Annotated in this window: 175 protein-coding genes, 1 tRNA gene and 1 riboswitch (1 of these 177 cut by a window edge); of the genes, 87 read left to right on the forward strand and 89 right to left on the reverse strand. The window is 38.6% G+C overall.

Translation table 11 applies throughout. The features are described from left to right. The first annotated feature begins 499 nt into the window (after positions 1–499). Positions 500–703 carry a hypothetical protein gene (locus tag Q4534_RS13660; RefSeq protein ID WP_303613708.1) on the forward strand — a complete coding sequence of 68 codons (204 nt, stop codon included), beginning with the start codon at positions 500–502 and terminating at the stop codon, positions 701–703. 378 nt (positions 704–1,081) lie between these two features. Here Q4534_RS13660 and Q4534_RS13665 read toward each other — a convergent pair whose 3' ends face one another. The 11 genes from Q4534_RS13665 to Q4534_RS13715 all read right to left on the reverse strand — a co-directional run bounded on the left by Q4534_RS13665 (position 1,082) and on the right by Q4534_RS13715 (position 16,843). Beyond that, positions 1,082–1,813, reverse strand: a complete 732-nt coding sequence (locus Q4534_RS13665) for a lipopolysaccharide assembly protein LapB (RefSeq protein ID WP_303613709.1) — start codon at positions 1,811–1,813, stop codon at positions 1,082–1,084. Beyond that, entirely contained in the window at positions 1,810–3,234 is a 1,425-nt protein-coding gene (locus tag Q4534_RS13670) for a CCA tRNA nucleotidyltransferase (protein ID WP_303613710.1), read from the reverse strand. The genes Q4534_RS13665 and Q4534_RS13670 overlap by 4 nt, the downstream gene beginning before the upstream one ends. Further along, on the reverse strand, positions 3,231–3,695 hold the full coding sequence (locus Q4534_RS13675; protein WP_303613711.1) for a hypothetical protein: 465 nt from the start codon (positions 3,693–3,695) through the stop codon (positions 3,231–3,233). Before Q4534_RS13675 ends, Q4534_RS13670 begins: the two co-directional genes overlap by 4 nt. Positions 3,696–3,830: 135 nt before the next feature. Beyond that, complete coding sequence (metF, locus tag Q4534_RS13680; protein WP_303613712.1) at positions 3,831–4,784, reverse strand: methylenetetrahydrofolate reductase [NAD(P)H]; 954 nt, start codon at positions 4,782–4,784, stop codon at positions 3,831–3,833. 111 nt (positions 4,785–4,895) lie between these two features. After that, entirely contained in the window at positions 4,896–7,610 is a 2,715-nt protein-coding gene (gene metH, locus Q4534_RS13685; RefSeq protein WP_303613713.1) for a methionine synthase, read from the reverse strand. A gap of 4 nt (positions 7,611–7,614) precedes the next feature. Continuing rightward, positions 7,615–8,658 (reverse strand): homocysteine S-methyltransferase family protein, encoded by a 1,044-nt coding sequence (locus Q4534_RS13690; RefSeq protein WP_303613714.1) that lies wholly within the window; start codon positions 8,656–8,658, stop codon positions 7,615–7,617. Between the two features lie 76 nt (positions 8,659–8,734). Next, a riboswitch (SAM riboswitch) is annotated at positions 8,735–8,836 on the reverse strand. A 260-nt stretch (positions 8,837–9,096) separates the two neighbouring features. Beyond that, positions 9,097–10,404 (reverse strand): hypothetical protein, encoded by a 1,308-nt coding sequence (locus Q4534_RS13695; protein ID WP_303613715.1) that lies wholly within the window; start codon positions 10,402–10,404, stop codon positions 9,097–9,099. Positions 10,405–10,482: 78 nt separating this feature from the next. Next, on the reverse strand, positions 10,483–14,436 hold the full coding sequence (locus Q4534_RS13700) for a PAS domain S-box protein (RefSeq protein WP_303613716.1): 3,954 nt from the start codon (positions 14,434–14,436) through the stop codon (positions 10,483–10,485). A gap of 264 nt (positions 14,437–14,700) precedes the next feature. Continuing rightward, complete coding sequence (locus tag Q4534_RS13705) at positions 14,701–14,988, reverse strand: NAD(P)H-dependent oxidoreductase subunit E (protein ID WP_368509156.1); 288 nt, start codon at positions 14,986–14,988, stop codon at positions 14,701–14,703. Further along, positions 14,952–16,151, reverse strand: a complete 1,200-nt coding sequence (locus tag Q4534_RS13710) for a DUF819 domain-containing protein (RefSeq protein WP_407933574.1) — start codon at positions 16,149–16,151, stop codon at positions 14,952–14,954. The genes Q4534_RS13705 and Q4534_RS13710 overlap by 37 nt, the downstream gene beginning before the upstream one ends. Before the next feature lie 50 nt (positions 16,152–16,201). Further along, positions 16,202–16,843 (reverse strand): CoA pyrophosphatase, encoded by a 642-nt coding sequence (locus tag Q4534_RS13715; RefSeq protein WP_303613717.1) that lies wholly within the window; start codon positions 16,841–16,843, stop codon positions 16,202–16,204. 219 nt (positions 16,844–17,062) lie between these two features. Between Q4534_RS13715 and aceK the strand changes: the two genes are divergently transcribed. Beyond that, the gene (gene aceK, locus Q4534_RS13720) at positions 17,063–18,790 is read left to right on the forward strand and encodes a bifunctional isocitrate dehydrogenase kinase/phosphatase (protein ID WP_303613718.1); all 1,728 of its coding nucleotides are present in this window, start codon (positions 17,063–17,065) and stop codon (positions 18,788–18,790) included. A 1-nt stretch (position 18,791) separates the two neighbouring features. Here aceK and Q4534_RS13725 read toward each other — a convergent pair whose 3' ends face one another. Continuing rightward, positions 18,792–19,307: a gamma carbonic anhydrase family protein gene (locus Q4534_RS13725; protein WP_303613719.1), complete on the reverse strand. Its 516-nt coding sequence runs from the start codon at positions 19,305–19,307 to the stop codon at positions 18,792–18,794. Between the two features lie 495 nt (positions 19,308–19,802). On the opposite strand from Q4534_RS13725, the gene Q4534_RS13730 reads away from it, so the two are divergent. The 5 genes from Q4534_RS13730 to Q4534_RS13750 all read left to right on the forward strand — a co-directional run bounded on the left by Q4534_RS13730 (position 19,803) and on the right by Q4534_RS13750 (position 24,792). Next, positions 19,803–20,525: a YceI family protein gene (locus Q4534_RS13730; RefSeq protein ID WP_303613720.1), complete on the forward strand. Its 723-nt coding sequence runs from the start codon at positions 19,803–19,805 to the stop codon at positions 20,523–20,525. Positions 20,526–20,609: 84 nt separating this feature from the next. Further along, positions 20,610–21,890, forward strand: coding sequence for an anthranilate synthase component I family protein (locus Q4534_RS13735; RefSeq protein WP_303613721.1), 1,281 nt, complete (start codon positions 20,610–20,612; stop codon positions 21,888–21,890). Beyond that, positions 21,891–23,240 carry an NADP-specific glutamate dehydrogenase gene (gene gdhA, locus Q4534_RS13740; protein ID WP_303613722.1) on the forward strand — a complete coding sequence of 450 codons (1,350 nt, stop codon included), beginning with the start codon at positions 21,891–21,893 and terminating at the stop codon, positions 23,238–23,240. It begins immediately after the preceding gene. An 8-nt stretch (positions 23,241–23,248) separates the two neighbouring features. Then, positions 23,249–24,325 (forward strand): DNA polymerase IV, encoded by a 1,077-nt coding sequence (dinB, locus tag Q4534_RS13745; RefSeq protein WP_303613723.1) that lies wholly within the window; start codon positions 23,249–23,251, stop codon positions 24,323–24,325. 272 nt (positions 24,326–24,597) lie between these two features. Next, on the forward strand, positions 24,598–24,792 hold the full coding sequence (locus tag Q4534_RS13750; RefSeq protein ID WP_303613724.1) for a hypothetical protein: 195 nt from the start codon (positions 24,598–24,600) through the stop codon (positions 24,790–24,792). On the opposite strand, the gene Q4534_RS13755 is transcribed toward Q4534_RS13750, so the two are convergent. From Q4534_RS13755 to Q4534_RS13765, 3 genes are all read right to left on the reverse strand, one after another. Continuing rightward, positions 24,789–27,062, reverse strand: coding sequence for a BamA/TamA family outer membrane protein (locus tag Q4534_RS13755; RefSeq protein ID WP_303613725.1), 2,274 nt, complete (start codon positions 27,060–27,062; stop codon positions 24,789–24,791). The two genes, Q4534_RS13750 and Q4534_RS13755, sit on opposite strands and share 4 nt — an antisense overlap. Before the next feature lie 49 nt (positions 27,063–27,111). After that, positions 27,112–32,133 carry a translocation/assembly module TamB domain-containing protein gene (locus Q4534_RS13760; RefSeq protein WP_303613726.1) on the reverse strand — a complete coding sequence of 1,674 codons (5,022 nt, stop codon included), beginning with the start codon at positions 32,131–32,133 and terminating at the stop codon, positions 27,112–27,114. 107 nt (positions 32,134–32,240) lie between these two features. Beyond that, complete coding sequence (locus tag Q4534_RS13765) at positions 32,241–33,752, reverse strand: catalase (protein ID WP_303613727.1); 1,512 nt, start codon at positions 33,750–33,752, stop codon at positions 32,241–32,243. 295 nt (positions 33,753–34,047) lie between these two features. Here Q4534_RS13765 and miaB point away from each other — a divergent pair, with 295 nt between their 5' ends. The 6 genes from miaB to Q4534_RS13795 all read left to right on the forward strand — a co-directional run bounded on the left by miaB (position 34,048) and on the right by Q4534_RS13795 (position 39,772). Next, positions 34,048–35,508: a tRNA (N6-isopentenyl adenosine(37)-C2)-methylthiotransferase MiaB gene (gene miaB / locus Q4534_RS13770; RefSeq protein ID WP_303613728.1), complete on the forward strand. Its 1,461-nt coding sequence runs from the start codon at positions 34,048–34,050 to the stop codon at positions 35,506–35,508. 14 nt (positions 35,509–35,522) lie between these two features. Beyond that, a complete protein-coding gene (locus Q4534_RS13775) occupies positions 35,523–36,836 on the forward strand; it encodes a sigma-54-dependent Fis family transcriptional regulator (protein WP_303613729.1) in 1,314 nt (437 codons plus the stop codon). Next, entirely contained in the window at positions 36,823–37,356 is a 534-nt protein-coding gene (locus Q4534_RS13780; protein ID WP_303613730.1) for an LptE family protein, read from the forward strand. The genes Q4534_RS13775 and Q4534_RS13780 overlap by 14 nt, the downstream gene beginning before the upstream one ends. Positions 37,357–37,396: 40 nt before the next feature. Continuing rightward, on the forward strand, positions 37,397–38,239 hold the full coding sequence (locus Q4534_RS13785; RefSeq protein ID WP_303613731.1) for a hypothetical protein: 843 nt from the start codon (positions 37,397–37,399) through the stop codon (positions 38,237–38,239). 15 nt (positions 38,240–38,254) lie between these two features. After that, on the forward strand, positions 38,255–38,623 hold the full coding sequence (gene secG, locus Q4534_RS13790; RefSeq protein WP_303613732.1) for a preprotein translocase subunit SecG: 369 nt from the start codon (positions 38,255–38,257) through the stop codon (positions 38,621–38,623). A 159-nt stretch (positions 38,624–38,782) separates the two neighbouring features. Further along, complete coding sequence (locus tag Q4534_RS13795) at positions 38,783–39,772, forward strand: sterol desaturase family protein (RefSeq protein ID WP_303613733.1); 990 nt, start codon at positions 38,783–38,785, stop codon at positions 39,770–39,772. Positions 39,773–39,823: 51 nt separating this feature from the next. Here Q4534_RS13795 and Q4534_RS13800 read toward each other — a convergent pair whose 3' ends face one another. Next, on the reverse strand, positions 39,824–40,537 hold the full coding sequence (locus tag Q4534_RS13800) for a hypothetical protein (RefSeq protein WP_303613734.1): 714 nt from the start codon (positions 40,535–40,537) through the stop codon (positions 39,824–39,826). 229 nt (positions 40,538–40,766) lie between these two features. On the opposite strand from Q4534_RS13800, the gene groES reads away from it, so the two are divergent. From groES to Q4534_RS13815, 3 genes are all read left to right on the forward strand, one after another. Further along, positions 40,767–41,045, forward strand: a complete 279-nt coding sequence (gene groES / locus Q4534_RS13805; RefSeq protein WP_073095107.1) for a co-chaperone GroES — start codon at positions 40,767–40,769, stop codon at positions 41,043–41,045. 52 nt (positions 41,046–41,097) lie between these two features. Further along, complete coding sequence (gene groL, locus Q4534_RS13810; RefSeq protein WP_303613735.1) at positions 41,098–42,729, forward strand: chaperonin GroEL; 1,632 nt, start codon at positions 41,098–41,100, stop codon at positions 42,727–42,729. Between the two features lie 373 nt (positions 42,730–43,102). Continuing rightward, positions 43,103–43,477, forward strand: coding sequence for a response regulator (locus Q4534_RS13815; protein ID WP_303613736.1), 375 nt, complete (start codon positions 43,103–43,105; stop codon positions 43,475–43,477). A gap of 136 nt (positions 43,478–43,613) precedes the next feature. On the opposite strand, the gene Q4534_RS13820 is transcribed toward Q4534_RS13815, so the two are convergent. The 7 genes from Q4534_RS13820 to Q4534_RS13850 form a co-directional block, all read right to left on the reverse strand. Then, a complete protein-coding gene (locus Q4534_RS13820) occupies positions 43,614–44,654 on the reverse strand; it encodes a phosphatase domain-containing protein (RefSeq protein ID WP_303613737.1) in 1,041 nt (346 codons plus the stop codon). A gap of 2 nt (positions 44,655–44,656) precedes the next feature. Further along, on the reverse strand, positions 44,657–46,051 hold the full coding sequence (locus Q4534_RS13825; protein ID WP_303613738.1) for a TolC family protein: 1,395 nt from the start codon (positions 46,049–46,051) through the stop codon (positions 44,657–44,659). Next, positions 46,048–47,403 carry an HlyD family secretion protein gene (locus tag Q4534_RS13830; RefSeq protein ID WP_303613739.1) on the reverse strand — a complete coding sequence of 452 codons (1,356 nt, stop codon included), beginning with the start codon at positions 47,401–47,403 and terminating at the stop codon, positions 46,048–46,050. Before Q4534_RS13830 ends, Q4534_RS13825 begins: the two co-directional genes overlap by 4 nt. 4 nt (positions 47,404–47,407) lie before the next feature. Then, positions 47,408–49,123: a peptidase domain-containing ABC transporter gene (locus tag Q4534_RS13835; protein ID WP_303613740.1), complete on the reverse strand. Its 1,716-nt coding sequence runs from the start codon at positions 49,121–49,123 to the stop codon at positions 47,408–47,410. After that, positions 49,120–49,794, reverse strand: a complete 675-nt coding sequence (locus tag Q4534_RS13840) for a TetR/AcrR family transcriptional regulator (RefSeq protein ID WP_303613741.1) — start codon at positions 49,792–49,794, stop codon at positions 49,120–49,122. Before Q4534_RS13840 ends, Q4534_RS13835 begins: the two co-directional genes overlap by 4 nt. 117 nt (positions 49,795–49,911) lie before the next feature. After that, on the reverse strand, positions 49,912–50,307 hold the full coding sequence (locus Q4534_RS13845) for a DUF983 domain-containing protein (RefSeq protein WP_303613742.1): 396 nt from the start codon (positions 50,305–50,307) through the stop codon (positions 49,912–49,914). Between the two features lie 11 nt (positions 50,308–50,318). Further along, the gene (locus tag Q4534_RS13850) at positions 50,319–50,522 is read right to left on the reverse strand and encodes a hypothetical protein (protein WP_303613743.1); all 204 of its coding nucleotides are present in this window, start codon (positions 50,520–50,522) and stop codon (positions 50,319–50,321) included. 261 nt (positions 50,523–50,783) lie between these two features. On the opposite strand from Q4534_RS13850, the gene serA reads away from it, so the two are divergent. The 6 genes from serA (at position 50,784) to Q4534_RS13880 (ending at position 58,341) form a co-directional block, all read left to right on the forward strand. Further along, positions 50,784–52,676 (forward strand): phosphoglycerate dehydrogenase, encoded by a 1,893-nt coding sequence (gene serA / locus Q4534_RS13855; RefSeq protein ID WP_303613744.1) that lies wholly within the window; start codon positions 50,784–50,786, stop codon positions 52,674–52,676. Positions 52,677–53,149: 473 nt separating this feature from the next. Continuing rightward, positions 53,150–54,073 (forward strand): universal stress protein, encoded by a 924-nt coding sequence (locus Q4534_RS13860; RefSeq protein ID WP_303613745.1) that lies wholly within the window; start codon positions 53,150–53,152, stop codon positions 54,071–54,073. 81 nt (positions 54,074–54,154) lie between these two features. After that, positions 54,155–55,111 carry a DUF4412 domain-containing protein gene (locus tag Q4534_RS13865; protein ID WP_303613746.1) on the forward strand — a complete coding sequence of 319 codons (957 nt, stop codon included), beginning with the start codon at positions 54,155–54,157 and terminating at the stop codon, positions 55,109–55,111. A 25-nt stretch (positions 55,112–55,136) separates the two neighbouring features. Continuing rightward, positions 55,137–55,640 carry a dihydrofolate reductase gene (locus tag Q4534_RS13870; protein ID WP_303613747.1) on the forward strand — a complete coding sequence of 168 codons (504 nt, stop codon included), beginning with the start codon at positions 55,137–55,139 and terminating at the stop codon, positions 55,638–55,640. Positions 55,641–55,732: 92 nt separating this feature from the next. Next, positions 55,733–56,992 (forward strand): competence/damage-inducible protein A, encoded by a 1,260-nt coding sequence (locus Q4534_RS13875; protein WP_303613748.1) that lies wholly within the window; start codon positions 55,733–55,735, stop codon positions 56,990–56,992. Positions 56,993–57,075: 83 nt separating this feature from the next. Beyond that, a complete protein-coding gene (locus tag Q4534_RS13880; RefSeq protein WP_303613749.1) occupies positions 57,076–58,341 on the forward strand; it encodes a dihydrolipoamide acetyltransferase family protein in 1,266 nt (421 codons plus the stop codon). Here Q4534_RS13880 and Q4534_RS13885 read toward each other — a convergent pair. From Q4534_RS13885 to Q4534_RS13895, 3 genes are all read right to left on the reverse strand, one after another. Then, positions 58,334–61,234 carry an ATP-binding protein gene (locus Q4534_RS13885; protein ID WP_303613750.1) on the reverse strand — a complete coding sequence of 967 codons (2,901 nt, stop codon included), beginning with the start codon at positions 61,232–61,234 and terminating at the stop codon, positions 58,334–58,336. The genes Q4534_RS13880 and Q4534_RS13885 overlap by 8 nt on opposite strands. Before the next feature lie 614 nt (positions 61,235–61,848). Then, positions 61,849–62,088, reverse strand: a complete 240-nt coding sequence (locus tag Q4534_RS13890; RefSeq protein ID WP_303613751.1) for a hypothetical protein — start codon at positions 62,086–62,088, stop codon at positions 61,849–61,851. After that, positions 62,085–62,501, reverse strand: coding sequence for an OsmC family protein (locus tag Q4534_RS13895; RefSeq protein ID WP_303613752.1), 417 nt, complete (start codon positions 62,499–62,501; stop codon positions 62,085–62,087). Before Q4534_RS13895 ends, Q4534_RS13890 begins: the two co-directional genes overlap by 4 nt. A gap of 466 nt (positions 62,502–62,967) precedes the next feature. Here Q4534_RS13895 and Q4534_RS13900 point away from each other — a divergent pair, with 466 nt between their 5' ends. Then, positions 62,968–64,269, forward strand: a complete 1,302-nt coding sequence (locus tag Q4534_RS13900; RefSeq protein ID WP_303613753.1) for an acetyl-CoA hydrolase/transferase family protein — start codon at positions 62,968–62,970, stop codon at positions 64,267–64,269. A 52-nt stretch (positions 64,270–64,321) separates the two neighbouring features. Here the strand turns inward: Q4534_RS13900 and Q4534_RS13905 are convergent, their stop codons facing one another. From Q4534_RS13905 to Q4534_RS13930, 6 genes are all read right to left on the reverse strand, one after another. Beyond that, positions 64,322–66,091, reverse strand: coding sequence for a tetratricopeptide repeat-containing sensor histidine kinase (locus tag Q4534_RS13905; RefSeq protein ID WP_303613754.1), 1,770 nt, complete (start codon positions 66,089–66,091; stop codon positions 64,322–64,324). 466 nt (positions 66,092–66,557) lie between these two features. Then, positions 66,558–67,859 (reverse strand): aminotransferase class V-fold PLP-dependent enzyme, encoded by a 1,302-nt coding sequence (locus tag Q4534_RS13910; RefSeq protein WP_303613755.1) that lies wholly within the window; start codon positions 67,857–67,859, stop codon positions 66,558–66,560. A 355-nt stretch (positions 67,860–68,214) separates the two neighbouring features. After that, positions 68,215–68,649, reverse strand: coding sequence for an NUDIX hydrolase (locus tag Q4534_RS13915; protein WP_303613756.1), 435 nt, complete (start codon positions 68,647–68,649; stop codon positions 68,215–68,217). Between the two features lie 8 nt (positions 68,650–68,657). Beyond that, positions 68,658–69,602: a nitrilase family protein gene (locus Q4534_RS13920; protein WP_303613757.1), complete on the reverse strand. Its 945-nt coding sequence runs from the start codon at positions 69,600–69,602 to the stop codon at positions 68,658–68,660. Between the two features lie 36 nt (positions 69,603–69,638). Continuing rightward, positions 69,639–70,601, reverse strand: a complete 963-nt coding sequence (locus Q4534_RS13925) for a glycosyl hydrolase family 18 protein (protein ID WP_303613758.1) — start codon at positions 70,599–70,601, stop codon at positions 69,639–69,641. 209 nt (positions 70,602–70,810) lie between these two features. Then, positions 70,811–71,614 (reverse strand): endonuclease/exonuclease/phosphatase family protein, encoded by an 804-nt coding sequence (locus Q4534_RS13930; RefSeq protein WP_303613759.1) that lies wholly within the window; start codon positions 71,612–71,614, stop codon positions 70,811–70,813. Between the two features lie 499 nt (positions 71,615–72,113). Here Q4534_RS13930 and Q4534_RS13935 point away from each other — a divergent pair, with 499 nt between their 5' ends. From Q4534_RS13935 to Q4534_RS13955, 5 genes are all read left to right on the forward strand, one after another. Then, positions 72,114–76,112: a response regulator gene (locus Q4534_RS13935; RefSeq protein WP_303613760.1), complete on the forward strand. Its 3,999-nt coding sequence runs from the start codon at positions 72,114–72,116 to the stop codon at positions 76,110–76,112. 125 nt (positions 76,113–76,237) lie between these two features. Further along, the gene (locus Q4534_RS13940; RefSeq protein WP_303613761.1) at positions 76,238–77,164 is read left to right on the forward strand and encodes a ribose-phosphate pyrophosphokinase; all 927 of its coding nucleotides are present in this window, start codon (positions 76,238–76,240) and stop codon (positions 77,162–77,164) included. A 29-nt stretch (positions 77,165–77,193) separates the two neighbouring features. Next, the gene (locus Q4534_RS13945) at positions 77,194–77,784 is read left to right on the forward strand and encodes a 50S ribosomal protein L25/general stress protein Ctc (protein ID WP_303613762.1); all 591 of its coding nucleotides are present in this window, start codon (positions 77,194–77,196) and stop codon (positions 77,782–77,784) included. Between the two features lie 249 nt (positions 77,785–78,033). Beyond that, the gene (pth, locus tag Q4534_RS13950; RefSeq protein ID WP_303613763.1) at positions 78,034–78,594 is read left to right on the forward strand and encodes an aminoacyl-tRNA hydrolase; all 561 of its coding nucleotides are present in this window, start codon (positions 78,034–78,036) and stop codon (positions 78,592–78,594) included. A 4-nt stretch (positions 78,595–78,598) separates the two neighbouring features. Beyond that, complete coding sequence (locus tag Q4534_RS13955; RefSeq protein ID WP_303613764.1) at positions 78,599–78,892, forward strand: thiamine-binding protein; 294 nt, start codon at positions 78,599–78,601, stop codon at positions 78,890–78,892. Positions 78,893–79,027: 135 nt separating this feature from the next. On the opposite strand, the gene Q4534_RS13960 is transcribed toward Q4534_RS13955, so the two are convergent. Then, positions 79,028–79,450 carry a Dabb family protein gene (locus tag Q4534_RS13960; protein WP_303613765.1) on the reverse strand — a complete coding sequence of 141 codons (423 nt, stop codon included), beginning with the start codon at positions 79,448–79,450 and terminating at the stop codon, positions 79,028–79,030. A 435-nt stretch (positions 79,451–79,885) separates the two neighbouring features. On the opposite strand from Q4534_RS13960, the gene Q4534_RS13965 reads away from it, so the two are divergent. Next, positions 79,886–80,293: a response regulator gene (locus Q4534_RS13965; RefSeq protein WP_303613766.1), complete on the forward strand. Its 408-nt coding sequence runs from the start codon at positions 79,886–79,888 to the stop codon at positions 80,291–80,293. A 182-nt stretch (positions 80,294–80,475) separates the two neighbouring features. Here Q4534_RS13965 and Q4534_RS13970 read toward each other — a convergent pair whose 3' ends face one another. Next, positions 80,476–83,541 (reverse strand): glycoside hydrolase family 3 N-terminal domain-containing protein, encoded by a 3,066-nt coding sequence (locus tag Q4534_RS13970; RefSeq protein WP_303613767.1) that lies wholly within the window; start codon positions 83,539–83,541, stop codon positions 80,476–80,478. Positions 83,542–83,608: 67 nt separating this feature from the next. Here Q4534_RS13970 and Q4534_RS13975 point away from each other — a divergent pair, with 67 nt between their 5' ends. Further along, positions 83,609–85,057, forward strand: a complete 1,449-nt coding sequence (locus Q4534_RS13975; protein WP_303613768.1) for a sodium:solute symporter — start codon at positions 83,609–83,611, stop codon at positions 85,055–85,057. Between the two features lie 369 nt (positions 85,058–85,426). Here Q4534_RS13975 and Q4534_RS13980 read toward each other — a convergent pair whose 3' ends face one another. After that, positions 85,427–86,824 (reverse strand): arylsulfatase, encoded by a 1,398-nt coding sequence (locus tag Q4534_RS13980; protein ID WP_303613769.1) that lies wholly within the window; start codon positions 86,822–86,824, stop codon positions 85,427–85,429. A 300-nt stretch (positions 86,825–87,124) separates the two neighbouring features. Here Q4534_RS13980 and Q4534_RS13985 point away from each other — a divergent pair, with 300 nt between their 5' ends. From Q4534_RS13985 to Q4534_RS14005, 5 genes are all read left to right on the forward strand, one after another. Next, positions 87,125–87,541, forward strand: a complete 417-nt coding sequence (locus Q4534_RS13985; protein ID WP_303613770.1) for a hypothetical protein — start codon at positions 87,125–87,127, stop codon at positions 87,539–87,541. 281 nt (positions 87,542–87,822) lie between these two features. Next, complete coding sequence (locus Q4534_RS13990) at positions 87,823–90,315, forward strand: DUF3857 domain-containing protein (RefSeq protein ID WP_303613771.1); 2,493 nt, start codon at positions 87,823–87,825, stop codon at positions 90,313–90,315. Positions 90,316–90,641: 326 nt separating this feature from the next. Further along, entirely contained in the window at positions 90,642–91,514 is an 873-nt protein-coding gene (locus tag Q4534_RS13995; protein WP_303613772.1) for an alpha/beta hydrolase, read from the forward strand. 676 nt (positions 91,515–92,190) lie between these two features. Further along, a complete protein-coding gene (locus Q4534_RS14000; protein ID WP_303613773.1) occupies positions 92,191–93,537 on the forward strand; it encodes a sodium/glutamate symporter in 1,347 nt (448 codons plus the stop codon). Between the two features lie 86 nt (positions 93,538–93,623). Next, positions 93,624–93,890 carry a hypothetical protein gene (locus Q4534_RS14005; RefSeq protein ID WP_303613774.1) on the forward strand — a complete coding sequence of 89 codons (267 nt, stop codon included), beginning with the start codon at positions 93,624–93,626 and terminating at the stop codon, positions 93,888–93,890. 273 nt (positions 93,891–94,163) lie between these two features. Here Q4534_RS14005 and Q4534_RS14010 read toward each other — a convergent pair whose 3' ends face one another. The 22 genes from Q4534_RS14010 to Q4534_RS14115 form a co-directional block, all read right to left on the reverse strand. Then, positions 94,164–97,277: a PAS domain S-box protein gene (locus tag Q4534_RS14010; RefSeq protein WP_303613775.1), complete on the reverse strand. Its 3,114-nt coding sequence runs from the start codon at positions 97,275–97,277 to the stop codon at positions 94,164–94,166. A 721-nt stretch (positions 97,278–97,998) separates the two neighbouring features. Continuing rightward, complete coding sequence (locus Q4534_RS14015) at positions 97,999–100,149, reverse strand: tetratricopeptide repeat protein (RefSeq protein WP_303613776.1); 2,151 nt, start codon at positions 100,147–100,149, stop codon at positions 97,999–98,001. A 1,102-nt stretch (positions 100,150–101,251) separates the two neighbouring features. Further along, positions 101,252–102,805 carry a hypothetical protein gene (locus Q4534_RS14020; RefSeq protein ID WP_303613777.1) on the reverse strand — a complete coding sequence of 518 codons (1,554 nt, stop codon included), beginning with the start codon at positions 102,803–102,805 and terminating at the stop codon, positions 101,252–101,254. Between the two features lie 55 nt (positions 102,806–102,860). Then, positions 102,861–103,124: a hypothetical protein gene (locus Q4534_RS14025; protein ID WP_303613778.1), complete on the reverse strand. Its 264-nt coding sequence runs from the start codon at positions 103,122–103,124 to the stop codon at positions 102,861–102,863. A gap of 941 nt (positions 103,125–104,065) precedes the next feature. Beyond that, on the reverse strand, positions 104,066–104,545 hold the full coding sequence (locus tag Q4534_RS14030; RefSeq protein WP_303613779.1) for a hypothetical protein: 480 nt from the start codon (positions 104,543–104,545) through the stop codon (positions 104,066–104,068). Further along, a complete protein-coding gene (locus tag Q4534_RS14035) occupies positions 104,517–104,726 on the reverse strand; it encodes a hypothetical protein (protein ID WP_303613780.1) in 210 nt (69 codons plus the stop codon). The genes Q4534_RS14030 and Q4534_RS14035 overlap by 29 nt, the downstream gene beginning before the upstream one ends. A gap of 808 nt (positions 104,727–105,534) precedes the next feature. Beyond that, complete coding sequence (locus Q4534_RS14040) at positions 105,535–110,172, reverse strand: DUF6443 domain-containing protein (RefSeq protein WP_303613781.1); 4,638 nt, start codon at positions 110,170–110,172, stop codon at positions 105,535–105,537. Next, positions 110,169–110,627: a hypothetical protein gene (locus tag Q4534_RS14045; protein WP_303613782.1), complete on the reverse strand. Its 459-nt coding sequence runs from the start codon at positions 110,625–110,627 to the stop codon at positions 110,169–110,171. The genes Q4534_RS14040 and Q4534_RS14045 overlap by 4 nt, the downstream gene beginning before the upstream one ends. A gap of 12 nt (positions 110,628–110,639) precedes the next feature. Further along, a complete protein-coding gene (locus Q4534_RS14050) occupies positions 110,640–114,074 on the reverse strand; it encodes an RHS repeat domain-containing protein (protein WP_303613783.1) in 3,435 nt (1,144 codons plus the stop codon). A 258-nt stretch (positions 114,075–114,332) separates the two neighbouring features. Continuing rightward, positions 114,333–116,432 (reverse strand): alpha/beta hydrolase-fold protein, encoded by a 2,100-nt coding sequence (locus tag Q4534_RS14055; protein WP_303613784.1) that lies wholly within the window; start codon positions 116,430–116,432, stop codon positions 114,333–114,335. 612 nt (positions 116,433–117,044) lie between these two features. After that, positions 117,045–118,496, reverse strand: coding sequence for a sulfatase (locus Q4534_RS14060; protein ID WP_303613785.1), 1,452 nt, complete (start codon positions 118,494–118,496; stop codon positions 117,045–117,047). A gap of 78 nt (positions 118,497–118,574) precedes the next feature. Then, positions 118,575–118,955, reverse strand: coding sequence for a PH domain-containing protein (locus tag Q4534_RS14065; protein WP_303613786.1), 381 nt, complete (start codon positions 118,953–118,955; stop codon positions 118,575–118,577). Positions 118,956–119,481: 526 nt separating this feature from the next. After that, entirely contained in the window at positions 119,482–121,179 is a 1,698-nt protein-coding gene (locus Q4534_RS14070; protein WP_303613787.1) for a sulfatase, read from the reverse strand. 803 nt (positions 121,180–121,982) lie between these two features. Continuing rightward, entirely contained in the window at positions 121,983–123,344 is a 1,362-nt protein-coding gene (locus tag Q4534_RS14075) for a hypothetical protein (protein ID WP_303613788.1), read from the reverse strand. A gap of 154 nt (positions 123,345–123,498) precedes the next feature. After that, positions 123,499–125,298, reverse strand: coding sequence for a gamma-glutamyltransferase (ggt, locus tag Q4534_RS14080; RefSeq protein WP_303613789.1), 1,800 nt, complete (start codon positions 125,296–125,298; stop codon positions 123,499–123,501). Positions 125,299–125,405: 107 nt separating this feature from the next. Further along, positions 125,406–126,428, reverse strand: a complete 1,023-nt coding sequence (locus Q4534_RS14085) for a bile acid:sodium symporter family protein (RefSeq protein WP_368509157.1) — start codon at positions 126,426–126,428, stop codon at positions 125,406–125,408. A gap of 154 nt (positions 126,429–126,582) precedes the next feature. After that, positions 126,583–127,134, reverse strand: a complete 552-nt coding sequence (locus Q4534_RS14090; RefSeq protein WP_303613791.1) for a RidA family protein — start codon at positions 127,132–127,134, stop codon at positions 126,583–126,585. A gap of 247 nt (positions 127,135–127,381) precedes the next feature. Beyond that, positions 127,382–129,229 (reverse strand): CocE/NonD family hydrolase, encoded by a 1,848-nt coding sequence (locus tag Q4534_RS14095; protein WP_303613792.1) that lies wholly within the window; start codon positions 129,227–129,229, stop codon positions 127,382–127,384. Between the two features lie 109 nt (positions 129,230–129,338). After that, a complete protein-coding gene (locus Q4534_RS14100) occupies positions 129,339–130,916 on the reverse strand; it encodes a SusD/RagB family nutrient-binding outer membrane lipoprotein (protein WP_303613793.1) in 1,578 nt (525 codons plus the stop codon). Between the two features lie 50 nt (positions 130,917–130,966). Continuing rightward, positions 130,967–134,401, reverse strand: coding sequence for a SusC/RagA family TonB-linked outer membrane protein (locus Q4534_RS14105; protein WP_303613794.1), 3,435 nt, complete (start codon positions 134,399–134,401; stop codon positions 130,967–130,969). A gap of 249 nt (positions 134,402–134,650) precedes the next feature. Beyond that, entirely contained in the window at positions 134,651–135,685 is a 1,035-nt protein-coding gene (locus tag Q4534_RS14110) for a FecR family protein (RefSeq protein WP_303613795.1), read from the reverse strand. Between the two features lie 145 nt (positions 135,686–135,830). After that, a complete protein-coding gene (locus Q4534_RS14115) occupies positions 135,831–136,526 on the reverse strand; it encodes an RNA polymerase sigma factor (protein WP_303613796.1) in 696 nt (231 codons plus the stop codon). 725 nt (positions 136,527–137,251) lie between these two features. On the opposite strand from Q4534_RS14115, the gene Q4534_RS14120 reads away from it, so the two are divergent. Further along, positions 137,252–138,271 (forward strand): LacI family DNA-binding transcriptional regulator, encoded by a 1,020-nt coding sequence (locus tag Q4534_RS14120; protein WP_303613797.1) that lies wholly within the window; start codon positions 137,252–137,254, stop codon positions 138,269–138,271. A gap of 145 nt (positions 138,272–138,416) precedes the next feature. Here Q4534_RS14120 and Q4534_RS14125 read toward each other — a convergent pair whose 3' ends face one another. From Q4534_RS14125 to Q4534_RS24125, 6 genes are all read right to left on the reverse strand, one after another. Further along, positions 138,417–139,163 (reverse strand): glucosamine-6-phosphate deaminase, encoded by a 747-nt coding sequence (locus Q4534_RS14125; RefSeq protein ID WP_303613798.1) that lies wholly within the window; start codon positions 139,161–139,163, stop codon positions 138,417–138,419. Between the two features lie 150 nt (positions 139,164–139,313). Further along, the gene (locus tag Q4534_RS14130) at positions 139,314–140,660 is read right to left on the reverse strand and encodes a dipeptidase (protein WP_303613799.1); all 1,347 of its coding nucleotides are present in this window, start codon (positions 140,658–140,660) and stop codon (positions 139,314–139,316) included. Between the two features lie 71 nt (positions 140,661–140,731). Further along, positions 140,732–142,075 carry a Gfo/Idh/MocA family protein gene (locus Q4534_RS14135; protein WP_303613800.1) on the reverse strand — a complete coding sequence of 448 codons (1,344 nt, stop codon included), beginning with the start codon at positions 142,073–142,075 and terminating at the stop codon, positions 140,732–140,734. A 39-nt stretch (positions 142,076–142,114) separates the two neighbouring features. Then, positions 142,115–144,187 (reverse strand): S9 family peptidase, encoded by a 2,073-nt coding sequence (locus tag Q4534_RS14140; RefSeq protein ID WP_303613801.1) that lies wholly within the window; start codon positions 144,185–144,187, stop codon positions 142,115–142,117. Positions 144,188–144,218: 31 nt separating this feature from the next. After that, a complete protein-coding gene (locus Q4534_RS14145) occupies positions 144,219–145,649 on the reverse strand; it encodes a Gfo/Idh/MocA family protein (protein WP_303613802.1) in 1,431 nt (476 codons plus the stop codon). A gap of 92 nt (positions 145,650–145,741) precedes the next feature. Beyond that, entirely contained in the window at positions 145,742–145,828 is an 87-nt protein-coding gene (locus Q4534_RS24125; RefSeq protein ID WP_368509158.1) for a RagB/SusD family nutrient uptake outer membrane protein, read from the reverse strand. 450 nt (positions 145,829–146,278) lie between these two features. Between Q4534_RS24125 and Q4534_RS14150 the strand changes: the two genes are divergently transcribed. Further along, positions 146,279–147,997 (forward strand): AIPR family protein, encoded by a 1,719-nt coding sequence (locus Q4534_RS14150; RefSeq protein ID WP_303613803.1) that lies wholly within the window; start codon positions 146,279–146,281, stop codon positions 147,995–147,997. A 140-nt stretch (positions 147,998–148,137) separates the two neighbouring features. Here the strand turns inward: Q4534_RS14150 and Q4534_RS14155 are convergent, their stop codons facing one another. Beyond that, positions 148,138–148,383 carry a hypothetical protein gene (locus Q4534_RS14155; RefSeq protein WP_303613804.1) on the reverse strand — a complete coding sequence of 82 codons (246 nt, stop codon included), beginning with the start codon at positions 148,381–148,383 and terminating at the stop codon, positions 148,138–148,140. A gap of 182 nt (positions 148,384–148,565) precedes the next feature. On the opposite strand from Q4534_RS14155, the gene Q4534_RS14160 reads away from it, so the two are divergent. After that, complete coding sequence (locus Q4534_RS14160) at positions 148,566–148,793, forward strand: hypothetical protein (RefSeq protein WP_303613805.1); 228 nt, start codon at positions 148,566–148,568, stop codon at positions 148,791–148,793. Beyond that, a complete protein-coding gene (locus Q4534_RS14165; protein WP_303613806.1) occupies positions 148,783–149,076 on the forward strand; it encodes a type II toxin-antitoxin system RelE/ParE family toxin in 294 nt (97 codons plus the stop codon). The genes Q4534_RS14160 and Q4534_RS14165 overlap by 11 nt, the downstream gene beginning before the upstream one ends. 56 nt (positions 149,077–149,132) lie before the next feature. On the opposite strand, the gene Q4534_RS14170 is transcribed toward Q4534_RS14165, so the two are convergent. Beyond that, positions 149,133–149,252, reverse strand: a complete 120-nt coding sequence (locus Q4534_RS14170) for a group II intron maturase-specific domain-containing protein (protein ID WP_303613807.1) — start codon at positions 149,250–149,252, stop codon at positions 149,133–149,135. 175 nt (positions 149,253–149,427) lie between these two features. On the opposite strand from Q4534_RS14170, the gene Q4534_RS14175 reads away from it, so the two are divergent. Together Q4534_RS14175 and Q4534_RS14180 are read left to right on the forward strand one after the other, a co-directional pair. Continuing rightward, positions 149,428–150,234 (forward strand): hypothetical protein, encoded by an 807-nt coding sequence (locus Q4534_RS14175; protein WP_303613808.1) that lies wholly within the window; start codon positions 149,428–149,430, stop codon positions 150,232–150,234. Positions 150,235–150,298: 64 nt separating this feature from the next. Beyond that, positions 150,299–151,189: a hypothetical protein gene (locus Q4534_RS14180; protein ID WP_303613809.1), complete on the forward strand. Its 891-nt coding sequence runs from the start codon at positions 150,299–150,301 to the stop codon at positions 151,187–151,189. Positions 151,190–152,229: 1,040 nt separating this feature from the next. Here the strand turns inward: Q4534_RS14180 and Q4534_RS14185 are convergent. Next, complete coding sequence (locus tag Q4534_RS14185) at positions 152,230–152,610, reverse strand: hypothetical protein (RefSeq protein WP_303613810.1); 381 nt, start codon at positions 152,608–152,610, stop codon at positions 152,230–152,232. Positions 152,611–152,949: 339 nt separating this feature from the next. Here Q4534_RS14185 and Q4534_RS14190 point away from each other — a divergent pair, with 339 nt between their 5' ends. The 18 genes from Q4534_RS14190 to Q4534_RS14275 all read left to right on the forward strand — a co-directional run bounded on the left by Q4534_RS14190 (position 152,950) and on the right by Q4534_RS14275 (position 168,131). Further along, entirely contained in the window at positions 152,950–153,786 is an 837-nt protein-coding gene (locus tag Q4534_RS14190) for a sterol desaturase family protein (RefSeq protein WP_303613811.1), read from the forward strand. A gap of 67 nt (positions 153,787–153,853) precedes the next feature. Then, entirely contained in the window at positions 153,854–154,438 is a 585-nt protein-coding gene (locus Q4534_RS14195; RefSeq protein ID WP_303613812.1) for a Crp/Fnr family transcriptional regulator, read from the forward strand. A gap of 61 nt (positions 154,439–154,499) precedes the next feature. Further along, positions 154,500–155,477, forward strand: coding sequence for a cyclase family protein (locus Q4534_RS14200; protein ID WP_303613813.1), 978 nt, complete (start codon positions 154,500–154,502; stop codon positions 155,475–155,477). A 7-nt stretch (positions 155,478–155,484) separates the two neighbouring features. Then, positions 155,485–155,946, forward strand: a complete 462-nt coding sequence (locus tag Q4534_RS14205) for a DMT family transporter (RefSeq protein WP_303613814.1) — start codon at positions 155,485–155,487, stop codon at positions 155,944–155,946. After that, positions 155,933–156,661, forward strand: coding sequence for a GNAT family N-acetyltransferase (locus Q4534_RS14210; protein ID WP_303613815.1), 729 nt, complete (start codon positions 155,933–155,935; stop codon positions 156,659–156,661). The genes Q4534_RS14205 and Q4534_RS14210 overlap by 14 nt, the downstream gene beginning before the upstream one ends. Beyond that, positions 156,658–157,290: an NAD(P)H-dependent oxidoreductase gene (locus Q4534_RS14215; protein WP_303613816.1), complete on the forward strand. Its 633-nt coding sequence runs from the start codon at positions 156,658–156,660 to the stop codon at positions 157,288–157,290. The genes Q4534_RS14210 and Q4534_RS14215 overlap by 4 nt, the downstream gene beginning before the upstream one ends. Positions 157,291–157,301: 11 nt before the next feature. After that, positions 157,302–158,009 (forward strand): DUF4386 domain-containing protein, encoded by a 708-nt coding sequence (locus Q4534_RS14220; protein WP_303613817.1) that lies wholly within the window; start codon positions 157,302–157,304, stop codon positions 158,007–158,009. A 260-nt stretch (positions 158,010–158,269) separates the two neighbouring features. Then, complete coding sequence (locus Q4534_RS14225; protein ID WP_303613818.1) at positions 158,270–159,166, forward strand: helix-turn-helix transcriptional regulator; 897 nt, start codon at positions 158,270–158,272, stop codon at positions 159,164–159,166. 92 nt (positions 159,167–159,258) lie between these two features. Further along, positions 159,259–160,134 carry a hypothetical protein gene (locus Q4534_RS14230; protein WP_303613819.1) on the forward strand — a complete coding sequence of 292 codons (876 nt, stop codon included), beginning with the start codon at positions 159,259–159,261 and terminating at the stop codon, positions 160,132–160,134. Between the two features lie 204 nt (positions 160,135–160,338). Then, complete coding sequence (locus Q4534_RS14235; protein WP_303613820.1) at positions 160,339–160,791, forward strand: MoaF-related domain-containing protein; 453 nt, start codon at positions 160,339–160,341, stop codon at positions 160,789–160,791. Continuing rightward, a complete protein-coding gene (locus tag Q4534_RS14240) occupies positions 160,784–160,972 on the forward strand; it encodes a hypothetical protein (RefSeq protein ID WP_303613821.1) in 189 nt (62 codons plus the stop codon). Before Q4534_RS14235 ends, Q4534_RS14240 begins: the two co-directional genes overlap by 8 nt. A 321-nt stretch (positions 160,973–161,293) precedes the next feature. Continuing rightward, positions 161,294–161,866: a Crp/Fnr family transcriptional regulator gene (locus tag Q4534_RS14245; RefSeq protein WP_303613822.1), complete on the forward strand. Its 573-nt coding sequence runs from the start codon at positions 161,294–161,296 to the stop codon at positions 161,864–161,866. 135 nt (positions 161,867–162,001) lie between these two features. After that, positions 162,002–162,862, forward strand: coding sequence for an SDR family oxidoreductase (locus tag Q4534_RS14250; protein WP_303613823.1), 861 nt, complete (start codon positions 162,002–162,004; stop codon positions 162,860–162,862). 698 nt (positions 162,863–163,560) lie between these two features. After that, positions 163,561–164,547, forward strand: a complete 987-nt coding sequence (locus Q4534_RS14255; RefSeq protein WP_303613824.1) for a zinc-dependent alcohol dehydrogenase family protein — start codon at positions 163,561–163,563, stop codon at positions 164,545–164,547. Positions 164,548–164,556: 9 nt separating this feature from the next. Next, positions 164,557–165,420 carry a DUF4437 domain-containing protein gene (locus Q4534_RS14260; RefSeq protein WP_303613825.1) on the forward strand — a complete coding sequence of 288 codons (864 nt, stop codon included), beginning with the start codon at positions 164,557–164,559 and terminating at the stop codon, positions 165,418–165,420. A gap of 2 nt (positions 165,421–165,422) precedes the next feature. Beyond that, positions 165,423–166,220: an SDR family NAD(P)-dependent oxidoreductase gene (locus tag Q4534_RS14265; RefSeq protein ID WP_303613826.1), complete on the forward strand. Its 798-nt coding sequence runs from the start codon at positions 165,423–165,425 to the stop codon at positions 166,218–166,220. Continuing rightward, positions 166,217–167,170 carry a hypothetical protein gene (locus tag Q4534_RS14270; RefSeq protein WP_303613827.1) on the forward strand — a complete coding sequence of 318 codons (954 nt, stop codon included), beginning with the start codon at positions 166,217–166,219 and terminating at the stop codon, positions 167,168–167,170. Before Q4534_RS14265 ends, Q4534_RS14270 begins: the two co-directional genes overlap by 4 nt. Before the next feature lie 376 nt (positions 167,171–167,546). Further along, positions 167,547–168,131: a Crp/Fnr family transcriptional regulator gene (locus Q4534_RS14275; RefSeq protein ID WP_303613828.1), complete on the forward strand. Its 585-nt coding sequence runs from the start codon at positions 167,547–167,549 to the stop codon at positions 168,129–168,131. On the opposite strand, the gene Q4534_RS14280 is transcribed toward Q4534_RS14275, so the two are convergent. Next, positions 168,132–169,064: an NAD(P)-dependent alcohol dehydrogenase gene (locus Q4534_RS14280; protein WP_303613829.1), complete on the reverse strand. Its 933-nt coding sequence runs from the start codon at positions 169,062–169,064 to the stop codon at positions 168,132–168,134. 336 nt (positions 169,065–169,400) lie between these two features. Between Q4534_RS14280 and Q4534_RS14285 the strand changes: the two genes are divergently transcribed. From Q4534_RS14285 to Q4534_RS14320, 8 genes are all read left to right on the forward strand, one after another. After that, positions 169,401–170,354 carry an SDR family oxidoreductase gene (locus tag Q4534_RS14285; protein WP_303613830.1) on the forward strand — a complete coding sequence of 318 codons (954 nt, stop codon included), beginning with the start codon at positions 169,401–169,403 and terminating at the stop codon, positions 170,352–170,354. Positions 170,355–170,808: 454 nt separating this feature from the next. Continuing rightward, positions 170,809–171,498, forward strand: coding sequence for a YafY family protein (locus tag Q4534_RS14290; protein ID WP_303613831.1), 690 nt, complete (start codon positions 170,809–170,811; stop codon positions 171,496–171,498). Positions 171,499–171,585: 87 nt separating this feature from the next. Then, on the forward strand, positions 171,586–172,530 hold the full coding sequence (locus Q4534_RS14295; RefSeq protein WP_303613832.1) for an alpha/beta fold hydrolase: 945 nt from the start codon (positions 171,586–171,588) through the stop codon (positions 172,528–172,530). A 398-nt stretch (positions 172,531–172,928) separates the two neighbouring features. After that, positions 172,929–175,310, forward strand: coding sequence for a zinc-dependent metalloprotease (locus tag Q4534_RS14300; RefSeq protein WP_303613833.1), 2,382 nt, complete (start codon positions 172,929–172,931; stop codon positions 175,308–175,310). A gap of 161 nt (positions 175,311–175,471) precedes the next feature. After that, positions 175,472–175,957, forward strand: a complete 486-nt coding sequence (locus tag Q4534_RS14305; RefSeq protein ID WP_303613834.1) for a hypothetical protein — start codon at positions 175,472–175,474, stop codon at positions 175,955–175,957. 366 nt (positions 175,958–176,323) lie between these two features. Then, on the forward strand, positions 176,324–176,887 hold the full coding sequence (locus tag Q4534_RS14310; protein WP_303613835.1) for a Crp/Fnr family transcriptional regulator: 564 nt from the start codon (positions 176,324–176,326) through the stop codon (positions 176,885–176,887). Positions 176,888–176,947: 60 nt separating this feature from the next. Beyond that, the gene (locus tag Q4534_RS14315) at positions 176,948–177,958 is read left to right on the forward strand and encodes an N-acyl homoserine lactonase family protein (protein ID WP_303613836.1); all 1,011 of its coding nucleotides are present in this window, start codon (positions 176,948–176,950) and stop codon (positions 177,956–177,958) included. Positions 177,959–178,129: 171 nt separating this feature from the next. Further along, positions 178,130–179,629, forward strand: a complete 1,500-nt coding sequence (locus Q4534_RS14320) for a YfcC family protein (RefSeq protein ID WP_303613837.1) — start codon at positions 178,130–178,132, stop codon at positions 179,627–179,629. A 177-nt stretch (positions 179,630–179,806) separates the two neighbouring features. On the opposite strand, the gene Q4534_RS14325 is transcribed toward Q4534_RS14320, so the two are convergent. From Q4534_RS14325 to Q4534_RS14335, 3 genes are all read right to left on the reverse strand, one after another. Beyond that, positions 179,807–181,033: an amidohydrolase family protein gene (locus tag Q4534_RS14325; protein ID WP_303613838.1), complete on the reverse strand. Its 1,227-nt coding sequence runs from the start codon at positions 181,031–181,033 to the stop codon at positions 179,807–179,809. A 137-nt stretch (positions 181,034–181,170) separates the two neighbouring features. Then, positions 181,171–182,412, reverse strand: a complete 1,242-nt coding sequence (locus tag Q4534_RS14330) for an Nramp family divalent metal transporter (RefSeq protein WP_303613839.1) — start codon at positions 182,410–182,412, stop codon at positions 181,171–181,173. A gap of 66 nt (positions 182,413–182,478) precedes the next feature. Continuing rightward, positions 182,479–183,762, reverse strand: coding sequence for a dienelactone hydrolase family protein (locus Q4534_RS14335; RefSeq protein ID WP_303613840.1), 1,284 nt, complete (start codon positions 183,760–183,762; stop codon positions 182,479–182,481). A gap of 719 nt (positions 183,763–184,481) precedes the next feature. Here Q4534_RS14335 and Q4534_RS14340 point away from each other — a divergent pair. The 6 genes from Q4534_RS14340 (at position 184,482) to Q4534_RS14365 (ending at position 188,812) form a co-directional block, all read left to right on the forward strand. Beyond that, a complete protein-coding gene (locus Q4534_RS14340; RefSeq protein ID WP_303613841.1) occupies positions 184,482–184,880 on the forward strand; it encodes a GreA/GreB family elongation factor in 399 nt (132 codons plus the stop codon). A gap of 400 nt (positions 184,881–185,280) precedes the next feature. Beyond that, entirely contained in the window at positions 185,281–185,724 is a 444-nt protein-coding gene (gene rplM / locus Q4534_RS14345; RefSeq protein WP_014020964.1) for a 50S ribosomal protein L13, read from the forward strand. A 12-nt stretch (positions 185,725–185,736) separates the two neighbouring features. Continuing rightward, the gene (rpsI, locus tag Q4534_RS14350; RefSeq protein ID WP_014020963.1) at positions 185,737–186,123 is read left to right on the forward strand and encodes a 30S ribosomal protein S9; all 387 of its coding nucleotides are present in this window, start codon (positions 185,737–185,739) and stop codon (positions 186,121–186,123) included. A gap of 44 nt (positions 186,124–186,167) precedes the next feature. Further along, the gene (gene rpsB / locus Q4534_RS14355; RefSeq protein WP_303613842.1) at positions 186,168–186,929 is read left to right on the forward strand and encodes a 30S ribosomal protein S2; all 762 of its coding nucleotides are present in this window, start codon (positions 186,168–186,170) and stop codon (positions 186,927–186,929) included. Positions 186,930–187,037: 108 nt separating this feature from the next. Continuing rightward, complete coding sequence (gene tsf, locus Q4534_RS14360; RefSeq protein WP_303613843.1) at positions 187,038–187,868, forward strand: translation elongation factor Ts; 831 nt, start codon at positions 187,038–187,040, stop codon at positions 187,866–187,868. 248 nt (positions 187,869–188,116) lie between these two features. Then, positions 188,117–188,812 (forward strand): hypothetical protein, encoded by a 696-nt coding sequence (locus Q4534_RS14365; RefSeq protein WP_303613844.1) that lies wholly within the window; start codon positions 188,117–188,119, stop codon positions 188,810–188,812. Between the two features lie 192 nt (positions 188,813–189,004). Here Q4534_RS14365 and Q4534_RS14370 read toward each other — a convergent pair whose 3' ends face one another. Beyond that, positions 189,005–189,853, reverse strand: a complete 849-nt coding sequence (locus Q4534_RS14370; protein WP_303613845.1) for a lysylphosphatidylglycerol synthase transmembrane domain-containing protein — start codon at positions 189,851–189,853, stop codon at positions 189,005–189,007. Beyond that, positions 189,834–190,787: a glycosyltransferase family 2 protein gene (locus tag Q4534_RS14375; RefSeq protein ID WP_303613846.1), complete on the reverse strand. Its 954-nt coding sequence runs from the start codon at positions 190,785–190,787 to the stop codon at positions 189,834–189,836. Before Q4534_RS14375 ends, Q4534_RS14370 begins: the two co-directional genes overlap by 20 nt. A gap of 329 nt (positions 190,788–191,116) precedes the next feature. Here Q4534_RS14375 and Q4534_RS14380 point away from each other — a divergent pair, with 329 nt between their 5' ends. Both Q4534_RS14380 and Q4534_RS14385 read left to right on the forward strand, forming a co-directional pair. Then, positions 191,117–192,211 carry a Gfo/Idh/MocA family protein gene (locus Q4534_RS14380; RefSeq protein WP_303613847.1) on the forward strand — a complete coding sequence of 365 codons (1,095 nt, stop codon included), beginning with the start codon at positions 191,117–191,119 and terminating at the stop codon, positions 192,209–192,211. 304 nt (positions 192,212–192,515) lie between these two features. Then, the gene (locus Q4534_RS14385; protein ID WP_303613848.1) at positions 192,516–194,168 is read left to right on the forward strand and encodes a glycosyltransferase family 39 protein; all 1,653 of its coding nucleotides are present in this window, start codon (positions 192,516–192,518) and stop codon (positions 194,166–194,168) included. 58 nt (positions 194,169–194,226) lie between these two features. Here Q4534_RS14385 and hpf read toward each other — a convergent pair whose 3' ends face one another. Genes hpf through rpsU form a run of 3 tightly spaced genes read right to left on the reverse strand, consistent with a single transcriptional unit; the run spans position 194,227 to position 195,700 of the window. Then, the gene (gene hpf, locus Q4534_RS14390; protein WP_303613849.1) at positions 194,227–194,532 is read right to left on the reverse strand and encodes a ribosome hibernation-promoting factor, HPF/YfiA family; all 306 of its coding nucleotides are present in this window, start codon (positions 194,530–194,532) and stop codon (positions 194,227–194,229) included. Between the two features lie 31 nt (positions 194,533–194,563). Further along, positions 194,564–195,448: a tyrosine-type recombinase/integrase gene (locus Q4534_RS14395; protein WP_303613850.1), complete on the reverse strand. Its 885-nt coding sequence runs from the start codon at positions 195,446–195,448 to the stop codon at positions 194,564–194,566. A gap of 57 nt (positions 195,449–195,505) precedes the next feature. Then, the gene (gene rpsU, locus Q4534_RS14400) at positions 195,506–195,700 is read right to left on the reverse strand and encodes a 30S ribosomal protein S21 (RefSeq protein WP_014020953.1); all 195 of its coding nucleotides are present in this window, start codon (positions 195,698–195,700) and stop codon (positions 195,506–195,508) included. Between the two features lie 447 nt (positions 195,701–196,147). On the opposite strand from rpsU, the gene galE reads away from it, so the two are divergent. Both galE and Q4534_RS14410 read left to right on the forward strand, forming a co-directional pair. Beyond that, positions 196,148–197,167 carry a UDP-glucose 4-epimerase GalE gene (gene galE, locus Q4534_RS14405; RefSeq protein ID WP_303613851.1) on the forward strand — a complete coding sequence of 340 codons (1,020 nt, stop codon included), beginning with the start codon at positions 196,148–196,150 and terminating at the stop codon, positions 197,165–197,167. Positions 197,168–197,175: 8 nt separating this feature from the next. Continuing rightward, positions 197,176–199,458, forward strand: a complete 2,283-nt coding sequence (locus Q4534_RS14410) for a GH92 family glycosyl hydrolase (RefSeq protein ID WP_303613852.1) — start codon at positions 197,176–197,178, stop codon at positions 199,456–199,458. A gap of 41 nt (positions 199,459–199,499) precedes the next feature. Here Q4534_RS14410 and Q4534_RS14415 read toward each other — a convergent pair whose 3' ends face one another. The 6 genes from Q4534_RS14415 to Q4534_RS14440 form a co-directional block, all read right to left on the reverse strand. After that, complete coding sequence (locus Q4534_RS14415) at positions 199,500–200,792, reverse strand: hypothetical protein (protein ID WP_303613853.1); 1,293 nt, start codon at positions 200,790–200,792, stop codon at positions 199,500–199,502. 31 nt (positions 200,793–200,823) lie between these two features. Beyond that, a complete protein-coding gene (locus tag Q4534_RS14420; RefSeq protein ID WP_303613854.1) occupies positions 200,824–202,170 on the reverse strand; it encodes a DegT/DnrJ/EryC1/StrS aminotransferase family protein in 1,347 nt (448 codons plus the stop codon). A 215-nt stretch (positions 202,171–202,385) separates the two neighbouring features. Beyond that, on the reverse strand, positions 202,386–203,315 hold the full coding sequence (locus Q4534_RS14425) for a hypothetical protein (RefSeq protein WP_303613855.1): 930 nt from the start codon (positions 203,313–203,315) through the stop codon (positions 202,386–202,388). A gap of 204 nt (positions 203,316–203,519) precedes the next feature. Further along, positions 203,520–206,045, reverse strand: coding sequence for an ATP-dependent Clp protease ATP-binding subunit (locus Q4534_RS14430; protein ID WP_303613856.1), 2,526 nt, complete (start codon positions 206,043–206,045; stop codon positions 203,520–203,522). Between the two features lie 90 nt (positions 206,046–206,135). Beyond that, positions 206,136–206,765 (reverse strand): WbqC family protein, encoded by a 630-nt coding sequence (locus tag Q4534_RS14435; RefSeq protein WP_303613857.1) that lies wholly within the window; start codon positions 206,763–206,765, stop codon positions 206,136–206,138. Positions 206,766–206,828: 63 nt separating this feature from the next. Beyond that, positions 206,829–207,458, reverse strand: coding sequence for an L-threonylcarbamoyladenylate synthase (locus tag Q4534_RS14440; protein WP_303613858.1), 630 nt, complete (start codon positions 207,456–207,458; stop codon positions 206,829–206,831). 220 nt (positions 207,459–207,678) lie between these two features. Here Q4534_RS14440 and mltG point away from each other — a divergent pair, with 220 nt between their 5' ends. The 6 genes from mltG to Q4534_RS14470 all read left to right on the forward strand — a co-directional run bounded on the left by mltG (position 207,679) and on the right by Q4534_RS14470 (position 212,736). Continuing rightward, positions 207,679–208,728: an endolytic transglycosylase MltG gene (gene mltG, locus Q4534_RS14445; RefSeq protein ID WP_303613859.1), complete on the forward strand. Its 1,050-nt coding sequence runs from the start codon at positions 207,679–207,681 to the stop codon at positions 208,726–208,728. Continuing rightward, positions 208,729–209,145 (forward strand): thioesterase family protein, encoded by a 417-nt coding sequence (locus Q4534_RS14450; RefSeq protein WP_303613860.1) that lies wholly within the window; start codon positions 208,729–208,731, stop codon positions 209,143–209,145. Further along, complete coding sequence (locus Q4534_RS14455) at positions 209,142–210,098, forward strand: YihY/virulence factor BrkB family protein (protein WP_303613861.1); 957 nt, start codon at positions 209,142–209,144, stop codon at positions 210,096–210,098. Before Q4534_RS14450 ends, Q4534_RS14455 begins: the two co-directional genes overlap by 4 nt. A 164-nt stretch (positions 210,099–210,262) precedes the next feature. Then, positions 210,263–210,347: transfer RNA gene (locus tag Q4534_RS14460), tRNA-Ser, on the forward strand. Between the two features lie 1,265 nt (positions 210,348–211,612). Then, positions 211,613–212,482: a hypothetical protein gene (locus Q4534_RS14465; RefSeq protein ID WP_303613862.1), complete on the forward strand. Its 870-nt coding sequence runs from the start codon at positions 211,613–211,615 to the stop codon at positions 212,480–212,482. 47 nt (positions 212,483–212,529) lie between these two features. Then, positions 212,530–212,736, forward strand: coding sequence for a hypothetical protein (locus Q4534_RS14470; protein WP_303613863.1), 207 nt, complete (start codon positions 212,530–212,532; stop codon positions 212,734–212,736). A gap of 279 nt (positions 212,737–213,015) precedes the next feature. On the opposite strand, the gene Q4534_RS14475 is transcribed toward Q4534_RS14470, so the two are convergent. The 4 genes from Q4534_RS14475 to Q4534_RS14490 form a co-directional block, all read right to left on the reverse strand. Beyond that, entirely contained in the window at positions 213,016–213,267 is a 252-nt protein-coding gene (locus Q4534_RS14475; protein WP_368509159.1) for a JAB domain-containing protein, read from the reverse strand. 326 nt (positions 213,268–213,593) lie between these two features. Continuing rightward, a complete protein-coding gene (locus Q4534_RS14480; RefSeq protein ID WP_303613864.1) occupies positions 213,594–214,337 on the reverse strand; it encodes a GLPGLI family protein in 744 nt (247 codons plus the stop codon). 278 nt (positions 214,338–214,615) lie between these two features. Then, positions 214,616–217,432: an outer membrane beta-barrel protein gene (locus Q4534_RS14485; RefSeq protein ID WP_303613865.1), complete on the reverse strand. Its 2,817-nt coding sequence runs from the start codon at positions 217,430–217,432 to the stop codon at positions 214,616–214,618. 932 nt (positions 217,433–218,364) lie between these two features. Next, positions 218,365–218,784: a hypothetical protein gene (locus Q4534_RS14490; protein ID WP_303613866.1), complete on the reverse strand. Its 420-nt coding sequence runs from the start codon at positions 218,782–218,784 to the stop codon at positions 218,365–218,367. Positions 218,785–219,296: 512 nt separating this feature from the next. Between Q4534_RS14490 and Q4534_RS14495 the strand changes: the two genes are divergently transcribed. Continuing rightward, entirely contained in the window at positions 219,297–219,851 is a 555-nt protein-coding gene (locus Q4534_RS14495; protein ID WP_303613867.1) for a hypothetical protein, read from the forward strand. Between the two features lie 232 nt (positions 219,852–220,083). Here the strand turns inward: Q4534_RS14495 and Q4534_RS14500 are convergent, their stop codons facing one another. From Q4534_RS14500 to Q4534_RS14515, 4 genes are all read right to left on the reverse strand, one after another. Next, positions 220,084–220,665: a hypothetical protein gene (locus tag Q4534_RS14500; protein ID WP_149393803.1), complete on the reverse strand. Its 582-nt coding sequence runs from the start codon at positions 220,663–220,665 to the stop codon at positions 220,084–220,086. A 713-nt stretch (positions 220,666–221,378) separates the two neighbouring features. Continuing rightward, positions 221,379–222,152 (reverse strand): TIGR03915 family putative DNA repair protein, encoded by a 774-nt coding sequence (locus Q4534_RS14505; protein WP_303613868.1) that lies wholly within the window; start codon positions 222,150–222,152, stop codon positions 221,379–221,381. After that, complete coding sequence (locus Q4534_RS14510; protein WP_303613869.1) at positions 222,153–223,415, reverse strand: putative DNA modification/repair radical SAM protein; 1,263 nt, start codon at positions 223,413–223,415, stop codon at positions 222,153–222,155. Between the two features lie 647 nt (positions 223,416–224,062). Next, positions 224,063–225,226: a right-handed parallel beta-helix repeat-containing protein gene (locus Q4534_RS14515; RefSeq protein WP_303613870.1), complete on the reverse strand. Its 1,164-nt coding sequence runs from the start codon at positions 225,224–225,226 to the stop codon at positions 224,063–224,065. Positions 225,227–225,684: 458 nt separating this feature from the next. On the opposite strand from Q4534_RS14515, the gene Q4534_RS14520 reads away from it, so the two are divergent. The 3 genes in view from Q4534_RS14520 to Q4534_RS14530 are tightly spaced (at most 19 nt apart) and all read left to right on the forward strand, a layout consistent with a single transcriptional unit that may run on beyond the window. Then, on the forward strand, positions 225,685–228,849 hold the full coding sequence (locus Q4534_RS14520) for a TonB-dependent receptor (protein ID WP_303613871.1): 3,165 nt from the start codon (positions 225,685–225,687) through the stop codon (positions 228,847–228,849). Between the two features lie 19 nt (positions 228,850–228,868). Further along, the gene (locus Q4534_RS14525) at positions 228,869–230,359 is read left to right on the forward strand and encodes a RagB/SusD family nutrient uptake outer membrane protein (protein ID WP_303613872.1); all 1,491 of its coding nucleotides are present in this window, start codon (positions 228,869–228,871) and stop codon (positions 230,357–230,359) included. Next, on the forward strand, positions 230,356–230,686 hold the beginning of the coding sequence (locus Q4534_RS14530) for a sulfatase-like hydrolase/transferase (protein WP_303613873.1). The gene runs 1,211 nt beyond the window's last position; 331 of the gene's 1,542 nt are visible here — the first part of the coding sequence; it begins with the start codon at positions 230,356–230,358; the stop codon falls past the right edge of the window. The genes Q4534_RS14525 and Q4534_RS14530 overlap by 4 nt, the downstream gene beginning before the upstream one ends.

Below are 230,686 nucleotides of genomic sequence, written 5' to 3' on the forward strand. Positions count from 1 at the left end.
GCTGCTGATTTCGGTGATGTCAATGGAGTAACCGGACCTGTAGGCGTAGATGGTTGGATATGGAAACCTAAGGCTTCGACTCCGCTCAGCCGCCGGGAAAGAATATCCGTTTTAAAACCTCATTTCCGGCAACTCCCCATTAGTCAAAGGGGGAGTTACTGAAGTACCGGAATCCTTTGAGAAATCGGATCCGTAGGTGTGATTTGCCTTAACACGGGTTTTACCCCTGGCTATAATCCTGTCAGCCCTTCAGGCTTCTTGAGACACTTTATTATTAAAGTTTTTTCCAGAATTAATGTGGGCTGCTGATTTCCGTGATGTCAATGGAGTAACCGGACCTGTAGGCGTAGATGGTTGGATATGGAAACCTAAGGCTTCGACTCCGCTCAGCCGCCGGTAAAGAATATCCGTTTTAAAACCTCATTTCCGGCAACTCCCCATTAGTCAAAGGGGGAGTTACTGAAGTACCGGAATCCTTTGAGAAATCGGATCCGTAGGTGTGATTTACCTTACCACGGGCTTCACCCATGGCTATAATCCTGTCAGTCCTTCAGGCTTCTTGATACTCTTTATTGTTAATGTCTTTTCCAGGGTTAATGTAGGGGCTGCTGATTTCGGTGATGTCAATGGAGTAACCGGACCTGTAGGCGTAGATGGTTGGATATGGAAACCTAAGGCTTCGACTCCGCTCAGCCACCGGTAAAGAAAATTCGTTTTAAAACCTCATTCCGCAACGTCCCCTTAGTCAAAGAGGGATAAGCCTGTCCCGACCTTATTCGGGAAGGGATTTGTGGAGTCAAATCCTTTGAAAAATCGGATTCGTAGGCGTTGATTTACCTTAACACGGGCTTCCCCCCTGGCTATAATCCTGTCACCCCTTCAGGCTTCTTGAGACACTTTAATTATTAAAGTTTTTTCCAGAATTAATGTGGGTTGCTGATTTCCGTGATTTCAATGGGGTAACCGGACCCTGAGCGGAGCCGAAGAGGGTAGGCGAGACATTGACATCACCCTAAGTCTTTGGCTCCGCTCAGCCGATGAAATAGGCCGAGGCAATAAGCATCCCAAAAGCTGAAAAATTTTATTGTAAACCAGCCAGGTTTTCTTTGGCCAACTCAAAATCAGGATTTACTGCCAAAGCTGCTTCAAATGCTGTTTTGGCTTCTGCATTGCTTCCTTGCTCTTTGTAAATCAATCCTTTTAGATTTTCTGCAGCAGCTGTCATGCTTACTTCCTGCATTCCATTGTTTTCTCCCTTAGGGAAATTCAATTTTTGCTCAGCAGCTTTGCTGTCCTTGATCAGCATATTTACTGAATTTAGAGCTTCGTCGTATTTTTTTAGGGTGTACTGCAAATACCCGGCTTTATACAAGCTAAATAAATCTCCTGACAATAAGTGTAAAGATTCAAAATGTGGCAAGGCACGTTCTAGAGCACCTAGCTGCTCCAAAGAAAAGGCAGCCACTTCTAAAGCTGTCAGGTTTTTGTCATTCCTTTCCAACAAGTCCAAAGATACAAGGGCTGCTGAACCATATTGTTCCATTTCAAAATACATGGAAGCTAATGTTTCCGCATAAACAAGGTTCCCGGGATTTCTTTCCATCAGCTCATAAAGCTTAATCTTCGCCACAGATGCATCATTGTATCGCATGGCCAGAGAATATATCCTGTTGTCAACATCATTTTTAGCTTTATTGCTTTCGCTTGTTTCTTTGGCTTCAGGAGCAGCAGGGGTAGCTTCCTGAGCAAAGGAAAAACTTTGTGCACCGATGCACAGCAACAAAATCAATACGGCAAATTTCATTTTCATCATTTATCAGGGTTGTTTACTATTCCTTTTTTTGCAGCTAACTTGTACATTAACTCCAAGGCTTCATTTTTATTGTTCTGTATATGTCCTTCTAGGATTGCTTCTTTGATTTCTTCTTTCAAATCACCAACCACCCTTGAAGGTTTCAATCCAAATATAGCCATGATTTCGTCACCAGTAACAGGAGGTTGGAAATTTCTTACTTGATCTTTTTCTTCTACCTCCTGAAGCTTTAGCTCCACCTTATCAAAATTAGCCAAAAATCTTTTGACTTTATTGTTGTTTTTTGAGGTAACATCAGCTCTACAAAGCTGCATTAAATCATCTACATCGTCTCCCGCTTCAAAGAGCAACCTTCTTACAGCAGCATCTGTCACTTTATCATTGACCAAAGCGATGGGCCTTAGGTGCAATTTTACTAATTTTTGCACATATTTCATCCTTTCATCCATGGGAAGCTTTAATCTTCTAAAGATTCCGGGCACCATTCTCGCTCCTTTGTCTTCATGGCCATGGAAGGTCCAGCCTACTTTTTGATTGAATCTTTTGGTGGGAGGCTTGGCAATGTCATGCATAATGGCAGCCCACCTTAACCATAGGCTATTCGATCTTGTCGCTACATTGTCCAACACTTGCAGGGTATGATAAAAATTATCTTTGTGGGATTTGTCTCCTACGGAATCCACCCCTTGGAGGGCTACCATCTCCGGAAAAAACTCTTTCAATAATCCACTCACAAACAATAACTTAAACCCATATGAGGGCTTGTCCGTCATTATAATTTTATTCAGCTCCACAATGGTCCTTTCCCCTGAAATGATAGACATGCGGTGTGCATTATTGATAATGCCATCAAAGGTATTTGCTTCAATATCAAATTTCAATTGGGCTGCAAATCTAATGGCCCTCATCATACGCAAAGGATCATCTGAAAAAGTAATATTAGGGTCTGTAGGCGTTCGAATGATTTTTCGTTTCAAATCTTTTACGCCATTGTAGGGGTCTAATAATTCTCCAAAATTATTGGCATTTAAGCCTATACCCAATGTGTTGATGGTAAAATCTCTTCGTTCCTGGTCTTCTTCCAGCGTTCCTGCTTCTACTTTTGGTTTCCTTGAATGGGTTTGGTAAGATTCTTTTCTTGCCCCTACAAATTCCAGTTCCCAGTCATCCATTTTTATCATGGCAGTACCGAAATTTTTGAATACTGAAACCTGTGGCTTGTTTTCTAAGGAGGCAGCTACTGCTTTTGCTAGTTCAATTCCATCCCCTATACACACAAAATCCAAATCCTTGCATGGTCTATCCAAAAGGATATCCCTGACAAAGCCTCCTACTACGTAGGTTTCCATTCCTAAATTATCCGCTACCTGACCGACCTTCTCAAAGGTTTTAATATTATCTAAAGAATTTGACAGATTCATCCATTTATTATTTTCACACGACCATCTTCATACAGCCCCATAAGCTTAGATTTCCGTGTAAAGGGAAAAGCCTGGGCCCCTTTAATCGTTGAAGGTCCTACCTCCGCTTTCCATTGTAAGAAAACAATTTCTCCAATTTGCTGAAGTATTTGCTTCCAGTAGGGGGAGCCTACCAATGCAAATTTAATTAATCCTCCGGATTTACCCTTATTTATATTCCATGATGGCTGTGGGCTTAGGAAAATAGTTTCATCAGCGGCATATTCCACAATATCCAAAGCGATCTCTGAAAAGTTACCTACCAAAGATTTCAATTGATAAATTTCATGTATCAAAAAACAGCCTTCCATTTCAGGTGTCCATTGTTCCACCTTGATCCATTCAAAACTTAAGCCATGTGTATCTTCAAAACTTATCTTACCGTCTCCGGAAAATTGCTTGCTAATCTCTTTATTATCCACGATTTCGTCTATAATGGTAAAGGTTTATTTTATTTTTTTTGAAAGAACCACTTCGTAACAAGCAGGTTATTAGTCAAGAAAAGTGCTCTTATTAAGCCAAAAGCAACTTGCGATCAAAGGACAATGTAAGCTGGATTAAAAAACCTCTTTGGCTACTTTATAGGTAGTATCTGCCTTACTCATGGTATAATAATGAAGTGTAGGTACACCATACTTTATCAGTTCTTTGCTTTGCTGAATGGCCCATTCTATCCCCACAGCTTTCACATCTGCATTGGTTTTACATTTTTCTAAGCCTGTCAACAAATCATCCGGCAAATCCAAAAAGAAGGTTTTGGGCAAGTTTACGATTTGCGACAAAGTGGTAATGGGTTTCAATCCGGGAATAATGGGCGCATCAATACCTGCTGCCCTCACCTTTTCTACAAAATCAAAGTATTTCTGATTGTCAAAAAACATTTGGGTAACGATATAATCAGCTCCTGCATCAATTTTAGCTTGTAATTTTTTTAAATCAAAATTGAGGCTTGGTGCTTCAAAATGCTTTTCCGGATAGCCTGCCACCCCTACACAAAAGTCCGTTTGAAAACCTATTTCAGTTTCATCATGAAGGTATTTCCCCTGATTCATTCCTATGATTTGCTCTACCAATTGAGAGGCATAGTGGTGTCCATCCTTTTCAGGAACAAAATTCGACTCCAATTTGGGCGCATCACCACGCAAAGCCAATACATTTTCTACCCCTATAAAATACAAATCAATCAGTGCATTTTCTGTTTCTTCTTTGGTAAAGCCTCCACACAATAAATGAGGAACTGCATCCACTTTAAACTTGTTCATAATGGCAGCACAGATCCCCACCGTTCCGGGCCTTTTTCTGGTGCTTATTTTTTCAAGCAATCCATTGGCACGTTTCTTATACATGTATTCCTCTCTGTGATAGGTCACATCTATAAAAGGTGGGTTAAAATCCATAAGAGGGGCTATTCCTTCCAGCAGGTTGGTCAAACTCTGCCCTTTTAATGGAGGAAGAATCTCAAATGAAAAAAGTGTTTTATCTGCGTTTTTTAAGTATTCGGTGACTTTCATGATTTTGAATTGAAACACTTTTAAGGACAGCGCCTAAAAAGCTTTATTTTTATTGCCAATAATATTACTTGTACCCATTGATTTATCCTACCAAATGGTATAAATGGCCTCCTATCGAGGTTCCGAAGTCAATTTAGGTGTATATGCCAAATTAGGAGAAAGCCATTTTTCTGCTTGAGCTGTTGACACACCCTTTCTGCGGGCATAATCTGCCACTTGGTCTTTACTGATTTTCCCCAAACCAAAATACTTACTTTCAGGATGACCGAAATAATAGCCACTCACTGAAGAAGTTGGGTACATTGCAAAGCTGTCGGTAAGTTCCATTTCAGCGTTTTTTTCCGCTTCCAATAAATCAAAGAGGGTTCTTTTTTCCGAATGTTCCGGACATGCAGGATAACCCGGTGCAGGTCGGATCCCTGTATAATTTTCCTTGATTAAATCTTCGTTTTCTAAAGACTCATCAGGTGCATAGCCCCAATATTCTTTTCTCACCAACAGGTGAAGGTATTCTGCAGCTGCCTCTGCCAATCGGTCTGCCATGGCTTTTAGCATGATATCATTGTAATCATCCCCCTGCTCTTGGAATGCTTTTAGTTTTTCTTCGATATTTAAGCCAGCAGTCACTGCAAATCCTCCCATATAATCGGTATCATCAGGATGGATATAATCAGCCAAAGACCGGTTTGGAATTCCCTTACCTTTTTTACCCTGCTGTCTTAGAAAGTGGAAAGAATAAGGTTTGCCTTCGGTATAACTAGGGTCAACCACCAAATCATCACCCGATCTTTGAACAGGAAACAGGCCAAAAACTGCATTGGCTGTCAACCAGCCTTCATTTACAATTCTGTCTAACATTTTGTTGGCATCATTGTATAATTTAAGTGCCTCCGCCCCAACTACCGGATCCTTCAATATCTTTGGAAATCTTCCTGAAAGCATCCAAGTACTAAAAAAGGGGGTCCAGTCAATATAGTTTCTAATAATAGAAAGGTCCATATTTTTCAATACCGTCACACCTAGTTTTTTTGGTTTTACGGGCGTATAATTGGCCCAATCTATGGCAACAGGGTTGGCTTTGGCTTCATTATAGGTAGCCATCTGTTTGACCTGTTGCTTGGCAGCATGCACTTCTCTTAACTTTTGGTACGTTGCTTTGATTTCTTTTTTATAGGCATCTCTGGTTTCTTTGCTGATGGCCTCACCTGCCACGGGAACTGACTTAGACGCGTCTGCCACATGCACGACGATGCCACTATAAACCGGGTCAATCTTCACCGCCGTGTGTATCCTAGAGGTGGTTGCACCTCCTATCAGAAGAGGGATATCCAATCCTCTCCTTTCCATTTCTGAAGCCACATTGACCATCTCATCCAAGGAAGGCGTAATCAAACCACTGAGCCCAATGATATGGGCATCATTATCCACAGCTTCCTGAATGATTCGGTCCGTTTCAACCATGACACCCAAGTCTATAATTTTGTAAGAGTTACATGCCAATACCACTCCTACTATATTTTTACCAATGTCATGAACATCTCCTTTTACCGTTGCCAGTAAAATTCGCTTCACATTGTCTTCCTTCTCACCTGTTGTCTCATTGGTGCCCGGTAAGGGCATAAATGGCTCAAGGTAAGCCACCGCTTTTTTCATTACCCTGGCACTCTTCACTACCTGAGGCAAAAACATTTTACCTTCACCAAAAAGATCTCCAACTACATTCATCCCATCCATAAGCGGGCCCTCAATCACCTTTAAGGCATCTATTAATTGTAACCTCGCCTCTTCTGTATCCTCGATAATATAGTCCAACACTCCTTTGACCAAGGCATGTTGAATTCTCTTTTCAACAGAAAGGCTTCTCCAGGCCTCATCTGCTTTACCTTTCTTCCCTTGGGATTTTACTGAGTCTGCAAAATCCAGCAATCGCTCAGTTGCATCTTCACGTTTGTTCCACATCACATCCTCTACCCGTTCAAGCAGGTCTTTTGGGATGTCATCATAAATCTCTAACATGGAAGGATTGACGATTCCCATATCCATACCGTGCTTTATGGCATGATACAAGAATACCGCATGCATGGCTTCTCTTACAGGGTTATTGCCTCTAAAAGAGAATGATACATTACTAACCCCTCCGCTAACTTTTGCTCCGGGAAGGTTTTCTTTTATCCATTTGGTAGCTTTAAAAAAATCTACTGCATTGTTTTTATGTTCGTCCATACCGGTGGCCACCGGAAAAATATTTGGATCGAAAATTATGTCTTGAGGGTTAAAGTTTATTTCCTTCGTGAGCAGATCGTAAGATCTTTTACAAATATCGATACGTTTTTGGTAAGTGTCTGCTTGCCCTTTTTCATCAAAAGCCATGACGACCACGGCCGCACCGAACTTTTTAATGGTTTTGGCTTGGAATAAAAATTCTTCTTCACCATTTTTCAGACTGATCGAGTTGACGATTCCTTTGCCTTGGATACATTTAAGTCCCGCCAAAATAATCCTCCATTTGGAGCTATCAACCATTACAGGTATCCTACTTATTTCTGGTTCGGAGGCAACAAGATTAAGAAACTTAACCATGGCTGCCTCCCCGTCAAGCATGGCTTCATCCATGCAAACATCTAAGATTTGCGCCCCTCCTCGCACTTGATCCAAGGCTACTTCTAGGGCTTCATCATAATTGTCATTTAATACAAGTCTTGCAAATTTCTTTGATCCTGTGACATTGGTACGCTCCCCTATGTTCACAAAATTCAAGGATTCATTAAAAATCAGTGGCTCTAACCCTGATAACTGCAAGGTGGATATTTTAGTAGGTTTACTCATGAAATTAATCTTCTTCCGTTAAAACGTGCTGATTTCTTGGTGGATATTTACTGGCAGAATCGGCCAAAGCAGCGATATGCTCCGGGGTGGTTCCGCAACAACCACCTACAATATTGACCCAGCCTTCTTTCAAAAACAGGCTTACTTCTTTATCCATTTCCTCCGGACCCTGATCGTATTCTCCAAACTCATTGGGAAGACCTGCATTGGGGTAAACACTTACATGAAAAGGTGATTTGTCTGACAAGACCTTTAAATAAGGTCTAAGTTCTGCTGCTCCCAAAGCACAATTTAAGCCTACACTCAACAAGGGAACATGCGCTATAGATATTAAGAATGCCTCTGTGGTTTGTCCGGAAAGGGTTCTTCCGGAAGCATCAGTGATGGTTCCCGAGACCATAATGGGTATGCCTCCTTCGGAAGGTTCTAAGGGTAAACCTCTTTTTTCATACACTTCCTGAATGGCAAAAATAGCCGCTTTAGCGTTTAAGGTATCAAATACTGTTTCTACCAAAAGGGTATCGACACCTCCATCCAATAATCCTTCAACCTGCTCAGCATATGCACTTACCAATTGGTCAAAGCTTACAGCTCTGAATCCCGGGTCGTTTACATCCGGAGAAAGAGACGCTGTTCGGTTGGTGGGCCCAATGGCTCCTGCGACAAACCTTGGTTTATCAGGTTCATTGGCAGAGAATTCGTCGGCTACTTCTCGGGCAATTTTGGCAGACTCAAAATTGAGTTTATATGCCAATGCAGCAAGTCCGTAATCTTCTTGGGCAATTGTGGTACTGCTGAAAGTATTGGTTTCGACAATGTCAGCTCCAGCTTCAAAATAAGCTTTGTGAATAGCTTTGATGATATCCGGTCGGGTCAAAGACAACAAGTCATTGTTACCTTTTAAAGATTTTTTGACAACGGCAAGTTCTTGATTTCTAAAATCTTCCTCCTGAAGCCCATACCTTTGAATCATGGTACCCATAGCACCATCCAATATCAAAATGCGCTTTTGTAATTGTTGAAGTAATAAGTTGGTTCTGTTTGCCATGTGAATCGTATATTAAATTAAAAAGCTTATACGAGCATGAACCGATGTAAAACTAGAGCATATTTCTAACTTTTGCGGCTCATCTTTATCCGGCATTTCCGGAACGGGAATTAGCACCTTGTCAACTCAGGTTGCTAAGACATCATAGGGCCCTACCCTCCGTCTTTCTCGATAAGCGATTCAAAAGTAACATGAATTCAGTAAATAAGTTCTTTTTTTTGCGAAAATCTTTAATAACCTATAGAGATATAGGGTTTAAGAAACTCAGCCAACCGAGGAACCTAAACAAATAGGAGACATAAATAGCCGTTATTCTTAAAATCTAATTTGCCTGATGGCTTTGGGTAACAAATAAATATTGGTTGCAATATTTATTTGTTGAGGTAAACCGCTCAAACATAATGTACTGCCATACAACCAAATTAGAGCAGCAATTCTTTAAGGCCTTATTCCAATGCCTATTTGAAAATAAGGCCCGGCCATATAATTGGTCATGTTCAAATCTCCAAATTTGTATTTATTCAAAGGCTGTTCATAACCTGCATGTGCTGAAGTAACCACCCTAAACATCTTTTTTAACACGGGGATTGCATAGGCCACCATTACCTCGGTTTTCGACATTAATCCGCTGCTTTTTAAGTAACCATCGTAATCCGGTTCTTCAAACAAGGCAGGAAAATCCGGCTTATTATCTTTAGAAAGGGTGTACCGTAAATTGCCGTAACCCAAGCCAGCCATTACGCCAAGCTCAAGGTTTCTCATTTTATAGAGCTGATAGCCATAATTTCCGTATAACCTTACACTATTTAGGGTGTGATCTTGATTTTCACTGGCTCTTCCGGAATTGGCAATATTGAAAACATCAAAAGAATACAACCACCTACGATTTCCTCCGATAATCTTCATTCCAAAATTATTGGGTTGGTCTTTGAAAGGAGTCAAACCATTGCTTATCAAATAGTCATTCAGCATGCCGGGCTTTGTAAAGTTGTAGCCATAAAAAAAATGTGCGCCAATACCGGCATCAGGGAAAAACAGGTTTTTGTCAGGCATTGACAAACCTGCGCCCAGCCGAAAAAAAGCTCCGCTCTGAAGGTTATCAAATGTGATATTATTCATTTCCCATGCCCCTTCAAACGGACTAAAGGAATAGCCAAATTTCCCCAAGAGACCTACAGTTTCTTCAAGCCCGGGAATACTAAAATCATACCCAAACTGAAAGCCAATCTCAGTCAAAAAGCCCCCGAAATTTTGTGTTCCCTTGTGAATATTTCGTTCTCTTAAAATAAAACCCTGTTCGGGTTGCTGTAAAAATGCACCGAAATCTTCTACATTTCTTTGATCTTTTAGCATTTCAAAGTTCACATACCCTGCGCCCAATGACATATAATGAATCAGGTGGAAGTTACTTTCCTGCGTAAGGGCATACCCTACATTCATATAAAAACGGGTACTTCTATTGTCTATCACATAATCCCTATAATAGGAATTTGCACCCATATTTTGAAAGAGCTCAAAACCCAATATAAAATCAGACAATCTGTATTGATAGCCTACCCCCAAGGTGGTATATCCTCCTCTAAGGTTTGATATCCCCTTATCAGCGAGCATCTCATTGAATTCTCTAATATTAGCTCCCGAGGTACCTGCCAATACATAAATGGTAGACCGCTCAGAAACATTGCCTTGCGCGTGTAGATTAAAGGCTAATCCCAAACAAAGGGGTATGTATAAAATCCATCTCATAGGGCTATTTAAAGATGCAAAGATATGATTTTAGCAGGGGAATCTTGCTACCGTTTAACCATAAAAATCCATACAATATCAGAGATAGTTAATTATTTTGCCATATAAATTCTCAGGGGTAAAAGGTTTGGAAACATAGTCGTCCATTCCTGAGGCCTCAAGTTGGTCTTTCACTTCCAGTAAAGAGGAGGCGGTAAGCGCTATAATTGGCACATTTCTCTTCGCTACCAAGTCTAGTTTTCGGATAATTTTAGCCACCTCAAAACCATCCATTTCCGGCATTTGCAGATCGAGTAGTACCAAGTCGAAATCATTTTTGATAAAGAGATCCAAAGCAATCTTTCCATTATCAGCAAATTTTATCTCACCCACTCCCCATTTTGAAAGGTATTTTCTTAGGAGGACTTGATTCACAAGGTTGTCCTCAGCCACCAGTATGCTTTTGTCGCCAAGGTGTCCCTCTTTTACCACTTTCTTCGTCTTAGACTTACGCATGGATTCTTCCTGCACCTTAAACTTTATCTCAAACCAGAAGGTAGAGCCTTCACCCAACTTTGATTCCAAGTGAATTTCTGTCCCAAATAGCTTGGTAAGCTTTTTCACGATAGCCAGACCTAAACCCGTACCTCCATACTTCCTGGTGGTATCTGAACTTGCCTGAGTAAAAGCATCAAAAATGCTATCTACCTTACTTGGGGCAACCCCTATACCTGAGTCTTTTACTGTAAACCGAATGTCTACATGTTTTTCTTCTTTACCAACAAGCTCAAGAATTATTTTAATAAACCCCTTATCTGTAAATTTAATCGCATTGCTAATCAGGTTATTCAAAATCTGGGCAATTCGCACAGGGTCACCTATAAGGGTGTTGGGAATAGAGAAATCCGGCTCATAGATAATTTCCAAGGCCTTATCTCGAGTTTGGTAACTGTAAGAATGAATAATTCTATTGATTAAATTTTTAGGTTCAAAAGGTACTCGCTCTAAAATCAGTTTTCCGGAGTCAATTTTATTGAAGTCTAAGATATCATTAATAAGCCCCAAAAGATTTTCTGCAGAAAACTGTAAGGTCCTCAAATTTTCCAGTTGGTCTTCCCTTGGTTTGTCTTCTATCAAAAGGTGTGAAAGCCCAATCACCGCATTCATTGGGGTCCTAATCTCATGGCTCATCACGGATAAAAATTGACTTTTTGCATTTAAGGCTGCCTCTGCTCTTTCTTTTGCTTTGTACAGTTCGTTCTGGGTTTCTTTTAATTTGGTAATGTCTCTGGCTATCCCTGTATAATACCTAATTTCATTGTTCTCGTCTCTAATCACCTTCCCACTGGAGCTGAAGATCCGATAATGTCCTTGCCTGTGTCTAAGCCTAAATTCGAATATAGGGTGTTCTTGGAAATAATTTATAGAACTTGCATTCCCATTCTGCAATACCTGGGCATCTTCAGGATGAAGATATTCAGAAAAGTCACCACTTGTAAATTCATAAGTCTCGTAGCCTAAAAATTGCTTGATATTTGGAGAGACGTAACTTAATTCTAATTGTGCAGTGATGGAGAATATAATTTCAGTAGACTCTTCTACTAGGCTTCTGTACTTAATTTCACTTTTTTTGAGTTCTTTTTTGGCCACATACTCTTCTGAAATATCTCTAACAATCCCTAAAATGTATTCCAAACGGTCATTTTTAAAGATGGGCTTGGCGGTTAACTCATAGATCCTGCCAAGGTAGTTTAAAGTATCAGAAAGCGTTTTTTTCTTCTCTACCGCATTTGTAACCAGTGGCTCCACTACTTTGCGTGTTACGGTATGTACATCTGAAATTTTTCTTCCTTCAAAATAAGATTTATCAAAACCCCAGTTGTCGAAGTTTAGCCCTTCGGCCACCAAGTACCTCAAGTTTTTATCAATTAGAAATACATTGGTATAGGGTATATTGGAAGCAAGCACGCGGTACCTGTCCTGAATTTTTTCAATTTCAAGCCTGTCGTTTCTTCTGTCCGTAACATCATGAAACAAACCTTCATAAAGCACCACATTGCCCTCATTATCAAATTTGGGACGAATTTTATCCTCCACCCATTTATATTCACCATCAGCAGTTAAAAATCTATATTCCCTACTGTATTGCGCCCTTTCTCCTTGCACAAGTTCTTTTTCAAAAGTGCATTGGTCTTCTGGATGAATAAAATTCTTTAAACTTTGGGCCTCTTCAACTAGATTTTCTGCTTTGTATCCGAACTGATTAATGTTTTCTGTAATATAAGAAATTTTGAACCCATCATTCGGCTCAACCTCAAACAATACGGCAGGGCTATTCTCAATAATCAGCTTGGCTTTTTTCGCCATTTCTTCCCGCTGTATTTTGGTGGTAAGGTTCCTCACCAAAAAAGAGTAACCAATTTTTTCTATTTCTGCATTTTGAATGGGTTTGACAGAAACTTCATAGGGTTGGATATGTCCTGTATTATCCAATATCTGAAGCTCTTCTACGCAGGTTCCCGAATCAGAAGCTTTCTCAATTAATTGTTGGAAGGATATGGGTGGGTCATTAGTGATTTTAAAAAAATCGCTAATCTTCCCTCCTTGACCATTTTGATTGGGCTCTCCTTCAAAAATAGCCACCTCATTCATATAAACCACATTGAGATTGAGGTCTGTAACATAGATTGGCTCATTTACCTGAGCAAGAATCTGAGACTCAAACAACAATCTCCGTTCAACAGTTTTTTTCTCAGTAATATCATTACAATAACCAAAAACTTCTAAGTTGCTTTTAGCCGTTAATTGATTAATCTGAATTAGGTATGAGATGTGTTTTTCTTTCCCATTGGGATTAGTATAAACAAATTCACCGGAAACAGATTTTCGGTGAGCTAAGGCTTCTTGCACTTTGGATTTGACATACTCCCTATCAGGAGACGATATCAGCGACAAAAACTCACCTACTTCTAAGACATCCAAAGAGGGGTCCAAATCAAAGATTCGGTTTATTCCTTTGGAAAGAAAAATCTTTCTGCCTGTATTCTGCAATCTCCAAGACCCGGACTTAGCCAAAACCTCGGTAGAGCTCAGTAATTTCTCATTTCGAAACAGCTTTGATTTTGTTGATCGATTAATTACTGCCGCACCGAATACATCAGCCAATTGCCTGATTCCAAATCTATTTTTATGATTAGGTGTCCAATTTGGTTGAAGGTGTGCACTACTTAAGGTAAACAAACCCAAGAGATTGTTATCTGCAAAAATAGGAACGATGATATAGGCAATAAAGCCAAATTTCTCTGCGATCAATGCCTCGAAGGAATCCTTGTGTTCTGATTTTTTCAGATCACCTACTGCGATAAATTCAACACTTTTTAAATTGTTTAAAAAATCCTGCTGTCCTTCTAAAGATATGGTTTGGTTTATTTTGAGTAATCCTGAACCAGGATTTACCTTGTATTCAAAAAAACATTCCAGCTGTTCTAACTCATGATTTACATAAAAAAAGTTACCTACATCTGCCCCTTGAAATTTGACCACCATTGCCAAGGCTTTAAGAAATATCCTGTCCCATTCCTCCTCTGTAGCATTCAAAAATGCTTTAGAGATTTCATTGACCTGCTGATCAAATTCCAACTTTCCTTTTAAAAAGGCTGTTGCATCTTCTTGTCCTAATGAGATACTTTGCTCATTATCTAATAATAATTCGTTTGGTTGATTTGATCCCCATTCTAGAAATTTACCATTGGCCACACAAATTTTACCCTTACCTTCAACAGTCTTTCCTTCTATCCAGATTTGTAGCCCCAGTTTTTTATTGTAATTAGAAAAACTATGAAATTGAGTTTGAGATGAGTCTTTAAAAAATGATTTCACATCGGTAACCAATCCCTTGAAATCTGATAAATAATTTTCCCATGATACTCCCTCCGATAATGGGCCTTGCCAATTACCACTAGAAAATATCACTTGGCTGTTATCAAATACCAAAAATAAATCAAGACTCTTTTCATTGCCTTGAAAGAGATTTTTATAAAACTCTTTTTCCATGATTAAAATCAGGTATTAACCTGTCACAATGCTAAATTAAAAACTGAGAACGCTAAGTATTGGGTTCCATAGGTTTAATCCTATAAGTTACTAACAATATTCAAATCTCTAACCATTTTGAATAAAAAAAACTAAGTCCCTAATGAATACTAAAAACTAAATATGCAAAAATAATTGCAATATTTTATAATTACACCGTAAAAAGTAGTCAATCTATTCATTAAATGTTTTTACTATAACATTTTATTGATTGTCTACCCTCTTTTATAAAAGGTCTGATGTAAGAAATTGGATTAATTTATCAGTATCTCCTTTTTTTACTAGGTGGTTATTATATACAGCTACGGGGCCTGATTTACAACAATCCAAGCACTTTGTTTTTACCAATTTAAAATTACCTTTCAAAGGGGCTTTATCTATTGCATGTTTAACTGATGAGGAGAACGATTTGTTATCATTTTTTTTACAATCCTTTCCATTACAAATAAAAATATATTTTTTCCTGGGTTTCATAGCTATCCTCCAAAGGCCAATTGCAACAATATGCCACATATATAAGCTCCATATGTACCAACACCATAGCCCAATACAGCCAATAATACACCTACGGGAGCCAGTGCAGGATGAAAAGCTGAGGCAACAATTGGAGCAGATGCAGCCCCTCCTACATTGGCCTGCGAACCTATGGCCACATAAAAAAACGGCGCCTTAATTATAAAGGCCACAATGAGCATAAACAATATATGAAATCCCATCCAAATAATGCCAACCAAAAAATAAACCGGATTATCTAAAACAGCTGCCAGATCCATCTGCATTCCTATGGTAGCCACAAGGACATAAAGCAAAACACTCCCCATTCTGGATGCCCCTACATTTTCTAATTTTCTCCATCGGGTAAAAGACAAAATCAATCCTCCGGTGGTGGCCAAAATCACCAACCAAAAGAACCTGGAATCCAATGAATACGGTTTCAATTCAGGATAATTGGCACCAATAAAATCGCCCATATAAGTCCCAAAGAAATGAGAACAACTGGTAATAAAAAAACCAATCCCCAAAATGGTCATGGTATCTGATAAACTAGGAATTTTTACGTTGTTCTTTTGTTGGATTTCGACTTTCTTCTTCAGGGCCGTAATGGCCGAAGTATCGGCTTTTAAAATTTTATCAAAGAAGCCTGGGTTACCAGCCCAATACAATAAGAAAGCCATCCATAGATTCGCAACAATAACATCTACAGCTATCATTTGACTAAAAAGTGAGGGACTTGCGCCAAAAAGCTCCAGCATGGCTGTTTGGTTGGCACTTCCTCCAATCCAGCTCCCAGCAATGGTAGCGAGACCTCTCCAAGTTTCATCAGCCCCTGTTCCTCCCAATACGTCGGGAAAAAACTGAGCAACTAAAAATAAAGATACCGGACCGCCGATCACAATACCAAATGTTCCTGTCAAAAACATGATAAGTGCTTTTGGGCCTAATTTTGCAATGCTTTTCAGGTCAATACTTAAAGTCAATAATACCAATGAGGTAGGCAATAAATACCTGGAAGCCACAAAATACAATTGAGAATCTTTACCGGAAATTAAGCCTGTGGTATTGAACAATGCCGGTAAAAAATAACACAATAAAACCACCGGCACTACCCGGTAAATGGCCTTAAAAAAAGGATGTGCACTTGCCGAAGTATAAAAAACCAAACCAAGTACTCCCATAAGGAGACCAAAAACTACTGCATCATTTGTTATTAGCGCACTTTCCACATTTATTTGATTTCTTTCCAAAGTGTTAAAAACTCACTTAGTATCATGGCCGTAGCCCCCCAAACCACTTCTTGATTGATTTCATAATAAGGCGCCTGAATCCGGTGACCTCCGGCCAAATCCATTCCCTTTTTCTTTACAATGGCCTCATCCGTTAATTCATCAAAACTGCATAGAATAAGCCGATCGACTTCCCTTTTGTCAATAGAAAATGACGGAGACTTTGAAGAATAACCAATAAAAGGTCTCACAGAAAAATTACTTGGGGGTATATAAAGATCAGTTAATGAACCAATGATTTCAATGCTGTCACTCGGTACCCCAATCTCTTCCTCTGTCTCCCTCAATGCTGTTTCTCCTAAATCTTTATCGGTATGCTCCTTCTTTCCTCCGGGCAAAGCAATCTGCCCACTGTGCACCCCTTCGTAGGTAGCCCTTTTTATAAATGGTACAAATATACTTTTTTGATCTGTGGTAGGGCATATCAACATCAGTACAGCGCCTTTTCTGGCATTTGACATCTGCTGCTGATCAAATCGATCCAATTCAAGAGGTATAGGAGCCATTCGCTCCTGCGCTGTCCTGCCAGGCAAAGGTCCCTCCAGAACTTTCACCAAATTGTGTACCAAGTGACCTAAATCCATATTCGGGTATTTATTGAATTGAAAAAAGGCCTGAATATTATTCAGGCCTTTTTCACTTATCAAACCTATTAAACCTATTGTGTTTAATCTAAAATAGAATAAACTCGAACGAAATTAAGGAATAAATCTGCAAATCCAAAGGTTAATAATTTTGCAATAAAAAAATAATATTCTAATATCCCCTTCTAATCAACTTCACGACCTAAAGGGGTAGCCATTATGAATAAAGAACTTATTAGTGACATCGTTGAAACGATTTTAAATGGTTATGATGCCTACATCAATGATTTCAAACAAATCACCCGTAGAATTCCCGAAAACTTTAAAAACAGAGATTGGCAACAGTTGCATGCCAACCACAGGGAAAGGTTGCGTTTGTATAAGGACCAACTCAAAGATATCATAACCACCTGTAAGGCCATGCTTAAAGAACAGGCAGACAGCAAGGAAGTTTGGGCAAAAGTTCGTGAAAGTTACTTTCAGGCCATTGCTGAAAATGAAGACAGGGAGCTGGCAGGAACATTTTTTAATTCAGTATTTAGAAAAGTGTTCCCGGGAAAGGTGATTGATGAAGCACTAATGTTTTATGATTTATCAGGAAGCAATGCTATGGATAGCATTGACGAGTCTTTATTCAGAAATTACCCTGCTCAAGTGGGACTACATGAAGCATTTACAAAAATCCTGGAAGATTTTGACTTTGGTGTGCCTTACTATCAAAAAGAAAATGACATTAATTATTTAGTAGAAAGTGTTAAGCAGGTAATTTTAAGTAGGTACAAGGCAACTAGGGAAACCACCACCCAGGTATTAAGGGATGTTTTCTATCGCAACAAGGCGGCGTATTTAATAGGTAGAACTTACCTAGGGAATAAATGGATGCCCTTTATAATTCCCTTCCTACACAATGAAAAAGGCATATTTGCGGACACACTTATTTTTGATCCTAATATAATGAGTGGCATTTTTAGCTATACCAGATCTTATTTCATGGCACCAATTGCCATCCCCTCACAAACTGTTAATTTTCTTCAATCGGTTATTCAACATAAACGCCCCTATGAGCTATACAATGCCATAGGTTTTAATAAGCATGGTAAAACCGCTTTCTACAAAGACTTTACAAATCACCTAAAACAGAGTGAGGACAACTTTATTTTGGCTGAAGGCATCAAAGGCATGGTCATGACAGTCTTTACCCTTCCTTCTTCAAATATTGTATTTAAGCTTATCAAAGACCATTTTGAACCTCCAAAAAACATGACCAGACAGCAGGTCAAAGAAAAATACAAACTGGTGGGGCTTCATGACCGGGTAGGTAGAATGGCCGACACCCATGAATTTGAAAATTTCAGATTCCCTCTAAACCGCATTGATCCCTTATTGATGAAAGAGTTAAAAACCAATGTAAATTCTCTTTTATCCATTGAAGGAGACACACTTGTAATCAAGCACTTGTACATCGAACGTCGCTTGCGACCTTTAAACCTCTATCTGGAAACCTGCAGTCTGGAAGAAGCCAAACATGCTGTGGATGAATATGCCAAAGCCATTTTACAAATGGCCCAAGCCAATATTTTCCCAGGAGACATGATGACCAAAAATTTTGGTGTCACACGGCAAAACAGGGTGATTTTTTATGATTATGATGAAATAGAATTTCTTCATACCATGAATTTCCGGGCCAAGCCCAAACCCCAAACCTATGATCAGATATATGCTTCAAGGCCCTGGTATGAAGTCAAGGAAAATGATGTCTTCCCTGAAGATTTTAAACGTTTCATGATTGGCAGACAAGACGTAAAAGCTTACTTTATTGAAAACAATCCGGAATTATTTGACCCTGAATACTGGAGTGGCATTCAAAGTAAACTTAGAAAAGGTGAATTGATTCATGCCTTCCCCTACACCGAATCCATGCGATTCCGACCGGAAGAAACGGTTTAGCTTATTCGTCTTTGTACCAACTGGCATATTTAGGATAGTTGGAGGCAATTCTTGTAATGGCCTCCTTCATATTATCTCCGGTTTCTTTCACTCGTTTGGCCGGAATCCCGGCATAAATGCTGTTGCTTTCTACAATCGTACCTGCGAGTACTACAGCCCCTGCAGCAATAACAGCGCCTTCATTGACCACAGCATCATCCATAACAATCGCCCCCATTCCAATCATCACCCTATCCTTTATGGTACAGCCATGTACAATGGCTTTGTGGGCAATGGAAACCTCAGAGCCAATATTCACAGGAGATTTTTGATAAGAACAATGAATCACAGCCCCATCTTGAATATTGGTGCGATCGCCAATCTTAATGTAATGTACATCTCCTCTGATTACAGCATTGAACCAAACGGTGCAGTGATCTCCCATTACCACATCTCCGGTAAGGGTTGCATTGTCTGCTAACCAACATGCTTTGCCCCATTGGGGTGATTTGTCATTTACTTTCTTGATCAATGCCATACTTTCTAAGGGATAATTAATGTAGGTTTCAAAAAGGGTTAGAGAACGATAAACCTTATCAAAATACTACAATCGATTTAACAAATGCAGGAATGTCCAATGCAAAATGGGCAAGACACTCTTTATTTCCTCTCACAATTTTAACACCTTATTTCCTAATCAGGACATAAAATTTAAATATTTTGAAAATTGAATTTATCGGTTTAAAACGACATAGGATCATTTTTATTTAAATAATTAATGGAAATCTTGGTAAATAATAGGAGTAAAAATAGCACCAAACCATAAATTTATTGGCCTCCAATTGCACTGATAGTCTATTGATTACAGCATTTTTGAAGAAAGTAGAAGGATATGCAAAGCTTAATTTGGATACTGCTCTAATCTTAGTTAAATTAATTAAAATTTATTGAACCTTTTTATCTACAATTAGTTTAAGTGTATATACATCTAATTTTAGCAACCAATCACAACTTATTAAATCAGATCATAACTATGAAAACATTGAAATTATCAGGTTTTTTACTGGCATCAGCCTTATTGACCTTTTCTTGCGGACAAAACAACAAAACAGTTGAAACCTCTGAAGCTCAAGAAGAAGCCCAATCTAGTGGTGAAACTTTACAATTGGACACCAACTCAAGTACTGTTAACTGGAGAGGTTATAAGCCAACCGGACAACACCATGGAATTATACCTATTACAAGTGGTGAAATTTCTATAGATGGAGATGCCATTACTTCCGGAGAATTTACTTTTGACATCACCAAGCTAGAGATTCATGATTTAGAGGAAGGAAGTGAAAATCATGGCAAACTATCAAATCATTTGCAATCTGATGATTTTTTCGATGCTGCCAATCACCCTCAAGCTACTTTTGTAATCACAGAAGTTTCTCCTTACACTTCCGGTGATGCTGTTGAAGACCAGGAGCAGTTTGAATCAGAAAACACGCCTAAGGGCGAGTCTGAATTGGCACCAGCTTCTCCTACCCACTGGATCAGTGGAAACCTAACCATGAGAGGTACAACCAAAAACATCAAATTCCCTGCGGCTGTTTCATTGTCGGATGGAAGTGTTTCTGCTCAAGCAGGATTTAATATTGACCGAACTGAATGGGGCTTAGCTTATGGCGATGAAGCTACAGCAGTAGACAAAACCAAAGACAAATTCATCTACAACGCTGTTAGTGTGAATTTTGATATCAAAGCCAACTAATATAGTTGGTGTATCTAATTTAATATTTGAAAGGGGGATAGAATTATCCCCCTTTTTTCATGGCATTTACTTAATTTTGCACGAATGTCATCAACTGAAAGCAAGCTTACCATACAAAGAACCTCCGATTGGGTGCCTAAAATGTTGGCCTGGGTAGATCAGAAGTTTACCTATTTTGGCTATTTTACTTCCCAGGAAATAGATTACCCTTCCGGTGGATTTAACCATGTATTGTATGCAGGATCCAAGGCGGTAAGTCTGGAGAATTTGGATCAACTGCCCTCAGGCAAGCCAAAAGTGGGCATTGTATCTTATGACCAAAAAAACAATTACGAGAAACTATCCAGCAAAAATAGTGAATGGATAAATTGTCCTGACAGTTTGTTTTTTAGTCCTAAGCTAACCATTCTTATTGGTAAAACTGAAATAACCATTGAGGGAAGCTCACCTGATCGAATCCTTGCTGAAATATTGGATACCCAAGCCACCCAAAAACGAACGACAGGTAATTGCACCCTCAATTGTTCTCATGATGAAGAAAGCTATACAGCCACTTTCCAAAAAATCCAAGATCATATTTCAGAAGGAGATATTTATGAATTGAATTATTGCATGGATTTTCATGGTACCGCTTCCCATACTGAACCTATAAATTTGTTTTTGAGGCTATGTGAAAATTCACCCATGCCTTTTAGTGCTTTGTTCAAGTCTGCAAACCTGTATCTTTGTTGTGCTTCTCCTGAGAGGTTTTTAAAAAAGCAGGGTCAGAACTTGCTAACACAACCAATAAAAGGCACCATTAAAAGGGGTAAAACCCAACAAGAAGATGAGGCCCTAAAAAAACGACTGGCCGAAAGTAAAAAAGAGCAAGCAGAGAACTTGATGATTGTGGATTTGATGAGAAATGATCTCGCCAGAATGGCCTTAACAGGAACCGTGGAAGTAAAGGAGTTGTTTGGTATTTATTCCTTCAAGCAAATCTCTCAAATGATTTCCTCCGTTAATTGCCAATTACCACCCTCAATTGGCTTTGAGGAGATCATCTCCAAAACCTTCCCTATGGGAAGCATGACTGGAGCCCCCAAGGTCAAATGCATGGAACTAATCGAAACCTATGAAAAGTTTAAAAGATCTTGGTTTTCAGGCAGTATAGGCTATATAGACAGCAATGGGGATTTCGATTTTTGTGTTATTATTAGAAGCTTAATTATAGATCGAACAAAAAATTCCTTTTATTTTGGCGTTGGAAGTGCCATTACAATTGATGCGGATGCCAAAGCTGAATACCAGGAATGCCTACTAAAGGCTGCCTCATTAATTAATACTTTAAAAAACTTTTATTCAAATTTCAATAACCCCAAATAAATGTCATCATTAAAAAATATTCTAAAAAACGTAACCGATAAAAACCCCAACGAGTCTGAATTTCACCAAGCAGTACAAGAAGTTTTTGAAAGCATCCTCCCTGTTTTAAAGGCCCATGATTTATATGTAGATGAAAAACTTTTTGAACGTATTTGTGAAGCAGAAAGAATTATTTCCTTTCGTGTTTGCTGGACAGATGACAATGGAAAGGTACAGGTCAACAAAGGATATCGGATACAAATGAATAGTGCTTTGGGCCCCTATAAAGGTGGCTTGCGCTTCCACCCAAGTGTAAACCAAAGCATTCTTAAATTCTTGGCTTTCGAACAGGTTTTTAAAAACGCATTGACAGGATTACCGCTAGGCGCAGGTAAAGGCGGTGCTGATTTTAACCCAAAAGGAAAATCTGATGGTGAAGTCATGCGATTTTGCCAAGCTTGGATGATGGAAGCCTATCGACATATAGGACATTTCACAGATGTTCCTGCCGGAGACATTGGCGTCGGGGAAAGAGAAATAGGTTATCTTTTTGGGGCTTACAAAAAAATTCAAAATGAATTCCAAGGCGTTTTGACAGGAAAAGGTAGGGATTGGGGCGGTTCATTTTTAAGACCGGAAGCAACGGGCTATGGACTAATCCACTTTGCCCACTTTATGCTCACAGAGATTGATGAGAATTTAAATGACAAAGTTTGTTTGGTTTCGGGTGCTGGAAATGTTTCTCAATTTGCTATTGAAAAATTGCTACAAGAAGGAGCTAAAGTAGTTGCTTTTTCTGATTCCACAGGTTTTATTCATGATCCGGAAGGGATGACGGAAGAAAAATTAGAATTCTTGAAAACTGTAAAAAATGGACAGAGAAAGAGTATTTCAGCTTTTGCGAAACAATTTGACTCTGCCAAATTTATAGCAACAGGCAGTGAAAACATATGGTCCATTCCTGCCGACTGTGCCTTCCCATGTGCCACACAAAATGAATTGAACGAAGCGGACGCCAAGCTTCTCAAACAAAATGGACTACTCCTATTGGCCGAAGGGGCAAATATGCCCTGCACACCGGAGGCCATTAATTATTTACAAAAAACCAATGTGCTCTATGGCCCGGGTAAAGCCAGCAACGCTGGAGGTGTAGCCGTTTCAGGACTTGAAATGACACAAAACAGGATGGGTAGCTACTGGACAAAAAATGCTCTGGAAAAACAGTTAAGAACAATCATGAAGGGCATTCATGAAAAATGTTTGGAAACCATCAACAAGCATGATTTAAAAAAGCAGGATTACCTTAATGCCGCCAATATAGGAGCTTTCGAAAAAGTGGCCAAGGCAATGCATGCCCAAGGAACCGTTTAATTTCAACCATGGAAAACTACCGGAAAATCATACATGTAGATATGGATGCATTTTTCGCATCGGTAGAACAATTAGACCATCCCGAGTATAAAAACAAGCCACTTGCTGTAGGTGGAAACAAAGAACGAGGGGTAGTAGCTGCTGCCAGTTATGAAGCCAGAAAATTTGGTGTTCGTTCAGCCATGTCCTCAAAACTGGCAGCAATTAAATGCCCCAATTTAATCTTTGTAAAACCAAGGTTCGAAAGGTATAAAGAAATATCTTTGATAATCAGGAAGATTTTCCTGAGCTATACAGACCTTGTCGAGCCACTTTCTCTAGATGAAGCTTTTCTAGATGTGACAACCAATTATTTGGGACTTCCTTCCGCCACTTTAATAGCCAGGGATATCCGCAAAAAAATCAAAGCCCAGACGGGTTTGAATGCATCTGCGGGCATTTCTTATAATAAATTTCTTGCAAAAATCGCTTCTGATTTGAACAAACCTAATGGACAGGCAGTGATCACACCGGCAGAAGCCGAGGCCTTTTTGGAGAAATTACCCATTGAGAAATTTTATGGTATCGGCAAAGTGATGGCCAAGAAAATGAATGGCTTTGGGATTTACAACGGTTACGACCTTAAACAATATTCCTTGCCTTTCCTAACAGGCAGATTTGGCAAATCAGGTCTTCATTTTTATAAAATCGTCAGGGGAATTCATGAGAGCGAAGTCAAACCCGATCGAATCAGGAAGTCAATTGGCGTCGAAAGAACATTTGACAAAGACCTATCAGCTATTCAAGCAATAGAAGCAACGCTCGAAGAAAATATTTTGCCTGAGTTTTTACGAAGACTAGAAAGAAACCAAGCAAAAGGCAGAACAATTACCATCAAGATCAAATACAATGATTTTAGCCTACACACCCGTAGCAAAACACAGGTAGCTCCGGTGTCCAATGAAAACATGGAAGAAATTGCCTTGGACCTCCTACATCAAGAACCATTGAACCTACCCATTCGGTTATTAGGGATTAGTCTCTCTAATCTGATTTCAGATGACCTTGACAAGCCCTCCGGTGAACAGCTTAAGTTTGATTATTAAAGCAAGGGCTTTTGGTGGTTTTAGGCTTTATAAACTCCGATAGGATTGATTTTAAAATACTGCAGCTCTAACAGCTTCCGGTCTTCTCCTTTTAATGCTAACTTCAGTTGTTCTATAATTCTACCGTAACCATTTGTACCATTGCGGCATAAGAATTGCAACCAATTTGTATATAAAGAACAACATATAATTAACTATTGGAAAGTCTATTTCTGTTTCGGCTTTTACAAGCCTCTGTGCCCATTGAATAAATTAATTAAAGAAAAAACACCATGACTAAAGAAGAAGAATACGTACAATTTGGATTGAAATACGGGATACCATTGGCATTAATAAGCGCTACTATAGCCATGAAAAGATCAAGTAGTTTAGGGAAATTACTTACTTTCTCTGTGGTTACACCAGCCATGTTGGCTTATTTGTACAGCCTGATAAAAACAAAGGAACGAGCCAGGAAGGCCCCTTAAAAAGGATAGCCTATGGCGAAGTTAAAGACTAAGTTGCTATTCCGCCAGTCGCTGTCTTGCAATTTAAATTCTGAAGCCCAACGCTCTCCTTCCGGCAAGGAGGGGCTTCTAAGAGGAGTAGCCAAATCAAACCTGATTACAAAAAATTCAATATCTACCCGGAGTCCAATCCCTGCTCCCACTGCCAATTCTTTGAACCAATCCTTCCCAAATTTACCTCCCGGCAATGCCTCATTTTCATTTACCAACCAAACATTACCAACATCCACAAAAGTTGCACCTTTGAGGTAAGAGAAAATAGGGAATCTAAATTCTAAATTACCCTCTAGCCTTATATCACCTGCTTGATCAAAATAATTGGCGGTGCTTTCGGTTTCAGGTGTGAAGGACCCCGGTCCTAAAGACCTAATTCTAAAGGCCCTAATACTGTTGGGCCCTCCGGAAAAAAATTGTTTGGCAAATGGGAGAGAAACGGAGTTGCCATATGGAAGACCTAAACCACCAAACAAACGTACAGCAAGCAATTTTTCTTCTGTAAACCTCCAATAGTACCTAAAATCGATGTCTCCTTTATTGTATTGCGCATAGTTAAACCCCAAAAATTTATTTTGGTCTTGATTGTTAAAAAGGTTATTTACCAATCTTAACCCGCCCCCTGCAAGATCTAAGTTGGCGCCAAAATAAATACTATGCTCCCTGTACTTATCCATTAGCTTGTTATAAGCAAAATTATAGGTAATCCCGGCGATAAATTGATGTTCAAAACTTTGTCTTAAAAATGGATTGTCATCCAATATTTCCTCAAATTCACTAGACGTATTGGAAATATCTACAAAGTTTAGTGAGATGGGAGTAATCTCATGATAAACAAAGCGATTGGCATTCCAAAAATAACCATAGGTGGCCGAAACAGTATTCAATTTATAATACCCTCGTCTATCCTGGTACTCCGTTCCAAGACTTATTTTTGTCTTGGGTACGGAATATGCAAACCTCTCTTTTATGGCAATAGGAAATACCACCCTGGGGAAAATCAAATCTCCTTTAAGACCAATCTCAAAAGCACTTAAACTTTCTCTATCACCTGAGGCAATTTGACTTTCGTAGCCTATCTCTGCTGTAAGATTAAATGTTTCTCCCCCTTTAAATAAATTTCTATTTCTATAATTAAGCAATAAAGTAGGGCCGGCAAAATTATTAGATTTGGAAACACCTTGTAACTCGGCCCTTATAGAGCGTTTGTCCAAGGGAGTAAGGTAAATATTGGCATCCAACTTACCGGTTCCTCCGCTCAGACTCGTATCTGTTTCTGTATATCTCAAATTCACAAACCGAAAGTTCCCTATCCCTGTCAACCGGCTACTGGTCAATCGCGTATCTTTCGCATTGTAAAGGCTGTCTTTTTCTATCAATATGTATTGATCCAGTAAGTCAGGCTTGAAGGTCAATTCATTTTGGATGACCATCACATTGTCCACCAAAGTGGTATCTGTTTCTTCGCCATATTTATCTGAGGAATAATTAGGATAAACACGGATATTTTGAATTTCATATGGCACGATTCCCTTTTCAGGCGCATTTTGTTTGAGCCTTAGAAAAAGGTCAAACTTTTTATCTTCGTATTGGTTGGTATCTGCTTCAAAAATTAAAAAATCAGAGTTAAAATTATAAAAGCCTCTATTTTTTAGGGCATCATTTAACCTTACCCTTTCATTTTTCATCATTTCCAGAGAAAAATAATCCCCTTCTGCTATTTCTGTTTTATCAAGCAATTCCCTGATGCTACGGTCTAAGGCTGAACTGTCCTTTTCATATTGGTAGGTGGCCAATTCATAAGGTTGAGCCAAATCAACCGAATACTTAATCGATGCTTTTTGAGGACCGGCCTCCACATCTGCACTCACTTCAGAAAAAAAGAACCCATTGTTATCAAGCCGATTTAAAATCAGGTTTTGGGTTTTTTCGGCCTCTGCATCGCTTAAATAAACAGGCTCCTCACCCAATTTTTTATAGATAAATCGATTGATAAAACCCGGGTTTTCTTGCTGCATCTTGTAATGACTCCACAATCCAATCCGCATTCCCAAAATTTTACTGTTGGGTTCAGGTTCAAGCAGGCCTTCAAGCTCCGCATTAACTGCTTTAAAACCTTTAACAGAGAAATCCCTATTGATTTCCAAAGTGGCCCCTGTATAAAGTTTTTCATCTTCGGGGATAAATTTAGAAACGCCACAGCCTGCCAAAAACCATACAGGAATTAGTAAAGCCATTGTTTTCAATGACTTAATATTTGGTAATTGGGGTAAACAATAGCATTTATTATTTCTCATTGCGCTCCTCTTCTGCTTGATTATCTTGTTCCTTTCTTCTAGAGTCTATTCCTCTCCAAAGGTCTTCGAATTCATTAAACTCTCTATTGAAAATTACAGAAAGCCCGGTGACAACCAATTGTCCATCTATAAAACTTTCAAATTGATTTTTTCTAAAACCTCTCGCTCTGTAACGGCCATTTTCGGTAATTAAATACTCCACACTGACATTGCCCAATAGGGAGTTACCGGTACTTGTGGATGAACTCCCCTCTATGTCTATCTGACTTCCTACCTGAACAATTAACCTGTCATCTAAGAATCGTTTGCTTGCATTAACATTGAGCTGTGTCCTTGATTGTGGGGAATCTCCTTGATAATCTTCAAAGCTATCCAAGCCTACATCCAATTCTAAACCTGTATCCCCTACCAAGCTATTAGTAAAGGTGTTCAGTTGCCCTGATAATAACTGGCTCACACTGGACTTGGCCATTGCTGTGGTGCCTCCACTTCCCGAACTGTCTCCACTAGGAAAAAAACTATTTAACACCAACAATGAAAAAACTTGGCGGTTTAACTCACCTTCCTGATTGTTTAATTGCTTTACCTGAGCATATACAGCACCACCCAATGCCCCTCTTTCATCTTCAGGCATATCCATAGTAAATGATATTTCAGGTTTGAGCAACTCTCCATCTATATTAAGGTAAACGATAAAGGAAAATTCTTGCCTGTATTTGGACATTGTTTCTCGGGAGCCTCCGGATGCTGTGGCGGTCATCAAGTCTGAGGCAGAAGTTTTGACGCTATAAATTGCGGTGATATCCATATTCGCATCCATGGGATCACCCGCCCAGCTTATCGTACTTCCTTCTTGGATTTCAAACCGCTTGCTTACCAAATTGTATAAACTTAATTCATAATGACCTTTAGATAACTCATAAATTCCGGTTAAGGTTACCCTCCCATTTGGATCCATATTCAATTGTAGGTCTGCTGCCCCTTCCACCATTAGATTATCCCCGGACCTTTCATCAATCACAAGGTTAAAGACTGCTTCCGAAGATACGTTTAATAGCATGTCTACCTTATACCCGGTGAAGCCTGAAATACTTGTTTCTTCAAGTCTTTTCGTAAGTATGTCTTCAGGGTTTTCTCTGTTGACAAAAGTGACTATCCCTTGCCTTTCTACCACATCCAATTGACTTTCAGGAATAACCACGCTTAAGTTTGTTCCCTTATCTACAGTTATTTCAGCGTCTATTACGGGTAAGTTCAAATCTCCTTGTATGGTGACATCTGCTCCAATTAGTGCATCGCCGTAAAACAAATCATTGTCTTCTTGCGTAGAATTCAGCACTTTAAAGTTATCTGCTGTTAAAGAGAGGTCGAATTGAGGGTTTATAAAATCATTTTCAGTAATGATATCTCCATCCAGAACAAAGTTATTGTCTTGGTCGTCTTTTATGGTCAGCTGATCCAAATACACTCCTTGGTTATCCACCCTTATTTCATCCTTGTCTATCGCAAAGCGAGCATTCAAGGTGGCAACGGTAAATTCAGTCTCATTAAAGGCCAAATTGCCAGAGTAAATTGGATCTGAAGAACTTCCTTCCACTTTAAATTTACCTGAAATAAATCCATTTCCATCGCTTATGGCTCCGGCAGTAAGTCCATCCAACATGTCCAACTCAAATTTATTTAAGTCCAGCGCCAAATTGAGCTTGGCCCCCAGAGGGTCCGCAACAAAGCCACCTGTCAGGTCCAGGTCCACACCTTTATCTTTGATCATCAGGTCAAAATCATAATTTTTTTGATCATTGCCCGAAGCTTCCAAGGTCAGGTTACCGAGAGGTACCTTGAGCAAGGCCATATCTTGCACAGTTAAGTCGGCTTGTAAACCGGTGGCTCCAAATGGATTTTCTATTTTAATGGCACCGTTTACTAAGCCTGCGGCTAAAATCTCTTCGGGATTTAGTAAACTGGTGAAAGTTCTTAATCTGAAATCATTGAAGGTAAGATCAATTGAATTCTCTTCCGGTTCATTCCCGAAAGACACAAGTTGCTTTTCTCTTGAAAATTCAAAAGCTTCAAAAAACACTTTATTCTTAGCCAATGTAAAAGCATTGTTTTCTGCTACCTCCCATTTCAATTTGTTAAAAATCAGGCCTTCAGGATTAATATGTAATTGCATGGAATCCTCTCCAAAACCCAAATCAAAATCAATGTTTGTCAATACCTCCTCGTCATGCAAAGCATTGAAATTAACGTACAATTGATTTTCCAATACTTCTCCGGAAAAATAAGTAGGCCCTATTGCCAAACGCCCGAAAGACAAGCCCATTACTCCAAAATCAAAATCAAAGTTGGACGAATCACTCAGCACATTCAAGTCTAAACTATCCAATACAGCGCCGGAATAAGAAAGATAAGGAAAGTTAATCCGCCCATCCAATTTGGATTTCTTTTCATTGAACGTCATTTTAATTGACCCTTCTTCCAATTCTTCTAAGCCCGGTAAAATCACTCGCTGTAAAAGTAATGTAGAAGGAATGGTAAAGTCCATGTCCACGTTGACCGGCCTTGAAACTTGCTCCGTAGAAAGAGATGCACTATCAAGAAAATATCCGTTAAAATGTCGGGATAGGCCTTCGTAAGTCTCTCCCGGACTTACATTGGACTGCAAGAATCCATTCAATACATTGCTTTGAATGCTAAAATCAGTAGAATCAGGCAAAACCCGTAGTGCAAGATCCATCCCGCCCATGGGATAGGCCTGTTCATCTAATACAATGGTGCCATCTGTCAATTGTGATTGAAGTTCAAAATTTTCCGGCTTGCCCTCAAAAGCTGCGTTCAAAGAAAATTGAGTTCTCAATTTTTTAGCACTAAAATTAAGCCCATATAAGTCTGCACCTTTAAGTGCCAAATCCATATCCACCTTATAATTGGAAGGTGTCAAGGAGACCTTAGCCAATAAATCCATATCGAGCATCTCGTCTTTATGGTTAACTTTGAATTGGCCTTCTCCATCAACAATCTCACTACTCAATTGCAAACCTTTGTAATTGTGCCCATTATACACCAAATTAATCAGCTTGCTATCTAAACTAAGGTCTAAACTGTCAAGTGGACCAACCTTTCCATGAGCAGCCAGTTCCATATCTAGCGCTCCATAAGTAAGGGTATCACCCATTATTTTACCAAGAGGTACAGCCGAAATGGTAGAATTTAAGTCAAAATTATAGGATCCTTGTTCTGTAGACAGTTCTGCAGCCAATGCTACTGAAGCATTATAGGCTTTCAGTATAGCTTCTAAATTAAAATCATCCAGGGATCCCGCTGAAGATACTGAAAGATCCAAGTTTTGAGGATACTTGATACCCAAACTATCTTCCGGTGTAAAGAGGTTCAAATCTGCCTCAGTGGAAATAAACTTGAACTCATCCAAATCCCATGAAAGCCTATCAGTATCCAAGGGGTTGGAAAGGGTTCCGGATATATCCATGCTTGTACTTCTCCCCCATTTGGCGGCAACCTCTTTCAGGCGAACCTTGTTCAGATTTCCTGAGGCAAGCAAGGAAGCTTCAAAGCTTTTCTTTTCAAAAGTTTTGAGATAGGAATTATTTTCCAGTGAAGGTGAAAAGTAATAAGCATCCTCCACGCCTAAATTTACATTTTGGATGGCCAATGCCATGGATGCCTTTTCAGGATTATCCATAACAGCTACAAGACTAGGGAATTCCAGGTCAAAATCACCCTTCAAACCACTTTGCCCTGTATTTACAGATAATTCGTTTACTTGCAAAGAAGAATCATTTAAGACCAACTGAGCTTGGAAGTTTTCAAGTTTGAAACCCGACCGTTCGGTAAAGCCAAGCTTATCTAAAGAAAAACCGGCTTTTTTAGGCTTGTAATAGAGGTTATTGGCCTGTAGGATGAAATCTTTTACACCAACATCCTCAGAATTAAACTCCCCGGCTTGACCCTGAACACCATTTCCCCCATAATTTATTTGATTATTGGAAAGGTCTATAGAGGAAAGTTCCACCTCCCATACAGGCCATACAAACGGCGCTACCGCATCTTCCTTCTCAACAGTCTTTTTTTCCTCCTCAGCTTTGGTTTCACTTTGGTATTCAATCTGTGAATCCTGAAGAGACAAACGCTTAATTAATACCTTTTGCTTGTCAAGATTGGCTTCCGGCATTTCTAGTAAAAAGTCTCCCATATTGGCCCTAATTTTCATTCCATCGGGCAATGAATGATAGTCAGCCTTAATATTTTTTAAAGAAAGTTTGTCTAAGACTAACAATGGCATCGGCATATCGCTCTCGGAAGAGCCTTCACTTACCGGCAAAGGCTTGAATTGTTGATAGGTCAGCGCAGAATTTTCCCATAAGATTTCAGTGACATTAAAATCCATTTTATTCAAGTCCATGCCATTGATTGCAATAGATAATTTACCTAGGTTAAGCGATCCTGTTAAGCCCAATACTTTATCTGTAAATTGCAGGTTCCAATCTTCTAAATTGACCGGTCCGATATTAATATCAGGGTAACTGCTTTCTTTCGAAGACAAGGTATCAACAGCTGTGGTATCAGCATTACTTTCTTCGCTTACAAAAGCCTCCATCAGGTAATCAAAATTGAAGGCACCCGTGCTATCTCTTTCTATATTGGCTTTAAGTCCCTCCCATTCTAGTCTGGACACATTGATTTTACTGCTTAAAAGGTATGGCAATAATTCTAGTCCTGTTTCAAGTTTATTACTATATACAAGGGTATCTCCATTGGGTTGTTCCAAATACAATCCTTCTAAATAAAGATTACCACGAAATGTCAGGTATAATTTATCAATACTAACTTTGCTGTTGGTTTTTTCAGCAAGGTATTGGGTGGCTTTGTCCACAATGATATCTTGTCCAAAAGGGCTACGGACAAATAAAAGAATAATGAGCACCAACAGACCTAGGCCGAGCAGAATCCATCCTCCAATTTTAAAAATCTTTTTACCTAAGTTATGTGCCAAAGTAATGTATTTAACTAAAAAAAGGAGTGGACGAACGATCCACTCCCGAATTAAAAATCAATATTCCGTTCACCGGTTAAACAAATATCAATTATTATACCAAATCTTTAATGTCCGCCTGAAGATGCAGCCATCACAGCATTTAAATCTACACCAAGGCCATTTGCGACCCGTGCTCCAAATTCCTCATCCATTCTGAACCAGTGACATAGCTGTCGGTTTATAATTAGGTCTCTTTTTGGCCCTGAGATTCCACTCATCGCACCTATGGTGTTTTTTATGGTATTGTCTTGCTCTTCATTACTCATGACATCCCTGAACAAAGCCCTAGGTTGGGAATAATGATCGTTTCCTCCTAATTTGCTATTCCTGTCGTACCAATCAACAATATTGTCCTCAAGTTGTTCAGAAGGTTCCTGATAATTTTTGTCCACCTCAACCTCATCAAAACTATTAGGCCAATAATTGGGCTTCCTTCCTCCGTTGCCATTAACATTCATCATGCCATCCCGTTGGTAATTATTTACCGCATAAGGGCATCTATTTACAGGGATTTGTTCATAATTACCGCCTAATCTGTACCTATGTGCATCCGGGTAAGAAAGTAATCTTCCTTGAAGCATCTTATCAGGACTGTAACCCAGACCGTCAACCAAGTGGGCAGGAGCAAAAGCAGATTGTTCTACATCCTGAAAATAGTTATCCGGATTTTGATTCAACTCCAATACACCTACATCAATTAGGGGAAATTCCGAATGAGGCCAAACCTTGGTCACATCAAAAGGGTTAAAATCGACTTTTTTAGCTTGCTCAGGTGTCATGACCTGAATTTTCATGTTCCACTGTGGGAAATCTCCTTTATCAATGGATTCCAAAAGATCCCTTTGTGAGAAATCCAAATCCTTGGCTTTCATTTGAGTAGCTTCTTCATCTGTAAAGTTTTTGATTCCCTGAGCAGTTTTAAAATGATACTTTACATAAGTTTTTTCATTTTTTGCATTGATCATGGAAAAGGTATGAGAACCGTAGCCATTCATATGTCTATAGCCAACCGGAGTTCCCCTATCACTCATTAAAATCAAAACCTGATGCAAAGACTCCGGAGTCAGCGACCAATAATCCCACATCATGGTAGGTGATTTGCAATTGGTGTAGGGATCTCTTTTTTGGGTATGGATAAAATCTGAGAACTTTTTGGGATCTTTAATAAAAAATACCGGCGTATTGTTTCCCACAAGGTCCCAATTGCCATCCTCTGTATAGAATTTAACGGCAAATCCCCTTGGATCTCTTTCGGTATCCGGAGATCCTTTTTCCCCACCCACTGTAGAGAATCTTAGGAAGACTTTTGTCTTTTTTCCAATTTTATTAAAGACTTTTGCCTTGGTATAGGACGATATATCATTTGTCACCGTGAAAGTACCAAACGCACCGGATCCTTTGGCATGAACTACTCTTTCAGGAATTCGCTCTCTATTAAAGTGTGCCATTTTCTCATGAAGAATATAATCTTCTAAAAGTACCGGACCTCTTGGACCAACAGTTTTTGAATTTTCGTTTTCGACATATATTCTACCTGAAGCTGTCGTTAGTTTGTTGTGCTTTTTCTCTTCTGCCATGATGCAAATCTTTTAATAATGGTCTACGTTATTGATTCGATGAAATAAAGGTAGAAAGAATAGAGTTATAGTGAAAATTGATTATTTCTATATTGTAATAGCTTTTATCTATAACTATACATAACTGCTTAATCAACAAAGACAAGCATTTAAAATCCATCAATAAAAATTTAATTGTTTTCTAATTCTTCAATTAAACCTACCTTTTACGAGAGTATTGTCAGAATAATAAAGTGAACTACTGTCAATATGTCGGTATTTTATTAAATTTGCGATCTGAAATTATAGTTAGTCAATGGAAAATATTATTAAAGATATCGATATCATCAGTGGGGAGGAGGCAAAAACCTGTGATTTTAAGGTAACGGCTGAAGAAAATACAGGAAAGTCGAGGCGATTGTATATCGAAAGCTATGGTTGTCAAATGAATTTTTCGGATAGTGAGATTGTCGCTTCTATCATGAAAGAAACCGGATTTGATACAACTTCAGATTATAAAAATGCAGATGTCATTTTCCTAAACACCTGTTCCATAAGGGACAAGGCAGAGCAGACCGTACGCAAAAGGTTAAGCCAGTTTAACCAAATCAAAAGTGCCAATCCGGAATTAAAAATTGGGGTATTGGGATGTATGGCAGAGCGCCTAAAAGAAAAGCTACTAGAAGAAGAGAAGCTGGTGGACATGGTTGTTGGCCCGGATGCTTACCGTGATTTACCCAATCTTGTTGGGCAGGTCGAAGAAGGGCAAAAAGGAATCAACACCTTTTTATCCCGAGAAGAAACCTATGCAGACATCTCTCCTGTACGGCTAAATTCAAATGGTGTAAGTGCGCTTATTTCTATTATGAGGGGCTGCGACAATATGTGCTCATTTTGTGTAGTTCCATTTACTCGTGGTAGGGAAAGGAGTCGCGACCCCTATTCAATAACTAAAGAAGCTCAGGAATTATTTGACAAAGGGTATAAGGAAGTTACCCTCCTGGGGCAAAATGTGGACAGTTACAAATGGTCTCCTCAGGAGAATAATAAAGCCAGGCTCAATAAAAAAGAGTCAGAAATCACTGAGGTCGTTCATTTTTCTGACTTGCTGGAGATGGTCGCCAAGGTTAATCCAAAGCTTAGGGTTCGATTTTCCACCTCCCATCCCAAAGACATCACGGATGAGGTCTTGTATACCATGAAGCGTTACGACAATATTTGCAAATACATCCATTTGCCAGTGCAAAGTGGCAATAGCCGGGTATTGGAATTAATGAATAGGACCTATGATCGAGAATGGTACCTCAACAGGGTTCAAAAGATCCGTGAAATACTTGGGGAAGATTGTGGCATATCATCAGACATGATAGCAGGTTTTTGTTCAGAGACAGAAGAAGAACACCAAGACACCCTTAGCATAATGGACATAGTTCAGTATGATTTCTCTTATATGTTTTATTATTCAGAGCGACCAGGCACCCTGGCCGCGAAGAAATACCCGGATGATATTCCACTGGCAGTAAAAAAACGCAGGTTGCAAGAAATCATTGACAAACAAAGCAGTTTATCAATGAACAGGCACAAAAGAGAGGTAGGTCAAGTACAGGAAGTTTTAGTGGAAGGTATTTCCAAAAGGTCTACTGAACAGCTTAAGGCAAAAAATTCAGCAAACAAAGTAGTGATTATCCCAAAAGGAGATCTGAAGATTGGTGATTATGTCAAGGTAAAAATCACTGATTGCACCTCTGCTACCTTATTTGGAGAAATTATCAATTGATAAATAACAAAACCATGATCTCTATCAGTGCTTCCGAAATATTGAGTATCAAACAAAGGTTTGGGATAATTGGAAATAGTCCATTATTAAATCACGCCATTCAGGTAGCCATGCAAGCTGCACCTACGGAAATGACCGTCTTGGTCACCGGTGAAAGTGGCAGTGGTAAAGAATCTTTTTCTAAAATTATTCACGCCTTGAGCAAAAGGAAGCATGGCAAATTCATCGCGATAAACTGTGGGGCCATACCTGAGGGGACGATTGATTCTGAATTATTTGGACATGAAAAGGGTTCATTTACCGGCGCCCATGAAGCGAGGAAAGGTTATTTTGAAGTTACGGATGGTGGTTCAATATTCCTGGATGAAATTGGTGAAATGCCACTTGGCACCCAAGCCCGCTTATTGCGTGTTTTGGAAAATGGGGAGTTTATCAAAGTTGGTTCTTCCAAAGTTTTAAAGACGGATGTTCGTGTAATTGCAGCTACCAATGTCAACCTATTAAATGCCGTAGAAAAAGGAAAATTTAGGGAAGACTTGTATTATCGCTTAAACACCGTTCCTATTTTTGTTCCACCTTTAAGGCAAAGAGGAGATGATATCGCTTTGTTGTTCAGGAAGTTTTCCACAGATTTTTCTGAAAAGTATTTGGTAAAGCCTATTACCCTTACCCAGGATGCCAGGGAATTACTTTTAACTTTCCCTTTTCCGGGAAATATCCGGCAATTGAAAAATTTAGCCGAGCAAATTTCGTTATTGGAACAGGAAAGAGAAGTTGATGCAGAAACGCTAATCACCTATTTACCCAAAGAAAAAAGCAGTTTACCTGCTTCCATCCAGGGAAAGAATGATCAGAAAGAAGGCTTTTCCGATTTTTCTGAGCGAGAGATTTTATACAAGGTTCTTTTTGACATGAAAAAGGACATGACGGATTTAAAAAAATTAATTTTAGAATCTTATCATTCCGGAGGACTGGACCAATCCATCATGAAAAAGCACCAAAATCTTTTTGATGATATGGAATCAACAAACCAGTATGAAGAGAGCAACAAACCTTCCAAAAATCTCCCGCTAGTTTTGGAGACTTTAGGCGCAAAAAAAGAAATAAAAGATGAATCAGAAATTGGTAGAAAAAACTATCAAGAAGACATCATTGAGGACATCATACATGAGGAGGATGACCATTCACTTTCTTTAGAGAAAAAAGAAAAAGAATTGATTACCAAAGCTCTTAAAAAACACCATAATAAAAGAAAATATGCAGCGATGGATTTGGGAATCTCTGAAAGGACACTATATCGGAAGATCAAACAATATGACATTCAATAAGATCTGCTTATACTTTTTTAGTTTAACTGTCCTAGTTTCAGCCTGCAAAGTTGAGTACAGTTTTACAGGCACCACATTGGATTATAACGTAACGAACACTTTCTCCATCGCTAATTTCTTTAATGACTCTGGGGGAGGGCCTGCCAATATGGGGCAATTGTTTACAGAAGACCTAAAGGATTATTTCCAACGAAATACACAACTGGAATTGATACAAAACAATGGTGACCTACAATTTTCCGGAGCCATTACGGGTTATACCATCAGCCCTCAAGCTACAGTATCCAGCACCAATGCCAATCAACCTGATAGGGCCGGTCAAATGCGTGTTACCATTAGAGTGGAAGTAGAATTTGTCAATACAAAAAATGAAGAAGAAAATACCAAAAAAACCTTCTCTTATTTTCAAGATTATGACCCAAGTAGCACTACGCTCCTAGAGGTTGAATCAGATTTGGTAGAAACAATTTTTGAAGGTATCATACAGGATATTTTCACTTCCACTGTGGCCAATTGGTAAAATTTGTTAAATTTAACATCTACACTTAAAAAGAAACGTCGTGAACGCTCAAGGATTTTTAGACTTAATAAGTAAGGCCGATGATCTTGAAAATGCAGATTTAAAAAAAGCATTGAAACTACAAGAGAAGTATCCCTACTTTTTGGCACCAAAAATACTTGCGGCTAAATATGAATGGGACAAGGCTTCGGGAGCCTCCAAAACCTTGCTTCACTGGGCGGCAGTGGTTAGTCCGGATAGAAAGAGATTAAAAAGCCTGCTAACGGGAACCTCTCCCATTGCACAAGACATACCCATTGAAACACCTCCTGAAACACATGCTAAAGACAGTGAAGCAAAAGAAATAGTAGCTACCATTGCACCTCCGGTACCCGAAAAAACAAGTACGCAGAAAGAAGAAGTTAGTCCAGATAATACCTCCAGACCAAAAAGAGATGAAATATTAAGGCGTTTGGAGGAAAATTTAAAGAAAATAAAAAAAACAGCCCCTTCGCCCAATGAAAATAACCAAGCGCATGTAAAAAAAAAGGAGGAGGCCCTAGAAAAAACGGCTGAGAAAAAAGACGAGGCCTCTAAAAGCAAAAAAAAGCAAAAGAAACCTATTGCCAAGAAAAACAAAGAGGCCCAGCAAAAATTAATTGATGATTTTAAGGAGAAGCCTATCCGACTAACCAAGGACAAATTGGATGAGGCTGTTATATTGCCTGACTTATCTGAACAGAGTACGCATTTAAATCACAGTATGCTTTCAGAATCATATGCCAAATTATTGGTCAAGCAAAACAAAAAAAATGAGGCTGTGGAAATATATCAAAAATTAATATTGAACTTTCCAAAGAAAAGGGCTTACTTTGCAGACCAAATTGAGAAGTTAAGAGAATAAAATAATATAACAAGCATGTTTACAGTAATCATAAGTATCATCATCGTTTTGGCCGTTTTATTGATTTTGGTCATTTTGGGCCAAAATTCTAAAGGAGGTGCCGGAGCAGCTTTTGGTGGAAGCGCCTCACAAATCATGGGTGTCACCAAAACAGGAAATATTTTAGAAAAAGCTACATGGGTTTTAGCCATTGCTATTTTGGCTTTATCATTGGGCTCTTCGGCTTTTCATGAGAGCAGTAGCTCATCCGGGTTTTCTTCTCCAAATGTGGAGAATGCCCAAAAGCAAATTCTTACCCCGTCATTTGACGACCAATCTATTTTGCCTGCTGAAGGAAATGAAGAAGATGCTTCAGAAGAAACAAGCCCCGATACTGAAGAATAAGTAATTAAGCTTACCGAAATTTAAAGGCCTGTTGAAATCAACAGGCCTTTTTTATTTAAAATTTTAATATTATTTAAGGAAGCAAAAATTGAAGATGAGCCGGAATATGATTAAATTGACATTTTAAAATCCTAAAAAAACAACTCAAAGTTTATATTTATGTTTGAAAATCATTTAAGTCTGGAAGATTTAGGCGCTGATAAATGGCCTAATGTCATTTTATGGGCCGCTCCTGTGATGTTTTTATTGGTTTTTATAGAATGGGGCATCAGCTTATATCAAAAAAAAGATACTTACGATAAGAAAGATTTCTTAGCAGCCTCCACTATTGGACTGGTGAATGTGGGAATTAGCGCATTAATAAAGGCCTTCACCTTTGGCGTTGCCTTGTTTTGCTGGAACATTGTACCTTGGAAAATCCCTGCTACCTGGTGGTCTTTTATCTTTTGTTTCTTTGCCATTGACTTGGCCAGGTATTGGGCACACAGAGTCACTCATGAGCAACGTTTCTGGTGGGCCACACACATTACACACCATAATTCCGCAAAGTATAATTTCTCTGTATCCTTCCGTTTAGGCTGGACACAACATATTAAAATTATCTTCTTTGTACCTGTAATGTTGATGGGCTTCAATCCATTCGTATTCTTTATCTGTCACCAAGTGGCTGTATTGTATCAATTTTGGATTCACACGGAATACATCAAAAAGCTTCCTAAGCCAATTGAATATTTCTTTGTTACCCCATCACACCACAGGGTTCACCATGGTAGCGACGAGCATTATTTAGACAAAAATTACGGCTCCACTTTTATCATTTGGGACAGGATTTTCGGAACCTTTATGGAAGAAAAAGAAAGACCTACATATGGTATCACCAAACCTGTGACTTCATACAACCCTGTCTATTTGGTCTTTCATGAATGGGCGGATATAGTGAAAGACATCCGGAAAGCAAAGGATTCGAAAGAAGTTTACCAGATCTTATTCGGTAAGCCAGGCGATGAAGTGATAAAAAACAGAGAGTTGAGGGAACAAGCGGAAAAAGCCGGACTCAAAGAAAAAACCGAAGCTAAAAGCACTGCAAAAAGTAGCCCAACACCAATATTGGTTTCGAATGAAAACTCACTATTGAAAAAGGAAGATTAGAAATAATTATAAACCTTAAAAAAAATGGGAAGGCTTGTCTTCCCATTTTTTTTATTCAATTTCAATATGTTTGAGCAGCAAACGCTTGCTTATTGGCAGTAAGCTTTGCTCCAAAGGAATCGCATTTTTAGACACAATACGCCAAGTGGAAGGATTTGGCAGGTCTTTGAAATTTTTGATCAAATCCAGTTTTATTTGATTGCAGGTCTTTGTAATGCTTTTTTTGATGGCTACAATAAACTTGAGAGCAATGCCCCTGAATTTGTCCAAATTGTTCTGAAACAAATCAATTTTGTATCGGTAAACCAATATTTCCTTGGAATAACCATTAGAGACCAATGCATAGCCTTCCTTCTGATAAAGAGCAGATAACCCCACAGGTTCAATCTCTAACTGATTTTCAATAAAATCATAAATACTTTTCCCCTCTTCGATATGTTTTTTTATTTGAGGCAAGGCATAGCTTATAATACTTGCCAATTCTTTCATGGTATCATCATCTTCAGTTTTGTTCTTGTAGTTTATGGATACCTTTTTCAGATCAATGGATTGAATTTCTTTAGGAAATTTTGAATTGATTTGGTTTCTGTTCGCATCAAAATTTTGAAGTTTACGGTAATGCGAAATCAATTCTGCCAAGGGAGGGTAAAGTTTTACTGATTTGAATTCATGTTCAACTTCCTTGAGGTAGGCCAAAAGCAAATATTTTTTATACTCAAAATCAATCAAGCCTTCAGCTATCCAGTTGTCCGATAAGTTTCTCATAATTTATCTCATTAAAATTTTTTAGATAAAATACGTAAATATGTCAGGATTCGCAATAGTCAAACGCAAAATTGACAGGAATGCCATACACGTTAATTGAAGGGCCTGTCAGTATTGAAGTTTAATCAAGACTTTCTGTCAGTAAAAAAGTAAAAAACAGGATTGGCACAGAAAGTGTAAATAAGCATTTTGTATTATAGAAATCAAACTTTAAAAATAACTAAATCACATGTCTAAAGTTAACATCCAACCTCTAGCAGATAGGGTTTTGGTAGAACCCGCTGCCGCAGAAGAAAAAACGGCTTCAGGCCTTTATATCCCTGATACTGCCAAAGAAAAACCACAAAAAGGTACAGTAGTAGCCATAGGAAATGGTAAAAAAGATGAACCATTGACTGTAAAAGTTGGTGACACTGTTTTGTATGGTAAGTACGCCGGCACTGAGCTTTCTGTAGAAGGTGCTGATTATTTGATCATGAGAGAAGCGGACATCTTCGCTATCCTTTAATTACAGATCTCATAATTAAGATTAATTAATTTAAATTAAAAAAAATTTTAAAATGGCTAAGGAATTATTTTTCAATACCGACGCAAGGGATCGTCTAAAAAAAGGAGTTGACGCTCTTGCTGATGCAGTTAAAGTAACATTAGGACCAAAAGGCAGAAATGTAATTTTGGACAAGAAATTTGGTGCACCAAGCATCACTAAAGATGGTGTTACTGTAGCAAAAGAAATTGAGCTGGAAGACGCTATAGAAAACATGGGAGCTCAATTGGTGAAAGAAGTAGCTTCTAAAACAGCTGACGATGCGGGTGACGGTACCACTACTGCCACTGTGTTGACACAGTCAATTTTTTCCGTAGGTATCAAAAACGTTGCTGCTGGTGCTAACCCAATGGACCTTAAAAGAGGTATCGATAAAGCTGTAGAAGCAATCGTTTCTGAATTAAGAGCTGCCTCTAAAGAAATCTCTACTTCTAAAGAAATTGCTCAGGTAGGTACTATTTCTGCCAACAATGACTCTGAAATCGGTGAAATGATTGCAGATGCCATGGAAAAAGTTGGTAAAGATGGTGTGATCACTGTAGAAGAAGCAAAAGGTACTGAAACTGAAGTTAGGACTGTTGAAGGTATGCAATTTGACAGAGGATACCTTTCTCCATATTTCACCACCAATACTGAAAAAATGGAGGCTGAATTGGAAAACCCATACATCCTTATTTACGACAAGAAAATTTCTGCAATGAAAGAATTGCTACCTGTTTTAGAGCCTGTTGCTCAGTCAGGTAGACCATTGTTGATCATTGCTGAAGATGTAGACGGAGAAGCTTTGGCTACATTGGTAGTTAACAAAATCAGAGGTGCCCTTAAAGTTGCTGCTGTAAAAGCTCCAGGTTTCGGTGACAGAAGAAAAGCAATGTTGGAAGACATCGCTACTCTTACCGGTGGAACAGTGATTTCTGAAGAAAGAGGTTACAAACTTGAGAATGTAACCATTGATTACCTAGGTACTGCTGAGAAAGTAAACATCGACAAAGACAACACTACTGTTGTTAATGGTGCCGGTGAAAAATCAGCGATTGAAGCTAGAATCAACGAGATCAAATCTCAAATTGAAAAAACTACTTCTGATTATGACCGTGAAAAACTTCAAGAAAGATTAGCTAAGCTATCTGGTGGAGTTGCTATCCTTTACATTGGTGCGGCCACAGAAGTGGAAATGAAAGAGAAAAAAGACAGAGTAGATGATGCTCTTCACGCTACTAGAGCGGCTGTACAAGAAGGTGTAGTTGTTGGTGGTGGTGTAGCCCTAATCAGAGCTTCTGTAGCCCTTGAAAATCTAAAAGGCCTTAATGAAGACGAAGATACCGGTATCAACATCATCAAGCAGGCTGTTGAAGCTCCATTGAGAACAATCGTTTCTAATTCAGGTGGAGAAGGATCTGTAGTGATCAATAAAATCAAAGATTCTAAAGGTGATTTCGGTTACAATGCAAGAACCGACAGTTACGAAGACTTGTTAAAAGCAGGTGTCATTGACCCTACTAAAGTAACACGTCTTGCTTTAGAAAATGCCGCATCTATTGCAGCATTGTTACTCACAACAGAATGTGTAGTAGCTGACGTTAAAGAAGATGCTCCAGCTGCTCCTCCTATGGGTGGAGGCGGAGGAATGGGTGGAATGATGTAATCCCATTTTCTTTGAAATTTATAAAGGGAAGCACATGTGCTTCCCTTTTTTTTATGCATTTTTTTAAAAAAACTTGGTTTAAATCCCTCTATTTCTTTTAAAAATCGGCTTTATATTTTAAATACCAATCGAAACCTTCCAATAGCTACACAAAATGTCGATATTTTCAATCAAGGCTATAAACACTGAAAATAAAACTAAAAAGTTTCAATAAAATTAAGAAATAGAAAATCAGTTGTTTATTAAATTTTTTTTTGAATTTTAACGCTACTCGGATGTCAAAAATTTCATACTTTATTTTAATAGTGGAATTATAGTGTTAAATTTCCGGTGTAAGAGAACGAGAGAGAGAAAAGTTTTTATTCATATATCAATGTATCCATTCGATTTAATTGTTTTAATTGATGATGACCCTATTAATAATCTGATCAATAAACGGTTAATCAACAAATTAAATCTATCACCTAAAACCATTGAATTTTTAGAGGCTGAAATGGCACTTCAATACCTCAAAGATCCTAAATTGGAAAAAAGGTTATTGATTCTTGTTGACATCAATATGCCTGTTATGAATGGTTGGGATTTTTTAAGCCAATATTTGGAACTTGAAAATGAAAGGAAAGATCGTATCATCATGCTATCTAGCTCCATAGACTTTCAGGATAGACAGCGATCCAAAGAATTCCCTTTTGTCAGTGGCTTTATTGAAAAACCGCTTACCCACGAAAAATTAAAGTCTCTATTGTAAATTAAAAAGCCCTTCTGATTTCACAGGGGCTTAATATCAATAACTATTCTTCCAAATTGATGCTTTGCTATTGATTTTAGCCAAATTCCCGGTATCACATTTCTAGGATCTTTAGATCTCATCAAGAGAAAATAATTTAAAGGTCAAGGTTTTTCCTTGCATGCTCAATGGCTTCAGTAGAATTTTTGACCCATGCTATTCTATTGGGCGGAAGTAAGGCATTTAATTCCTTCTCTCTGTTTTCATCAACAGTCCCTACTTGCCTGATATATACAGCCTCTACCCTTCCCGGATATTTATTAATAACTTCAGCATAAATTTCAGGATCATGTTGACCACTATCTCCAATAAGGACAAAATTTAGTTTCGGATAAAAGTTCATCAAAAATGATATTTTATCTACCTTGTGCTCATGGCTACCTCCACCGGATTTCCAAATATTCCTTAAACTCATATGATGGTCTTTCAATAATATTGGACCCCTCGGAATGTTTCTGTAGTTCATAAAATCTTTTATTAAGTCAAAAAGATTCCAGTCGCTGCTAGAAACATAAAACACCGGGTATTTAGCATTGGAAGATAGCAAGCGATAAAATTCACTAACCCCGGGAAATGGTCGTCTTGTGTAGGCATTTTTGGAAACCGAAAGCCAGAATTTTTCTTGAATATTGGTGGCTTTGGATATAATGATGGTATCATCTATATCTGAAATAATGGCTCGAGGAAAAGTTTTTTGAAATTTAAGCACACTTTTGTCTATAAATTTCTTTTCAGCTTTCAACCCATCCTCTTCAATTAAAGAAAATTGGACCGTTTGGGCTATCTTTTCTTTTTCATTTTTGAAATGATGATACCGCTCAAAAACCCCTTCCTCATCTGTAATTAAAATTGTTTTCAGGTCACCTAAACTTAATACTACCTTTGCCTCGGGCACGCTACTCCCCGCATACCTTCTTAAAGTGGCGAGAATATTGTGAAATACATTATGTTTGTCTGAGGGCCTGCTTTGTTTATAGGCCTCAACCACTCGTCCTTTAACGAAGAGGTGTGTATCATTGCCTAAAACCACAAAAACTTCTATACGCAGTAAATCAAGCTTACCCAATTTTCTTTTAATTAAAGAAAACAGGTATCTAAACGGCCATGTCAGCCCTCGGAACACATAAAATCTCTTCATGTTTAATATCCCTCAAATCCCAGGCCAGCTGCAGTTCTTATTTTTGAATAGGCTATGATTAGGTCGACATATACACTATTGTAAACCAATTGAGAATCAAATAAACCTTTTTCTCTGGCATTGATTAAAAACAATGAACTCTCTCCCAAATCGAATTTCATTCTTTCCCCCCTTAACAAAGTTTCCAAACTTTTAATATTTTGAGACAAAAAGCTTAATTGGCTTTTTAATACATCGTATTCATTGGTAACTTTCCTAAGTTTGGCAGCCAATTGCTCTAGCTTCAAATCCTTTTTATAATTAACTTCTTTAATTTTTACTCGGGTTAAGCCTAAATCCCCTCTCTCTTTTCGCAACAATAAAGGGGTAGAAACCTGAATACCAAACTTATAATTGTTTTCATAAAACCCTACTTGCTCCAGCCCTCCAAGGGTTTCAGTTAAAAAGTTGTATTTCAATTTAATTTTTGGTTTTAACTGCTCCGCTTTGTATCTGCGCTCAATATTTAAATAGGCCAGGTCATAATCGAGTATCCGTAATTCAGGATGATTGAATAACGCCTGATTAAGATATTCTTCGTCTAATGTCAATCCATTGTTTCCTTCTATTGGCTCAGGTGCTATTGAAGCTGCTAGATCTATAGAATTTTGATCAGCATCCCATAGGTAAACATTTAATTCCTGCATGCTTGAAAAGTAAGTATAACCTGCTTTTTGCAGTTTGATCTCCCGGCTCAATACCTGGGTATAAGCTTCTACTGTATCAATTGCAGGAAGATCTCCTTGTTCAAAACTGCCTTTCACAGCCTTAAATCTTTCCTTAGCCACCCTCAAGCCCTCTTCATTGACCTTCAAATCAGCAAAAGCTCCTGCCCACTTCCAGTAAACAACCGTCGCATCATAGTAGAGGAGATTTAGGCTTTGTCTTCTCTCCTCCTCCGTAGCTTTATTGTATATCTTCGCCTGTTTAAGCGCTGCCCTGCGCTTATCTATCAACAAGCCCTTTCCAACATTAATTGATGCCCCTATAGCATAAAGTCCATTGTCGGGCACATTGTTTTCAGGATTAAGGTAAGCTCCTCGGTTTTTCTCGAAAACACCTTGAAACTCAACTCCGGCAATGGTAGGCGCCACAAGTGCTGCTTCCTTTTTATTGTAATATTCCTTTTCTTGGTACTGTTTCTCATCAATACTCCCATATAAATATGGATCGAATCCCCCACGCGCTTTTCTCACTTCTTGTGTTCCTAGGTCTAAAATCAAATCCGCTTGTTTGGCAAGGGGATGATATTGCTTTACCCATTCCAAGAATTGATCATAGGAGAGCCTGTTGTCTTGTGCCCTTAAAGACATGGACAAAACCATCAACAGTCCAAGTAAACTCAAGCTTTTTTTCATTTGGTCTGTTTTTTCAATTCCTTAGACTCTTGAAGGGTATAATAATCAGGTGGAAATCCATTCATTTGACGCCATATTTCATACCATACAGGAACATCGTTTAGTAAGGCAATGCCATCAGCACCTGCACCAATTCTTAAAGCCTGCGGCCAGGGTTCTTCATCCGGATCAGGCACTACCAGAACCCTATATTTATTATTGGAACTGGTGAAATTGTCTACTGCCATAACTGCACCACCAAATGTTCCATTGGATAGCTCAGGCCAACCTGAAAAAACGATTGCCGGCCAGCCATCAAAAATAAACCTCACTTTACTACCCAATTTCACCAAAGGAAGATCTATTGGGTCAACATATATTTCTACTGCCAAAGAATAATTTTGGGGCATGATACTTATAATCTCGGTGCCCTCCTTTATGGTCTCTCCAAGGCCAACTTGTATGGCTTTGGTTATATAACCGGATTGTGGAGCAAGTACATAATACATTCCAGACCTAACCGTGTAATTGGTCAGTGTGTTTTTCAACTTATTTACCCCAGCCTCTGCGTCATATTGCCCTGAAAGTGCTGTAAATCTTTCCGAATTTACTTTGGCCAGTTTATCCCTAAAATCATTGTCAATGGCATTCAATTCAATTTGGGCAGTAATAAATTCATTTCGACTGCCCAGCAATTTATTTTCTGCGCTCAGGGTTTTTGCCTTAGCTTCTTGAAGCTTTATTTTCCTTGTTTCTAGGTCTGTTAGTGATTTCAAGCCTTCCTCATATAGCTTCTCCATCCTAAGGAATTGTTTTTCCGCCACAGCAAAATTAACCTTTTCTGCCTCCAGCATAATACTATCAGAAAGCACCTTCAAATTGGCTTGCCTAAGTTTATTTTGCCCTTGTTCTTTTCTCAGTTTGTTGTTCTCTTTCAAAGCCGAAAGCTGTTGTTGTTGGGCTTTGATTTTCTCTTCATATGATTTCACTGACAACTCCTTGGCTTCTACCTGTAGTTGTGTTCTGTTCAATAAATCAGGATCCATGTATTGTTCTTTCACTTCGGAGAGATAAAGCACCGTATCTCCTTTTTCTACAAATTCCCCTTCTTGAACATACCATTTTTCAATCCTACCAGCGATAACCGAATGAATGGTTTGGGGCCTATGCTCCGGCTTCAAAGCAGTAACCGTACCTTTAGACCTGAAATTTTGGGTCCAAGGTAGAAAGAGACAGACAAAGCCAGTCATCAACAAATACAATAAGATCCTTATCCTTCTCCTACTTTGGTTACTTGATAGTGTCAACCCATAACTTTCAAAGGAATTGAGATCAATTAATTCTTTGATCGAATTTCTAGAAATATTTAACATATGATTAACGGTTATTCAAGTTGTTTTGGTAAAATTCATAGCCGGGAAAATCCCCATCGTACGCAATTTTTCCGGCTTCCATTACTACTATCTTTTCTGCTCTTTTCAAGAGCGAATTCCTAGCTGTGACCAACACCAGCGTCCAAGGGCCTGAAAAAATAAAATCAAAAACCCTGTCAGACTCTTCTTTGCTCAGGTAATTGAGCTCCTCTTCAAGTAAGAGTAATTGGGGTTTGAAGCATAAACTTCGGGCTAAAATTATTTTACTAATGAGTGAATTATTGAGGCTTTTACCTTCCGGCAAAAGAACAGTTTCCAAGTCATCCTTCAGCCGGTATACAAAATCATTTAGCCCTACAATTTCTAAAACCTCTCTCAATTTTGTTTCGTCCACCCCTTCTTTGCCCACAGTGATGTTCTCCCTTATGGTGCCATGAAATATGGATTGCCTAGACAGGCTATCACCTATCATTGACCTTAACTTTTCCAAGGATAAAGTGTCCATTGGCAATTTGTTGACAATTACATTGCCCTGATAATCCTCCACCAACCCTGCCATTACCTGTAACAAGGTACTTTTTCCTGCCCCACTAGACCCTGTAAGTACTACCTTCTCCCCTTCTTTTATCTCTAGATTGATATTATTAAGTATCGCGTATTTTTTATCATTTGATTGTAGGCTAAGATTTCTAAACCCATAAGCTAAACCTGACATTTCATCATTAAAAACATTCACCTTACCCGATGTACGCTCTAGGTCCATATCCATTATAAGTCCTAGTTTTTCTGTAGCAGTAAGGGTATCGTACACCGTTTCCAAACTAAGAATAATTTTCTCAACTGAATTAATGATAAGTACAATGATGATTTCCGCTGCCACAAACTGACCAATACTAATCTCATTATTCAAAAGCAATAAACTCCCTGCGACCAATAAAATCACAACAATAAGCACCTTAAAAGCAATCAAAGCCTTGAATTGAAAAATTAAGACTGCAAAATGTGAATTCCGGAAATTAACATATTCCTTAACGAGTTCATCCACTTTTTTAAAAGGCAAAGAGGAAAAACCTGAAAGCTTAAATGTTTCTAAAGTTCTTGCTATTTCTTCCAACCAATAGGCCAATGCATATTTTGCTGATGACTCCTTCAGGCTGGTCTTCATCCCTTTTGGACTTGTAAACTTAAATATCAAATATATGGTAAGTACCAAGACCAGGGAGAATATAATAAAAAATGGGTGGTAGATGGCTAGCAATACCAACCCGAAGAAGACCTGAAGTGAAGCAGTACTAAAATCTATTAGCAGTTTTGAAAGTCCCTTTTGTAGATTAATGGTATCAAAAAACCTATTGACCAATTCGGGAGCATAATTACCCCGCAAGGCCTCCATCTTTAACCTTGGTAATCTATACGCAAATTCAATAGCCGATTTACTGAAGACCCGTTGTTGTAATTTTTCAGATAAGTACAGCTGGCTTACTTGCAAAAAGCCACCAAATATTACCCCAAGGGCAACCACGATTACCAAAATAACCCAAGAAGTGGTGAGTCTTCCTCCTAAAATAAAGTTTAGAATTGCCTGAATCCCTAAAGGTAGTGACAAGGAAACCAAGCCATTGAGTACCGCATAAAAATAGATGGCATAGATCTCTCTTTTTTCACTCTTCAGCAAACTAAAAAATCGTTTTAGAGGAGTATTGATTAATTGTTCATTCATCTTTTAAGCGAATTAAAAACCATATTGTAATAAAAGTCCAATTTATTCTGTCCGTTAAAATTATCTTCAATCAAATCTGCCATATACAACTTGCTAAATGCATTCAGGTTGCTTGACCAAATGAGCGTTGAAACCACCACTTTTGGGAAAGGGTAATTGGGCTTATATTGAATAATCAAATCTTTAAAGCGCTCACTAAAATCATAAAACTGATGCAGCATGCTATTTTTCGCATTGCTTTTTAACTCTTTACTCATAAAAGATTTATTCGATTCTTGCATTACAACTTTTTTGAGTGAGCTAATGTTTAGGTAAAGATTTTCCAAATATATGGGCCCTTCTACTACAAGGTTGATTGCCATCTTAACTTTATCTTCAGGGCTTTCCAAGTTGGCTGTGCTATATACAAGGTTATGTTCAAGCCATCCCCAATACCAATTAATGAAGTATAACAATAATTTGTTTTTGTTTTCGAAATACCTGTATATCGCTGCCTCCGTACATTCTACATCACGGGAAAGCATTTTGAAATTAAATGCCTCCATCCCCCTTGCCTCTATTAATGCAAGGCTTTCTGTGAGAATTCTCTTTCCTAATGCTGAACTTATGGGATCTTTAATGAAAATCTCATGACTCACAGGTATATTTATATTTTTCAGTATTCGGTGCATGACAAAATATCAGTAAGCTTAATTCAACAAAAACTATAACGAACATATTTTTTGTAAGTTTAACTAACTTAACACATACAATTTTAGAAGTCGACGTTTAGTGTTGATAAATCGGGTTTATTGAGCTGGATTATTTTTGTTCTCTTGATAAGAAATATCGCCTAGCCAATACAGGTAAAGCACCTTAGAATACCTGAGCATTATGGGCAGTAAAAGCACATTGAAAAACACAACTGAAACAATGTAAACCATAAGGTCAGGATCGTCGAAAACATAATTAAGAACGATCATAACGTTCACAAACAATGCGACAGACAATGCGTAACTAATGTACATGGCACCATAATAAAAGTCCGGCTCCGGGACGAGTTCTGCACCACATTTGGGACAGTTATGATTCACATCAGATAATTTCCGAAAACTAAATACAGAAACCGGGAAGATATTACCTTCCCTACATTTGGGACATTTTGCTTTAGCGATAGCGCCTATTAAGCTATTATTTTCATTCATTTATAAATAAATTAGCGTACTTCGTCCAAATCATAATCTTTCCCTTTCCCCCAGCGCAATAACTCTTCAAGTTCATAATGCTCGAGAGTGTCCAAATCTTTCATTTTGAAGTTCTCCCTGCCGGTTCTTTCCATAACCTCCAAAAATCTGATCTCTCCAAAGTTTACAAGCTTATAAACTCGGCCTACTCTTATATTGTCAATTGCTAAAGGCATTCGGAAAAATTTTTAAATAGGGAAATTATTTATTGTAATCTTCTTCGCCAAAAGTCGAAGAACTCAAAGTTAATTTCTTTTCCTTTTAAAATCCATTTGAGCAGCAAAAGGTTTCATATTTCTGAATTGAATTGGTTTTAAATTTATGATCGGTTAAAAATGCCGGGAATTTCTTGAAATGTTCACAAGTTATTTTATCCTAATAATTAAAATTTCCCCGATAATCTATTAATTTTGCAACTCATAAAAAATTGCTTAAAAATGACCGCCACAAAAAAGTTTATTATTGATTTTGACAGCACTTTTACAAAGGTAGAAGCTTTGGATATTTTAGGTGAAATCAGCCTTAGGGATGATCCTGCCAAAGCTGAAAAGCTACAATCAATAAAGGACATTACCGACCAGGGAATGGAAGGTAAACTCACTTTTAGAGAGAGTCTTGTCAAGCGGGTAGAGATTTTGAATGCCAACAAAGATCAAATCTCTGAATTGATTTCTGAATTAAAGAAAAAGGTTTCAGATTCGTTCCAAAGAAACAAAGAGTTTTTGCTTGAAAACCGAGCTGACATTTATATCATTTCAAATGGTTTTAAGGATTTTGTCAGCCCTATCGTAACAAGTTTCGGAATTAAACCGGAAAATGTCTTTGCCAATGAATTTGTCTATGACGAATCCGGTAAAATCATTGGTTTTAATGAAGACAATCCTTTGTCAAAAAACAATGGTAAGCCTGAAACAATCAAGAAGTTAAAGCTTAGTGGCGACATCTATGTAATCGGAGATGGATACACTGACTATGAAATTAAAGCTTCAGGTGTTGCCAATAAGTTTTATGCCTTTACGGAAAATATTCACAGGCCTTCTGTTTCTTCCAAAGCAGACCATATTGCCCCTAGTTTAGATGAGATTCTCTACGTGAATAAAATGAATAAAAAGTTTTCCTATCCAAAAAGTCGTATCAATGTACTACTATTGGAAAATGTTCACCCAATCGGGGTAGAATTAATGAAAGCGGAGGGCTACAATGTAGAAGTCATCAGTTCTGCACTTTCGGAAGAGGAACTCGCTGAAAAAATCAAAAAGGTATCTGTACTTGGTATTCGCTCCAAAACCCAAGTCACCAAAAAGGTTTTAGAAAATGCAGATAGGTTAATTTCTATTGGTGCTTTTTGTATTGGCACCAATCAAATTGACTTGGAAACATGTCAGGAAAAAGGGATAGCTGTATTCAATGCCCCATTTAGCAATACCAGGTCGGTAGTGGAACTTGCCATTGCAGAGATAATCTTTTTGATGCGTGGTATGATCGACAAAACCACTAATATGCATGAGGGCAAATGGAATAAAAGTGCCAATGGAAGTTTTGAAATCAGGGGTAAGAAACTAGGCATTATTGGCTATGGAAATATCGGCTCACAATTATCTGTTTTGGCTGAAAACATGGGCTTGAATGTATATTATTATGATTTGGTGGAGAGGCTTGCACTGGGGAATGCTACGAAGGTAGATTCTTTGGACGAGCTTCTTGAAAGTTGTGATGTCATTTCCTTACATGTGGATGGACGAAAGGACAATGAACTTTTGCTGGACCAGGAAAAAATCGCCAAAATGAAAAAAGGCGCCTATCTTATCAACCTTAGTAGGGGACATGTGGTGGATGTAGCTGCACTTCGTGATGCTTTAAACTCCGGTCACTTGTCCGGCGCGGGAATAGATGTATTTCCTAAGGAGCCTAAGAACAATACTGAACCCTTCGAATCCGCCTTAAAAGGATTGCCTAACACTATCCTTACTCCCCACATCGGAGGAAGTACTTTGGAGGCACAGCAAAACATTGCTCGATTTGTTCCGGGCAAAATCATTGAGTACATCAATACCGGAAACACTTATAATAGTGTAAACTTCCCAAATATACAGTTGCCTTTCTTGCACGATGCGCACAGGTTAATTCATATTCATTTAAATGAGCCCGGTATCATGGCAAAGATCAATAATGTATTGGCTGATTTTGATATAAACATTGTGGGCCAATACCTCAAAACCAATGAGAAAATTGGCTATGTTATCACTGATATTGACAAAGCTTATAGCAGCAAGGTTATCGATGAATTGAAAGCCATACAAGGCACCATCAGATTTAGAGTATTGTATTAAGACAAAAAAAGGGGGACTGACAAGCAGTCCCCCTTTTAAATATGGTCCGAATCATGGAGTGTTACAAACCTCCAGTTAAACAAGATTTGAGCTGCGCTTTTCTCGCAACCTTCCACTGTTATCCTGCATCATAAATGATACGAGGTCTTTTCTAAGAAAAGATGAGGCCTGGTTTTGAAAATGCGCTTCACTCGGTATATTAATCAATTGTGAAGTTTGAACATGTCGCTGACCCGAACCACAATGCAAATATACAATCAATATGAGGAAACCTCAAACCTCCGCTTCCAGTATTTGCGCTTTACCGCTTAAAAGAGGTAAGTCTCAAGTGCTTATTTAATCTTTTAAAAACAGGCTGTAAAAAATTGTATTAAGAAATTATTTTATTAATTTAAAAACCTTAGGCAATTGATATTTGGCGAGGATAATTACCAATAGCATTCACCTGACAGAACCTTTAATTATTAAAAATAATGTATCAAATCAAAAAAATCATTGTTTGTCTTGACCAATCAGAGATGGACAAAACATTGGTAAAATTTGCCGCATTTATAGCAAAGAGCAACCAATCTAAAAAGATTTATTTCACAAATATTATTAGAAACTTAAGCATCCCTAAGGATGTGTTATCTGAATTCCCTAATCTGATCAATAATATGGTGGAAGAAAGGAAAAGTCAGATGGAACAAGTGGTTAAGGAGAACCTGGATCCTAATTTGAAAATAAACACCAGCTTTGTGGTGAGAGAGGGCCAACTTTCAAAGAAAATACTCAAACTAGCCAGTGAAAAGTCTGCAGATATAATCCTTGTGGGTAAAAAGACCACTATCAGTGGCTCAGGGGTAATCACCCAGCGGTTGGCAAGACGAGCTTCTTGTTCACTTTTAATTGTTCCGGAAAACAGTAGTCCTAAGGTAAAAAAGATTCTTGTTCCAAGTGATTTTTCTGATTATTCCAAAGATGCACTTGAAGAAGCCATTGAAATTACTGAAAAAAATGGAGGCAAATCAGATATCATTTGCCAAAATGTATACTCAGTCCCTTCCGGTTACCATTTTACAGGTAAAACCTATGAAGAGTTTAGTGAAATTATGCTCATGCATGCTGAGGTAAACTACAAAAAATTTATCCGAAAAATTGATACCAAAGGCCACAAAATTAAGCCCCTATACACAAAAGATGAGGACGATGACCCGGTGGTTGACATCATCAATAAGGCAGAAGAAATAGATGCAAACCTTATCATTATTGGTGCAAAAGGCAGAACAGCTGCCACGGCTTTGTTTATAGGTAGCCTGGCAGAAAGACTGATTCAAGTCAATAATAAAGTACCTTTACTTGTAACAAGACCCAAGGGCAAAAATGCCGGCATCATAGAGTATATTCTTGAAATTTAACCTTAAGCCACACGAAGCTCAAACTTTAGGACTTTTTGCGAATATTTCATAACTTTAAATTGTATAACAATAATATATGTCATGAATTTTAAGTCATTGTGTTTTTTATTAGTAGCCTTCTCATTCATCAGCTTTGATGCACATTCCCAACTTTTGCGGAGAATAAAAAGAGCCGCATCTGAAGGGGTTTCAAGAGCTGTGGAAAAGACAGTAGAAAAAGAAGTTGAAAAGGCTACCCAAAGGCAGCTTGAAAAGACTTTTAGAAACCTTTATGGAGACATCGAAGAGAATGCTGACGGAGATACCACCGGTCAAGTGGGTTCTTCAAATGGTTCCTACGACTTCAGCAAAGTCATGGGATCAATCAATATGAATGTTGATACGGAAAGTGACTATAGCTTTACGGGGTTGGCTGTGATAGAAATCAAAAGCACCAATAAAAAAGGGAAAGCAGAAGACCCAATGAGTTTTAACTCCTTTTTGACAGATAATTCTGATTATTATGGAATGGAATTCATAGATCCTGATGGTAAAAATAAGTCCGAAAAGTCGGTGATTATTATGGATCATAAGAACAACGCCACTGTCATTTTGATAGAGAATGAGAAGGAAAAATCCAGCATGGCTTTTGGAATGGATTATGGTGGCATGATGGACAACTATCAGGTTGAAAGTGACGGTTCTTCTCCAGCCAATGTTTCCTTTGAAAAAACAGGTAACACCAAGGAAATATTAGGTTACACCTGTGAAGAGTACCAAATGGTATCTGAAGATGGAGAAGGCACTTATTGGATTAGCAAAGATCCTGTAGAAGGATTGGAAGGTTTTTGGAGCAAAAACAGTCCACTAATCACAAAAAAAATGAAGGAACAAAACAGCTCCTATTTCACCAGCTTCCCTGGTGGTAACATCATGGAAATGTATTTTACAGACAATGAAGAAGGCGTTTCTTCTGAGATGAAAATCATCAAAATTGATACCAACCAACCCAAATCATTTGAGTTGGCCGACTATCCAAATCCAATGAAAGCCAATTAATAATGCTTAAATATTTCCCAATCCATTGATCGTTTCTATTATAGTTGCAAAGGCTACAAACAATGCAATCGGCTTAAAAGGAGACTTGCCTTGGCGCCTTCCAGCAGACCTTAAGCACTTCAAAAAAACTACAGCAGGTCACCATGTAATTATGGGTAGAAAGACCTTTGAGACTTTGCAAAAACCACTTCCCGGCAGAACACATTTAGTGATTACCAGTAACCGAAATTATTCGGTTCCCGAAGGTCATAAAGTAGTACACAGTTTGGAGGAGGCAATTGCCATAGGTAAAGAAAAAGAGCTAGAAAAAATCTTCATCTTAGGGGGAGCAGAGATTTACAAGCTGGCCTTACCTTACTGTCATGAAATGATCATTACTGAGATAGATGCTTATCCTGAAGCAGATACTTATTTCCCGGATTTTGAAAAAGGAGATTGGGTGATTTGCGATAAAAGCACCCATCCCAAAGATGAAAACAATCCATTCAATTTTGCGTTTGTGACCTATAGAAGAAAAGCTGTCCCTTAAAGCAATTTTATAGTAAAGATTTCTCCCAAAAATAATCATTGCTCAAAGGAAACAGTTAATTTTGAAACCAAATAAGGTTAAAACCGTGTCACATGCATAAACCTGTTACAGCAGAAATCATATCCATAGGCGATGAATTGCTCTATGGCCAAATATTGGATACCAATAGTAAATGGTTAAGTGAGGAGATGGATAAAATTGGGGTGAGGGTGAAAAGAAAGACCACCATCGGAGATGATCCTCAAGCCATGAGCCAAGCATTTGAAGCCGCTTCAAAAGAAGTGGACATTGTTTTAATGACCGGAGGCTTAGGACCTACAAAGGATGATTTGACCAAGCATGTTTTGGCAGACTTCTTCAATGCTTCAATAAAATTATTTCCTAAAGCGCTTGAGGATGTGCGAATCTTTTTCGAAAGTAGAGGAAGAGAGCTAACCCCCACCAACCAAAGCCAGGCCAATTTACCTTCCAATTGTACCTATATTCAGAATGCCGTAGGAACGGCTCCGGGAATGTGGTTTGAAGAGAATGGTGTTGCTTGGATGTCTATGCCTGGTGTTCCTCATGAGATGAAATACCTTATGGAGAATGCTGTCATCCCTAAGATCAAAGAGAAATTCAAATTACCTGTTATCTATCATAAATTGATAAAAACAATTGGAATAGGTGAAAGTTGGTTGTCCGACAAGATCAGTGAATGGGAAGAACAATTACCCTCCCATATTCGCTTGGCTTATTTACCCTCCTTGGGTGAAGTTAAACTGAGGTTGACGGCTTTTGGCGAGTCTTTAAACACTTTAATCGAAGAGGTAAATGAGCAAGTCATTCAATTGGAGCCATTGATTTCAGAATACATTTATGGCTATGACAAAGACACTATAGCCTCTGCCTTGGGTCATCAATTGGTTCAACGAAAAGAAAGCCTTGCAATAGCTGAAAGCTGTACGGGTGGATATTTGACCCATGTCATTACCAGCAATCCCGGATCGAGTAATTATTACAATGGATCCATCATTCCCTACCACAATGACTTCAAAGAACAGTTACTTGATGTAAATCCACAAACCCTTTCAACAAAAGGAGCTGTAAGTGAAGAAACTGTAATAGAAATGAGTAAGAAAGTAAGGCTTAAGTTTAAATCCACTTACGGTTTAGCCACCAGTGGGATAGCAGGCCCCGGAGGAGGAACAGATGAGAAGCCAGTAGGACTGGTATGGATCGCTTGTCATGATGGTGAAAATTACCGGACACGTAAGTTACAACTCACAAAAGACCGCCTTATCAATATTCAACTAACAAGTACTGCCTCCTTAAACTTATTGAGGGAGACAATCTTACAAAATACTAAATAAAATTTAGGGATTTTCCTTTTGTAAACCAATTACTAAATTTTAGTTTTATAGCTAGGGAGATTTAAAATATATAAGTAAAAGCTATGGCAACAGTGGAAATGGTGATGCCCAAAATGGGAGAGAGCATTATGGAAGGCACTATACTTTCATGGCTAAAAAAAGAGGGTGACCTTATAGAACAGGACGAATCTGTATTGGAAGTAGCTACGGATAAAGTAGACACAGAGGTACCTGCCACACATGCCGGAGTATTGAAGAAAATACTTGCCAAAGAAGGAGAAATTATTGAAGTAGGGAAACCAATTGCTATAATTGAAGTAAAGGCAGATGATTCTAATGACCTAGACCACCTTCCGGCACTGGACGATCCTTCAATAGGCAACGAAAAAGAGCTTTTACAAGATGTACCGGAATTAACCAATCTTATCCTAGGCAAAGCTTCCTACGATGAGCATTCCAATTTTGAAGAAAAAAGGTTTTACTCTCCTCTAGTTCAAAGCATTGCAAACCAAGAAAATGTAAGCGCTTTGGAATTAGAAGAAATTTCAGGATCAGCTAAAGGTGGTAGGGTTACCAAAAAAGATATCCTGGATTATATTTCAAAGAGAGATGTTGCCCAAGCATCCTCTGTATCCGGTCAAACAGACGAGATCCTAGAGATGGATAGGATGAGGAAGATGATTGCGCAAAGAATGCTGGATTCTAAAAACATTTCTGCTCATGTCACCTCTTTTGTTGAAGCGGACTTGACGAATATCGTACTTTACCGCAATAGAATAAAGGATGATTTCCTAGCGAAGCAAGGTGAGAAAATCACCTTCACTCCTTTTTTCGTTCAGGCCATTGCCAAAGCCCTAAAAGACTTCCCCATGATGAATATATCTGTAGAAGGAGATAAAATCATCAAGAAAAAAGACATCAACATAGGTGTTGCTGTAGCCTTAGCCAATGGAAATCTAATTGTTCCTGTAATTAAAAATGCAGACAAATTAACCCTTGCAGGTCTATCGAAAAAAATAAATGAACTTGCCTTAAGAGCTAGAGAGAATAGGCTGGGTGCAGAGGAACTAAAAGGTGGAACATACACCTTATCTAATATTGGATCTTTTGGGAATATTATGGGCACCCCAATTATTGTTCAACCACAGGTTGGCATATTGGCAGTGGGCACAATCACTAAAAAGCCTGCAGTTATTGAATCTCCAGCTGGAGATATGATTGGGATACGACATAAAATGATTTTATCCCACTCTTATGATCATAGGGTGGTGGACGGCGCACTAGGTGGCATGTTTGTAAAAAAAGTGGCAGACTACTTGGAATCCTTTGATACGAAAACGATTATTTAAATCCGTTTTCTTTCCAAAGAATACAATTCTTGATTTTTTCTACGATCTGATGAATCTTCACAGGTTTGGTTAGATACGCATTCATCCCGATATTCATGGCTAGCTCTATGTCTTCCTTAAACACACTGGCAGACAAACCAACAATCATCGTTTTTCGACCATAGGCCATTCCCCTGATGACTTTAGTCGCATCCATCCCATTCATCCTTGGCATTTGATTGTCCATAAAAATCAAGTCAAAACGCTTACTTTCCACTGAACTGATGGCTTCAACACCATTCAAGGCCACTTCCGGTGTATACCCCATTTGCGACAAAAGCATCAGCATAAATTTCAGGTTTATGTCATTATCTTCTACCAACAAAATATCAAGGGGATGTTCTTCAGCTAATACCTCAATGGCTTGATTTTCACTTTTCAAAAATGATTCCTTTGGATCATTTACTTTTTCTTCGCTTCCTTGAGAAATAAGTGCAAAGGTAAAAGTTGATCCTTGGTCAATCTCACTTTCAATATGGAGCACCCCTCCCATAAGCTCTATTAGCTTATTCGCAATTGCCAAGCCCAGTCCTGTTCCTTTATAATCGCCATTTGAAGACTCACTTGCTTGAGTAAATGGCTTAACCAACTGTGGAATCTTTTCTTTGGCAATACCAACTCCATTGTCCTTAACTGTACAGGTCAGTATTAGATTTTTGGTAAAGATTAACTCGCCACTTATACAAATATCAATATGACCTCCTACTTTGGAAAATTTTACGGCGTTCCCTATGATATTAAAAAAGATCTGGGCCAATTTATCTTTATCCAGAATAATTATTTTAGGGATATTTTTTTCAATTTTTAAGTTAATGACCAGTGAATTCTGCTGAACCATTCCGGAAAACACCTTTATGATTTTTTCCAATTCGGCAGTTAAATTCATGGCAACCGGATCCAACTCCATTTTTCCTGCCTCAATCTTAGAATAATCAAGAATATCATTCACAATATTCAATAAAGATTCCCCTGAATCACTAATAATTGATAGAAGTTCATTTTGCTCTTTGGAAAGTTCGGTCTTAAATAATAAGCCGGTGATCCCTAATAGTCCATTCAGAGGTGTTCTAATTTCATGGCTCATATTAGCCAAGAAACTGGATTTCTCCCTATTTGCGAGCTCTGCTGCCTCTTTGGCTTCGCTAAGGCCGCGCTCCCATAGTCGTTGTCCGGTAATGTCACGTGCCACTGAAATCACCCTATCTTCGTCCAGTTTAAAAAACCTGACTTCAAAATACCTACGTCCTATATCCAATAGCAAGTCCAACTCTTCAGTCTGCATTTTGCCTGTCAATATCACTTTGTTGAAAGCACGCATTGCTTTTTCCCCGGCTTCACCACCCAAAACATCACTGATTTTCTTACCCAGGGATTGAGCAGGAGGGACTACCAAAAGCTCTTCTTGCTGCACGTAATAATCAAGGTAAACGCCTTGATTATTGTAAATAAAAATAATATCCGGCAAGCAGTTTAGCACTGACCGCAGTCTGTTTTCACTTTTTATTAATTCCTGATCCGCTCTATATTTGGCATTGATGTCTGTGAAAATCCCGACAGATCCTTCATAATTTAAATCGTTGTTATAAATTAATTTTTCAAAAATTTTACCCCTGATGGAATCACCATTTTTCAATTCCGATGTGAATTCAAAATGGTAAACTCCTTCTTTCTTTTCAATAAGCGCTTGCCTAGATTCCAAAAACTCATCTCTTTCAACAATGATTAAGTCTGTAACCGAAAGGCCTAACAACTCCTCCGGGCTGTAACCCAAAACTTCCCTTACATTTTCACTTACCTTATATATTTTATCTTCCCGATCTTGATAATAAATAAAGCCCTTGGACTGCTGAAGCAAGATGGTCTGTTGCTTTAATAATTGATTTAGATTTTTGGATTTTTTTTCAAGAAAATTACTGTTCTCTTTGGTGATTTTGAAATACTTAAAAATAAATGCTACAACTATTGCCAAAAGGGCTAGCAAAGCCGCAAATAAATGAAAATAATTTCCGAAAATACCCGCATCAATCGACGGCTTTTCCTGAACAAAAACAAAGGCAAAATTTTCGTCTAGATTCACTAATTTAAAAGGATACTGAACCAAGAGAAACTCTTTGGCCTCCTCTCTACTATTTTCTGAGATATGGCTCCAATAATTCCCTTCTACCCCACTTTCAATTTCTTGAACAATTTCACTTTGTATTATTTCATCCTGAAACAATACCGGTCCATTGTTATTTAATTTATAAAAACCGTTCTTTCCATAAACCAGTTTATCTGTCTTGGGTCCCAAGTAATATTTAACCAATAGGTCTTCAAAATATTTCTTAAGGTTTAATTTTACAGCAACTTTAACATTTCCAGCATTGGATTGGAGGACCAATGATGATGCATCAATAAACCCCCTCTTCCAATCACTCTCTAGTGGATTTGAAATCAGCTTATTATTTTCACCCAAGGTATATATACAACCAATATCTCCGGTACGAACACTTAAAGTATCAATCAATTGATTGTAAGTACTTAACAACTTCCGCACCCTGAGGGAGTCAATTTTTTCAGAATTTCCATCCAAGACTTCTCGATTGATAAGTTCTTGGTTTTCAACAAAAAAAAGTAAATCCTCATTGAAATTATTGAAGGACCTCTGGGCTTCATGGGCCGCAAATTCCACTTCCTTATTTAAGAAAAAAGTCCTGTTTTCTATTAGATTTTTAGAAATAGAATTGTAAAAAAATAGCGCTAGAAGCAAGGTGAATGCTATTGACACACCTCCTAGGCCTATCAACCACCAGCGATTTTTAGGCGCTGGTGGTTGTAGAATTTCATATTTCTGAAAATTACTGTTTTTGGTCATCTATTTATTAATAGGGTACCGACCCTTATCATTTTTACTTCTCTCAAGTGTTTGTAATAACCTGTTATTTCTTATCTCCATTGATTATCGTTTTAATAATTAAAAGTCTTAAAAGGAACCAACTGTTCTTAAAGCACTTGAAGGATTATACCGTAAATTTTTGGTGACTCTAAAAATTCCTTAACTATCCTTGCCAATTATAAATATTAAAGGGCTCACACATAGACTAAGTCCCTTCATAGTTTTCCCATAGACCCTTGTCTGATTTCAAGAAATGGCACAATAAATTCGGCATACACTTTAGCAAAACTTTTAAGTTTCTGAAATAATTCTCATTCAATCATCACAGGTTTTATTTAAGATGAAGAAACCAAGAGGTGATTACCTTGGCCAACTTCCACCATAAGACTTTATCGTAAAAATGAATAAATTCAAAATATCATTTTCAATTAACAGCAAAGCAACTTTCTCTATTCGAATTAAAGCATCTAATAATAACAAAGAATTAGAATTATAAGCATTTACATCCGATAAACAAGAAGAAGATAACAAAAATGTAATAATAAAAACGAAAAATAAATATTACATCTTTAAATATTTAAATTAATACAAATTTAAAAATTTTTTGTTACATTCTGAAGAGATTGATGCATTTCATCAAACCTTTTTTTCACTTCTTCAAAGAAGTTTCCTCTCATTAGATCTTCTAAATCACTTTCTTCAAGTACATCCATCGAAGGTACTTTGAAAGTTTGCTCCATATTACCAAGTTCAAATTTCAGAATATATTTGTTGTTCCATTCGAACAAACTAATCCTTATCCCTTCTTTGACAAGTTCATTAACGACCCTCATAAAGGCTTTTTAATCTCTGTTGAATAGGTAATTGTAGATTTCAAGCTAGAAGCCACAGAGCAATACTTATCTACGGCCAACTTAATTACTTTCTCAAACTCCAACTCAGTCGCATCAGGAGAGGTTAGGGTGAAATGTAAATGAATAGACTTGTAGAAGGCCGGTGTTCCATCATTTCTTATTCCTTCAGCATGTATTTCAAAATTCACCACTTGTTTACGCTTTTTCTTCATCATTAGCACAGCATCCACTGCAGAGCACCCAGCCAATCCGGAAAGCAATAGCTCCATAGGCGATTGATGTTTCTTTTCAGCGCTATCATACATGTCCATTTGGACTTTATTCCCTTCAGGGTTGACTGATTCGTATTCTCGGTCAGCAACCATATGAAGTCTTATTTCTTTCTTATTCATAACAATTGAATTTAATTTTCTATGATTTATAATCTATTTAATATTTTAGGAAACAAAATTAAGCAAGGTTATGCTTATAATTAAAAAATTGAAGGTCCAAGATTAAAAAAATAGTGCCCTTAGCAAGCGAAAAAACTTATTATTAATAAAAATTAACGTTTCCATGCCAATCAGGGTTGACTGTGCACCTATATTTTTTTGCTGAAATAGCATTTTTTCAAAAACTAATAGTTTCGATTGGCAAGCCATTGGTCCAAACATAGAGGGGTAGCTACAATGAAGGAGGTTATGGCATTCAAATCAATAAGGACAGGTTTTCAACAAGCTTCCATTGTTAATAATTGGCATCACCTTTCAATAAATTGTAACTTTAGCAGATCAAAAGTATACCTGAAAATATCCCTACTTTTAATGGTTTATTCTTTAAATTTCAATTTTTATCCTGACAAATAAAATTTCACCTTCAATGAGAAATCATATTAAAATCGTACAGCCCGAAGAAGCTGTAAGTTTCGTAAAAAGCAACCAAAGAATCTTTATTCATGGCAGTGCTGCTACACCATTAGCATTGCTAAATGCTTTGGCTGATAGGAAACATGAATTGAGCAATGTAGAAGTAGTATCGATCACTACTTTAGGCAAAATGCCTTTGGCAGACCAATCATGCAAGGGAAGTTTTTATTTAAACTCCTTATTTGTCTCAGAGAATATCAGAACTGCAGTAAACAGTGATCAAGGAGGATATGTGCCTGTTTTTTTAAGTGAAATCGGGCGCCTCTTTAGAAAAAAAATCTTAGCCATAGACGTGGCTTTTATCAATGTTTCTCCACCGGATCAACACGGGTACTGCTCCTTAGGCACCTCAGTTGATGTTGCCAGACCGGCTGTAGATACTGCAGGTATAGTAATAGCCCAAATAAATAAACAAATGCCCAGAACAATGGGTGATGGACAAATACATGTAAGTAAAATAGATGCTGCTATCCAAGTAGATGAACCCTTACCGGAAGTAAATTACTCCTCTAAGCTTCAAGAGGCTGACTATAAAATCGGTAGTTATATTGCCGAAATGATTGATGATGGTTCTACGCTTCAATTGGGCATTGGAGGAATTCCTGATGCGGTCTTAAAATCCCTTACAAACCACAAAGACTTGGGCATTCATACGGAAATGTTCTCCGACGGGGTAATTGATCTATTTAATTCTGGGGCTATTACTAACAAATACAAAGTAAAACATCCCGGGAAAATTGTTTCCTCTTTTGTTATAGGAACCAAAAAACTGTACGAGAGCATCCATGACAACCCTGCTTTTTCGTTTCATGAGGCAGCTTATGTAAATGATACGGCAACAATAAGACGAAATCCAAAAGTAATCTCCATCAATTCATGCGTGGAGATAGACCTCACCGGACAGGTTTGCGCAGACTCCATCGGTAGTTATCATTATTCCGGAGTAGGTGGCCAAATGGATTTTATTAGAGGAGCAGCACTGTCAGATGATGGCAAACCTATAATGGCATTGCGGGCCACCACAAATAAAGGCCAATCCAAAATCACACCATTTCTAAAACAAGGCGCAGGGGTGGTAACCACCAGAGCACATGTTCACTATGTAGTAACCGAGTATGGAACAGCTTATTTGTATGGCAAAAACCTTTCTCAAAGAGCGCATGAATTAAAAAAAATAGCTGCTCCCGAACACCAAGAAGAGTTGGATCGGGCAATCTTTGATCGATTTGGCAGTTTTATTTATCCTTTCAAATAAGGCATTTAACCTTAGCTTCTATTTGCCTTTTTCCCTAGATTGGCATTGGGAGCTAAGGTTGAATTCTTTTAAAATACAAAATAAAGTGCGTTCCTTCACCTTCTCTACTTTCCATTTTCAAATCACCTCCATTCAGGTCTAGAAATTGCTTTACAAGTAAAATACCCAAACCTGTTCCTTTCTCATTGGCAGTCCCCCTCACTGATGGAATTCTTGCATAATCTTTCCCGTTAATCATCTCATGATATTTACCTTCAATTCCAACTCCAGAATCTTCAATATGACATATGACAAAGTTTTCATTCATTTTATAATGGATTTTAATTAACCCATGCTCCGGAGTAAACTTTATGGCATTTCCAATTAGGTTTTGAATGATGATTTTTAGTTGAACCTTGTCAATGATTATATCAATATTCTGTGCTATTTGATGATCCGTGTTTAAAAGTTTCGTCTTGATCTGAAAACTATATCCTAGCAATACCTCCGTTACAGTTTGTGGCAGGTTTACCATTGAAGGATTAGGTTTCACCCCATCCATTTGCCGGTTGGCCCATTGCAAGAGCTCGTTGAGCATTATTTCAGTATTTCTTATTTGTACAGCCAATAGCTCGTATGCCTCATTCTCATCCTCTACACTGAAATACCCCTTCCCTTTCATTTCCAACAATTGCTTTATGGAATTTATTGGTGACCTTAAGTCATGAGAAATAATACTCAAAAGTTTGGTCTTAGCCAGGTTCATTTCAAGTAAACTCTTATTTTGCTGATCTATGTGATGCTTCTGTTTTTCTATTGCTTTGTTTTTCTTTTGGAGAGAAACGTTGAAACGCTCTTTTAAAATCACATTTTTACGAAAAAAGTAAATGGCAAAACCTGAGAAAATCACCATAAGGCTTAGAAAAATCAAAAGCCTATTCCTTTGCTTAAGCAAAGCCTGATCTTTTTCACTTTCAACTTTTAAATTCTCATTTTCTGCTTGTGTTAACTTCAATTGCAACCTGGCTATCTGCCTACTTTTTTCTTCATTAAAAAGACTGTCTCCATATGCCTTACTTAAGGATAAAAAATGATAGGCTTGTTCAAACTCTTTTCGTTTTTTATATATTTCACTTAGTAGCTGAGTAATTTTCTCCAAATCCCAATGAGCCCCGTGACTGACAGCAGAACCATAGGCCGCCTTACCCAAAGTCAATGCTTCATTATAGGATTCACTTTCAAACTTTAATTGTGCTAAGCCGGTCAACGCAAAGGTCTTTTCCCAGTTTGAGAGAGTCAGGCTATCTTGAAGCACCATAATATATTTCTCCGAGGCCTTTTCCAAGTCCCCCATTTCATGGTAGACTTTGGCAGTTCGGTTATTTACCATCAGATTTAAGTGCTTATTGGGGAAATTGGTCAAGTAATCACTTGCTGCCTTCAGGTGATTCATGGATAATTTAAGGTCTCCGGACTCATTCTCTAGTATTCCTAAGTTGAAATGATTTTTTGCTAATCTGACGCTGTCATTCAAGGAATAATTAATCGCTAAACATTCCTCAAATATACTTTTTGCCAACTCATACTCTCCTTCCACCATTAGCACCAACCCCCTACCATTCAAGGCAATTTCTTTTTCTATAACGGCCTCAGCTTGTACAGCAAACTCATAAGCCAACAAATACCGTCTTAAAGCAAGCTCATATTCTCCAGAAATATAATAAACTGCCCCTTCTTGATTATTGATCCTTGCATTTAATCTGGGATCTTCGATATTTTTAGCCAATTCTTTTGCCTGGCTTACATAAGAAATAGCCTTTTCCTTATGATCGTACTGGACCATTGCAGAGGCTTTAAGTAAGGAGTCTATGGTTTGTAAATCGCTGGAAAAAGATTGTAGTGGAACTAAACAAACAGCGCAAAAAAATAAAATTTTCAAATAAAGCATATTACTAAAACTACCCATTCAATTTCTACAAGCCTGGTTTTCTATTAAATTGTTACTGCACTGCAGGAATACCTTTATGGTAAACTTAAAGATAATCAAAAGGACGAAAAAATAGCTATACAAATCTTTAATCACCTGTTTTACAATGCAAAAAGCAATTCAAAGACCTTTTTTATTGCAAAAAAATAAAAGAAATAACCTAATGGGCAAGGAGTTAACATAGCTAGAGATTTATGATCCTTATTTCTTTTAATCAGCTATTTTTTATTGAAACAACTTAAGCATTTTGGCTAAAAAAAAAACCGTTGTCAAACCTATGAGGTCCGAACCAACGGCTTTTGTAACTAGAATTCCTTGTTTTTTATTTGGCAGCCAATTCCTCTAAAGCTTTAACCAACCTATCCAAATCACTAGGTTTGGTGTATACATGTGGTGACACCCGGACAACATCTATATTTTCGTAACTGACAGGTGAAGTATGAATTTTATACTTTTTCAAAAGCGTACTTTCAAGTTCTCTGGGTGTCATACCATCTATAGACACTCCTGCGATCACACAGCTGTAGTCAGCCTTCAACGAAGTGTGCAGTTTCACTCCCGGTATTTTAATTGCTTTTTCAGCCCAATAATTCTTTAAGTACCTGGCACGTGCTTCTTTCCGTTTTTTCCCTATACCATTATGGAAATTAATCGCTTCTCCTATTCCCTGCTCCAATGGGAAACTGCGGGTGCCAAGTGATTCAAACTTTCTGATATCACCTCTAGTAGGATCTTGATCACAGAATAAAGGCCATACCTTAGAAATATGTTCTTTTTTAATCCACATCATGCCTGTGCCTATGGGAGCAGAAAGGTACTTATGAAGGCTGGTACCAAAATAATCTGCCTCCAAGTCAGGAATATTAAAATCCAATAACCCGAAAGAATGCGCACCATCAACAATCACTTCAAGGCCTCTTTCATGAGCCATTTGGCAAATTTTCTTCACCGGCATGATCTGCCCAACCCAATTGATCACATGGGTCACATGTATGATTTTGGTTTTAGGAGAAATTGCCTTTCTATACATATCCACAATAAACTCATCATCCTCAATTGGAAAATCGAAAGACAGCTGTTTGTAAACAATCCCCTCTCTCAAGGCCCTTTGCTTCCATGCATTCATCATATTGGGATAATCCTGAATACTGCCTATTACCTCATCCCCTTTGTTTAAATCTAACCCATGAATCACCGAATTGAGTGCTTCTGTTGCATTTCTATTGATGCCAATTTCCTCAGGATCACATCCCCCAAGATCTGCCAATTTTTGTCGCAGTGGCTCTCTCCCTTGATCCAAGATTCTCCACATATAATAAGAAGGGGCCATATTAGCCATTTTATCATATCGGTCTACGGCATCTAGCACCAATTTAGGACTAGGAGAAACTCCGCCATTGTTAAGGTTCAGTACCGGAGAAGAGCTTGCAGGATAGGCCTGTTGAATCAAAGACCAATAATCCTCGTTGCTTGCCATTTCTTCCGGACTTAAATCTTTATAAATATTGGCTTTCTTTTCAAAATCCTCTGCATGCAATTGGTTAAAAAGACTACCCGATGAAAATGCGCCGGCCAGTACCAATGATTTTTTGAAAAAGCTTCTTCTGTTTGGACTATTATTCATTTTTTCTTTTTTAATGCTGAGCTGAAATTCACACTCACTAATTCAAAATTTAGTAAAATAGGTTTCTGGGCATTTTTAATATGCAAAATACTATAAATATTCCAAAAATGAAGGCGTTTACGCAAATCATGGTCATTAAAACCATCAGTAACTTATGAACAAGATGCTGAAATGATGCTTGGGAGTTTATTTATTTCCCAATTATGGCATATAAAACACAGGGCCTAATTAGGCTTCTTTTTTTAGAGATATTCAGCCGGGAAAGATAGAATTTAATCTGTCAATCCTCAGGCTTTTCTTATTAATAAACACAACAAAGAGGCAATAAAGGTGCTGAACAATTCTCCTTTTTCTGCTAAATCTTGGATGATCTGTCCAAGGATTCTTTTTCGAACAATTTAGCAAAAGCCAGTACATTTGGAAAAACCTTCAATTCCTTATAAACTTCAGGTGAAGAGAAAAACCCAATTTCCATACATTCAGAAGTTGGTTGAAAATCTAAACTTTCCAGCTGCACCTCATACATGGCATTGGCTATATAAATATTGTTGTGGTTTTTTATTGTAAAAAAATACGAGGGTTGGGCAGAAATATACGTTGTATTCAATTTCATTTCCTCCCAAATCTCCCTTTTTAGGCCTTCTATTGGAGATTCTCCAAAATCCAAACCTCCGCCGGGCAACTCCCAAAAGCCATTGTCTTCTTTCACCAACAAAAAACGATTCTGATTATCGCAAATTAAAGCTTTTACGCTTACTCTATAAAAGCATTCAGGTATTTGACTTGCCATCTTATTCTCTATTTATCCAGCCAGACCACCTTTTGACTGGCATCATGTGGTTGACCTATAATTGGACCATATAGTTCGGGCCTTCGGGCGTTTCTATAACGATACCCTCCCGCAAGCTTTAGCTTTTCTTTTGTTACATCTGCTATTACAAACTCATTGTTGAGTTTTCTACACTCTGCGATAATATCACCGTAGGGGTCTATTATCATTGAACAACCGTTTTTCAACTGATCATCGTCCATACCAATGGGGTTAGAAAAAACCACGTATACCCCATTGTCATATGCTCTTGCAGGCAACCACTTCATTAGCCATTGTCTTCCCTTCATTCCATCAAATTCAAGCCGCAAAGAAGTTGGGTCATTCTTCCTGTTTTCCCAAAGTTTGGGGTCAACAAATCCCGCTCCCGGCCGGGTGGAAGGTGTACACATGGTAACATGAGGCATAAAAATTATTTCAGCACCTAACAAACAGGTAGCTCTTACATTTTCTATTATATTATTGTCATAGCAAATAAGGATCCCACATTTCCACCCTTTACATTCAAATACACAATAATTTGAGCCTGGCTTAATGTGGGGATTAATGAATGGGTGTAACTTGTGGTAATTGGCTTGCAAACCATTTTCATCTACGCACACATATGATTTATGAATTTCACCATCTTGATCTCTTTCGAAAAGCCCTGCCAATAGCGTAATTTTATTTTTCTTAGCGATCTCAATCAGCCGTTGGGTACTCGGTCCATCAGGTATATACTCCGAAAGATCCAGCATCTGGTCCTTCGTTAATTTTCGGGCAAAAGAATATCCTGTAATAGAGCATTCGTGAAAGGCAATAATATCAGCCCCTACCTCTGCTGCATTTTTGCTCATTTCATCGATCATGTTAAGGTTGTATTCCTTGTCACCACTTTTATTTTCAAATTGAGCTGATGCTATTTTTAAATCCATATTATTAATTTTTATTGTTGTATAATCACATTAAGGTTAGCGCTCATCGTTGATTGCTTTTAATAAGGAATGAGGACCTTCTGCATCTGCCGTGATGTGCCAAACCATCACTCCTGCCAACTCCAGTTCTTTTGCCATTGCTGTTTTTGTACCAATCAGTTCAGGAGAGTTGTAATAAAGCACCCCACCTTCATTCGAAACGATACTGTCTTGCAGATAAGCATTTGGATAAGCTTCTAAGATGTATTTATACCTTAAACTTGCAAGAACTCCGGAGCCAAAACCATAGCCATAGAAAGGTAAACCAAGCAACAACTTGGATTTTGGGACAGCCCTGACTTTGTGAAAATAATGAATATCGTTAACTGCCATTTTGTACGGAGAATGTTGCCCAACTATCTCTAGGTTCCATGGCCCTGTTTCGTCATAGGACATGATATTTATATAATCGTAAAGCCCTAGTATTTCATCCGATATCTTGTCTCCATTCCAACTTGCCAAGGCAGCCGTCATTAATTTACCTGAATCTTTTAACGCCTTATGTAATTCCTTTACAAAAGGTACGTAATCCTCGTTGATCAAGGCATTTTCTAAATCAACATCCACTCCATCAAAGTCATAATTATTTACCAAATTGACTATTTGCTGCACCCAATGACTTCTATGCTTTGACTGCATTAGATCACCCAAGTGTTCCGGAGGAGCGCCACCACCAATGGAGATAAAAGCCCGAACATTGTTCGAATGAGCATTTTCCACCAAATAATTATAACCGTTATTCTCTAAAAAATCCCCCTTGGAATCTGGCTGTACAAAGGCAAGGTTAATGTCTGTATATGAGGACCAATCTATTTTATTGACTTCTTCCTCCAATTCTTCATTAACAAAAAGATAACCCAATACTCTAAACCCCTCTCCTTGCCTTATTTTCTGCCCTTCCACTTCAGATAGGGAAAAAGCCAAACCAATTAAGAGCATTAAACCAATGGCCTTTTTCATACTTATTAAATTAATATCCTTCACAAGGAGCCGTTATTTATTAAGGCTTTATACTGTATCTAACCTTATTCAGGAATCGATTTTTATAAAATTTCAAAACTTACATTATTATAGAAAATTAAACTGCAGCTATCAGCAATTTTATTAATGTGTAAATTGTGTTGGTCTTATTTCTGTATCAGAAACCAAGCCCCTACAATAACTGTTTTCTAATAAGCTAAAATAGCAAAAACCGGTAAATGATCAGATGCATATCTTTCCGCAATAACCTCATGATGCTTTACAGCAAATGCTTTCTGGGGCTTAAAAAAAACAAAGTCAATGGCCTTATTAGGCTTAATGACAGGAATAGTTGGGGGGCAATCCCCATGGCATGTTCTTTCAAAATCCTTATCCATTAACTGTATGGCATCAGCCTTGGATATTGCATTAAAATCCCCTGCAATAATTACGGGTATTTTTTCCTTATTGAAATAAGAGACGATATCCTCGGCTTGTAAAGTTGTAATCGCATCGCTTTTAAAATCTAGGTGTGTGGAAGCAAACTTCACTTTCTGATTGCCGGGTAATGTTACTTGTACAATTAATACAGCTCTAGGCTCAGAATTTTCCTTTGTAGGCAATTGATGAAAAAACTGCTTTTCAATCGGGAATTTTGTAAGGATAGCATTACCGTACCCTCCACCCTGATAAGGCATGGAAGGCTCAAAGTAATAGTTCATCCCGGTCAACCTAGCCAATTCTTTGGCCTGATTTAGGTGAACACCTGACCGTTCGGTATTTACATCCACCTCCTGCAAGGCCACTAAATCCGGTTGGGAAGAATTAATCACTTTGGCGATTGCCTCTATATCAATCAAATCCGGTTTTGATGGTGGGTTGGCATGGTGAATATTATAGGCCATCACTTTTAGTTCTCGCCCCTTCTGTCCATATATAGGCCCGGACATCATTAAAGCGAAAGCAAAGATTCCAACCAAAAAAATTGTAGTGTTTTTATATTGTAATTTCATCAAACAAGGTAAAATTAGATTTTGGAATTAGTAGCCTAAAGGTATCATTTTCCTCTCGTTTTAGATTCAAACCTACATTCAAAATTTACCGTTGGTATGAAAAACAGCAATCCCAATTAGAAATTTTTATTCCTTTTCCTTCCTATAATTATTAACATAGAATTTTATCAATGGAAATAATCTTAGCTAATTAAGATGGAACCAAGCATTTGGCATAATTGATATAAACCAAATCTTGTTGAAATAGATTATTTGAGGTATTCTCTTTTTTTATACCTTACGTTGGTCAACAGCCTTTGCTTTCCAAGCCCTATTAATAATTAAATTTCAGAATCAAATCTTTCACATAATGAAAAATGCTATATGAATTAATAATTTTGATTATCAAATATTTTCATGGATTTTTCCATGTCATTAGTTTGAAAATTACTTGTGAATATTTAGGAAATACTTGTAAATTTCTTTAAAATCACCATTTAATAGACTGTATTTATCTGTAATGAGCAATTCCGTTTTTAAAGACCCAGAAAAAGATTCCCAGTGGTTGAAAGCAGTAAATGCTGTTCAATTGTTGGGAGACTTACCTGAACTGTCTTTTGACAGTATTACCGGATTGATTGCGGATAGTTTTAAAATGCCTATTGCTTTGGTTACCTTTTTAGACCAAGACAAGGTTTGGTTTAAATCCAAAACCGGCCTGACAACAAATGAGATTTCGCGAAATCAGTCAGAGGGGTTTTATATAGTAACGAGGGATGGAGAGTTTGAAATTCCTGATTTCACCAAAGATCATCGTTTTACAAAGGATCAATTGGAACTAGAAGGTAACTTGGTATATTACTATGCGAGTCATCCTATTTTTTCATCTGATGGTTTCCCCATTGGCGCATTATGTGTTTTAGACTATAAGCCACAGAAGCTCCTTGATAGTCAGAGGAAAACTTTAAAGGTTTTTGCTGAGCAAATACAGAAACAAATTGAATTAGGCCTACAGCAAATCAAACTCCGCTCTTTTAATCAAAAAACGGGAACTATTCTCAAAAACATTGGAGATGTCGTTTTTTTGCTTGATGAAGATCAAGTTTTCAGGGAATATTTCACTGCAAATGAAGAACATTTAAAATTCCCCCCAAAGGTATTCCTCCACAAGAAAATAAGCGAAGTCGGCTTTAGGCCTGACTTAGTAGAGCTTTTTCAGAAATTATTTACACAGGCCCTAGCAACCGACGAAAAACAAACAAAAGAATATAATCTTGTGATCAATGGCAAAACCGAATGGTTTGAAGTAACCTTTGAAAAAATGCTATTGACTGACAATGACATATTGTGCATCGTAAACAATATTAGTCGTCAAAAAAGTGAGGAGATAAAAACTGAACAGACAATAAAAGAGTACCAAGATTTTTTCGAAAACACCCAAGGGTTGATGATCAAACATGGCCTTGATGGGGAAATTTCACATATTAATAACTCTGGTGTAAGAATCTTAGAATACACGAGAGAGGAGCTTCTAAAGATGAACATGCTTGATTTGGTGGTAAATAAAGACATTTACGCTGAATACCTCAATACAATAAAATCAGAAAAAGCATACAATGGTACAGGTAGGCTTATATCTAAATCAGGGAAAACAATTACATTCCAAATCAACAATGTTATGTTTGAACCTTTGCATGGAGCCCCATTTGTTTTGTGCAACGGAATGGATACTTCCGGCTACCTTAAAGCCCATGAGAAATTGGAAGCTGCCGCAATTTCAATCAACAAAGAACGCACCCTCCTTAGGACCATTATTGATAATATCCCGATAAATATTTACACAAAAAATACCAATTTTGAAAAGACATTAATTAATCAAAAGGAATTAGATTACATTGGGTTGTCAGATGAGAAAGAAGTCTTAGGTAAAAAGGACGAAGATTTATTTATTGAGGAAACTGCCAAAGCCTCTAGAATTGAGGATGAATTGGTGATAAAAGATGGGAAAAGTATTATCAATAAAGAAGTCATCCTTGAACAACAAAATGGAAACAAACGCTTCTGTTTAATTTCTAAATTGCCTTTAAAAACCGAAACCGAGGAAATCATAGGTATGGTTGGTATTACCAACGATATTACTGAAAGAAAAAAAGCTGAAATGGCTTTATTGGAGAACGGAAAACGGCTCAATGCCATCATTACTAGTACCAATACGGGAACTTGGGAATGGAACATGAGTAGCAATCAAATCTTGGTTAACCAAAGGTTTTGGGAAATCATAGGCTATGAGATTGATGATCAAACCATCTTGTTTCAAGAAGACTGGAACAACCTTTGCCACCCGGAGGACTTGGCAAATAAAAAGGAAGGTTTAGCAAAGCATTTCATAAAAAAGTCAGATGTTTATGAATGTGAAATACGTATAAAACATAAAGATGGCCATTGGGTTTGGGTGCTTGAAATCGGCAGGGTATTTTCTTGGGATAAAGATGGTAAACCCTCACTTATGTACGGCACTTATCAAGACATAAGCGCAAGAAAAGAATTTGATACGCAACTGAATGCAGCCAAGGAAAGTGCTGAAAATGCCAACAGGGCAAAATCAGATTTCCTAGCCAATATGAGTCATGAAATTAGAACTCCATTGAATGGTGTGATAGGTTTTTCAGATCTATTAATGAAAACGCCCTTGTCTGAGACCCAGCTTCAATACATGAAGACCGTCTACCACTCCGCTCATTCCTTATTAGATTTAATAAATGATATCCTTGACTTCTCTAAAATTGAAGCCGGTAAAATGGAACTATCCATTGACAAGGTAGATATCTTTGAACTGGGTACCCAAGTAGCGGATATTATTAATTACCAGGCACATTCCAAAGGCCTAGAACTCATCCTTAACCTATCTCCGCATTTACCCCGATTTGTGTATGGGGATGACATTAGAATACGTCAGGTTTTGGTTAACCTACTAACGAATGCGATCAAATTTACCCATAAAGGGGAAGTGGAGTTAAAGGTTGAAATCCTCGAAGGTGCTCCCAATGATGAAACCATAAAATTCCGTTTCTCTGTAAAAGATACAGGAATAGGTATATCTCTTGATAAACAGCTTAAAATCTTTGATGCCTTTTCCCAAGAAGATGCAAGTACTACAAGAAAGTTTGGGGGAACAGGTTTGGGATTAACCATTTCTAATAAGTTATTGGGATTAATGGGCAGTAAACTAGAACTAAAGAGCGAGCCAAATAATGGGAGTTTATTTTATTTTGACTTACACCTGAAAGCTGAAGAAGGAGAGAAAGAAAAGTGGAGCGAAAATCATGGTCTAAGCAAGGTATTGGTGGTCGATGACAATCAAACCAACCGGTATTTGGTAAAGGAAATGCTAGAAGTCAAAAATATAAAGTGCCCTGAAGCAAGCAATGGACTGGAAGGTCTTCATGTACTTGAAAAAGAATGGCCGGTGGACTTGGTATTAATGGATTTGCGGATGCCTTTCCTAAATGGCATTGAAACAATAGAAAAAATCCGATCACTCCCCAACAAAACCATAGCTAAAGTCCCTATAGTCTTGCTTTCCAGCTCTAATGATAATGAATTGGACAAGGAAAAACTTGTAAAACTAAATGTACATCATCGCTTAATTAAACCAATTAAAAACCATCAAATAGATAAAGTGTTTCAAAAATTGCAAAATCCCAGTTATAGTGAATTTCCACAAAGTCCATCAGTATCCGGAAAAGATCAAAGTTTCTTAACCAATCAGGAATTTAATATCCTTATTGCAGAAGACAACCCGGTGAACATGAAGTTGGCAAAAATAATTTTGTCAAAAATAAGTCCTACCATCAATATAATAGAAGCGGAAAATGGATTAATGGCCTATGAACACGTCATTAAAAACCACCCTGACCTTATATTAATGGACATTCAAATGCCAATAATGAACGGGTATGAAACCGCTAAGGCTATTCGGACAATTGACCATGGAAAAAGTATCCCAATTATTGCATTGACAGCCGGAACGGTTAAAGGAGAAAAGGAGAGGTGCATTGATTCAGGAATGAACGATTATATGAGTAAACCATTGGTTCAGGACAAATTAACGGAAAAGATTATTAAGTTTCTTCAGCCTAAAAATTCAGATTCATTAGAACGAGAAGAATTTGAGAAAAACACCAATTATAATCCAAAGCATTTTGATAAAGTCCACCTTTTAAACCTTTTTGATGGAGACAAGGAAATAGGAAAAGAATTATTAATAATTGCCCATGTAAACCTGCAAGAGAATAAAGCGGATCTGAAGCAAGCCATCCAGTCTCAGGATAAAATTTCCTTGTTGGATATCAGTCAAAAGATAAAAAGTTCAGCAAGTACCTCAGGCTTTTTTATTCTCTTAGAATTAACGAATCAAATAGAAAAAACCAAAGACGTTAAGCCTCTTTTTGACCTTGGCATGAGGGTCATAGAAGAGATTGATTATTTAATTGATAATTATGACAGTATAGAATTATAGGGCTTATAGGTGCATCAAAAATAGAGAAATACCAATTTTTTATTTTTACCAAGAAAAGGTAACCATCATTTTTTTCTTACATTTGTTATTCCTTTGTACAAAATCCACCTAAAATAAATAATATCATGCCCGAGACAAAAATTTTCTCAGGTTCAAATACTCCCCTTTTGGCCAAAAGTATTGCCAAATCTTATGGCCAAGCACTTGGCGACTTGACACTAGCTAAATTTAGCGATGGAGAAATGTCACCAAGTTACAATGAATCGATAAGAGGTTGCAATGTCTTTTTGGTACAATCTACAAATCCTTCGGCAGATAACTTATTAGAGTTATGCTTGATGATAGATGCTGCCAAGAGAGCCAGTGCCTACAAAGTATGTGCTGTAATCCCCTATTTTGGGTATGCAAGGCAGGACAGAAAAGATAGACCTAGGGTTAGTATCGCCGCCAAACTTATTGCCAATATGATTACATCTGCAGGTGCTGACCGCATCATGACTTGTGATCTTCATGCAGGCCAAATTCAGGGATTCTTTGACATTCCTTTGGATCATTTGAATGGATCAGCTATCTTTGTGCCCTATTTGAAAAGCTTGGATTTAGGAAACCTTATTTTCGCTTCGCCGGATGTTGGAGGAGTTGGTAGAACAAGGTCTTATGCCAAGCATTTTGAGGTAGACATGGTCGTTTGTGATAAGCACAGAAAAAGGGCCAACGAAGTTGCATCCATGCAGTTGATAGGAGACGTAAAAGGGAAAGATGTGGTGATGATAGACGACTTGGTCGATACTGCCGGAACCATGTGCAAAGCTGCCCAAATCATTATGGATAAGGGAGCATCTTCGGTTAGAGCCATTGCCACTCATGGAGTCTTGTCTGGCAAAGCCTATGAAAATATTGAGAATTCTGTACTTTCCGAATTGGTCATAACAGACACAATCCCTGTAAGTCAAGAGTCCTCTAAAATAAAAGTGTTAACAGTAGCTGATTTGTTTGCAAAGGCAATTCATGCAGTGACAGGAAACACTTCTATTAGTTCGCTATTTATTTAATCATTTATTATTTTAACCAAACATAAATTATGAAATCACTTGAGATTATAGGGTTTAAAAGAGCAAATCTCGACAGAAGATCTCTTGACGCAATCCGCGAAGAGGGAAATGTTCCTTGTGTTGTTTACGGACCTGGTATTAAAGAACAAATTCACTTCGTAGCTCCGGCTATATTATTCAGAGACTTGATCTATACACCTGAAGTACATATGGTGGATCTGAATATCGAAGGAACAATCATAAAAACAATTCTTAGAGAAGCGCAATTTCACCCCGTAAGTGAAACATTGCTTCACGCTGACTTTTTGGCTTTTAGCGATAAAAAAGCGATTAAAATGGAAATACCTGTAAAACCTTACGGTTCTTCTCCGGGTATCATCAAAGGTGGTAAATTGGAAATTAAAACCAGAACCCTATTGGTAAAAGGTTTTGCAAACGATCTACCTGATGAGATTCCATTTGATATCTCAACACTTGAATTGGGTAAATCTGTGAAAGTAGGTGACCTAAGTGTTGAAAAATTTGAATTACTTAACAGTCCAAACGTAACAATTGCCACCGTAGGTGTTCCAAGAGCATTGAGAGGTAAGAAAGGCGATGAGGAGGAAGAAGAAGGATAATCCTTGCTATTTCTCTTATAAAATTTTAATCCTGTTCTGTTTTTCACGGAACAGGATTTTTTTATCTTCACCCGTAAGTAGTTTCTTTCAATACAAGTGGAACCAATTAAGCTTTCAGGGAATTAATGCCCTTTGATGATAGTCAAAGGGCTTTGTAAAATTTACTCGGGTTAGTGGTTTCTCTCTCCCTCTGTTTTGATCGAACTATTTCGTTTTAAAAATTAAAGATTGTAAAAGGCAAAAAAGCGTATGAAATACCTTGTTGTTGGACTGGGAAATATCGGTCCGGAGTACGAATTGACAAGACATAATATTGGCTTTCTGGTACTAGACAGATTGGCCGACCAGAAGAATCTGAGCTGGGAAAGTAACCGGCTTGCCTTTACCTCCTTGCTCAAACACAAAGGTCGCCAATTGCATTTAATCAAACCTACCACTTATATGAATTTGAGTGGGAAAGCCGTAAATTACTGGATGAAGACCTTGAAGATACCGAAAGAAAATGTCTTGGTCGTTGTAGATGACTTGGCGCTGCCTTTTGGTAAATTACGATTGAAACCTAAAGGATCAAGCGCCGGGCACAATGGCTTAAAGAATATCGAAGAGTTAACGGGTGGACAAAATTATGCCCGTCTTAGGTTCGGTATTGGCGATGATTTCCCCAAAGGAAGACAAATAGACTATGTATTGGGTAGGTGGTCACAGGAAGAAATCGACACACTGCCGATATATATGGACAAGGCCATAGAAATGATCACAGCGTTTAGCACCATAGGGCTGGAAAAGACAATGAATCAATACAATAAATAACATCATGAAAAATATTAATCTTGGAATCCAGATAGTCCCTAAAAGCAAAGACCAGAACAGCTACGAATTGGTAGACAAAGCCATTGCAGTAATTGCTGCATCAGGAGTGAAATATGAGGTGACGCCTTTTGAAACGGTGATGGAAGGACCTGAAGAAAAGTTAATGGCAATTGCCAAAGCTGCTCAGGAAGCAGTCTTGGGAGCAGGAGCCGAAGAAATTCTGGTATATTATCGCATGCAGATTCGCTCTGAGAAAGATGTAAGCATGGATGAAAAAACCTTGCCGCATAAACATTAAGGCCTAAATTAAAATGCAACCCTATTCCAATACTAGCTCAATTTTGACAATAGTAGTAAAATGGGAAACCCATTATACTCAAAGGGTAAAGCAATACCATTTCTATTAGAAGGCATTGCTTTACCCATTTGAAATTTATTTGGCCCAGTAATCGATTACGGTAACATCTTTTAAATGTGGCCTTAATACTTCTCCAAATGCCTTATGGGCCGGATGAGGCAAATAAGCATCTCTGTCTTCTTCACTTTCAAACGTGAGCAAAAAACAATGGGTCAGCCCTTTATTTAGCCCTTCAGGACTATTGTTAGTCCCCCATTCAAAACCTACAATCTGAGGGATTTTTTCTTGAAGCCCAATAAATGCTTCCTCAACTTCCGCAATATCTGATGGACTTGACTCCTCTTTAAAAGAAAAAAGGACAACATGTCTCAATAGGGGCTTTTCTGAGCTCACAGTTTTTTTCATTTCTTTTGATTCTTCACTTGTTTCTACATTTCCTCCTGGCTGACAGCCAACAGCTAACAATAATATTACCGCAATTGAAAATAATGGTTTCATAGAAAGGTTTGTATATATGTGGTCCTATTTATAATCATGTAAAGTAAATGAAAAAAACGAAAAATGCCCTCCTATAGGGAAATATGTTCTTATTGGTTTGGGCAAGGCCCAAAAAACAACCTTCTATTCAATACATTTTAATCCGAATTATACAATTGAGAACTTGTCTTTGTCATCATTTTAGGAAAATTAAATCTAATTATAGAAAAAATTAAATTAAAAGATTTAAATTTAACTTTAATACGTGAATCGTTATTTTTTAAAGGTGCCAAGTAGGGATTAAAAAATTCTTTGGTCTTTTGACAAAAAAATAGCTTTTTTTAGGAAAATATAATTCCTTAGCCATTGTTTAATAGAAATTAAAGATTTAATAAGTGATCGTCCATATGAAATCCCTCTACCCTCAATCCATTTTTCAAATCAAAAATACTTTTTATGAGTGAGATAGGGCTAACTTACATAGTGGATGATGACCCACTTTATAATTTTGGAACAAAAAAAATTATAGAAATAACTGCTTTTACCAATCAAGCACTATTTTTCTTAAATGGTGAAGAAGCTTGGGAGGATTTTTGTCAACGTATAGAAAACAATGAACCTATCCCCGATGTCATTCTAACTGACATCAATATGCCGCTTATGAATGGTTGGCAATTATTGGATAAAATTGGAGAAACGTCTTTTAATCATCCAATAAAAATTTTTGTAATTTCTTCATCCATAAACAAAGAAGAAATGGACAAGGCCAAAAAGTATGAGCATGTCAGTGATTATATTGTCAAGCCCCTTACTTTGGACAAAGTAAAAAATCTTAAGAAAAAAATATTAGAAGGTGAATATTAAGCCTAATAAACAGTCGCTATAGGCCTTCTCTCATAACTTTTACCCCTTCTTATACTTGAGCAATTAATATTATTGGCCGATCTATAGCTGACTAAGTCAATATCCCTCAGCAGGAACCCTGTAAAGCTTTGATTCTCACCTTACATCAATGCCTCAGTTGTAAATTGGTCTATTATGAACTGCTATTTCACCTCTATTTTTCCCATCGCCTTATAGACTTCCTCCAATATGTTTGTTCGTACATTTAATCTATAAATGTTTCTGTTTTCTCGCGATGGGTGCACCCTATTGGAAAGGAAAACATAGACAATTTCATTTACGGGATCAATCCAGGAATAAGTACCGGTAAACCCAGAATGTCCAAAGCTATTATCCGAAACACTAGGAGCCGCATTCCCGTTAGGATCTCCCGGTTTATTTGGCCTGTCGAAGCCCATCCCCCTATAATTTCCTTCTTCACAGAATACACATTTAGAATATTCATGTACCACTCCTGATGCGATCAATTGTTCTTCTGCATACAAGCCGTCATAAAGGTATAAATGCATTAGCTTTGCCAGATCATTGGAGGTACCAAACAAACCCGCATGACCACTTACTCCTCCAAGCATAGCCGCTCCTTCATCATGTACCATGCCGTGCAAAAGCTGCTTTCTGAATGCTGAATCAAATTCTGTAGGAACAATTCGGTCCATCTCAAAATTTAAATATGGGTTAAAAGTAAGGGTGCCGGCACCTATAGGTTTGTATAAGTTTTTATTCAGGTAAGTATAAAATTCTTCCCCTGTAATCTCCTCCACTACCTTAGGTGCAAGGATGAACGACAAGTCACTATATACATAGCCCGGTTCAGCATTTAAAGGGGATGAAAAAATTTTCTTGTAAATTTTTCCCGAATAATTGCGGTGAATGTACAAACTATCAGCCACCTTGATTGGAAATCTCTTTGAAGAATCCTTCTTCATGGTAAACCATTTGAACTTCCCATTTTTCTTTACAGTGGACATCCAAAAGGGTATCCACGAACGTAACCTTGCTTGATGGGTTAGAATGTCCTTATATATCAAATCTTCTTTATTGGTTCCTCGTGCTGCCGATAAATAGTGGCCTAAAGTTTGATTTTCATCAAACTTTCCCAATCCTTTTAAATGCATGAATGCCGCCAAAGAGGTGCTTATTTTAGTCACCGACGCAAGATCATACAAATCATCCAACCTTACCTCCTGCAAGGAATCATAGGTATGGTAGCCAAAAGCTTTGTGGTAAAACACCTTGCCAGCCTTAGCCACAAGCACTTGCCCCCCGGGTATTGCTTTTAATTTAATGGCCATTTGCATTAAGGAATCTATACCACTTAAATCTTCTGAGGCCAAGCCTACACCTTCCGGTAAGGTATAGGCCATTCTAATACCACCTTCAAGTTGCAGTCCATCCCCTCTTTTAAATGATGAATTAATGGTGACCGGCAGTTTACCACTCGCACCTATTCCACCAAAGATCATTTGAGCGGTTAGATCTTGCGTGAGTGATGTCTCTTGGTAGGCCGCAATTACACCTGCTGCATTCTCTAAGCCCTGGATTTCCCCCAGACTATAAACATTACCAAAAATACTTACGATTACTGTATGGCTATCAATAAGTGTCCTCAACAAGGTCACCATTTCAGGACTTATCCCGAAATTATTATTCCCTGCCCTGATACCTAGTCCATGGATACCCACCAAAATCAACTGGTGACCTGAGACACTTTCTTTTATGGCATTTATATCATTAATCCCTCCATCTTTTGGGAACACAAAATGGTCCATCGGACTATACCTTTCCAAGTAATTTTGAAATTCAGTCCTTTGATCCGTCCCTATAGACAAAGTAGCGATACTGGTGTTTTCAAGCCCTTTTATTGGTAATACATGCGCTTCATTTCGAAGCAGGGTGAGGGAAGCTTTGGTTAATTTCTCGGCTAAATAATTGGCTGATGAATTGTTCAAGTCTGCAATTAATTGCCCTGTTTCCACAGGCTGCCAATTGTCAAGGCCCAGCCATGCTTTGGCTTTTAACACCTTGCGTACTCGTCTATCTATTTCCTCCTGACTTATTTCGCCTCGTTCAAGCGCTGCTTTTATTTCTTCAATCGCTGCAGGTACATTCATGGTGTTTAACAACATATCATTCCCCGCGAGCAGGGCTTTGGCATCCACTTTTCCCGGAGGATAGTATTTAGCTACTGCTTGCATGTTCAAGGCGTCGGTAAAAATAAGCCCTTTGTAAGCCATTTCATTTTTTAACAAGTCCGTAACTATCGGCTTGGAAAGGCTGGAAGGACTATTTTTTGCGCTATCTAGCACAGGGATTTCCATGTGAGCAACCATTACACTACCCAATCCCTCATCCATTAATTCTTGAAAAGGATACAACTCCAATTCCTTCAATCGTTTTTTAGAAAAGTTAAGCACAGGGAGTCCATAATGAGAATCAACCTCTGTATCACCATGTCCAGGAAAATGTTTGGCAGATGCCAAAAGGCCATTGTCCTGCATGCCTTTCATATAGGCCAAGGATTTGCTGGTCACATTTTCTTTTTCTTCCCCAAAAGAACGAAAGCCAATCACGGGATTATTTGCATTGTTATTGACATCCACTACCGGTGCAAAATTCACATTTATCCCTGATCTTTTGGCTTGTCGGGCCACTTCTGCCCCCATTTCATACAGTAGACTTTCGTCATCTATTCCTCCCAAAGTCATTTGATAAGGATAGCGAACAGTACTGTCAAGGCGCATTTTTAAGCCCCATTCACCATCTAGGCTTATCATTAAAGGAACTTTGGAAAGTGCTTGAAACTGATTGATCATATGTGCCTGACGAACCGGACCTCCTTGAAAAAAAATAATCCCTCCAACGCCATATTTTTCCACTAATCCTGCAATAGAATCCACATGTACCTTGTCTTTATTGGAATAGGCAGGGATCATGATTAACTGCGCTATTCGTTCCTCAGGAGTTAATGTGGACAAGACAGAGTCTGCCCATTGGTCATATTTTTCTGCTAAGAATGGTGGTTGTTGCTGCGCAAAGAGAGAAACAAAATTTAATGCCAGCAAAATTAAAGTAAGCAACCCTTTTTTTGCCAAATCAAGTAAAGCATGTTTAAGGTTTCTCCTGCTTAAAGCATTTCTGGTGCGCTTAATATAGTCGGTCATACTTTCAAACAAATCAATTTCACTTGAAAGATACCAATTTTGTTGCATCTCATTAAAATGATTTAAAGAAAATGCCTATCATTGGGTATAAAAAATACATTTTAAAAAGAGAACCATGAGTCCATTGCTCGTTTTTGGTGTGATAGCCGTTTATTTTGCACTTTTATTATTGATCAGTTATCTAACATCACTAAAATCTGACAGTCAGACTTTCTATACGGGCAACAGGGAATCACCGTGGTTTTTAGTCGCTTTTGGAATGGTGGGAGCCGCCTTATCAGGGGTTACTTTTATATCTGTTCCCGGAGAAGTAGGCAACACACAATGGAATTATTTACAATTTGTGATGGGGAATATGGTCGGTTATGCAGTCATAGGTCTGGTATTGATCCCCCTTTTTTACAAACTCAACCTGATCTCAATTTATGAATACCTGAAAACCAGGTTTGGGCAGAAAGCTTATCTTTCAGGAGCCACTATTTTTCTCATTTCCCAAACCATCGGTGCCTCTTTTAGGCTTTTTTTAGCGGCTACTGTTTTACAACTTGCCTTCTTTGACGCCTTCGACATTCCTTTTTATGCATCGGTATTGACCACTATGGTGTTGATCTGGCTTTATACTTATAAAAGCGGCATCAAAACCATCGTCTGGACGGATACCCTTCAAACCATCTTTTTACTGCTGGCTGTATTGATTACCATAGTAGTGATAGGAAAGCACCTGGACAAGAGCACATCTGAATTGTTGGCGGTGGTTGGAGAAAGTGATTTGTCTTCCATCTTTGTTTGGGGAGGAAATTCTAGTCAAAATTTCTTTAAAATGTTTGCTGGTGGTATTTTTATTACCATTGCCATGAACGGGCTGGATCAGAACGTTATGCAAAAGAACCTGACCTGTCGCAATCAAAAGGATGCCCAGAAAAACATCTTCTGGTTTTCCATTACCTTCTTTATTTCAAACCTACTTTTTTTAAGTTTAGGGGTATTGTTGTACCATTACGCAGAAGTTAATGGCATTGAGCTACCCAAAGCCACAGATGAATTGTTCCCTTTCTTGGCATTGAACAACTTTGGAACCCTGGCAGGTGTGGTCTTTTTATTGGGAATCACCGCAGCTGCTTTCTCTAGTGCCGATTCAGCGCTTACTGCATTGACCACCTCTTTTTGTATAGACATTGTCAACCTTCCTGATCGCAAGAACATTGATCAAGACAAAACCAGACGATGGATACACATTGGTTTTACCTTCTTGGTTTTCTTAACCATTGTCGCATTCAATGAGGTAAACGACAGAAGTGTGGTAAGTGCGGTGTTTAAAGCAGCAGGGTTTACCTATGGGCCTTTGCTTGGCCTCTTTGCTTTTGGACTGAGCAATAAAATGGCCGTTAGAGATAAGTTTGTGCCTTATATTTGTCTTTTAAGTCCTTTCCTCTCTTTTATACTCGACTGGAATTCCGCAGACTGGTTCAATGGTTTTCAATTTGGATTTGAAATATTACTCGTAAATGCAGCCATTACCTACATTGGTTTACTCCTTTCAAGTAAAGGGGCTACATCAGCGTAAAAGGGAAAAGGGCAACATAAATAAAGCAAAAACCATTGAAAGGGTTAAGGTAACCCCAAATCCCAGCAAACGGAATGGCAGTAATACCAACCATATGATAGGGTATAATAATAAAACAATTAAGGCTAAAGGCCAACATAACACCAACAAGATGGCCCAAAGGATCATTCCGGTAAATATTCTCATGGATAAAATCGCATTTTTGAAAAGAATAAATACCAATGAAGTGCCAAAGAAAAATTATGGCCTTGAATAACAATTCAAGGCCATTAAGACATTAGTGATGCTTTTCTTGCTACGGTTCCGTACAGGATTGTGTCCGATTATGTACGAAAAAGTATTTTTTTCCCTCGAAATAATTAGGTCCTTTTACCAGTCTTTTTTCCAGATTGGCCCTCCGTTATATACTTCTCCCACGGGATACCTTGGAGAAGAAATCACCATCGCCTCCATCAGACTGTCAATTTTATTCACCAGTTCCGGATGATCATTGGCCAGGTTATGCTGCTCGGAAATATCCCTAGCAAGGTCATAGATTTCTATTGCTTGACCCTTCCCTCTTCTAATTCCTTTCCACTTGCCTATCCTAACCGCCTGATCATACCTTTTTCTGGCATGGCCAAAATCCCAATAGAGCACACGGTCATTTGCCGGCAAGGCCTTTCCCTTCATTGCTTCGATTACGGAGACCCCATCAATATTCTCAGGCAAGGCCTCATTGGCCAGTCCGGCAAACGTGGGCAACATGTCCTGAAAACCTATTACTTCATCAGATTGCTGACCGGCAGGTATGACGCCCGGCCAGGAGGCGATAAAAGGAACCCTTATTCCTCCCTCATACATGTCCCGCTTGTATCCTTTTAGTAGTCCATTGGTTTTGAATCCTTTCCATGTATCGCTATGTCCTCCATTGTCTGAGGTGAAAATAATTAAGGTGTTTTCCCTAATTCCCAATTCATCAATAAGTTTAACAATTTTACCCACATCCTTGTCAAGGCGATAAATCATGGCTGCATATTTTTTAGCTGCTTCGGGCCAATCTTTGTCTGTATAAGGATAGGTGAAAGGGACTGTTACACCATGTTCGTCTTCTTCGAGTGCTGAAAAATGGGGAATGGTATAGGCTGAATAGAAAAAGAAAGGGGTATTACTATTATTACGGATAAAGTTTAAGGTGGCATTCGTAAGAATATCATGGCTGTAATTGTTCCTTAGGATGGGATTATCCGGCAATAAAATCTTCCTGTCGTCATGATCTAGGTAGCTGGGGTAATAATAATGGGCATGGTCCTGATTTAAATAGCCTGTCCAGGTGTCAAAGCCCATATTCGTGGCCCGCCCCTCAGTATGGGCATCTCCCAAGGACCACTTCCCTACCCCACCTGTACTATACCCTGCCTCTTTCAAGACCATTGCTAGCGTTATATCTCCTTTCTTAAGGTAAGTTGGGAAATGGGGTACATTGTCTCTAGCCACGGTATGCCCATTGTGCTGACCGGTCATCAGCACAGATCTGGATGAGGTACAAACCGGTCCCCCGGCATAAGCCTGACTAAACAACATGCCTTCACTCGCCAAAGCATCTATATTGGGCGTTTGAATCAATTGCTGTCCATAGGCTCCTAGGTCTGCATAACCCAAATCATCGGCCATGATGAAGATGATATTTGGTTGTTCTCCGTTATTGCCTTTTTGGGCCATTGAGGGATTGTAAGCTATTGAAATACTCAAAAGTCCAATCCCAATGATTTTCTTTAGTAATTGCATCAACTTTTTAATTGTATAAGGTTCATTTTCTTTTCCCGTAGACTGTAATAGGGGAGCTTATTGCTTCAATGACAATATACCATTTTAGATTTGGCCATTGGCCGAAGAATCCTATATTTTGCCTTGTGTCGCTCCGTATTTACTAATTACAGACGATGCACCCCTTAATACCGACAGGTGTATAATATTACCCCTATGTAAAGCATATTTATTTTATAATCCACCCAATAAATTTTGGTTGTTGGCGCAACAGAATTAATTTAATATACGTCATGGCTAAAACGAAAAACCAAAATAGTCATGAAACACTACAATACCCTCTTTTTGATGCTTCTGCTTTTGATCGTTTCCTGTGTGGATGACCCTTTGCTTTCAGTCTCAGAAAGCGGTCCTATACCCATTGGTTCTTGGAGCAATATTTCTTATAATGAAAATGGGATGATATTGGAAAAGGTTGACCAATTGCAGGAAAACACTTATGGCTATCGTTTTCTAAGCAATGGCACTTTTACTCATCGGGCCAACAGCGGATTTTGTGGTACACCCCCTATTGTTACAAGCGATTTTGAAGGCAGTTGGACCAAAGACGGTGACATTTTAAATATTCAAGGTACTTTCTGGGGTGGAGAAACAGTAGAAGCGTGGCAAATAATATCTTCCGACAATAATGTTCTGACCATCAAGGTCCTGAAAAACGAATACGAAATGGAAGAATAATCCTTTGATTTAGTTATTTGTCTAAAACAACGCTATCAAGCCGGTTTTATAATAATCACTCAATTTGGCATTGCTACCAGCTACTTGGTAAATGCAGATAATGGATTATTGTGCCATCAAGATAAACGTGTTCATCCAATAGGAGTATTCCCTATAAGTTTTATAGTTACATCTATTTTTTGTTCTAGAAATTAGAATTAGCTAAAATTTCTTGGCTAACTCTTGGTTTTTATTTTGAACTATACTTATATTTCTAATATTATTTTTTTAATTCCTAAAGAATGAAACAGTTTTATATTATTTTTTTTATGGGGTTCATTGTTTTCCAATCCCAGGCATTTCAGAAAAATGTCACAACTTCGGCTGTGCCCGGGTGGATTGATCCTATCCCGGTATCAAAGCCTGATATTAAAGAAAACTGGCCTTATTATTATTTAGATTTCGAGAGACAAATTAACCTAAATAAACAAACTGTTTTCCACCATTACAGGTATCAAGTTCTCACGACTGAAGGGATGCAGGAAATGTCAGACATATCCATTGAATTTGACCCTAGCTTTCAAAAATTGGTTTTTCATAAAATCGAGATAGAAAGAGACGACAAATTTTCAGATCAATTGGATTTAAACAAAATCACAACTGCTAACACCGAGTCAGGTAAAGAAAGGCATTTGTATGATGGAAGTATGACTGCTCTTTTTCATTTGGATGGTGTGCAAAAAGGTGATGTCATTGCTGTAAGTTATTCGATTGTAGGTTTTAATCCCATTCACCTCGGTAATTTCTCTTCAAGTTTGTACCACGGATATACCATCCCTGTAAACCATATTAATTACCGGGTTTTCACCGGGAACAAACAGGTAATTTATTACAAAAACATCAACCACGAGCAGGAGCCCACCATTCGACAGGAAGGCGACAGCAAAGTTTATAGTTGGTCCAGCCGTCCAAACCCCCCGGTAGAACTGGACAATAATCTTCCTTCATGGACCATAGATTTGCCCATAACCTCCATTTCCACACAAAACCACTGGGGAGATGTGGTGCAATGGGCATTGCCGCTATTTGAGACAAGCAATGTGTCTTCCTATTTACCAGACCTTATAAAAGAAAACCTTGGTAAAAAGGAAAAAACCCTGAAATTGATTCGCTATGTTCAGGATGATATTCGTTACCTGGGACTAGAGTCGGGAATAGGGGCCTATAAACCCCATTCACCTGAAAAAGTATACCAACAAAAATTCGGTGATTGCAAGGATAAATCCCTATTGCTGGTGGCATTGTTACAAAAAGAAGGCATTTCTGCTTTTCCCTTATTGGTGAACACATCCTTAAAACACAACCTTGATAAACTCCAGCCCTCCAACAGTGTATTTGACCATTGTGTGGTCGCTATCACATTGGAGGACAAAAATTATTATATCGATCCAACCATTTCTATGCAGGGAGGGAATCTGGATCATAATTATTTCCCGGATTATGGATTGGGCTTGCTGATAAAAGAAAATAATTCTGAGTTATTAACACTTCCAAAACCAAAAAAATCCGAGATTGATATTCAGGAGAAAATTTATGTAGATAGCGTTGGAGGGCAGGCCATGATAGAAATCAAAACAATTTATAGGGGAAATAAAGCGGATAACGTACGGGCAGAATTTGAAAACAACCCCCTTTCATCTATCCAAAAAGACTACCTGAATTTTTATAACAATTTATATCCGGGAATAAAAGAAACCGAGAAGATACGGTTTTATGACGAGCATCGCTTCGACAATAATGAAGTACTGGTGGAAGAAAATTATAAGGTAGGACAATTCTGGTTACAAGATGAGAATGAAAACTACATTTACTCTAGGGTTTATCCCTTGGTATTGGAATCATTGATCAATTATCCAAGTGCTTCTGCCCGAAACAGCCATTATAGCTTGGGAAGCCCCTTTTCCTTTAAACAAGAAACACAGGTAATGCTTCCGGAAACTTGGTATGTAGAAGACGCAAAAAAACAAATCGAAGGTTCCTCCTTCCTGTACACAAATCAAATCCAGGGATATGGTGAACGAATCGCTGTTAAATACGCCTATGATTTAACCAATGACTTCATTGAAGGAGAAATGGTTCCTGAATTTCTTTCTGCCCATGAAGACATTAAAAATGACCTAATGTTTAGCCTTACCTACAATCCGGGAGTCATTTCAGATGAAAAGAGCGGTTTGGCAATATTTACAGCCCTCGTTTTATTGGTCTTAGGAATCTTTTTTAGTATTAAAACCTATATAAATTTCGACCCTCAGCCTTGGGAATATGCGGAGGATAAAAGCATAGGTGGATGGCTTATTCTTCCGGCCATTGGTCTAACAATAACCCCAATTAGGATTATAATTAATTTTTTCTCTGTGGGGTATTTTGACATAGCCCTTTGGGAAAATGCATTTGCCATGGGACTAACTGAAGCCATTGCCTTTGAGTTAACTTACAATGTATTACTTGCCATTTTTTCATTATTGCTTATCCTTCTGTTTTACACCAGAAGGACAAGCGTTCCAAAGCTAATGACCATTTTCTATGTGGTCAATTTGATGGCAATCTTGATAGATACAATTCTGACCAAAGACACATTGACCCTAGAAAACAAGCAGCTTATTCAAGCGGCTGTAGGTGCAGTAATATGGATTCCCTATTTCAATTTCTCTGAAAGGGTCAAATCGACTTTCTGTAAGACAAGAAGAAATATTGAACCGGAATCAAATATAACACTTCCAACAATCTCAAACTGATTAACAAAAGAGATCGGGGGAAATGACATGATTCCTAATACAAAATTTGCAGGAATAATAGTTATTCCCCTTCAATACATTCAAAGGAATTTTAAAACCAATATAGGCGGTAGGCCTTCTATTTCATAATTCGGGTTCAAGAACAATTGCCATTGTTTTTAAAGAACCATCACACACCCTTGTTGTAATTAGCTATTGGTAGAATATTTTTTTTAGGGTATATTCAAGCCTTGTTTTCTTCCTTGACATTTCTTAAACAGGGAATATACAAGCGAAACCACTTATAAAATTGAATTGATTCTAAAAGTCAACAACCAAAACCTCCCATGAAAACACAACCGCAGCCAATAAAAGTAATGCTTACCCTTTGCTCCTTGTTTTTCTCACTTGTTTTCGTGGCGCAAGCTCAAAATGAAGATCTCATTCACATTTGGCCGGATAAAGTGCCGGGAGAAACAGGCCCAAAACACCCTGCAGTGGTCACAGACAATCACAGTGGAGACGTGACTAGGTTGACAGATGTTACTGATCCTACTTTAAAGGTATTCTTGCCTGATGCAAATGTTAATAATGGAGCCGCGGTAATTGTATGCCCCGGAGGAGGTTATCGCATTTTGGCCATCGATAAAGAAGGACATGAAGTGGCTGAGTGGTTTACCACTTTGGGCTACACCGCCTTCGTTTTGGAATACCGGGTCCCTGAAAAACAGGATGGGGCTTTGAATGATATACAGCGTGCCATTAGAATCGTTAGAAGCGGGGCAGATGAATGGAAATTAGATACCGATAAGATTGGTGTGATTGGTTTCTCTGCTGGAGGTAGTTTGGCTGCCAGAGCAAGCACAAGGTACAATGAGGAAACTTATACAGCGCAAGATGCCAAGGACAAAGTCTCATCCAAACCAAATTTCGCCATGTTGATCTACCCTGCTTACCTTGACAAGGGTGAAAATAGAAGCCTTACCCCGGAATTGAATGTAAACGAAAATACCCCTCCCATGTTTCTTTTTGCTACAGCAGACGATTCCCATGCCAATAGTGCACTGGTAATGGCCACCGCTTTGCGAGACAACAAAGTACCAGTTTCCTTGCACCTTCTACCCAAAGGCGGACATGGCTATGGACTAAGGAATGGCAACCCTGGCGCAGAAACCTGGCCGGCATTGGCCGAAACTTGGCTTAAAGCAACGGTAAAATAATCGATATTAAGATTTTTTTAAGGTAAATAACATAGATTGGGCTAGGCCATTGCAGATGACCTGTACTGTACAATTTTGTAAATTTCGGATCCCAATTTTGAAAAACTGATAGCTACAATTACAGCCAAAACTTGGCTGTAATTGTATGGTAGATTATCAACTGATACCAAGGATTAAATAAAAATAGACCTTCCAAATGCCAACTAAACAATGTAGTGGCTAGAAAAACCCAAGCTTATCTTTGCCTTAATAAACCTTAGGTCGGATGGGGAGATTTAATATAAATAGCAATTCATAAAAGGAACTTACTATTGGATTTCTTTTCTTGTTAACTTTTTAGAAATCAAGGAAGTATTTTTTGGATTTTGGCAAAACATTTGTGCATATGGTAGCCATAGATATTGGCCAAAAACAATATTACCTGTCAATCATATTGGCAAAACCAAGGGAGAAATTTCAGGCTTTATCCTCTCAATAGGCAATCGTAATTCCAACATGCATCCTATTGTAAAACGGGTAAAAATTATTTGGATAAACTTAAATCATCCAAATGTCCGGAAAAAGTCAGCATTTACGGACGGTCTTAAAATTGTAACAGTACCCAAACACACCTAAGCTCCCTGGCCATTTTATATCCATCCGGAATAAATTCGCCGTATAAAAATCAAATAGATTCATGGAGAAATTTGCGACATTTGAGTTTTTTAATGCCTTGCTACTGATTACCCTTTTCCTCTTTATTGCCTATCTGCTTAAAGAGGCTTTCCTAAAGAAGCTTATGATCCCTGCCTCCTTAATTGGCGGTGTACTGGCACTGTTGCTTGGACCGGATCTTCTGGGTCCCCTTATCTCAGAAAGTATTGGCATAAACGCCCTACCTAAAGGACTGCTACCTGAAGCCAGTGTAAGCATTTGGAAAGATTTTCCGGCTTATCTAATTGTGGTCGTTTTTGCCGGCTTGTTTCTAGGTAAAAACATTCCTGACTTCAAGACCATCCTAAATAAAAGCATGCCCAACCTATGTTTTGGCTATACCTTAGCACTAGGTCAATACATCGTCGGTTTACTTATTGCTATCTTACTGCTTAAGCCAATCTTTGACATTGATGCGGTTTCCGGGGCTTTGATAGCCATCGGTTTTCAAGGAGGGCATGGTACAGTTGCCGGCTTAAAGAATACATTCTCCGCCATCGATTTTGAACAGGGAGTAGACCTAGGGCTCGGTATTGCCACCATAGGGCTGGTTTCAGCCATAATTTTTGGCACCATTATGTCTAATGTAAATGGTAAGGAGGAAACACATGATATGAAAATGTCGGACAATGGAGAGAAAGACGACAACTTGGAAAAAGTAAAGAAGGTGTCTTTCCCTTTACAGATAGCCATCGTAGGGCTCACCATAATTTTAGGCTGGCTATTTTTAAAAGGACTATCTTATGGAGAGATGGCTATATTTTCTCAAGAAGAGTCAAAAATAAATAAATTTATTCCATTGTTTCCCGTCGCTATGCTTGCCGGTTTAGCGGTACAAGTGTTTGCTGAAAAAGCAAAATTAACAGGCTATATCAGTAGAAAACACATCAATTATATCACCAACCTCTCACTGGACCTACTTATCGTGGCAGCCATTGGAAGCCTTTCCATTAAAGCCTTGACGGATAATTTGGCTCCATTATTAATCCTTGGTGGAGCCGGCGTCGGCTATAATATTGCCATTTATTTTTTGATGGGGAAAATTTTCTTTCCCAAAGAATGGCGATTAAGGGCCTTAGGAGAATTTGGTCAATCTACAGGCACCACAGCCATTGGATTAATTTTGATCAAAAGAGCGGGCACTAAAGCAGAAAAATTCACCTCCACCTTTAGCTATAAGCAACCCCTCTATGAACCCATCGTTGGTGGGGGGATTGTTACCGGTATAGCCCTTCCGCTAATCAGTAATGTGGGCGTTTATCCTTTTATCGGGGGTACGGTGCTTTTATTAGCAACATTATTGCTGCTTTATTTTAAATTCTACAAATAGCCATATAAATTAATTTGAGTTATTAATAACTTCTGTAACCATTGTCACCTTTTTGAAGAAGTTGTCTTTTTATCTTTGGATAAGAAATGATGGAAAGCATGGTCAGAAAAGAAGTTAACACAGTTAAGAATCCCATTAATAATTGGACATTGGTGCTGATCATGTGCGCATGGTTGGGATTGGCACCTTTTTTCCCGGAACCTCATATATGGGGAAAAATTAAATGGATTGCCGGTGGAGCCAATGGCATGCAATTAATCGATTGGGGAGATTTTATTTTGCATGGTTTCCCTTGGTTATTATTGGGCCGACTTGTTTTCCTCAAATTCAAACCCGGGGCAGTAAAGGCTTGATAGGGACGTTTTTAAGGAGGTTTGCCATTTTTTACCGGCCCCTGAGCGGAACCGAAGGGGTAGGTGGACGAGGACGATATCCTATGGTTTCGACTCCGCTCAACCGCCAGGTTTCGGCTCCGCTCAACCGCCAGGCTTCGACTCCGCTCAGCCAACGGGTTTCGATTCCGCTCAACCGCCGGTAGGCTTTGACGCTGCTCTGCAACCCAACAGATTGCTTCTTTTATAAATCAAACGCCTCTAAATTTCAGAGGTTTGATATTTATTCAATATTTAACCTATATCTTCTGCGTTTATTTTTCTGGTAATATCTTTAATCACCTCATCCAATTCATGAGCTGATGTTGTGATCATTTCTATTATTTGATTCTTGGTAATTTCCTCATCATCATCAATAACTTCGAAAAGATTAATTAATCCCATGATTCTTGCAAGAGGAGCTCGAATTACATGCGATTGAAGCCAGGCTATTTCTTTTAGCTTTTCGTTCTGGTTTTTTATTTTATTTAATTGTTCGCGCGAAGAAGTAACATCTAAAGTTGAACCAATTGACCTCATTGGCTTACCAGCTTCATCTCTTAGAATATAACAACGATCAATAAGGTAAATTATACCTCCCTTTTCTGATTTCACTTTATACTCTGAATTCCAATAGGATTTATTTTTATCAGCTAAAGTTTCTTGAAAAGTCTCCCAAATATTATCCCTCTCCTCAGTTATAATCTTACTAAACCATGAATTATTTTTATTATAGGCTTCATTACTTCTGAATTCAAACATTGATTTCCCCCCATTGCCTCTAGTTATTATACCGTTTTGGTGGTCAAGCTCCCAAATAATCTCGTTACTGGCTTGCATAGCCAACCTAAATCGCTCATTGCTAAGGGATAACTCTTTTTCATAAAGCTTTCTTTCCGTGATATCTTGTATGGTTCCTTCTATTCGGAAGGGTTGGCCTTGTTTATCCGTTAACAATCGAATTTCTTGATGAACCCATTTAATATTTCCTTTCCCTGTGGATAAACGGTGTTCAAAACCCTTAGCTATATCCGCATCAAGTAATCCAATTGAATCGTTTTCAATCAGATGCCGATCTTCAGGATGGAAAGTTTGGGCAATATTGTTTTGGGTTGGAATAAAATCATGAGGAGAATAGCCATAAATGCGATAGGTTTCTTCAGACCAAACAGAAAGCTCAGAATCAAGATCCCTAAACCAATAGCCAAGCTTGGCTATTTTTTGGGCGGTTTTTAATTGCTTATATGCCACTTCTAATTTTTCCTGAACCAATCTTTCTTCTGTGATATCCTTAGCGACCGCTACAATGATTTTTGACTCCTGAATGACCGTACCGTTCCAAACCAACCATTTAATACTCCCATCAGATGTTACAAAGCGGGCTTCATATTTTGGATAGGATGCATGAGATAGTGACGACGTAGGAGTTATAGAAGATTGAAGGATTGCTTGAGATTCCTGTTTATCATCTTTGTGAATAAAATGATATATTGGGGTAGACAATAATTTTTCTTCCTCATACCCCAACAAATTTTGAAAGGCTTTGTTGAACTTTTTGATGTATCCATCAAAGCCTATGATACAATGAGGATCCGGAGAAATATTAAAAAAATTGCGGTATTCTTCTTCAGTAATTTTTTGCTTAACAACCGGCCCAAGTAATTGGGTGACTTCTTTAAGCAAATTATATTCCTCTACTATTGTATCTCCCTGATTTGTAGAAAAACAAAGAATGCAACCAATAAACTCGTTGTTATAAGAAATGGGAAAGCCCATTGCTGTATTAAAGTTAGCGGGTTGGCGGACAAATTCCTTTTTGTATGGCAAATCCCTCCACAACATAGGACTATTTTCTTTCCAAATATATCCCGGAAGACCTGAGCCTAGAGTAAAAGAATTGAATTCTTTTCCGTATTCGTAAAACGAAGAAATTTTTTCATTTTGAAAAGAATAAGAAATCAAGTCCAATCGACTTGCATCTTGAGAGACCAACCAAATTTCACTAGAATCGATACCATTTAAATCCGTTAATTGGCTTATCGCCTGATTGAAACAAGAGGACAAATTTCCAGGCTGACCTATTCCCTTGGTCAAAGAGGCTGCTAGCCTTTCGATCTGTCTTTTTTTCACCTCAGTAGTGACTTCATATGTATTTGCCACTATCCCTTCAATTAATGGGGTATCAAGGTGATTGGACAATTCCGTTTGAATCCATCTCCAGTTCCCATTTGCATCAATAAACCGATAAGGTTCAATTGTAACATATTTTGATTCAGATATTATAGTTAATTGCTTCTTTAAGCGTGGAATATCTTCTTTATGGATAAAATCGAAGGCATTTTTCCCAATAAGCTCATCCGGAGAAATTCCCAATATTGTTTTAGAAGTAGAGACCACGTTTTTATAGTATCCATTAGCATCAAGAATGGCAATAAGATCTTGCCCATTTTCAATCAAAGACTTAAACTTCGCCTCTCTGTAGGAAAGCTCTTGAAATGCTTCAAGCTGTTTAATCACATGCCCTAAGTTGGATGTAAGTACATGTATCAATTGAAACTCTTCTTCAGAAAATTCTCGCTCTTGCGTACAATTATCAAAGCCAATAAAACCATAAAATAAATCATTGACCCATAATGGAAGGACAAGTATAGATTTGATTTCAAGCTGCAATAGGAGGTCTTTCGTGGCCGACTGAGGAAGATCTTTAACTATGGCCTCAAAATTCTTTTTCTTTAGTAAAGGTTCCATAAATAAAGGAAGCTCAGAGAATGGAATGTTTTGAAGCTCCTGATTATCAAGCTGTGGTATAGTATTTTCATTGCTCCATTCTACCCTCTGGGAAGTGGTTCTATCTTTTAGGTTATTTTGGAAAAAGTAGATCCGATCAATCCCAATGGTTTCCCCAACGGTTTTAAAACAGGTATTTAAAGATTGAAGCCAGTCATTGGTTTTCAAAAGTAATTGGCTTATGGTGCCAATCGCTGTTAAATAATTCTTTTGTCCCTCTATTTTTTGCTCTCTTTCATATCGGTCTGTCAGATCAATGGCTGTAACTATCTCAGCGCTTTTTCCTTTAAAGGAAATATGATTACTTTTTATCTTTACATAAATTACGCTACCATCCTGTTTTCTATGTCTAAAAAGACTTTCTTTATACAATTCAGAACGGGTTCTGGCTTCTTTTACTGCTTTCTCTAGTCTTGGGATATCCTCCGGAGGACGAATGTCCTTAATCGTCATATTCAAAAATTCTTTCTCATTATAACCATAAGAACGAATGGCCTCCTTGTTTACTGCAAGAAAACGAAATGATTCCAAATCATAAATCCACATTGGAAAAGGAGCAAAATCAAAAATGGATTGATCCATATTTTTTTCAAAATTTTTACATGTAATCATTTACAAAAGATCGTGGTAAAACCACTAAACCCTACACCTATTAATAATAACAACATATAGATACCCTGCACAAATATAACTTTATTAAGATAAAATTAGGATGAAATGTAACTTTTTATTGAATAAACAATACTTAAACATAAATTTATTTTTAAAAGATAATGTAATACATCGCAATATTTCCCCAATCAAAAACTAAAAGGAAAAAGAGAATAAAGGTTTATACTTCACACAATTGGTGCCACTTGTCCAGTCCGTAATGTATCTTTTAAAATTAGCGTATATTTGTATACCGATCTGCTCAACAAAGCTTTTCCCTACTGCTTGTAATTTAAAACTACAAATAACTATCCTCTTCAATGGGAAGAGGTTCGACATTATTAACACTCCCCACTATTAAACCCGTGTGGTTGCAGCACTTGGAAAAAAATAGCTTGAAGTTTTTAAATATTGTACGTCTTAACCGACATCCCTCAATATATCTTTTGCTATTTAGGTTCTTACATTTATAACTATCGGAATTAGCGTGCCATTACAAATGGCATTAAGATAATTATGCCTTAAAGATATGCTTGGGAATAAAAGGATGTAATTGCAAATTACAACTAGGTGGGAGACAACTGAATACTGAACGAAGCCAAAGTGGGATATTAAAGTAGAATTACTGCAAACCTAAATCCCTCAAGATAGCCTAGCTTTTTTTCTTGCTCTTCTCATTAAAATCATCAACAACTTTTTGAAGGATTATTATGTTTTGATTTAAGTCCTCATCTGTATCATCCAATTGTTGCGCTTTTTTAAAAAAGAACAGTGAATGATTGTACATTTCCATCCTCTTCAAATAAAGCCAGCCGTATTTTTTTGGGTATTCTAATTTTTTATTGGCCTGCTTCCCGATTTCATTTGCTTGTGCAGTACAGGTGAATCCTATCTCAAATAGTGTATCATAATCGTATTCCTGTAACTTTACTGCACGCTTATAGTTTGAAATTGACTTTCTGAAAACTTCTATAATATCTAGGAAGATTTCGTCATATTTTTCAGGTTGATCTATGAAATTATTGATGTCATTTTTAAGTAAGGTTGCTTGTTCACTGTACACAATTCCTAAATTATAATGAGCATCAACATTTTCAGGATTAATCTCAATTGCTTTTAAATAATAGTTTTCTGCTTCAGCATAATTTTCATTTGCTTGTTCAAGTACGCCAATATTAAAAAACAATATATCGTTTGCCTCTTCTGACTTTTCCCCTTCTTTGAGTAGTTCTAAAAAACGGTCTTTATTATTGAGTTTATTATAAATATGTGCTTCTGTTATTAATAAATCATAGTTGTTAGGGAAATTCTCTCTAGCTTTTTGAATGAGTGTAAGGGCTTTGTTAAAATCCCCACTTTCAGACAGCACTTGAGATTGTGAAATCAAATTTCTAATTTCAATATTTTCATTTTCAAGAAGAGAGGCTTTTTTTTCTTTTGCCAATTGTTCTTCAACAAAATCATCCAGATTTTTTCCGGTTAATTTTTTATCTCTTTTTAACCAATCTTTTACAAGTGCATTAGATGCTGAATTTTTAAATCCATATTTTGAATTTAAAAATTTATACAAAGGCATTTTTTCCTTCCCTTTGGTTCCATTAAATTCAATTTCGTAATAATATATTTTTTCATTTGTATTTTCCAAAAACAACTTCAATAGTCGGTCATCTTTTATGTACAATTGATCCCAATCTAAATCTTTAGCATAGTTTCTTCCAAAAAGCACACCAATTAGCAATGATTTTTTGGTTTGATCATTGGCTGCGTTAAATAAATCAATGGCTTTTTTGTCATAATAGTCACTGACATAATTTTGTCTTGTATAAAAAAATATTTCATAGATAGGATCTAAAAATTTATTTGTTTCGTTGGAGGCTAACATTTTCCGAGCTCTTTCACTCTTCTCTTTGTCAACAAAATCTCTCCAAAATTTAAACAATCCATATCCTGTTGATCCGTGAACACTGTTATTATGATAGCCCAAATCTGTAGACAAATCTCCTGCGAAATCTATCAGTTCATTTAAATTGGCATAATAAAACTCATTGATTAGCGCCATATTTTTAAGTTCCGTCTCATTTTTTAATAGCTGTGCCGTATTGTACGCCAATATTTTCTTTAGTCTATTTACTTGGTTGGAAAAAATTTCTGATTTTAAATTTTTATACCTTGCGTCACCTTCCTTTTCAATAAGCCAGTTTAAATTATCAATGGCTAGGTTTTCATACCTCCGTAATGTTTTTTCCTTTACAAGAAAGTCTGCATAATCTGTTGTATACAAGGCTTCGCACTCCTTGTCTAAAGGGATAATTTCCTCAAGATATTCCCTTATGTTTTCATTTTTATTATTTACATTCCTAATCCTAGCTTGTTGAATATCGTTGGCAATACTTAAACCCACATTAACTATTTGAGTAGCTGCGGCTTCTAAATTTTGGGTATAAACTTGTTGTCTTTCTAAGGCGTCTTGGTAATGTGAATTTGCAGCACTTGTGCCACTTTGGTAGCTTGAGGAATTTGATTGAGAAGTTTCGTAGTCATTATTGTTGCTTACCGATTGGTCGGAGTCAGTACTTGGATAAGCTGATGCACTTTTATCATTGCTATCATTTTCACCTAAAGCATACATTTTAACCAAATGGAAATTTACTGCATCAATATAAGTGAGGCGCATATTTTTAATAGAAAATGCATTGCTTAAAAAAATCTCTTTAGCTCTCTCTCCACTTGGAAGATTTCGCTTTGTGTGTTCTGCATGTAAATGACCTTCAAATATGTTTAGCCAATCTCCTCCATAGGTCATATTTCCTTTACTATCGAAGCCAATTGATGTAATAAAATTACTGCCTTCATAAAGGTCAACTACAAACCTTGGGAATTGCACCCTAATCGCCTTGTAGGCTTCTTCTCCTATTTGCTGCCTTGCATATTGTTTTCCTTCGAAATAAACGGTATTCCCCTTTTCAATGGTATAAGAAATGTTGACCCAAGGCCTGTCATTTTTTAAATAATAATTTAGCTTTAAGTTTATTGTTGCATCACATCCATTTTTCCCATTTTCAGGCTTCCACCGAAAAGTTTTTTCAAAAATTTTGCCACTGGTATTTTGTGCAAATAGGAAAATATTAAAAAATGTAAATAGTAAAACTAAATAAGACTTATCAAATTTCATGGATCTGCTTTTTCTCTCATTAAATGCCTCAGGTAATATACTGAAATACTTCTAAAAAACTATCACCATAAAGTACAATTAGTTTAAGGGGAAAGGGTAAATAATCATTAATTTCAAGTAGCCATAAATGGAGCTTTTACAACAATTGCCATTGGTACAATGCCCTTTAAGGTAATTTTTTATTGGTCACTATTTCCCAATTATTTTAGCCTGTTAATGGAATTTAAGTGGAATGATTTTTCAAAATCTCCTTGCCTTTATCTTCTTACCTAAAAGAAATAGGCTTCAGTCATGCTATCCTAAAGATTTGCAGAATTTAAGTAATGTTTTGTAGCCAATAAAAATACACCTATTCTTTGGTTTGAGTTGTAGGTCAAGTGTTTTAGTTTTCGAAACACTAAATTGGTTGTCGGAACTAAAAAAAAGATAATCGGCCCTGTTTACCCGAATTACTGCGCTGTCAAGAATCTCATAAATATTTTATCTCCTTTCTATCTAATACCTAGAATCGGCATTAGTTGGCCATTTTAGATTGATTTTCCTAAATTTCATTAAGGTGGATAGAAAAGTGTAATTGCAAATTACACCTGGGTGGATTGGCAACCTCCACTTAGTCAGTGATTGCGGTAGACCTACTACCATCTTTTATACAACATGTCTTTGATTCACATCAAGGTCTTCACGACACAACTAATCCCAGTCGGCATTCCTTCTAAGAAAAAAGTATGCTCCATCAATCTTGAATTTCATCAATACTGCTTGCAGGTTTGATTCCTTTAAAATAACGATACATATTTTCTCTAACTTGCTTATAGACTATTGAACTAGGAGGATATTTTTCTAAAAATCTATCTAATTCTCTGGTTTGACGATCACTCCTAATAGAGAATTGTTCTGTATCAACATTATTTTCAAATTGAACTAGAAACCTTTGGTCTAAGTAAATTTTATAATCAAACCTTTCTGACTTTCCAGTGTTATAAGTTACACCTCCAATTGTCTCAGTCGGGGTTTGAATTAGCGTTTGATAAGAAATAACAGGATTTTTGGCAACGTTCATTTTAAACTTTTTACTACTTTTTATGATGAACATGTTTAGGATAAAAGGAAAGTAATGCTTATTGACTTTCCCAAATCTTCCGTAGTAAAGGTTAACAACTTCTTCATCAAAATAATAGCCTAGTTCCAGTTGGTATGAATTTGGTTTTCGATCCCTGCCAGGATTGTAAATATCAATTATTTCTCCTGAAGCATTAATAGCATACCGCCCTTCTTCATTGATTGCTTTTTGGATTGCTTCTTTTCTACCTTTCTCTTTATAGGCTATAAATTTTTCAAATTCACTGAGTTCCTCTTTTAGGGATTTTTCAAAATCAACTTGTATGACCTCAAACTTAATTTCATCGTCATTTCTTGAAATTTTAATACGAAAGTCAAGAAAATTACGTTTTTTATTAAAGACTTCAATTTCTTCAGCGTTAGGGAAATGTGTTAACCAGTTTATATTGCCAAGACTTACACCCGACTTCGTAAAGTAGTTCATTAATTGTAAAATTTGTGATCTTACCGAGTTCAATTTATAAATCGATCCTTGCCGTAGGTAATAATCATTATAGGAGTACCATGCTTTGATAATCTTTTGTTCTAATTGAGCTTCAAAATCAGGCTCAATTCTTATATTCAGATCAAACCCTATACTAGACTCTCGCCCAAAAAAGGCTGACACTCTTGCTCTGTGTTTGATTAAAGTTACGTACTCATCTGATAATTTGGCTTCAGCAAATATGTGCGCTTGGCTTGCTTGTTGAATAAGCTTTTCAAAGTCATACTCATTGCTTACTTTTTTCAATGTTCCTTCTCTAAAAATAAGTTTGTTCTTATCTTTAGTAAAATATACACTCCCATTGTCATGTAAATTTACATCTCTCAAATTTCCATTCCTATTAATTTCGATTTCCGATATACCACCTAAAATAATTCGATCATTATTATCAATGTAATATTTACCTGTCATAATTAAGGCTTCAGAAGTTGCATCAAATTTTTTATTATCGGAGTAAGTCCTTTTTAAAACGACATCATAAAAGCCTTGCCGTCCACTATAAAATTTTTTAGTTTTACAGATTACAAATCTTGCATACTTTTTACCTTCGGGCATTGTCAATTTCCCTTCATAAACACCATTAAGATCATCGGCTATGACGCTTGAAATTTGCGTTTGTCCTTGAACTCTGGAAAAGGGTAGAAGGAAAATTAAGGATATCATAAGAAATATAAGAGTTTTCATAGAATGATAGGTTTATAGAAGGAAGCAGTTATAGTACATTACATGTCAATTTTTTCTATGATTTGGTGAAAACAAAATGAGAACCTCTATTAAGAGATCCTAAAAATTGACTGCTATGATAAAAAGAGGGTAGGAAAATATTTATTATAGCCACACCCCTTTGAAGGTTGACTTGTAGATTTTCAGGAGACTGATGAGTGGTCTGCAGGGAGGCACAAATCCACATTCCCCAAGGAGTCCCGCAAGCATAGCAACCTGAACTTAGGTTGGTAATAAAGTCATAAGTTCCTCCTTGAATTTCACATTTTACAAAAGCCATAGTTAAGTTGGATTTCGTTTATATTAAATAAACAGGCAAGTTTAAGGGTGAATCACCGTCAAGTTAATATTTTTTTTTTAGAACTTTCAATAATCGAAAAGATAACTAGCGGATGAAACAATATAAATCCAAATCCCCCAAAAATTTTACTATTCTATGTTTTTAAGCTCTTTATAAAAACTTTATCATCTAAATAAAGGATGCTACTCTCACTATTTAGTCAACTACTGACGACTTATAAACGAAGTTTATTAAAAAGCAAAATATTTTCACCGGCTTACAATTGCCATTATATCACATTCTTCAAATCAAAATCAAGATTCTTGTTTACATATTAAGCCTTTAACCCATCGGATACTTAGAATGTAAAAAAACAGGACAACAATTTCACATTTCAAATAACTATTATAAATTATTTTACAGCATTAATTGATATTAATAGAACTATATTTCTTCAAAATAATACCAGTCCTAATAACTATCTATTGAACAAGGCGCTTTTTCAATAACTAAAAAGCAGGTAATTTGACAGGGTAAGCAGAAAGTTTTGGAAAAGCAGTTTTAGGGTTTGCCTTTGTCCAATGGACTGTTAAAAAATACGACATTCCCTTATTGCTCATAAGATAAGCCTCACCCACAACTAAAAATAGTTTGTCTCCACAGGAATTACAAATGAATACTGACCGATTAATGAACTAAGCTTAAATTAGTTTTGATGCCATTTTTGAGCCTTAGCCAAATAGTGCTCAGAATTTTAAACTTTCGTTTACTAGGAAGCGCTTTAGTATACCATTACAAATAGCCTAAAAAGGTTCACGACTTTAAAGGTTGTTAGGAATACAAGGGTGTAGTGAATACTACACCCAGGGAGGGTAATTGCAAATTACACCTAGGTGGGATAAATCTAACCTGCACCTACCTCTAGGATAGGAAAAACCAAATTATTTCATCCCATGGATTGATTTCAGTTCTATGATGTCAAGCAAATCTTTTGGTCGGGAAGCCCTTTTTTTACTTTCCAACAGGTCATTTAAATTGAGCACATTCCATTTATAAATCCCACGGTCTTTTATCACCACCTTTTCGCTTTCAGCAAATGCTTGATTAAAGCTTTTTCCAAGACGAAAATTTGTAATTAATTCCAGATTTAAATCCGCGGGAGTGAACTTAATAGAGATATTCTGCTCTCTATTAATAACCTTTTCCGGGAAATGGTGGATTTCATATCCCATTTTTCGAAATACCCGGATCAATTTTGAAAAATTTTCTTCTGTTGTCTCTATCCAAAAATCCACATCAGCCGAATGCCTTTGGTATCCATGGAAGTTTACTGCACCACCTCCAACTAAAAGCATCTTTACCTCCTCCTGAGAGGCTTCCCTTAAAAATTCATCAATGTTTTCCTTCCAGATTTTTGTCATGAGTTGTTATTTCAATTACAAAATTTTCTGAAGCATTCTCCTTAGTTGATTTTACTGGAAATTTTTTCAGCTTTGCGCAAAGATCCAGAAAGGCATAAAACCGGTCTGCCGGAGCCAGCTTTAGAAAAGCCTCCCGCTGTTCCCGATTACTCTCTTCTTTGGTTTGAAACTTTATTTCCATAATGGATATTTAATAATTGCCTTAAATATAAGGTTAAATTGACAAATGCTCATTGATTTTGGTATGCCATTAAGTTCCTAAGCATTATTTAAGGATAGAAAATCAAGAAAACAGAGGGTTACCTGAACCCTGATTTAATTCCCCTCACCTGGAACAAAAATCAGTTTATCTCCACAGGAATTACAAATGAATACTGAACGTTTAAAGAACAAACCTTGAAACAGTTTCAATGCCATTTTTGAGCCTTAGCCTAATAGTGTTCGGAATTTTAAATTTTTGTTTCCTAAGAAGTACCTTGGGATGCCAATACAAATGGTATAAAAAGGGTAACGACTTCAAGGGGGTCGGAATATTTGAGTGTAATGGATACTACACCTAGTCGGAGAATACCGCAATATCGACAACGATGCACTTAAAAGGCTTCACAGCTCAAAAAACTTGATCCTAGAGTTAAGGATCATCTGTACGCTCCTATAGACGCTTTCTTCGCAAAACATAAAATGGACAGCCTCTTGCTGTAAATGAATAAAGCCTCTTAATTGGGACTTTTTTTTCATTTACTCACTAAAGAGTTTAAATTGTTCTTAAAGAAAACTACCCAAAAAGATAGTATAATAAAATCATTAGTAATACTACTATAAGACCAATTAAATTGATTATAGCTGCTTTACCTGCAGGATCATTTATTTTTTTCATCAACAGCTCCAACGTATTATTTCATGAAAACAAATAAATAACTAGAATGAGTAAGGTAAATATTAGTGCAACTACCAATTGAATTCTGTACGCTTGTAAGAATTCATTATCATCATTGTTTTTTCTCTTCATCTAATTGTCCGGTTACTATGTTTACACTTTTATTTACAGCACTTCCTGTTCCTCCTAAAACCGTCTTTTGAATTACTCCCTCTGCTGTATTAGTAATATTACCTACTTTCAATGATTGTTTTACAGCAGCACCTGAAAGACCATTTGTTAGAATTCCTACACCCGCATTGACTGCTTCATTCGCTAAACTTTGATTATCACCGGTAATGGCGTGCACAGTGGCTTTCATACCCTTCCCCGTTAGAGAAAGGCCTTCTCCAACAGGTACAAGAACTAGGGAAGCCCCCTCAGTAGGAATTGCAAGCGCAACGCCGACATCTGAAATTACCTCGCCACCCTTGTCCAAAGCATTTCCCACATCCATTGTCGCTTCCTTTGCAAGGGTTTTACCTACTTCTGTCACTGCATTGATATCGGAAGCAACCCCTGTAACCTTAATGGTAGACCTCATGGTTTCACTCATCCTGATATTTGAAGGGGTATTGCCAGACGTTCGCGAAATCAATCTTTGTGATGGGGCATTGGCTTGGCTTAAAATACCTGAATATTTTGCTCTCATCCCTTGATATGCAGCATAAAGCATTGGCCAACAGCTGGGACATTTACCATCCGGGTCATTAAACCTGATCGGATTGTTCCAACTGAACTGATATGTGGACAATCCTATTTGATTGGGATGGTCGGCAAGGACATCTATGCTTATAAACCTGCCTATAGCAGGATCGTAAAATCTTGATTTGAAGTCGTATATTTCCAGATTAAGGTCCCTTATTATCTCGTTCCCATTATACAAGTACTTGTTCTCCTTAACACCATTATACTGATATCCCAGCCCAGTCAGCTCAAGCCCCCAAGGATCATAATGCGTCTCCTGAATCACAATTGAGGGGGTCCGAGAAATACTAAAATCATCAAACCAAACGTCTTCAGCGGTTTCATTCACCAAGACGGTTTCCATGTATCCGTCTTGTGAAATATACAATTTTTCTTCTAAAACCTCATGTTGATTGGCGGCTTTTCTGCTTAAAGGCTGCTTGCCTACTTCGTAGCGGTTGCCATCACTGTCATAAAGGGCATAAAGCAAGTAAGCTTCTGGGGTTTCTTTCTGCTGTAGGTCTGTTGCAACTATCCCAATCATATTTAATATCGTTATCGGGTTGGCAGCTCCTGCTTGCTGGGTACTTTTGGATAATTCATTGAGGTCATTGAGGATTTTACTTTTTCCTCCACTGCTTGCAAACCCTACCGGGTTTGTTTTTTGAAGTGGCTGTTCCTGGTATTTGCCATATACACTTAGGTTAAGGTGATCTCCTGTAAAGACCTTTTGCCTACTTGATGGGCCTAATATCCTCCCTCTTTCTGCATTTAACCATGCAACTTTATCCCCACCCGGGGTTACATTCTGTTCCGGATCAGTTTGCCTGGAAGCACTTAGCCCAGAGAAATCTTCCTGCTCTTTCAGTACATGTTGGCTTTCCATAGTCGCCAACTTTGTTTCGGTTTTAGGCTGTCTAAGCACCTGTCGAACATTACCTAGATGGTCTTTAACAAAATACTCATATTGATATACTCCGGATTCATAAGTTACCCGGCCTTCTTCATGGATCATGTAATCCAAGTTTCCGTTTAAAAACACCAGCTCTCCAATATAGTCTCTTGTTTTAGATGGCTTATCTTGGTTCTCCTGAACCGTCTGGCTTAGCTTTTTTCCTTCTGCATCATAGGCAAAGTTAATTTTTCCTCCTGTAGAAAAAGTGATCTCCTCGGGCAAATTCAGGTGGTTGTAACTGATCTTAGAAATCCTCCTGTCGGGATTGGTGGTTTGGTTACCATTGGCATCATAGCTGTAATCTTCTTGAGACCCAGTATTGGGTTTAAAATCTTTTGCCGTATAGGTATTGGAGACCAGCCCGTCTTGGACGCGTAACAATTTATTCGAATAGCGACCTCCTAAGTCCTCATTGCTATCGTACTTGTAGGTCAAATCATCCACTTTTCCATAGGTATTATTTGACTTTTCGTTAAACCTAGCCATAGTCAATATATTACCATTGGCATCATAGCTGATTCCTTGGAGGGAATAATGGTTATTTTCCCCTGCTGCATTAAATTTTGCAGCTAACAGTCGATTGGCATTGTCATATTGGTAAGCAAAACTCCTAGCTTTACCATCCTGCCCCTCCCATTCTACGCCGGCAATATTGCCATTATAATAACTCTCCTCACTACCGGTATTGTAATGGAGTTTTTGTTTGAATACTCCCAATTCATTGCTCCCTTGATTATCTAGCCATCCTCTAATATTATAAGCATATGTTTGACTGATAGCTAATTGGCCTGGAAAAGATTTAGAAACAAGTTGCCCGAGGTCATTATAAACATAAGAAGCTAAGGGAACAGCAGGATTGGAGCCAATTTTATGCGTTACCGAGGCAATTTGACCGGCGACATTGTAGGTAAATGTTCGGAGGATATCGGGGATTTCAGCCCCACTACTTGAAACCAAAGTATGAGTAGGTTGACCCTCAAAATTATAGGCAGTAAAATTCACAACTGTGCCTCCAAGCTGGTGTTGTGAGATTGTTTGAATCACGCGGGCTTCCTCATCGTAATAAATAGCGGTGGTATATAATTCCCCGGTTTCCAAATTTTTAACCTTTTTACCTGTCTGTAAACCGTGAATCCTTGTAGTAGGCTGGGAGGTAAAAGGTAATCCATGGTCAACATAGGGAAATTCACTTAGAAATTCATAGGAATCGTAATAGTTGACAGTCAAAATATCCCCTTCATCTTCCGGCCAAGCCCCCACCGTACCGGTACTTTCTGTTCCAATTCTAGCGGTAAAAGTTTGGTTTCCTTTGGCTTTCATCGAAAATCCAGGTTTCAAACTGATGGATTTAGCAGCCACATACTCCTTATACCCCTCATATTTATGTGAAGTAATCGAAGATCCTGTTTTCACATTAGCAGTATTCTTATTTACATTGGCATTGTTTGAGGACATTCCATTTAATACAATTTGGAGACTGGCCCGATCTTCATTGGAGCTGGTCATTCCAGTCATCACGACCCTTCCAAGTCCATCATATTTTGTAAAGAGCCACTGTTTTGGGCTTTCATTGGCCATATTTGCATCCTGCAATCCCACTAAACGGTCTTGGCGGTCATATAACATAGATTCCAAACCTTTTCCGGGTATAAATTTTTCCACCATCCTCCCTCTTCCATCGTAGGTGTATCGAAAATATTGTTCCTTAGCCAAGCTTGCATTGGTACTGATATCACTACTCCAATTGGCATTGGTAAGAATTTCTGTTGCCCTGGGAGGTATAACCACTCTTAGCCTAGAAAAGGCATCATAAACATAATAGGTACAAAGCCAGCCTGCATGGCCTTCATCCGTCGGTGAAGCAGTATCCTGCACTTTTTTTAACACTACCCTATCTAATTTATCCGAGTAGGTGAGGGTACTTTTGTCGTCTTCATCGACAGTGATCTCTACCCACAGATCATTGGCAGGAAAAGTTGAATTGCTTTCTGGAAGCCCTCTCTGATTTACGGTAAATACACGAACAGCCTCTTCGGTAGTATTGGGCCTTCTAGAAAATTTCAACTCTTTACCGGACCCCATTTTCCAAGCATTTCCCTGCGCTGCTTGTTTGTTGACTCTATTTAAAGGGGAAGCTTCAAAATCTTTTTCTACATAGGCTGTGGGATTTGCTCCATATAGGGACGAATAATAAGCCTCTTGTTCATTAATAGCGGTAGGGCGAAAATCTCCGGTTTTTTGCCCGCTGGCATTAGAGAAAGGCAGCAATTCCTTGGGCTGCATTCCAAATTTATCATAAACGACAGGTACAATCAAATCCTTACCCGAAACAGTACTTTCTTTTCCCACTGTTTGCATTATACGACCAAGTCCATCATGATAAACGAATTGCTTTTGAGATTGGCTTGAGTTAGCCGACACAATAGTCATTTCTTTCAGCCCGGATTTTTTCGCCGTATATTTCTTTACATAATTATGGTTTGCAACTATTGCTTTTACCGGAACTTTAGGCGTCACACAGCCAGAGGAGGTGTGTTCATAAGCCAAATAGTAGGTAGTCGTTGCGGAGATAATAGGTGTTGTAAAGCTTTGTGATGTACCAAGTTGAGTGCTTTGGTTGGAATCAAACCATCGGTATTCAAAACCTGCAGGAGCTGGAGATGCTGTAAGTTCTACTGAACCGCTCTCAAAGCGTGAAACATTTACTGCTGAAGCCTCTATTTCTTCACAAGGGTCTATGCTTGGTACCCGTATTTGTATGTTGTCATTAAAATTCCCATCAAAGGTCATGAACTGGTAGGTCAAGTTATAAGAACCGGCTGAGTTGAAGGTCAAACTAATGGAATTGTAAGTCTCATAATTGATAATGGCACCTGAAGCTGACCACATACTACCTATTCCATTATTTGGGTAAACCATTGAAGCTCCATTCCAAAAATTCACCTCATAATAAACTGTCTCCCCCTGACTAACCGTTTTTGGCCCAAAAATTTGAACCTGAGTGACCTCTTGGCCAAATACAGATTGCCCATAAATAAAGAATAAAAGTGAAAAAATATAAGGCTTCATTTTGCATTCTTCTTGGTAAAATATAACTCATGGATTTGCCCACGACGCGCCTTCATTGGTATTAATAAAATTCCATCTTTTCCGTTAGCTCGCACGGAATAACTGGTTTTTATTCCATTTATCTCAATAGCTATCTGCGATGTACCTTCAATTTTCCATTTACCGTCAACAATATTTTGTCTTTTACCCATTACCCATTGGGCAGTAAATATTCCGTCCTCTGAAAAAATAAAAGACCTGGACTTAATGGCCTGTTTCATTTCTTCAGAAGTAACCTTTCTGTTCAATGAATCCTTTGCCGAAAGGACATTATTTATAGCTGACAACTGATTTACAGAATCCGTTTGCCAATATCCAATTAACATTTGGGCATCAAATTCTTCTATCTTTTGTGCAGCTACAAGCCTTACCTCGATAAGAAAAACTACTAGAATTAATAAAAATAATTTCCCCATCTCTCCTATACTTTAAGGGGTTAAACCACTTGTTTGATAGTTGTACTCGTAAAATTCCTTTAACTGCCCATTATCATCTCTGATTGCTTTCAGTCGCCCCATGTAGTCGTATTCATAATACAAGGTGTAATTTCTGGCATCTGTTTTAGATGTCAGTCCAACCAAAGGATCATAGGTATAGGTGTTCATTCCGGCATCTATTGGGTGTAGCCGTAATTCATCCAAGTGCAAACCGCTTCCTTCAATGGTAAGCTTATTTTCCGTAATTATCCTTTGAATTAACTTCCATTTATTGTCTAATTCCTCTGTCTGCCCCATAAACTCCCAATTTGCTGAACCACTGGCCCGCTTTACCCAAAATGTAAGCAAGTATTTTTCATTTGCATTAGCCTCTATTCCTGTTTTGGAAATACTTCCTGTTCCCAAATCATAATACCTACTACCCGTTCTCGAGCCAATAGAAGAAACCGAGTTGCCCCTATAAGTCCACCCTCCTTTCTCTTGGTTTTCAAATGATGTATAAGAAATTTGATCAGGACGGGAGTTTTGCACTTCACATACCGGTAATTTATCAGTATAATCCCATAGAATTGCCCTTCTATTTTGATCTAACTCCTCTATCTGGTTAATATTAAATGCATGATCGTAGCCTAGTTTGGTCTTTTTTACAAAAGACTCATGAAATGAAATCCCGTCCACTGAGTGGGAAAAATTTTTTATTGGAACATTTGTTTCTATATGTAGAATTTCATCCAATAAAACCTCTCCAGATTTAATTTTCCATTTTCTTGCCTGCCCATTTACAACGCCATTTTCACCATATTTAACAGCCTCAATAGGTTCGCTGACTATATTTTTATCTACCAAATGTGAAATTTCTTTGGATGGATTGTCAATCTCCAAAGGATATTTATAAACATCTTTCATAAATCCCATATCTGAATTAATTACAGTTTTACTTTTTAGTTGATGAAACGAATTGTAATTAAATGATTTTTCAACCTTAAAATTAGCGTCAAAAGAATTCAATTCTTCAACCTCATATCTGGGTTTAAAAGATTCAGACGACATGGTAAAAGCTGTAGATTCTTCTAATGTTACTAGAAGAAATTGAGGTGCAAATGAACTTCTACCAAAAGTTAATACAACTGTTATAAAAGGAAACGATTGCCACACCTTTACCGGTTCACCCGAGACAAGGGTCTGGTAACCAAGTATCCTTTTATTTTTGACAATATTCTCTAAACCATCCTTCTGGGTTGTAGAAATCAACTTACCTCTTTTATGCTCAAAACTCTTTTTAGCTACCAATGGCATTTCATAAGGATTACTCTGTAAACCTATTTGATCAGGATAGTCATAAAAGGAAGAAAACTCGTACACTGACTCTCCCATACCTTCTATTTTATCCACAACCCTTTGATAACCTATAGGACGATTTTGAGTCATTGAAATAGGAAAAGCTGAATGAGAGTAAGCTTTAACTCCGGTAGCGAAATAACCAGAGGTTTTATTACCGGATGTAAAAGAAACATGGTATTTAAAATCACTACCAGCAACACCGGACGAAAGCTCACTATTTCCTTCTTGGGTATATTCAAATTTCTTTACGATGGGTGGATTAAATTGATCAACATCATGAATTTCAGCAATACGTATTCCACCTCCTATTTTTTTTGTTATTGAACCTTCTTCCAAAAGCCTGTATTTTAACTTGACTCTGACATCTATTTCTCCGGTATATTGAGGTATATATGTGGTGAGATCGAAGGTTCCTGTAAAATTGAAGTTCCAAGGAGTAAGCACAGAAGCGCAAGGTTCGATATTGTTGCCATAGGCAACCCCATCCGTACTGCATTCATACCACAGCTGAACTTGTGCTAAAGAATTGAAAGTTACTGAAGACGCTATAGATGAATCGATATAGTTCCATGCAGACCATCCATCCTCTGCCAGGGGATTCTCATTAATAAAACTATAGTCATTGGGCTCATAAAAAAACTGTCTGCTCCCACCTGTGGGCCAAGTGATTTTATTTAAAACCCCATATTTCATTTTTTCACTATCAGGATCTTTATTAATTCCAGGATAAGTCTTGTCTTGAAAAGTTTGGGAAGAAAATGAAAAAGTTGGAATCAATCCTGTACCAATATTACCTGCCCCATTAAAATATCCCCAATGGTCGGTATCTCTACTACTATACCCGGGTAGCAAGTGCATGTTGTTGTATTCAAAAGAATAAACTTGATCCTTGTCTACAATTAATTTTTTCAGTGTTAATCTTTGGCTGGGCTTGTCGATAAATTCAAGAGCAAACCTTCTTTTAATCTCATTTTGATTGTTCTTTAACAATATAGAATCTAATTTGAATGAAGAAAACGAATACTGCATGGCAGGGTGGGGCAAATCATTTCGAACTGAAGTAAAAAACTCAAGTCTTCCATTCTCAAAAACTATCCTTTTTAAATTATGCCTGTAATTTCTACTTATCGTTTGACCTCTATTCTGAGGAAAGCCTCCCATATGTGTCAAACTCCCATTACCAAGAAAAATATTACTTCCATGATAGGTATAATAACCAATTGCGATGGACTGGTATTCATAGAGAGATGATGAGGTATCAAAGTTTGAATAATCATACTCAAAAAGAATTTCATTTTTTAAATTAGGAGACACGATTTTTGTAAGGTACCAGCTTGTGACTATATCTTTTACATCCCCGGAACCACCTTTTTGGTTGAACGTTGCTAATTCTGATTTTGATAATTCCAATTCTTCAAAATAATAAATCACCCCATTTTCATCTGTAATTTTCCACTTTTTAAAACCACTACAACGAAATATAACAGAACCGAAGTTTTTGAAGATAGAACCTTTATCCACCAATTCAATTTTGATATTGGCATAGGGAAGAGTTCTTATCCCTCCATCGTTATCAAAAAAGAACTTTCCGGATTTTCCATTAAAATTATAATAAAACATATCAGGCATTCCATCTACAAGTCCTACTCTTTGACTTTCTAAATAATTATCTGATGGGTTAGGCCAATTGTCTTTTAATAAATGTCCTGTATAGTAAAAACCAATAGATTCTTCATCATCATTTATTCCTCCAATTGCTCTCGTGATAACACCTCCTACATTTAAAGACCAACCGGAGCCCACCCAGTTGGGAAATTCATTGACTTTAACCCCTCCTGCAAAATAGGACAATTCAATATTGGTATAAAGCTCCTTTGAATCAACAGTATACAATGGAATTCTAATATCAGGAATGCCTGTGTAATGATTAACAGTAGAAGGAGTATATTTTACTAATGAATAGGCATTAGGTGATGGAAAAGTTACATGTTGATCTTGAGAAAAGCCATAATTATTTACTGTTAAACAGAAAATAAAAATAAAAAAAGATCGTATAAAAACACTAGTTAAATTATCTCTTTCCATATTCCTCAAACTATAAAAAATTTGCAAATAATTAGATTGAAATATTCAATTAGAAATTAAAATAATAAATAAAAACAAAAAAAACAATTTATATAAAATAAATTAAAATATATAAATCGTTTTATTCAATTAAATTAACTCTATAAAAACATCAATAATTAGGCTATTTATCTGCTAATTATGATTTCAATATAAAAAAATATATACGCTACACGCAAAAAACATCCCCATCTCTTCAAAAAAACATTTGGGGCAAGCTTAGTAAATCCCCAGCTTCACCCTTCTAAAATGAAATTGATTGGCATAGATAGTGGCATTGGAGGTGCTGTCGTTTTTGTCATTGTAGAGACTTTCGGCCCTTAGCCGGAGGTCCAGTTCCTGGTTTTTGGGCGTATCTTTTGAGAGGGTCATTGGAGTAAGCTCAGTGGTAGCGCTGGCCTGATTTTTTCGCTCCAGGTAGTGCATCTTGTTGACCTGGACATAAGGCTGTGCCGGATGGTTGAGCAGGTAAGTGGGGTGAAAGGTATTGGTGTCTTTAGGGGCCAGGCCCTGTGGCAGGCGCAGGTAGAGCAGTACCTCCTCTCCCGCTTCCCAGATACCATTGCCATTGCCTTCTCCGCCCGTCAAAGCTTTGAAAACAATGCTATCCATTCCCTGCTGATATATCGGCACCTCTGGCACCGTTCTTCCATCCAGAAGGATCAGGTCTTCCTTGGGGCTGTAGATGGCTTTGGGAGCGGCAAAAGCCATGACCCTAAGGGTATCGGCCACTTGTCGGTCTGCCCTGATCACAAAATCCACCCCGGCCACAAAGCTGGAATCGGAATAGCGCCCAAAAGTAAATTGAAAGGCCTGCTCGCTATCGATTGCTGCTTTGGCTTCCAGGGCTGAGATGGTGATTTTTTCGGGGCTTATTTGTAAATCCGGATGCCGGCTGATCGGGATGATCTCGATTTCCTGAGCCGGAGCATTGCCTATATTGACCAGGGAGAAAGGCAGGCTTTCTGTTTTTCCCTCCTCAAAGTAAAAATGCTCCTGATTGTTGGGAAATAGCAGGGAAAGTTGGGCTCTTGGCTCGGCTTCTCGGTTGATTCCCAGCCAATGGCCTCCACCGGGCAATGCAAAGTCCAGCTTTCCTTCTTTGTCTGCCTTTACCAGGCTGTCTGCTTCAAAAGCAAGTGTAGAAAGATTGAACGATCGCAGAAGGTAGGCTTCCCCAGGCGCATAGCTTCCTGCCGTATTGACAGCAATGCTTTCTTCCCGAACGATGGGTCCATCGGGAATAAAAGTTCGGGACAAAATCTTTAATTTGTTTGCAGACGCATTTTCTATCAAGGTTAGGGCCGGAATTTCTCGCTTGATCTTAAAAGTATTTCCGAACACTTCGAAATTGTCAAAACCCGGATTGACATGGTTCCATTTGGCAGGCAGCGCGGGGGTCTTGGCAAATTCATTGCGGTGAAAATCCAGTTGCTGTTCGGTATCTGCTGTCCAGTGATTGGGGTAGTCTGCGGTATGGGTTTCAAAATGGCTAAGGTCAGCACTTCCAAAAAGCTGGGTCATGTGCCAATTGTTGTATTTGAGCCAGTCCCCATCGGTCTTGGTCAAGCGCACGGCCAAACCCTTTAGGGAGCGGTGCATTTCCAGGACGGGGAAAACCACCTGTCGGCCTTTAGGGCCGTAGTAAGGGAGGTTAGCGGCAGGATCGAAGGCACTGACGGAGGCCACCAAGTCTTTGTTTTGTCCGGCTACATAGTAGGAGGTCAAGCCGCCCATGCTCAGGCCTGTGATGGCTCTTTTACTGCGGTCAGGAATGCTTCGGAAATTTTGGTCTACATGCTTTACCAGCTCCCTGAAATGGGCGCTAAAATCCCAGCCCCAATGTTCCCGTTCCATTTCATGGGCTCGTACATAATCATAAGGCAGGGCATTGCCATAGGTTATGCCTTCCCGCTCCTTTCTACCAGGGGAAAGGTTGGGCTCATAGCCATCCCAGGTCACGATGATCAGTTTTTTTTCCCGGGCGTATTTTTCCCATTCCATTACAAAGGGCGGTTCTAACCTACCGTTTTCCGGATAATGCACATCGTCTTCCAAGTCATAAGTATCCCATTTGTACCTGCCTCCATAGCCATGAAAATAATACACCACCGGGTATTGCTTGTCCGGTTGCTCGGCATAATCTCCCGGCAGGTAAATCCTGTAATTTCGTTCCGTGGCAAAAGCATCACTGTAGAAAGCAATGTCTTGGTAAGGTTCGGTTTTTGGGGTTTCGCAAGCCAGGAAGCTTAGCAAGATTAGGAGTTGAGTGAATCCTTTGCAGGAGAGTAGGTGGCTGAGTGCTTGGGTGAAGGGCATAGTGGTGTTTTGATTTTTGTTTGAACCTGTATGTTAGGTTTGATTTTGTCAGTATTGTTGCGAAAAAAAGGCAACAATACCGCCAAAATCGATTGATGTTTTATTTCGGTTTCCGTGGGTTGACACCACACGGTTATTATTATTGAAGCCCTTTAGGCTTCTTCGGGTTCTGTAAATTGGGCTTCACCATCTTATTAAAATCGTGAACGTTACTCTCTCGACATAGAATCATTACAATAACCCAATTCAAAATCGATAGACATTAATCCCACTACCTAATATAGCAGTATCGTTGTGATTTTGTCAGCATTGTTGCGGAAAAAAAGGCAACAATACCGCCAAAATCGTGGCATTCCTATTGATTTACCAGGGGCTTACACCCCTGGCTTTGGTATTTCGCCCCTCCAAGGCTTTGTCTAGATTCAATGATATTTACCCTTGGTCACTGCGTTAAGTGCAAAATTTAATTTCCAAGGAAAGGGTAGCATTGTTCTTTGAACTTAAATTGCGAAAATTATTCAAAAATGAACTGTCCAATATTCCACATCATCCTTTAATGCTTTGAGTCTAGCTGCCCTCTTATTGGTTAATTATTTACTATACTACCTTTCTCTACCTGAAAGGATTGGTGCCCCATTCGTATCTTTTTTCCGGATCGAAATCTGGATTGGGTACGGGGTATTGGGCATTGGTGGCGACTTGCCATTTTTTTAAAGCCTGCTTCATTTCGACCAACTTATCCGGATAACTGAATTTCAGATCTGTCATTTCTATGATGTCATACTTCAGGTTGTACAAGTCAAATTCGCCGGTAACCAGATTTTCTATGACTTTCCAATCTCCCTTTCTCAATGCAGACATGGGTACCTCATGGTGGTAAACCGGATAATGGGTAAACACTTCCCTCTCCGGATCAAATTTGTTTGCTGTTAAAGGCGAAACCATTGAAACCCCATCCAAGACTTGACCTTGCGGCTCCTTGCCTTTGCCTAATTCCAAGAAGGTAGGATAAAAATCCACACTGGAAACGATGGCTTCCGAATTACTCCCTGCCTTTACCTTTTCCGGCCAGCGCACAATTAAAGGTACGCGAATTCCTCCTTCATAAAGCGTTCCTTTTCCCGCTCTAAAGGGCGCATTGGAAGTTGCAATATAACGTAAAGGATGCTCTTCAGGATAGACATCTTTGCTCTCTCCTCCCAACAATGGAATATTGTCAAAACGGTTGTCCACTCCTCCATTGTCAGAATAGAAGATAAATACAGTATTGTCCATCAAGCCTTTTTCCTCAACTGCCTCCATTATGGCTCCCACACTTTCGTCAATATGGGTAATCATAGCTGCATACACCGCATTGCTTGGATAGTCCGGATCTTTGGGCTTGTTGAGGTATTTATCGATCAAGTCCCTATCCGCATCCAACTGTACGTGTACATCATAATGAGAAATAAATAGAAAGAACGGCTCGGCTTTGTTGGCTTCAATAAAATCAATGCCCATGGCGGTGAGGGTTTCACTCAACCGGTTCTTTTGCTTCCCTTTATACTCCGGAACAAACTTTGGATGATAAAAACCACCACCCGCATACATATAGGCTTGATCATATCCCCTGCTATTGGGCAAGTGCTCGGGATTGTTTCCCAGATGCCATTTCCCAAAATAGCCGGTTTTGTAACCAGCATCCTGCATGGCGTTGCCGATGGTTGAGATTTCATTGGGAAGGTGCTGTACCTTGTGGTGGGGAACCGTCACTTCTTCGTAGGGTCGCCAATGACCGGAAATAAAATCAAAAATCCCTACTCTTGCCGGATATTGACCAGCTTGTATGCTGGCCCTGGTTGGTGAACATACGGGAGCAGCATAGGCATTTTTAAACAACATCCCCTGGCTGACCAATTTGTCTATATTGGGGGTTTCATTGAATCGATTGCCATAAGCAGGCAAATCTCTCCCTCCAAGGTCATCGGCCATAATCAACACAATATTGGGTCGGTCTTGTGCAGATACATTGAGGGAGGCAAAAACAAACGTTAGAAAGAAAAGAGTGAAAATAATATTATTCATGATTTGGATTATCTTGGGTGGTACTTTGTTAGTGTACAATTTTAGTGGCAATGACAAAAACCATCTGCTCCTTCTCAGCTAGCCCATTACAAAGCTCGCTAGAAGCTTCTGGACTTCATATACATCTACTGACTTATTGAATTTTTTGCTTACAGCAGGCAAGTGGTCACTGGAAATCCAAATCTTTAATTCCGCATCCAAATCAAAGGTGCCGGCGGTCTCTATGCTGAACCTTGAAATGCTTTTGTAGGGCAGGGAAAGGTATTCTGATTTTCTTCCGGTAATGCCTTGTTTGTCTACCAGGATCAATCGCTTGCTGGTAAAAATAAAGGTATCTCGAATCAGCTTGAAACCTGTTTCGATTTGTTCCTCAGCGATTAAAATTTTCCCGAAATCTTTCAGCAGGGTTTCTTTGTCTACGACCCCGGCATTGCCTAATAATGAATTGAATAATCCCATACAATTGGTTAATTGAGTGTTTGGTTTGCTTGTTTTTAGTGGAATAAATTTAGTAAATATTATGGAGAATAAGGTTTTATCGAAAGGAATATCTATAAATGGATTGGTATAAAGTAGCAGGATTGGCTGAGCTAAGTGCTTTTACTACCCTATCCGAATTCTACCATCAAACTTCTTCCGTTTCCAAGGTGCCAATACAACAATAAATCAATTTTTCCCGCAGAGGAATTTGTAAAGAATGGTAAATTTTAAGCAATTGATTTGACATAAAAAGGCTTACAATTTAAACCTGATATTTTAGAATATTTGCGTCAGAAATCCCCCTTTGTCCCCCTTAAGAGAAAGGGGGACTTTGTGCTTTTCAGACTGACGATTTTATCGCTGATTTTGAATTTGCTCAGACCATTTCAACTACATTAATTGCGCTTTTAATTGATTCTGGATTTACGGTTTACGAAAAAAAAATCCCTCCGCGGTAACGGAGGGATATATGCATTAAAACTTAAAACCGGTTGGGTCGTGGGTTTTATTTATCTGAAAGCTCTCTACCTTCAAATATTTTGTCCAATAACTCGGTGTTTTTTCCTCCTGCGTAGGATTCTCTTTCCTGAAGGAAATCCAAATACTCATTCAGGTATTTTTGGGAGATTTCTGAATTGTCCCCATATTTTTCTCTTAATCCGTCCAGTTTTTCATGCAGTTCGGCTTGGATGTCGGCATAGGCAGGATCATCATAGACATTTTTTAGTTCCATTGGATCATTGATTCTATCGATCAATTCCCATTCGTCCGCATCAAAATAATAATGTACCAGTTTGTATTCTTTGGTGACGATGGCGTAATGGCGCTTTACCATATGTACAGAGGGGTATTCGTAATAGTGGTAATATACGGCATCACGTGTCCATTCTCCTTCTCCTGTCAATAGTGGCAAAAGACTTTCACCCTGCATGTCTGCGGGAGCTTCTATCCCTGCAGCAGCCAAGAAAGTCTGGGCAAAATCCAGGTTTTGGACCATCTCATTGGATTGAGTTCCCGGAGCTACTTTCCCAGGCCAAGCCACCAATAGAGGTGTTTTGAACGATTCATCATAAATAAAGCGCTTGTCAAACCAGCCATGCTCTCCCAGGTAAAAACCTTGATCAGAAGTATAAACAATAATCGTGTTATCCATCAACTCGTTGGCTTCCAAATAGTCCAACACACGTCCCACGTTTTCATCCACTGCTTTGATGGTACCCAAATAATCTTGCATATAACGCTGATACCTCCACTTCATCTTATCCTCATCTGTCATATTTGGATAGGCTTTTTTGAAATCTTCGATAACCTTATTATAAGACGCATCCCAAACAGCACGCTGTTCAGGATTCATCCGCCCTACCTCTCCATCAAAGGCTGCCTTGTCCCAGCTAGAATTGGGAGCAATTCCCAATTCATCCATTACTGCCGGTGGAATTTTGGAATCTCCACCCCAGTGCATGTCTGTAAGTAAATTCATTTCAGCTTCATGGGCCGCACGACCTCTACCTGAATAATCATCAAATAGCGTCGGAGGCTCCGGGAAACTCCTCTGGGTAAACTCCTCAACATGTCTGCCTGCAGGGAGCCACTCCCTGTGAGGCGCTTTGTGCAAGTAAAAAAGCAAGAAAGGGTCTTCTTTTGTACGCTCATTTTCCAACCAATTCAGCGTCATGTCGGTAATGATATCTGTAACATAACCCTCAACTTCAATTTTACCTTCATCCTTGGTGATAAAGACAGGGTTGTAATACTTTCCTTGCCCGGGTAAGATTTTGAATTGATCAAATCCCTTAGGGTTGTTGCCAAAATGCAATTTACCAAACATGGCGGTCTGGTAGCCTTCCTCCTGAAAAATCTGAGGGAATGTTACATTGGTGGTATCAAATGGAAAGTGGTTATCTACCTTACCATTGATATGGCTGTGCTTTCCGGTTAGTATGGTGGCCCTGGAAGGGGCACAAATGGAATTGGTCACCGAAGCGTTGGTGAAAAGCATACCCATTTCTGCAATCCTATCGATATTGGGCGTCTCGATCAGTTTATTGTCATAGGCTGATATGGCCTGATAGGCATGGTCATCAGACATGATAAAAACGATATTTGGTCGTTCGGCAGCCTCTTGCTTTTCAGCTGTTTGCTCGCAAGACGAAAGGCCAAGAACCGCAAGAAAGCCGGCTATTATTGGCGTATATTTTCCCATTAAGTATATAATTTATTGTTATGATTGGGAAAATTAGGGCTTTGGCTTAATAATTAAAAATGTTTTTCCAAATTAAGCCGGATTATGTCATTTTGGGTAGTCCATTTTATTGATTTCCGTAAGGCCGATATAATAGAAATGTCCGATAATCCAAGTGGGTTTCAAAGCCTTACTTTTTGTAGATGTGTGCGGGTTTGGGCTAATTAGGAGTAATATGCTATGTAAACTTGGGGCAGTACTAACATACAATAAATTTTAAAACTGTAAACTTTTTTCAGGACGGGTCAATGTATTGATAAAAAAATCCCCCTGCCCCTTAAGGGGGATTTGTATAGTTCAAATTAGCGGATACATTTTTACATTTCACTTTCTCGGCCCAAACAAATTACACCAGATTGGCCTCAAAAGCCCTTTGCTGCAACTCCCCCTTAATCTAAGGGGGCTAGGGGGATTTTAACGAAAATGGAATAGCTGAATTGTCCAAAATTAAGTTTACCGATTATTATTCAAATACTACTTTGGGTTTACATTTCACGTAAAAAAATCCCCCTGCCCCCTTTAAAGGGGGATTTTGATGCGCCTGGATTAGCGGGACCGTTATTATATGTCGCCTTGCTCAGCGCGTTTTAAGATCAACAATTCAACATTAAATTCTCAAAATAAAAATTAAAAAGTGCCTATCCTGTTAATGCTAGCTTTAAAAAGCTGTGCGAATCAATAAAAAAGTCATCTACCGGGGAATAGAATCCCTCGTAGATGACGCTTGCACTCTTTTGGAAAAGCCTTGAGACTGCTCCCAATTACTATTTTTTAAATCTTTCAGGAATGATAAATTCATAACCTTTAGGAGGCCATGGTCCTACGCTTTGCCCTTCAGGACGTGGGGCCGTAGGTCTTATAGGCTCAAAACCTGCTGCTGAATATTTAATATTCAAGAAAGGTGTTTCAATTTTTTTACCATCTACCAGAGACCGGATACCCATGTCTGAAATACCACTGGTAAGCAATGTCCGCTCCACCGGAGCTGTAGGATTTCCGGTGACAATGAACTTCTGGATATTTAATGTCAGGTAACTGAAATGAGAATAACTCATGCTTCCATCCAAGACAAATTCCGTCGCTACCTGGCCTTGGGCGGTGTTGGCAGCATAAGCCCATCCCTGATTGACATAGCCTCCTAGCATCACTATTGCTCCTTTGGTGCCATCTGTGTATTCAACGATGATTGCATTTGGATCTTTCACCAAATCCCGCATATTTCCTTTTTCTCTACCTTGTATCTTATTGCAGGCAGCATTCACCAAATCTAAATTAATTCGGCCGTCGTCCATGGCTTTCCATACATCGGCTCCGGTAAGTCCAAGTACACTGGAAACACCAGTTTCTCCTCCTTCTCTTCTTTCCACCATGCATTGCAGAATCTCTGCCACATGGAAACCATAAGCATCCAGAGAGTGATAACCGATGGCTACAGCCTCTGATATTTTCACTCCTAAGGGATGTTCCAATGGCTGATCCCTCCAACAGAAAGGCAGGGAAGATCCTGCCATCATCGGCACATTCAGCTCCTTAGACCTGTCATACACCCACTTACTGTCCAACCAACTGTAAGAAAGGTGCTTGTCATTGAACAATGGAACCGATTTGTTTGAGGCATCAAAAACCCTGAAAATTTGCTCCAGATAATTCATTCTCGGGTACATTTTTATGCCATAGCGACTTTTATCATAGTCCCCATGTTCCCCTACATAGATCACCGCATCCACAGCAAGCTTATCACCTCCCAATGTGAGTGCTCCGGCGATGGTATCGTACATTTTGGCACCATTCATTCCGGCAATTCGCACTCCGGTATCATTATCTCCGATCTGGTCGATCCATACGGATACAATTTTCACCTGTGGAGCTACCATGCCATCATCCGTAGGAATACCAGCAAAAAGCTTGGTGGCGATTACATCAGCATGGGCACTGTTCCGATAGATATTGGCAATCAATGCGACTGTTTTTTGCTCAGAAGCAGGCTTGTCACTGCTTAGCTCAATCACTTTGGCCATGGCTTTAGCCTCTGTCTCCCAGAACATGCCTGATAAATTGATGGCCGTGGCTGCCAAAGCTGATTTCTTTATGAAATTTCTTCTTGGATTTTCTATTTCCTTATTCATTTATGTATTGATAGCGGTTTAAGTATTATGATTCTTTTGAGGGTCCGATCACTTGCTTTTTGTAATCAATCATGTCAAATCGCCCCATTAAAATAACCAGATTGTCTTTTCAATCATTGCTATCGACCGAAAAGACTTTTCCGGCAATTATCGGCTACCAGCCCACGGCATATCCGTTTCTTCTGGGATCTGCTCCTCCCATTATCCAGCCGGATTTTCTGTCGATGGAAACACCCTGAGCTCCTCCCACTGTCATGGACCAATCGCCCAAACTTGTATCCAATAGATAGCCCATTTGTCTTAAACTTTTAAGCACCTGATTGTCTACACGGGTTTCAATGATAATTTCTTTGGCAGGCACGGATCCCAATTCGTCTTTCCAACGAAATCTAGGAGCACTTATGGCATCCTGAATATTCATCCCAAAATCAATATAATTCATGGCTACTTGGGGTACCGACTGCAAAATACCAAAGCTACCGGGAGAACCTACTACTAGTTCAGGTTTGCCATCCTTGTGGAACTGCATCATTCCTCCAACACACCAACCTACGGCTTTCCAAGGCTCAACACTATTCGCTAATCCCGGTGTTTTTTCCATCCAGTCAATGGCGCTATTGAAAATCAACCCTGTTTTTCCGGCGACATATCCAGAACCAAATCCTCCACCATGGGTTTGTATAATTACCACTGCGTTACCCCATTGATCCATGGCAGAAAGGCTGGTGGTTGCATACTGGTATTTGGGATCCATTTTGTCTTTTAAACTGCCCAACAACTCAAGCTCAGACTCAGTAAAATCACTTTTATCTGCTATTTTGCGATTCTTAACCCTTTCAACCACTTTCTTACGCTGTTCGTCAAGGTAACTGTCAGAAAGCAATTTGTCTACCGGCACATCAACATATTCAGGGTCACCCACATACTTATCCGTATCAATCCTACTCAAATAAATGGCTTCCATCAAATGGGCTAAATATTCTGTACTATTGTGCCCCATAGCTTGTAAGTCAAAGCCCTCCATTATTTTAAGGGTTTGTAATTGCTGAATACCCATTCCCGGAGGAGGGTTATTGTACACTTTATATCCTCTATAGTCAATTGAAATGGGATCTGTCCATTGCACACGACCCGGTACCATTGCCAAGTCCTCCACAGTGATAAAGCCACCATCTTTTTTGAATGCCGCCGCAATTTGCTCGGCAATATCTCCTTGATAAAATACTTCAATACCTTCGTCCGCTATTCTCCTCATGGTTTTTGCCAAAGGTTTATTGGTGAAAATATCTCCAATTTCGTATGGATTTTCTCCATCCTTAAATAAGATGGCTCTGGACTCTTTGTGAGGTCTTACCCTTTCTACAGTTCCCCTCCACATAGCCTGATCAAACTCAGTAATCGGAACCCCATTTTCTAAATATTCAATGGTCGGTTCAAAAACCTCTTTGAGAGACATGGTTCCGTAATCCTCTAAAGCCCTATTCCATCCAGCCAAATTACCCGGAATGGCAACAATCCTTGGACCTACAGTCTCAATGGCTCCATGACCTGCGCCATCAGCAGCCTTTGCTTCACCCTTCAAGGATTGGGTTTTAAAAGACTTGGGCACCCATCCTCCAAAAACAAGAGATCTTACCCTATTTTCTTCGGCAGAATAAAAAAGCATATAGCCTACGCCGGCAGTACCGGACATATACGGCTCTACAGCATTCAATGAAGCTGCTGCAGCCACTATGGCATCAATGGCATTGCCTCCATTGGCCAAAACCTTTTGACCGGCAAGACTTGCCAAAGGATTGGCTGTGGCCACCATGCCTTTTTTCCCAATAGCAGCAGGACGAAGGTTTTCTTTAGCTACTTGTGCAAAGGTATTAAAGCTAAAGATGCTCATCAGCAAAATCACTCCTGGCAGCATTCCTTTAAAAGCCAAGTGTTTTTTGTAGTTGGTTTTCATACTTTTTTCATTTTAATTTTAAGTCTTTGTTTTTCCGATACTAAACAAAAATAATCTTCTACCAATTTTTGGCTTACAGCCACCTTGGTTTTGATTATAGTTATAATTTATTGGAGGTTTTCATCAATTTTGGGCTGTTGGTCTAAATCCTCTTTAATAGGTTTCAAAGGTGGTTTTCCATTCCAATAGGAGGCCATTACAGAAGAGGTAAAACCCATTAATGGACCACATACTGCAGAAGCCAATCCAACTGTTGCGATCTTACCCATTTCTTTGGCTATTCCGGATACTAAGCCTGCATTCTGCATGCCCGTAGTAATGGATATTGTTCTACAATCCTGTTCTTCCAACTTAAATAATCGAGCCAACCAATAGGCTGATAAGTATCCCAGCAAATTAAGCAGCAACACCATCAAGACCAACATCAAGCCCATATTCAATAAGCTATCTCTACCGGCAGCCATGATAATGGCCACAATTAATGCAATTCCTACCATTGAAACAATAGGCATGGAAGCATCCAACCATTTGGCTTTTCCATGTAAAAACTTATTGAAAATCAAGCCTGCACCGATAGGGAAAAGTACCATTTTAACGATACTCCACATCATACCCATCACATCAATAGGAATAAATCCTCCTGCATAAAATTTCATTAATACAGGGATAAACAAGGGGGCTAAAAGAGTGGTTACCGAAACGATTGTGATGCAAAGAGCTACGTTTGCTTTTGCCAAAAAAGCAAAAACTGGTGAAGCCACAGATACAGGTGCACATCCCAATAAAATAAGGCCGGCAGAAATCTCCGGAGAAAAACCGCTTGCCGAAGCTAGTGCGAAAGCGATCAATGGCATCAATAAAAATTGTGCAAACACGCCTACAATTACTGATTTAGGGGATTTTCCTAATGCAATAAAATCTTTGAACCCCATGGAAGTTCCCATACCAAACATGATCACTTGGATCAATGGGGTGATTAAACCGGCCAGTTCATAGCCTCTGAATTCAAGGAAATAATCCGGGAAATTTAATGCTGTAGTAACAACCGTCAGTATTATTAGAGTAAAGGAAAGACCTTTTGTAGCTTGAAAGGCCCTGACTCCAATGGCCGTTGATAAAAAAAACGCCATCAGAACTGGTCCAATATATTCCGTATGCTGAGTTAAAAGCATTGCCATTGCTACGATGAAAAGCAACAGGGAACATGCTATTATTAATTTATAAATCCCATGAATTTTCAAAGCAAATGGTATTATAAAGGTTAGCCAATTTGTTAAATCTTTATTAGTCTTCTTTCAATTCTACGATCATTTCTATCTCCACCGGAATACCAAAAGGTAAAGACCCCATCCCTACTGCAGAGCGTGCATGCTTACCACTTTCGCCAAATACTTCAACCATAAAATCGGAAAAGCCATGCATCACTATTGGATGTTGTTTAAAATCAGGAGCAGCATTAACCATTCCTAGGACTTTTACAATTCTTTTGACCTTATTAAGTGATCCTATTGTATGTTTTAGTGAAGTTAAAAGTGAAATACCGGTTAATCGAGCTGCTAGTGCGCCTTCATCAACCGTTAATTCAGATCCTAGTTTACCTTTCATGTATTCTCCATTTTCTTGCATAGGGCCGTGTCCTGATAGAAATACAAGGTTTCCTACTTGAACTGCCAAAACAAAATTAGCAGTAGGCTCACCGGGTGTTTTAAGAATGATCCCCATTTCTTGTAATTTGGCTTCGGGATCGTTACCTGAACTTTGTGCAAAAGAAGATTGAACCTGGCCTACCAAAAGGAAAATTGCCAGCAAAAGCATTTGATGAATTTTAATTGTCATAACAGAAGTGAATTTAAAATATATGGGTAATATAAGACCATCAAATATGCGAATCTAAATTTAATATAAGTAAATATTGTTAATTTTGATCGTCTCTTTTTGATGAATGGTACAATTTTGCCTAAATCAAGCTAATTTTAAACCCGCAAGGTCAAATTTATACAAGAAAATAATCCATTCCCCTATAAATTTCAGAGAATGGATCATTGCATTAGTGGTTATAAGTGGTTGTTGATTGTAAAGCTATTTAGTCAAAGCCTTTCACAATGGGTAGGATGATATGACTTGCCCTTGGCCCTCCATGATGGACCGTTTGTTGAGCAACTCTCGTTTCATCACTGCTTCCCAGTGGCTTACCGGTGTTGGGGTTCCTGTCAAATTGAGGGAAATTACTTGAGGTAATGTCTACCCTTATTCGGTGCCCCGGCTTGAAAACATTGGCCGTACCTGTAAGTGTTATTTCATACTCATAAACCTTGTTGGCTTTCAGAAGCTCCGCTTTTTCGGTTCCATTCCTAAACTTCGCCCTCAATATCCCTTCAGATATTGGGTAAGCACTTCCATCAGGATACACATCTACCAATTTGATCATCCAATCTGTATCAGGCCCATCGGTGGCTGCAAAGAGCTTCATGGAAACAGGCCCGGCAATGGATACCGGTTCAGTTAAGAATTCAGAAGTGTAAACCAAAATATCATTTCTCCTTTCTAGTACTCTTTGGTCTCTTGGCCCAGCAGGGGTAGGTGTACCACAGCAATTGTTGCCTCCATAGGTAGGCACTGGAAGTTGCGGATCATAGGCATAGGTATCAGTAACCGCTTTGTCTGCTTTCTCAAAACTCAAAGTTCCCCCTCCCCTTACGGAATTTGCAGGCGCCTCTCCGCCAAGGTACAATTCTTTATAAACCGTTCCGGGAATCGGCCAGTCGTCTTCGTGCCTCCACTTGTTTTCGCCCATATAGTAAATTTGGACCGGCTTTTCTTTGTCTAGGCCATTTTGAATACCTTTCAAATAATAATCATAATACTTTAATTCTTCTTCAAATAGATCCACATAAGCATCTTCTGAAAATTTCATGTCCCCATATGAGTTAGATTTAGATGGTCCATGTCCCCAAGGCCCGATAAGCATTTTCGTTCCTTTTCTTGCTTCGGGTGTTCCACCATGATTTCTCATACCTACATACCCATTAATGGTGCCCATGACGAAGATATCAAACCAACCTCCGGTATTGTAAGCCGGTACAGTGATTTTATTGAATCTTTCCTCATCACTTACCTCTTTCCAATAGTCATCATAAGCCTCATGTTCTACCCAATCCCTGTAATGAGGGACTGCTTTTCCGGCACTCGCCAAGTCCCCATCTTTCAATGGAAGATGGTATAGAATATTCTCATATTTAAGCTCTTCAGGTGTATAAGCCGCTGTGTGCCAATCCTGAGGCAACATGATTTTATTTGGCATTCGAACTACTCCCCAACCATAGTTAAAGCTTAATCTGAAGGCTCCACCCATAGTAATCCAGTTAGCATATACATTGGTGGAGGCCACTGATGGGAAAATTGCTTCAAGGCTTGGTGGGGTTTGGCTGGCGGCAGCCCATTGGTTATGTCCCAAATAACTTCCACCCTGAGTGGCTACTTTGCCATTGGAGCAGTCTAATTTTGCCGCCCACTCGATGGTGTCAAAACCATCTTTTGCTTCATCTCTAAAAGGATCCCATACGCCCTCGCTTTCATATCTTCCGCGGACATCCTGAACAATAGCTACATAACCTCTTTGAGCAAATTTAGTCATTCGCTCATGGTGCACACCCACACGTTGCACGCCATAGGGTGTTCTTGTCAAAATCACCGGGTATTTTCCTTCTTTCGCAGGCCTATAAATGTCTGCATAAAGTATGACACCATCTCTCATTTTTACCGGCTGGTGTCTTTCAATTTTGATCTCAAATAAAATTGGGTCAGGTTCAGGGTTCCCTTGAACCAAACCCATGGAAACCATCATCAGGCAGATCAATAGCCATGAAGATTTTCCTAAATGTTGTTTAAAATTTAATGGCTTCTCACCAAATAAGCGTATTATTCTTTTCATTGGTAATGATAGTACGTTGGTTATAAATTGTGATTAAAATGAAAGCCTGAGCCCGACAAAATGACTATCGAGCTCAGGGCAAACAAAATTCTATTTAAATATAAGCATTTTACCTTGGAAATTTAGGATCCCACCAAACTGTACTTGTAAGTAAGTTGCCTACCCCTTGCCTGTTATAGGCTTCCATAAAATTATCTTCATTCAGGTTCAATTCAGAATCCGGAATAATTAACCTTCTAGGAATTGTTCCTCCGGTAATGTTTCCTGGATAATTGGTAGGGATCAACTCCGGGTAGCCTGTTCGTCTCCAGTTAGAAAAGATTTCATAATTATCAAGAAATAAAGAGACCCACTTTTGCGTACTAATTTGCTCTAGTTTTTCTTCAAATGACCCATCCTCTTTAAAAGGGTTTCTAGCAATATAATCCTCGATTTTTTCAGATGAAATAATGCCCTCATCTCCAAAAAGCGCCCAATGTCTCATGCCTGCCCTCACAGCATCCTCATAAGCAGCTTTGACACTACCGGTGTACCATCCTCTGATTCCTGCCTCAGCTAACAAAAGGTTCGTTTCTGCATTGGTCATGGTCAAAACCGGACTGGCATAACTTAAAACCGTATTGGGATGTGGTTCAGAATAGGTGTGGAAGTCATCCGGCTCACCAAATAAAGCTCCATTTTTCATCCCTCTCTGAATACTTGTAGCCGTATCATAAACATAACCATCTCCATCAGGATTATCTACCCAAACTACTGACATCACATTCAGTCTGGGGTCTCCTGTGGCTTTCAAATGTTCAATAAAAGTTTCAGCAAATTTACCTCCCTGAGTATTGCTCACCCCTGCTTGAGGGTTTTGGTAATCTTGGACCAATAGGTTGGCTGCTTTAGGATTTCTACTGTGTTCTATTTGTCCATCCAAGTAAGAAACCTTTGCAATTTCGTCATCCTCAATGATCACCCCGCCTGCAATGGCTTTCTTGGCCCAGGTTTCTGCAAGATTAGGACGAACTTCCGTTAATCGCATACTTAATCTAAGCATTAAGGAATTGGCAAACTTTTTCCATTTGTCTATATCTCCTCCATAAAATAAATCTGAAGGGCCAAAGGTTGGTAATGAAGGATTAAAAGCTGCAGCTGCTTGTTCCAGTTCTTCCAACATGTCTTCATAAATTACTTCCTGGGTATCATATACGGGTTGCAATAGGCCTTCTGCACTTTTCAATGCTTCAAAATAGGGAACATCCCCATGAAGGTCTGTCACCAAATGAAACATGTATACTTTCCAAATCCTTGCCGCAGAAAGCAAATTGATAGAATTGGGATCATCTTTCACTGCATTGATTACACGCTCGTTGTCTGCTAGGGCCGTATTGTATACCGGCCAATGACTCCTGGCTGCACTTTCATTGAAATATTTATCGCCTGTACCTCTTACCTCTGAATGGGTAGCAAAATGTTGCATGGCCTGGGCAAAAATAAAGTGCTGCCCATCTGCCCCATTGGTGAAGTTATAAGCCACACCAACTAACATTGAATTGGTGAAGAGAAACTCGGGAATAACCTCCTCATAAGCATTGGGGTTTTTATTCAAGTCGCTCAAACTATCTGTAAAATCATTACAGGAAGTCATGCATATCAGAGATATGGCAAAACTAATTATATATATATTTGAATACTTTTTCATAATATCATATTGTTTAAGAAATAAATTGGTGAAATGCAGGCTGCTCTTCATTAAAAAGCAATCCTTAAATTAAAACCTATCTCTCTAGTCCTTGGAAGCATTACTCCGGAAAAGTTCTGGGAGTTGCTGTTAGGATCAGACCCTTGTTCAGGATCAAAATGATCTGAGTTTCTGTAAAGAATGGCAAGGTTTCTCGCCACCAATGATATTTGGGCGGTAGTCAAATTCACAAATTGTAATTTTTCTACCGGTATGTTATAATTCAATACCACGCTTCTTAATTTCACAAAACTTCCATCGATCATAAAGTTGGTAGCATACTGTCCATCATTGTTATAATAAGTAGACATAAAGCTGGCAGGCCACGTTTTGGTAAAGGCATCTCCATTTTCATCAACACCTTCCACTGTCAACCCATTGTCTCTTCCGGGTAAGGTTTCCTTAAGCAAGCCAAACCTCCACATGTATTGCTTGGCCTGGGAAAAGAATTTATTCCCAAATTTGGCATCGATAAGCGCATTTAAAGAGAAGTTTTTGTAAGTAAAGGTGTTTTCAAAACCCATGGTGTATGGAGGCACACCAATACCTAATGGGATTGTAGGTCCAAGCATGGCATAACCACTCAAGCTATTGTAAACCCTAATACCATCTTCTGTGTACTCATAACTTCTTCCAAAACGAGTACTGGAATCTTTACCCAACAAACTACTGTTTCCTGTAGCCTGTCCCGGAGCAAGAGTAAGCACCCTGTTTTTATTGTAAGCAAGATTATAACTTACATTCCACGAGAATACAGATGTTCTTATGGGATTACCGGTTAAGAGCAACTCTATCCCTTTATTACTTATTTCTCCTACATTCAGTAAGGTAGAGGTCGCTCCTGAAGAAGGGGCTATTGCCGTAGAAACGATATCATCCTGGTTGATTTTGCTGTAAAGGGTGAAATCTATTCCAAACCTATTGTCAAAAAACTGAGCATCAAAACCTATCTCAGAGGTAGTGGAAGTCAAAGGTCTCAATTCTGGATTTGAAATGGCAGAACTTGAAGTCTGTACCGGCACCCCTAAGTGACCTCCAAGACGAAAACCATACAATTGATTAATCGCATAAGCATCCACTGTGGCTGAACCCACTTGAGCCCAAGAACCTCTTAACTTCGCAAAGCTGATCACATCCGGAAGCTCAAATGCATTGGATAAAATCACACTACCACCCACAGATGGATAAAAGATTTTATTGTTTCCGGGGTTAAGGGTAGAAAACTGATCTTGCCTACCTGTAATACTTAAGTAATAGGTTTCTTTATAGTTAAAGTCCATAGAACTGAAAACTGAATTTGTACCGGTTCTATAAAAGCCTTTAGATGGAGCCAAGATATTTAAGTTAACAGGACTGATCCAGTCAGGGATGATATATTCTGAACCTACAAGGTTGGATACATCTAGTATATCTCTTTCCAAATTGCCCCCAACCATTGCGGCGAAATTAATACCATTACCAAAGGTAGTATTGTAATTGGCAATCAGTCGTCCATTGGATCTTGTACGAAGTTCTTCTGTAGAACGGTAAGTACCCAAAGGTCTGAAGGCAGTACCTACAGGGTAATAATCTTCCTCTCTCCAGCTACTGAAATCACGCATAAAATCCGCCTTGATAAAAAGGTTAGGCAATAGATCATAAGTTAAGCTTCCCTGAGCCATTACTCTATCTTTCACATCTTGGTTGCCCATTCTATCCCTTGCAAAGTAAGGGTTTGTTGCCTGGTTTACATGTTGCCATTCTACTTCCTGACCGGTTTCAGGATTATAACCTGGAGCCAAATCAGTAATATCTACCGTATTGGCCAATAAATAAACGCCCCATGCAGAGTTGGTTCCCACATAGCCTACGCCAGGACGGTTTGTACCTACTTCATAATTGTATTGAACCTGTGTATCAAAACTCAACTTATCACTCAAGAAAGCTTTCAAGTTTACATTGGCAGTTTGCCTGTCATAGGTAGAACCATCCACAATGGCTCCTGACTGCAAATCTGATGCTGATACCCTATAGAGTACTGACTCCGTTCCTCCTGAGAAAGATACTGTATTAACAATATTGGTGCTATTTCTATAAAATGCTTTGATGTTGTCTTTGATTGATACTCCTGAGTAAGGCCGTTCAACGCCATCAAACTGCACATAAGGCTGACCATCCATAGGCTCTCCATAGGACAAACGACCTGTACTGATCGCCTCACCTTGACTTTGTGGTCGTACACCTAGACTTCCTTGACCATATTCGTATTGGTATTCCGGAAAAATATTAATTGTTCCTAGGGTAAAATTAGAATTAAGCTCTATACCAATACCTTTTGCTTGCCTGGTACCTTTTTTAGTGGTAATTAAGATTACACCATTGGCAGCCTGACTTCCATATAAGGCCGCTGCAGCACCACCCTTAAGCACACTTATAGATTCGATATCATCCGGGTTGATACTAGAAATTCCATCTCCCAAATCAGTGGTCGCACCATTGGCTTGATCTTTTACAGTGGAAGGGCTATTAGAAATAGGCATACCATTGATAACATATAGGGGCTGATTGTTTCCATTTAAGGAGCCATTACCACGGATGACAACCCTACTAGAACTACCCGGACCACTGGCCATACTGGTAGCATTTACACCGGCAATTTTTCCTGTCAAGGAGTTCGCCAAGTTGGTTTCTCTGGATTTGGTAAATTCTTCTCCTCTTACCTCTGTTACGGAATAAACCAATGATTCCTTTTTCCTCTCCAAACCAAAGGCAGTTACGACTACCTCGCCAAGAGCTTGTGATTCATCCACCATGGTCACATCTATAACGCTTCTTCCGGAAATTGGTACTTCCTGAGAAGAAAAGCCAATGAAAGAGAAGACCAAAGTTCCGGTACTGTTAGGAACTGTGATGGAATATTTACCATCCATGTCTGTAACGGTCCCAATATTGGTTCCTTTTAGCAGCACGTTAACGCCTGGCAGGGTTTCTCCATTTTCTGAAGACACGGTACCTGATATGTTTTCCTCCTCAGCTTTTACCATTCTCACTGCTTCTTTTTTTGCAGATTGTTTGGCATTGCTGTTAGGCAAATTCACGGGTAAAGCATCATTTTTAATGGCTCCTTTTTCTTCATTGTTGGCAATTACGTAGAAGCCGTCATCCAGTTTATGGTAACTCAGATTGCTAATTGCAGTTAATTTAGACAGATGTTCTTCTACTGATTTTGATTGATCAGTAACCTCATAAGCAATTTTGGTATGTATCAAATCGCTATTGCATACAATAGAAACCTCATACATCGGTTCCAGCTTTTTAATTAAAGCCTTTAAGTTATTTGTTGAAGCTTTCTTTTCAACGTGAGCTACCCGTTTTCCATCTCCCAGTGCGAGTTCCTGGGCTTGAATATTCATTATCCCGATCATAAAGACGAGCAATGAAAATTTGATTTTGTTAAGTTTTCTCATATTCGAAATTGTTAGGTTGTTAGTTATAGTTATTAACCAGCCCCAGGTTTTAAATAGATTAACACCCTGGAAATGATCATTTTGGTTAAAGCAATTTTACAATTTCTTCGGAAAGCTTAAATCCTTGTTATTAAGCTCCGATGAAAAAATTATTCGGTAGTACTATATAGTGGTTTGATAAATTCTATGGTATAGAATCAAGCAAATGATTCCTTAAGCTAATGACTTTGGTATTCCTTTATATTTGTTTTATTTGATTGTGACCAGTTTTCCTTCTATCGATATCTCATTTCCCAGACTCCTTTCTAGGCCTTCCAACAATAAGGTAACATCATTGCTAGGCGCGGATCCATACAAGCGTTTTTCGAGTAAATTGCTGTCCGCTACAATTACCTTGAGGCCATAAGTAGATTCAAGAATGGCTTTTATTTCTTTCAAAGAAGTATCCTCAAAGAGCAAGCGGTTGTTCCTCCATGAGGTATATACCTTAGGATCTACTTCCTTTTTTGTTAAAACCTTGTCATTGTGAATGTATTCCGCCATTTCTCCGGGGGCCATCTGGAGACGTTCCTCACTGCTTTCTTTTTGGAGGTTAAGCATGACCTTTCCGGAAGACAAGACCACCTTGGTTTTTCCTTTTCGGTTAAGCACGTTAAATTCCGTCCCCAAAACTTCCACATTAAAATCGGTGGTGGCATGGACAACAAACTTCTCTTGCTCGCCTAAATGCTTTACGGTAAAGTAGGCTTCCCCTTCTAACCACACATCCCTTGCCTCACCAATCTCCCAGCTATTGGAATAGCTCAGTGAAGAATTTCCATTGAGTTTAATCTCAGACCCATCAGGAAGGACAATGCTTTTGGTTTCTCCATAAGCAGTCGTATGTGTGATCAATCTTTCGTTTAAAGCAAAATAGTAAATGCCACTCATTACCAATAGGCCGATGAATACTGCAGCCCATTTCAGCCAGCCATTTTTAGCAATTATTTGGCCCGACTTGGCCTTTATTTTAATATTTTCTGGAGCAGGTTCTTCTTTATCCTCATGAATAGAATCCTGAATCCTTTTAAAAATCAATTCCTTGCGAATATTTTCTGGGCTAGTTTTTTTGAAATCTATTCCATTGGCAATCACCTTTGCTTCTCGCAGCATAAGTTTCCTTTCAGGGCTACTTCCTTGCCATTCCTCCCAATAACTGTTTGTCTCTTCAGTAGGGTTTTTGACCCAGTCAAGAAAGGAAATGTCTACCAATAGGTCATAAACAGAATGAATATCTGACTTCATCTAGATTGATTTAAGGAAAAAAAAGACTAAGAAAATTCTTCTCATTTTCCGGTGTATATATATAAGGGGAGGCTATTCCGGAAATTACCTCAAAAAAATTGATAAAATTTTAAAAAAAATATTGAGGAAGAAAAAGTAGGTCGATTTATAGGCAATCACTTGCACAATATACCTTCAAAGCAAGCAAATACAAGAGCTTATTATCCATACTTCCTTTCATGGAGGCAAGTGCCCTGTAGACCAAGGTATAGGTTGACTTTTGGCTAATGCCGAGTAAACCCGAAATTTCAGCAAATGAAAGCCCATCATAAAATCGTAATATGATAACTTCTTTCTGTTTCCTAGATAGCTGGTTGAGTGCTTTCAGAATATTTTCTTTCTGTATGGCAGTAATTTCCCCGGAAATAATTCCCAAATCATGAGGTAAAACGATTTCAAAATCATGGTCTTTGAAACTTTCTTTTAATGGGGATTTTCGCTTTTTTTCCAGGTTTCTAACTATTTTTCTCTTAAGTGCTTTGTATAAATAATAGCGAATGGATTCCACTTGAGCAATAGAATTTCTATTTTTCCAAAGCTCCACAAATAAATCATGAATGCTGTCTTCAATCAATTCTTTGTCGGCTGTTATGATCTCTCCATAGTTAAACAATGCCACAATATAGCGTTCATAAAGAGCCGAAAAAGCCATTTCATTCCCTGCCTTAAACTCAGCCCAAAGGTCCGCATCTTCATTGTACTGCCCAGCATCTTTAGCAAAAGAACCCTTTACTTTTGTGTTCTTTTCTCCATGAGTAAGTGTCAATTGAAAGTCTCTATTTTCCCCACCGGATAACTCCATATGAATAATAACCCTACCACCAGATAGCAGCAGGATAACATTTATAGTTTAGCTCAAAAAATGTATCAGATACATACCAAATTGACAAGAATTATAATAAACCTTCAACAATGACCGTAGGAATTAAGATTGTTCCCTGTTTCAAGGCTTCTGTTTGCTATATTTCTTATCAGTCAATGCACATACATTTTCCGAATTTAATGTTGTTTAAAATCAATAGGACTTGGGCATTGTAAACTGAACCAGAAATAGGCTGAAGGTAAGCCGACAATTTTATCTTTGCCCTTTGATTAAGGGCTATCCTTCAAAACCTATTTAATTTTTGAAAAGACATAGTTTAATGCTTATGTAATTTTCCGAGGATCCTTAATTCTCCAAAAATCTCAAGCATTGATTTACTAAACGCCCAATCGTTAGGGTGATTTTTTATCTTTAAATCATCCCATTCTTCAAGCTTAGTAAAATTTAGGTTGTTATTCTGTTAAATAAAAGTTTTGCGCCTGATTTTTTCCTTTTCTAAGTATAATATAGCTGATTCGGGTGTTGAATGGCGAGACCAAATCACAATTCCACCGCCAAAAACAACGGCTTATTTCGTTAATTTTTCAAATCAAATCTTTACAAAATCAATGAATTACCCTTACTAAATTCTACCATTCCATACATTTGGTATTTTATTTTTATAAAATAAAAAGCATATTATAGGACATATTGATATAAAGTAAATGTTACGTCAGACGATAACCATAAAAGACATTGCACGTGAACTGAATATTTCAGTTTCCACAGTATCCAGAGCCTTGCGGGACGCTTTTGATGTGAGCCTAGAAACCAAACAGTTGGTCCTTGAAAAAGCCAGGGAGCTTAATTATAAACCAAACTACAATGCCAGAGGGCTCTCCCAGGGAAAAACCAACAATATAGGGGTTATCATCCCCTTTATCACCAACTATTATTTTTCAACAGTCATTACCGGTATTCAAAAAATTGCTTATGATTACAATTACAATATTGTCCTCTACCTAACCAATGACTCCGAGGAAAGGGAATGCCAGATTATGAATAACCTAATCCTATCCGGACTTGATGGAATACTTATCTCCACCTGCGCTAGTAATTACGATCCTATTCATAAAATTATGGACAAAGGGGTACCTGTGGTATTTTTTGACCGGACCAACAGCCTTAATGCTTCCAAAGTAAAACAGGACGATTATAATGGCGCTTTTGAGGCTACATCTCATCTGATCTCTCAAGGGTTTAGCAAAATAGCCCATATCACCGGGCCAAAAGACCAGATGTTTACCCAAAACAGGCTCAATGGATACCTAAATGCCCTAGAACACCACAACATACCGGTCAAAAAAAAATGGATTATTCACAACGGATTTTCACAAGAATGTGGTGCTAAGGACCTTCAAAAGCTCATGGCCAAGTCCAAAAGGCCGGATGCCATTTTTGCGGTAAATGACCGGAAAGCCATAGGCGCCATGGTTGAACTTAAAAAGCAAAACATTCAAATAGGAAAGGACTTTGGTGTGGTTGGCTTTACCAATGACCCCATCTGCACCCTAATCACCCCTACTCTAACCACAGTATCTGAATCTGCCTTTGAAATAGGAAGCATGGCTTGTGAATTGCTCCTCAAACATATTCAAAAGGAAAATTTAGCCCCCAAGGAGGTTATTTTACCTGGGAAATTAATTATTCGAGAATCCACTATGCGGTCCTCCCCCCAAATTTAAAAAGGTAATTTACCTAAAAGCTAAAACGATAGGGCTTAATTATCAAAAGAAAAAATAGCTTGATAAAGAAATGCTAGAGACACCTAAACAAAACCGCATCCCAAGATCTTTAATCGACCTTTGGACACGGTTTAGGGTTAGTGGTTTATTTCTGTATTGGCTTGGATAATAAGGAGGCCGATGCATCATCCAAGAAAATGCTGCAGGAAGCATGCTCTTGCAAAATACTTGAGGGGTTTAAATTACTCACTTCACCTTCCAGGCAAGCTTGAACGGCTTTAGCTTTCCGCTCATCAGGTACTGAGCATATGATGTGTTTGGATTTCATGATCTGTTGAATAGACATGCTGATGGCTTGGGCCGGAACATCCTCCATCTTTTCAAACCATCCCTCATTCATTTGTTGTTTTCTGCATGGCTCATCCAGGTCTACCACAAGGTATGGTATTTGGGTATCGAAGTCTGCTGGGGGATCATTAAAAGCCAAGTGACCATTTTCACCTATGCCTACAAAGGCTACATCTATGTCCTTCTCTGAGATTAAGGCCGCCAGCCTTTTGCATTCTTCTTCAGGGTCATTTTCTCCATTGATATAGTGTATGGCTCCCAGGTTTCCTACCTTATCTACAAACCTTTCCTTCAGGTATTTCCTAAAACTTGCCGGATGGCTAATCGGAATTCCTATGTACTCATCCAAATGAAAAACCGTCACTTTGCTCCAATCAATTTCTTCATCCAAAAGCCTGGAAATGGTTTCAAATTGGCTGGTACCGGTGGCTAATATTAAATTTGCTTTGCCTTTCTTTGCAATCGCTTCTCTGATCAGAGGAGCTGCTTCCTCTCCTGCTAAGTTTCCAAGCGCTTTCGGATTCTCAGATTGAAATATTATCATATAATTTAAATTAAGGTAAATAAAAAAACACTAACATATGGTCAGCCTAGGCTAAGGTTAATCATCTAAATTTATTCGGTACCGTACCCTTCAATTCAGAGGCCGGAAACCATCAAATAAGACCGGAAAATCTCGATCTTAGAATTCATATTATTTTAAAGCAGCCCTAGCCACACGCAATACATTTCCACTTAATATTTTACGGATGGTCTCATCCGAATAGCCCAATTGAACCATGCCTACAGTAAATAAAGGCCAATTTGTCCAAGCCAGACTTTGGGTCATTTCTTTGCTGGTAGTAAACTCCTTTTCGGGATCAGGCCATAAAGCTTCCCATCGGTTTCTAGGTTTTCGATAAGCAGGTATTTTCTTATTTTCCTCTGAAGCATACTGGGAATTATGGGCGACATCCGTACCTATGGCCACTCGGTCAGGCCCAAACTTCTTGACCATATAATCTATGTGTTGCATCAGGGAGGCGATATCTCCTGAACCTCCCAGATACCAAGGAATACAACAAATACCCATATACCCATCAGTATCTGCTATGGCCTTGATTACATTGTCCGGCTTGGCACGAAAATGTGGATACAATGAATTAACTGTGCTGTGGCTGGCCACCATTGGTTTGTCCGAAAATTTGGCCGCATCCAAGCTGGTTTGCCATCCGGAATGCGAAATATCTACAATGACACCAACCCTATTCATTTCTTTAACCACTGCCCTTCCAAAGTCACTCAACCCGGCATCATTTGGCTCTCCACAACCATCGCCTATCATGTTCCTCCTGTTATAGGTGAGGTGCATCATCCGAATTCCCAATTGAAAAAACACCCTGATATAGCGAAGCTCCTCTTCCACAGAACCCCAATCCTGAGGAAGGGGCACACCGTTTCCGGTAAAATAAAGTGAGTGTTTATTTTGTTCTTTGGCCAGCAAGATATCTTCAGGGGTCACCGCTTTTATTAAAATATCCTTCATCCAATCTGTGGCGTAAGTAAAACGAGACAAACGTTTGAGCAGTTTTTCTATGGCACTTCCTTCCTCTCCGGCGTTTTGAATCACGCAAGTGACTCCGGAAGCTTTCCAAGCATTGATAAACTCTTCCGTTTCCCGTTGAATTTCCACAAACCGAGTCATGCTCATGTCTTCTCCCATGTCCTGAAGCTCCAATGGAGAAGCATTTTCCTCCACAGCTTTCTTCATCCTGTCTCCGTCCACTGCCGCACGAGGCATAAAACCATAACAATCCACCACAACAGCGTCCCGATGCAGTTCAAGCCCATGTTCCAATTGACTTTTGCTTGGTTTTAGTACATTGAGTGCTACCTGATAGGCCTCTTCCATCCCCTTGGTGATTTGAAAGCGAGTAGGATCCTCATGAAGAGGACCTGCCGCCTGCTCGCCGGATTGGCCTGCTGCAAAACTTTCCATTACTCCCAAACCAGACACTGCCAACCCGGAAACTTTTAAAAACTTCCTTCTCTGATGATCCATACAAATACAGTTAATGCTATACTTTCCATAATGCTGAGAAACCCTTCTAAGGAATTTCCATAGGGACTCTTTTATGATTTCTTTGCTACCGGAACCAAAGAAGTAAGGTCTTCAATCCGCACAATTTTTCCGGTTTCAATGCTATTCCTCGCTGCGATACCAATCAATGCAGACATGGCACCATCTCTGGAACCGGCAGATTGCTTGTAAAGATCCGGCGCATCAGGATACCTGAATATCTTATCCTTTAACCTAGGATCTGAGCCCCCATGACCACCAGACTCCGGCATCACCTTGATATTTTTTACATTCCCGAAAAGATTTCTAATCGTAATTTCTTGGTAAGGTGGCACCCCGGTCGGCATAGAAGATTTTATCCAGGCATCCAATCTGCCCTTTGTCCCATTAACGGCAAGTCTATAGCCCTCATAAGGAGAACAGGCAGTCAGCGAATAATTTACTTTTACACCATTGGCATATTTGTATTGAACAGCCATGGTATCATAGATATCAATTTCTTTCCTATAGATACATCCATCCCGGAGATAGCCATCATGTTTCTCATTGGCCACGTATAAATCCATTGAACTTTGGCTCTCGGTAATGTCCCAATAAAAGTTGCACTTGGATTTATGAGGACAGGGCCTACAGTTGGTACTATTGAACTTGCTGTTTTTCTGCCCGTAATAATCCAATGAACCGTAAGCAAAAACTTCCTCAGGTTCTGAATCCATCCAATAATTCAACACATCATAATGATGGGTTGCTTTATGTACAAGTAAAGTCCCTCCATGCTCCTTCTCCCCATGCCAACGCCTGAAATAACTTGCTCCATGACTGGTATCCAAATACCAGTTGAGGTCTACGGATTTAATGTCTCCCACTTCGCCATTCCTAAGCAGCTCCCAGATTTGTTGCACATAAGAGGAATACCGCATATTAAAAGTAACGATCACCTTATTGCCTGTTCTTTTTTCAGCATCAAAAATCTCTTGACATTTGAACTCATCGGTAGTCATTGGCTTTTCTGAAATCACCCTCAAGCCTGCTTCCAACCCTTTGACGATGTATTCATGATGTGTGGCATCCGTTGTGGTTACAATCAAGGTATCGGGTTTGGTCTCTTTCATCATCTTGTCAAAATCCGTATAAACAGGACAATCGACTTTCATTTTCTTTTTTGCATAAGCTACTCTTCCCGGATTGATATCACAAAGGCCGACAAACTCAAGTATATCATTGTATTCTTCTTGTACAGGCGCTCCCCACATTCCTATTCCTCTACCACCTGTTCCTACCAGCACTACGCGGCTTTTTTGTTTTTTATGCCCATAACCAAATGAAGGAGCCAACAAGCCCGAGGCAGTAAGCAAACCTGTATTTTGGATGAATTTCCTTCTGTTTATTGTTTTCATAATCTATTGGTTTTATGCTTCTATATTTATTGGTGGGTATTAAAATTCGAATTTTACGCTTCCATTTGTTTTCAATAAGCTTCTTGCGGCCGCAAACTCAGTTTGCCATTCTTTCTCCTTATTGGACAAAATGGACTCCCCGGACATGCTCACTGGCTGGGCAAAAGTAATGGGTAATTCTGTCAAGCCGGCAGCTAAGGAAACATCTCCCCATTGGAGGAATTTTGGTACGTGTATGGCCAAGGAAAAATAATCAACACCTTCACGATTATCGAAAAGATAACTTATTGGGGCACTTCTTAAAGTAAGAGAGTCGTAAACATCTTCCTCTAGTGCGGCGAAAAACAGGCCGGCTAAACCGGCTTCTTTTTCCCCATCGAAGATCAAATTCTCCGCAGCATATTCTGCTTTTATAAATTCGGAAACCATAGCCAATTCACCTACCCATTGGCCAATCATGGTTTCTCCGAGCCAAAGTCTTGCCCTAGCCAAGGTATGGAAAGGAGTTAAATAATTTACCTTTTGATCCTCAGCTGAGGCCGCTTCACCTGTACCGCTCAATTCGGCAATGACTATTCCGTATCCTTTTTGTGCCCAGACATCTACTCGTGCTTGGGGTATTTGTTGTTTGCCGGCGGCTGTTGCTAGTAAAACATAGCCAAGTCCTGAATGGCTGGGCTTCTTGATCAATAATGGAGTCAATAAATTTTCAGAACTTTCCAAAGCTAGTCTTTGCCAAGTCCCATCAGGCGAAAATCGATGAACATTTTTAACCAATGGAGAAGCTTGTATTTTCAAGAGGCTTGCTAAATCTTCAACCACTTGTTCCTTATCCAAGGAGGTTTTTTCTAAGTAATTTTTTCTCAATTGTTGGCCTTTTTCCCTGGCATATTCCGCCACCCCTACTACCTTGGGGTCTCGCTGCCCTTTAGGGAAAACCATTAATTCTTCAAAAGGAAGCACTTTAAAAGGGATTTCTTCTCGGGCACTTCCATCCCCTATTCCCTTGAGGTGTAAGTCAAACCAACCCAACATGGCCTCTCTGTCTTCAGGCCAATAGCCATGTTCTAAATCAAACAATTCATAGGCGATCTTCTCTTCAACCTCATACTGCTCAAAAATCGGTTTGGCATTGTGATAGCTACGAAGCATTTCTGAGGGATAAAAAGTAACATTGCTGTCTTTATTGTGGTTGCACATTTTCAAAGCCCTAGGTGCATAAAGTGCCAATACCCCTGAAGTCTCGGTAAAAGATAGCCCACCGGGAAGCAGTTCACATACGCAGTTGGATCCCATTACTGCAGATTCAAAGGTGCCGACGCTCACCACGGGCATTGCTGCTTTAACCCTTTCATCCATGGCCGCAAACCACATGGTCTGATTACCTCCCCCGCTCGCTCCTGTGGCACCAATATTCTCTGCATCCACATAAGGCAATGAACTTAAAAGGTCCACCGCTCGCATATTGTCTATAACCTGGACCCCAAGAAGCGTTTCTCCTATGTTCATCAGGGAGGCGCCCAAATTGGATCCATGGTATTCAAAATCCATATGCGTTGTACCCCTTTCTCCCGCTCCAAAGGCATCCATACTCAAACATACATATCCATTTTTTGCCAGACTATGGGCTACTGATTGGATGTTCTCCGCACCTTTTGCTTCCTTCCAATGGCCATGCATATTGACCACAGCAGGAAAAGGCCCTTCTCCATCAGGAATAAAAAGATTGGCTGTGGCATAAACACCGGGCTGGGTTTGAAAATAAATATTTTTGATCGCATAGCCATCCATTTGAATGGTAGCAGTTTCTTTCATGTCCAAATCCAGCTCATGATCCACTTTCAATCCACTATTGGCTAAAATCTCCTCTCTTATTTCTTCTTTCCTCTTTTCCCAATCTGGCAGGCTCTCCGGCAACAAATGGCCTGCAAATTTTATTTGGGCTTTTTGCTTCATTGTGCTATTTAGGATATCGGCACTGTGGGGAGCCAAGACTTGGGGCAAACTATCCGGCGGAACAATGGAAAAACCCATTTCATGCTTTAGCTCTGCAGAACTGGCAAGAAATGACCGGGCAATCACAAACAGACTTAAGAGAAGGATCTTTTTCATAAATGGAAAGTATTAAATGTGATTAGCCGGATTAAAGTTTGATACCGGTGTTGCCACCATGGGTTAAATTAATGTCTACAGGTGCATTGTTTTGCCAGGAACCACCGGTGAAATCAGGTACATCTATGGCGGAAGATCGGTTGGCTACAGACCACTCACTTAATGGGAAAATCGAACTCCATAGCGCTGCGTCATAAACATCCTGTTCTAGTGGTAAACCATTTCTTAAGCAGTCAATTAGTCGCCAGTCCATCAAAAAGTCCATTCCCCCATGGCCTCCAACCTCCTTGGCCATTTCACCAATTCTTTTGACAATTTCAGGTTGGTATTTTTCTTCAAGCACTTTCATTTCTTCTTCCGAAAGCCATCCCTCATGGCTGGTGGCTATTCTTCCCGGCAAGGGGTACTTCATGGCCACTCCCTTGGTGCCACTTACCAAGTGAATCCTGGAATATACCCTAGGTGAAGAAACATCGTGCTGAAGCATTATGGTACTTCCATTTTTTGTTTTTATGGTGGTCACATTCATGTTTCCTCGGAAAGGCTTCCCTACAAACTCCTTGTAGGTATCGTCTTCTTCTGCCAATTTTGCGGTCATTTCGCCCAAGACAAAATCTTTGCTGGATACAGAAACCAAATAATCAAGCCTATCTCCTCTATTGACATTCATGGCTTGGCATATGGGGCCTAGCCCATGGGTGGGGTAAAGATTCCCATTTCTACTGGCATTATGCCTGTAACGCCACATATTCCATTTTTTCTTGCTGAATATACTGGGGATAAAATCATGTATATAGGCCCCTTCTGCATGCACAATGTCTCCAAAAAACCCTTGGCGGACCATATTTAGGGTCATTAATTCGAAGAAATCATAACAGGTATTTTCTAGCATCATGCAGTGCTTTCTTGTTCGCTCAGAAGTTTCCACCAAGGCCCAACACTCCTCCATGGTGATTGCTGCCGGAACTTCCACTGCCGCATGTTTGTCGGTTTCCATGGCATAAAGTGCTATGGGGGTATGCAATTCCCAGGGGGTGGTAATATAAATCAAGTCCAGATCTTTTCGCTCGACTAATTTTTGCCATATTTCTGCATCTCCGGAATACAATTCCGGATTGTGGGAGGTTTCAGAAAGCTTTTCCTTGGCCTGCTCCGCTTGCTTAGGCCTTAGGTCACACAAGGCCTTGATGTCCACACCATCAATTTTGCTCAATCTCCTAACAGCTGCAGATCCCCTGCTTCCCAATCCAATTACACCTATCCTTACGGTTTCAATTTTTGGAGCGGCATAACCGGACATATTGAAAACTTGTTTGTGCTTTTTATGCGCCAGTTTTTTAATTTGTTCGTAGCCTTTGCTTTCATCGGCGCCAAAGCTTGATCCCGGAAATAAGGCCGAGCCCGCCACACCAAGACCCGAAATACCGGATAATTTTAGAAAATCTCTTCGCTTATTTTTCATAGAACAAAATATTTAACACTCAATATATAAAAAAATGATGTACGTACCCTAAAATAAAATACATACATCACTTTTTTCATCGAAAAAGCAATTTAAGGGGCCACATTATACCCAGGATTCTGCTCCAACAGGCCATTTTTATTTATTTCGGACTGAGGAATAGGGAGTAAATTAGGTATTTACTTAATATGATCCCCTTGAACCGAAGCCTATTATAGGGCAATTCTTAAGTTAAATTTACCCCATTAACCTTTTAAATTAATTAAAACAGTAAAATTTAATCGCGATAACGTTATCGAAAAACCAAATGATCATTGCATCAAAAAATAACCCCATCTTATAAACTAATAAAAAAATGCCTACAATAATTTAGATGGGAATCGTTTGAAAAACAGGGCATTGAGGGTTATTTGAATTCGCTATCCTTTTTATTACACGTTTATAATTATTTACAAACGGTTAGCGTAACAATTCTTTCAGTTGACCTTATAGCCAAACCCTGGTATTTTATACGGCCTAAGCGCATCTATGCACTTCTAAATATAAATTCTTAGTTAGAAAAGTTATCTTTGGAAGGTGGATAAAGTGCATAGTGCACTTTATTCGGATGTTAGTTACAATAACCTGAAATGAGTAGGATACACGTAAATCATATCAAAACAAAGTTGACTGAGGTCTTTGAAGGAATCATTGACCTTTCTGATGCTCCTAGTTCGGGGGATCAAAGAGATAATTTCTTTCTAACACGTGCACAATGTGCTTATGCAATTATGCATCACTCCAATGCTTCCGCTCCTCAAGCTGCACAATCAATTGTTGATGGCGGAGATGATAATGGCGTTGATGGTATTTTTTATGATCCAAATAGTAAAACTCTTTATATAGCCCAATCAAAATGGATCCACAATGGGACAGGAGAACCGAGTAATGGAGATGTGAAGAAATTTATTGCTGGAATAAAGGATCTGTTTGATTTCAAATTTGAACGATTCAACAGAAAAATAAGAACCAAACAACAAATTATTGAAGCTGCAATCTGTGATCACAAAACGAGATATCAGATTATTTTAACTTATACTGGAATTAATGATTTGGCCGAGCCATCGAAAAGAGATTTCGAAGATTTACTAGGTGAATTTAATGATGCATCTGAAATTGTCTATTTATCAGTTTTTAACCAAGCTAGAATTCACTCATCGATAGTTTCTTCCAGTGCTGAAAACGAACCGATTGATTTAACCGTTCAACTAAATTCCTTTGGAAAAATACAGGACCCGGTGAACGCGTTCTATGGCCAGGTCAATGGCGTAGAAATTTATGGTTGGTGGGACACTTACCGAGACAGACTATTCGCAAAAAACATTAGAGGGGTCTTAGGCGATTCCAATGTAAACCTTGAAATCGCAGAAACTCTCAAAGAGAACCCAAGTGAGTTTTGGTTCTTAAATAATGGTATTACAATGATTTGTGACACTGTTGAGAAAAACATGGTTGGAGGCGCTACAACAGAGGTTGGTCAATTCGCATGTACAAATTTAAGTGTAGTCAATGGTGCGCAAACTGTAAGTACAATAGGTAGATTTGGCGAACAAGATCCATCGGCTTTAGCCAGTGTTTTTGTTCCAGTGAGAATCATATCGCTGTCTGAAACTGTTGAAGGATTTGGGCAAAAGATAACAAAGGCGAACAATACCCAAAATAAAGTTGAAGCTCGTGATTTTGTAACATTCGATCCTGAACAGACCAGATTACGAGATGAATTACTTATGGACGATGTAGATTATCATTTCAGTCGAGGACAGTACACTAATGATGACAAAGAGTCATTCGGCCTAATCCAAGCAACTACTTCACTCGCTTGTGCCTCTAATAATACTGCCATAGTCGTTCAACTCAAACGTGAAATTGGAAAGCTTTGGGACGACCTTGAAAAGGCTCCATACAAAAGTTTATTTAACCCTACAATTACCGGTCGTTTTGTTAGAAATTGTGTAAAAACACAAGAAATTATTGATGCTTCCATAAAAGATAAAATAGATTCCATGGATAAAGGAAGAGATCAAAGCATTGTTATTCACGGTAATCGAATTATAGCACAACTAATTTTCAAGGATTTAAATAAAAGCAAGTATGGTAATTCCATATTTAACTTTGATAGTCCTGAGCTGAAAACTAAGATGGATGGTTTTGTTGATTCATATTTCGATAAGATTAAAACCATTATCGATCGAGACTATGATAACGCAATGATTCCAACCTTGTTTAAAAATTTAAGTAAGTGTGAGGGTATTGTTGAAGAAATAGTAACTAATCGAGTAGCCCGACCTGAGCCAAATAGCTCAGGTTGAGTCTCTCACACCATCCCGGTCGACGGGAGTCTCGTATACGGCGGTTCATCAAGCATAGGACAATCGCTCTTTTCACCGGCTACCCCTTTCCGCTACTTTTAAGATAAGGTTACACGATCGCTCCTTATCGAATTTTCACTTCACCTGATGTTCAATCCTTCACTACCTTGTAAGGCTTCTCTGTATTTCAGAGCTTGTTTCCAGTAGCTTCTATGACCTACCGTTTGGACGGCACAGGTCGGCTGAATTTTTCGCACATAGAAACCGAATCTATTCCAAGACCACCCCTGTAAAAAAACAGGGCAGGCATTGCCACTTGCTTGGCTTCGGGTAACGACTCCCGCGCTTAAGGGATACCGAAGAGATACGGCACAGGCTACTGACATGCTTCAGCACAGGTTTTCACCCGTTGGAACGGTCAACTTTTTGACCTATATTCACCATTCAAGGTACACACAAAACCTATACGCAATACCCTTGGGGATACTGCGCATAGCCAGACCGTTGTGCTGCATGCTAGAAGACCGACAATATTGATAATTTTTGTAACTTTGATAAAAAATAAATCATGGGACACGAAGCGATTAAATTAGAACTTATAGAATGGCTTACAAAGCTGGATGACAATGAGACAATTGAATATTTAAAAATTGTGAAAGACTCCAAATCTAATGAAAATGACTGGTGGGATGATTTATCTGACATACAAAAACAGGGGATTGAGAGAGGACTAAATGATATTAAAAATGGTCGGACGATGTCTCACGATGAAGTAAAAAGTAAATATGGACTATAAGTTACGATGGTCAGATGAATCTGTTAAAAATCTTGAGGATATTCTTGATGATATCAAAGTTAAATGGACTGATAAAGAAGTCGATAATTTTAAAAGTAAATTGAGCCATCAACTAGATTTAATAGTCCAAAATCCGCTCATGTTTCCTGCCTCGACAATTAAAAATGGATTGAGAAAAGCTGTATTGAGTAAACAAACGACTATTTTTTATCAGGTTATTGACGATATAGTTTATTTGACTTTTATCCATATCAACAAAAAGGATATCAATAATATTATATAAAGCACGCCAGCACAGTCGAGTAGACGGCCGTGAGCCAAAAGCTCATGATGCACCTCTCACACCATCCCGGTCGACCGGGACCAAATACAGTATCTCAGACGATTCCTCAACCACTTATCAAGCTTAATAAGTTTGGATTTTATATTGGCCAAACGATAATTGTTTATCCAGCCCATCCATACTTTAGCCCGACAATTCTTTCAGTAGACCTTATAGCCAAACCCTGGTATTTTATACGGCCTAAACGCATATATGCACTTCTAAATATAAATTCTTAGTTAGAAAAAGTTATCTTTGGAAGGCGGACAAAGTGCACAGTGCACTTTATTCGGATGTTATCACCAATATGAAATGAACGAATTGGAAGGAAAAATTGATTGGATGTTGTTTGAAATCCACAAAAAAGGATGGCTATCCCTTTCAAAAGATGATTCAGAAATTACATTTAATGCAAAGACTGAATTAGCTGCTTATGGCCTTATAGAACGACAATCACAGCATTCATGGAAATTAACGCGTGAAGGATTTGAAGCTGTTAAACTTGGAGGATACGCTCAATGGAGAGAATCTCAGAAAAAAGTAACTACAGACAATGCAAGTATTAGGGTAAATGCTGAAAATGTTTCTATTGTCAACGGAGATAAAAATTCTGTTAAACAATCAAACAAAAGCTTGAAAAAGACCAAAGAAGACTCTACTCTTAAAAAAATAGTAATTGGAGTAGTCATCTCTTTAATATCAGCCGCAATTATTTATTTTTTGGCTAATTATAGTTCTTCTAAGACGGAATTACAAAACACAAAACAGTCGTCTAAGATTGAAAGTGGTAATTCAGATAGCCCCCCAGTTGTTGATTTTGTTAACGGAGAAAAGGGCACTATCTATTACTCGATTCAAATTGAACTAATTGACACATTAATAATCCAAACTGCTGAAAAATTTGGAGATCAAGCAAAGGCTGTAAGTTATCTAAAAGAACGAGCTCGGAATGAACTTATAAGTTCATTAGAAAAAACAAAATTGTCATTTGCAAGAAAGAACAGAGATAGTTTATCTAAAGAGATTGTAGCCAAAACGTTAAATGACCAATTCTATAGTGGACATAAAATCATTTCTTTAAATATTAATGAAATTAAAACTGGTGCTAACACTAAATAAACCCAAGCTATCACCAGTGTTTATTTTAACCGTTTTGTGTAATGCTGAAAAACCTTGTGCTTAAATGAAAAACACAGATAAAATTGTATGCCTAAATTCAAAACTAAGTGAATTATCAAAATTGGCTGACAGAATGAATTATATCTCAGACAGCGTACTTTCTATGATTGAGAGTCATAAGCGGATTATATCAAGTATTCCGACAATTGAAATACCAAAACTTGATATTCCGAATATGGAAATATTTAAGTTAAATATCCCTGAGTTTAATTTGCCTAAACTGGATTTTATAAATTCAGAATTACTTGAAACACTTAAATGGATCTCGGAAACTGGAGAAAAAGCTGAAAATAGTCCGGAATTACAATTTGCATATATAAGCGACCTCGAAATTTTAAATTTAAAATCTGCAGAAGAATTCAAAGCCTCTTTAACTTCCGATTTGGCGGATGAAGATATTAAAGAAAAAGAGGAATTGTTAAATAAAAACCTTCTTCCATATTTAGAAGAATTGGGAATTGACAACTTATGGATAGGTGCAAATAAAGTCTTGGAATCCAAGTCAAACCCTGATAAATTAAGGCACTGTTTAATATCACTTCGAACTATATTAGAGTATTTAATTGATGAAAAACTTGCTCCAATTGAAAAGTTAAAGGATGCCAAAATGTTTGAAAATGAATTCAAAAAATATAATTTGGGAAGGAAGAAACTCGAATTTGTTAAAATAAAAAGAGAACAAAAAATTGAGTATTTTACGTCAAAGGTTGACTTTGGGATTTTAGAAAATTTCACAAAAAATGAAATTCAATATGTTTGTGATTGCTATTCCGTACTCTGTAATATTCATCAACCAGATATTGGAATTACAGAAAATCAAGTGAGAAGTTTTAAAGTAAAGACAGGAATAACTATTTGGTTGTTGGCATATCTTTACAAAATTATTAAAGAATAAAGCACAACACACAGTCGAGTAGGTAAAGGGGAATCCCACCCCTAAACCTCTCATCCCGGTCGACAGGGATACGTGAACCTCTCAATTCATACGGCTCTTATTATGCAGTCGGTGATTGGTCCATTAAGTTAGACTAATTTGTATCCCAGTCCCCAATGATAGAAAAGGTTTGGATATGAATTCGTAACTCGTCTAAGCCATTTTACCGCTTTGACCTTGCTTCCTTTGAAGCTTTTGTACTTGTTCAGAATCCACCTGATCATACGGTTGTGCAGGTAGTAAAACACAGGTTTTAGACTTCTTCGGCTTATCTTTTGGATATAACGGTTTGACTAATGCCACCCATTTCGGTTTAAACTGTGCCAGGTATTCCGGGCTATCCCTTCTCCCCTTTGAATTGAGACCTTTTTATTATTGAAGTCAAATTCTTTCCAGGCCTTCCGCTCTTTTAATTTTGGCTAAAGCCGGGATATACCGCACTTTCTTTGAAAATGGGCTGAAGCCCATTCCTATTGATTTGTTTTCTTTTATCAGACCCACCTTTTTTTAGTAACCAAGAAGATTTTGATTATGAGGCACCGGTGGCTGAGCCTGTCGAAGTCGTAGGTGCCAATGTCATCTGCGGAGTTTTGGCTGTTCTTGCTCTTGATTATATCAGCATCTCTTCTATGAAAGTTGAAAACTTTCGGCATTTTAGGTCTAAGTTGCGCTTCGCTAAACTTAGACCAGTCTGGGAAAAAAGCAATTTAAGGGGCCACATTATACCACGGATGCTGTTCCAACAGGCCATTTTTATTTATTTCGAATTGTGTTATGGAGAGAAAAGTAAGTATTTACTTTTCACAGCCTCATAAATCAAGCCTTATTATGGTAATTCAATTTACCCCATAAAGCATATAAATTAATTAAAAACATAAAATTTATTAGCGATATCGTTATCGAAATACGAAAGGAAAAGTCCTGTAAAAACACACTATACAACGTTATTTGCAAAGCATAATTATTCCAAAAACTTAAAAAATAATCTGACCAACACACTTTTACTTGAAGGGGTAGTTATGTACCAAACAGGAAATATTTGGGTCATAAGTGCTTGAACAAACCTTTGACCCACCCACACCAATTCTCAGCCAAAAATAATCCGGAAAAATCCTATTGAAAGCTGAAGGAGAAGAGATGTAATGCAAATAAATGCAATTGTAAGCCGTAGGAATCCTAATGTGGGCTGTAGGAATGCAATTGTCGATGGTAGGAACTGAAATGTAAGCAGTAGGAATCCTAATGTAGGTTGAAGGAGTGCAATTGTAAGCAGTAGGAACAGAGATGTAAGTTGAAGGAATGCAATTGTAAGGGGTAGGAAAAGAAATGTAGGTCGTAGGGAGAGGAATGTAAGCATCAATATTTCGTAACGACCTGCCCATTTAACTGGAGCAAGAAAGGGAATTGTTGGCACAATGTTTTATTGGTCATTTTCCTGAGCAAATTCAATCCTTGGTTTGGGGCCTGCTTTTTTGTAAATAAAACAAATTATTAAGACAGATCCTCGCCGCTATCTCGTCGCTCACCGGCTTAAAGGCGACACATGAAAATTGGCACAGTGTTTTACCCTTTGGAATAATTTGGTATCTTCGGTATCAAAGGCCACGGCTAATTAGCTTCTTTATGTATTTGCCAAAGCCCGAGTGACAAAACAGATACACAGCCTCTTAGCTACAAGAAAAAAAAAAACTTGTAAGGCCATTCTCAGAATATTATAGCCCATGGATTTACTCAACCAATTATTGGGAATCGATCCCAATTATATAGTGATTGGATTAATTGCCCTTTTCTTTTCCTTGGAGCAAATTATGCTTACCCCTTTTACTTTCAATAAAAGGGTTTATCATCTATTTCAGAATGTACTGTTCCAAATAATTCTTGTGATTTTGAATATCTTTTTTGTCACATTTCAAGTTTTTTCCATTGATTGGTTAAATGAAAACAATATTGGTCTTTTATACCTGATAACATTACCTGTTTGGGTTAAGCTCTGTATTTCGGTGGCCCTATATGACCTCACTGCCTATTGGATCCATAGAGGAACGCATAAAATCCCTCTTCTCTGGAGATTTCATAGGGTTCATCATAGCGATACTACAATGGATGCTTCAACGGTTTTTCGCTTTCACCCAATAGAGCTGATTCTAGTATTTGGAACGGGAAATATAATCACAGCTGCTCTTTTTGGAACAGATGTCTTTTCTATGGCTTTGTATTATTTCCTCCTTTACTTATTCTTCTTTTTTGAACATGCCAATCTAAATTATCCGAAATGGCTGAATTCGACTTTAGGCTTATTATTTGTAATGCCGGACCATCACCGAGTGCATCATCAACAAGAGCAGTTCTATACGGATTCAAACTATGCGGACATATTGATTATTTGGGACCGCTTATTTGGCACTTTCAAAATGATGCCTTTAGAAAAAATGAAATACGGATTGCTAGAATTTGATACCGAAGAAAAACAGTCCTTTCTTTACCTAATTAAAAGCCCCTTTATTCAAATAAAAAGAAACAAATCTACCGATAAAGGAAAAAGGAATAATCAAAGCTAATCTCGCTAAAAACAGCTTGTGGAGCTACTGTATTGTTCACAAATAGTGAGGATTAACCGAAGTTAAAATGCATACCACTTTAATTCATAATATTGAAGAAATTGTCCCTCTTAAGGAAGAGGAAATTTTGCTTATCAATGATGCATTCAAACCCATCCACCTAAAGAAAAAACAGTTTTTACTCCAAAAAGGGCAATCGTCTCATCATATGCGATTTGTAGCCGAAGGTTGCCTGAAGCTATACCGTATTGATGATACCGGCAAGGAGCATATTCTTCAATTCGGGATTAAAGGATGGTGGGTAAATGACCTATATGCCTTTCTCACTCAAAAACCGGCCACATTTTTTATTCAAGCCATTACCGATTGCACGGTTTTGCAGGTTCACAGAGACCAACTCAATAAACTTTATGACCGGATCCATATGATGGATCGGTTTTTCAGAATTAAAACGCAAAATGGATATGTAGCTCTTCAAGAACGAACCATTAACTCCATGAGCCAAACTGCTGATGAACGTTATATTGACTTTATAAGTAGGTATAGGGATATGGAGCAGCAAATTCCTCAATATATGATTGCCTCCTTTTTGGGGATAACCCCGGAACACCTCAGTGCCCTTCGGAAAAACTTCACCAAAAGGCTTTCTTAAGATACCTTAATTAATTTGGACTGCATGGTTTAGAAATTTGCTCAAACAAATTATTCAAATCATGAAAAGGACAAATTTAATAGTAGCCATGCTGCTGGCAGGCCCCTTAAGCGTACCGGGCCAACAAAATGAAACCGTGGGCAAAAGCCCCTGGGGACCCGATGACGAAATAGGTTCACTGAACCTTATGTCAAATTCCTCACGTCTTGAGGTATTGTCTCAGATCAATTCCGGTAAGACCTATGATTTAAGCGTTGAGTATTTCGTGGGCATGCCAAGTTTCCATGCACTGGGAGATCCCCCTTATCAATACTGGCTGACCCATACCCCACAAGGCACTATGGTAGACAATCCCAATGGATTGGGCGAATCGATGAACCACAAGGTGAGCTATACCGGAGATGCCATATCTATGTATACCCATATGGGGACACACATCGATGCGCTCAACCATTTTGGTCTGAATGGGAAGATATGGAATGGTTTTACCCCTGAAGAGCACTTGGGAGACAAAGGCTGGAAAAAGACCGGAGCCGAAACCATCCCTCCTATTATTGCCCGTGGGGTATTGATAGATGTTAAATTATCAAAAGGAACACTTCCAAAAAACTATAGGATTACCGCCAATGATCTTCAAGATGCACTAGATAAGCAAGACCTAAGTCTAGCGCCTGGGGATGTTGTCCTTATTCGAACAGGTCAGGCTGAATTCTATCAGGATGCCGATTACTACCTCGACAACTATCCGGGAATTAGCCTAGAGGCAGTTAAATGGCTTATCGAAGACCAAGACATTATGCTGCTTGGTGCAGACAATCTCAGCTTTGAAGCCTTTCCTCCAGAGAGAGAAGACAATTGGGTGCCGGTACACACCTACTTATTGGCAGAAAAAGGGGTGATGTTTATCGAGCAAATGTTTCTGGAAGAGCTGGCCAGGGATAAAGTGTACCAATTTGCCTTTATCGCAGCCTCCCTAAAGCTGAAGGGTGCAAGTGCTTCACCAATGCGACCTATGGCTATTCCTTTCCACTCCAAATAAGCCGAAGATGAATAACCTAACATTGTTTCTGCTTTCCTTTCTGGTTGGAATTATGGTGGTGATCCAAGGTGGGATCAATGCCCGCCTAGGCATTCTGCTAAACAATTCATTGCTGGCCACCTCCACAGCATTGACCATGGGTGCAAGCCTTACCCTTATCACCGTGTTAATCTCTGTTCGACAGTTTCCAAGCATGCATCAGGTCAGGGAGATTCCCTTGTATATGTGGGTCACCGGAGGGGTATTGAGCTTTTTTGCTGTTACGCTTTTCTACTATATCATTCCAAAAATAGGTATCTCCACAGCCGTGACCTTTGGCCTGGCCGGACAGCTTATTTTCGCAGCCATTGCCGGACATTTTGGCTGGTTTAATATGCCTCTGGAACCGATTACAATAAAGAAAATCGCCGGTCTTATAGTGATGATTACTGGTGTCATTCTAATCAAATCCCAAAATGAACTTAATTAAGGCAAATACAGACAACCTGACCACCCTCTGGAAGATAGGAGGTCAGCTAACGGGACTATACATTGAAGAACCCGGTTACGGCATGAGCATTTCAGGAAATGGTGAATGGCCAAACAAACTTTGGTTTACCCATCCAATGGAAAGGCAGTCAATTCTGGATATACAGCTCAAATGGAAGCTGGACAAACTATCTCTTCCTGTTTGGGGTGATGCGCTTCATAGGCAAGAGTTGATCCTTAAATCTTGTGGATTTGAGGAAAAACACAAACAAATAGCCATGTCTATGGATTTGAGCCATGCGCCAGCCCCTAAAGAGCGAGTCCTTATTCAGAAAGTAAGCAATAAACCCTTGGCTGAAATTTGGTCGCAACTATTTGAGCAAGCCTTTGGGTATAAGATAAGTGCCGTAACAGTGAGCCAAACCATGGGATCTATTGGGTACTACATTGGCAAAAATAACGGAAATCCGGTAGGTACTGCAGTACTCTTTATTGATCAGCAAGGGATCGCTGGTATACACTCAATGGGCATCATTCCTTCACAACGAAGAAAAGGTTTTGCGGAAGAATTACTTATCCAAATAATGAAAATAGCCAAAAAGAAAGGAGCCACATATGCCACTCTTCAGGCTTCTGATATGGGAAAAGGGCTCTATCTCAAAACCGACTTTCGACAAGACTTTGTCATCAAAACATTTATAAAAAAGAAAAAATGAATTTACTAGATAAACTCAATTGGCGATACGCCACCAAAGTATTTGATTCTTCCTTGAAGGTGTCAACTGAAGATTTAAACTTCCTGAAAGAAGCGATCAGGCTTTCGGTCTCTTCCTATGGCTTGCAAATGTATAAAGTATTGATTGTGGAAAATCAGGAAATCCGAAAGGAACTGCGTAAAGCCTCATGGAATCAAGCTCAAATCGCGGACTCGTCTCATCTCTTTGTTTTCTGCAACTACACTGAAAACCACGACCAACAGGTGGACAAATACATTCAACAGGTCATTGATATTCAGAAGACCGGAGATATTCAAGGGCTGAAAAAATATGGCCAATCCATTAAATCAAGCCTTGCGCAGATGTCCGCCGGAGATCGAAAAAGCTGGGCAGAAAAACAAACTTATCTGGCGCTAAACAACCTGATAATAGCATGTGCTGACCGGCTGATACATGCCTGCCCAATGGAGGGGTTTGATAAACAAGCCTATAACCGACTCCTCGGCCTCGGCGAAATGGGGCTCAATACTTCGGTGATCGCACCGGTGGGGTATAGATCAAGTAGAGACGAGACACAAAGAAGAAAAAAGGTGCGCAAACCAATAGATGAATTATTTCTATCCACATAAATAAGAAAAAAATGAACTACAACTTAAACAGAAAAGCAAGGCTAACCGGTATATTCTATTTGCTGGTGATCATTTTGGCAGGATTTAGCCAAGGTTATGTTCGTGGAATGATTTTTATTCCGGATGACCCTCTGGCAACCTTGACGAATATAAATTCAACTGAAGGGCTTTTCCGCCTTGGCTTGGTAAGCGATTTATTGGCTTTTATGATAGATGCTGTTATTTCGATATTACTGTATCAGTTATTGAAGCCGGTCAATCCTACCTTGGCTGCTATTGCTTCAGTTTTCCGTCTTTTAGCACATCCGGCCATAGCAAGCTTAAATCTCTTGAACCATTATATGGCCTTATATGCTGCCGATGCGAGTGGTCCCATGTCCGCATTGGGCACAGAACAACAAGAGGTATGGGCAATGTTATTTATGAATGCACACAATGCGGGATATCTATTGGCAGGAGCTTTCTTTGGTATTCATTGTTTGTTGCTGGGAATATTGCTCTATCGTTCTCCATTGTTCCCGAAAGTGTTTGGCATTTTAATGGTTATAGCAGCCGGAGGCTATTTGATAGAAACCTTTGGAAATTTTATATTTCCTGGCAACCAACTTGTCTTGGCCACCATTGTTGGCTTTTCTGCAGCAATTGGGGAAGTATCTTTTACTTTATACTTGTTGTTCAAAGGCAGTAGAAAAACCAATGAGCAAATAAGAGAACAGTAAAAACCAACACCCATGAAGTTGCCCAACCTAAACCAAAGAACTTAGGTTGGGTTACTATCGGTTTACCCTTTTCCAAGAAGTCTAGCGGATTAGAACTCCAATTTACGACGGTTCCCAAAGTGTAAAAATGGTACAGCTTTCAACACTTTCGACTTCCCTTTAAACCCAAAAGGTACCCGTAGAAATCGACCTAGGGTTTTCACCCGTTGGAATAATTTGGTATCTTCGGTACCAATTACCTCGGCTGTATACCTATACTGATGGTTGTAGAAAAGATGAAAAAAGACATTCCTCATATAACTTTTAATCCCGTATCTACTGACAGCTATGGTTTTGAAATTGTTTCCATTGAACATATCGCTAATAATAAGAATAGACATACACACGATCCTGAATTACCCCATCAGCTAAAATTCTATAATCTAATTTTTTTCACCCAAGGTTCAGGGAGACATTTTATCGATTTTAAATGGTTTCCCGTGCAAGAAAACAGTTTGGTCTACCTGACAAAAGACCAAATCAGTGCTTTTGAGTTTTCGGAAAAATTAAAAGGATATTGCATAATATTCACAGAAGAGTATTTCGTAAATAGCTTCTCTAATTTGACAAATGACTTTGTATTTAGACTTTTTAACCCGGAATTGTTTTCGCCTATTCTTCAAATTGCTAAAAACTCTGATTTTTTGACCTATTTTAATTTACTGCTTAAAGAATATGGAAACCCTCATTCATTTAATCACAAAACCATTATCAATTCACTTTTAACAATCTTAATTTCAAAAGCAGAATACTTAAAACAAAATTTAACTTTCCACATTTCTGATTCCGCCAAACTTGTTCTATACCAGAATTTTGTTTCCCTTCTAGAGAAAAACCTAACCCAAAGTAGAAGTGCCAATTTTTACGCTAAAGAATTGGCAGTAAGCTACAAACACCTCAACACCGTTTGCAAGGAATTGATAAACAAGACCGCCAAAAACGTAATTGACGACTTTATCATATTACAAGCAAAACGAAACCTAATCAATTCAACAACAAACAGTTCTGAACTGGCTTACAAATTGGGTTTTGAAGACCCTACCAACTTTACTAAGTACTTCAAGAAGAATACAGGATTAACCCCAAAATCATTTATTCAATCTCTACAAAAGGACTAATGGTTCAACTTTAACCATTTCAACATCCGTTTTCATCTTTTCTACCTGCTGTAGTTGCTTCATCTTTGTATCCTCATTAAACAACAAAGAAAATGAAACATATTATAGCAACCGTTGCAATCGCTCTTATAATGATCGTTTGCTATGCGCAAAACAAAGAGAACAATTCTAAAAATGTAGAGAAAATGGAAAGCAAAATAGAATTGACAAACAAAGAAAAAGCTGCTGCTTTAATTACAAGCTTAGAGACCGGCGATCAGTCGACCATTGCTTATATTAATCCAACCAATTACAAACAACACAACCTTTCGGTAGCAGATGGGCTGGAAGGCTTTGGAGCGGTATTGCAACATGCACCGCAAGGAGGGTTTAAGGCAAATGTGGTACGAACTTTTCAAGATGGCGATTATGCCATTACCCATACTGAATATGATTTTTTCGGCCCAAAAATAGGCTTTGACATCTTTAAGTTTGAAAATGGACAGATTATAGAACATTGGGATAATTTTTCAGACCTGGCTCCTAATAACCCAAGTAATCATTCACAAACAGATGGAGCCACAAAAATTACAGATTTAGACAAAACTGAAGAAAACAAAGCCTTGATTAAGGATTTTGTGAATACGGTTTTAATCGGAGGTGCGTATGACAAATTGCCCAATTATTTTGATGGAGACAATTACATCCAACACAATTCCATGATTGGAGATGGTCTATCAGGCTTTGGTAAAGCAATTGAAGAGATGGCAAAACAAGGCATTACAATGGTTTTTGACAAGAGCCATGTCCTTTTAGGAGAAGGGAACTTTGTGCTTTCTGTTACCGAAGGAACCTTTGCCGGAAAACCAACATCATTCTATGATTTGTTTAGAATAGAAAAGGGGAAAATCGCCGAACACTGGGACACCATTGAAACCATTTTACCCGAATCTGAAAGAAAAAACAGTAACGGAAAATTTAACTTTTAACCCGAATAGGTAATAGACAATCTATTGGGTGCCGAACTCACTTCAAAATCAGCCATTTCGTTGCAGTTTTAAATTTCACCATAGCAATGCTATGATAGAATCCGCAAACAGACTGATTTTCTTGTGATTACAGCACTCCATGAGAAAATTCAGAAAATGCTATTACATCATTCGGATTTAATCAACACTTTAAATTCAATCAAAATGAAAACTAAACTATTCACATTTATCTATTTGGCAGTATTCGGTCTAGGACTAAGTTGCGCCCAAGGACAAACAGAAAACCATAAATTCCATTTTGGAGAAGCAGAACACTTTTTAGACGGGTATTCTCTCAATTACCAGTACCAAGATGGAAAAGCAATTCATATGGAGTTTGATAAGGGTAAAGCTAAATACGAATGGATTGTGGGGCCGGGAAAAGGAAGAGGAAATGCAGACATACCTTATCGTTCGCGTAAAATTGGTGATAATTTATACTTGGTAAACTGGCATGAAACAGGCAAAAAAGACTATTTAACCATAGTTTTTGATTTTGACAAAATGATTGTACACAGCTCCATCATCGTTGGTTACGAAAACAAACCTGAAAGAGCTTTAAAAACTGTATTTCAATCAGGAGTTATTGACCACCTAAATAAAAAATATAATGAGTAAAGTAGCCATATGTCCCACTTGCGGCAGTAAAGCCAAAATAAAGGAAACAGGTGAATCCGTCATCTATGAAACCTTACAAGATGATCTATTGATAAAAAAAGTAGAACAGTTGAAAAAAGCTATGCATAAATACAAAGAGAAAACAGAGCAATTAGAGAAACAACTGAATGAGAAAGGCTAAAAAACCACATAGTATGCCGAGCTGATCCGGATGGTTCAGCTCAGGTACATACCATTTTTTAGAGAATCGGGAGAAATCAGAGGAAGGGTATACTTTACCCGATTTGGTGCCACATAAAATCCCCGCTCAATATGCCAAACTCCCTTTGGACTCCTTTAGAGGTACGGCTACTTAATAGCTTCCTCAACTTACCTTAAAGAGACTTTCACCCTTAGTAATATTTTGGTAACTTCGATTCCAAATCCACATGGCAAGTGCAAACCTCTTGTACAAGCAATAGCCTACCAAGCACTCGGGGAAATATAAAACCAATCCAATGCAATGACATTAGCCGAATTTTTAAATCAATACAAGCCACTATCCCCAGCCGAAAAAGCACTATTGGAGGCCAACACAAAACAAGTCAGCTATAAAGCCAAATCATATTTTGTGCAGAGTGGAAAAAGGAGCAATGAAGTTGGTTTCATTAGCACAGGTATTTTTCGCTACTTTTTTTACGATGCTGAAGGGCAGGAAATTACTGCCCATTTTATGGCTGAAAATGAATTTGTGGGAAACATCACCAGTTTTTTTGAATTTTCACCAAGTGCCGGCAGCATACAGGCTGAAACTGATTGTGAGGTAATCATCATTAACCGGGAGGCTTGGAGCCTTTTTTGCAAAGAGATAGACAATTGGGAGGTTACTGTGCAAAAAATCATAAATGAAGTGCTGCTCCGGAAAACTAATTTTCAGCGAAGCCTCATCAACATTGATGCACAAAGCGCTTATTTAAATTTCTTAAACTCCTATCCCAAGATTGCTCAAAGAGCTGCCTTAAACCACATTGCTTCCTATTTGGGAATTACACCCTTTTCTTTAAGTAGGATAAGAAAAGCCATCACTTCTCATTAACATTTTTCTTACCCCGGTTTTTCTTGCCAAATGGCAAGTATTTCTTTTTACCGCCTTTTGATATTTGTACCATCAAAATCTAAACAAGCTTCTGCCTTCGCGGAAATCGAATGAAGCTTATAAAAAATAATCGAAATGAAGAGAAACGTAATTATAACAGGAACTTCCACAGGAGTGGGATTTGAGAGTGCTATCCTTTTTGCTAAGCAAAATTTCAAAGTGTATGCCACCATGCGCAACCTTAGTAAAGCGGATGCACTCCAGGAGAGAATTACCGCTGAAAATCTGGATATCGAAATTTTGGAATTGGACGTTACTGATACCCGGTCTATAAAAAAAGCCGTAGAAACTGTTGTGGCCAAGGATGGCCAAATTGATCTGCTGATCAATAATACCGGGGCAGGTTTTGCCAAAACTACCGAGCAGGCTACTGAAGAAGAAATCCGTTGGGTAACGGATGTAAACTATCTGGGGACTGTTTTTTGCACGCAGGCTGTATTGCCTTATATGCGCCAACAGAAATCCGGACAAATCATCAACATTACTTCTGTAGGAGGACTCGTAGGACAGCCATTTAACGAGTTGTATTGCGCAGCAAAGTTCGCCATTGAAGGTTTTGCAGAAGGCTTGGCAACTTATGTCTCTCCTGCTTTCAACATAAAAATTTCGAACGTAGAGCCGGGAGGAATTTCTACTGAGTTTATGACCTCAGCCATTGGTAAAACTGCTGTAGATGGGCAGTTCGCCACTGGCGAATACCTTCCCATTTTTGAAAAATACATGGCCGGCAATCAGCAACGTGCAAAGGAAGGTGCTGAGCAAGTTTATCAAACAGGCCCTGAGGTAGCACAGGTAGTTTTGAATGTCGCACAAAATGAAAATCCTCCACTTCGTGTGCGGACTTCACAATGGGCAGAAGATTTTTGCCAATTGAAAACAGAGGCTGATCCTGATGGAACCAAGCTGGTAGAAAAAATTACAGCCTCCTTCCTCTAATACAAACAATGCAGAGAAAAACAGTATTAAATTCTTAAGGGCTGCCGGAAATATAGGTTCGGTAGCCCTTCACTTTCTTACTCCATAAATAAGCAAGGTTTTAGCTCTTGTAGAAGGGAATGGAGGAAGGAAATTCAAATTTGGAACTCAAGCAAGGAATTACAATCATTCACCATCCTGATATCTAGGCTGGTTTCATCAATAATAACACTGCCATTTGTACTTTGGAAGTGAGATAACCATCAAAACTATCCAGCAATTTTTTAGCATTTACGAGATTACGAGCTTATATATTAAGCAATTTTTAAAGGCAAAGTAGTAACACATTTTTAACCCAACATATCTAATTACATACTGAAATCCAGTGGGTTGAAATCGTTTTTTTCATTATACCATTCTTCTCCTGAGATAATACAATATAATATCCCTACAGAAATCATAGGCATCCATTTTTTACATTCGTTAGACCTTAATTTTTCATGCTATAAATGAAAAAACTCACCGTTTCACAATTCCCTCCAATTATCCCCAACGTTAAACTTTCTTCGAATAGGTTCTCCTTACCAGTGAAACTATGAATTATCACCCTTTTTTTACCATAATTTTTAGACTATCCTTTTTGACCGTTATTGCAAATGCTCATTACTATACTTAAGTTTGCAACTATAATTATTATAGTATTTAAATATCAACAAGTTATGAAAGCAATGATTCTCAAAGAATATGGTGAAAACGCAAAGTTTGCACCTAAAGAAGTAGAAAAGCCAATAGTAAAGAATGGGGAAGTATTGGTGAAAATTTCCGCATCAAGTATTAATACAGTAGATACGATGATTCGAAATATGGGAAAAGATTTGCCTTTCTCGCCTGAAAATCCTGCCATATTGGGAATGGATTTCGCTGGGACAATTGAAAAAGTCGGTGAAGGAATTACTGAATTTTCAATTGGAGATGAAGTTTATGGATGTGCTGGTGGATTGGCAGATTTACAAGGGACTTTAGCAGATTACATTGCTGCTGATAGCCAATTAATCGCACACAAACCTAAAAATCTTACCATGCGAGAAGCAGCTGCCCTACCCTTGGTGGGAATTACAGCTTATGAAGGATTAACCAGAGCCGGAATAAAAAGCGGTCTCAATGTATTGGTACACGGTGGGGCCGGAGGCGTTGGGCACTTGGCAGTACAACTGGCTAAATATTTTGGAGCAAATGTTTTTTCAACCGGAACAGGAGAAATTCAAAATGAAGTGGTCAATAGTTTTGGAGCAACATTTATCGATTTTATGAAAGAAGATGTTGAAACCTACACAAAAAAGCATACTGAGGGATCTGGTTTTGACATAGTTTTTGATACGGTAGGTGGAAAAAATTTATTAAACTCATTTGAAGCTGCAGCCTTAAATGGTCAGGTCTCCACAACCGTTTCACTGTTAGAGTTAGATTTAAATCCGGTACATTTTAAAGGTCTATCCCTACACGTTGTATTTATGTTAATCCCTATGCTTCACAACTTTAATAGGGAGAAACACGGAGAAATTTTACGTAACATTACCAAAATTGTTGAAGCTGGAAATTTAAAACCACTACTAGATGAACAAGAGTTTTCTTTAGAAAATGTAGGAGAAGCTTATTCGAGATTGGAAAGCGGAAAAGCAATTGGAAAAGTGGTTGTAGAAAATTAAAAAAACATCATGGATATTAAAAAGGCATACCTGTGGTTAATCCTTTCGACTTTGACATTAGTCTCTTGTCAAAATGAAAGTCAGACCAAAAGCGAAAAAGAGAACATTGGTTCGGAAGAGATCGAACACCCAACAAATAAAGTGCTGTTGAGCTCTGAAGTTAAATGGGAAAAATTAAATCCAGCAAGAGGCGACCAAAGTCCTCAGGCAGGTACGATTTGGGGGGATAGGAAAGGAGAGGTACCTACCGGATTTCTTGCAAAATTTACTGATGGATTTTCCTCTCCACCACATATTCACAATGCAACCTATAGAGCTGTGGTGATCAAAGGAAGCATTCACAATGATGACCCGAATGCTGCAAATATGTGGATGAAACCCGGCAGTTTCTGGACCCAACCCAAAGGAGAATCACATATAACTTCTGCAAAAGGGGAAGAAAATATAGCTCTAGTAGAGATAGACAAAGGGCCTTACCTGGTTCAACCCATTGAGGAAGCCTATGATAATGGAGAGCGACCAATCAATATAGATGTTTCCAACATAGTTTGGTTAGACAGTAAAAAAAGCAATTGGATGAATGCCACTAGTAAAGCTAAAATAAGCTTTTTATGGGAGGCCAATGGGTCTAAAGGACTGTTTCTAAAACTTCCAAAAGGTTATAATGGAAGCATAAAAACAGATGGAACAGTTTTACATGCGGTTGTCATTCAAGGGGAGTTGAATTATACTCTCCCAAAAAATCACGAAACAAAAGTGTTAGATGCCGGAAGTTCTTTTAGTGCTACAAGCAAAGCCATTCATACCCTTGCAAATGAAAATAATGAGGTACTGCTTTATATCAGAACAAATGGAAGCATTAAAATGGATTAAAGATGAGAACAATATTAATCACGGGAAGTACAGATGGAGTTGGTAAGTTGACAGCATTAAAATTGGCTAAACAAGGTCATCAAATGCTCCTCCACGGAAGAGATTCTGAAAAATTAGCAGACACCATTTTAGCAATTAAAGACCAAACAGGGAATGCTAAAATTAGCGGTTTTGTATCCGATTTATCTGACTTTCCCAGTATTGAGAAGATGGTTGTCGCTATATCAAGTGAATTTAATACCATTGATGTGTTGATCAATAATGCAGGGGTCTTAATAAGCCGGATCGAACAGAATCAAGACAATTTAGATATACGATTTGCAGTCAATTATTTAGCGCCTTATCTATTGACCAAGGGATTATTGTCGCTACTTAAAAACAGTAATTCCCCGAGAATTATCAATTTAAGTTCGGCCGCACAATCCACAGTTTCAATGGATGCTTTGGCAGGAAAGGTACAAATTTCAAGTAATGCAGCTTATGCCCAAAGTAAATTAGCCTTAACCATGTGGAGCTTTGCTCTAGCGAAAGCAAATCCCGAAATAGTAACCATAGCTGTTAATCCCGGATCCTTATTAAATACCAAAATGGCCCTGGAAGCGTATGGTCAGCATTGGTCCTCAGCAGATAAAGGAGCTAATATACTATACGAGTTGGCTATTTCTGACCAATATGCTGATAGTAATGGCAAATACTTTGACAATGATATCGGATCTTTTTCTCATGCACATAATGACGCCTACAATGAGGAAAAAATCGATCAATTGATTTCTGAAACAAGCAAAATATTAAAAAAATGACAAATAATAATGCACTTGAACAAGCCCGTGCCCTTAGCTTACCTCCTCGTAAAGCAGCCCTAAAACGTGAAGCATCTGTTTCTCTTTTTTGGAATAACCACCGGGAAATGCTTGAAGATGCATGGGCAGCATGGGAAATCGAAAATAAAAACAATTTATTAATTCCTGATGAATCCCTACTTGATCCTCGCTTGCGAAAAGCTGTCAATGAAGCATGGGAAGATCCGAAAAAAGAACAAGCTGTTGCTGATTTGTGGGAAGAAATTATTCCGGGAGTTTATGTTGCACAATTTTTTGATGTAGACCGCTTAGCTGATTTTCGTCAATACTTGGAAGCTGTAGCCAATTCACAAATTCCCAGGCGTGCTCCCTATGGCATCCAATTGAATCGGTACGGAATTATGCTTGACCCACGCTCAGAAGGACATCTTGCCGCTCCAAATTTTCAAGCATTTTACAATGCTATGATGGATCGCTATATGCGTCCGATTGCCCGTTTACTATTGGGGACATATGGCTACGATAATCAAACATTTGGTTTTTCCATTCAGTACAACCCGGATAAAGACAAGGATTTGCATGCACACACGGATGCTTCAGCGGCTACCTTGAATATCAATATTAACTTACCTGAAGAAAAATTCACCGGTTCGCAAGTTGATTTCCATGACAAGACCACAGGCAAAACGATACAAACTGTTTTTGAACCGGGTAAAGCAATCATTCACAGTGGCAGTGTTCCGCACGCAACCCATCCTATTACCAGTGGACAGCGAAACAATTTAGTGGTGTGGCTATACGGAGACCGCATGCAAATACCAAGAGCCGGGGCAAGTAGCTATGGCGACCTTAATCATTCTGCTACTAAAGTTGAGACAATAGAAAACATCAGCCCTCTACAGCGATGGACTGTACCAAATGCGCCCAAAGATACTTATGCTCCATTTTAAAAAAGAGGAGTTCTAAACCAAGGTTTTCCAATTGGTGTTTTTTTTCGACGGCCCTGCTTGACTTTTCAAGCAGGGTTGTCACACCCACATTGGATTCGCCCCTATCTTCAATTCATAAAGCCAGAAGTTTGCGCTTTACTTGGTGGGCTGCACTTGTCCTAGCATTTTTTAATCCATTGACTTCAATTTATGGTTTTCGTTTATAGGTTAAAACTTCGCCAAGAGAATTTCTTTGCGGCAAGCTTTAGGGCAAACCTCTTCCTTGGAGCGGTCAACTTTTTAACCTATATTCACCTCTCAGGATACCCTCCTGGTGATTATAGCATACCTTCCGGGATATGCGCATAACACTATAGGATATTTTAAGCAGGCTATAATGCACGAAAAATTCATCAATTACTTCTCCAAAATATCCTCTCTTTCAAAGGAAGAATCAGCCGCAATAGCTAAAAGCATGCAAACGAAAGCAATTGCAAAGGGAGAATATTTATTGAAGGAAGGACAAATTTCTGAAAACACCTACTTTGTACTTGAAGGCTGTATAAGAGAATTTATCTTATCTGATGGAGAGGAGAAGACTACGAATTTCTTTTTTGAAGAACAATGGGCTATTTCGCTAAGTAGTTTATCTACAAATAAACCCGCGACGCACAATTGGGTTTGTATTGAAGATACTACAGTTGTGGTGGGCAATGAACAACAAGCTCAAGAACTTTTTAAAGAATTTCCAAGATTCGAAACAATATCAAGAACCATAATGGAGGCCGTTTTTGCTGAACAAAAAGAAGCCTTGACATCTTATTACACAGATTCTCCCGAGCAGCGTTATCGTAAATTATTAAAATCAAAACCCGGACTAGTACAGCGAATTCCTCAATATCATCTTGCCAGCTATATTGGGATAAAACCCGAATCTTTAAGCCGTATCAGAAAACGTATCTCCTCATCCCCTTCAGAATAATTAAACAGTAATTATCACATTGCCTTTTTTGTGGCCATTCTCAACATAATCGTGAGCTTCAGACATCTTTTCCAATGGATAAATACGATCAATCACAGCCTTTACCTTCCCTTTTTCTACAAGATTTTTTAAATTAAAAAAAGCACTTTTGGGAGTTAATGGCACACCTTGATCAATTGATATATATTTCCCGGTTGGCATAACCATCTTTTTGCATTTTTCTTTAAGAATGGACGATTTAGAGTTCCCTACTGCATCTATTACATATTTATAGGTTTCTAATTGATCTATAGCATTTTCGGAAGTATAATCAATCATCTCATCACTCCCCAAGGACTTGACCAAGTCAAAATTTTTGCTGCTGCAAACACTTGTGACCTCTGCACCCGCATCTTTCGCCAATTGTATTGCCATGGTCCCTATACTCCCTGAAGCTCCATAAATCAATACTTTATCTCCTTTATTAATGGAGGTTTTGTTAAGTAAATGTGAAGCAAGTAATCCCCCATAAGGGATAGCAGCCGCCTCAGTATGACTAATACCGGTAGGTTTAAGGGCAATATTCCAATCTTCCGGTAGGCAGATGTATTCTGCATATGAGCCAAAACGGCGTTTTGTAGGGGAGATTGAACCATAGGCAAAAACTTCATCTCCTAAATTGAATGAGGAAACACCTTTTCCTTTGCCCACTACTATTCCGGAAGACACCATTCCGAAAATGGGATTTCTTGGCTTTCCAAAACCAAATATGAGTTGAAGAATTAATCTTGTTATTACTGGCTCATTCAATCTGCGAATCAAAACATCACTTGCGGTAACTGAAGTGGCTTGAATTTTTATAAGCACTTCATTGTGCTTTGGAGAAGGCTTCTCAGTATGTACGAGTACTAAATTTTCAGACCCTCCGTACTTTAAACATTTTATCGCTTTCATATTTTGTTGTTTAATTGATAGCGCAAAATTGTACCTACAAGAATTTAATTTCATTGACTTGGGTTAAGAAATGATCGCAACAATGAAATTAAATTTGATGGGTGTATTTATTAAGAATGCTACCAACTAAAGCGACTTAAAAGGTTTTGTTTTAGCAAGGATTACTTCCTCTCCTTCTATAAATTAATGACAATAAATTACGCTGAAAACTCCTGTTTTTTTCCAAAATTGCCTTGTTTAAAGGAAGAAAACCAAAAAGTATACACCTTTCGAAATAGTGTATACGTTTTCAAGGCCTTGCTACACTCATCTTTGTATCAACAAACTAAAACAGAGATGAGCACAACAAATCAATTTGGCAAAAAGGGGTGGACGCCCGATAGGATAAAAGACTTAACAGGCAAGACTTTCGTAATCACCGGTACTACAAGCGGTACTGGTTTTGAAGCAGCACGCATTCTACTTTCTAAAGGCGCAAAGGTAGTGATGCTTAACAGGAACCCACAAAAAGCAAAAGCTACCATCGCTACATTGAAAGAAAACCTTGGAGGTACGATTGATGTTAGCAACATTCCCATGGACTTGGGAGAACAGGCATCAGTAAAAAGAGCCGCTACCGAAGTTTTGGAAAAAGTAGACCGCATAGATGCATTAATGTGCAATGGTGCCATTGCACAAGTACCCCAACAACAACTCACAAAAGATGGCTGGGAAAGCCAGATGGGCGTGAATTACTTTGGCCATTTCACCTTGCAAGCTTTACTCTTCCCTATGATTGAAAAATCAAAAGGGCGTATTGTTACCGTAGGTAGTCTGGGCTACGACATGGGTATCAAAACCATCAAGTTTGATGATTTGAACTGGGACAAGGATTATACAGCCAATGATGCCTATAGCCAAAGCAAATTGGCCCAAATCATGACCATTTACGAACTACAAGACAGGTTGGCAAAAGCCGGTAAAACGGATGTAAAAGCTTATGCATGCCATCCCGGCTCTTCCAGAACATCATTAATCGCAACAAGTGGAAGTTTTATGATGAAAATTATTTTTGGTCTTATGAAGTTATCGCCTTTGACACAACCTGCTGAAAATGGAGCCTATCCAGAATTGATGTGCGCCACAGAGCCTGATTTAGACCAAACCGCATTTTATGGTCCCACGGGCAGAAGCAATTGGGTAGGACCTGTAGGTCCGCATGAACTTAAGCCTCATGCCAAGGACAAGGCTGTCGCTAAAAGACTGTGGGAACTTTCAGAAAAGGAAACAGGTATAAAGTGGGATATTTAATTTATAAAAGCTAGCCAAAAAAACACCTCAGATGAAAATTATCAAAGATATGCTTCATATCGTTTTACAACCCTACTATATAGGGAATTTAAACATAAAGCTTAATTTTCGAGCCTAAGGTGTTGCTTTAACAACTTAAAACCATCCCAAATAGCTTCACAAGGGGAGAAATACTAAAGGTCTTAACTGCTGTTCAACAAAAACTTAAAATAAATCAATGATGGATATTCTTAAGCACTAGGGGAAGTGGCCTTTTATCCATTCCAATAGAAATGTTTCCATTTGAAAATTTTAGGCAAATGACTACTAAAATCCCTATCTTAGATGACCATTAAAAAACAAGCGCTGACCTTAATCGGCTTATCCACGAAGAGGAAACATCATTGCCTTGAGTAGAAGGATTCCGAAACCTTAATTTTAAACTCCATTTACAAAAATCAATATTGCCATTCAAATGGATTATTCCGAAACAAACAGACTATCAAGGTTAACTGCGATCCTGATTCAATTGCAGACAAAACGAGTGGTGACCGCTTCGGAATTGGCAAATAAATTTGATGTAAGTAAAAGAACGATTTACAGGGACATAAAAGCATTGGAGCAATCCGGCGTACCTGTTTTAACAGAAGAAGGGAAAGGTTATTCTCTAATGGAGGGTTACAAAATCCCACCCGTAATGTTTACCGAAAAACAAGCAAATGCTTTGATACTTGCGGAACAACTCGTGCTAAAGAGTAAGGATGCATCTTTTGTAAAAGATTACGGGGAAGCCATTGAGAAAATTAAATCAATCCTTAAGTACACCGTCAAAGACAAAACTAACTTACTTACAGGCAGGACTCAGTACCAACAAGTGCTAAGCCAAGAAAGGAATAGTGACAATTTATCGGATTTACAATACGCATTGACCAATTTTAACCTTGTAAGGATAGCGTATGTCAACAAGGAAAAAATGGTGACCGAAAGAATAATAGAGCCATTTGCAATATTAAATTCTGAAAATTGGTATTTGGTTGCCTGGTGTCGTTTGCGCGATGAATTCCGATTTTTTCGACCGGATAGAATTCAAAAGATGGAGATCCTAACAGAAAAATTTGAACCTCATAAAATGACTCTACAAGAATATTTTGACAAATACCACTAGCCCTTTCTGACCCTTGCCATAAGGCTGTCACCGGCTGAATTTACTTTTGAATTCTAATATTATTTTAAACATAAAAGAACAAAAGTAATGGACAATAAGTCAATCGAATTCCCAAGCTCCACCATGATTTCAGTTAATGGTATTGAACTGGAAGTATTTGAGGCAGGTAAACAAAATAAAGGCAAACCTATTGTACTCTGCCATGGCTTTCCTGAGACGGCCTACTCATGGCGTTTTCAAATTCCGGAACTTGTCAAAGCCGGCTATCATATCCTTGCACCTAACCAGCGAGGTTATGGCAACTCATCCTGCCCAACAGAAATAACACAATATGACATTGAACATTTAACAGGTGACTTGGTAGGCTTACTTGATTACTATGGATACAAGGATGCCCTATTCATAGGCCATGATTGGGGGGCAAATGTTGTCTGGAATCTTGGGATACTGCATCCGGAGCGAGTAAAAAGAATAATAAACTTGGCTTTACCTTATCAAGTTCGTGGAGAAAAACCCTGGATTGAGTGGATGGAGGAAATATTCGGAGAAGAAAACTATTTCGTTCACTTTAACCGTCAACAAGGAGTAGCAGATGCCATATTAAATGATAATACATCTAATTTCCTAGGCAATTTATTCCGTAAAAATGTACCAATCACTCCACCCGAACCGGGCATGCTAATGATTAATCTTGCAAGGAAAGAAAAACCACTCGGTGAACCCCTGATGAGTGAAAGGGAATTGGCTGTTTATATTTCCGCCTTCGAAACATCCGGTTTTACAGGAAGTATAAACTGGTACAGAAACCTAGACCGAAATTGGCATTTATTGGCAGATATAAATCCTGTCATCCCACACCCTACGTTAATGATTTATGGTGAACAAGACATGATTCCTAAATCAGAAAACCTAACAAATTTTGTTCCCAATGCAGAAGTGGTCAGTATAGATTGTGGTCATTGTATACAACAAGAAAAACCGGAAGAAACAAACCAAGCGATTCTGGCATGGCTAAGCCAAAAGCAATCCTAAATAGGAACCTATTCTCCTATTAGCCAAACAGACTAAAGAAACTGGTAAAATATTTACCGGTACAAAAAGTCTGTTTGGCTTTTTGGGAGAAAGTTATTTTTTTTGTATTGATTGAAAATAGCATTTACTAAGGCAGCTGTTTCTTCTATGAATTTGATAACTGCCTCCATTTTAGCATTCATGAAGCTCCATAAAAGCTAAAATAGTAAAAAAGCCTATCTTAAGTTTGGTTGGCCCTCTTCTCTACCTTGGTATAAAAAAACACACGGTAGCTACCACTATTGGGACATTTTATCCTTTTACTTTATTGTTTACCCTCCTTTAAAGGTCTTATTTTTTCTCTAAAAGTGGTTCCTTCTTCCATTATCAATCTTTATCTTTAAGGAAAACAAGGTACTATGTCTATTCTAAAAACCTTAATTTTCTTATTCATCCCCGTATTTGGCTTTTCGACTCAACAAAACAAAGGTTTTTTTGATTTTGAATGGCAGGAAAAAGATGGCAAAATCATTCTTACCATTGATGAACTTGGGGAAGAGTTTTTATACGTCAATGCCTTAGCAACGGGGGTTGGATCTAATGATTTAGGATTAGACCGTGGTCAATTGGGAGGAAGACGAATAGTGAAATTTGAAAAAGTCGGTAATAAAATTTTGCTTATACAACCCAATTATAATTTCCGAGGAACAAGCGATAACCAGGCAGAGGCAAATTCTATAGAAGAAGCATTTGCAAAATCCGTCATTGGTGGATTCCCAATTCTTAATGCCGAAAATGGGCGCTACCGCATTGATATTACAGATTTTTTGCTTCGTGATGCCCATGGTATTGCCAACACTTTAAGTAGGAAAAATCAAGGCAACTATACAGTGGATCAATCGAAGTCTGCCATTTATTTACCAAATACAATCAGCTTTCCTGATAATACTGAATTTGAAGCAATGGTTACCCTTAAGGGCAATGCTATAGGGGCAGAAATTCGTAGTGTAACTCCGGATGCAGGCTTTGTAACCGTAAATATGCACCATTCATTTATTCGTTTGCCGGACAATAATTACAAACCAAGGGCATTTCATCCATCAGCAGGTTATTTTGGTATTGGCTATTCAGATTATTCCGCACCCATTTATGAAAACATAAACAAAAGGTTAATTACAAGGCACCGATTAAAGAAAAAAGACCCCACGGCAAAAATGAGCGAGGCAGTTGAGCCTATTGTTTATTATTTAGATCCGGGTTGCCCGGAACCCGTAAAGTCTGCTTTACTGGAGGGGGCAAAATGGTGGAATCAAGCCTTCGAAGCAGCAGGCTACATCAATGCTTTTCAGGTAAAAGTATTGCCGAAAAATGCACACCCCTTAGATATCCGTTACAATGTCATTCAATGGGTTCACCGAAGTACGCGAGGCTGGAGTTATGGCAGTACCATTACTGACCCAAGAACGGGAGAAATAATAAAAGGCCATGTAAGCTTAGGCTCTCTTCGTGTTCGTCAAGATTTTATGATTGCCCAAGGTATTTTGTCTCCCTATGCCAATTCAAACCTTAATCACGATGAATTAATGGAGCTTGCCTTGGCAAGATTACGTCAGCTTTCAGCTCATGAAATTGGCCATACTATTGGTTTGGCGCACAACTTTGCCGCTTCTGTCGATAATAGGGCCTCTGTTATGGATTACCCACACCCCTTGATTGATATTGTGAATGGAAAGGCAGACATCAGCAATGCCTATGATGATCAAATTGGAGACTGGGATAAACGAGCAGTCCTATATGGTTACCAGGATTTTGATCCACAAACCAATGAACAAGCAGCTTTGGAGCAAATTTTAAAAGAAACGATACAATCCAATACCGAATTTATATCTGACAAAGATGCACGCGCGAGAGGAGGTTTGCATCCGACTGCCCACCTTTGGGACAATGGAAATAATGCCATTGACGAATTGGAACGTTTAAATAAAGTTAGGGCTTTTTCCATGAAAAACTTTGGAGAAAATACCATAACGGAGGGAACGCCTTACTCAGCCTTGGAAAATATTTTGGTCCCGCTTTATTTTATGAATCGTTATCAAGTTGAAGCAGTTTCCAAACTGATTGGTGGCGTAGCTTATAGCTATGCCGTGAAAGGGTACGATGAAAGGCCAAATATTCATCCGGTTGATGTGAAAACCCAAGAACAGGCCGTGGAAGCTTTATTAAAAACTGTTGCGCCAAATTATTTACAAATTCCCCAGCATATAAAAGCGTTAATTCCACCACCTGCCTATGGTTATAACAAAGACCGAGAGTCCTTTGCCGGAAATACCGGATTTTTGTTAGACCCTCTTGCTGCAGCAGCTGCAGCGACAAATAATTTATTTCGTTTTATGTTCCAATCCGAACGATTGGCAAGAATCAATCAGCAAAAAGATTATGACCTGAAAGCGTATTACGATCAAGTTTGCCAAACAATTTTTAATGCAAAAGTTAAAACCGATGAGGAGAGGAGAATCAATCAAATTGTTCAAACAAGTTTTGTAACAAATTTAATTCAAGCCGGCATTCAAAACCCTGACCTCCAAGTAAAAGCCATTTCTAAATATTATTTACAGGAAGAAGTAAACCCCAAGTATTTAACTAAAAATGGAGATAGCTTTGAAGATAAGGCACACTTGGCCGCATTAATTGAGATGATAACCAATGCAACAATTGATCCCGAAAGTTGGACAAAACCACAGATTCAAGAAATGCCTCCGGGCTCACCAATTGGCTGTGGGGATTTTCATGATTCTCAATAACGAAAGGGCTTTATTTCGCTAGTGCTTGAAATCATTATATAAACAGGGCATTTGGATCAGACACTGTATTTAGGATATAGGGCTATTTTCTTAGCGTTTTCTATCATTTAATAAATATTTTTTATTCTAACTTTATCAATAGGTAGTCTCTTTAAATCATTATGAAAAAAAAAGAAAAACGGTTTTGGAAACAACAATTACAATGCAAACCCGAAGATTTTGAGAAACAAATTGGGGAGCACCTTGACCTTAATTTATGGTCTATACCGGTAACAGATGAAATCATTTCTTTTTTAGTCCCTTATATGGGTAAGATAACCAAGGCAAACCTCACCCATACAGACATTACAGACGATGGTGTCAATACATTAGGTACTTTGACTCAATTGAAATACTTAAAATTAAAAGACACAGCCATAACTGCAGATTGTATTCCTGCGCTTACAAAGCTTAAAAACCTGGAAGAATTACATTTAGGTTTTATAGAAGCCAATTGCAAAGATATTTTACCTTTAAGTCAATTAAAATTACTCAAGCTTGTTGTTAGCCTAGACGAAATAAATCATGAAGATTTAAATAGGTTTTTAGAAAAAAACCCTCGGTTGGAATTGATCGTTAATTCGAAAAGGTACGAGTTAAGCCAATAAAATACCGGTAATTCCCAAGTTAAAGTCCATTCTTAGTGAATTGTTTTTATTTTATAGGAATGCTATAAGTTAAAGGCCCTGCTTGAATCATAATAGAAAATCAATCGCTAGCGGATAGGTGTCGCAGGATTAGGATGAAGGTATGGGCTTAAAATATAATTAGTCTGAATGCGCTTTATATTTTCTATGCCCAAGCCAAGACTAAACTACCAGTTCGCCTCGACAGGACAACCTCACAAGCATGAACATGTTAATCGCTTGACGAACTTATTTGCGATAGAAAATTGATACAAGTGATCAAAAGTTCTGGAGGCTTTGAATGACCATTTGAAGGATCAATTTTTAAAGACTATATTCAACCTTAAGATGGAAAATTTTATTGCATACTTGAAAAGCATCTCCTCGCTAAAGGAAGAGAGCACCAAAGATTTTTTTTCAAAATGCCAAATATTTACTTTTAAGAAAGGGCATCAATTGGTAAAGCCCGGGCAGGTTTCTCAATATCTATACTTTGTTAAGTCAGGAATGGGCAAAGTTTACTACCTCAAGGAAGAAAAGGAACTTATTGATTGGTTCAGTGATGAAGGGAATTTGTTGACCTCCGTCACAAGCTTTTTAACCCATCAACCAAGCAGGCATTTTGTACAGCTTATGGAAGATTCCGTTTTGATAGGCATTTCTTACCGAGACTTAGAGGAGTTGTTTTCCAAACATCATGACTTGGAAAGGCTAGGTAGGCAGCTTTGCATCATGGCTTTGGTCCAGCTTCAAGATAGAGTCAATGCCATGCAGTTCCAAACGGCGAAAGAAAGGTATGATCATTTTTTAGTTCAATTCCCCAATTGTATCAACAGGATTTCCTTAGGAGAATTGGCCTCTTATTTAGGAATGACCCAAGTAACCCTTAGCAGAATTAGGGGGCTCAAGTGATTTTTTAACATTGGTAAAAAGAAATCAGCTTTAATAGGCCCAGCTTTGTATAAAAATAATATGATGCAAAGACAAAAATTTACTCGCCCGGAAGCAAGTGTACCTTTAATGATAGAAATGCCTATCAATCATTTCTCTAAAATCCACTCTTCCAAGGAAGGATTTGCTCAGCTAGAAATTGAGCCTAAGGGTATTCAAAAAAAGATGAGTAGGGCGAGCACACAAAGCACCACCGTTCAATGCAATGGCAAGTCCATTAAGATTCATGCCATCCAGACGGGCACTGTGGCAGTCAAAAGATCACACAGGTCCCATCCCACTGCCCATTTTTTAACTCCAATAAAAATTTCCTTGGACAAGCACTTCACTGAATTTATGCCCATATGGTCTTGGTTGATTGAACACCCTGAAGGAAATATAGTAATTGATACCGGTGAAAATGCTAAAGTAATGAATCCGGATTATTTCAAGCCTGCAGGGAAGGTCATAGCGAATTACAGTAAGAAAAACTTTAGGTTTAATATCACCAAAGAGAATGAAATTGGATTTCAGCTCCGCCACTTGAACATCAAAAATGACAGTATTAAAAATGTAGTGCTTACCCATTTACACATTGACCATACAGACGGAATAAAGGATTTTAAAAATGTAGAATTTATTGTCAATGAGCAGGAATTTAAGCGTCCATCGGGCCATATTCCTGAGCTTGTTCCCAATTGGTTTAAACCTAAAACAGTTCAATACAAAAATGATTTTATTACTGTATTCAATCAAGCTTATCCCCTGACCAATCGGGAAGACCTATTGCTGATACCTACAAAAGGGCATACTAACAATCATGCTTCGGTACTTTTTAAAACGGATGATTTTGACATCCTTTTTGCTGGAGATGTGTGCTATCATCAAGAACAATTGGTAAATAAGAAATTGGCCGGCATAAACGCCGACTATAAAGAAAGCAGAAAAACGTATGAAAAAATTTCCAAATATGCCAAACAACGCCAATTGATATTGTTACCCTCACATGACAGCAATTCCGCCATTAGGTTAAAAGAACGACAATTTTTGTAATCAACGGAGGCTTATAAAAAGGAACAGCTACTTTCTTTCTATAAGCCTCTTCCATCGATGGTTAGTCTATAATTCTTTCGCTCTGTAGAATTAATTGGTATATTGGATAGCAAGGACTCATCCTGCTAAAAACCCAAGAGATCAGGCAAATACTTGAGATAGACAAGCAAAATGAACAAACTTAAACTTCCAACTGCCCATACAATTTTAATCCTTATCGCAGCAATGGTAGCTGCCTTAACTTGGCTGGTTCCTGCTGGTAAATACGACACCTTAGTCTACCAAAGCCAAGACGATTTATTCGTGAAAAGTAGCTTAACTCAAAGCATTGAACTTCCTGCCACTCAACAGACCCTAGAAGAGCTCAACATAAAAATACCCATTGAAAAGTTTCTATCAGGCGATATTTATAAGCCCATCGCTATTCCCAATACCTATCAAGAGTTAGATGCTCGACCTCAGGGAATCGGAGCCTTGATAAAATCACCGATAAAAGGGATCATAGCATCTTCCGATATTATTTTCTTAATCTTAATCATTGGAGGCTTAATCGGCATAATGAACCTTACAGGTGCCTTTGATGCAGGAATTGCCTACATGTCAGAAAGCCTTAAGGGGCGAGAATACATGCTTATTATTTTGGTAACCAGCCTTATTGCAGCCGGTGGTACCACTTTTGGCTTGGCGGAGGAGACCATGGCCTTTTACCCCATATTAATACCGGTATTTCTGGCAGCAAAGTATGACGCCATGGTTGGGCTAGCATGTGTTTTTCTTGGTTCAAGTATAGGAACAATGTGTTCCACCACCAATCCTTTTTCCACCATTATAGCCTCAGATGCAGCAGGAATTAATTGGACAACAGGACTAGACCATCGCCTGATCATGCTAGTCCTTTGCCTGCTCATCACCATTCTTTATATCCTCCACTATGCCAGGCGGGTAAAATCCGACCCCTCAAAATCCATTATTTCGGAGCAAAAAGAGACAATAAAAGTCCATTTTGGTTTAAACTCAGTGAAGTCTACCCCCAAGCTCAACCCAAGAATAAAACTCATAATTGTGGTTTTTTCTTTGAGTTTCCTATTGATGATTATTGGCGTGTCTTTTCTGGATTGGTGGTTTGTAGAGATGACCAGTACCTTTCTCGTTGGAGCCATTGTCATAGGGTTTATTGCCAAGGTAAAAGAAACTGTTTTTGTTGAAGCATTTACCAATGGTGCTTCCACTTTGCTTGGGGTTGCCTTCCTTGTAGGCATTGCGCGGGGCATCACCATATTAATGGAAGATGGACTTATTAGCGATACAATTCTATTTCATGCCAGCAATGTCACAGCAGGCATGAACAAAGGATTATTTACAAATTTCATGTTGTTTGTATATGGCGGGCTATCCTTTTTCATGCCTTCATCTTCGGGAATGGCTGTGCTAACGATGCCAATAATGGCTCCCTTAGCAGATACAGTGAACATAGGGCGGGAAACAATAGTTGACACCTATCTGCTGGGAATGGGACTTTTTGCTCTTATCAATCCCACAAGCTTGATATTACCGGCTTTGGCGATGGTACAAATAGGATTTGACAAATGGGTGAAATTTATCAGTCCTCTTTTATTCATTTTATTGCTAACCAGTATGGTATTTTTGACCTTGTCCGTTTACGCGATTTGACATTAAGAGACAATAATAAATGGGCCTTATCCTTGAAATATTTGGCAGTAAGAAAGTCTCTAACCTAATCAGGTTAGTTTTTGGCGGTGTTATTGCAGCTAAAGCAAAACACCACCAAAATACCATCTAAATATCTCCTTACCTAGCCAGGCACATCAAGGAGAATACCTATTCCAATCAGGTCCAGTTAAGCACTTTCTCAGCATTGGTTCGATACAATTTTTCCAATACATCTTCAGGGAGTTCTAGACCATAATACCTCCACCAAACTCTTCCCGGCATGTGCTCATCAGCACTTTCCAACAAGCGCCACCAAGCTTGGTACATCTGTTTATCTAATCCCATATCTGTTCCAAACAACACCCTGTCACTGTATTTGGTAATAAACTTAGCTGAAGCTCTCGGCTGCCTTCCAATTTCATAATCTCTTGCTGAAATATCCAAATATAGATTATCGAAATCATCTAACATTGCGCCTAATCGTTTGAGGTCATTGCCCAAATTGGCCATATGACAAGCAATAAAAGTTGTTTCGGGATGTTTAACCAATAACTTGGGAAGGTAGGTCACCAGTTCGTCATAAGTCAAACCATCAGTATCATATTTATTGAACTGTTGGAATATTGGTGTTCTTTCCTGGTAAACATCCGGTGGCGTCCATGCAGAAGGATGATCTGACTGGTGTACGTTAACAGGTATATTCAATTCTCCACATTTTGCCCAGAAAGGATCCAATCTATCGTCATCGATATGCATTCTTTCTTCGGGGCTTAGGGATTGATCCCGAGTAACCCCAAAACCTTTGTCGGTCACCTCTCCCACTCCTCTGGCACCTAATTTATAACAACGTTCCAACTCTTTTACTGCTCTCTCCGGATAATCAGGCTTGTCAATTCCTTCCATCTCTATGCCACAAAAAAGTTGAAACCTATCCGCATAATCACTTAGGTAAAAATCAACCATCTTATCAAATTCCTTACCTGTAGCCACAGTAAGCACCACCGATTTTTCAACACCCACTTCATCCATTGTTTTCACCCAGTCTTTCAAAACCTGTTTAGGATTTCCACCGGCTTCTATTTCGCTGTAATGGTGAACGTGTGCATCAATAACAGAAAACTTCGCTTTGGGAATAAAGGTTTCTTCAGCGATGATAGTAGATTTGGGTGCATAATCCTTGACCAACACATCATCCATAGGACCGGGACCTACAGGCACTCCCGGACCACTCCAAGCTCCATATTTTACTTTTAACCATTCGGGGTCAGAAGCCCATTCCTTAGCTGAGGGTGTCTCGATAACTTCTTGCTTTTTAGGCCCACAACCTTGAACATATGTCATTCCGGAAGCTCCAAGACCTAGTAAACTCGCCTTTTTCAAAAAACCTCTTCTGTTATTTTTCATATTCATTTATTATTTAGTATACATCTTGTTACCAGCACTTTGCCCTGAAATTAAATAAAACAAGGGGTAATAAGGAAACAATAAAATTTAAAATTCAATTAATAACTTTAGCTAAGGCAAGTTGGACAACATCCATTCTAAATGAATTCTGCCACAGCGAAATAAGCTGTCAGTAAGCTAAAGAGAATTACCGCCACCAATCCAATATTTTCTTTAATTCCAGCAACATTGTTTTTCATCAACTTTTTATTGTTGATAAGGAGAAATACTGGAATGGCTACTGCAGGTAGAATAAAGGCTTGAAAGGCTTGGGAAAAGACCATAATAAGTGGTGGCCTTGCCTCCATAAACTGCATACCAAAGCCAAACAAAATGCCTACAAAAGCCAATAATCTATACATTGGAGACTTAATATCCCTAGGCTTTCCGGTAAAATCACTGATTAGCCAAGGAGCTATTAATATTATGGGAAAGACGGTTGAGATCCCTGCCCCTACGATCCCAAGGATTAATATAAATGCAGCCAATTCACCACCTATGGGTTCAAATAATTTGATCATTTCCACCGTATTGTCCAGCTTCAGCCCCATGACATGCAGGGTACCTGCTGCCACAGCCATGATGATCACACTAAGGATAAACATCATGGTAGCAGAGACCATTGAGTCCTTTTTTTCATGCTTTAGGTCCTTTATGGTCCAGCCTTTTTCTGCCACCACTGTACTTCTGATAATAAAAACTGCAGCAGAACAAGTGGTACCTGCAATGGCGGCTATGAGCCGTAATACCCCCGGTTCATCTGGAATAGAAGGAGCCATACCCGAAACGAGGGTGGTGAAATCAGGTTTTAATAAAATGAAAACAACGATAAAGGAAAGCACCATTAATGCCACGAAAAAAACCAATACTTTTTCAAAAACCAGGTAGTTTCCAAACCAAAAAAGAGAATACAAAGCCACCACCAACACTAGGGTAATCCAGAATGTACTGAAACCCTCTCCTCCCAATATAAGTCTGGAACCTTCTTGGATAAGATCTGCAATAATCCCAAAAATCCCCATCAGTGCCATTATTTCACCAATGACCAAAGCAATTATTATGTAAACTGCCAATACACTTCCGTATTTCAACTTATGTTTGATATTAAACAAGGCCGTATTTCCGGTCACCAGCGTAGTTTTACCGTAGGCTACCATCAGCACATAGGTAAATATACAGGACAACATCAATGCCCAGGTTAGCATCATTCCATATTCAGCTCCTACCTTGGCCATGGTAGTTATGCTTCCTGTTCCAATATTATATCCGATCAGAAATAAGCCTGGGCCTATCAAGCTGATGGCAAAAATAATCTTCTTAAAGATAGCGTTGTCTTTCATAAATTAATTAAAGTGGGGTGGATTGTCAATTTAATATTTTAAAACCTTAAGATAATAAAAGCATTTTTACTTTAGACATTTGTCAAACCAATCAAATGCTTCTCCTTGCATTTTTTTATTGAATTGATGGCCTCCGGGGTAAAAAGTACAGCGGTACTTGTCAATTGCCCCGGCTTTTTTATAAACTTCAGACAATATTTTATCTGCTTCTTGCATTTCCTCCAAAGTATACAATCCATCTTCAACGGAGTTGAGCACCATGGTAGGCAGGGGAACACGTAGCCCAAGAATTTCAGGAAAGTCTAATTCCCTAGGTAATCCGGGAGCAAAAGTCATCCAAGTATGGGTAAAGGACTTGTGCAGGACCAAATCCTTCCAGGTCGTCATAAACCCCACACAAACCGCGCATTTTATCCTCGGATCAAGGCCTCCCATAAAGACCGTACGCATGCCTCCTCCTGAAAGCCCACCGCAGCCAATTTTATCCGGATCCACATCTTCACGATTGCACAATATGTCTAACGCTTTCTGGTCTTCGGCAAGAAACACTCCCGGCCAGCTTGTCCCGGCACTAAACAGGGATTTGGCCATGGTGTCTTCATTGTAGGCAGCCCATTTATTATAGGCCTTGGCATTTTCCGGCAATTCCGGATTATCATCATTCAAGCCTTGCCTTAAGTTTTCCGGTACATCCTTTAGCAATACTCTTCTACTCGCAAAGGTAAAAGCATCGGATACCATGACCACATATCCTCTTTTGGCCACTTCATTGGCCCAAGCCAGGTCTTCATAATACATTTTTTGGTGATCTACCATCATGCTGTGTCGTTCCTCGCTTGTTCGGGTTATTTTCCTTTTCCCAAAATACTTCCAGCCCCCATGGTCATGGAAGGCCATGATGCCGGGCAATTTGCCTTTGGCATTGTCCGGTTTCAAAACTATTCCTTGAGACTCCCCTCCTGTGGGAAGCTTCCAACTGACCTCTTCTATTGAAAGACCATCATAAACAAATTGATTTTCAACCTTAACCTTGGGCACTCCACCCAAATCAGGAGCAGCTAACTTCTCTTCGGTGATTTTAATAGCCTTTGCCCTCCATTTATCAATGGCTGTCCATTTGTCATTTCGATAAGAATGACGGGGAAGCCTTCCCTCAAGTAAGCCTTCGGCCCATTTGCCATATTCACCTATGATGCTTTTTCCTTTGTCTTCTAAACCGGAAGCAAATGAACTTTCCAAGTGAGCAACACTTGCCTCAGGCTTATGAGAGTTTAACGCATTCACTCTATTAAATAAGCCAAGACTGAGAATTCCGGATAATTTTATAAATAACCTTCTGGTGTTTTTCATCTCATGGACCTTTTAATTTGAAACAAATGGTGGCAATCTAGGGGTTGAAAATATAAAGATTTCAATTACAATTTACGGTAAAAACCGATAGGGCTTCAACCCTTCATCACAAATCTTAAACAAGAATAGTGAAGCATAAATGACTATCACAACAATTCTAAAATCTTCATATTAGGTCAATGGAAGACTATTTATCCAATCTATGCTTTAAAAAAAAGCATAGAGAAGAAAATAATAACGGGAACGTTCTCGAATTTTCAAGGCCAAAGGACTTTTACTTTTAAGTCAGCGCCATCCGATACGGACACTTTAGTAAAACAGCTAAAGAATTTATAGAAAAGAAACCTTGAAAGCGCTCCTTCCGTTATCAGTGTATAATGAAACAATTACCCTAGGTTAAGGTAAACTAAAATTAAAGGAAATTAGACTATATAAATATTTTTTTATATCTTGAGAGTAATTATTTCATGAATATTTCCTACATCCATATCGCCATCATCAGGAATACTTCCCTTCAAGTATTGAAGGCGAATTGGATTGTACTCGCTCACAATAAAGCCTTTATCAAATTTCCCTCTACCATATAGACAGAGGTAGAGGGCTTATAACAGCCGTTTAGGCGACAACAAATCAACTTAAAATTTATTATCAATACGCAATAATCCACCATAGGTGTTTTCACCTATGGTATTAGGCTATTTAAAAAAAACAATAAAGCTATGAAACCAATAGTAAAAGAATCTGATTACAAAACAATTAAGAACATTATCAACAACCTTACCCCAGCTCAAAAAACAAGGGAGGTCGGGCAATTAATGGATGAATTAGATCTGGCAAAAAAAGTCCCCGACAATAAAATACCGAAAGGTACAATACAGTTAAATTCTCATTTTGAAGTGGAATTAGGACAACCTACACAAACGATAAAAATGAAGATGGTAATCCCTAAAGATGCAGATTTAGCACAAAATAAAATATCCGTATTTTCACCACTATCCGTTGCATTAATCGGGTTCAAAGAAGGAGCTACGGTGGATTGGGAATTGCCCGGAGGCTTAAGAAAGATTAAAATCGTAAAAGTTACCAATCAAGTTCAAAAAGAAATGGTGACTAAATAAGCACTATGCTTAATAAAAGGGAGACAATTGAAAGCAAAGGAAACAATAGACATGTGCTTTAGAAATAGCGCCTAAACGATGGGGGGAAATAGGCTGAATAAGGCCCTTTTTTACCCTAAGTTTACTTAATCATAGATTATGGCGGAAACATGCCTGCAAATCAATTATAAAAGCATTACTTTTGTTTCATCAGATCAAACATTTCAACGACAGATAAAGCCGTTTCGTCCTGATAAGGGGGGAATGAACCCGCTGAATGGGTAGACGGCGATAGCTATTCTTGTGAAAATAAGGCAGTAAACTTTACTTTCTATTGGAATTGAAGGAATTAACTTCTATCTTTGTGTCCCTTTTTGAGGGTGAAATGTATTTAACAAGCTAATTATTAAACATTTACACAGTGAATACTTTAAGCTATAAGACCATATCAGCGAATGATGCTACGGTGGAGAAGGAGTGGGTAGTAGTGGATGCCCAATCCCAGGTACTCGGCAGATTTTCAAGCGAAGTGGCAAAAATGTTGAGAGGGAAGCACAAGCCAAACTTTACCCCTCATGTTGATTGCGGAGACAACGTTATTGTAATTAACGCAGAGAAAGTAAGACTTACCGGAAGGAAGTGGACAGAGAAGGTATATGTACGTCACACGGGATTTCCCGGAGGGCAGCGTATAGCAACTCCAAAGATCCTTTTGGAAAAATCTCCTCGTACTCTGGTAGAGAAAGCAGTAAAAGGAATGCTTCCAAAAAACAGACTTGGTAGAAAACTATACACTAACCTGTATGTATATGCCGGTTCGGAGCATCCGCACAGCGCACAAAAACCTAAAGAAGTAAAACTTTAATGCTACCCGTCAATGGAAGTAATTAACAAAATTGGAAGAAGAAAGGAATCCGTAGCCAGGATTTACGTAAAATCCGGGAACGGTAATATCACGGTAAACAAAAGGGCCTTGGACAAGTATTTCCCTTTTGAGCTGCACCAGATTGTGGTGAAGCAACCTTTGGTATTGGTCAATGAGGACGGTGCCTACGACATTAACATCAATGTTGATGGTGGTGGAATCAGTGGTCAGGCAGAAGCCATTAGAATGGCGATATCTAGAGCCCTTTGTGAAATCAACGAAGACCACAGAAGTCCGTTGAAAAAAGAAGGATTCTTAACGCGTGATTCCAGAATGGTTGAACGTAAGAAACCAGGAAGAAGAAAAGCAAGAAGAAGATTCCAGTTCTCTAAGAGATAATTGGATATATTCTTTTCTTAATATTATAAACAACAATTTATTAAATGGCCAATATAGAATATAAAGACTTACTGGATGCTGGTGTTCACTTCGGACACTTAACAAGAAAGTGGGATCCTAAAATGGCACCCTATATCTTCATGGAGAAGAATGGGATCCATATTATTGATCTAAACAAAACGCTCGTTTGCCTTGATGAAGCATCCAACGCAATCAAGCAGATCGTACGCTCAGGCAAAAAAATAATGTTTGTAGCTACGAAGAAACAAGCCAAAGATTTGGTAGCAGAAGAAGCCAGAAGGCTTAAGATGCCATACATTACTGAAAGATGGCTTGGTGGTATGATGACAAACTTTGCTACCATCCGTAAATCTTTGAAGAAGATGTCGACAATAGACAAAATGTCTAAAGACGACGCTTACAAAAACCTAGCGAAGAAAGAAAGGCTGATGATCAGCCGTCAAAGAGAAAAGCTGGAGAATGTATTGGGAGGTATTTCTGACCTTACACGTCTTCCTGCAGCCCTCTTTATTGTAGATATTAAACGGGAGCATATTGCCTTGGCGGAAGCTAAGAAGCTTGGTATTCCTGTGTTTGCATTGGTAGATACAAACTCTAACCCTAATGAGGTAGATTTCCCTATCCCTGCAAATGATGATGCTTTTAAATCCATTTCACTATTGGTGAAAGCATTCGGTGCTGCTATTGAAGAAGGATTGTCTGAACGTAAGAAAGACAAAGACGATGCTAAACTTTCTGAAGAGGAAGAAGCAAAAAAAGCAGCCGACGCTGAAACCAAAGAATAATCCACTTTGACATTTTAATTACAAAAATTGGACACTTGCGACAGCTTGCTGTTCAATTTTTGTTTTATTGTCAACACCTAATTTAATTCAACAAAAAAATATAAACCAATGGCTATTACTGCACAAGAGGTAAATAAACTGAGACAAAAAACCGGGGCCGGTATGATGGACTGTAAGAAAGCCCTTACCGAAGCTGAAGGAGATTTTGAAAAAGCTATTGATATCCTTAGAAAAAAAGGACAAAAAGTTTCAGCTTCCAGAGCAGACCGTGAAACCAAAGAAGGCGTTGTGGTTACTAGTGTAAGTGAAGACGGTAAAACCGGAATCATCCTTTCACTAACTTGTGAAACTGACTTTGTTGCCAAAAATGATGAGTTTTCTGCCTTTGCTAACGCCATCTTGGCTGAAGCAGTAAAAGCAGGTGCTGAAAGCATTGATGCTGTTTTGGCATTGCCTTATGAAGGCATCACCATCGGTGAGAAAATCACTGAAATGACCGGTAAAATCGGTGAAAAAATTGGGGTTTCTCACCTAGAGAAAATAACTGCTGAAGTGGTTGAACCTTATATACACTCCAACGGAAAGTTAGGTGTATTGGTAGGGCTAACCAATACCGAAGGAGCTGATGTTTCTGATGCAGGTAAAGATGTAGCCATGCAAATTGCTGCCATGAATCCGGTAGCACTTGACAAAGATGGTGTAGATTCTTCTGTTGTTGAAAGAGAAATCGAAGTTGGTAAAGACCAAGCAAGACAAGACGGAAAACCAGAAGCAATGCTTGAGAAAATTGCCATGGGTAAATTAAACAAGTTCTATAAAGAGAACACTTTGCTTAGCCAGTCTTTCGTGAAAGACACAAGCAAAACCATCGCTCAATACCTTGACAGCGTAAGCAAAGGTTTGACCGTATCAAGTTTCAAAAGAGTTTCTATAGGTTAATTCTTAAAGAAATCAACATATATTTAAACCTGACCAAAATATTGGTCAGGTTTTTTTTATTTCTCTACTGAATCAAAGCAGTTGTAAACTCTTTCCCTTAATCAATTTCCCAGCTATTCAGACACCACAACATGCTACAGCAAAGAAAAGACAAGCAAAATCTAAATTTGAGCCAAAGCAAGGATAGAACCTTCCAATAAAAATGGTTTAAATTGAATCCCTGATCCAACTTTATCGTACTTAATGTTATGGCTCCAAATTTTGTACGATCACTACTATTACTTTTTTTTATTCCCATAAGTGGGATTTGTCAAAACATAATATTTGGTATAGAAACCAAATACAACTTCCCTATCAATGATTTCAAAGAAAAACTCCAAGCCAACAGCTTCCCCGAAATTGCTGGGTCTGTATATTACGAATTCCCTAGCCTACCGGTTGCTGCAGGACTGAGTGTTGGCTATGGGATCTATGGCTCCTTATTGGAAAAAAGAGACGACCTGTATGACGGAGATCCTGAGGTATTGAGATTACGCAGAAACAGCAACATCTTAAATATCAAAGCGCATTACAAACATTACCTACCCTGGGTAAAAATGGATAGGCTATTTATTGATGCCCAGATAGGGGCCAGCAATTTGTATACCCGCTATATGATAAGGGAAACAATGCTATCCGGAACCTTAGAAGAAGGCTTGGACCATTCGGCTTTTACCATGGCTTATGGTTTAGCTTTAGGGTATAAATTACCCATTGAATTTAAGGGAAATGATACACAACTGGAGTTGAAAGTCAGCTATAATAACAGTGCTCCTTTCCGTTTCCTTCCCAAAGGAGCAGTAGAAACGACAAAAAGTCCTGGAGAAAATGCTGTATTTCACTACAATACCCAAAGATCCAATATAGAAATGGTTCAAATTGCAATTGCAGTGGTGGGCATATAGGATGTTTTTTAATCGGATTATGTTTTTGTGCTACCATTAGTTAAGCTTAGGACTATCAATAGGCTTTTATCAGCTAATTCAAGTGCAAAGCCATAAAGTGGATAATGACTAGTAATTCCCGAAAGGGATTGGTGGGATTGTGTCAGAAAATTAAGCCCCAATCCTCTTAGGGCTTATTTTCTACCGGATTTTTTAGCCTTCATGCTTAAAAAACAGTCCAAACAAGGATGTCAGCATAGAAATAAGAAAGAACAGTAGACTAAATGCTACTGCCACATTCTGATCTATCCCTACATAATCATGTGCAAAGACAAAAACCAGCTCCCTAGCCCCTACTCCACCAATGGTCAGTGGCAAGACGGAAACGGTACTTGAAACAAGAAACACAAAAAGGTAAGGTATATATTGGTCTCCCACCCCCATGCTTATCAGAATAAAGTAGGCACTGCACAATTGTAGCAATTGGTTAAGAAAGGAAAACCCGGTGGTGGACGGAACAGAACCCATAAATTGCTTGAAAAAAAGCAGCATTACCAGATAAAAGCCAATGGGTATAAAAACAATTCCTAAAATCCCCAACCAAAACATAGAGACGGGAAAATCCCAAGGTAAATTCAAGAGCATCATCAGGCAAAACATCAGCCAAAGCAAGACTGCTAAGCCATTTCCTCTGTCAAGTAAGGCCGCATTGATCAATTGTTTGACCGGAGTTTTATGTACCTTATTGAGTAAATAAACCTTATAACCATCTCCTCCAATGCCTCCGGGAAGGAAAAGATTATAAAACATGCCTATCAGATACAATTTGATATTCTTGATTTCAGGTAAGCGAAGCCCTATATCTCTAAAGTAAATATTCAGCCGTATTGCACTGAACAACTTTGAAGCTACAAAAAATATCCAAGCCAGAAATATCCATCCTATGTGAGAAGTTTGAATCACCTTCCACGTGGTCTTAGTATCTATTTTACTAAAAACCAGATACAGCGCCAGGCTGGTAAGAAGGATTTTAAGAAAAAATTTAAGCCTCTTTTTTATCACCTTGAAAAATTGCTTTCACTGTATATGTCTTTTTATCTTGGGATTCATAATAGGTCCTTACAATTATTTCAGCCACTATTCCTGTAGTGATCAATTGTATACCACCAAGTAACAAAATAAATCCTACCAAAAGAATGGGGCGACCCCAGATATCTTCACCCATTAGCTTGAGTACAAGTAAATAAATATTTACCAATACTCCGCCTGTGAAAGCAAAAAGACCTAGGGTTCCAAATATATGTATGGGTCGCTGAAAATATTTCTGAAAGAAGAGCATTAAAATAAGGTCAGCGATAACCTTAAAAGTCCTACTTAGTCCATACTTGGACTCACCATGAACTCTTGGGTGATGTTTTACATCTACCTCCGTCATGCGTGCCCCTTCTTGTTTTGCCAATACGGGTATAAACCTGTGAAGTTCTCCATAAAGCCCCATATTCTGTGCGATATGTGCTTTATAAATCCTCAGGCTACAGCCATAATCAGAAAGAAAGACCTTGGTCGTATGTCGGATTAACCAATTGGCTATTTTGCTGGGCAACTTCCGGAGAACAAAGCCATCCTTTCTCTTAGCCCTTCTTCCGGCCACTACGTCCCAATCCTCATCCCTAACCATCTTCAATAGCATAGGAATATCGCTTGGATCATTTTGAAGGTCGCCATCCATGGTTACGATATACTTCCCATTGGAATGATCTATCCCTCCTGCCAGAGCAGTGGTTTGACCATAGTTTTTGTTAAAAACCAATACTCTTGTTCTTTCATTGGCCAGCGCCTTCATTTTCTCAACCGAACGATCTGTAGACCCATCATCTACCAGTATTAATTCATAGTCAATAGCTGATAATGAATCATATACGGCATCTAATAGGGGAGCAATATTACCTTCTTCATTAAAAATGGTAATGACAACGGAAATCTCAGGCTGAGTCATGATTTAAAATTTGGACGAAATTAAGGCTTTTTAAAAGCTATGGCAAATGGAAGCCTTAAAACCTATTATTAAAAAATCATTATTTTTAATATAAACAGCTTAGTATTCTTTTTGAGGGGAAGACAAATTTGCCTATATTTAATCCAAAACGAGTGCTATGATAACTTAAAATAGCAATACACAATAGAATAGATTTCTATTAAGAAAGATCCCATTATTTCATTAAATGGAGTTACTTTCGTTTTTTTATTCATAAAAGAAAAATACAGTTATGTCAGATTGTCTTTTCTTTTCAATTAGATTTTAACCCATACAAAATACCGAAACCAATGAACTTTCAATCCAGAAGAAATGCCCTTAAATCACTTGCCTTAGGCAGTAGTTTGGCTTTGATGAATCCTTACCATTTGCTGGCTTCCGAAAAGAAAAGAAAACTCGGCGTAGCACTTGTAGGCTTAGGCTATTATAGCACCGACTTATTGGCACCTGCTTTACAGCAGACGGAACAATGTTACCTGGCAGGGATTGTCACAGGAACTCCTTCAAAGGCTGTTGCTTGGAAAGAAAAATACCAGATTCCTGAAAAAAATATATACAACTACGAAAATTTTGATTCCATTGCTGACAACCCCGATATAGACGTTGTTTATGTGGTACTTCCACCATCTATGCATGAGGAATATGTGGTTAGGGCAAGCAATGCAGGTAAACATGTATGGTGCGAAAAGCCCATGGCTGTTACAAGCAAAGAATGCCAAAACATGATCAATTCCTGTAAGAAGAATAATGTACAGCTTACGATCGGTTACCGTTTACATCACGAACCAAATACCCAAGAGTATCGGTCAATTATAAAGGAAGAAAAGCTAGGCAAGGTAAAATATGTGAACTGTGAAGCCGGCTATAGAGAAAACAGAACCGACCATTGGAAACAGAAAAAAGAAATGGGAGGCGGGGTAATTTATGACATGGGTGTGTATGCCATCCAAGGCGCACGATTGGGAACCAATATGGAACCCATAGCTGTACATTCCGCCAAAGCAATCTCCACCAGACCGGAAATCTATAAAGATGGGCTTGCGGATGAGGTAACAGCAAAACTGGAGTTTCCCGGTGGAGTATTTGCCGACATTAGAACCACATTTGCAGAAGGAACCAACTTTATGACAGTAGAATGTGAAAAAGGAGATATCAACTTAAAGCCTTATTCCAGTTATGGAGGAGCTAAAGGAGAAAGTCCATTGGGTAAAATCAATCATAGCTATGAGGTTCCATGGCAGCAAACCAAACAAATGGATGATGATGCCTTGGCCATTATAGAAAACAAAGCTCCTATGGTACCCGGAGAAGAAGGGCTTCGGGATATTAAAATAGTAGAAGCCATTTTGAAATCAGCCGAAAAGGGTAAGAGGATCAAATTATAGTTCACCTACCAAACCCTTTAGGTACTCGAAAAACGCATCTAGCCTAGAAATTATGATTCATTTGATTTGATAGATGTAAAACTGCGCCTCAACAGGCGTATCCATTAAACCAGCAGTATTGTGGCCAAAAGAGGTCACAATACTGCTATCTTCAGGCGCACACGACATCCACGTATATAGTCCAAAACCGCCCCCTCATCAAAAAAAATTATATGCCGATCAAAAATTTTCAAAGTACTTTTGATTAGAATAGCCCATACAAGCGTTTAATTTTTTTAATTTTACTTCTTATCAATTTTTAGCTATGAATAAGACTCCAGAATGGATTAATTCCTATAGCTTTCCCATGATCGCCTTTCTGGTCTTGGTTGGCCCATTCGCTTTAGACTTTCATTTACACTATCCGGATGAGATGTATTATACTGATGCGGCTATCCGGATGATGCAAAATGGAGACTTTCTTACGACATATCTAGGAAATGGTGAATTAAGGTTTAAAAAACCGATTTTAACCTATTGGTTTGTTCTTGCAGGCTTTAAAACCCTAGGTGTTGCGGCCTACTCTTCAAGAATACTGTTCTTATTATTCGGTGCCGGAATCATCCCTTTGGTATATCAGATTGCAAAAATAATTGGCAAAAACCCTAAGCTTCCTATCTGGTCTGCTTGGATAATTGCCACGCATCCTATTATTATTTTTAGTAGCACTCGGTCTATTCCTGACATTTTGCTGGCCTTTTTTATGACACTGGCAGCCCTAGGGGTTACCGGATTATTAAAATATGGTAATGACAGTCCTAAAAGATACCTTTGGTATTTTTATTTAGGATTGGCTTTTGCCTTTGAAACCAAAGGGTTACCGGCAGCAGCCTTGGGCTTTGTGGCCATGGCTTATATGCTATTTAATCCCTGGAACCGCATTAAAATCACCAAACTTTTGTATCTCCCCGCCATTGGGATTGGTTTATTTATTGCCCTATTTTGGTTTATTGCCATGTATTTGAAATTTGGCCCTGTTTATCTCGATTCTTTTATTGAAGATCAGGTCGGCATGCGTGTGGGAAGTAGGATATGGATGATTGTGAGACATTTTGTATTTGCAGTCCTCTTAATGGTGTTACTTTTTATTCCTTGGATCGGCTTGCGGCTGAAAGGAGTTGTGGCTGGATTTAAAGCCACTTTTGATCAAAACAAAGCAATCTATGGCTTTGCAGTTGTTTGGGTTTTATCCATTATCGCCATGACTGCTATGGTATCCACTTTCTATGAGCGCTACCTCCTTCCGGTGACCCCCATGGCTGCCGTCTTATTGGCCGGTATATTGGTCACACAAAACCCTGCTCCAAACAAGGGTATGAAAGTGTGGAGCAGGTTATTTTTGACCATTAATTGGCTGGTATTGGCCGTGGCCCTTTTTGCCCATTTAGGTTTAGGTGGGCCTTATTGGATCTTTATTCTATGGTTTATCGCACTGGCTCTAAGCTTGTTTTTATGGAAGTCATCCGGAAAGCTTGATCAGCCCTTACAGACACTGGGACTTTCCATTTTAATGCTATTTCTATCCGTCTCTATCATTACTCACCCCTTGTCCATACCCAACCAAGGGAGACAGGTTCAGTCCTATTTTAAAAACCATACGATCCCTAAAAACAGTAAAATAGCCTTCTTGGGGAACCTTCACTATGCCAGTAAAATTAGAATAGGACTAGGACCCGATTATAAAATGAAGACATTTGCTTCCATTGAGGAGGTTCCTGAAAATTATGCTTACATCATTTGTGACGAACCCAATCTAAAAAATTTGGAAAACAGATTTCCCCAAAGTGAGATAATCAGTGTAAACTGGGATCCTAAATACATTAACGAGATGATAATGGCCATCATTAATGGCAACACAGCTGAGGAGAAAATAAAATGGGGGAAAAAATATTATTGGATAGATCGATCTCCTGAATAAAATAAGAAAGGGTTGCCATAAGCAACCCTTTCTTTATATTAAATGAATGACCAATTAATTATTGTTTGGCCAGAACAAGCTTTTCCTTGTGCTTTTTAATTTGCCTTCTAAGGGCTTCTATTGAGTCGTCGGCAGCAGCTTCAAAAGAGTCATTTTGACTTTTTGCAAAAAATTGTTTTCCGGGTACATTCAGTTTGATTTCAACGATTTTATTTTCACTCTTATCATTTTTATCCAACCTCATAAACACTTCTCCATCTATGATTTGATCAAAATAAGTGTCGAGTTTATCCGCTTTTCTCTGGATAAAATCGATCAATTTCTGATCAGCAACGAAACGAATTGAATGCATTTGTAATTTCATAATAATAAACGTTTAAAAGTTAAACTTTAATTTAAGCTTTAGGATGTGCTTGTTCATACACAGCCTTAAGTTTCTCAATAGAATTATGAGTATAAACCTGGGTTGCAGCAAGACTTGCATGGCCCAGAAGATCTTTGACAGCGTTTAAGTCTGCTCCTTTATTAAGCAAATGGGTGGCAAAGGTATGCCTCATAAGGTGAGGGCTACCTTTGGTATTTCGGACAAAAAGATTTAAATATTTCTTTACTATTCGATAAATCATCATTGGGTAAGCCTGCTCTCTATTTGATTTAACGATAAAAAAATCATTTTCGTTTTGAATAGAAAAACTATCTTCAAAAACTTTTCTATACTGTAGAATAGCGACCCTTAGGCTACCGGAAATTGGTATTATTCTAAATTTTTTACCTTTCCCTAAGACCTTTATTTGTAACTGACTAAGGTCCACGGAAGACCACCTCAAACCAATTAATTCAGACAATCTGATTCCGGTAAGATACAGGGATTGCATGACCATCCGATCCCGCTGCCCTTCAAAATCTAAAGCAAAATTATTTTCTTCTAATAAAGTCTGTATTTCCTTTTCCTGAATAAATGCGGGCAGGGCTCTCCCCTTTTTTAAGGAGCGGATTTTAAAAGTAGGGTCTTTGCTGATAATCTCAGACCGCAATAAAAATTTATAAAATGACCGTAAGGTGGCCATTTTTCTGTTGACTGTAGCGACTTCTAGTCCTTCTTCAATAAGGTCAACCATCCAAGACCTAATTTCTGCATGACCTGCCTCTTCAGGATGAGCCATACCAAAAGCCGTGTTTATGAATTCCATAAACTGGTCCAAGTCTTTTTGGTAAGCCAAAATCGTATGCCGACTTACTCTTTTCTCGTGTTCAAGATAGCTGATAAATGAAAAAAGCATATTGATGTCTTATAAAACATCAATATGCTCAATATTTTCTGAAAAAGAAAGGTTTTCTTATTTACCTTCTTCTTCTTGCATGCGTTGCTTGTAAGCTGCTTTAATTACTTCTGTTCTTCTAGTGATAGAAGGTTTTTCAAAAGCCTGTCTGCTTCTCAATTCACGGATGACTCCAGTTTTGTCAAACTTCTTCTTGAAACGCTTTAGCGCTTTTTCGATAGATTCGTTCTCTTTTACGTTTACTACGATCATATAATTACACCTCCTTTCAGCCTGCAAAGGTAGAGAAACTTATTGACACCCCAAAACAAACACCAAAACCATTAGAGAATTCTCCGAATTAATTCCAATACACCCAAGCCAAGAGAAGAGCAAACCCCACCTATTAAACCTGCGATTTGCTATATTTTCAAACCGCAGAATTCTCTCCTCATTTCTATTTTCCTCCTAAAGTAAAACCGAAATCATTTTTAGACTCCGAATCATATCAACTGATTTCCTTCCTTCAAGCATGCTAAATCCTTAGGCAAATGAAGCCTACCAACCCTCTCTGTATGCATACATCGAAGCAAAGCATAGCTGTATCAATGCATCCTCTGGTGTTTCCTCCTTTGGCATGAATAATTTATTGATCAATCATCACATAATATATTAAGTTTGATTTCTTTCTATGAATAGGATAAAACTTTATATTTGAGAATGGAAAATATTTTAATAACTGGTGGGGCCGGATATATAGGTTCCCATACGGCGGTGGCTCTTTTGGAAGCCGGCTACCAGCCCATCATCATCGATGATTTTTCAAACTCAGAAAAAAGTGCTTTAGAAGGATTAAAAAAAATCACAGGTCAGCACATTCCTTGCTACGAAGGAGACTGTAACGATGCTGCTTTAATGGACCGCATTTTTTCTGAAAATAAACTTTCAGGAGTGATACACTTTGCTGCCTTCAAGGCTGTAGGTGAGAGCTCAATGCTTCCATTAAAATATTATCACAACAATATCAGCAGTTTGGTGGTCCTTTTGGAAACCATGAATAAACACAATGTGGAAAACCTGGTGTTCTCTTCTTCCTGCACTGTATATGGTCAGCCCGACAAACTCCCCGTCAAGGAGTCCACACCAAGGAAAAAAGCAGAAAGCCCTTATGGAAATACCAAAAAGATCTGTGAAGACATCCTAGTGGACCAAGTAAATAGTAAGGTTGCCTTATCCGCTATTGCCTTGAGGTATTTCAACCCAATTGGTGCACACACTTCATCTGAAATAGGTGAATTACCTTTGGGAGTTCCCTCTAATCTCGTTCCTTTTGTAACCCAAACAGGTGTAGGAATAAGGAAAGAATTAACTGTGTTCGGAGATGATTACGACACCCCTGACGGTACTTGTGTAAGGGATTATATTCATGTGATGGATTTGGCAGAAGCACATGTAAAAGCCATTTCGCATCTCAAAGAAAAAGAAGCCCCTTTTTATGACATTTTCAATGTGGGAACCGGTAATGGAAACACAGTAATGGATGTGATCAAAGCCTTTGAAAAAGTAAGTGGTAAACCCCTCAATTATAAAATAGGACCCAGAAGACCTGGTGACGTGGTAAAAGTCTGGGCTGATACAGCAAAAATCAACGATGAATTAAACTGGAAAGCCCGATTCAATTTGGAGGAAGCGCTAAGAGACAGTTGGAACTGGCAATTGGCACTTTCTAAAAAACAATAGCTATCAATATGCTAAAACTTATAGTCAATTTATTAACATTCGTATTGGTAATCCCATCCATGGGATTCCAATTAAACCCAGATCCTAAACCTATTGACAAAGTCTATCCTCTTTTGGATGCTGCTAACTCAAGATGGTTTTATTTTAGTGCCGCTACCAGACCTTTTGGAATGGTTAACTTAAGCCCTGATCACAAAATTGACGGTGCTTGGGGAAGTGGTTACAGGTATAATTCGGATACTGTAAAAGGTTTCAGTCATATTCATGCTTGGCAAATGTCTGGTGTTTCCGTGATGCCTGTCAGTTTTGATGCAGCTCCTGAGAATCTGTTGACAGACTATTACTCAACTTATGACAGGGACTTGGAAACCATAAAGCCAGGTTATCACAAAGTCTTTCTAAAACGCTATGGTATTTCTGCGGAACTAACAGCTACCCATCGTGTAGGCTTACATAAATACACCTTCCCTGAAGGTAAAAATCAGGCGGTTTTATTCCATTTAGAAGGAATATTAGGGCCCAGTAAAATGATCAATGGAAGTTTAAAACAAATTTCACCTTATATACTGGAAGGACAAGTTACCAATTCGCCTACCTCCAGAAGGCCCAACACTTTGACTGTTTATTTCCAAGTCGAGTTTGATCAACCGATAGTGGATTGGGTGGAGTCTGAAGATTCTCCACATAAAATAGTGAGCTTTGGAAAAAGTAAGGGGAAGCCTTTACAAATGAAGGTAGCACTTTCTTATACAAAGGCTGAAAATGCGGCCCTAAATAAGAAAGAAGAACTTCCCCATTGGGATTTTAACAAGGTGGTCAAGGAAACCCAAGAGGTTTGGAATGAACTTCTGGGACGTATTGAAGTAGAAGGCAATACAGTAACCCAACAAAGGCGTTTTTATACAGATCTATGGAAATCTCTTCAAGGAAGAAGAACCATAAGTGATGTCAATGGTGCTTACCCAGACAATACCGGCGCATCTTTCAGGGTTGGTCAATTGCCAGTTGATGACAAGGGAAAGCCTCTATTCAGACACTTTAATTCCGATTCTTTTTGGGGTGCTCAGTGGACCATTAATGTTTTGTGGGGTTTGGTATATCCGGAAATAGCGGAAGAATTTGCCAACAGTTTGCTTCAATATTACCAAGATGGAGGTTTGATTCCACGCGGACCCTCAGGAGGCAATTACACCTATGTAATGACAGGTGCATCCAGCACTCCACTGTTTGTAGGACTTTACCAAAAAGGAATCAGAGGATTTGATATTGACATGGCATACGAGGGACTCCGTAAAAACCATATGCCCGGGGGAATGATGAGTAGGTCAGGTTATGAGCACAAAACTGCTAAAGGAGGTAATGTGGAAGACTATATAAAAATGGGCTACGTCCCTTACCCTAACCCAAGAGGCCGTTTTGGAGGACATGAACAAGGTGCCGGACAAACTTTGGAGTACAGTTATCAGGACTGGACCCTTGCGCAACTCGCCCTTGCTTTAGGTAAAAAAGAGGATGCTGATAATTTTTTGGCGCGTTCAAGAAATTACAAAAACCTCTACGATGCGGAAAGTGGGTGGATCAGGCCTAAGAATGTGGATGGAAAGTGGGCCAACCCCTTTGATCCTTACAACTATGCCAAAGGTTATGTAGAGGCCAATGGAGCTCAATTCACTTGGTTTGTACCCCATGATATTGAAGGTTTGGCCGGCCTAATGGGCGGAAAAGAAAAAGCTGCTGCTCGACTGAATGAACAATTTGAACAAGCTGAAAAACTGGGCTTTACATCGGGCACCTCCCATTCTGTAGAAACACATCCTGAATACCGTAGGATTCCTATTAATTATGGAAATCAACCTTCCATCCAAACTGCTTTTATATTCAATTATTTGGACCGGCCTGATCTCACACAATATTGGTCAAGAAAAGTATTGGAGGCGGCATTTTCTGGGCTATCTCCCGAAAGCGGTTTCAATGGAGATGAAGACCAAGGACTTATGGGTTCTTTGGCCGTGTTGATGAAACTGGGATTGTTTCAGATGAATGCCGGCACCGAAGAAAACCCTATCTATGAGTTGGGAAGCCCCATCTTTGACAAAGCCGTAATTCACTTGAATGAAGAATACTATCCCGGAAAGTCAATCACCATTCAGGCGGAAAACAATGGACCGAGCAATTATTATCTTTCTCAGAAAACCTACAATGGTCAAACGATCGAAGGTATCGGGATAAGGCATGAAGACCTTGTCAAAGGAGGACTGATAAAATTAAAAATGAGTTCAAAAAGTAAATAATTAAAAAGGAGCCTAATTTCAGGCTCCTTTTTTTTATCTTTTTATGATTTAGGATAGTGAATTTTCACCAAATCCTGAATTTCTCCAAATGGCATTTGCATTCTTGCCATGGTGTAAACATTTTTATTTTTATCAATGGCTATGGCATTTACATAAGTAGGGATGCTTCCATCTTCATAAAAAGCCGGGCCATGATCCTTGTAAGTGTCTGTAGGTAAATGGTAGGTTACCAGATGTAAATTCTCCAGCTCTTTGGCCGCGCCTTTGGCAATCTTCTTAGCTCCATCAATGGGCGGTCTATCACTTAATGGACCTCCTGTAAGGTAATACAATGTTTCTTTGTCCGGTCCCAAGTCAAAGCCCAGATAACCATAGCTGAACTGATCAAACATACCCATTCTTTTAGAAGGAAGGGAAGAAAGCCTGTCCAGTAGTTCAATTTTAGCATTTTTCGGGTCAAATTTAAAAAGGTAATTTGAATTACCATGAATTCCATACGCCACATTATCTTCCTCATGCCAGAATATTCTTCTCCAATTGTAGCCCATATTTCCGGGAACTTTAGGATCATACTCACCAAAATAATCTCTTCTCATATGAACGTCAAGCAGCCTTGAAGGCCCCTCTTCTTTCTCGGGATTATAACTAAAAATATCTCCTTTAGATGTAGTATAATACAGATCGCCGGTCTCGGGATTAACCAATAAAGACCTGCACAAAACCCTATAGTCCTCTCCTACAATCCCTGCTTCACCTTTTTCAGAAATTGGGCCGAAATTCTTAAGTTCCAAAGTATTCAAATCCAAATGTAGAAAATTACCGGTCGGCCATGTAAGTGCATAAACCTGGTTTCGCTTGGTGTCCATGGTCATGGTTAACACCCCTTCTCCATCTGGAACAATCCCAAGATCTTCTATCTCCTTGGTCTTCATATCAAAACTCAAGAAATGTCCTCCCAAATAAGGTGCGACCCCATCCATTGGATTGACGGGAAGTCGCTCCATATCATCAATCATTTCATAAACACCAATATGGGTTCCGAAATACAATTTGCCACCTTTTTCAAAAAAAGGAACGTGACTTTTTCCTTGTGGCAAGGTATTGCTATCCCCTTCTCCGCAAGCCTCCGAAAGATCAGCCAACCTTTCTATCTTCTCAGTCTCCGGATCAAAGCTGTACAGTTGACCGGCTTTGGTTACAGACTCCGAGGACAATACATAATAAATTTTTCCGTCTGATGCACAACTCATGGCCTGATAAGTATCATGGGCCAATTCAAAGCCTGAATAGAAGGCTTGTGCCAAAAGCCCGTCTTTTTTATTTTCTGATTTCAATGGTATATTCAATTTTAATTATGGTATTAAATTATCCTTTATAGTTAATTAATTCTTCTACGTTTTCATGTATCTTTTTTATTGCATTGGCTATATCGTCCATATCTGTCCGGCTTCCCAGTAACATGCGTTGAGACAACCATATGGCCTCTTCATTACATAGCTTATCCGTTATAGGACATTGGTTTTCAGCTACAAATTTCTCAAAATCCAATTCATCCGCCTGATACATTCGCTGGTAATTTTTGGAATTAAAAGCATCTTTTAAGTACAATTTATCATTCAGAGGAGTGTATCCACTACTGCAGGGGATTCCCTCTGCTCGCAAAGCTTTTATAAATACATCTCTGGATAGCCCCTTGAATCCTTCCGTATGAAACCGGAAAGGAAAAAGGTGAAAAACTGCTCGGTTGACTTTTGGGTATAAGACATAAGTACTAATCCCAGGAATGCCTTCCAACTGCTCTTTAAGATAACTTGCATTGGTCTCTCTCAACCTTGTTTCATCATCCAACCGTTCCAATTGACTCAATCCAATGGCCGCCTGATACTCTGTTAGCCTGATTTTAGTTCCGGCCATAACGGCCCCTTGGTTAACAGCCCCAACCAAGGATCCATAAGGATACCCATAGTTATGGTAAGAAAAGCACTTGTCCATAAACTCATCATTATCGCTTACGATGGCACCTCCTTCTCCCATTGGTAAATTTTTGGAATTCTGAAAGCTAAAACAACCAGCAAGGCCAAAGGTCCCTACTTTTTTATGGTCATATTCCGCCAACCAACCTTGACATGCATCTTCCACAACAATCAAGTCGTTTTGCTTGGCAATGGACATGATACTGTCCATATCTGCCGGCAAACCCAATATATGGACCGGCAAAATTGCCCTGGTTTTGCTGTTGATTTTCTTCTTTATTTCTTCTGGATCAAGCTGAAAAGTTTCAGGATCTGAATCTACGAATACAGGCATTGCACCCGTCTGTAATATGGCCGCTACACTCGCAATAAAGGTATATGAGGAAACCAATACTTCATCTCCACCACCTATGCCAGCTTGTGTTAATGAGGCTATAAGTGCATTGGTACCGTTAACGACAGTCACACATCTTTTAGATCCTGTAGTTTTAGCCCATTTATTTTCAAACGATTTCACTACTTCAGACCTGGACCAGACCCCGCTCCTTAGTACTTCTAATACCCTAGGTTCATCCGTCTCAGGATTCCACTTTGGCCAAGTTGGCCAAGAAGCGGTACGCACAGGCTTGCCACCCGTCAGGGCAGGTTTCACATTTGGTACTGCAAAATTGAAACCCATCATGGCTCCAGTACCTACAATGGCATTGGTCTTAACAAAATCTCTTCTAGTGTACTTCATATTTGATGATTTATTAGCGGAAATTATACAAAAAGGAGGAGAAAACCTGATGATAAATGGTAAAGCTTTTAAAAACACATCATTTCTCCACAAATAGCCCTTTTTAGAAACTTATTTATAAAACAGACAGCTAAAATATTTACCAAAACCATTATTAAGAATTCAACACCTTATCGAAGAAACATAAAATCATCGATTATCCAAATTGATTCCTGTCAATCCCCACCTGTGGCCTTATCATATCTGTACAAAACCGGATTTATCCGTAACTTTTTTTCACTCAAAGTAAAATAGGTCTCTCCTTCCGGTTCAAAGGCAATGGCTTCTCCTTGTGGTTCAGGCTCATAGGGCAACAAAACCGCTTTCCGTGAAAGTGTTTCCTCTAAAGTCTCCCCTTCCATTCTGGACCAGTAATAAATTACCCAATAATTTTTAATCAGCACTTGAGAGCCATCGGCAGAAATATCTCCCCCAACAGAGAGGGTAACTGGCAATTGCAATACTTTTTCCAGCTCAACAGCATTTCCATCATATAATAAATCCTTCGTTGCTTTATAAAGCGTGTTTTTAGACTCCCTTTTGGTCAAAACATAAAGATCACCACTAATAGGGTCCACCAGCAAGGTTTCTGAATCTTTGGGGCCATCCGGATACCTTAGCTTAATTATTTCAGGTTTTGCACTCATTTCACTTTCTAGCTGATCGGGTTCCTGAACCCGGTAAATGATCAACTCCTCTTCCCTGCCAAAATTATCACCTATGTCTCCTATGTAAATGTAGTTTTCTCCATCTATGGGTCCCGGACCCATGGCTAAATCTTCCCAATCCCGATTTTCCACCCCTTCAATTTTCAAGGTACCCAAGTAAGTTCCTAAGGTGTCTAAAATATAAACTTCAGGCTCTCCACCACTGTCATTGTGAACATAAATCCAGGAAGGGTTTTTTCTTGAAACGCCCATGCCGCTGGTCTCTTCGATAAATTTCTCCCCTATCAGTGCCACTTTTTCGGGCCCTGAAAACAAGGCATATTCTATCTGAGCATTAATTTTCATGTCATACCTTTTCTGAAGTTTTTCAGAAAGTAAAAAAGGTATGATTGAAAGCAAAAAAAATAATTTCAGTAGCATTTCAATAAAAAAACTCATCGGGGTAATATTTTAACTCATGGTTCAAATCGATCAAACTTTATCTTGGTACCGTTGCTTATCTGACAATTATAATATTGAATAACCCCTTGGCTGACAAAAAGGTTCAAGTGGAATCAGCCCGTAGATAATTTAAATTAGCCATAAAAACAAAAAGGACAGTGAATATCACTGTCCTTTTCTATTCGAAATATATAACCAATTTTAATCAGCTTTCTCTTTATTATTTACTTTGATTTCAAGCTCATCCCCTTCTCCTGAATAATCTGCAAGAATAACATCTCCTTCAGATAATTCTCCTTTAAGAATTTCTTCAGCAAGGGCATCTTCCAAATATTTCTGGATGGCTCTATTCAAAGGTCTTGCACCATACTGCTTGTCATATCCTTTTTCAGAGAGAAAATCTTTTGCTTTCTCTGAAAGCTCAATGGTATAACCCAGATCAGTAATTCTGGCAAACAGTTTCTTTAAATTGATATCAATGATTTTATGGATATGTTCCTTGTTCAACGAATTGAATATCACTACATCATCCAATCTATTCAAGAATTCAGGGCTAAATGCCTTTTTAAGCGCGTTTTGAATGGTGGACTTCATTACCTCGTCCATATTCTCCTCTTTCGCTTTAGAGGCAAAACCAATGCCTGCACCAAAATCCTTTAAGTCTCTAACGCCAATATTGGAAGTCATGATGATGATGGTGTTTCTAAAGTCTACTCTTCTGCCAAGACCATCTGTCAAAACCCCGTCGTCCAATACTTGCAATAAGATATTGAATACATCAGGATGTGCTTTTTCGATCTCATCCAGCAAGACTACAGAATAAGGCTTTCTTCTAACTTTTTCTGTCAGCTGTCCACCCTCCTCATATCCTACATAGCCCGGAGGCGCTCCTACCAATCGGGAAACACTGAATTTCTCCATGTATTCCGACATGTCAATTCTCACAAGCGAGTCCTCCTTGTCAAACAGATAAGTGGCAAGCATTTTTGCCAATTCGGTTTTTCCTACACCTGTAGGACCTAAGAATACAAAGGAGCCAATGGGTTTCTTAGGATCTTTCAATCCAACCCTTGTCCGCTGTATGGCTTTGGTCAATTTCTTGATGGCATCATCTTGCCCTACAACCTTACCTTTCAATTCTTCTCCCATATTCAGAAGCTTCGCTCCTTCATTTTGGGCAATTCTTCGGGTAGGTATGCCTGTCATCATGGCAATCACCTCAGCTACATTGTCCTCTTCAACAGCATAACGCTTGGTCTTGCTTTCTTCTTCCCACTTGGCTTTGGCATTTTCCAACTGCTCCAGTAGCTTTTTCTCCTTATCTCTAAGTTGAGCAGCTTCTTCGTATTTTTGGCTTTTTACAACCCTGTTTTTCTCTATCTTAATTTTCTCAACCTCTTCCTCGAGTTTAAGAATATTTTCAGGGACATGAATATTGTTGATATGTACTCTGGCTCCTGCTTCATCCAATATATCAATGGCCTTATCCGGAAGGAAACGATCAGAGATGTATCGATCAGATAGATTGACACAAGCCTGAATGGCTTCCGGTGTATAGGTCACATTGTGATGATCTTCATATTTATCTTTGATATTCTCAAGGATTTGAATCGTTTCTTCAGGTGAAGTGGCATCAACCATTACCATTTGAAACCTTCTGGCCAAAGCCCCATCTTTTTCAATATATTGTCTGTATTCATCCAAAGTAGTGGCACCAATACATTGTATTTCGCCCCTGGCAAGTGCCGGCTTGAACATATTGGAGGCATCTAAAGAACCACTGGCCCCACCGGCACCAACAATAGTATGCAACTCATCGATAAATAAGATCACATTTGGAGACTTTTCCAACTCGTTCATCACGGCTTTCATACGCTCCTCAAACTGCCCTCTATATTTGGTTCCTGCAACAAGGGATGCAAGATCCAACGTTACTACTCGTTTGTTGAACAAAACCCTGGAAACTTTTTTCTGGATAATTCTTAGGGCTAAGCCTTCGGCAATAGCTGTTTTGCCCACGCCAGGTTCACCAATTAGAATAGGGTTGTTTTTCTTTCTTCTGGAAAGAATTTGAGCAACTCTTTCTATCTCTTTTTCCCTGCCTATGATTGGATCAAGTTTGTCTTCCTCGGCCATTCGGGTAAGGTCCCTTCCAAAATTATCCAAAACGGGAGTCCTGGACTTTTCTGTAGTACCTTTGGAACTTCCGGAAGCGCCACCTGAGGCACCAAATAATTTAGAACCCTCTTCATCGGGATCATCGGCTTCAGTACCAGATCTAGGGGTTTGGTCTGTTTGAAATTCCAACATTTCCTTGACCGTATCATAGGTTGCATCAAATTTTTGAAGGATTTGCGTAGCAATATTGTCCTCATCCCTTAAAATTGACAACAATAAATGTTCTGTCCCTATCAATTGGCTTTTGAAAATCTTAGCTTCCAAATAAGTTATTTTCAGTACTTTTTCTGATTGTCTGGTCAGGGGAATATTGGCAAGATTTTTCACGTTGTGATTGGCCGTACCTTTTACTGCCCGCTCCACCGCATTTCTCAACTCGTCCAATGGCACACCCAACTTCTTTAGAATGGAAACAGCTACACCTTCACCCTCACGAATCATTCCTAACAAGAGGTGTTCTGTACCGATGTAATCATGACCCAAGCGCAAAGCTTCTTCGCGGCTAAGAGAGATCACCTCTTTTACTCTGTTTGAAAATTTTGCTTCCATTATATCTTTCCTTTATTATGGTAATATTTCAATCTCAATTTAATACAAATGAACTTGTTTTTAAACACAATTTTTTCACTTATTGTTCAATTATTTTCGGGAAAGGTTCAAAACTTCATTAGCTGCCGGACCTTCACAAAACAACAAATCCACAATGGAGAGGTTAGAAACAAAGTCTGCGCCAAAAATTTGCACATAGGGCGATGGTTTATAAATTTTATCCTTGTCTATCAATGACTTAGGATGAATTAAGCCCCTCAAATCGTTTTCTTGGCCCCCGTTCTCTTCTTTCTCCTTTACTACCAAACTGACATTCCATCGTAAAAACTTAAGACAAAGTGTCAGTAATTCCAAGTTTAAATCTATTAAAAATTCAGGCTTTCGCAAATATATTTGTTCCAAGTCATCATAAAAATACTCAAAAAATGGTGATTTTCCATAAGCACTTTTGATTCCTCTCAGGTGAACATTCAACCATTTCTGATGGTAATCTATTTTCACATTCTTTATTGCAAGCCTCTTTCTTAAACCATGTACCGGCACAGTGAGGGTTTCCCTTTTATTGGCCAGAAGTACCTCAGCCTTGTTTGCATAGGATTGCCTACTAAGTATCTCATCGGCATATACATGAACTTCACTGGCTCCATTTATTGCGACAAAATATGCCAGAGGAGGCAAATACAATAAATCGGTCGTCAATACCTTACTTTCCTTGGTCATTTTATTCGGTTTCCCGAAAGTTAATCCCAAGAAATGCCACCGGCAAAAGAAACGAAGAAATTATCAAATTATTTCCGAAATTTCCCCCAATCCTTCCCTTATAACTTCAATTTGATCCGAGGAACAATCCACCACTGTGGAAGCTACATTGTTTCCATAGCCACCATCAATGACAACATCCACCAAGTCCTTGTACTTTTCATAAATAAGCTCAGGATCAGTGCTGTACTCAATGACATCATCCTCATCTCGGATAGAAGTGGTTAAAATGGGCTGGCCCAGCTCTTTTACGAGCAGGCGTGGTATACTGTGGTCAGGAACTCTTATCCCAACTGTTTTCTTTTTGCTATTTAGCAATTTAGGTACTTTATTATTCGCAGCCAATATAAATGTAAAGGGCCCCGGAAGTGCCTTTTTCATTAATTTAAAAACGGGAGTACTCAGTGATCTGGTATACTCAGAGATATTACTGAGGTCATAACAAATAAAAGAAAAATGTTCTTTCTTTGGTTTTACTCCCTTAATTAATCCTATCCGCTCAATGGCTTTTTGATTGAATATATCACAACCCATACCATAAATTGTATCGGTCGGGTAAATGATCACACCCCCTTTTTGCAAAACATCAATCACCTGACTAATCTTTCTAGGATCAGGGTTTTCAGGATACAATTTAATAAATACCGCCGCCATATTTTATTTAACTTAGCTTTGGACAGGCCAATACACTGCTTTTAATTATGCTTAAATTAAACTAATTATACCACAAAATAAAAGCCTAGTATCAATTTTAAATATAATTTATTTTTCATAAAAAGCATCTAGCTGATTAAATAGTATATTTGTACCTTCAATTAAACCATTAGCCGAGTCAATTTATGGCCTTCAATTGGCCGGAAAGTCAATAGATACAATGCTTACAGACAAAAAAAGAAAATACCTATTAGTAGGACTAGTTGCATTCTCTGTACTACTCACTTCTTTAAGTTTTTATTTTTACCAAGCCTTCTTCTCACCCAATGTACTGATAGACAGTGAAGACCCTACCGTACTAAACATCCCTAAGGGCAGCACTTTCTCTCAAGTGAGGCAGGAACTGCTCGATAGAGAAATTGTAAACGAGGTAGTTACTTTTAGCTTTGTAGCCAAGGTCATGAATTATTCTGAAGGAGGGGTGAAACCGGGACATTATATTATTCAGCCTAAGCTTTCCAACAAAGAATTGATCACCATACTGCGATCCGGAAGGCAGACCCCTGTGAATATTACCTTCAATAATATCAGGTTAAAGGAAGAGCTTGCAGAGAAAATCACCAGCACCCTGGAGATGGGAAAAGAGGATTTCTTATCCATTATTCAGGATGAGGCTTTGGTAGAAAAATATGGCTTCAACAGTCAGACGATAATGGCCATGTTTATCCCCAATACCTATGAAGTTTATTGGACCATTAGCCCCTTGGAATTATTTGAACGCATGTATAAGGAATACGAGAGGTACTGGACAGAAGAGCGACTTGCCAAAGCAGAAGCCATTCAAATGACCCCTCTGGAAGTAGCCACTTTGGCTTCCATCGTTCAATCAGAAACAAATAAAGCAGATGAACGCCCCATAGTGGCCGGAGTTTATATCAATAGATTGGAGCGAGGTATTCCATTACAGGCAGACCCCACTTTATTGTTTGCCCTAAAGGATTTTACCATCAAAAGGGTGCTCAATGTACACAAGGAGGTAGAAAGCCCTTACAATACTTACAAATATGCTGGCCTTCCCCCGGGACCAATAGTGTTACCTGAGATCAGCTCTTTGAATGCCGTCCTGAATTACCAAACACATAACTACCTGTATTTCTGTGCCAAAGAAGATTTTTCGGGTTATCATTCATTTGCCACCAATCTAAGGGACCATATGATCAATGCCCGACGCTATCAAAACGCATTAAACGCAGCAAAAATTTTCAAGTAGATGTTTATAAAAGAGCACAAGCTAAGAGTAAGATATGCAGAAACGGACCAAATGGGTTACGTATATTACGGCAATTATGCAACCTATTATGAAGTAGGCAGGGTTGAGGCACTTCGCAGCGTTGGTTATTCTTACCGTGAAATGGAAGAAAGTGGGGTGATGATGCCCGTGTTGGAAAATCACAGCAAGTTTTTTTTGCCCGGCAGGTATGATGAAAACCTGACCATCAGAACCAGCATCAAGGAAATGCCCGGTGTACGTATCCGCTTTTATTATGAAATATTTAATGAGAAAGAGGAGCTTATTCATGTTGGGGAAACATTGCTTACCTTTTTGAAAACAGATACCCATAGACCATGCAGGCCTCCTGCGAGGTTTATAGAACTTCTCAAACCTTATTTCAATTCAAAGGAGTGAAAGAAAAACTCAACGGCATATTAGCGCGATTAAGTGATAAGGCATTGCTCCTTAAGCCTATCCATTTTGGCAACCCTGCTCAAAACTTATATGATGTAGGTAAAATTTTCTTGCATCACTTGCAGAAAGATGATGTATTTGAACGGGCCAGTGCCATGGCATTCAGTTTTACTGTTGCCCTCTTTCCTATGCTGTTGTTTTTATTAAACATTATCCCCTATATCCAGTATTTTTTCCATGATGTAACGACATCCAATATCCTGGTATTTGTGAGTGATATTTTACCGGAGAGCATTTATAACGAGGCGGCGCCCACCATTATGGACATTGTTAGTAAACCACGACAGGGCATGCTATCTCTGGGCTTTTTCTTTGCTCTTTACTTGTCCACAAACGGGGTAATTTCACTGATGAATGCATTTAACGCTGTTTATCGTACAAAAGAATACAGGGGCTTTTTTCAAACTCGACTGATAGCTGTAAGCATCGTTTTGGTATTGGTGCTTAGCATTTGTGGGGCTGTTATCATCATGATATTAGGAAGTGAATTGCTCTTTAAAATCTCCGAATTCGAATTCATCTCCAACAATATATATTATTACTCCCTGGCCTTTTTCAGGTTTTTTGTATTGCTGCTACTCTTCGTTATCACCAATGCTTACATCTTCAGGGTAGCTCCTGCTGTAAGTAAGAAGTGGAATTTTTTCTCCACAGGAGCAGTAGTATCAGGCTTGCTTATTACTTTGGGCTTTTTCTTATTCTCCTATTACCTGACTAATTTTGCGAGCTACAATAAATTGTATGGGTCCATAGGTACCATGCTGGCACTAATGCTTTGGCTATGGATAACCTCCATCTTGGTATTGGTCGGATATGAGATCAATGTAAGCCTCCAAAAGGCATTGCACCCCAAGTCCTCCAAAAAAACAAGTCCTTCATTGTCAAAAAATTAGCATTTTTTAGAAAAATTTTACCCCTTCAGCATTTGCATTAATTAGAATTAGGGCTACCTTTGCCTTCCGATTCACATCAAAAGAGAAGTGATCGAAAATAATAAAAATTTAGGCTTGTAAAATCGGAAGATTAATCGAGTCAATATTAAGCATCAGACCCAACTAGAGGAGTGGCAGAGTGGTCGAATGCGGCGGTCTTGAAAACCGTTGTACCGCGAGGTACCGGGGGTTCGAATCCCTCCTCCTCTGCACCAAAACAGCCTAGCAAATTGCTAGGCTGTTTTTTTTTGAGTCGTCGGGAGCCACCCTGCAACCAGGCCCGTCGCTAAAACAGTCCACCGGACAGTTTCTTTACGCTCCACCCTCTCCTCCTCTGCTGCACCAAAAAAAAATCATTTGAAATACAATGAGTTAGGGTTTTTCTTTTTTTGTAGGGGTGCAAATTGGGGTGTCGATTTATGAACGATAAAATACAGATACTTTAAATGGTCTGTATTTTCTGTCGAGGATTTGAATTTATTTGATTCAGTTTCTGAATAAATTGGCGAACTCTTGTTTGGAATACATTGGATGTAATTACCCCGTTACCCCACTTATAAAGGTTTCCACAAATCCTAAAATCTTGTTTGTTACTCTTTCAGCAACGGAGGCTCGCGCCATTAATACTGGTCTTTTGCCAATAAGTTTCAAATTAGCCATTTGGGTTGATCCTAAAATTAAAAAAGGACAATGTGATGGAATGTCCGCTATATGGCGATACAGTGGCACCACAAATGACCAAATCCTTTACCTGAGGATATATTATCGGGTTTATGTCATTTGCCCTACCCCAACAAATCGTTTACTAACTTCATCAGGATAATGTTTTGCATTTTTGATCGGGTACTTACATGCAGTTACCGCATTTGGCTTGGTATCGCTTTACTTATTTTCAACACAAAGTTTTCGAAGACTATTTCCTACTTTAGTTGAATCATTTCATTAAAACACAACTTTTCAATCTAAATTGAAAAGTTGTGTTTTTGCTTGTCATCTGTAGCGATATCACTTTAGGTAGTGGAGAAAAATCAGTTCTAAAGGACCAAGAGGCTTGGTAAGGAATTTATTAAAAATTCGTAGAGGGACTTCAGTAAAAGCCGAATTACCCAAAAATGCCATTAAACTAATTGATAAAACCGCATGGACTTTTGGTGTGAGAATGGACTGGTATTAATATAGGAATCCCTTCAGGAATGGAGTTTGCAACGCCATTTAAATACTGCACTCTATCTAATAGCCATTCTAGGTACTTTGACTGGTAGTAGAATAAGGTTAAAGTTTGAATTTACAATGAACACCTTATTATTTTCTATTAATTTATTTGCATTTTAATTGTATTTATTTTAATTTTAATAGGATTGTTAACAATAAGAAGTACGTTTAAAGATTTAAATCATCATTCTAGTCTCGGTTCCGACTATGTTGGAAATTTGTGTTTTTTATAGATTAAATGTTTAAATTAATGTCTTTTTACAATGAAAAATTTAGCAATTTATTATCCCTTAACCTTCTTGGTATTCATTATTTCCTGCAATGAAATTGAATCAATTCCACCTATGGAGTATTCTATTGATGAAGATTATGCTCATGAAATTCAACAATTGGAAAATTTCTATCTTACTGGGTTAGATCTGGTCGTTGAGAGGTTGGATAAGAAGTTACCAACTTCACAATCCGTTAATTCAGATTTTGAGGAAAAATTGTTTATGGATATCTTGAACGGGTTAAATGAAGAAATCTTTTACTTTAGTGAAGATCAAATCAACAATTATTCCATTAGAATGCAAAATTTATTGATTTCAAAAAACAAACCTGATGCCAGAACAGAACAGCCAAGATTAAATGATGCGGGCATTTTTAATGCAAGACAAATTACAATGTACAATAAGTTTGTTGAACAATTGCTTCAGACAGACGATCCTTATTTTGCAAAAAAAATTGCCAATTCTTTTCAAAATGAGATTTTAGAATCTTCACTTAATTATGAGGAAAAGATTTCTCTACTTTCACTTTCCACTGGAACTAGAGCGGTTTCTGACTTTATTATCAATGATGGGATCGGAAAAGTTAGAGATAAAATTAATGGAGGTGAAAGAGATGAAAATCAAGTATATGGATGTTCCATTAATATGAGAAATGTTTGGGCTGATGCTGTTGTTGGTTTTGCTGGTGGTGCGGTTGCAGGGTGTTACGCAGGTGCTACTGCCGGAACTGTTGCTTTCCCATTATTAGGAACTGTTACTGGATGTGCTAGTGCTGGAATGGTTGGTGGAGCAGGAGGTTTTATTTCCGGTGCCTCATATAGTATTGTATCAGGCCTTTTATTAACCTGTTTTCGTTTATAAAAAATGAATTGCTTGCACTTTATTAAAATAAAATTTAAGCTAACAAAATGGATAATAACTTTAAAATAGAAAAATTAAAAAAAAGATTTATAATTGGTAGTTTTTGCATGGCTATTTTATTTATGGCCTTTGGTTCTTTCGGATCTTTTAACCCATTAGAAATCGGTTTTTACACCTCAATAGGTGCTGCAATATTTTGGTTCTATTTAAGCTATTATGGGTTTAAATGGTTACTTGGTAGAAGTAAAACCTAAATATTTTAATTGTATTGGTTACTTTTACAATTACAAACGTTGTTTCATCAGTTAATAGCAGTTCCATAAATTTGGAACTGCTATTCCTATTGTAAAAGTAAATTTAACTTTCCCTAATTCTTTGATAATCCATTATTGCAATTTTATGTTAATTTATTTAATGGTCAAGCCATAGACTTCTTAATAAGGTCCTTTATCTAGCAAATGAGGAAAATATCAAACAAAGTGAATAAAAATTCCTTCTAATTAAATTCCCATTCACAATTTTATGATAAAAACCTATATCAGGCATTCATCCGCAAAACTAAGGTAAGTACCATCTGTAAATATCAAATGATCCAGTACTGGCATTTCCAAACTGTTTCCAGCTTCGGTCAATCTTTTGGTTAACCTTTTATCTGCTTCGGAAGGTCTAAGGTTTCCGGAAGGGTGGTTGTGTACAAGGATGATTCCTGCGGCCAGGTGGTCAAGCGCTTTTTTGAAAATTAATTTTGGATCGGCTAGGGTAGCGCTGGTACTTCCTGAGCTGATTTTATGAAGTTTGGGTCTTGATTGTTTCGGTTAAGTAATACGATGTAAAAATGTTCCCCCACTTCGTCAAAAAGAAAAGGTTTCATGCAATTGTAAACATCCTGGGAACAATTGATCTTGATTTTTTTATCCGGTTGTTCAACCCGGATTATGTAATAAGATTCGTGATGTGTGCTAAAGTCGCAAGAAAATCAGTCAGTCGCGGTTTTAGCATAGCACCGCTCAGGCGAAATTGAAAATAACAACGAAGAACCTGATCTTAAAGCGATTTCAGCAGGTAATAGTAGTTCAATTGCCTATTTTAGGCTAATCTTGCTACAACCTCCTTAATATCTAATTTCCCACATCCAGGCTCTCCTACTTTCGATGGAAGTTTGGATAAACTTTCGGGCTATGTCGTGATATTCAGTACCCGATACTTCTCTCCCTCTCATTCTCTTTGGTAGAGAGATGATTTCTTCCGGTTCTCCAAAAGTGATTTTCTCGGCTTCCACAATAAGCATTCCATCGTTGATGTCATAAGCCAAAATCAAACCCGGAAGTCCGAATTGCTCCTCAGGCCCCGTTGGAATGGGAATATCTGATGCAAACCAAGCAGTGATCTTTTGGCCTTTGAGGCTGTCTTCAGCTACAGCTTTCATACACATATGACCCAGAATATCCCGTATTTCGTTCATTACCCTCCATTTTGGAGCATTTAGGCTGTCACGAACGATGTAGGTTTTGCCCATCTGGTCCATGTATTTCAGATAGGTCTGGTCTTCTAAATTATTTTGAATCAAATAGTCTTTTACTTGCCAAGAGTAACTTCGGACTTCATAGGGTTCTCCGAAAGTATAGATACTTTTTTCCGGCCAAAACTGAAGTTTCATCCGAGTGCTGTAGCCTTCAGGATTACTCCAAGTTAGTTGGATTCTATCCTTTTCCTGCTCGGTAATGTGAGGAAGGCTGGAGTAAATTTTATCATAAAATATCCGGTATCGGTATTCTACTTCACCCACTATATTTTGGGCTTTTAGTCCTGTGGAAATCAATACTAGGATAAGGATTTTTAGGTATTTTAACTTCATTGTTTGAATGATTTATGAATTGGCTTAATCAGAATATCTGGAATAGATTGGCAAACTATTCCATCATTGAAACTTATCTGAAACTTATCTATTTAACGATATCAACTTTTTTACTCCTATGCTAGGTGGTTTGTATTTATTAAAATACAGTAATTAATTCTATTGGGATTATTATTGATCATACCCACGCACTTAACCGGGGGAAGAAAGCCATTTCCCAGTTAACAAAACATATTTCCTGTACATTTTACTAAAGTAAAGCTTTTCCACTTACGCTACTATCTACGATTTTTCACTTCTACTCCCCGCATATTATAAGTCACTCCGAGCAGGAAATACCTAGATAACGTCTCAATCCTTCCGGAGGAAACGTAATTTTGACCTGCATACTGGCTGATGGTTTGATTTTGCTTGAAAACATCGTAAGCGGATAGCCTGACTTCCCATTTTTTAGCCTTGCCGAGTAGTTTATAGACGAATGCATTGAGGATAGGTACTTCCTGATCAAATCCAAAACTTTCGTTCTTATATCGATTGTAATTGAATTTCACATCTAAGTAAAAATCTTTGGGGAATTTTATGTTCATATTACTGTAAGCACTCCAATTTATTATGTCCTGATTTCGGGAAGGATTCTGTTCGTATTTAGTTTTACTAAGTCGGAAGGATGAACCGGTATATAAGCTGAACCATTCTAAAGGGGTCAGATTTAAATTTAGGCCAAAGTTATTACCATTCGTTTGGGTCTCAGTCTCAACCGAGTTGATGAGGGCTAGGCTTTTTGTATAGGATGGATTTGCATACAAGTATGCGGAAGCCTTGGTTTTTACAATAGGAAAACCAAAACCTAAATATGGATTAAATCGCTGCCCCCCTGAAACATTTCCTGCTTTGTAGGTAGTGACAAAAGTCTCCGGGTCTATGGTTTGGTTTTGAACCACCTGATTCTGATAGAATGTTGAATTGAATGAAACCCGCAAATTTATAAATGATATAGGATCATACATGCTATATCCTGTATTGAATGAATGAGATACTTGTGGCTCTAAATCAGGATTTCCTTCCCGTATATACAATGGATTAGAAATGTCCTTGTATGGCTGTAAGTCGGAAATACTTGGGGGATTCACACCCATGTTATAGCCTGCGCTGAGGCGCTTGTTTCCTTTCATTGTTTTCGAGTAAGTCAAATTAGGGGTGAAATTGAGGTAACTCTTGTTCACTCGGCCTAATATTTCACTATCTTTTAATACTGAAAATTGTCCATTTAACTGGTAGTTGGAGGCGGCTAAACCTAAGCTTAAGTTTGAGCCTTTGTTGGCATAGCGGATACTAGAACCGAATCTGTTGTAGGTAATAGTATTTTCAAAAAATCGGCTGAGGTCCGGATTTAGCTCTTGGGTGTCACTTGATTCCACATCGTATACTTGTCGATTTGTTTCGCTCTGTGACTGGCTGAAGTTATAGAAAGTCTCCCAAAAGAATATTTTTTTGATTGGTTCGACAAAGAGTAGGCTTGACTTGATCAAGTTAGCGCCACTCAGTGCCTGGTTCAATTGATCCAAGTTACGGAAGTAGGTATTTGGATCTGTTGAGTTCATGAGATCTACCACGGATTTCTGTACACCATTTTGATCTGCCTTACTGTACGTATCACTGATACTGGCAGCAAAGTTTCGTCCATTTTTTTTGAATTTATGCCTATAAATTGCTGTGCCCTGAAAGGCGCCTGACCATTTGTCTGAGCTGTTGTTCCTATCCATTTGGCTTTGCTCCGTGCTACTGCGAATCAGCTCCTGATGACTGGCCAAGTAGGTGTTAAGTGAACTTAGCCTTCCTTTTACATTAATAGTGATGGTGTTGGCGCTGTCTAATTCGTTTTGAAAACGAAGATTTACCCGATGGTGACCTGCCATATTATTCTGTGAGCTTTGGTCAGTGGAAGTGAAGGAAGTATTGTCCTGCAAGAAATTTGTCCTGCTATTAAAACTCTCCATCGATTGATCACTGCGGCTAAAGAAGTAATTACTATTAAAATCCTTCTTATCCTTCAGGTAGTTATAATTGACGCCTATGGCTTGGTTGTTGGAATAGCCGGAGTTGAGGTTATTGAAGGGGATTTCGAAGGATTCTTCATTGTCCCCACCTGAAAACGAAATATAATTCGATCCACCCCTACCATTAAAACCAAAGTCCCCGGTGTCCCCAAATTGGAAAGCACCGCTCCCTTTAAACTCCTGCAGGTCATCCCAGCTCAGACCGGATTGGTTGACATTATTGCCATAGCCGATCACCGAAAATTGGTTTACTTTGTCAAATTTATTGAAAGAGGCATTTGCAGTCCATCTTCCGTCTGTACCCAGAGCTGCAGAAAGCTTACCAAAACCTCCTTTTCTGGCGTCCTCCTTCAGCTCAACGTTTAAAGTTTTTTCCTTCACCCCATCTTCCACACCTGTTAGCTTGGACTGTTCTGACTTGTCATCGTATAGCTGAAGCTTGCTAACAGACTCTGCATTCAAATTTTGTGTGGCCATTTTTGTGTTGCCTCCAAAAAAACGCCTTCCATCCACTGTTACTTTCTGTACTTGTTCCCCTTGTGCAACTATATTTCCATCCTTGTCAATTTGTATCCCAGGCAGCTTGCGGAGCAATTCTTCCAAGGTAGCTCCAGGGGGTACTTTAAATTTGCTTGCATCATACTCTAATGTGTCTCCCCGCATCATCAAGGGCGCCTTGGCGGCTTTCACTACTACCTCATAGAGTTCCTGTAAAATTGGCATCAACTGAATCTCATCGACATCCAAGTCACCTGTCTCGGGAAGAACCAGTTCCTTTTGCACGGGAAGGTAGCCCATATAGGTGGCTTTGATGAGCAGGGGTTGTCTTTCTACGTTTTTGAATTGAAACTCTCCGTCTTCATTAGTCAGGGTGTATGTGACCAAGGCCGAGTCTTTTGGGCTAAGAAGTAGCACAGAGGTGTAGTCGAGCGGGTTATTAGTGGTATCTTTCACCACTCCCCGAATAGTAAGTTTGGATTGGGCCTGGGAGGCAAAGGCGATGAAGCCCAGAAGAAGGCATGAAACGAGTAATTTCATTTTATTTCAGGTTTATGTTTTTAACAATAATTTCTTAGACTAAAAACTATCATCTCATTTACCATTATCAGTTCACCTTTGCAAGTTGAATTGGTAGCGTGAGAAAACAGGCTTTGGATTCAATGTGATGTTTATGAATCCAACTAAAAAAGTGAAATTAGAGCGAATTTTATTTTTTGCTACGCTAATTCTTCTTTTTTAAATATTACCCTTGAGCTTCAAATTTTAATAATACATGCCCCCTTCACTTCTCTTCTTCGTTTAGTCATCTATTTAAACAAATCAAAAATCGCTTCTTTCGTGTACTGCCATTCAATAAAAAATAGGCCAATCTTGAAACATTCTATTTATGACTTTCAAACTATTACAATTATAAAGATAATTAAACTAAAAACATAATACTAATTTATTAATTAATGTTAAATAATTATACCATGAAAAAAATTATAGTTTAATAAGTGTCAAAGACAGCCTTTTTATAGATGCCTTTTCCATGAATCTTTGCTACGCAAGTATAAATGAAAAATAAAGGTTGTTTTTCTTCCCTTGGGTACCAATAAACCTAAACTCGTTAATAGGGAAGCCTCCACTTGCAACTCCTAATGGTTTGGTACACCTACCTTTTTATTAATATAGGCTGTGTGGGCTTCACTCTATTGATCCGGTTGTATTACCTTCCTTTACAAATTACGGATACGAAGTATTATTAGTAGAACTATTGGTTATGTTTCCTGAGGCATTAGATAGCTTTAGTTAGGATCAGAAAACAAAATTGACTCCAATTAAAGTAAGGGATGAAACAGTGCTTGAATAGGTTTACTTTTATTCATCAGGCCCAGTTAAATTAATTGAACTCTTATTAAGCATTTATCAAATGTTCATTTAAATATTGATGAATTACCAATCTACCTTCAATCCTCATGTCCCCTACATTAAGCTGACCATGGGTTGGCAAAAAATTCATCAAAGTGATCTTCTTTTTCTACGATTAGTGCCATGTTTTCACCTTCTTCATTTAGTGGGCTGAAAGCATAATCGTAACAGATAAAATAAACAAGTTTAGCGGGTGCAGGCGATCGATAAATTCCTGAAAAAAACCGGTAATTATACTCCATGGAATCAAGCACCTCTTTGCTTACTCTTGCCTTACCGGCGGGACAAAGAGTTTTCAATATCCGACGGTTTTTTCTGATAATACTGTTTACCTCTTGGATCTGCTTGTCAGCTGTACGTTTGGTCTGGTTGTTATAGGTATTGCGACAATAGTCATTACAGTATTTTTTGTCCAACCGTCCGGTTATAGGTTTGGAACACTGTAAGCATGTTTTGATAAAAGTTTTCTCTATTTCCATCTTGCTTAGAATCACTTATTTGTAAATCTAAGCAATAATATCCATTTATTTAAACATTTATAAACGACTAAATCTGGTTTTAATATAGTTTAGATGAATAATAGTATCTTTATGGCCATTTTATATTTCAGACTTTTCAGTGCGTATTTCGAGGTAGACATACAGATTTACCCCTAAGTTTCAAATAAAATTAAGTGAAATTAGATTGGATATTTCTCCGAAACACTTAATTTAACATTGGCTAACAGGAGAATTTTTTACTTTATTCTTAATGCCACATGATGCCGATAAAAGAAGTCCTCGGTCTTGATGAAATTCGAACTAAATGAGCCCTAAAGGACAATAGACAAGCTATTGCCTGATGGGAAAACTTCCTTTGAAAAAAAATCAGGGCAGGCTAAGAAAATTCAGGAAACGCTATTGAAATACTGGGGTAAAGTAAAATGACAGGATCAAATAAAAGTTCGAAGGATTGATTTTTATACAAAGCTAAAACCATAAATATTTAATAAATGAATTTTTCAAAAATCATCCTTTGCTGTTTTTTATTGCTTTTTAGTCCAGTGCTTTTTGCTCAAGAGTCAATAGACAAGGTGAAAAGTATTAATGGTCTTGAACTTGGCGCTACACTTGAAAGCCTTCAAGATCAACTTCAATTAATAACTGGAAAAGAAACCGTCTATCAAAACCACCCATTTCTGGCAGAAAGTCTTAAAAGAAATTTAGAAGCAGGAATACAGGAAGGAATTTATCAAGGCCATCCCTTAAGAATTATTAATGGCGTTGAAGCCCATGACATGAGGTTGATTTATTTATCCGGTCTGTTATATAAATGTAGATGGACATTTAACAAACGTGACCTACCCAATATGGACAGTGGGTTCAAAGACTTCATCAATTTCTTTAGTAAAAAATTCGGTCCTCCTACTGAAAAAATCCTTAATGACACATTTATCTGGGAGGGAGATATCAATAGGCTCACCATAAGTTTTTTTGATGGAAGCATACAAGTTGAATGGAGGGACAATCTTTCTGATAAAAAAGCAATACAACTCACTCAAGATTAATCAGACATCATATAAACTGCGAGATTTAAAAAATAAAAGACAAGAACAATAGCGGACCAATTATTAGCAGATAGCTGTTAATCATCACCACAAAACTTCTTTATAACACATTCCGGATTGGATTATAAAACAAAAGACATAAAAAATCCTTTATCAATTAAAATTGATAAAGGCGGTTTAAAGAAGGCAGGATCAATTTAGCAACCTGCCTTCTTTAAATTAGTTTCGGAATTTATCGAAAACCGAAAGTGTAGAAAGCACCAATGCCTGCTACATTTCCTCCTTCTTCCATGTTTAATAAATAAGAAAGTCTAAATCCTACTGGGACACCATTAATTAAGGCACGAACACCTCCGTTAAGAACAGGTCCTGAAGCTTTATTGGTAGAGACGCCTTCAAAATTACTCCCACCACCTAACCTATTAATACCATAACCTACGCCAGCATACCCCCCTACTGAAGACCTGGTATCAGCATGGGCTCCGTGGCCAAAGTTAATTTCGGCAACGACGGGAAGATCCATTGCGAAGGATGCACTCCCTGAATTTGTATCAAGCATAAATCCCAATCCCAAGTGTGTACCTACTGAAACAGTCATTTCTCTACCTAATTCAACCATATTAATCCTAGGAGAGTACAAAATAGCAGGAGAACCAATGGTAGAAGTGGATTCATAATTCTCAGTTATGACAGTAGATGTACTAACATAATAAGCTGCTCCTAAAGAATGGGAGAAAGAGGCTTGTCCTAAAGAAACTTTAGGAAGTGCCATAAAAACGAGGGCTATAGCAGCCAAAAGTAATGTTCTTTTCATTTTGAAAACGATTAAATAATTTGATTAAAAATTTACTTTTAAATAATTAGTCAAAGGTAATCAATAAATATTACTAAACTACACAAAAATGTATTTTAAATATAAATAAAAGTTTTTTGAATATAAAAAAGATGCAAAAACCACTATTGAAACGCACTAACCATATTATTGTAGTCAAACAATTTCCTGAAAAATCATTTAAATTAATAAGTAAAAGCGTGACCAAAATGATCAACAATCATAATGAATTGAATGTTTAGTCCAAAACCAAAGACTTAACTCTTTTTCTGTAATTATTGAATTTCGTAGAATGGATTAAAAAGAAGGGTAGTTTCCACACAAGAACAAATTCAGGGAAATATTTCAACATAATCGCAAAGAAAAACTGAATTAGGATTTTAAATCCAATACCACGGACCATCGATCTTTTAAAACGAGTGGTGTTTTCCAGTGGAACCACTTTTAGACGATACCTTCAAGTATTTAAGTCACGTAATAATAGATTTGTCCGAATTAAAATTAGGCAAACGATCTTCCTTTGAATAAATCTAAAGCTGGTCATCAGCTGCAATAAGGTCCTTGCCCATGATAAAAGCGGAAATAGGCATATGCGGAAGCTACCTTTTTAACCTTATCTTATTCCGTGGATTATTAGTAAGTTGGTAATTAAAAAGCTTCAATTCTTTAATCATACCATCAAGTATTTTTCACCTCTATTTTTCACTTAGGTATTTCCAGTATCGTTTAGGCACATGACGAATATGTAATTGTAGGTTTTTCCTCGAAGAGATATTCGTGCTATCGAAATAGTCCTTCCATAAGGTTTGAAATTCTATTTCTTCGACAGCAAAATAATCAGGAGAAGTTTTGCTGGCATCAAATCCCTCGGGTAAGGTCAAATTGATAATTTCCACCTTATCCAAATCATAATAGAGGCCATAATTTCGCTTAAGGTCATAAATCACCCACTTTTGATCGGCATATCTACTTTTGAAATGTTTGGAAATAAGTGGGAGTACATCAAAATCGGGTTCAATGGTAGCAAAGTACAACCCGTCTTTAGTCAATCGAAATCTAACAAAAGCCTCCATGCGGTGTTTTTCACGCCCAACGCTTTTAGCAACCTTACTCAATTCCAAAACATCAGGATTAGAAAAATCTGAATCAACCGGTAGCCTACTCTCAAAAACATATTGGATATAACGTAACAATAGATTTTCTACCCCCTGTTTTTCACTCAAAAAGCCATAATAGATACGCAGTCTTCCCGCATTTGATGTTTTCTTCCCTAAGCCTTTCCACACCCGATCTGCTTTAACCGGATCTGCAACCACTACATTTTGCTTGCCAAATAAGGAGGCTTGAGATTCACTATCTTTTTGGATAAGGACGCGTTTTAATTTCAAATCATAGACCTGAAATACACAGGTCAAAAAACCATCAAAACTACCATCATAAATGAGTATGGAATCCTGAATATTTAGCATTTATTCAAATAAATTCAATTGAGGGCTTAGTTTTTTTTGATATTTACTGGTGGTGTTTTGAAGAATAAGAGACTTCAGTTGTGGGCTAGTCAAATCCCTCCGTTCAAAATCCTGTGAGGCACAGACAAGGAAATATTTGGCTCTGTTCATGGCTATACCTATGCGCTGTAAATGCTCCCAATTAAGTCTTCTAAAACGTCTTGCCTGAATGATTTTATGCACGGATTTCATGCCCACTCCCGGTATACGTGCCAACATTTCCCGATCAGCAGTATTCACATCCACTGGAAAGTATTCCAAATTCCTCAGGGCCCAACCCAATTTGGGGTCTACCTCCAAGTCGAGGTTTTTGTGGGACTCGTTCAAGATTTCATGCACTTCAAAACCATAGAAGCGCATTAACCAATCTGTCTGGTACAGCCTATTTTCTCGTAACATCGGTACTTCGGTGCCAATATGTGGCAAACGCGAATCATAACTGATGGGTATATATCCGGAATAGTAAACCCGCTTTAATTCAAACTTTTTATAAAAATAATTGGAGGTCCACATGATTTGCTGATCACTTTCTCCGCTAGCCCCTATAATCATTTGCGTACTTTGCCCTCCGGGTGCAAATAGTGGGGTGCTTTTTATTAGTTTTTTTTCAGATTTGTATTGGATGATCTCATTTTTAACTTTTATCATTGGCTTGATAAAGTCTTCACGATTTTTTTCCGGGGCCAATAGTTTCAACCCTTCCTTGGTAGGAATCTCAATATTTACACTCAACCTATCTGCATAAAGTCCAGCCTCCTTCATCAGTTCATCAGAGGCTCCGGGAATGGATTTGAGGTGAATATAACCATTGAATTTTTCTTCAGTTCTCAATTTCCTGGCTACAGCCACCAACCGTTCCATGGTATAATCTGCACTTTTGAAGATTCCTGAACTCAGAAACAAGCCTTCAATATAATTGCGACGGTAAAAATTTATGGTCAAGTCAACCACTTCCTGCACCTGAAAAGCGGCCCTCTTGATGTCATTGCTTTTTCTTGTTACACAATAGGCACAGTCAAAAATGCAATGATTGGTCAGTAATATTTTTAGCAAAGATACACAGCGACCATCTTCGGTGTAGGAATGGCAAATCCCCATCCCTGTTGCATCACCGAGCCCCTTATTGGTGTTGCTCCGCTTGCTACCACTGGATGCACAGGACACATCATATTTGGCTGCATCTGCAAGTATTTTTAATTTTTCTTGAATACGTGTAAACCCCATATATGGTAATAAAACTTGGACAATTTGCTGAAATTCTTCCCTAAATAATGCCCATCAAGAAGGATAATCTAGCCTTACAAATATCTACCTAACAAATAGAAGAGAACAATGGATTTCTTTTAGAGGACTATTGATTTGCCAGACCAAATTATATACCAATCTTTCAGAACGGTTTATAATTTGTAAACAAAATCATTAACCAATTGTTTAACCCGGATTATTGTAATAGGATTTCTCCGCCCTGACAAGGTCAGGGGTGAAGCCTGTCCCGTGTTTATGGGAAGTGGTGCAATCGCAAGAAAATCAGGCTGTTTGGAGATTTTAGCATAGCACCGCTATGGTGAAATTGAAAACAGCAACGAAGTGACTGATTTTGAAGCGATTTCAGCACGTAATAGATTGTCTATTGCATATTTCGGGTTTAATCTGAAGCCTTTTACAAACGTTGGAAAGCTCAGGAATGTTACGTCTGGATTTGAACCCGAAAAATGAAATCGGTCATGATGGAAAACTTTGGGAAATGCATGAGAAAATAAACATTTTGGCAGCGATTTAATTCCAAAGGAGTGGATAGCAAAACAACTTCCAGCTTATTCAGCAATACCATCTGTTGTGTAGCAATTGAATTGATACGATTAAATCAATCCTTATTTCAGTTCATCAACATAGACATTGTCCATGGCTATGGTTTTTCCTGACAGGCCCCTAACAGCCTGTTCGGTTTCCTTATGTTTGGCAAACCAATTGTGATGTATTTCACATTTTTCTTCAGGTACACCCCTAATTACTACGGGTGTTTGGGGTGCATAAAAAGTGTTGTTATAGATCTCCATTGTCGTTCCCGCGATGTCCGTATTGTCTTTTCTATCCCTTCCACCGTGCATGTCAAAACAATGACTTAATGATATGCCCAGCTCAATATTATTCCTAGCTATGTATCCACAACCCGACACCCCGGTACCTGCAATAGAATGCCTGTTTTCATTGAATAAATTATATTCGATTAGAGAATCAGCTGCGGCATGGCTTATCCCATAACCGAGGCCATTGTACTGGCATTGATGGATAAAATTATGATGAATATGGTGTCCAGAACCCTTTTTAAGAAAAATGCCGCTACCTGAAAAAGCTGAAACCTCACAATTGTCCACTTTCAATTCAGGATATTCCGTCACTATTCCTCTCGAAACTGGGAATTTGTAATAATAATCACGTCCCAAACCTTTAGGTCCAAAAGCGCGTTTGTGATGTTCCAGATGACGGTCAGGATTTGGCCCTTGAATTCTTAGCCCCGATATTCGTACCCCTGGCCCATTGGCACGAATCAGGAACCGGGTCTCCAAAGCATTGCTTAGCAAAATTCCACCTTTAGAACCTTCATATCCGCGGTTCCCAGCCAAGGTTACCCCTTCAGGAATTTCTAAAACCAACTTTTCAATAAAAACCATAGTGGTTAGGTCTATATTAATTTCATCGGGAATAAAGACAACTTGTCCCGACTTTGCTTGCGCAAGTGCATCCAACAATTTATCCAAGTTTGTCGCCTCAAAATCTCCCTTTACAATTGGAAAGGCATATCCATTCCCTCCACCAATCGGCCCCATATCACTAGGTTTGGCGCCATAAATCTCATCATTAATAGCGAGCCAACTTGGCTTTTCCGGATTTTCGCCCTCAACAGGTTCAGTTAAAAATGTACTTGGGTTCCAATCTTTTAAGGGAAACCATAAAGTGCAGGCCGCTAAACTGCTTTTAGCAGCAGTAGAAAAAAATTGCCTTCTGGAATGTTTGCTATTATTATTTTCTTCCATATGTCTTTTCAATGCAAAATACTAAACTGGTTTCAATCCGTATTTTATAAATCTAATTAATTCAAGTTAATTATACAGAGAAATTAATAGTTAATAAGCTTCGAAATAGGGTAGCCATAACCCTAGCACTTCTTAGATAAAATGATTTTATGGTTTAATCATTTAAAATTGTTGGATAGACTTCCTCCCTCATACAATTTCAGTTATTAATTTAAATAGTGAAATACATTAATGTACAAATCCATTGCCCATCAGCCAGAAATTTAAAGTCAAATCAAAATCATAGGACATAAATTCATACTGAGACACATTTTGTATTCACAATTTACATTAAACATTATCATAATAAAATTTTAAAAATATAGTATTATTTTTAATCATAAATTAAATTTAAAATTTTATATTATTGCTTAATCTGAAAAGATTTCAATTAATAATTAAATTATAAACCCAAAAAAATGACGCCAAACATACATTACCATCAAAGGCTTATTAGGCAGCTTTTGACTGGAATAGTGACTTTTGTATTCCTCTCATGCTATATCCCAGCTTTAGGAAACAACAAAAAAGCCCCTAATTCGAATAGGGGCAAATTTATTCAACCGCATGTTTTTCCGGAAAACGAAAATGTTAGGCCTATAGCTAAAGTGGTGGACGTTTCTGTATCCGGTACCGTCCTGGATCAGGCAGGGGAACCCATTCCCGGAGTAACGGTTTCTGTTGCTAGAGCAGGAATAGGCACGGCAACAGACCTGGAAGGAAAATACAGTCTTTCCGTTCCAGAAGGCTCAATACTGGTCTTTTCTTTTATTGGCTTTGAAACCCAAAGCATCCCGGTTGGAGATCAAAGTATCATCAATGTAACCCTGAATGAAGACATTTCTTCCCTGGATGAGGTGGTAGTCGTCGGCTACAGCGCCAAGCGCCAATCAGAGCTATCTTCATCAGTTGCCATCGTTGGTGAAGAGGATTTGAAAAATGGGGTAATCTCCAATAACTTGGGAACAATGCTTCAAGGAAAAGTTGCCGGACTGACCGTGTCAAATACTGAAGGCCGACCGGGAAGTGCCACTAATATAGTTATCAGAGGTGTTGGCTCTATAGGTGCCGGCTATGGGCCTTTATATGTGGTAGATGGTGTAATTGGCGGATCTGCTAACCCTATGGATATCGCCACAATTACAGTACTAAAGGACGCTGCCGCTACAGGACTTTATGGTTCACGTGCAGCAAATGGAGTAATCATCATTACAACCAAAAAGGGAAAAAGTGGTGAAACCAAAGTAAGCTATAGTGGGTCAGCAGGAATAAGTCAATTCAGGAATGGCAATTTAGAAATGATGAATTCCGCGGAATTGTATGACAGACAAGAGCAAGGATTTAGGAATTTTTTTAATGCTCAGGTGGCAGCAGGTGTTCCGACCTATACCAACCAAACCTTTGACCAATACCTTAACAATGTCCTACCCTCTTCCTTATTGGCTTCCGATACAGACTGGCAATCCCTACTTACCAGAACCGGACATGTTAACCAACACCAGCTTTCTGTTTCCGGTGGCTCTGATAAAACCACCTTTTACGTTAGTGGAAATTATTACAATGAACTTGGGACGGTCTTAGGAACTGAATACCAAAATTTGGATCTCCGTGCCAACCTAAAACACCAGATTTCGGACAGATTTACCCTACAAACCAGAATCAACGCCGGCGCAAACAGAGCCCCAAATGAACCTCTCAGCGGACAGGAAGGAACCATGACACAGTTGTACAATAATTTACCATGGGATCCTGCTTTTGAAACCGATGGAGTCACTCCATACAATCCATTGGAATCGGGAAATATCTGGATAGGAAATGCCAAATCCAATTATTTCTACAACAAAGGCCACCAAAGAGACATTACCAAAAACATGCGATTTGGAATCGACCTTCAACTTGACGCTCAAATCACGGATTGGATGCGATTTTCTACCACTAACAGGGTCGGATTAACCGGTACAGATTGGACCCAGTTGCTGGATAAAGACCATCAATTGGCGAGTTTTGAGAATGGAAGAATTAGCCAGACCTATTCTTATGACCAATCATTTCTTACCTCAAACCTTTTAAACTTGGAACACCGCATCGGTGACCACAGTTTGGCAGGAATTCTAGGTCAGGAATACAATTATCTCAGCTCTTCTTTTACAGGAGCTGTTGGGATGGATTTAGCCGGAGGACTAAGCGCGCTAAGTGCTGCCGGAAGTCCAAAATCTATCTCCGGAAACAATACGGAAACAGGTTTTTTATCCTATTTTGGACAGGTCGATTACAATTACCAAGGGAAATATTTTTTGGTCAGTTCTGTTAGACGGGATGCCTCCTCTAGGTTTGGTGCCAACAATAGGTGGGCTACTTTTTATTCGGTTGGTGCTTCTTGGAATGTTAACAGGGAATACTTCTTAAAAGATGCCACTTGGATAGATTTATTAAAGATCAGGACTAGCTATGGCACAACAGGAAATGCCAACATTGCCCCCTACTTATCCCTAGGCACATATAGTTTCACCACCAATAGTACTTACAATAGGTTATCAGGAGCGCGGCCTGCAAGACGAGAAAACCCGGATTTAACCTGGGAAATGGCCTACACAACCAATATTGGGGTTGAATTTTCCATATTCAATCGAATCAATATTGAAGTCGATTATTACAATAGGGTAAATAAAAATTTATTGCAAAGCGTACCCCTTTCTGCTAGTAGTGGTTTTTCAAGTCAGCAAAGGAATGTTGGATCCGTTAGAAATCGTGGGTTGGATTTTAATATCAGCACTGTAAACATGGAGGGTGCTTTCAGGTGGGAAACCAATTTCAATGTAAACATCAACAGAAACAAAGTTTTGGCCTTGAATCAAGGTGAAGACATTGCAAGTGGGCAGATGAGGATCCGAGAAGGCTTACCGATGCGGTATTTCTACATGAAAGAATGGGCTGGAGCAGACCCCCAAACAGGTGATCCTCTTTGGATCAGGTGGGAAGATGCTGAAGGCAATTTAATTCATGGGGCAGATAAAGTTGAACCGGCAAACATTAGCACTACCAATACCTATAATGCAGCAAGCAACCTTTTTGTAAGTTCAGCTTATCCGGATTTTACAGGAGGGATTAGGAACGATTTTTATTATAAGAATTTTTCTTTAAGTGTTTTGGCCAATTATGCTGTTGGACAAAGTATCTATTTCTCTCACAGAGAACGCATAGATTCGGATAACAACAGCACCAATCAAAACCAAATGAAACTTCAGAAAGACTGGGTGAGATGGGAAAACCCCGGAGATATCGCCACACACCCAAAATTATTAAGTGGTGGAAGTGCTTCCAATGGAACCTCCTCCAGGTATTTAGAAGACGGAAGTTATTTCCGGATCCAAAATGTGAGATTAGATTATGCCTTTCCACAAAAGGTTTACAAATTCACCGGTATGCGAATTTATATGAGCCTGGACAACCTGGCTGTATTCACCAAGTTTAGTGGTGGCGACCCTGATGTGAATATGGAAAATCCTGTAATCGCACAATCTGCCAATAGTGCAAGGTTTTCTCCTACCAGAAAAATACTTCTAGGTATCAGTTTTGATCTTTAAGAATTTTAATAGCCATAAAATGAAAAAGTACATAAATATCTTTTTACTCACTGTTTTCATGGGATATTTGAGTGGTTGTGACGACCTTGAATATTTCCCAATTGACCAATTGTCAGACCAACAGGTTTCAGAATCACCTGAATTACTATCCAACATCACCATAGGTACCTATAGCCGATTGAGAGAAATGCGGTATGTGAGAAACCGGCAAGCAGCCCAAGAGTTTCCGGGGGATGATGCAGTGTGGGTAAAAAACAGTGGAGACAATAGAATGTTAACCTACAGTTACCAGCACATTGTTAATTCTTCCGTTTCCACCCAGTTTTGGCAGGAAGCTTATTATGGTATCTTTTCAGCAAACAAGGTCATTGAGGCCATAGACGACAATGCAGATGAAGAAAATCTCCAATTAAAAGGAGAGAATATTTTCTTAAGGGCTTTTATGCATTTTGACCTAGTTCGAATGTTTGGCAGGCCCTATTCTCAAAACCCCGAAACCAACTTGGGTGTAATGATTAGAGACAATACAGATGTATCTGCCTTGCCTCCGAGAAGTACTGTTAAAGAAACTTATGAATTCATTGAAAGTGACTTTTTAAGGGCAGCCGACCTGATGAGCATTAGCAAACCCTCCATCTTTGCCTCCAAAGAAGTGGCTTGGGGTATGCTCGCTCGATTATACCTGTACATGGAGCAAAATGAGAAAGCCATTGAATACGCCGACAAGGTGATTAATTCAGGGAAATACAGTCTGCTTGAAACCTCTCAATTTGGAAGTTATTTTACCTTATTACCGGAAAATAATCCGGAGACTATATTTGCTATCAAACTCTTGGAAACAGAGAACATGGGCAAAGGATCCATTGGCTCTTTATACCATGGACAAGGTGGATGGGGGGAAATGTTCGCTTCAAAAACCTATAGGAATTTAATTTACCAAAACCCGAATGACGAAAGGGTCAAGTTCATTGATCCTGATTATATTTATGATGAGGAAGGAAACAAAATACCTGATCCTACGGAAGATGTTGGCTTCCTTCTGCAAAAAAGAGATGGTTTGTCTCAATACTTTATAAACAAATACACCATGGAAGGTGGAGTTCAAATGCTTTCATCCCCCATCGTCATGCGCTTGGCAGAAATGTACTTGATCAAAGCGGAGGCCTATGCAAAAACATCGGGAAAGGAAACCGAGGCCATTGAAATGGTCAATATCATTAGAGAGCGGGCCGGATTGTCGGGAGAACAATTGTTTGACACAAATGACCTCAAAGGGTACGAAACTGTACTGGATGTGGTCTTGGATGAGCGACGTCTGGAACTGGCTTGGGAAGGCCATCGTGCCATGGATGTATTTAGAAACAACAGGCCTTTGGACAGAAGTTCTGTACAACCCTTTGGTTGGTCAGGACCTTTATTGGTACAGCCCACCTCCAATAGCATTGTCCATTTAATTCCTGAAACTGAATTGGCTTTAAATCCAAATCTCATACAAAATCCTACAGAATGAACGACAAAGTTTTCAAGACACCCTCCTTAACTTATATTTTCTACGGACTGATTTTGGGAACATTTTTCCTTGGAAGTTGTAGTGAAAAGCCCGAAGACATAAGGGAAAAACCTAATATTCTTCTCCTTATGTCTGACAATCATTCCTGGAACCACTTGGGCTGTTATGGAGATCCGGTAGTAAAAACACCATACATAGACAGTTTGGCTAAACGCGGCCTTAGATTTACCAACGCTTATTGTGCCGCTCCTTCCTGCACACCTGCTCGAGCATCCATGCTTACAGGGATGGATATTTGGAAGCTGGGAGAGGGAGCGAATCTTTGGG

The sequence above is a fragment of the Cyclobacterium sp. 1_MG-2023 genome (assembly GCF_030546805.1).
Lineage (GTDB): Bacteria > Bacteroidota > Bacteroidia > Cytophagales > Cyclobacteriaceae > Cyclobacterium.

What these genes read in the sequence shown, in the direction of transcription:
- Q4534_RS14195 (WP_303613812.1), top strand. Translation starts at nt 153,854, where the DNA reads ATGCATACCACTTTAATTCATAATATTGAAGAAATTGTCCCTCTTAAG.
- Q4534_RS13845 (WP_303613742.1), bottom strand. Translation starts at nt 50,307, where the DNA reads ATGAATGAAAATAATAGCTTAATAGGCGCTATCGCTAAAGCAAAATGT.
- Q4534_RS14285 (WP_303613830.1), top strand. Translation starts at nt 169,401, where the DNA reads ATGAGCACAACAAATCAATTTGGCAAAAAGGGGTGGACGCCCGATAGG.
- Q4534_RS14125 (WP_303613798.1), bottom strand. Translation starts at nt 139,163, where the DNA reads ATGATAATATTTCAATCTGAGAATCCGAAAGCGCTTGGAAACTTAGCA.
- Q4534_RS14145 (WP_303613802.1), bottom strand. Translation starts at nt 145,649, where the DNA reads ATGAAAAATAAGCGAAGAGATTTTCTAAAATTATCCGGTATTTCGGGT.
- Q4534_RS14005 (WP_303613774.1), top strand. Translation starts at nt 93,624, where the DNA reads ATGATGGAAAGCATGGTCAGAAAAGAAGTTAACACAGTTAAGAATCCC.
- Q4534_RS13735 (WP_303613721.1), top strand. Translation starts at nt 20,610, where the DNA reads ATGTCATCAACTGAAAGCAAGCTTACCATACAAAGAACCTCCGATTGG.
- Q4534_RS13755 (WP_303613725.1), bottom strand. Translation starts at nt 27,062, where the DNA reads ATGGCTTTACTAATTCCTGTATGGTTTTTGGCAGGCTGTGGCGTTTCT.
- Q4534_RS14090 (WP_303613791.1), bottom strand. Translation starts at nt 127,134, where the DNA reads ATGACAATTAAAATTCATCAAATGCTTTTGCTGGCAATTTTCCTTTTG.
- Q4534_RS14075 (WP_303613788.1), bottom strand. Translation starts at nt 123,344, where the DNA reads ATGAATAAGGAAATAGAAAATCCAAGAAGAAATTTCATAAAGAAATCA.
- Q4534_RS13705 (WP_368509156.1), bottom strand. Translation starts at nt 14,988, where the DNA reads ATGTGGCATATTGTTGCAATTGGCCTTTGGAGGATAGCTATGAAACCC.
- Q4534_RS14260 (WP_303613825.1), top strand. Translation starts at nt 164,557, where the DNA reads ATGGATATTAAAAAGGCATACCTGTGGTTAATCCTTTCGACTTTGACA.
- Q4534_RS14135 (WP_303613800.1), bottom strand. Translation starts at nt 142,075, where the DNA reads ATGAAAACAATAAACAGAAGGAAATTCATCCAAAATACAGGTTTGCTT.
- Q4534_RS13935 (WP_303613760.1), top strand. Translation starts at nt 72,114, where the DNA reads ATGAGCAATTCCGTTTTTAAAGACCCAGAAAAAGATTCCCAGTGGTTG.
- Q4534_RS14270 (WP_303613827.1), top strand. Translation starts at nt 166,217, where the DNA reads ATGACAAATAATAATGCACTTGAACAAGCCCGTGCCCTTAGCTTACCT.
- Q4534_RS14275 (WP_303613828.1), top strand. Translation starts at nt 167,547, where the DNA reads ATGCACGAAAAATTCATCAATTACTTCTCCAAAATATCCTCTCTTTCA.
- Q4534_RS13750 (WP_303613724.1), top strand. Translation starts at nt 24,598, where the DNA reads ATGACTAAAGAAGAAGAATACGTACAATTTGGATTGAAATACGGGATA.
- Q4534_RS14160 (WP_303613805.1), top strand. Translation starts at nt 148,566, where the DNA reads ATGGGACACGAAGCGATTAAATTAGAACTTATAGAATGGCTTACAAAG.
- Q4534_RS14510 (WP_303613869.1), bottom strand. Translation starts at nt 223,415, where the DNA reads ATGGGGTTTACACGTATTCAAGAAAAATTAAAAATACTTGCAGATGCA.
- Q4534_RS13955 (WP_303613764.1), top strand. Translation starts at nt 78,599, where the DNA reads ATGAAAAATATTAATCTTGGAATCCAGATAGTCCCTAAAAGCAAAGAC.
- rpsB (WP_303613842.1), top strand. Translation starts at nt 186,168, where the DNA reads ATGGCCAATATAGAATATAAAGACTTACTGGATGCTGGTGTTCACTTC.
- Q4534_RS14450 (WP_303613860.1), top strand. Translation starts at nt 208,729, where the DNA reads ATGTTTATAAAAGAGCACAAGCTAAGAGTAAGATATGCAGAAACGGAC.
- Q4534_RS14435 (WP_303613857.1), bottom strand. Translation starts at nt 206,765, where the DNA reads ATGACCAAGGAAAGTAAGGTATTGACGACCGATTTATTGTATTTGCCT.
- Q4534_RS14365 (WP_303613844.1), top strand. Translation starts at nt 188,117, where the DNA reads ATGGCTCCAAATTTTGTACGATCACTACTATTACTTTTTTTTATTCCC.
- Q4534_RS14220 (WP_303613817.1), top strand. Translation starts at nt 157,302, where the DNA reads ATGAACTACAACTTAAACAGAAAAGCAAGGCTAACCGGTATATTCTAT.
- Q4534_RS14020 (WP_303613777.1), bottom strand. Translation starts at nt 102,805, where the DNA reads ATGAAAACTCTTATATTTCTTATGATATCCTTAATTTTCCTTCTACCC.
- Q4534_RS14385 (WP_303613848.1), top strand. Translation starts at nt 192,516, where the DNA reads ATGAATAAGACTCCAGAATGGATTAATTCCTATAGCTTTCCCATGATC.
- Q4534_RS13905 (WP_303613754.1), bottom strand. Translation starts at nt 66,091, where the DNA reads ATGGTCCAGTACGATCATAAGGAAAAGGCTATTTCTTATGTAAGCCAG.
- pth (WP_303613763.1), top strand. Translation starts at nt 78,034, where the DNA reads ATGAAATACCTTGTTGTTGGACTGGGAAATATCGGTCCGGAGTACGAA.
- Q4534_RS14485 (WP_303613865.1), bottom strand. Translation starts at nt 217,432, where the DNA reads ATGAAATTACTCGTTTCATGCCTTCTTCTGGGCTTCATCGCCTTTGCC.
- Q4534_RS13915 (WP_303613756.1), bottom strand. Translation starts at nt 68,649, where the DNA reads ATGGCAAGTCAAATACCTGAATGCTTTTATAGAGTAAGCGTAAAAGCT.
- Q4534_RS13830 (WP_303613739.1), bottom strand. Translation starts at nt 47,403, where the DNA reads ATGTTAAATATTTCTAGAAATTCGATCAAAGAATTAATTGATCTCAAT.
- Q4534_RS14140 (WP_303613801.1), bottom strand. Translation starts at nt 144,187, where the DNA reads ATGAAAAAGATCCTTCTCTTAAGTCTGTTTGTGATTGCCCGGTCATTT.
- Q4534_RS14165 (WP_303613806.1), top strand. Translation starts at nt 148,783, where the DNA reads ATGGACTATAAGTTACGATGGTCAGATGAATCTGTTAAAAATCTTGAG.
- Q4534_RS14305 (WP_303613834.1), top strand. Translation starts at nt 175,472, where the DNA reads ATGAAAAAAAAAGAAAAACGGTTTTGGAAACAACAATTACAATGCAAA.
- rpsI (WP_014020963.1), top strand. Translation starts at nt 185,737, where the DNA reads ATGGAAGTAATTAACAAAATTGGAAGAAGAAAGGAATCCGTAGCCAGG.
- Q4534_RS14395 (WP_303613850.1), bottom strand. Translation starts at nt 195,448, where the DNA reads ATGCTTTTTTCATTTATCAGCTATCTTGAACACGAGAAAAGAGTAAGT.
- Q4534_RS13795 (WP_303613733.1), top strand. Translation starts at nt 38,783, where the DNA reads ATGTTTGAAAATCATTTAAGTCTGGAAGATTTAGGCGCTGATAAATGG.
- Q4534_RS14340 (WP_303613841.1), top strand. Translation starts at nt 184,482, where the DNA reads ATGAAACCAATAGTAAAAGAATCTGATTACAAAACAATTAAGAACATT.
- Q4534_RS14065 (WP_303613786.1), bottom strand. Translation starts at nt 118,955, where the DNA reads ATGGGATTATTCAATTCATTATTAGGCAATGCCGGGGTCGTAGACAAA.
- Q4534_RS14410 (WP_303613852.1), top strand. Translation starts at nt 197,176, where the DNA reads ATGCTAAAACTTATAGTCAATTTATTAACATTCGTATTGGTAATCCCA.
- Q4534_RS13665 (WP_303613709.1), bottom strand. Translation starts at nt 1,813, where the DNA reads ATGATGAAAATGAAATTTGCCGTATTGATTTTGTTGCTGTGCATCGGT.
- Q4534_RS14190 (WP_303613811.1), top strand. Translation starts at nt 152,950, where the DNA reads ATGGATTTACTCAACCAATTATTGGGAATCGATCCCAATTATATAGTG.
- miaB (WP_303613728.1), top strand. Translation starts at nt 34,048, where the DNA reads ATGGAAAATATTATTAAAGATATCGATATCATCAGTGGGGAGGAGGCA.
- Q4534_RS14085 (WP_368509157.1), bottom strand. Translation starts at nt 126,428, where the DNA reads ATGGCGTTTTTTTTATCAACGGCCATTGGAGTCAGGGCCTTTCAAGCT.
- Q4534_RS13990 (WP_303613771.1), top strand. Translation starts at nt 87,823, where the DNA reads ATGAAACAGTTTTATATTATTTTTTTTATGGGGTTCATTGTTTTCCAA.
- Q4534_RS13890 (WP_303613751.1), bottom strand. Translation starts at nt 62,088, where the DNA reads ATGAGGGTCGTTAATGAACTTGTCAAAGAAGGGATAAGGATTAGTTTG.
- Q4534_RS13925 (WP_303613758.1), bottom strand. Translation starts at nt 70,601, where the DNA reads ATGAAAAAGGCCATTGGTTTAATGCTCTTAATTGGTTTGGCTTTTTCC.
- Q4534_RS14250 (WP_303613823.1), top strand. Translation starts at nt 162,002, where the DNA reads ATGAAGAGAAACGTAATTATAACAGGAACTTCCACAGGAGTGGGATTT.
- Q4534_RS13850 (WP_303613743.1), bottom strand. Translation starts at nt 50,522, where the DNA reads ATGCCTTTAGCAATTGACAATATAAGAGTAGGCCGAGTTTATAAGCTT.
- Q4534_RS14100 (WP_303613793.1), bottom strand. Translation starts at nt 130,916, where the DNA reads ATGAAAAAGTATTCAAATATATATATAATTAGTTTTGCCATATCTCTG.
- hpf (WP_303613849.1), bottom strand. Translation starts at nt 194,532, where the DNA reads ATGAAATTACAAATGCATTCAATTCGTTTCGTTGCTGATCAGAAATTG.
- Q4534_RS14115 (WP_303613796.1), bottom strand. Translation starts at nt 136,526, where the DNA reads ATGGAGTTATCCGGTGGGGAAAATAGAGACTTTCAATTGACACTTACT.
- Q4534_RS13730 (WP_303613720.1), top strand. Translation starts at nt 19,803, where the DNA reads ATGAAAACATTGAAATTATCAGGTTTTTTACTGGCATCAGCCTTATTG.
- Q4534_RS14210 (WP_303613815.1), top strand. Translation starts at nt 155,933, where the DNA reads ATGAACTTAATTAAGGCAAATACAGACAACCTGACCACCCTCTGGAAG.
- Q4534_RS14155 (WP_303613804.1), bottom strand. Translation starts at nt 148,383, where the DNA reads ATGTCAGTAGCCTGTGCCGTATCTCTTCGGTATCCCTTAAGCGCGGGA.
- Q4534_RS14495 (WP_303613867.1), top strand. Translation starts at nt 219,297, where the DNA reads ATGAATTTTTCAAAAATCATCCTTTGCTGTTTTTTATTGCTTTTTAGT.
- groES (WP_073095107.1), top strand. Translation starts at nt 40,767, where the DNA reads ATGTCTAAAGTTAACATCCAACCTCTAGCAGATAGGGTTTTGGTAGAA.
- aceK (WP_303613718.1), top strand. Translation starts at nt 17,063, where the DNA reads ATGAATAAAGAACTTATTAGTGACATCGTTGAAACGATTTTAAATGGT.
- Q4534_RS14185 (WP_303613810.1), bottom strand. Translation starts at nt 152,610, where the DNA reads ATGGGCAGGTCGTTACGAAATATTGATGCTTACATTCCTCTCCCTACG.
- Q4534_RS14060 (WP_303613785.1), bottom strand. Translation starts at nt 118,496, where the DNA reads ATGAATAATATTATTTTCACTCTTTTCTTTCTAACGTTTGTTTTTGCC.
- Q4534_RS14430 (WP_303613856.1), bottom strand. Translation starts at nt 206,045, where the DNA reads ATGGAAGCAAAATTTTCAAACAGAGTAAAAGAGGTGATCTCTCTTAGC.
- metF (WP_303613712.1), bottom strand. Translation starts at nt 4,784, where the DNA reads ATGAAAGTCACCGAATACTTAAAAAACGCAGATAAAACACTTTTTTCA.
- rpsU (WP_014020953.1), bottom strand. Translation starts at nt 195,700, where the DNA reads ATGATCGTAGTAAACGTAAAAGAGAACGAATCTATCGAAAAAGCGCTA.
- Q4534_RS14310 (WP_303613835.1), top strand. Translation starts at nt 176,324, where the DNA reads ATGGAAAATTTTATTGCATACTTGAAAAGCATCTCCTCGCTAAAGGAA.
- Q4534_RS13690 (WP_303613714.1), bottom strand. Translation starts at nt 8,658, where the DNA reads ATGGCAAACAGAACCAACTTATTACTTCAACAATTACAAAAGCGCATT.
- Q4534_RS14425 (WP_303613855.1), bottom strand. Translation starts at nt 203,315, where the DNA reads ATGAGTTTTTTTATTGAAATGCTACTGAAATTATTTTTTTTGCTTTCA.
- Q4534_RS14215 (WP_303613816.1), top strand. Translation starts at nt 156,658, where the DNA reads ATGAATTTACTAGATAAACTCAATTGGCGATACGCCACCAAAGTATTT.
- metH (WP_303613713.1), bottom strand. Translation starts at nt 7,610, where the DNA reads ATGAGTAAACCTACTAAAATATCCACCTTGCAGTTATCAGGGTTAGAG.
- Q4534_RS14130 (WP_303613799.1), bottom strand. Translation starts at nt 140,660, where the DNA reads ATGGATCATCAGAGAAGGAAGTTTTTAAAAGTTTCCGGGTTGGCAGTG.
- Q4534_RS14030 (WP_303613779.1), bottom strand. Translation starts at nt 104,545, where the DNA reads ATGACAAAAATCTGGAAGGAAAACATTGATGAATTTTTAAGGGAAGCC.
- Q4534_RS14120 (WP_303613797.1), top strand. Translation starts at nt 137,252, where the DNA reads ATGTTACGTCAGACGATAACCATAAAAGACATTGCACGTGAACTGAAT.
- Q4534_RS13975 (WP_303613768.1), top strand. Translation starts at nt 83,609, where the DNA reads ATGAGTCCATTGCTCGTTTTTGGTGTGATAGCCGTTTATTTTGCACTT.
- Q4534_RS13835 (WP_303613740.1), bottom strand. Translation starts at nt 49,123, where the DNA reads ATGAATGAACAATTAATCAATACTCCTCTAAAACGATTTTTTAGTTTG.
- Q4534_RS14295 (WP_303613832.1), top strand. Translation starts at nt 171,586, where the DNA reads ATGGACAATAAGTCAATCGAATTCCCAAGCTCCACCATGATTTCAGTT.
- Q4534_RS14035 (WP_303613780.1), bottom strand. Translation starts at nt 104,726, where the DNA reads ATGGAAATAAAGTTTCAAACCAAAGAAGAGAGTAATCGGGAACAGCGG.
- Q4534_RS13965 (WP_303613766.1), top strand. Translation starts at nt 79,886, where the DNA reads ATGAGTGAGATAGGGCTAACTTACATAGTGGATGATGACCCACTTTAT.
- Q4534_RS14515 (WP_303613870.1), bottom strand. Translation starts at nt 225,226, where the DNA reads ATGGAAGAAAATAATAATAGCAAACATTCCAGAAGGCAATTTTTTTCT.
- Q4534_RS14255 (WP_303613824.1), top strand. Translation starts at nt 163,561, where the DNA reads ATGAAAGCAATGATTCTCAAAGAATATGGTGAAAACGCAAAGTTTGCA.
- Q4534_RS14000 (WP_303613773.1), top strand. Translation starts at nt 92,191, where the DNA reads ATGGAGAAATTTGCGACATTTGAGTTTTTTAATGCCTTGCTACTGATT.
- Q4534_RS14105 (WP_303613794.1), bottom strand. Translation starts at nt 134,401, where the DNA reads ATGAGAAAACTTAACAAAATCAAATTTTCATTGCTCGTCTTTATGATC.
- Q4534_RS13800 (WP_303613734.1), bottom strand. Translation starts at nt 40,537, where the DNA reads ATGAGAAACTTATCGGACAACTGGATAGCTGAAGGCTTGATTGATTTT.
- Q4534_RS14040 (WP_303613781.1), bottom strand. Translation starts at nt 110,172, where the DNA reads ATGAAGCCTTATATTTTTTCACTTTTATTCTTTATTTATGGGCAATCT.
- Q4534_RS14280 (WP_303613829.1), bottom strand. Translation starts at nt 169,064, where the DNA reads ATGAAAGCGATAAAATGTTTAAAGTACGGAGGGTCTGAAAATTTAGTA.
- Q4534_RS14300 (WP_303613833.1), top strand. Translation starts at nt 172,929, where the DNA reads ATGTCTATTCTAAAAACCTTAATTTTCTTATTCATCCCCGTATTTGGC.
- Q4534_RS14010 (WP_303613775.1), bottom strand. Translation starts at nt 97,277, where the DNA reads ATGGATCAATCCATTTTTGATTTTGCTCCTTTTCCAATGTGGATTTAT.
- Q4534_RS13945 (WP_303613762.1), top strand. Translation starts at nt 77,194, where the DNA reads ATGAAATCACTTGAGATTATAGGGTTTAAAAGAGCAAATCTCGACAGA.
- Q4534_RS14070 (WP_303613787.1), bottom strand. Translation starts at nt 121,179, where the DNA reads ATGGGAAAATATACGCCAATAATAGCCGGCTTTCTTGCGGTTCTTGGC.
- Q4534_RS14335 (WP_303613840.1), bottom strand. Translation starts at nt 183,762, where the DNA reads ATGAAAAACACCAGAAGGTTATTTATAAAATTATCCGGAATTCTCAGT.
- Q4534_RS13775 (WP_303613729.1), top strand. Translation starts at nt 35,523, where the DNA reads ATGATCTCTATCAGTGCTTCCGAAATATTGAGTATCAAACAAAGGTTT.
- Q4534_RS14170 (WP_303613807.1), bottom strand. Translation starts at nt 149,252, where the DNA reads ATGGGCTGGATAAACAATTATCGTTTGGCCAATATAAAATCCAAACTT.
- Q4534_RS14180 (WP_303613809.1), top strand. Translation starts at nt 150,299, where the DNA reads ATGAAAAACACAGATAAAATTGTATGCCTAAATTCAAAACTAAGTGAA.
- Q4534_RS13765 (WP_303613727.1), bottom strand. Translation starts at nt 33,752, where the DNA reads ATGGCAGAAGAGAAAAAGCACAACAAACTAACGACAGCTTCAGGTAGA.
- ggt (WP_303613789.1), bottom strand. Translation starts at nt 125,298, where the DNA reads ATGAAAACCAACTACAAAAAACACTTGGCTTTTAAAGGAATGCTGCCA.
- Q4534_RS14265 (WP_303613826.1), top strand. Translation starts at nt 165,423, where the DNA reads ATGAGAACAATATTAATCACGGGAAGTACAGATGGAGTTGGTAAGTTG.
- Q4534_RS13715 (WP_303613717.1), bottom strand. Translation starts at nt 16,843, where the DNA reads ATGGATTTAGGTCACTTGGTACACAATTTGGTGAAAGTTCTGGAGGGA.
- Q4534_RS13995 (WP_303613772.1), top strand. Translation starts at nt 90,642, where the DNA reads ATGAAAACACAACCGCAGCCAATAAAAGTAATGCTTACCCTTTGCTCC.
- Q4534_RS14525 (WP_303613872.1), top strand. Translation starts at nt 228,869, where the DNA reads ATGAAAAAGTACATAAATATCTTTTTACTCACTGTTTTCATGGGATAT.
- Q4534_RS13820 (WP_303613737.1), bottom strand. Translation starts at nt 44,654, where the DNA reads ATGAAGAGATTTTATGTGTTCCGAGGGCTGACATGGCCGTTTAGATAC.
- Q4534_RS13695 (WP_303613715.1), bottom strand. Translation starts at nt 10,404, where the DNA reads ATGAGATGGATTTTATACATACCCCTTTGTTTGGGATTAGCCTTTAAT.
- Q4534_RS14480 (WP_303613864.1), bottom strand. Translation starts at nt 214,337, where the DNA reads ATGAAGTTAAAATACCTAAAAATCCTTATCCTAGTATTGATTTCCACA.
- Q4534_RS13910 (WP_303613755.1), bottom strand. Translation starts at nt 67,859, where the DNA reads ATGAATAATAGTCCAAACAGAAGAAGCTTTTTCAAAAAATCATTGGTA.
- Q4534_RS14050 (WP_303613783.1), bottom strand. Translation starts at nt 114,074, where the DNA reads ATGGAAAGAGATAATTTAACTAGTGTTTTTATACGATCTTTTTTTATT.
- Q4534_RS14465 (WP_303613862.1), top strand. Translation starts at nt 211,613, where the DNA reads ATGAAAAATTTAGCAATTTATTATCCCTTAACCTTCTTGGTATTCATT.
- Q4534_RS14315 (WP_303613836.1), top strand. Translation starts at nt 176,948, where the DNA reads ATGATGCAAAGACAAAAATTTACTCGCCCGGAAGCAAGTGTACCTTTA.
- Q4534_RS14175 (WP_303613808.1), top strand. Translation starts at nt 149,428, where the DNA reads ATGAACGAATTGGAAGGAAAAATTGATTGGATGTTGTTTGAAATCCAC.
- Q4534_RS14225 (WP_303613818.1), top strand. Translation starts at nt 158,270, where the DNA reads ATGGTTGTAGAAAAGATGAAAAAAGACATTCCTCATATAACTTTTAAT.
- Q4534_RS13930 (WP_303613759.1), bottom strand. Translation starts at nt 71,614, where the DNA reads ATGAAATTACAATATAAAAACACTACAATTTTTTTGGTTGGAATCTTT.
- Q4534_RS14330 (WP_303613839.1), bottom strand. Translation starts at nt 182,412, where the DNA reads ATGAAAGACAACGCTATCTTTAAGAAGATTATTTTTGCCATCAGCTTG.
- Q4534_RS14150 (WP_303613803.1), top strand. Translation starts at nt 146,279, where the DNA reads ATGAGTAGGATACACGTAAATCATATCAAAACAAAGTTGACTGAGGTC.
- Q4534_RS13985 (WP_303613770.1), top strand. Translation starts at nt 87,125, where the DNA reads ATGAAACACTACAATACCCTCTTTTTGATGCTTCTGCTTTTGATCGTT.
- Q4534_RS14500 (WP_149393803.1), bottom strand. Translation starts at nt 220,665, where the DNA reads ATGAAAAGAACATTACTTTTGGCTGCTATAGCCCTCGTTTTTATGGCA.
- Q4534_RS14235 (WP_303613820.1), top strand. Translation starts at nt 160,339, where the DNA reads ATGAAAACTAAACTATTCACATTTATCTATTTGGCAGTATTCGGTCTA.
- Q4534_RS13920 (WP_303613757.1), bottom strand. Translation starts at nt 69,602, where the DNA reads ATGGATTTAAAAATAGCATCAGCTCAATTTGAAAATAAAAGTGGTGAC.
- dinB (WP_303613723.1), top strand. Translation starts at nt 23,249, where the DNA reads ATGGAAAACTACCGGAAAATCATACATGTAGATATGGATGCATTTTTC.
- Q4534_RS14440 (WP_303613858.1), bottom strand. Translation starts at nt 207,458, where the DNA reads ATGGCGGCGGTATTTATTAAATTGTATCCTGAAAACCCTGATCCTAGA.
- Q4534_RS14490 (WP_303613866.1), bottom strand. Translation starts at nt 218,784, where the DNA reads ATGGAAATAGAGAAAACTTTTATCAAAACATGCTTACAGTGTTCCAAA.
- Q4534_RS13865 (WP_303613746.1), top strand. Translation starts at nt 54,155, where the DNA reads ATGAATTTTAAGTCATTGTGTTTTTTATTAGTAGCCTTCTCATTCATC.
- Q4534_RS14325 (WP_303613838.1), bottom strand. Translation starts at nt 181,033, where the DNA reads ATGAAAAATAACAGAAGAGGTTTTTTGAAAAAGGCGAGTTTACTAGGT.
- Q4534_RS13670 (WP_303613710.1), bottom strand. Translation starts at nt 3,234, where the DNA reads ATGAATCTGTCAAATTCTTTAGATAATATTAAAACCTTTGAGAAGGTC.
- Q4534_RS13960 (WP_303613765.1), bottom strand. Translation starts at nt 79,450, where the DNA reads ATGAAACCATTATTTTCAATTGCGGTAATATTATTGTTAGCTGTTGGC.
- Q4534_RS13940 (WP_303613761.1), top strand. Translation starts at nt 76,238, where the DNA reads ATGCCCGAGACAAAAATTTTCTCAGGTTCAAATACTCCCCTTTTGGCC.
- Q4534_RS14380 (WP_303613847.1), top strand. Translation starts at nt 191,117, where the DNA reads ATGAACTTTCAATCCAGAAGAAATGCCCTTAAATCACTTGCCTTAGGC.
- Q4534_RS14110 (WP_303613795.1), bottom strand. Translation starts at nt 135,685, where the DNA reads ATGAAGTCAGATATTCATTCTGTTTATGACCTATTGGTAGACATTTCC.
- Q4534_RS14505 (WP_303613868.1), bottom strand. Translation starts at nt 222,152, where the DNA reads ATGCTAAATATTCAGGATTCCATACTCATTTATGATGGTAGTTTTGAT.
- secG (WP_303613732.1), top strand. Translation starts at nt 38,255, where the DNA reads ATGTTTACAGTAATCATAAGTATCATCATCGTTTTGGCCGTTTTATTG.
- Q4534_RS13840 (WP_303613741.1), bottom strand. Translation starts at nt 49,794, where the DNA reads ATGCACCGAATACTGAAAAATATAAATATACCTGTGAGTCATGAGATT.
- Q4534_RS14245 (WP_303613822.1), top strand. Translation starts at nt 161,294, where the DNA reads ATGACATTAGCCGAATTTTTAAATCAATACAAGCCACTATCCCCAGCC.
- Q4534_RS13780 (WP_303613730.1), top strand. Translation starts at nt 36,823, where the DNA reads ATGACATTCAATAAGATCTGCTTATACTTTTTTAGTTTAACTGTCCTA.
- Q4534_RS14205 (WP_303613814.1), top strand. Translation starts at nt 155,485, where the DNA reads ATGAATAACCTAACATTGTTTCTGCTTTCCTTTCTGGTTGGAATTATG.
- gdhA (WP_303613722.1), top strand. Translation starts at nt 21,891, where the DNA reads ATGTCATCATTAAAAAATATTCTAAAAAACGTAACCGATAAAAACCCC.
- Q4534_RS13970 (WP_303613767.1), bottom strand. Translation starts at nt 83,541, where the DNA reads ATGCAACAAAATTGGTATCTTTCAAGTGAAATTGATTTGTTTGAAAGT.
- galE (WP_303613851.1), top strand. Translation starts at nt 196,148, where the DNA reads ATGGAAAATATTTTAATAACTGGTGGGGCCGGATATATAGGTTCCCAT.
- Q4534_RS14375 (WP_303613846.1), bottom strand. Translation starts at nt 190,787, where the DNA reads ATGACTCAGCCTGAGATTTCCGTTGTCATTACCATTTTTAATGAAGAA.
- Q4534_RS13725 (WP_303613719.1), bottom strand. Translation starts at nt 19,307, where the DNA reads ATGGCATTGATCAAGAAAGTAAATGACAAATCACCCCAATGGGGCAAA.
- Q4534_RS14200 (WP_303613813.1), top strand. Translation starts at nt 154,500, where the DNA reads ATGAAAAGGACAAATTTAATAGTAGCCATGCTGCTGGCAGGCCCCTTA.
- Q4534_RS14240 (WP_303613821.1), top strand. Translation starts at nt 160,784, where the DNA reads ATGAGTAAAGTAGCCATATGTCCCACTTGCGGCAGTAAAGCCAAAATA.
- Q4534_RS14095 (WP_303613792.1), bottom strand. Translation starts at nt 129,229, where the DNA reads ATGAAAAGAATAATACGCTTATTTGGTGAGAAGCCATTAAATTTTAAA.
- Q4534_RS14025 (WP_303613778.1), bottom strand. Translation starts at nt 103,124, where the DNA reads ATGGCTTTTGTAAAATGTGAAATTCAAGGAGGAACTTATGACTTTATT.
- Q4534_RS14520 (WP_303613871.1), top strand. Translation starts at nt 225,685, where the DNA reads ATGACGCCAAACATACATTACCATCAAAGGCTTATTAGGCAGCTTTTG.
- Q4534_RS13900 (WP_303613753.1), top strand. Translation starts at nt 62,968, where the DNA reads ATGAGAAATCATATTAAAATCGTACAGCCCGAAGAAGCTGTAAGTTTC.
- Q4534_RS14320 (WP_303613837.1), top strand. Translation starts at nt 178,130, where the DNA reads ATGAACAAACTTAAACTTCCAACTGCCCATACAATTTTAATCCTTATC.
- Q4534_RS13710 (WP_407933574.1), bottom strand. Translation starts at nt 16,151, where the DNA reads ATGGGAGTACTTGGTTTGGTTTTTTATACTTCGGCAAGTGCACATCCT.
- Q4534_RS13700 (WP_303613716.1), bottom strand. Translation starts at nt 14,436, where the DNA reads ATGGAAAAAGAGTTTTATAAAAATCTCTTTCAAGGCAATGAAAAGAGT.
- Q4534_RS14015 (WP_303613776.1), bottom strand. Translation starts at nt 100,149, where the DNA reads ATGACCTATGGAGGAGATTGGCTAAACATATTTGAAGGTCATTTACAT.
- serA (WP_303613744.1), top strand. Translation starts at nt 50,784, where the DNA reads ATGACCGCCACAAAAAAGTTTATTATTGATTTTGACAGCACTTTTACA.
- Q4534_RS13825 (WP_303613738.1), bottom strand. Translation starts at nt 46,051, where the DNA reads ATGAAAAAAAGCTTGAGTTTACTTGGACTGTTGATGGTTTTGTCCATG.
- Q4534_RS13860 (WP_303613745.1), top strand. Translation starts at nt 53,150, where the DNA reads ATGTATCAAATCAAAAAAATCATTGTTTGTCTTGACCAATCAGAGATG.
- mltG (WP_303613859.1), top strand. Translation starts at nt 207,679, where the DNA reads ATGCTTACAGACAAAAAAAGAAAATACCTATTAGTAGGACTAGTTGCA.
- Q4534_RS14420 (WP_303613854.1), bottom strand. Translation starts at nt 202,170, where the DNA reads ATGAAGTACACTAGAAGAGATTTTGTTAAGACCAATGCCATTGTAGGT.
- Q4534_RS13815 (WP_303613736.1), top strand. Translation starts at nt 43,103, where the DNA reads ATGTATCCATTCGATTTAATTGTTTTAATTGATGATGACCCTATTAAT.
- tsf (WP_303613843.1), top strand. Translation starts at nt 187,038, where the DNA reads ATGGCTATTACTGCACAAGAGGTAAATAAACTGAGACAAAAAACCGGG.
- Q4534_RS13880 (WP_303613749.1), top strand. Translation starts at nt 57,076, where the DNA reads ATGGCAACAGTGGAAATGGTGATGCCCAAAATGGGAGAGAGCATTATG.
- Q4534_RS13885 (WP_303613750.1), bottom strand. Translation starts at nt 61,234, where the DNA reads ATGACCAAAAACAGTAATTTTCAGAAATATGAAATTCTACAACCACCA.
- Q4534_RS13895 (WP_303613752.1), bottom strand. Translation starts at nt 62,501, where the DNA reads ATGAATAAGAAAGAAATAAGACTTCATATGGTTGCTGACCGAGAATAC.
- Q4534_RS14045 (WP_303613782.1), bottom strand. Translation starts at nt 110,627, where the DNA reads ATGGGGAAATTATTTTTATTAATTCTAGTAGTTTTTCTTATCGAGGTA.
- Q4534_RS14290 (WP_303613831.1), top strand. Translation starts at nt 170,809, where the DNA reads ATGGATTATTCCGAAACAAACAGACTATCAAGGTTAACTGCGATCCTG.
- Q4534_RS13980 (WP_303613769.1), bottom strand. Translation starts at nt 86,824, where the DNA reads ATGCAATTACTAAAGAAAATCATTGGGATTGGACTTTTGAGTATTTCA.
- Q4534_RS14230 (WP_303613819.1), top strand. Translation starts at nt 159,259, where the DNA reads ATGAAACATATTATAGCAACCGTTGCAATCGCTCTTATAATGATCGTT.
- groL (WP_303613735.1), top strand. Translation starts at nt 41,098, where the DNA reads ATGGCTAAGGAATTATTTTTCAATACCGACGCAAGGGATCGTCTAAAA.
- Q4534_RS14470 (WP_303613863.1), top strand. Translation starts at nt 212,530, where the DNA reads ATGGATAATAACTTTAAAATAGAAAAATTAAAAAAAAGATTTATAATT.
- Q4534_RS13875 (WP_303613748.1), top strand. Translation starts at nt 55,733, where the DNA reads ATGCATAAACCTGTTACAGCAGAAATCATATCCATAGGCGATGAATTG.
- Q4534_RS14055 (WP_303613784.1), bottom strand. Translation starts at nt 116,432, where the DNA reads ATGCCCTTCACCCAAGCACTCAGCCACCTACTCTCCTGCAAAGGATTC.